This window comes from Flavobacterium erigeronis (assembly GCF_054075165.1).
In genome coordinates, this window is the sequence record NZ_JBSKGP010000006.1 from 230,685 (window position 1) to 401,813 (window position 171,129).

Sequence of the window (171,129 nt, forward strand, 5' to 3'; positions counted from 1 at the left end):
CAGATTGTTTCCCTTGGATTTTCTGCTGGTGGAGAATTGGCGGCCTTTATGGGCGTAACAGGAAACATGCCTTTGTTTGAAGGAGGAATAACCATTTCAAAATCTAAATCTCAGATAAATGCCATAGTTGATATCGACGGAACGTTATCGTTTGTGCATCCCGAAAGCAGTGAAACAAAAGATACTAAAAATTTTGGTGCAAGCGCGCAGTGGATTGGCTATTCCATGAAAGACAATCTGAAACTATGGGAAACTGCTTCTCCTTTGTTTTATGTTAACGCTTCAAGTCCTCCGACATTATTTATTAATAGTTCAATCCCTAGAATGCATGCTGGCAGAGACGATTTTAGAAAGGTTTTGACAGAAAACGGAATCTATTCTGAAGTACATGAGTTTGAGAATTCACCACATGTCTTTTGTCTTTTCAATCCTTGGTTTGAACCGACCATTCAATACATCGATTCTTTTTTAATTAAAATATTCAACCTCAAATAATTTTAAAACCTACAATTAATTAATGCATTTACAATGAAATAGAAAATTTAAACATTACTAACTAAAACCAAAACCAAATGAAGAAACACTTTTTTATTCACTTATTTCTCATACTGTTTACAGTCATGGGGTACTCTCAAACCATTGAGAAAATCGAAGCGGAAATTTTTAATCAGGCTTCGGGAGCAAGAGCAGAAACGAATGCCGCCCGCTCGGGTGGAGGAAACGTAGGGTACATTAAAAACAATACGTGGATCAAATTTAATGCAGTTAATTTTACCGAATTTGTAACTCGTTTTGATATAGCCGCGGCAGGAGCAACTGGGGGAACGATTGAATTTAGGTTAGGGTCTGCAACTGGAACTTTAATTGGTTCTACAACCGTATCAGGTAGTACCAGTTTTACCGATTACAAGAAATTCTCTGCAGCTATTGCACCAACAACAGGTTCGTACGATTTGTATCTTGTTTTTCTTGGCCCTGGAACAGGCTATTTATTTAATGTAGATTATTTCGAAAAAGTAACTGATAACCCAAATGCCGTTACACACAAATTGACTGTAGATGTCAATCCGGCTTCATCTGGAACTGTTACCCTTAATCCAGCGGGAACAACATTTGCAAAAGGAACAGAAATAAAACTAACAGCCAATAAAAATTTTGGTTACAATTTTAAGCAATGGGTAGATGATAAAGTCGCTGTGGTTTCAACAGCAAACCCGCTAACTTATACCATTAATGCAGACGCTACATTAATTGCGCAATATGATGCCATTGCAGCTTATACCTTAAACGTTACTACAAATGGAGTTTTTGGTTTGGGAGATTATACTATTTCTCCAGCAGGAAAAGACGGCGCATTTTCGGTTTACGAGAACGGAACGAATGTTATGATTACCGCTGTTGAAAATGATATTGTAAAGTTCAGTAATTGGTCTGATGGTTCAACTTCACTTAGCACTTCTGTGGTGATGAATGAAAACAAAACGGTTACAGGAACATATGCCAATCAGACTTTTATTGCAGGTTGGACATTTAAAAATGATCAGTACGCAAATCCCAGAGTTGCCGAATTGTATTCTAAAGTAGAAAACAAACCGCAATTGTTTGCTTATAATGTAGCAGACAATGTTTTTGCGCCAAATGTAAGACTTCAGAACAGAGACGGAAAAAATGGATTCTGTGTCTGGAACACCGAAAGAGGCAATTTCTATTATTTTATGACGACACTTTCTACAGTGGGATATAAAAATATCAATGTTGCTTCAGGATTGTTAGGCTATTATTATGGATGTGATGAATGGACATTTCAATATTCATTGGACGGAGTAAACTTTGTAAACCTTTCTTCATTAACGACAATTAATACCAATACAATTACCAATATAGGTGGTATTCTTCCAGTTGAAGCAGAAGGAAAAGAGAAAATCTACCTTAGATGGTATCCTAATATTAACGGATCAAAACACGGATCTGCAACTGATGTTACGGCAACTATTTTATCCAATGTGATGATTAAAGCCGATGAGGTTTTGGTTACAGATGCATTACCGCCAGTTTTAGAATCTTCATTTCCATCTGAAGCGGCGAGTTCTGTTGCAGCTAACGGAAGCATTATTTTAAATTATAACGAACAGGTTCAATTTGGAACAGGAAATGCCGTTTTGAATGGTAAAAATCTAAGTGCTGAATTTGTAAACAAAACAGTAAAATTCAGTTATTTCGGATTAGAATATAACAAGCAATATACTTTTACGCTTCCCGCAGGATTTGTAAAAGATCTTTCAGGAAATGATGGACCAGCGCTTTCTTTGTCTTTTAAAACAATGGAAAAGCCAGTTCCAACAAAACGTAAATTTGATTTAATTGTAGATGCCGATGCAACTGCCGATCAAATTGCTTCTGGAAAATATGTTAAAACAATAGCAGAAGCTTTTAGTGCCGCTCCTAATAATTCGGCATCCAGATTTTTGGTATTAATTACTAATGGAACGTATAATTTGGGTGGAGATGGAACAAATCCGCAGGATATTGTTTTGAAACTTCCGGCAGGTAAAAATAACGTTTCGCTTGTTGCTCAATCTAAAGACAAAGTAATTCTGCAGGGAAATCCAGGTTGGGGAATTAAAAATGCCGTTCTTTCTATTGAAGCCAATGATTTGTACATGGAAAATGTAACGATCGAACATAAAGACGGAATCACAACTTCTGGACAAAGACCAGCTTTGAATCCTGCAGGAGATCGAAATGTCTATAACGGAGTTCGTCTTAGAAGTAAACAAGATACACAGGTTACAGGAGGAAAAAGAAGTTTTTATTATAAATCGACAATAGAAGGTGATGTTGATTTTATCTGTGGAGGCGGAACACACTGGTTTGAAGAGTGTAAATTGGTTTCGGTTGCTTCCGGATATATCGTGGCGCCAAATCATGATACGGCTACGCAGTATGGTTATATTTTTAATAACAATACCATTACTGCAGCAACAAGCTATTATTTGGGACGCCCTTGGCAAAATGCACCAAGAGCAGTTTATCTTAATACTAAAATGATCAATGAGCCAAATACAGCTGGTTGGGCAAGTATGGGAACATTACCAGCACTTTTTGCAGAATACAATAGTGTAAATGGAAACGGAATTGCTGTTAATACAGATAACCGAACTAATATATTTACTGTAAACGGTGTGGCGCAAACAGGAAATTATAATCCAGTTTTGACAAAAGCGCAAGCAGATCAATATACCATAGAAAATGTTCTAAGCGGGACAGACAGATGGGATCCACGTGTGGTAGTAGAGCAAGTGGCAAAACCAGCAAACCTTGTTGTTTCAGAAAAAAATACTTTAAAATGGGATGAGAATAAGTATGCGATGTGTTATGTAATTAGCAAAGAAGGTAAAATTTTAACGATTACAACAGAACCCACTTTTGTAGATGCTTCTACCGTTGCGGGAACGTACAGTTATACCATTCAAGCGGCAAATGAATACGGAGGATTAAGCGCCGTAAGTACTATTTCCATGGCAATTAACGGGGGAGCGGTAAAGCCTTCAATCGCCTATTTCAATTCGATTGGAGGCGCCGCATTAGCAGGATTAACTCCGATAGAATACACTGAAGGCACAGTGCAGAAACTGCCCGTTCCAACTTTATCAGGTTATAAATTTTACGGATGGTCGGTTTCTGCATCAACGCCAAATACATTAAATGAGATTAGTGCAACGACAACTGGAAATCAGACTTTATATGCTTTCTGGGGAGCTGGAGGAAATAACCAGCCAGATGAGGTAACCCCTCCATCCAATTTCGATTACGAATTTACAGCGGCTGTAAACAAAAGCTGGGATAATGCTGGAAACTTTAATCCTGCTGTATTGCCTATTGCCGGTAAAACGGTTTCCGTTACCAAAGAAATAGAAACTACGGCTAATGCTTTTCCAGCGGATCTTATATTTTCTAGTGCAGGAACACTTCGATTGAGGGGCGCTCATAAAGCAACAGGAAATTTAATATTTAAAGATGGAACGCGTGTGTATTATAATACAAGCGGAGCAGGAATGTCATTAGAGGCGCCATTGCTTATTTCGGGCAATGTGAAGTTCGAAATGGTTTCAGGTATTGCCAATCAGACCACTATGACCTTAAGCGGTGCAATTTCAGGAAGCGGTGCTATCCAGCCAATGAATATTGGCCAGGGAACAGTGGATAATACTGGAGTTTTACTTTTAAAAGGAGACAATACGGAATTTATCGGAACATGGGATTTAACTAAAAAAAGCACAAAATTTCCGGCTCTAGGCTATCCGACGGTAATCGAAGGCGCATCTGCAAATGCATTTGGTTCGGCTTCTATAAATGTTGGACAGAATAATACTGTTGTTTTTAGTCATGAAAGAGCCGCAGGGTCGGAGTTGAAAATGAATTTTACTGAGAATGGAAAAGCAGTTCTAAATACAGTATTGAACGTACAAAAGCTGACTCTCAATGGCGAGGTTTTAAGTGCAGGTTCTTATGATAAAACAACACATCCTTTATTTTTTGACGGAAGCGGTAAGATCGAAGTTACCGGAGAATATACAGGAGGGGGAACTGATGATACTCCTGCTTTCCCTGGAGCGGAAGGACATGGCAAATATGTCACAGGAGGACGTGGCGGAAAACTAATCTATGTAACCAATCTCAATGATTCAGGTGCGGGGTCTCTTCGTGAAGCTATTAACCAAAGTGGCCCTAGAATAGTTGTTTTTAAGGTTTCTGGAACAATTAAACTTCAAAGCGAATTGAGTGTGACAGATAATATTACCATTGCGGGCCAGACTGCGCCAGGCGGAGGAATCACGGTTAGAGATTACAATGTAAAAGTAAGAGGGAATAATGTTATCCTACGTTATTTGCGCTTTAGAATGGGAGATACTCAAAATGTCGAAAATGACGCACTTGGAGGACGTTTTCAGAACAATATTATTGTTGATCACTGTTCAATCAGCTGGTCAACAGATGAATGCGCTTCATTTTACGAAAATAAAAATTTCACAATGCAATGGTGCGTTATATCTGAAAGTCTTAGAAATTCAGTTCACGGCAAAGGCGCTCACGGATATGGTGGAATTTGGGGAGGTTTAAAAGCTTCTTTCCATCACAATCTTTTAGCGCATCATGACAGCAGGAACCCTAGACTTGGAGAATACGCAACCCGAACAGTACCCTTAGAAGGATTATTAGATATTCGAAATAACGTTATCTACAATTGGGGAGGAAACAGCTGCTACGGAGGAGATGCCATGAATGTGAATCTGGTAAACAATTACTGGAAACCAGGACCTGGAACTTCTAATTCTACTAAAGAACGTATTTTATCAACAGGGAGAAATCTTGATCCGACATCTCCGCTTTACAATATCTGGGGACAGTTTTTCGTAGATGGAAACTACGTCAATGGCTCTCCAAGAACTACAGAAGACAACTGGACCTATGGTGTTTACAACCAGTTTCATGGCAGCCAGCTACCAGTAAGTGAAAATGATAAAAAAGCTATGAAAATCACCCAGCAGCATAATCCTGGTGAAATTACAACACATAGTGCAACTAAAGCTTACGAATTAGTTTTAAACTTTGCTGGAGCAAGTCTTTACCGAGATGCTGTGGATCAAAGAGCAGTTATCGATACAAGAACAGGAGCAGCTTCAATTATGAATGGTGGCAACGGGAGTACAAATGGTTTCATTGATACACCTTCAGCGGCCGGCGGCTGGCCAGAACTGCCTACTGCCGACGCACCTTTAGATTCCGATAATGACGGTATGCCAGACGCTTGGGAAATAGAAAAAAAATTAAATCCTCAAAATCCAATTGATGGCAATTTAAAAACATTAGACGGAAAATATACCAACATTGAGGTATACATCAACAGCTTGGTAAACCATATTACAGAAAACCAAAACGGGAGTTTAGACGTGTACGTAAATCCGCAAAATTTTGTTGAAAAATACAATGCTGCAGAAAACGGAACAAGATTTATAATGGCAAGCGGCACTTATTCCTCACCTACAGATCTTGCTGTTAAGAACCATAAATATATTTTTATCCCTGATGAAAATGCAAAGCCTGTCTTTGCTGGATCGTTCTCTTCGGATAATCCGGAGATGGTTTCAGGAAGCTTTACTTTTACTGGTGTTGATTTTGATTTGACAAATGCTGGTGCCAACGTGCTTCAATTGAAAAAAGGAGCAAGCGTATCAAGTTTTGAAATTAGAAATGCTTTTATAAAAGGAATCAAACAAAGTTTATTGGTAGCGGAAGGTGCCACTGACAACCCTATTTCAAAAATTGTTTTAGACAATTGCATCGTAGACGGAAGCGCTTCAGCAGGAGGAAGTTTCCTTCAACTGGATTCGCATCTTGTAAATACGGTTTCCGTTAAAAACTCCACTATTTTCAATTATGAAAAAGGAAATAACTTCTTGCTGCTTCAAAATAAAAATGCCGCAACAGAAACTGTAGATATAACTTTTGAAAGCAATACGATTTATAATGCGGGTAATGCAGTCGGAAACGGTTTTGTTTTTGTAGACAATCAGTATAATGCAGCATCTGCTTATACTTTCAAAAATAACATTATGCAGGACGAACGAGAGAATCCAAAACCGATTTATCTTTTTACTTCTAATAATGTTAACGGTGCTGGAAAAGTAGTTTTAGACAATAATTTACTAGTGGGCGTTTCTTCACAAGTGATTAAAGGAACAGTTACGGTTACAGAAACTAATGTTAAGACATTGAAAGTTTTAGGAATGAATGCTTTAGTATATCCTAATCCAGCCCAAGGCAATTTCAGCTTCTCTAAAAACTCTCCTTTAGCGAAAGCATCTTTAGAAGGAAACGCTTTGGGAGATCCGAGATGGTTAAAGGGAGATGCCAAGTTTTCATCCATTAATTACATCAATTCTATTGACGGAAAAACAATTACACTCGATCCAGCCGAATATATGGAAGGAACGCAAACGAACTTAAAAACGCCAAAATTAGAAGGATATACTTTCTTCGGATGGTCGGCTTCGGCAACTTCACCGGGGTTATTGAAAACAATTCCTGCAACAGCTACAGGAGATCAGATATTTTACGCTTTTTGGGGAGAAGGAGGAAATAATAAACCGGATCCAAAACCAATTGTGAAATCTGGTGTTTCATACCTAAATTCAATTGATGGTAAAGCTATTTCCGGTTTGACTCCGATAGAATATACAGAAGGTACAGCATTAACATTGCCAGTTCCAACCTTAAAAGATTATACATTTTTTGGCTGGTCAGCTTCGGCAACGACACCAAATTCAATAAAAGAAATTGTTACGACAGCGACAGGAAATCAGACTTTCTATGCCTTTTGGGGAGTTGCAGGAAATAATAAGCCAAATGAAGCGCCAACTTTTTATAGCATTTCTTATTTGAATTTGCCAACAGGAGCAGTTAACCCAAATAAAACCAGCGCACAAACGGGGATTGCTTTTACCCTGGAAGAGGCGCAATGTTCGGGATATCGCTTTTTAGGATGGTACGCAGATGCCTTGTACGGAAAAGAAGTAACTGGTTTTGACGCTTCTCAGAAAGATAATTTCATGCTTTACGGGCGCTGGAAAAAGCTGGGAGAGTTTTTGGTCTTTCCAACTGTTGCTACAGGAAAAGTAACCTTGATATCAAGTGCAGAATTTGACCATTTGGAAATCTTTAGTATGAGTGGGCTTTTAGTTAAACAAGTTGATGTCATTGGTTCCGAATCGGATATTCCGGTCTCAGATTTAGCCGCTGGAGCTTATTTCATTAAAAGTCTTAAAACAGGGCAGACAGCTAGAATTATCGTTAAATAAGTTTAAGATTCGGGATGAGATTTTATTGCTCATCCCGAACTTATAAAATTTTGTTTTAAAAATTAAATCATCATAGATATGAATAATAATAATATAAAATTATTGGTCTTGGTTTTCATTACAATACTGTCTTCTTGTTCAAATGATGGCGAAAATGATCAAGATGCTTCTGCAAATAAAGGATTCTTAAAAATTGGCAGCCAGTCTGTAGAATTATCGCAAGGTTATCTAGAGAATTATGGCATCCGAGGCAATGCCTATAACATTGATTTCTCGCTAAGGTCCAAATCTATTTCTGCAACAGAAGATGGAGCAGTTGTTTATTTTGAATTATTCTCTTCTCTTCAAAATAATTTGGCAAAAGGAGATTATGGTTATGGAGGTTTTTCTGATGCCGCGGCCTATACTTTTACCAAATGGGGACAATCTTTATTGGGCACAAATATCAATATCGCAAAAGGAGCTTTGTCGGTTGCAAACGGAGTTAGCATTCGGCCTACTGGCGGCACTTTTAAAGTTACCGAAAACGGAACTAAGTATAAAGTGAGTTTTACGGGAAAAGGCACGGCAACTGTGTTCAAGGACGGCGTAATTGCTTCAACTCAAAATGATGTTAGTTTTAGTATGCAGTACTTTGGAGATGTGAAGAAATCCGAAGGAAAAACATTTGTTTCAACTGCCAAAAACACTGCATCAAATTTAGCATATGAAAAAGATCACTCTGTTATTTTTAATTGAGAGAGTATAAACATATTATTTACAAAATACATAAAAAATAAAGCCTGAGTTCATCAGGCTTATTGTTTTTTATATGCGCTTTTAAAAATATATATAGCTTAAACGTGGATGTGCTAACTTAGCATGGAGTTCAAGTTAAGAACTAAATCTTAACTTTAGAGTATGAAAGAGAATCGTAAAACTTATGACCGCAATTTTAAAGAGAAAGCCGTCCAATTAAGTTATGAAAGAGATAATATCTCACAATTGGCCAAGGAACTTGGAATAACAGCTCCTTTGCTATACAAATGGCGTCAGGATTACCGAGAATTTGGTACAGGAAGTTTTCCTGGAAAAGGAAAATTGAAGCTTAGTCCTGAACAGGAAAAAATCCATGAGCTTGAAAAAAAATTAAAAGAAACAGAATTAGAACGTGATATTCTAAAAAAGGCTATAAGCATCTTTTCCAAGGGAGGTCGATGATTTATCTTTTCATAAAAGACCATGAAAAAACATATTCGATTGAAAAGATGTGCAGAGTTTTAAAAATAAGTCCAAGCAGCTACTATAATTGGAAGCGGCAGATTCTATCAGAAAGACAGAGGAGAACTGCCCTGATAAAAGAAAAAATTACTTCAATATACTTTAATGCCAAACAGCGGTATGGAAGTCCAAGAATTACCCTTGAACTGCAAAGCCAGGGATATCAGATATCCAGAATAACTGTGGCTAAATATATGAAGCAGTTAGGACTGTATAGCAAATTGAGTAAAAAATTCAAAGTAACAACCAATTCAAAACACAATCATTTTGTTGTTCCAAATATTCTAAAAAGAGAATTTACAGTAACAGAACCAGCAAAGGCTTGGGTTTCAGATATCACCTATATACAGACAAAGGATGGATTTTTATACCTAACCATCATTTTAGATTTGTTTGACAGAAAGATAGTCGGCTGGAGTTTAAGCAATGGACTAAGTACAAAACAAACTACAATGAAGGCTTGGAAAATGGCAGTTAAGAACAGAACAATTGCAGATGAATTAATATTCCATTCTGACCGAGGAATCCAAATATGCCAATAAAAAATTTACTGATGTATTGGACTCTTATAAAAATATCACAAGAAGTATGAGCCGTAAAGGAGACTGCTGGGATAATGCGGTTGCTGAAAGTTTTTTCAAATCTTTAAAAACTGAATTGGTTTATGGAAGTAAATTAATTTCTAGAGAACAGATGGAACTTGAAATTTTTGAATACATCGAAATTTGGTACAATAAAAAAAGAAGGCATTCGGCTTTGAACTATAAAACAATTGAAGAATTTAATAAACTAACTAATTACAAAAATGTAGCTTAACTTTTTCTCCAGTTTTTGTTTGCATATCCAGTAGAATTATAGCTGTAAAAAAACAAGTCGTTAACCTCTTTAACCGCTTTATTTATAAGGGATTGCTTTAAAATTTGTGGCAAAATTTCTGATGTGGTTTTTTTGCCACGATTTTGCCACAAAGATTTTGTGCAGTTTTAAAAAATATGAAAAGTGCAGTAAAAGCAAAAAACCTGCTAATCCATTGGATTTGCAGGTCTTACCACGTTTTTTTCGGGCTTTTGAAAAGATTGAAAAACTTTCGTTTTCGCTTCTTTTACCCTTTTGGTGGGGAGAGCAGGATTCGAACCTAAGCTCGGGAACGCCCGCCTATGCTGCATTTTTTGTTTTGTAAAAGTTGGAGTGCCACGATTTTGCCATAAAACTTTTTATATTTAAATTTACATGCTAATGTGTTGATATTTAGTATGTTACTTCTATTTATTTGTGTGATTTATTTTATGTTTTAAATTTTACGATAAAATTAAAAAAAATGATTGATTTGTCCTATTTTTTTATTTTAGTTTGCTAACAGTCTAGACCTTGTTTTAAAGATAATGGCAACTTTTACTTCTCTAAAAGTCCTGCCTCCCAATAATGGTAATAATTTCTATACGTTCATCTCCATTTATTCGGTAGTAAATAGTATCAACGCCACAAACACAATAACGATATCCTTTTTTGATATGGTTGGCAGATGGAAATAAAAATGGATTTTGTTCTATTTTGTCAAAACAATCGTAAAACATATTGAAATAGTTGTCAGCCTGATCTAGTCCAAACTTGCCGACTCCATAGTAATAAATTCTTTTTAAATCTTCTTTGGCTTCGCTACTCAAATAATAGCTATACATCTCCCAAACCCTTTTTAAACTCGGTTAACATTTCCTCTCTAGTTTGTTTTTTTGCGAAACCACTTTTTTCTCCTTTATCTATTTTAGCTCTAACGAAGTCATAAAACTCTTCTTGCGAACGTGCTTTTTTGATTAAAAAATTAATAGCTTCACTTTTGCTGCTGAACTCTTCTGAGTTAACTTGATTTTTTAACCATTCTTCATTTGGAGCTGTCAATGATATACTTTGTCGTGTCATAATAATAAAAGCTTTTGAATTGGTGTAAATTTACACCAAAAAAATAAGATAGAAAAAGATTCTGTCAAAAACTTGTATTCCGAAAAGCGCCTTAACTTTTATGTACAAAAAATGTATCAAATCCAAAATTGAGGTGCCACCATTTTGACATATAACTTAGAGCATCAATTTATATTTTTTTTTTAATTATAAAAATCTTTTTTATACTAGCCTTAACGGGACAATTCTCGAACCATTTTCAAGATGATTTGAAAAAAATAAATATTACTTAAGATCTAGTTTCCATGCAATTTTATTTTTAGCGCATTATCAATCTGCTCCCCCATCGACACTGTCAAAAGTTTCTCTTTCCTTAGGTTTGATGCTGTATTTGACAGATACCATCGGACCATAGTAGATATCGAACCGAGTTCCATTTGTACGAAGCTGTATTTGTCCGATTACGCCAGCTAAAAAATGAATATTAGGAGTAATTCCTGCAGTATAATATACTGACAATCTAAAAATATCAAAATTCTCTTTTGCATAATCTTTTGACGCGAACTTAAGCATCAGCTCCGCATAGTAGCCTATATTGGGAGCCAAGAACAACGGTTTGCTCTTGCTTTGAGGGAGAAAATGATTTACTCCAAATCTCATACGAATTCTTGGGACGGTCTGATGGATTCCGTTTCCGTCATCAAAAAATTTAGTTTCAAAACGGATCTACTCAAATATATTTCCTCTCGGCATATCTTGTGAGAATGTGCCCATTATGATTAAGCGGTTCTCAAGCGTTTCATAATTTCCCATTTCTTCAACTGAATATTTCTGATTGTGCGCATATCCCAGCCACAATTTGATATTTTTGAAGCAAGAATAGACAAGCCATGGTCTTAAAACGACTCTCTGAGTGTATTCAAAAGGATTTTTTGTATCGTAGGATCCCTGCGTTACCAATTGCATATCAGCCTGACCGCTTAAGTGCCATTTTTCATATAGGGGAAAAGCAATATCACCTTCCGTTATAGAAGCTGGAATAAATCCAACTGTGTAAGGCGGATCAAGCTGTGCATTTGAAATTTGCGATGCTAAAAGTGCGGATAAAGAAATGATAACTCTTTTAAATTGGATCATAATTAGAGGTGTAGAAAACAGAAAAAGTTAAAATATGCTGCATAAGTTCAATGCGGTGACTGCAAACAAAAGAGGCTAAATTATTTTAGCCTCTCCAAATCAATAGTATTCCATTTAAGGCTCAACGATATTAAACCAGAAATTAAAACTGTCTATTTTTCCTAAAAATGAAGTAAAGGCATTTTGATCCCCATCGATCTTTATCGCTTTGGATTTCAAAAGATCAGCAAAAGAAGCTTCTTTTAAGCTCACTTTATTGAGATCGCTTCTGTTGATTGTTATTGTTGCTGTAACATCGTTTTTAACGCTTCCTCCAATTCGAGGTGTTACAACTCCATTTGCCACAATTAATGCTACCTTCTCTTTTACATCTGGAAGAACAATGTTAAAATTATATTTCATAGCAGCAGCATCAGCCTCTGTTCCTTTGAATTTCATGGCAAGAAAATTAAAGAATAAGTCAGTACTCATTCCGCGAACCATGTCGGGGCCAGCTGTATCAGGTGATGGCAGCACCTTAACTCCATTTCTTAATTCTGCTGCTCCTGACAAATAAAAATTTCTCCATGGACCAGATTCGGCTACATAGCCCAGCTGTTCGTAAGCATCTGCCAAAAGGTTTCTTCCATCCTGATTTTTCGGATCTGCAAAGACCAGATGGCTTGCAACTTCAGCCACCCATCGGTATTCTCCTTTGTCATACGATTTTTTAGCATTTGATAATAAATTATCCGCACCTCCCATAAATTCAACATACTTCTTGCCCGCATCAACTGGTGTCAGTTTATTTAAATTGGAAGGGTTGCCGTCAAACCATCCAAAGTATAATTGATATTGTGCGCGTACATCATGGCTTAAAGTTCCATAGTATCCTCTGCTGTAAAATTCTTTATCCAGCGATTCGGGAAGCTTCAGCATTTCAGCAATCTCTATAGGAGTATAGCCCTCGTTTGCAAGTCTTAGCGTCTGGTCATGGATGAAACGGTATAAATCACGCTGCTTCTCCCAATACGGTTTGATATTTTTGTTGTCCCAAGTAGGCCAGTGATGCGAAGCAAAAGAAAATTCTACATCGTCTCCCCATTTTGCAAGCGCCAAATCAATATAGGCGCTCCATTTCTGCCCATTACGAACCTGCGCGCCTCTTAATGTGTAAAGGTTGTGAAGTGTATGTGTTATATCCTCAGACTGGCAGAATGCTTTAAGTTCTGGAAAATAAAACATCATTTCGGCAGGCGCTTCCGACTCTGGAGTATAGATAAATTCAACTTTAAGGCCATCGACAATTTTTTCCTCGCCCGAAAGCTTGTTGATTTTTACGGTGCCGTCTAAAATCCCTGCCAGTCCTGTTGACGTTGTCTGCCCTAAACCAGTTCCTAATGTTCCCTTTGCATCTTTTGGAAGAAGATTTCCGTACATATAGGAAGCTCTTCTTCCCATGGTATTTCCTCCCATTACATTTTCGCTGATAGAATGGTCAAAAAATCCTTCAGGCACATAAATAGGCACTTTACCGCTTTTTACATCTTTTTCGTCAACAACGCCTCTTATTCCTCCAAAGTGGTCTATGTGGCTGTGGGTAATTATTACAGCGGCTACAGGTTTTTTTCCTATTTTTTCGTTTGCCAATTCCAAACCTGCTTTGGCTGTTTCAGGAGATAGTAGAGGATCAATAATAATCCATCCTGTTTTCCCTGCTATCAAAGTCATGTTTGCCAAGTCGAACCCTCTGATCTGATATATTGAGCCCTTCTTTACTTCAAACAGCCCATTGATACTGTTGAGTTCGCTTTGACGCCATAAGCTCGGATTTGTAGTTGCGGGTGCAGTGCCTTTTATAAAGTCATACTGCTTCATGTCGTAGATAATATTCCCTTTTGAATCCTTTATATTTCCTGCTGGAATAGTAGCTATCAGTCCCCTTTTTGCATTTTCATAATCGGTTTTGTCTGCAAAAGGAAGATAAGATAAGAGATCATTATTTGCTTTTTGCGTAAAGCTTGATGCCTCTTTCTGATTTTTATCTGTTTTGATTTTTTGAGAATAGGTACTTACTGTTGTAAACAAGGTTATAAATAATAAAAACCCGACTGCTGTTTCTGAAAATTTTTTCATGGTGATACCTCTTTAAGTTGTTAAAAAATAATAGAATGCTGATTTCTATATTTTGATGGGTATCTAAAATTAAATTTTAAATAAGAAGAAAGTAAATTCTTATTGGAAAAGATTGTTTCATTTTATAATTTGCAACCAGTTAATTGATTATGCAACATTATTTTTGTTATTATGCCACGCTGAGTATAAATAGATGGAATAATAAGCGAAGTAGCAATTTTAGCTTTTGTCCTTTCAGGTTGACCTAACGGGACATGAACCAATTTTTGCCGAAAACATTAAGATTTTAAATTTAAGTAAGAAAAGGGACATTTTGGAAATCACAAAAAAAGCCTGAGAAACATGGACTTCTCAGGCTTTACATTTTTTCTCGTATATACATCTATTCAAACCTAAAAGCGTCAGTACCTTATTTTGTTGGTTTTCTAGTTTTCATAAACACCGTGTGCCACGGTTTTGCCACAAATCTCTGATTGCTAAATTATAACAGTTTTTGATGTTGTATAAGTTTCGAACCTTAGCTTTTCATATCTTGATTTTACTGGATTTGCTGTTTTCCAAAACACCATGCGCCACGATTCTGCCACAAAACTAAAACAGGAGAAGCATCAGTGAAATTGTCCTTAACTTTTTTTGCGAGAAAGAGGATGAAGTTCACTTAATGTTTTGTGATCAATTTACTCTGATCTCTGAAATCACTTGGGGTGTATCCCATTTTGCGCTTAAAAGTTCTGTTAAAATTTGAAATATTATTAAAACCGCTGTCGTAGCATATTTCTTTTATTGATTGTTCAGATTCAAATAATAATCTTGCGGCCATACCTAATCTTAAATCGGTTACATAATCCGAAAATGAGCTATTTGTGCATTTTTTAAAGTAATGACTAAACGCAGATTCCGACATGTTAACTAAATCTGCAACTTCCTTCAATTGAATTTTATTCTGAAGATTATTCTTTATAAATTCATTTACTTTTTCGATTTTCTGGCTTTCAGAAAAACTGTAATAATCTACGTAAGAATGAGAGGCAAGGGTTTTTGAGTTTTTTGCTATTGCTAAATCGTGTAATATAGATAGAAAATCCAACAACGAATTAAAATCCTGAGAGTCGGATAATTGTAAAATTTTTGGTTTTAAATTTTCAATTGTTTCTTTCGAAAAAGCAATACCGCGTTTTGATCTTTCCAATAACTCTCGAATTGGAATAGCAAGTTTTCTCCTTAAAGTCTTTTCTGAAAATAAATCTTCATGAAACTGAATGGTGACCACATGAGCATCATTGTTTTCTTTAATTCCTGTCCATAAATGTGGCGTGTTAGGACCAATCAGCGCCAGATCACAATCAGAATATTCTCCTACAGAATCTCCAATAATTCTTTTTCCTGAAGAATTCAAAACTAAATTCAATTCAATTTCTGGATGAAAATGAAGAGGAAAGTCAAATTTTGCATTCATATGATTTAATACTATAAAGAAGTCGTCATCTGAAATTGGTACTAATTCTCTTAAAATATTGCGCTTTTCGTTCATAATAGTATTATTTTAATTCACTTACTGAATAATAAAGTTGGTCAAAAATAAGTAATAAATTTCTGTTTTAAACAATTTTAGGCTCAAATAAAAATTATATGTTCAAATAAAAATTACTTTTATTGATAAAAGTATTATTCGTAATTCATTAAAGTATTACTATTTGATGTAATTTACAAAATGCTTACGAAAACGAAGTAGTTAATTTGTCTCGAAACTATTAACTAATCTTTAACCAATCAAACAAATGAAAAAAAAATGGACAAAAAGTATACTTTTTTGTATTCTGTTTGTTAGCAGTTTTGCAGCTTACAGTCAGAATATAATTAAAGGTACAGTTGCCGACGAAAGCGGTCTTACAGTACCTGGAGTAAATATTACCGTAGAAGGTTCTTCTAAAAGTGCTTCTACAGATTTTGACGGGAAATTTGAAATCAGTGCTCCAGTAAATGCAATTTTATCTTTCTCTTTTATGGGTTTTGACACTCAGAAAATTCAAACCGCAGGAAAAAATACTTTGAATGTTGTTTTAAGAGCTTCTTCCCAAAACTTAAAAGAAGTTGTTGTAATCGGATACGGCTCTGTTAAAAAAGCGGATTTAACGGGTTCGGTAGCGACAATCAAAACCAAAACTTTAGAAGACATTCCAACCAATTCTGTTGAGCAGGTTTTACAAGGAAGAGTTGCAGGATTACAAGTTACGACTTCCCAGGATCCTAGTTCTACGTCTACAGTAAGAATCAGAGGAGGAAGTTCGCTTAGAGGTTCAAATGCACCTTTAGTGGTATTGGACGGATTTCCATTGGGAGATGCCGGCGATTTAAAGCAGGTAAATGTTGCCGATATTGATAAAGTAGATGTTCTGAAAGATGCTTCGGCTTCTGCAATCTACGGTTCAAGAGGTGCTAACGGAGTTATCATTATTACTACAAAGTCAGCTAAAAAAGGAAAAACCCAGATTCAGGTGCAGCAACAATCTACGTTTTCCGAGTTTAATTCAGAACTAAATCTTTGGAGAGATCCAGTTTTAATGGCGCAATTAAGTAATGAGGGAAGAATTAACGGAGGACAGACGCCTTTATATGTAGGTGCGAATAACTCAAACGGAGTTTATTATCCATCCATTCAGGAATTGCAATCGGGTTCGTGGCCGTATTTTACAAGATGGGGCGATGTGACTTTTAGAAACATGCCTTTAGGAAATAATACTATTGTGAGCATTAACAGCGGAACCGATAAAACGAGTTTTAATTTAAGCGGAAATTATTACAGCGAAGAAGGTGTTTTCGTAAAAGATGGTTACAGCAAAGGCGGTTACAACTTACGTATTAAGCATGATGTCTTTGATAATTTCACCGTTCGCTTTTCAAATATCGTAAGTAAAGGAAAAAGAACTTCAAACGGAGGTCTGGCGTATTGGAGAAATCCTATTTTCCCAATTTACGATGATAATGGCGATTATTATATGATTGGTCAGAACGATTATACACATCCTGTTGCGATTACCAATCTTCGTCAGAACGAAACTAAAACTATAGATGTTATCAGTTCTGCGGCGTTAGAATGGCAGATTATTCCGTCTTTGAAATTGACTTCAAGATTAAATTACAAATACGGATCTTCTGTAAATGATCAGTATTATCCAAGTAAATATACCGAAACCGGAGATTTTAATAACGGTGCGGGTTATATCAACAATTGGGAAGGGCAGAATTTTGTGTCTGAAACTTTTGCCAATTTCAATAAAACATTCAATAAACACGATTTTGGTGTAACTGGAGGTTATACATTCGAAAGTTATTTATCAAGAAGTTCAGGACTTGGTGCATTTGATTTTGTGAATGAAACTTTAGGAAACGAAAATATGGGCGCTGGAAATCCCGAAAGAAATACCGTTTCTAACGGAAAAGTAGAAACTAGATTGGTTTCAGGAATTTTTAGAATGAATTACGGTTATGATGATAAATATTTATTGACTGTTACAGGCCGTGCAGACGGATCCTCAAAATTTGGTAAAAACAATCAATGGGCGTATTTCCCGTCTGGTGCAGTAAGCTGGAAAGCACATAATGAGACTTTTATTAAAAGTTTAAATGTTTTTGATGAATTAAAATTCCGTGCTAGTTATGGTATTTCTGGAAATCAGGGAATCAATCCGTACCAGACTTTAAGTCGTTATGGAGTAAGTCAGTACTATGATAATGGAAGCTGGGTTTCTGCAATTGGGCCAGGTTATGTCGTCGGAACTACAGGTCAGGACGGAATTGAAAAACTTTGGGGCGGAATCCCGAATCCAGATTTAAAATGGGAAACTACTGCTCAAAGTGACTTTGGAGTTGATATTTCGATCTTAAAAAGCCGTTTAAACATCATATTCGATTATTACAACAAACAGACAAAAGACCTTTTGAGAGAAAGAATTCTAACTCCGTCATCTGGTTACGATAGAATTTGGGTTAACGACGGAGAATTAACGAATAAAGGTTATGAGATTACTGTTGACGGTGAAATCTTCAAAAATGAAGACTGGCAGGTTAATGCTTCTTTAGTGTATTCAAAGAATAAAAATGAAATTGTAAGCCTTGGTTCTGTTGCGCAATCAGGTTTAAATGTAGATCCGAACACAGGAATGCAGTACGAATATTCTGGAAACAGTTTAGAGCAGTTCAGACAATTTCCAAATCTGTTAGCAATCGGTCAGCCGGTAAATGTTTTCTACGGATATAAAACTAACGGAATTGTACAAAATCTTCAGGAAGGAATCAACGCTGGTCTGGACGGACAATTGGCGCAGCCGGGAGAATTTAAATATGTAGATATCAATGGCGACGGAGTTGTAGATACTAAAGATCAGACCATTATCGGAAATCCAAACCCGGATTTTATGGCGAGTTTTAATATGAGTCTTAAATACAAACAATTTGATTTCAGTTTCTTTTTAAACGGCGTTTTTGGTCAGGATGTATTAGATACTCAGGCATTTAATCAGCCAAGTAATGCGCCTTTACGCTGGACTTTGGACAATCCGACAAACGATTATCCAAGTTTAAGAGACGGAAGAACTTTGAAATTCTCAGACTGGTGGGTAAAAGACGGATCATTCGTTAGAATTCAAAACATCACTCTGGGGTATACTTTAAAACCAGTAAAAAGTGCATTCCAAAGCGTACGCTTATATCTAAATGCCAACAACGTATACACTTTTACCAAATTTGACGGTTACGATCCGGAAGTGGGAACAGACGGAATTTACTGGGGTGGTTATCCTAGATTGAGCAAATGGACATTCGGACTGGACTTAACTTTTTAAAAAACTACTATGAAAACAAGATATAAAATAGCAGCAATGGCGCTTATCATTAGTGCTTTTGCCTGCGACTTAAACGAAGAACCATACGGATTTTATTCGGAAGATAATTTCTATAAAAGTGCTTCTGATGCCGAATCTGCGGTTGATTACGCTTACGATGCTTTGACTTTCCTTGAGTATTCAAGAGCCATTTTTTATGTGGGAGATCTTCCAACAGAAGAATGTGGCCCAAAGGGTGATGAAACCGTTGATAATCAGAATTTAGATAAATGGCAAACGGGAACGTTTAATACCAATAGAATGTTGGGCAATTATTTTAAATATGCTTACATCGCCATAAATAGAGCGAATGCTGTTATTAAAAATGTACCGGACGGAAAATTTGAACAGGATTTAAAAGATAAATTTCTGGGAGAAGCTTATTTCCTTAGAGCTTGGAATTACTTCAATCTCGTTAAAAACTTCGGTCGCGTACCAATGCATACTTCTGTTGTAGAAACTGTAAGTCAGACTGCTGCTCCGATGGCAAAAAACTTAGATGAAGTATATGATTTTATTATTGCTGATGCTGAAAAAGCAATCGAATTATTAAAAGTAAATCAGGCTTTAGGGCGCGCAGATAAAGTTGCGGCGCAGGCTTTATTGGCAAAAGTGTATTTGTATATCGCTTCTTCAAAAGAACATAACGTTCCGCAATATGCAGAAATGAGTAAAGAGGTAGCGACTATGTATCAGCAGGCTGCAAAATATTCCGGAGATGTAATTACAGGCCAAAGTGTGTATGGTTTTGAGAATAATTTAATTAGTATATACGATGTTGAAAAACCATTAGGAAGAGAAAACATCTTTTTGCTTTCAATGGACAGAACCGGAGCAACGGAAGGAGATTATTCTAAAATTTCGAAACTGTTTATTCCGTATATCGACGGTGCAACTATTTATTTGAAAAACCCTGATAATACCTATTCCAAATCGCATGACGGATGGAGTGTATTTCAAACTCTGACAGGCTTTTATAACAGTTTTGATAACTCAGATAAAAGAAAAACAGACTTGTTTGTAACCACAACTTATAATGCATCTGGAGTTGTTTCGGCTCAATATCCGGGAAAAATTATTTATCCGTTTACACGAAAGTATATTGACCCGAATTTTATTGGAGATAAAACAAGCACAAAGCCTTTTTTAATTCGCTTTAGCGAAGTGGCTTTGACTTATGCTGAAGCTGCAGGTCCAACAACTGAGGCTTATGCTCTGGTAAACCAAATTAGAAACAGAGCCGGTTTAGGGAATCTTGCACCGGGATTGAGTTTGGAAAGTTTTAGACAGGCAGTTTGGAATGAACGTGCTTTAGAGTTGGCTTTTGAAGGAAACCGTCTTTATGACCTGCGTCGTTTCAACAAAGTTTCTCAGGTTGTACCGGAAGCTGCCGGAATTACAGCAGAAGAAGCAGCGTTTTATCCGATTCCACAAACAGAAATCGATTTGAACACAGGGTTATAATTTTAAAAATATACGATTATGAAAAAAATAATATACGTTTTGTTTTTCATTACTGCCTTAGCGCAGACAAGCTGTCAAAGCGATCCTTTGGAAGATATCGAAAAAGGAGACTGGAATAACGAACGCAATGTTTTGGATATAAAATTCGAAAATCAGGTTGGTAATGCACAAATCGTTCGCGTAGACGAGCAAACAGGAACTATCAATTTAGCAATTAACGTTGATGCCGTTCCTAACTTAAGCAATATTGTAATTAAAGAATTGGTCTTATCTTATGGAGCAAATTCATCGGTTGCTGAAGGCGAAGCTTTAAACTTTGAAAATGCTGAGAACAGCGCCAGTTTAACGGTTACTTCTCCAACAGGAAAATCAAGAAATTATACAGTTGTAGCAAGCTCATTTAGAGAATCTCTAATCGGAATTTACGATATAGATAACTTGATTGTTTACGGAGGAACAGGCCCGGAATATGGTGGTGGAGCAGTTTTAGCCATGACCGATAAACCTTGGATATGGTCAACAACAAATGGTCCGGACAAAGAATTGGACAATCAGTTAATTTTTGAAATGGAAGGAATTACAGAAGATGGAAATACGTACGGAAAAGTGACTAATACTGCTGGAGCAGATGGCCAATACGCCGATTTTATTTACGTAGGAAGTCCTCAAACCGATGTTAAAAATTTCTACAGACAAATTCCGACCGGAGAAGGAAAATGGTTGAGAAATTATGCAGCGGGAACTATCACATTCACTTTCGCAGACGGAACTATAAAAGTTGGAACTTTTGAAAATGCCGGAACAGAAGATTTAGGAAATGGACAAAAGAAAACCATTACCAATAACGCTTTTGCCTTTAATCTAAACGGTACAGACGACTGGACGAATATTTATTCGGACTATGACAAATTCGTGAAGAAACCAAGACGTTTTTGGATAGATGTTACCAAAAAAGATTAAGTAAAGAGGTTGTAAATCAAATGTATGCGAAACATATTTATTAAAATTCTAGTATCATTTTGGTTAGTGAACTCGGTAATCAGTTGCTCGGCTTCGGCCGATGCAACTATTGCTGTTGATAGCAATACCATTATAAATGAAAATTACATTGGCAACGGTGTCCAATGGGATCCGTATCAATTGGATTACGGAGAAAAACAGCTCAACATTTCGGCGGCAGACTGGCAGAAATTGTATGCGCGTCTTGATTTTATGAAACCCCAATTCATAAGAGTGATGATCAATACAACTTCGGTAATTGAAAATGGAGTCTTAAATGAAACTAAAAATTACCAAAATATTGCCCCAATTCTGGAATATTGCCAGTCCCGAAATGTGAAGGTTGTTTTAGGAGACTGGGGCGACCGAATGGTTAATAGTAAAGCCAATACGATTTCAGAAAATAATTTAAAACTGGCTGCTCAATATCTTGATTTTCTTGTGAATAAAAAGGGTTTTTCATGTATCAAATATTATAACATGATCAACGAACCGAATGGATTCTGGTCGGCTACGGATGAAAATTATGGGCTATGGAAAAATGCAGCTCAATTTTTCTGGACAAATCTTCAAGCTGTAAATCTTGATAAAAAAGTGTCTTTAATGGGACCGGATATTGCGATTTGGAAAGCCGATAAAGTAGATTGGATTACGAATTCTGTTAAAGATTTAGATAGTGCGATCGGCGTATACGACATCCATACGTATCCGTCAAAAATCACGGTCAATTCAGGAGAATATACTTCGATATTAAAAGCGTATAAAGATGCTGTTCCAAAAGGAAAACCAATCGTTATGGGAGAAATCGGATTCAAATTTGTTGAAAAACATGATGAAGCGTTAATGAACGAAAATATAGAAAGAGCCAAAGCAAAACCTTACGCTTCGGTTGAAGATTCTCAAATGTTTGTTTACAATTATGTCTATGGTTCAGATATGGCCGATGCTTTAATTCAAACCGTAAATGCCGGTTATTCGGGATCGGTTGCCTGGATGCTTGATGATGCCATGCATGCCAAAGAACAAAAAAACAAACTAAAAGTCTGGGGTTTTTGGAACATTTTAGGAGACGAATATTTTGGAAGTAAAGAAGAAGAAGTCCGCCCATGGTTTTATGCCTGGTCTTTATTGACAAAATACATGCCGACGGGTTGTAAAGTGCATCAGGTTTCGGTAAACGGAAATCCAAACCTAAAAGCGGTTTCAGTTTCTAAAGACGGAAAAAATATGATCGCGATTGTCAATGTTTCGAATCAAAATCTTAAAGTAAATCTGACTTCGAAGAATTTACCTGTTTTAGAAAAAGTAAAAAGTTTTGCTTACGCGAAAAATCAGCTGAAACTCGAAGGCGATCATACAATGCTTCCGAACAAGACCAACTTCACTTTACATTTAAAAGACAATACAACGCAAACCATTCCGGCAGAAGGACTTTTGGTTTTAACCAATTTTGAATATTAATCTTAAAAATGCGATTATGAAATCATTATATACAATTTTATTGCTGTCGGGCTTTTTGTGTTTCGGATGCTCCTCTTCTGATGACAAAAAAGATCCTGGAGGAAACGAGCCTGAAAATCCGATTCCGGTTACGCTTCAATTATCTGATCCAAACGCCACCGCAGAAACCAAAGCCTTGTATTCTAATTTATGGAGAATTCAGGAAAAAGGAACTATGTTCGGACATCACGACGATTTATTATACGGAAGAAACTGGATGACAGAAGCCGGACATTCTGATATTAAAGATGTTTGCGGAGATTATCCTGCTGTTTTTAGCGTAGATTTTGCCGAAATTATGGACGACAGAAGTTCGACTTCAACCTTAAATAATGATCGAGCAAGAGTTATTAAAGAAGCCAGAGAAAGAGGCGAAGTGATTACAGCTTGTTGTCATTTAAACAATCCTTTAACAGGAGGAGACAGTTGGGATAATTCTAAAAATACGGTGGCAAAAGAAATCCTCACAGACGGAAGCGCAACTAATATAAAATTTAATTCCTGGCTGGATAAACTGGCCGATTTTGCCAATAATTTAAAAGACAAAGACGGAAAACTGATTCCGGTTATTTTTCGCCCTTTTCACGAACATACACAAACCTGGTCTTGGTGGGGTTCTGGAGCAACAACACAGCAGGAATTTATCAGTTTATGGAAATACACTATCGATTATTTGAAGAATAAAAAAGGAGTTCATAGCTTTATTTATGCGATTTCTCCGCAATTAGATTCACAGGGAACTGTTGAGAGCTTTTTGTTTAGATGGCCTGGTGACGATTATGTGGATTTTATTGGCTGGGACAGTTATCACGGAACCAATACCACAGCTTTTAGCACCAATCTTAGAAATCTGGCGACACTTTCGCAGCAAAAACTAAAACCATGCGGTGTTACAGAAACAGGAGTAGAAGGAATTGTAAAAAACGGGGCTCCGTACGATACGTATTGGACAAACGAAATTAGTGTTCCATTAACGGGAAAAAAAGTTTCGATGGTTGTACTGTGGAGAAACAAATACGATCCGTCTCACGAAGGAAACCATTTTTATGCTCCGTTTGACGGTCATAGTTCTGCTGCAAACTTCAAACTGCTTTATGCAAGTCCGAATATGATCTTTAGCAAAAAACTGCCGGATATGTACACGTTGGCAGTCAACACAATTGTAAAATAAAAACCAAAATACAAAATTCTAAAAATGAAATTAATTAAGTGCACTCAGAATCCAGTTTTAAGCCCAAACCCTAATAATTATTGGGAAAATCTTGTTGTTTGTAATCCGGGAGTTTGGTACGAAAACGGAACTTTTTATATGCTTTACCGAGCGGCGGGAGACGATGTTGATCATTTTATTCGTGTCGGACTGGCAACAAGTACGGACGGAATTAACTTTAAAAGAGAATCAGACGAACCAGTTTTTGGGCCAAGCAGCAACGGTCCGGATATGGGCGGGGTTGAAGATCCGAGAATCATTAAATTCGGAAGTGAATATTATGTTACGTATGCTTACAGACCTTATCCTCCCGGACGTTACTGGACCTTTCCACACGACGTAATTAATCTTCCTGAAACGGGCGAAGATGCACCTGCGGTTTTCAAACATAACATTGCAAATTCTGGTTTGGCGGTAACTTCAGATTTTAAGAATTTCAGAAGATTAGGTCGAATTACGACTTCTAATTTAGATGACAGAGATGTGATTTTATTCCCTGAAAAAATCAACGGAAAATATGCGATGTTACACCGTCCAAAACAATGGATAGGAGTAGAATATGGCTGTGATTATCCATCAATCTGGCTTCGTTATTCGGATGATTTAATGGTTTGGGAAGAAAAAAGTATTCTTTTATTAAGTGGAAGAAACGGAACTTGGGAAGAAAAAATCGGAGGAAGCACACCGCCTTTACGTACAAAAGACGGTTGGTTATTAATTTACCACGGAGTTGAAAATGGCGGAAATGGCTATTACAGAGTCGGGGTAGCTTTATTAGATTTAGAAGATCCGTCAAAAGTAACGGCAAGGCTTGAAGACTGGATTATGGAACCGGAACACGATTACGAAATTGAAGGTTTCTACAAAGGATGCGTTTTTCCTACAGGAAATATGATTCTCGATAATATTTTATATGTTTATTACGGCGCTGCCGATAAATACGTTGGTCTGGCAACTTGTGATATCAACGAATTATTACAAACTTTAAAAGATTCCAAAAAATGAAAATTCAAAATAATATCCTGATGCTTTGCGCTTTAGTCAGTTTTTCGGTTCAAAGCCAAAGCAAAATTCCAGTTGTTACTATCAATCCAAATGAGATAATTTCGAGTGAATTTATAGGAAACGGAATTGAATTTTCTGCTTATCCGCACGCCGATACCGAAAGTTCTGAATGGGGGAATTTAATGACCGATGAAAAATGGCAAATGGTTTTTGACCGTGTTTCATTCATTAAACCTAAGATCGCCCGCGTTATGGATCAGGCCAATTGGAGATATCTGAAAGGTTTTGATGCTGCAAGAAATCCGATTGTTGATTTTGAAAGTGATCAGATGCAGGCGCTTTATAAACTTCTGGATTATTGTCAAAAGAATGATATAAAAGTTATTTTGGGTGAATGGGGACAGCCGTACAAATTTCACGATACGCATCTGAATCTTCAAAATAGTTTTACGGGAGCAAACGACCCAAAATGGATTGACCTGATCGTTAAAAATCTGACTCATTTACTGAATGTAAAAAAATACAGCTGTATTAAATATTACAATTTAGTAAATGAACCAAACGGCGACTGGGCAACTACAGACGGCGATTTCGAGCAATGGAAACAAGGAATCGAACTGCTTCATAAATCCATTCAAAAAGCGGGATTAGATAAAAAGATTTCGATTATTGGTCCCGATGCAACTTCATTCAATAACAGTAAATCACAATACAAGGGTTTAGATTGGGTAAAACAAACTGCTCTTCAGATTCCGGATTTGGTTTCGGCTTATGATGCGCACGATTATCCTTCTAAAGAAAGTATTCGTTCAGGAGAATTTCAAAAGACATTTGGTGATTTGGTTCGTTTTACCGATTCAGTTCATAAAAAGCCTTTTATTTTGGGCGAGCTAGGAATCAAAGGCGATCCTTCATCTCAAAAACATCTTGGAGATAAATATACAAGTGTTGATAGTCAGCTTTCGGTTTACGATTATGATTACGGAGTTGATATGGCCGATGCTTTGATTCAGGCTATGAATGCCGGTTTTGATGCTGTAATCGCTTGGGATTTAGATGATGCCATGCATACCAAAGATGATAAAGGCGATAAATATCAATTGAAGCGCTGGGGAATGTTTAATAGTTTAGGAAAAGAACTTACAGAAGATCCGTCAGATGAAAATTTGCGCCCTTGGTTTTATACCTGGTCGATTATGACGCGTTATTTTACCGGAGATATGAAACTCCTAAAACTAGATTCAAAAATAGATAAAGTTCGTTCTGTTGCCGGAATTACTAATTCTGGAGAAATTACAATCGCAATTGCGAACAACAGTGATAAAGAAGTTGATTTTATTATTGATACTAAAAAACTAAAAGTAAAATCAAAGCTGAATAAATATTTGTACAGCGAAAACAAACGTACTGTAGACCAAAACGGATTTCCTGTTCCTTCAGAGAAAATTGATGTAAAAGACAATTCTATCAAAGTTTCTATACCAGTCCAAAGCGTTATTCTTTACACTTCATACCAAAAATAAACATGTTAAATTTAAATATAATTGACTTAGTTGTCATCGTTTTATACATCATCTTTATTGTTTGGTGGGGTTTAAAAAATAGTAAATCAAGCGATTCAGATGCTTATTTTCTGGCAGGAAGAGATTTAAAATGGCCAATGGTTGGTTTGTCACTTTTTGCAGCGAGTATTTCAAGTTCAACTTTGATGGGAAATTCAGGCGAAGGATTTATAAACGGAATTGCCGTTTTTAATTACAACTGGATTTCGATTTTGGTAATGGTTTTCTTTGCGATCTTTTTTCTTCCGTTTTATATTAAATCAGGAATTTTCACAATGCCTGAATTTCTGGAAAGACGTTTTGATGTTAGATCAAGAACGTACTTTTCGTTTATAACTATTATCGGAAATATTTTCCTCGATGCGGCCGCAACTTTATACGCCGGAGCTTTAATTATCAATATGATTTTTCCAGGCGCCGATATGATGCTGATTATTATCGGAATGGCTGTTGTTGCCGGAAGTTACACGATTATTGGCGGACTTTCATCTGTTATTAATACCGAAGTTATTCAGGCGTTTATCCTGATAATTGGTTCGACTTTATTGGCCTTTTTTGCAATGGACAGCATTGGCGGTTGGGATGCATTTTATACACAATTTCATGACGGAATTTGGTTAAAACTTACAAGACCAATGGACGATCCGACGGTTCCATGGTTAGGAATGTGGGTCGGTATTCCTATTCTTGGATTTTATTTCTGGGGAAACAATCAGGTTATGGTACAAAGGGTTTTATCTGCAAAATCAATCGATCATGGTCGAAAGGGCGTCTTACTGGTTGGTTTTCTGTATTTGTTTACGCTTTTCATTTTTATTTTTCCCGGAGTAATTGCGCGTGGAATTAATTTGTTTGGAGTTGAAAATCTACCGCATGAAATCATCAGCGGAAGCGAATTAAAATCAAAATACGGTATTAATACCGATCAGGTTTATCCGAGATTAATTAGCAGAGTTCTTCCAATTGGCTTAATCGGGATTATTTTATCGGCTATGATTTCGGCTTTAACATCCGCATTAAGCGCAACTTTAAATTCAGTTTCTACTTTGTTTACAATGGATTTTTACAGCAAATTTGATAAAAATGCGTCAAGCGAAAAAAAGGTAAGAGTCGGAAAAATTACTGCGGTTGTCACTTTGATAATTGCCATTTTATGGGCGCCGTATATTGGTAAATTTGATTCGTTGATTGCTTATTATCAAGAGATATTATCTTATTTGGCACCGCCGGTTGTAGGAACATTTTTCCTCGGATTATTCTGGAAACGTTCTAATGCCATCGGAGCTTTCAGCGGTTTAATGTCGGGATTATTTATTGCAGTGATTATTATGAGTGCGAAGTATATTTTAGGTATTCAAATCGGGTTGCACTTTTTATTATTAGCTCCAATTATTCTGGTTTTAAGTATTCTGGTTAATGTTACTGTAAGTCTTTCTACAAGACCTCCTTCAACGGAAAAAGTGAAAGAGAACACTTGGACAAAAGCACTTTGGACGGAAGAAACAATTGCTTTAAAAGATGTGGTCTGGTATAAAAACTTTCGTGTTCAGGCACTTCTTTTGGTTATTGCATGTTTCGTGATGTATGCTGTATTTTTCTAATTGCTGTGTTTTTTTAAACACATAGGGACATAGATTTACAGAACTGGAAATGGCATTTCACAGTTCTAAAATTCACATACTATTTATGTGTTGGAAACTAGTTTCTTTTCATACTCTTTTTCTGCATTAAAAAAGTCTATGTTTCTATGTGTTTAAAAACACAGCCAACAAAAAGATATTTATGAAAAAACTTCAAATTTTAGCGCTTCTTCTAATCATTTCCGGATTAGGAGCAAGCGCTCAAACGACTGATGCTGTAATCGAAAAGAAGATAGAAACACTTTTGAAGAAAATGACTTTAAAAGAAAAAATCGGTCAGATGAATCAGCTTTCTGCAGATGATATGGAAACCAATTATAAAGTCATTAAGAAGGGAATGGCAGGTTCGGTTTTGAGTATTACAAATCCTGAAATTGCCAATAAAGCACAGAAAATTGCTCTAGAACAAACCAGATTAGGAATTCCGCTTATTATTGGGCGTGACGTTATTCATGGTTTTAAAACCATATTTCCGATTCCGCTGGCGCAAGCAGCAAGTTTTAATCCTGATTTAGCTGAAAAAGCGGCTCGTATTGCTGCGATTGAAGCATCAGAAACCGGAATTCGCTGGACATTTGCACCAATGATCGATATTGCCCGCGATCCGCGTTGGGGGAGAATTGCCGAAAGCTGTGGAGAAGATCCTTATTTAACTTCAGTTATGGGAGCTGCAATGGTAAGAGGTTTTCAGGGAAAAGATTTATCAGATCCGACTTCTATTGCTGCTTGCGCTAAACATTTTGCAGGTTACGGTGCTGCGGAAGGAGGAAGAGATTACAATACAACGAATATTACTGAAAGACAGTTTAGAAACCTCTATTTAAAATCTTTTGAAGAAGCGGTTAAAAAAGCAGATCTAGCGACAATTATGACGGCTTTTAATGCTAATGACGGAATTCCTTCTTCTGGAAATGAATTTCTGCTAAAGCAAGTTCTTCGAAACCAATGGAATTTTAAAGGTTTTGTAGTTTCGGACTGGGCTTCGATTACTGAAATGGTCGATCACGGATTTTGTTCTGATACAAAAGAAGCTGCTCAAAAAGCTATAAACGCTGGAGTTGATATGGAAATGGTCAGCGGTACTTATGTGGCTTATGCGGAATCTCTTTTGAAGGAAAAGAAAATAAGTATGGAAAGTATCAATAATTCTGTTCGAAATATATTGAGAATAAAATTCAAATTAGGCTTGTTTGAAAATCCATATGTTAAAGGAAATCTCAATGAAGTTTTTTATAAAAAAGAACATTTAGAAATTGCTGAAAAAGCCGCTGAAGAATCTATAGTTTTATTAAAAAATGAAAATAATATTCTGCCTTTAAAAAAGCCGAAAACAATTGCCGTTTTTGGTCCTTTAGCCGATGCGCCACATGATCAATTAGGAACTTGGGTTTTTGACGGAGATAAAAGCCACACAATCACACCGCTTAAGGCTTTAAAAGAAAAATATGGAGAAGAGATTAAAATTCTTTACGAGCCAATTTTAAAATATTCCAGAGATATCGATTCTACTCAATTTGGAAAAGCCAGAGAAATGGCAAAACAGGCAGATGTTGTTTTATTATTTCTGGGAGAAGAATCGATTCTTTCCGGAGAAGCGCATAGTCTTTCGAACCTGAATCTTCAAGGCAATCAATCGAAGCTTTTAGAAATTTTAAATGAAACTAAAAAGCCGATTGTAACAGTTTTCGTTGCAGGAAGACCTTTAACAATTGAAAAAGAAGTCAAAGAATCTAATGCAGTTTTATACGCTTGGCATCCGGGAACGATGGGCGGTCCGGCAATGGTTAATTTATTATTTGGAAAGGCAAATCCGTCTGGGAAATTACCGATTACTTTTCCTAAAAATGTGGGACAAATCCCGATGTATTACAATCATTTAAATACAGGACGTCCGGCAAATGGAAACGAAATCAATTTGGATAATATTCCTGTTGAAGCTTCTCAGACTTCGTTAGGAAATAAATCCTATTATTTAGACAACGGAACAGAACCTTTGTTTCCTTTTGGTTTTGGGCTTTCTTATACGCAATTTGAATATGGGAAAATTTCGCTTTCGAAAACTCTTCTCAATCCAAAAGAAACACTTGAAATTTCGTTTACTTTAAAAAACAATGGAAAATACAAAGGAACCGAAGTTGTGCAGTTGTATGTGAGAGATATTTCGGCTTCGATTGCTTTACCAGTTAAAGAATTAAAAGGTTTTAAAAGAATTGAATTAGAATCGGGAGAAAGTAAAAAGATAACATTCGAATTAAAAATGGAAGACCTTGCTTTTTACGGAATAGATATGAAGAAAAAAGTAGAGCCAGGAAAGTTTGATTTGTGGATTGGCGGATGCAGTTCTAAAGGAGAAAAAGTTTCATTTGAAGTACAATAAATTATGAAAAAGCTATTATATCTGCTAATTGTATTATTTCAGTGTACAGTGCAGTCGCAGGATTTTATTAAAGTAGAAAACGGACATTTTCTAAAAGCCGGAAAACCATATAAATATTTAGGTACCAACTTTTGGTACGGAATGAATCTGGCTGTTTCCAACAAAGAAAGATTAATTCGTGAATTAGATCGCTTAGAAAATCTGGGCGTAATTAATCTTAGAATTATTGCCGGTTCTGAAGGAAATTCCAAAATACCGTGGACCGTGCAGCCAACCATGCAGAAAGAACCCGGAATTTATAATGAAGAACTTTGGCTCGGACTTGATTTTCTTTTAAATGAAATGAAAAAGAGGAATATGAGGGCTGTAGTTTGTCTTAATAATTTCTGGCCATGGTCTGGTGGTTTTGCGCAATATATTTCCTGGACAAAGAAAAATGAATCTATTCCGTATCCGCCGCCAGCAGAAAATGGTAACTGGAGAACTTATCAGCACTATTCAGCGCAATTTTATAGTAATGAAAAGGCTAAGAAATGGTTTTTAAATCATATCAAAAAAGTAATTAGCCGCGAAAACTCAATCAATAAAATATCATATAAAAATGATCCGACGATTATGGCGTGGCAATTGGCCAATGAACCTGAAGGAAGTAACAATGTCGAACATTATAGAAATTGGATTCATGAAACGGCTAAGTTTATTAAAAGCTTAGATTCAAATCATCTGGTTTCCATTGGTTCAGAAGGGAATACACCATCACCATCGAACGGAACCAATTTTGAAATCGATCATCAGAGTAAATATATTGACTATTGTACTTTTCATCTTTGGGTTCAAAACTGGGGCTGGTTTGATCCGCTTAAAGCGAAAGAAACGTATCCAGAAGCATTAGAGAAAGCAACAAATTATATTGATGAACATGTAAAGATTGCTCAGAAACTCAATAAACCAATCGTTCTTGAAGAATTCGGGATTTCGAGAGACGAGAACAGTTACGAAGCTAATTCATCAATAAAAATCAGAGATGATTATTATGCATTTATTTTCGATATGATCTATAAATTAAGCAAAACAACTCCACAAGTTTCCGGTGTAAATTTCTGGGCTTGGGGAGGCGAGGGCAGACCTTCACAACCGATGTCAGTCTGGAAAACCGGAGACGATTTAATTGGCGATCCTCCTCATGAATTTCAAGGATGGTATTCGGTTTATGATACTGATAAAGAAACGCAAGATATAATAAGTGAATTTGCCTTAAAACTAAACAAAGGAAATCTGTAGGGTCTATTATTAGATTCTTTCAATTCATTTTCGACATACATTCGCTATGAAAAAAAACTATTCAATAAAAGATATAGCGGCAGAATTAAATATATCAGTTACTACAGTTTCGTTTGTCTTAAATGGAAAAGCAATTGAAAAACATATTTCCAGAGAAACTGCACAAAAAGTTACTGATTACGCAAAAAGGATTAACTATAGAGCAAATGAGATTGCACGATGTCTTCGTACAGGAAAGTCACAGATTTTAGTATTTATAGTCAAAGACTTTTCAGATGCATTCTTTTCTAAATTTGCTGCAATTTTTGAGGATCTTGCCTATCAGAATGGATATAAAGTTATTTTTTGTTGCAATAGCAATAAAGATGATAAAATGGCCGAATTGATAGACTTTTATAAACTTTTGTATGTTGACGGATTTATAGTAGCAACTTCTATCGAAATGAAACAAAAAGTTCAGAATTTGTTTAAGGAAGATGAAAAATTAATTTTATTAGATATTGATGAGCTTAATGAAGATTCTCCTTTGTTTAAAATTGCTGAAGCTATGATAGGATCAGTTTTGAAACTTACAATTGTATAAATATTAAGAAATTTTTGACTTTATATATGTACAAACTAAAAGCTGAATGAGTTAAAATTTTATTGAGCTTTTGGTTATAATTTTCTATTGAGCGCTGAAATGGATTTTTTACCAATTTTGGACCATTAAGTCTGTAGTAGCGGGAACGGGACTCGAACCATGTATTTGTACGTTTTTGAAAAAATCTTTATGATCGCTCCGCCATTCGAACCTGCTTTTGTCTGGTGCTGTCAATGCAGGAATTTTACTTTTGTCTTCAACTGTGTGCCACGATTCTGCCACAAAAATAAAATGCATGATATGCGGTTAAATTCGCCTTAGATTTTTTTAAAAAATGAAGTCCATTAAAGTACTGCAAATTACAGATTAAATTTGGAATATCTGAATTGTCGTGACTCTGTCATGACAATTTAGATGATAAGAACCACTGTGCAATTCATTATTTATACATTTCTTTTCTTTAAAATTCTATTTCAAAATAATTGAGCACCGATTTATAATTATCCTGTGCAGTCAGGCAGGTGTCCATTAAATATTCTTTTATGCTGTTCCATTCCTGTAAACCTCTATAATAAAACAGCTTCAGCTGTTCATCAATTATAAAAGGGACAATATTGTTTGCAAGACATTCTTTAAAGATAATCAGTCGGCCCACACGGCCATTACCGTCCTGAAAGGGATGAAGTATTTCGAAATTATAATGAAAATCGATAATGTCCTCTATCGTTTTATTTTTAATACTGTGGTAATCTTTAAGCATTTCTTTCATCTTGGATGAAACAAGTTTCGGAGGACAGGTTCCGTTTCCTCCGACTTCATTTGGAAGCTTTTTGTATTCTCCTACATTAAACCAGCTTTTCCCGCTATCAGAAGTTCCGGACTTTAGTAAAAAATGGAGTTCTTTAATAATGGATTCAGTGAGTTTTGCATTTGCCTTATCGATTATAAAATCAATGCATCTAAAGTGATTAGCCGTTTCAATTATATCGTCCACATTAATGCTTTCTTCAGATATGCCGACTGTATTGGTCTCGAAAATATAGCGAGTCTGATCATGGGTCAGTCTGCTTCCTTCAATTTTGTTGGAGTTATAAGTCAAATCGATCTGGGTTCGATGATAGATCCCCCCTTTTAGTTTCATTTCCTTCTGTTCCTTTAGAATGTCCAGCAGGAAGTGTTTATTTAATTTTTTGTTATTTTCTTTTTGGGCAATAACGGCATCACTAGGAATATTCCATGTCTTGCCAGTTAGGAAAGCGCCTTTTAATCTGCCCGATGCGCAATAGTTGCGGATTGTTCTTTCGGAAAGCTCCACTTTTTTCGCAAATTCAGCTGTTGAAATATATTTCATTTTAAACAAGTTCCGTTATCGGCAAATATAATGTTATTTTTTAACTTTTTTCTTGATTTTTTTTGCCGATAAATATACCGGACAATTTGTTTCTATAAATACTATGCAATAGCCTTTTTAGAGATCAATTGTGCAAATTGGACTTTATAAAAGAAATTGTGTCGACAATGTCGACACAATCTAAAACTACAAAGAAATTAAATTGTGTGCACTGTGCGGACACATAACTATTCTAACCTAAATTCGGAAAAACTTGATTTTGGTGAGGTTTTACTTTCTTAAAAAGCAATGTGCCACGATTTTGCCATACTAATTCTGACTTTACGGAGGTATCGTAATGTGCTGGTTTTAATGCGGAAGGATACTTGTGGTGTCCTAATTAAATTCAATATCTTATTTTCTGGGTATAGCCGTATAGCAGCTCAATAAATATTTAAAGCTCAAGAAAGTTTTGCACTGCCGTTTGTATGTCCTGACGTATTAAACTGAGCGAATATTGTTTGGTGAGGAAGGCTGCAGCGTGGTTTTCTTGAGCAAACTTTTTATCCGCTTCACTCGAGGAAGTGGAATAGATGATAACCGGGATATCCTTAAAGTTGGGATCCGCTTTAATCTGCTGAAGGAATGCCCTGCCGTCCATGATGGGCATGTTAAGATCCAGAAAGATAAGGTCAGGTTTTGCAAAGGAGCCGGATCTCAATTTCTCAAAAGCGGCGGCGCCGTTCTCGGCCTGCTGATACAAAACAGAAGGATGTTCTGCCGCTAAAGATTCTTCGAAAATTTCGCGGTCATCAGGATCATCATCAATTAAAAAAACGGTCTTCATAAAATGGGGTAAAGCGAATGTAAATATACAATTTTTCGCGATAATTTTAATCTTCCCCTTTTTTTGCCTGTGATTTTGGCAGTATCATTGCAAAAGTGCTCCCTATGCCTTCTTCTGAGACGGCGCTGATGGTCCCGCCGTGGTTCTGGAGTATTTTCCGGCACATGGCAAGCCCGATCCCCGTGCCTGCAAACTGGCCATTTCCATGCAGGCGCTGGAAGATATTGAATATCTGTTCGGAATGCTGTTGGGAGAACCCGATGCCGTTGTCGCTGATTTCTATTTTAAGATAATCTTGATCCGGCCCCTCAGACAGATTGTTCTTGTCAGATTCGGAAAGGGGCTTTAGCCTGATGGAGATCAGTGGGGGGATATCTGGCCTGCTGTATTTCAGTGCATTGGACATCAGGTTGCCGAAGAGCTGTGCCATCTGCAGGGGAATGGCTTCTATTTCAGGGAGCACATCGCTCTGGATCACAGCATTTTTCTGCTCGATGACCAAGTCAAAATCCGCCAGGGTCTCCAGGATGACGGTGTTCAGGTCCACAGGCTCAAAATTCTTTTCCGCCTGGGAGAGTCTGGAGAACTGCAGCACGTCTTTTATCAGGTTTTCCATTCTCTTGGCCGAGCCGGTTATCTTGCCAAGGTAGAGGTCGGCTTTTTCAGGATTTTTATGCAGGTTGTTTTGCAGCATGTCGGCAAACACGCTGATTTTCCGTACCGGCTCCTGCAGGTCATGCGATGCGATATAGGCAAACTGGGAAAGCTCGCGGTTGCGCGCTTCCAGTTCGGCATTTGCCGCATTGAGCTCTGAAGTCCTTTCGGAGACCTTGAACTGGAGCTCGTGCTGGAGTTCGCGCTCTTTGGTCACATCCTGGGCTGTTCCGCTGATTCCCTCAGGGGTTCCGTCCTTGGAGTACAGCACCTGCGCATTGGCATGTATGATGCGCTTTTGGCCTGTAACCTTGTTGGTAATGGGAAATTCGTAATCATAGGAATCTTGGGCGTCAGAAGTGAAGGCCTCTTTAAATGCTTCCATTACTTTTTCCCTGTAAGGGTCTTCGATACGCTCCATAAATATGCCGCTGCTGCCGTGGTTATCGGCCAGTCCAAGCCACTCTTTGAAACGGTCCGAACAGGTAATGCTGCCGTCGGCCGCACTCAGGCCCCAAGTGGCCAGTTCGGCCAGTTCGATTGCCCCGGCGAGCGCCTGTCTGGTCTCTTCGAGTTTTTTGGAGGCGGTGACCTGCTGTGTCACATCAACGGCTATGTCCATGATGCCGTAGATCTCGCCTTTGGAATTGCGGATGGGCGTATAGGTGAATTCAAAGTAATAGGTGCTTAGTTTTCCATCGACCTGCAAATCTGCCGGCATAGCGCGCCCATAGTAGGTTTCCCCGGTGCGGTAGATGTTTTCCAGTATGCCGATAAACGGCTGGCCTTCGAGTTCGGGAACTGCATCGATGAACGGTTTTCCAATTACGTTGCGGTCTTTTCCCCAATAGCCGATCATGATGTCATTGGCAATTTCAATTTTCAGATCGTCACCGGTGAAAAGGCAGATCCCGACCGGGGACTGCTCTACCATTGAGGTTACCTTATGCTGGCTTTCGGTGACCGCCTGCCTGCCTGAGATGATTTCATCCATGTCCATGCAGAACCCTGCATAGCCTGCATATCGGCCTTCGGCATCGTAGAAGGGATCGCCCGCGGCCCTGCACCACATGGTTTCCCCCGTATGCTTTCTTGCCCTGAAAAGCGTGTCAAAGTGCCTTTTTGAGGCAATGGCATCCAGATAGGCATCTTTAGCCCTGTGGTAGTCTTCGGGCGCGATGGCATAGGTCCAGTTCCCTTTTAGCAGCTCCTGGTAGGGCATTCCGGTAAATTCGATCAGCGTCTTATTGAAATAGGTCATCCGACCATCCTTATCTGAGAGCCATAAGCCTGTAGGGGAGCTGTCGGTCACATTGCGGAACAGCGCATCTGCCTCGCGCTTGCTGATTTGAAGCTGCTCTTCGGCCTGCAGCAGTGCCAGACGGCTGTTGTCCTGCTCGGTGATGTCGGCAACGGTTCCCGAGAATGCAGAACCGTTTCGATGCGAATCAAACATCCTTGAGGCAGATATTGCAATCCTATGGATGCTTCCGTCCTCCCAGATCACGCGGGGCGTATAATGGAAAGTGCCGCTTTTGATACCTTCTTTAAGAGCCTGAACCCTGAGCTCCAGGTCTTCGGGATGGATGTATTTTGAGAGCTGTTCTATGGTGAGCTCTGCCTGGACTTTTCCGGTCATGAGCCTGGTTAGCTCAGCAGTGTAGTCGATGGTGCCCTGGGAGTAGTCCACGTTGAAAATTCCCAGCCCCATGCTTTTGATGGCAATATCGGTAAGCTGGCGTGATTTGTAGAGTTCTTCGGCCGCTTTTTTCTGGGCTGTGATGTCCTGCACCGTGCCGTTAAAGCGATACGCGATATTGTCCTTGTCAAACCACGCCTTTCCCAAGGCATGAACCGTTCGGATATCTTTAGATTTAGAATCTATGATATCGTACTCAATGTCGTAGCGCCCGCCAGAACTGTAATCCAGTGTCCTGTTTATGGAATCCGCCACACGCTCCCTGTCATAGGCCGCTATGGATTCCAGCGCATGGACCAAGAGCACTTCATCCTGCGCCTGCAGGCCAAACCAGTCCTTAAGCCTTGGGTTTGCAGAGAATCTCTGGGTCTTTGGGTCCAGGTCGAAAGTGCCGAACTCTGCGGCATTGATCGCAAATTCAAGCTCTTCCTTACTCTGGTTTATTTTCTGCCTGTGAAGCACTTTGTCTGTAGTCTCAGTGGCAATGACCAGTACGCCTTTGATCTGCCTGCTGTCATCGCGCACAGGGGAATAGCTGAAAGTCCAGTAGCAGTCTTTAAGGATTCCGTCCCTTTCAATGGGCATCAAAAGGTCATCGTACCATACGCTTTCCCCTTGGTCTAGAACCCTTGCTATCAGTGGCTGTATAAAGTCCCAGCATTCGTGCCAGTAATCGGCCGCTTTTCCTCCCATTGCATGGGGGTGCTTGGCAGTTCCCATTATGCCGAAATAGGAGTCGTTATAAAACTGGGTGAGCTCTTCCCCCCACCACAAAAACATCGGGAACTTGCAAGAGAGAAGGGTGGATAGCGTATTTTTCAGATTCTCGGGCCACTTCTCAGGAGTGCCGAGAATGTGCGCGCCCCAGTCGATACTCTGGATGATTCTGGCAGCTTCACCTCCATTGTGAAGGAAATAATAGTCGGAATTGTAAAGGTCTGGTTTCAAAGGTTTGTTTTCAGGTTGCCAGCCGCATATATTGGCGCGGCATATTTAGGTAAATATAGCCAATTAAATGTAAAGAGCCCGTTTTTAGGCTTGGTAATGCTGCGGGCATTTTTTTCTCACATCAGAAATGTGCCGGGATCCGAGGCGGTTTCTTCCTGCTGCTGCTGCTCGCTTTGCTCTTCTTGTTCATCAGGGCTGCCTTCACCGGTTTGTAAACGGGCGCCCACCAGCAGGGTATTAAAACGGCTTTTTGCTTTTGCCAGTGCCGATATGCCTGTACCCAGGCAGTGGTGGTACTGCAGCAGGAGCTGCTCTTCATAGCATGCGGCGGCACCGTCTTGGGGGACGCTGTGATAGCAGTTTTCTGGAGTCATAAGCTGATATTGGATTGATTAAGCGCCGCTTCCTTTTTTACAGGCCGCGGCAGGGTAAATGTAAAGCTTTTGGGTTGGGTGCCTTTTATATAATTTTTGCGGGGAATTGTTAAATTCTCATTTGCCGCTTTTCAATTTTAACAGGGGCACCTATTCCAGATAGGGTTTAAAATTATAAATTTGATGCTCTATTTACGGATGTTCAATATCAAATATTTCACAATGGAAAAAGAGATACAGCTAAAGGTGAGAAAAGATCTGGATGCCCGAGAGCAGCATACTATCCTCAAACTCAAAGGCAGCCTGATCTCAAAAGGCTATACGGAGATTATCCATATCCTGGACCAGGACGAGCAGTTCCATATCAATACTTTTGAAACAGATGGAGATAAAAGCGGTGAAGCCCTGGAGTATATTGCCGCGTTCATCGAGCAGGAAAACCTTTCGGGGGCAATCAGCATCAAATAATTAATCAGCCCTTTTAAATCCACAGCCCGCCAGCCGTCAGGCTGGCGGGCTTTCGAGCCTTAAAATGCGGCCATAAAAAAAAGCCGATTCAATTATCGGCTTCTGCTTTTACGTTTCTTTTTTTCATGCGCTGTTTTATCTGATACAGGTTTTGGGAAAGCAGGCGCAGTATCTGCTTGTGGTGATTTGAAGGCCTGTTCTTCAAGCCCCTGCATTGCAGCACTTCCATGCGGCTCAGGGATAGTTCGATGGTTTCCACTGATTTATCGGCAATTTTTGCCGATAGGATAAGCGAATCTTTTTTGCCATAATATTCATTGGTGAATACGCAGTGCCCCAAGTCATCGCCCTCGCGCATAAAATCCTTGACGTTTTCAATCACCGAAATGTTCAGTTCCCTGTCCTGAAATGACAGTCCGAAAAAGCGTTTTTTATCGCTTGCGTACCTGCTCTGCGCTTTTTCGATTTCAAGGCGCAGGTCTTGGAGTTTTTTCTTTCGTAAAAGCCCGCGCTTTTTATGCACCAATCGGTCATGCGCTCCGCTGAGGTTTTCAGGGCATACGTAAAGGGGACTGCAGAGGTCTTTTTTGAAATGCCGAAGCAATTCGAGATAATCCTCCCAAATCTGCACATCAGCGATTTTGTAGCTGTTCCTGATGGCGGTCTTGACTGCCTGCCAGTTTCGTCGGATGCCCTGTCCTGAAACACGCAGATAATGCTGCAGAAGCTTTATCTGACGTGCTTTTAAAAGGGTTTCGGCAATGGGGTCGGATAAAAGCGATGCAAAGAGCAGGTGGGGCGCTATATCATGCACCGAAGATTTAAAGCCGTTGCGTTTCAAAATGGGCAGCACTTTGATCTGCGGAAAGACCTTGTAGGGATTGATGAAGCACTTGGCATTGCGGACAAAATCCTTTGGCCTTATTTCAAGGGGGGAATAAAATTTCCACGCATCGCAGGCCTGTGAAAACGCATTGGTGCTGCGCGAGAGCGTGCGCACTTCCCCTGCGGGGCTTATCCAATGCTGCATGACCTCATGGTGGAAATGGGTCGGTGCGAAATTCTTTTTCATGCGCTTATAGGCTATGGCCATGCGCACCACCTGAAACCCTGCAAAGCGCTGCACCACGGCAAAGTATTCGGTTTCCTTGAAATGCACCTGATTGCAGGGCATCATTTTAAGCCTGCCTTTGCAGGCAGGACAGGCGGTAAATTTGGCGCAGGAGCTTTGGCAGGAGGGTTTCCATACATGGGTGCAGTCCAAGCAGTAGAATTTGGAACGTGATAGCACGCCCCATTTCAGGAAGATATTTTTTTCTGCCCAAACAAAAACCTCAGGATTTATGGGCGAAAGCGTTGCGCTTAAGGCGGCAAGCTGTTTTTCTATTTGTGTTTTGGGTGTCATAGGTCAAAGAGTGTCAGGGCGGTCTGCGCCGCAGGTTTTACATCTTTCTTTACGGGGATAACAGTCTGGGTTTGGATTTTCGCGGCAGGAATTTCAGGCTGCGAGAAAAGGTCGGCAGCGGCGGGTGTCTGCACCACGGCTTTATAGGCTACAGGGGCAGGCGTTGGGATGGAATCATCGGTGTAGTACTTTACTGCCATGTCAAAGATTTCCTGATTGTCAAAGTAGCACAAGCCTGTTTTTTTGACCTGCCCGCCTATGTAGTGCAGACAGGATTCGAAGTTCTTGGAAGCTTTGGCGTAATGGGGCGCAAAGGCGCTGTCGCCCTGCGCCAGACTGTTCAGATAATTTTCTATGGCTTTTCTAAAATTTTCAGAAGCTTTCATAAGAGTGGATTTAAGATTGAAATTTTCACTCAAAGAGCCTTGAATAAAGGTCGTAGCAGTACTCTTCAAAACAGAGCCAGCATACAAAAGTGTAGTGCGGCGCGCTAAATCGGTTCTCGATAGGTTCTCCAATCGCTTCTTCGAGCTGGGTTCGCATATCTTCAAGCTCATCGATATGTTCGATGTAAAATTCTTTGCAGTCCGCATTGTAGATAAACTCTGAAACCATCCCGCTTACGCAACCGCCAGTCTGCAGGTCAAGGAAAAAGGATTTCAGCTGTACGCTGCGTTTGCCGTCATACGAAGTGATGCTTCTAAGGATAATTTCATTAAAGGCAGCACTTACGCGATAATCGCTGTAATTTGATTTTTGTAAGGCTTTCATAAAAAAATATTTTAGGCGTGCATAATTTTTAAAAGGCGTAAGGTTTAGAAAGGCAGGTCGTCGGGGTCGTCCGTGGTTTTCTGCTGTTTGAGGGCGGGCGCTGGCTTGCTGTTATCCGACTGCGCGAATACCAGTATCTTGACATCCGAGGTGTGAAAGGTCAATGTCCCGTGAGCCTGCGCATCATTTCCGATATAGACCTTCAGCCCGATGCGCCCGAAGAGCTGCACAAGGGTGCCTTTACGAAGCCACTGCGCCAGTCCTGCGCTGAGCCAATAGGAGCAGTCGATATAGGTTACAATCTTTTTCACCTCGGTGCTTCCTTTGGGCTTGTAGCTGTCGTTGACAGCTATGGAGAAGTTTACCACCTCACGGTTTTCTTTTACTTTCGCCACTGAGGCATCTTTTACAATTCGTCCTGTGATTTCCATGATTTCTAATTTTAAATGAATACTTGTTCGAGTTTTCTTTCCCATGCCCCGCAAGAAAAATTTCAAAAGAAAAAACGGGAAAAAAGAAAGCGGAAGAACAGTGTGCGAAACGAGCCGGAGTGCTATAAGTCCCGAAGGGCCGCGTAAAGCGGTTATGCGCATGCAGGAGAGGGCGGGCACTACTTTGGCTGCCCTTTTAACCCGTTTTGAATTGAAAATTTACCACTCAGCTTTTTGCGCATTTGAGATTCCGCCACAGAATAGCTACCTTAGCGGTTAGTAAGAAAAAAACAGACCGCAGGCCTTAAAAACTATGGGACCAGACCAGTATATCAGACTCTCACAGCTGAACGACCAGATCCAGGACACGATCAATTCCCGCTTTAGGGGACAGACGCACTGGGTGGTGGCTGATATCACCAACCATTCCTTTAAGGCCGATAAGAAGATCCATTACTTTGAGCTGGTGGAAAAAGGCGAGAAGAACAGCGCCATTATAGCCAAAATCATGGGAAAGGCGTGGGGAGAGGGGGCAGTGCAGCTGTCGGATTTTGAGAAGAAGACCGGCCAGAGATTCACCAACAACCTTCATGTGCTGGTAAAGGTCAGCGTGGATTATCATCCGCTGTATGGGCTTTCTGTAAATGTGCTGGATATAGATGTGAATTTTACCCTTGGGGTCTTGGAGCAGCAGCGCAATGCGACCCTTAAAAGGCTTGCTGCAGAGAATGATTTTATCACCAAAACAGCCGATGGCTATTCCACGCTTAACAGCCGTCTGAAACTTCCCCTTGCCATTCAGAGGGTTGCCGTTATCTCAGCGAGCAACTCGGCAGGAAATGAAGATTTCCGCCATACCCTGCAGCACAATGATTTTGGGTATGCCTTCCAGATTGACGATTATTACACCATAGTGCAGGGGGACAACAATGCCAAGCTTTTCCTAAACAAACTCATTGAAGTCTATAATACAAAAATCCCTTATGATGCCATTGTCATTACAAGGGGAGGCGGCGCACAGTCGGATTTCCTGATCTTTGACAATTACCAGATCGGGCGTGCTGTGGCTAAATTCCCCATCCCGATCATAACAGGGATCGGGCACCAGAAGAATGTCACCATCACTGACCTTATGGCGCATACCCATACCAAAACCCCGACCAAAGCGGCAGAGTTCATTATTGCCCATAACCGCAGTTTTGAAATGGGGCTGCTTTCCCTGCAGCAGCTTATCGTGATCAGATCCCAGCAGCTTCTGCTGCAGCATTCCAAAGGGCTGGAAGAGCTCAAGAGAAATATATCCAAAAATTCAAGGGAGGCGCTCTTGGGACACAAGAAGCAGCTGGCCCTTGCCAACCAGAGAATCGCGGCGGACGTGAAAGACATACTGCAGGGGCAGCAGAAACGGCTTTCACTGAAAGCCCAGATGGCAGGGCAGCTTTCACAGAACCTGCTTCGCCGCAAAAGGAGCGATATGGAATATCTCACAGGGAATTTAAAGCTGTTTGCCGCAGGCTATCTGAAAAGCAGCAATCTTCATCTGTTGCATATGCAGAAGAGCATTGCACTGATGTCCCCGCAGAATATCCTGAGGAAAGGCTACGCGATTGTGAAAGCCAATGGGAAGATTGCCGCATACACCGGGGATATAAAACAAGGGGACGATATAGAAGTCATCCTGCACGATACCATACTTAAAAGCACCGTTCAAGAAAAAATACAATACGATGGAAGAGAAACTGACTTATGAGCAGGCTTGGGAAGAGCTTGCCGCCATTTCAAAAGAAATAGAGAACGAGACCATTTCGGTGGACCAGCTTGCCGAAAAGGTGAAAAGGGCATCGGAGCTTATCGCCTTCTGCCAGGGCAGGCTTAAGGCCGCAGAGACTGAAGTGGGCAGAATAATAGACGGCATGGAAAAAGAATAATAGGACTTGAATATCCAGCAACACTATACATGCTGGAACTGTAAAACAAAAAAGAGCCTCAGGCTCTTTTTTGTTTTAAGCATCTTCTAGCTGTTAGAAGATGCGCTTCAAGTGCTTCCAGCCCCTCCTGAATTATCATTTCGCCCCGTATCGTAGATGGAATCATCCGCTGCCGACCCATCGCGCTGATCATCCCAGTCCCCTGTATTGGCATCTGCATCCTTATTGCTGCTCTTTTCAGGCGGATTCTGATATCCCTGTGCCTTTAAGGCACTATGATATGGACATTTCTGGATATCATCGTAATTTTCTGCTGTATTTTCCATGACTGATCAATTTAAAGTTAATTATAAAAATACGGCTAGCGGATGGTATTTATTTACAGGCAGAGAGCTGGAGGTTATTTAATTTCCATTTTTGCTGACATGGCTTCTCCTATTTTTAATTTTCAGGCCCATTATCATCTGCAAATGGATCGGGAGCATTCTTCAGGCTTTCCTGAAGATCCAATAGGGCATCGGGCGAAGCGTTTTGCTGCTCGGAAGCAGCTAAGGCCAGGAATCGGAAAGCGAAATCAATCGGCTTTTCTTTCCCCATCTCAAAAAAATGCACCAGATACTGTTTTTTTTCGATATCCACTGCCAGAACTTCCCCTTTGTCCCATACGGGATGCACCACCATATCCCCTTCTTTGAAAGCGGTCTCTTGGGTGTTCTGCAAGGATGCTGCGGTAGCCTGCGAGGCCTGAAGGATCTCCGGGGAAAGCTTTCCCTTGCGCACATAAAACTCCTCCTTGATTTCAAAGAGAAACCGTGACGGGTATTTATTAAGTCCGGTAGTGAAATTAAACCCTTCGGAGTCGGTCATGTAAAACCGCTTCTCGGCGCGCGTTACCGCCACATACATCAGCCTTCTTTCTTCCTCTATGGCGCGCTTTCTCCTTTCTTTGATCGATAAGGCGCTCGGGAGCACCCCTTCGGTGAAGCCGCAAAGGAAGACATAGGGGAATTCGAGGCCTTTAGAGATATGGATGGTCATCAGGCGCACCTTGTCCTGATTTTCGGTGTCTTTGTCCAGATCCGTATACAGGGCTATCTCCTGCAGGTACTCGACGATATCTACAGGACCGTTGTTTTCTTTTTCCAAGAGCATCATCGAGCTTACGAGCTCTTTGATATTCTCGAGCCTGTCCTGGTCTCCGTCCTTGCGGTAGAGTTCGGAAAGCCCGCTTTTATCGAGTATGATTTTTACAAGGTCTGAAATAGAGTTGGACTGCGCATCTTTCTTCAATTCTGATACCAGTGCCAGAAAATCGGAAGCCCCTTTTTTATTGAGTTCCTTATCCTGGAGATTATTCTCCAGCGTGTGAAGCAGCGGGAGGTTCTGTTCGCCTGCCAGCAGGCTCAGCCTTTCGAGGAACTTTTTGCCGAGTCCCCTTGTCGGGTGGTTGAACATGCGCAGAAAGGAGAAATTATCCCCCTGCACGATAAGCCTTAGAAAAGAGAGCACATCTTTGATTTCCCTGCGCTCAAAAAAACGGATGCCCCCAAATATGGCATACGGGATATTTTCCTTGATGAGCGCCTGCTCGATATTTCTTGAAAGATGGTTGGAGCGGTAGAGTATGGTAATATCGGAATACGAGGCATTTTCTGTCTTCATGATTTCCTTGATTTCCGAGGCCACCCAAAAGGTTTCCTCAAAATCATTTTTGCCGTGGAAATGCACCACTTCAACGCCTTCTGGATTGTCGGTGACCATATCCTTATCCACCCTAACCGTGTTGTTTTTGATGATATGGTTGCCGACTTTCAGGATGTTGGGGGTCGAACGGTAGTTCTGGTTCATGAAGATGGTTTGGGTATCAGGGAACATCTGGTCGAATTCCACCAGATACTCGGGCTTTGCCCCGCGCCATTCGTAGATGGTCTGGTCGGGATCGCCCACAAGGAACAGGTTCTGGTGCACGCGCGAAAGCATTTCCACCAGATGGAACTGGCTGTCGGAGCTGTCCTGCGCCTCATCCACCTGTATGTAATGCAGCATTTGCTGCCACTTGGAGAGCACATCGGGATTGCTGTCCAGGATAAAAGCCGTGAAATGGATCAGATCGTCAAAATCCAGCGCATAGTTGCGTTTCTGCTTGTCCAGATATTTCTGATAGACCTGGCTGGAAAGCGAATCCTTCTCATCGGAAGTGAAGCTTTTGTTTTCAATCATATACCCCAGATAGTCCGAGGTGCTTTTCTGTTTGGAGATGAAGCGCAGCACCTGTTTGAAGGTTAGGTTTTTGGAGTTGATGTCCAGTTCTGTGAAGACTTCCCTTAGGATGGTTTTCTGGTCTTCTGCATCCAGTATGATGAAATTCTTTGGATAGTGCAGCTTATTGATTTCCTCACGCAGAAAGCGCACGCAGAAGCCGTGGTAGGTGGTGATGAAACTCACATCGTAGAGATCCCCGATGAGCGCCTTGACCCTTTTTTTCATTTCCTGTGCGGCCTTATTGGTGAAGGTCACACAGAGGATGTTGGAAGAGTTGATGCCCAGCCTGTCCACAATGTAGGCAAAGCGGGAGGTAAGCGCTTTTGTTTTCCCCGACCCGGCGCCGGCAATAACGCGCACGTAGCCTTCTGTGGTTTTTACGGCCTGAAGCTGGCTCGGATTAAGGTTTTCAAGAATCGGATCGTTCATTTTAAAAGGATGATTTTTTTTTGAACCCTATTTTAGCTGATGTCAGGTAAAATGAAATAGGCATGCAAATTTATGCAATTAATTGAAAAGCGCAGCGGCATTGAGCCCGATTGGCTTTGGATTGCCATTGCAATAAGATAATGCATTGCCAGTATAAAGAGCCGATTCAAATAAAAAATCCTGAAGAAGATCTGGAAATAAATGCCCTTCAGGATTTTTTGCGAACCGCTTCTGCTTTTTTTTATAAAACAGCTTAATAACTGCTGCCCATTTTCATTCCCCCTGATGCCATGGGCCGTCTTTCAGGCGCACGGTTTCTGAGGCGCTTTCCCTGGAAGGGGAATTTCCATTAAGATGATCCACTACTTCTTCAACCGTTGTTCCTGCAGCCCTTACGGCATCTTTCAATATTTCTTCAGGGACATTGAGCTTTTCTGCCCACTGCTGGATTTCTGCCTGCTGGGAGATATCGATATGCATATCATCGCTTTGTGGCATATTGTTTCTATTTTCCATGATTTCTAAATTTAATGATTTATCCAAAGTTAGCATCAAGCCGCATAATCCTGTTATATGATAAGAAAGGAATATTATAGCATTTCTATGATTATCAGCTTTTTAAAATAAGGAGCCGCATTTTTTATATCCCGCGCACCTGCCGAAAAGTGAGGTTGATCCTGGGCAGGACTTGGCGGGCTGTTTTAGGCACCTGATGCTCCCAATAGGTATTGGTGCTTCCCGCCATCAGCAGGAAGCTGCCGTGGTGCAGTGGAATTTCTATCGGCTCGATGTGCTTGAGGGTCTTATGTCGCAGGCGGAATAGGCGGGTTTCCCCAAAAGTCACAGAGGCAATGTTCATGTTCTTGTTGCTGGAAGAAGTTTTGTCGCTGTGCCATCCCACACCGTCTGTGCCGTCCCTGTAAAGGTTCAGCAGCACGGCATTAAAGTTTATGCGGGTCTCATCCTGCACGCGCTCCCTGATCTGGAGCAGCTCCAAGGGCCAGTGGGGATTGGATTTGCGCTCAGGCCTGCCAGAATCGCCATACCAGCAGATCATGCGCGGTGCGGTAACGACCTTGTCATACATAGGCATTTCATATTCCCTCCACTGCGTGCCATGGTATAAAACATTGTAATAATGGTCGGATTCCTGTTTATTGAAAAAATTATCAATCAGCAGCAGCTCGGCATCAGGGGCGTCAAATATCCTTCTGCCGCCATTGCCTGATGAAAAAATTTCAGTGTCATCAAAAAGCATCATTTTGTTTAGTTTTTCAGTTCACATTCAGACTGCCGGCATGCCGGAGGCCTGTCCACTGCTCATTTTAAGCCGCGGGATATTGATTTCATGTTCCTGCGGATAGGGTGCGCGATGGGTCATGCTCACATCCTCGCGTATTTTCTGCTGGGCCCTGTATTTCCAATCGTTCTCATGCTCATAACGCGGATCGGGTATAAAAGGCATTTTAGCCATCTTTATGACCGTTATGGTTGGGAAATGGTAATCCACCTCGACATTGCCCAGCAGCAGGTAGCATCCCCCTCCCTGAAAAGGGTATGCCGAGAGGCTGTCTGTGAAATGCGCCGTATCAAACATATCCCCTCTGGCATCTATCCAGGTGCCGAAATACATAGCGCCCATCTTTGTGGGCACATGCTTGCGCGAGATCAGATAGGCGAGCATCCGCACCTGTTTTTTATGATGGGCCAAAAGGTCTTGCGCCATCACATTGCCCCTGAAAGGGGTCTGAAGCAGATCAAAAGGGGAACACGAGACAGGGAAACCCAGCAGTTCGATCTCATCAAAAGCATCTTCAAAAGCGGAGCGCTCCAGCTGCGGCAGTATAAATTCCTTCACAGGCTGCTCAAGCAGCAGCGGGGTACGGGGTTTAAAGTTTACCAGAATTAGGCGGGTAATCACCAGCAGCTGGTTTTTTGTCTTGCCGGTGAACCGGAACGCGCCGATGAAAATCAGGATCTGTATGGCTTCGATTCCGATTGCTATGCGGTTGATAAAATCCTCAAGGGACTTGTACAGCCCGTTTTTTTCGCGTTCCTGCTGAATGAGAAGCGCTGTTTTGGATTCCAGGCCCTGCAGATGCATAAAACCCAGATATACATCAGAGCCATACAGAGTGGTTTGGATTTCACTTTTATTCACACAGGGATTGTGCACGGTGGCCCCAGACATCCTAGCTTCATGCACATATACTTCGGTGCGGTAGAAACCGCCCTGATTGTTGATCACCGCCACCATAAACTCTATTGGATAATGCACCTTCAGATACAGGCTCTGATAGCTTTCCACGGCATAGGAAGCCGAGTGCGCCTTACAGAAGGAATAGCCTCCAAAGGACTCGATCTGGCGGTATATTTCAGCGCTCAGCGCGATGGGATGCCCTTGGGCCCTGCAGGATTCAAAGAAGTTATCCTTTACCTTCTGCAGTGCGGCTTTGGAACGCCCTTTTCCTGACATGGCACGCCGGAGGATATCCCCGTCAGCAGCAGTAAGGCCTCCATAGTGCTGGGCAATCTTGATCACATCTTCCTGATATACCATAATGCCGTAGGTTTCCCCGAGCTGCTGCTGGAATACGGGATGGAAATATTCAAACCTGTCGGGATGGTTGTGCCTGAAGATATACTCTTTCATCATTCCAGACTGTGCCACTCCGGGACGTATGATGGATGAGGCGGCCACAAGGGTTTTGTAATTGTCGCATTTCAGTCGCCGCAGAAGGCCCCTCATGGCCGGGCTTTCGATGTAGAAACAGCCTATGGTTCTGCCTATGGAAAGAAACCTGTTGCAGCTCTTTTCATCTTTTGACATCCTGGTGTCACGGATGTTGATGCGTATGCCGCGGTTCTTCTCAATAAGCTTTACGCTGTCGTCAATATGCCCGATCCCGCGCTGGCTCAGGATGTCAAACTTTTCAAGTCCGATATCTTCGGCCGTATGCATGTCAAAAAGCACTATAGGGAAGCCCTTTGGGGGCATCTCCAGAACTGAATAATTAGTAATGGGCTCCTCGGAGATGAGTATGCCGCAGGAATGCATGCTTCTCTGGTTGGGATATCCCTCGAGCATCATTCCATACTGCTGCACCTCGCGGACCACTTCATTGGTGGGATGCAGCGCCATAGGGTTTTTGGCCAGCGCGTCGAGCTCTTCTTTTGGAAGCCCGAAGACCTTGCCGACCTCACGGAATATGGAGCGGTATTTGAATTCCACATTGGTGCCGCAGAAAGCCACATGATCATAGCCGTAGCGGGAGAAGATATATTCCAGGATAACATCCCGTTCCTTCCAGCTCCAGTCAATATCAAAATCCGGAGGGCTCTTGCGGTTCAGGTTCAGGAAACGCTCAAAGTAGAGATCCAGCTCCAAAGGGCAGATATCGGTAATCCCAAGGCAGTAGGCAATAATGCTGTTGGCCCCGCTGCCGCGTCCTATATGCAGGAATCCCTGAGAATTGCTAAAGCGTATAATATCCCATGTGATTAAAAAATAGCCGCTGAATTCCAGCTGGTCAATTACTTTGAGTTCCCGCAGCATCCTTGATTTTGCCTCTGCATTATTGTTTCCATAGCGCCATTCCAGTCCCTGCTGGGCCAGGGTGGTGAGAAGCTGCAAGTCGTCTTTTCTGCTGTTGGTATAGAATTTCTTATTTTTCGGCGTTTTGAAATCAAATTCAAAATGGCACTGTTCAATTATTTCTTTTGTATTGGAGATGATCTGGGGGTAGCCGTCATAGCATTTAAGGATCCTGTCCAGACCCACCATGACTTCTGTCTGCCTGCAGCAGTCTGTTTGGGAGAGGCGTGAAAAAACTACATTCAGGTCTATAGCCCGCAGTATCTTATGGAGTTTGTATTCGGTTTTGGTGCGGAAGGTGACAGGCTGCAGCACCACCATGCTGTCTGCTTTGGTCTTCCAATTGCCCATAACCAGTGAAGGGCGCTGTTCGGGGCGCAGGCCGATAAACTCATGCTCTCTTAATACAGAGGGCACATTCTCCAAGGGATAGATGACAAAAACATTTTCAAAGGCTGGAGCGATTAAGGGAAGTTCTGTATTGTCAAAATTATGCCGGGTCAGAAAACGGTTCATTTCTGCAAGACCTGCCGCATTTTTCGCCAGTCCGATATAACGCAGCGCATTTCCGGAGCGAAATTCGATCCCTACGATGGGCTTGATGCCCGCAGCCTGGCATCCTTTTATAAAGTCGTAAATCCCAGTGGCGGTATTGATATCAGTCAGTGCCATAGCCGTGATGCCCAAGTCCGAAGCTTTGGATATCAGGTCCTCAAGCGGTATGGTGCCATAGCGCAGGGAATGGAAGGAATGGCAGTTGAGATACATTTACTCTGATTTGCGTTTTAAAATTTCATTTTTGGCATTGGGTTTGAAAGAAGCGCCTGCGCACCGCATTACCGCATCAAAACCGTAGCGGTTCTTCATGCGGTCCATGGCCTGATAGAGCGCCAGCATTTCTTCGGTGTCATTGAAAATGTCGATCTGATAGGTCCCGCGCACCAGTCCGCTGAACGTAACTCCGATCAGCCGCAGCCTCATACGGCGCTGGTATAATTTATCAAAAAGATCCAGCACAATTTTGGCAAGTATGTGATCAGCCGAAGTGTGCTGCACACGGCATTGTTTTGTTTCTGTGTCAAAATTTGCGTAACGTATCTTCACTTTTACAGCGGAAGCCAGCCACGCCTCGGAACGCAGCTGGTAAGAGAGTTTCTCCACCATGCCCAGCAGCACACGGTTTAATTTCGCAATGTCAATGGTATCCTGAGAAAAGGTATGTTCTGTGGAAATCGACTTTCTTTCCGTGTAAGGCTCTACCGGATTATTGTCGATGCCGTTAGCCTTTTTCCATAGCTCGATGCCGTTCTGTCCGATCATGCGCTGCAGCGATTCGGCCGGCATTTCTGAAAGGGTCTTTATGGTGCGGATCCCGATGCGCGAGAGCAGCTGGAAAGTCTTATCGCCCACCATCGGTATTTTGCGGACCGAAAGGGGATTTAAAAAAGCCTGTACCAGATGTTCGGGGATTTCAAGGTTCTGCTTCTGCTTTCCTTCGCCCGTGCCGATTTTCGATACGGTTTTATTGACTGAAAGGGCAAAGGTTAGGGGCAGTCCGGTTTCTTTTGTGATGCGCTGCGCCAGCTCGTCGGTCCACTTATAGCTCCCGTAGAATTTATCCATTCCGGTAATGTCCAGATAAAACTCGTCGATGCTGGCTTTTTCCACCACGGGAGCTTTCTCCTGGATTATTTCGGTCACGTCGTGCGAGAGCCTTGAATAGAGTTCCATATCGCCTTTCATCACTTTTGCCTGAGGGCACAGCCTGAGCGCCATCTGGATAGGCATGGCCGAGCGCACGCCGAATTTTCGGGCTTCATAAGAGCAGGAAGCCACCACACCTCTTTCGCCTCCGCCGATAATCAATGGAATTCCGTTAAGCTGGGAATTGGCAAGCCTTTCGCAGGAGACGAAAAACGTATTCATGTCTATGTGTACAATTGCCCGGTTCATAATCTTAATCATTTTATACAGATCAAAATTAGCACAGATAGTAACATTTTTTTTAAAATAAATGTTCTAAATCATAACAATATTCTAGAGGCCTTATTTTTCAGGGAGTTTAAAAATCAGTTTTTTTATGGTGATAGATGTTTATTCAGAATTTACGCAGCATGGTTTAAAGGAATCTTTTTCGGGAAGGCTTTCAGCTAAAAGGAGTTTAGATGTGAAAACTGTTCAGTGCAATGCGCTTTTCTTTTCATAACATTCAAGCAAAATATAGATTTTGACAATATTTTATAGGAAAAAGACTTATCTTTGCATGCTATTAACCGCTCCCACGGATATAATTCGATTATTTATCGATTTTCAACGGCCGGCACAAAGGCTTTTGCAGATTTTTAGATTCTTGTCTTCCGTAACTGCACAAATTTCCAAGCCATGCCGCAACAGCAGGGTCCCCGACAGATTATTTTTCATGCAGATGATGACGAAGATGACAGAATGCTGTTTTTGGACGCCGTTGCTGAACTCAATTTGCAGCTTAAAGTGGAGCAGGCCCAAGATGGGCAGCGGCTTTTGGATATTCTTTGGCGCACTGCTTCAGAAATGCCGGAAATGGTATTTCTGGATATTAATATGCCCGGTAAAAATGGATTTGACTGCCTCAAGGAAATAAGAAGAGCATCAGGCTGGCAGAATAAGTTAAAGGTAATAATGCTTTCCACCAGCAGCAATATTGAAAATATTGAGCTGTCCTATGAATTGGGAGCTGATTTTTATGCCGTCAAGCCCAGCACCTTTGAGGGGTTCAAAAGACTGCTCGCATCTATAATGAGCTTGGACTGGAATATTTCAAAAAGGGATAGGAAAGAATTTCTCCTATTTGAAAAATAAATAGATTTAGATTCAAAAAAGCCCTGCATACTATTATGCAGGGCTTTTTTTCACAAGTCCTATAGGGCGGCTTCAGCATCTGTAGAGGACGCGCCAGCAGGCTCTTCGCCAGCAGGCTTTTCTGTGTTCTGTTGGGCAGTCTGCTGGACTGTCTTTTTCATCAGGATATAAAAATCCCTGAGATGCCACCATGCAGGACATCGGTCCAAAGGCCCTGTAGAGTTTCTGATTGTGGCATAGCAGCTCAGTAAGAAAACCTGCGTATCGGTAATCTTTGCCCACGGTGTCCATTCCACTTCTTTTGGAGCAGGATTGTGTTCAAAATGGCGTTTTATGTCTTCGTAATTCATGCGGTAAAATTAAATAAAAACCCTGCATCAAGCAAAACCTGTAGCGGTTCTTGATCTAAACTTTTTTTCCCTTTTTTAAAAGAGATTATAAGCTGTGGTCAAACCTGCAATTCCCGCGCCAATGAATGAAACTTCAGTTTGTACGTTTTGATTGGGTTTCTCAAATCCTAAAATTGATGTCGAATCAATCCAAAAAGAAACATTTTCTTCTAACGTTACAGCGCGCTGTTTAAGTTGTTATTAGCATTCATAAATAATCACTTTAATAATTAACAAAAAATAAGCAGTTCTTAAAAACTTAAATTAGCTGTAATAGAGGTCTAATTTGCATGGTTACTATATCGCAGCGTTTTGGCTGAGAGAGTGTAAAAAGAACGCTCATTGCGATATCTTCAGCCTCGAGCATTTCCATTTTATCGATTTTTTGCTGATGTTGTGCCTTTGTTCCTGGCTGCATATCGCTGGTTACAGCACCTGGTTCGATAAGTGAGACTTTGATTCCGAGCGGATTTAGTTCTTTTCGTAATGCGGCGCTAAAACCCCTTATTGCTGCCTTTGTGGCTACATAAACTGTACTGGTGGGTTCATTTGTTTCGGCGCTCATAGATCCAATATTAATGATATGACCCGATTTTTCTGCCGACATTCTTGTTGCGGCTTCCTGCGCAAATGCTAGATAACCAGAAATGTTTGTGTCTAAAATATATTGCCAGTCTTCTAGTTTAACTTCGGTAAGTCCAGAGGCAGGGAGCGCAGCATTATTTATCAAAATGTCCAAACCTCCCAGTTCTTTATCAACAGCCTCAAAAATTTTCTGCAAGTCCTCTTTGCGGGTAACGTCTGCTGTAAAACCATACAGATTGCTGTTAGGGTATTTGGATTTTATTTCATCAAATGTTTTTGTGAAATCTTCTACATCGCGCCCAAAGATAAAAACGCGTGCTTCTAGGGAAACTAATGAATCGGCTATTGCTTTTCCGATTCCTGTTGTTCCTCCCGTAATTAAAATTCTTTTATCTTTTATGTTTTTTCCAAAATAGTCTGATATATTCTCCATAATTTTTTCTTCAATAATTAATGGCTTAAATTTAGTTTTGATGAGGATATGATAATTACAGTATTTTGGATATGCCTTATATAATCTTTACACTGCAAATCACACTTAAAGAGTATTTTGATTTATAGGAAGGCTGTTTTCAACAAGATTTTTAAGTGACAAAGCATTAAAAGCCGCATCTCCTTTTTCATCATTATCAAAAAAAACAAATATATCTTTTGTTTTTAACCACTGGATGCATTTATCAGCCCATTCTTTTAAAACGGTAGCAGAATAACTGCTTTGATATTTCGCGGCAGTAGGGCCATGCAGCCGGATATACAAGAATCGGTGGCAATCTTTATGGACGAAATGTGACCTGCAAGCTCATAAATGCAAAAAGCACAACTGTATTTTTCTAATAACTGATAAAGTTCGGGTACATACTTGCATGCGAAACTCAACTACATAGCGGTTTTTATTAGAAAGTGCCATCAAGAAATCTTCGAGCAGCTGTAAATCCAATTCGAGATGGGGAGGAAGCTGAAATAAAACAGCACCAAGTTTTTTTCTAGATATTTAAGCTTTTCCATAAAAATCAGCAGACTGTCTTCTGGATCATGCAGCTTTTTCATGTGTAATAAATCGGTTGGCTTTTATGGCGTAAACAAAATCTTCAGAAACTTGATTTTCCCAATCCTGTAAGGTGGCATCGGCAGGCATTTTATAAAATGTGCTGTTAATTTGCACTGTATTAAAGATTTTTTGATAATACAAAAACTGATCTTTCACTTTTAAATTTTCAGCATAAAATGTGCCACGCCAATGTTTGTAAGACCATCCAGAAGTACCGATATGTATAGTGTGTAATAGTTACTGAAGTTGGATTTTAGATTAAAAATTACAAAGCGTAAAAGTCAAAATAGCAATTAAAACCCGTTTGAAATTTCATACGGGTTTGTCTTTTATAAATTTCGGTTAGGATTAGTGTCGGTTTCATCTTCTTCATCCAATTCGACATCATCTTCTTCATCCAATTCGACATCATCGTCATCTAATTCATCGTCATCTTCCTGATCAAATTTATCTCCGTCAGGATTTAAACTTTGTCCGTTTATTTCTTCGGCTGCAAAATCATTTCCATAATCTTGTTCTGCGTTATCACTTATCGAATGGACTGCGCCTGGCGCATCAATATCATCATATTGGCGGTCATTCTCATATCCCGTTTCATCATCTTGAAAATACGCGTCATCCTGACGGTAATTTTCTCTTTCGTCTAGATTCATAATTACAATTTTTAAAGTTATTTTTTGTTAGATTCTGAAGTTTGCCCGCTTTTGTCCGCGGTTTGCTTTTTATCTGTTTTTTTCTCTGAACCGGCAGTTTTCTTTGTGGTTTTAGTGTTTGAACTTTTCAGAATGTATAATTTTAAAATTGTTACGAAAGTAAAAGTAGAGTGGCCCTATTAAAAATTTATAATCAGCAATTGTGCAATTTTATGGATTATGAGCTTTCTCTTTTAGCCCACAGCAAGACTTGGGTTTTAACGGCGTAATGAATTTTATCCGGATAGATATTAATGGTATATTTTCCAGCCTCATATCTTATATCGTGTATTTTTACTTCCAAATTTCTTAATTTCCATTCCTGATGATGGATGTCAAACCTGCAGATTTTATCGGCACAAATTTCATATAAAGAGTGCCTTTCCGTCAGCCATAAATCCAGCTCTGTTTTGTTTTTAAGCATCTTACTTTTTACAATTTTTATATCAAGAAGATGATTTTGCTTTTTGTTTTCTGAATAAAGTTGATTGTGATATCGCTTGATTGTTGCATGTTCATAAGGAAGACCTATAAAAAGTCTGGTAAGTAAAACTTCTATTAATTTATTGGTTTCAATGGAAAATAAATAAATGCCTGGAATTCCATTTCGCGTCACATATGTTCTAATATTGATTTCTTCGAAATTAGAAAGGTAGGGAAGTGAGGGTAAGTTGCGATGTCTCATATTTTTTACCTGAAATGAAGCCAGCGAAACCCACGCCATATTAATGTAAGTGTCGAGTTTTAGTCCTTTCGGAATGTATTGTTCCAAAAAGTAAACGGGAAGTTCCCAATGGAAAAATACCGTATGGTGCCATTCCTGATAGTATTTCCATTTTTGTTCCGGTAAAGGATGCTGCCTGTTTCCAGTGCTGTCTAGTATTTCTTTTATTGAAGCCATTGCTGATGAATTGTAAAGAAGTTTTTATTTTTCTCCCGTTTCTACCCATTTTAAAGCTTGGCTGATGGCATCTCTTTTAAAGCCTTTAAATTCGCCCGGTACCAAATAGCCGAAACCTTTTGTAAAGGTAATTGCTTTTTCATAATCGGTTACAATAGCAGCTCTATTCCATTTTCCTAAATTTTTGAGGCCAAACAAAGCATCTTCCATCCAAGCAGAGGCTGTGAAATTTTTGATTTCAGTATCTATTAGAAGTAGAAAGTTGATTTCATTTATTTTTTTTACCAATCTGGTTACTTCAGGGACGAGCACGTTTTTATAATCTTCTGCTGTTATTACGCCTACTGCTCTGAAGGCGGCTGTATTTTCAGGCCCATCGATAATCTGTATCATAATAAGTAGATTTTAAAGTTCAGCTAAATGTAGCAACAGTTTCAATACGGTATTTATAGAATAATTTTTCGGATTTATAGAATATCTATTTCATAAACAATGCTTTATGGTTGTTATTTTATAAGACATAAAATGAATTCCATAAAAATGAACCTTTTTTAAATCCTAATTTTGAAAAAGTTAATTATTAAAAAAAAGTATTATTATGAAAACTACAGAAACTAAAAAAGCGAGCACTAAAAAAGCTCCTGCAAAACAAAGCGGCGCAAAAACAGCATCTAAAGGAAGAACAGTAAAAGCAAAGTCGGATGCTGCTGAAGGTTTGAGAGAATTATTTGTAGATTCTTTAAAAGATATTTACTGGGCAGAAAAAGCTTTGACAAAAGCGCTTCCGAAAATGGCTAAAAATGCCACCTCAGAAAATCTAATTAGTGCGATCAACGAACATTTAACGGTTACACAAGGACAAGTGGAAAGACTGGAACAAGTTTTTAAAATTCTGGGAGAAAAAGCGGCTGCAAAAAAATGCGATGCTATGGAAGGCTTAATCAAAGAAGGAGAAAGCATTATGGAGGAAACTCAGCAAGGGCCTGTACGTGATGCGGGAATTATCAGTGCTTCTCAAAAAATTGAGCATTACGAAATTGCTTCATACGGAACACTTGCAGCTTTTGCTTTGACTTTAAACGAAGAAGATGCCGCGGCTTTATTGCAGCAGACTTTAGAAGAAGAGAAAGAAGCCGACACTATCCTGACAGAAGCGGCTTACAATACAATCAATTTCGATGCTACTGAGGAAGATCAGCAAAGTGAAGAATAATGGACTGTAGATTTAGATAAAAACCTTTAAATAAGTGCCATCCTATTTACAGGTTTTTTGACAATAACGAGTGATTTAATTTGATATCATTTAAAAGATGCATTATGGAAATTTTCAACAATAATAAAGAATCACAATCTGATAGGGAAAATCAAATGCCCAAATGGAATCCAATTCCGGGAGAAGAATTGTTTTTTTCTGACAAGGAAGAAAACGAAAAAGGAGAAAACCAAAGAGATCCCGCTCAAAAACCAAATACTGGAGACTGGGAAAATGAGGATGAGTTTGAAGAAACTGAAAGAGACGAAAACCGAGGCAACGACAATAGCGGCGGGGCAGGAAGTTCAGGAAGCGCATCTACCAACAGTTAATAAAAATAGAGACTTAAAAAATTAAAACACGAATTTCACGAATAGACACTATTACTTGTGAATTATTTGCAAAAATCTGTGCTAGTTCGTGAAATTCGCATTTTAATTTATAAGCAACATTCATTTTTATATCAGGCACGTATTAAAACAGAACCCATAAATTTTCCTGTCATAATATTAGAAAACGAAAAAACCGAAGGAAAAACTGCCAAAGCAATCGAGGAACAGAGGTCAAAAAATACATTCAGATATCTATTTGTATGGTCCCTAGCATCGATGGGAACATCGCTTGCCTTAAAATGTTTGGTAAAAATCACAGCGTACTATCTGTAGGACAATGGGCAGCGCCATTTTTACTTTTAGGGATTTATAATAAGCTTGTAAAGCAGGGAGGTCATGATTCTCAAGACAATGCTAATAATGATTTCTAAAAATTAAAACTGTTATAATAAATAAAGCTGCCGTATAAATGCAGCTTATTTATTTGTAAAATCTTTAAGCGTCCAAAGCTTTGCAGTTACAATGATGAAAACTTATCGATGCTAATTATATAAGGGATTTATTAAAAAACTGTAATTTTAAGGGATTGTATTTTTGGAATTTTATAAAAGGACAATAATGCTGTTGTTTCTTTAATTGCTCCGCATGATTACAAAAGAAGAAAAGAACATCGCTAAAGAAAAGAAGAAAAGAACGGCAGTACATTTACTTCCATGGGTTACTGCTGTGGCTATGTTTATACAATCGCTGGACGGGACGATTCTCAATACTTCGCTACCCTCCATTGCCAAGGATATGCAATATTCGCCTACTCAAATGCATTCTGTAATTGTAACTTATGCATTGACTCTTGCTTTATTTATTCCGCTTTCGGGCTGGCTGGCAGATAAGTTTGGCACAAGGACCATGTTTATGATTGCTGTTGCTTTATTTGTCGCAGGTTCGTTATGCTGCGCACTTTCCGGAAGCTTATTAACGTTCAATTTATCCCGCGTGCTTCAAGCTATTGGCGCTTCAATGATGGTGCCGATTGCGCGATTGGCCATATTATATCAATATCCCAAAAGCAAACTTTTAAAAACCATGAATTTTATAACCATTTTTGGTCTTTTGGGAATGGTGGTCGGACCAAGTCTGGGCGGTTTTCTTTCCGATAATCTATCCTGGCATTGGATTTTTTTAGTGAATGTTCCAATTGGACTTATTGGGATCTCGATGGCCAAAAGGATTATGCCCAATTTTAAAAAAGCCGTCGGTAAGTTTGATTTCCGTGGTCTGATGTATTTCAGCTTTGCATTAATCGTGATTACAATGATTTTAGAACTCCTAAGCAGCGGTCTGACGAATTGGTTTATTATTTTGGGAGGGCTGTTTCTTTTTAATGCTCTTGCAGCATTGTATTATTACCATTATAAAAGAACAGAAAAACCCATTATTGATCTCAGACTGTTAAATATTAAAACACTTAGGGTAGGACTTGCTGGAAGCCTTATAACCCGACTGGGGATCGGAGGGCTGCCTTTACTGCTGCCTCTTATGCTGCAGACAGGATTTGGATATTCGGCTTCAGTTTCAGGGTTATTGTTGCTGCCGTCGGCTCTTGCTAATGTGGCTATTAAGCCTTTTATGGTTCGTATTATAAAAGTTTTAGGGTACCGAAATGTACTGGTCAGCAATACAGTGCTTCTTGGAATTGTTTTGATTGTCTTAGGTTTTGTCGAAAGAGACACGCCATTAGGTTATTATATCATTTTAATGGTTTTTTATGGCTTTTTTACTTCCATCCAAATGTCGGCAATGAATACCATTACGCTTGTGGATTTGGATGAGAATACCAAAAGCGGCGGTAATACCATGCTCGTTATCATGCAGCAGCTTTCTATTAGTTTTGGTGTTTCTGCAGCAAGTCTTGTGCTTTCTTTCTTCGGATCAGAACATTTGGGATTCAGTATTGCGCAATCTTTTCATTATACATTTATTGTGTTGGCAATTATAACTATTCTTTCAAGTGTTACTTTCAGAAGACTTAGTGATTCTGACGGACGTGGTTACATGTAAGGTATTTAATATAGAATCAGAAGCTTTATTGGCAGCAGGACTGGTATTTGTATTCAGGATAAATTTTTATTGTATGGCCATATAATGAATAAGCCTGCTGCAGTTAGCAGCAGGCTTTTTATATGCCGAAAAGAATTCATTTAGCTATTCTCCATTAACTGGTTTTTGCTGTTCTTTCATCACTTCTGCGCTTAAGCTGTCCGAAAGTACGTTGCTCATTCCCACCTTTAATTTATTGCTAAATCCTGATATTATTCTATCCTTATTGTTCATTAAAGCATTGTAGCCGTCTTTAGCCACATCTGCAGGATCGGCTAACGAGTCCTTATCCTGGACAGCTTTACTTTCATTCATGCCAGCTTTGTTGAAAAAGTCTGTATCTGTAGGGCCTGGAAGTAAAGCAGTAACTGTAATGTTGGTGCCTTCCAGCTCAGATCGAAGCGCTTCGGAAAAGGAAAGAATAAAAGCCTTGGTACCATGGTATACCGACTGCCAAGGACCGGGAGCTTTACTGGCTATCGAAGCCACGTTAAGAATTCTGCCTTCATTTCGGAGCAGCATTTTAGAAAGGAAATGTTTGGCGAGTATTATTGGTGCATTAATATTGAGATGCACTATATCCAATTCCCGATTAAGATCAGTGTCCTTAAAAAGGCCGTAAACACCCTGCCCGGCATTGTTGACCAGAATATTGACTTCAATATTGCTTTGTTCCAATTCGTCGCATAAACCAAAAACTTCTTCGGTTATAAAAAGATCCCTCGCAGAAGTAATGGCCTTAATTCCATACAGTCTGAGTTCTTGAGCGACTGTATCTAGTTCATTCTGGCTTCTGGCAACAATAACAAGATTATAGCCGTCCTTGGCAAAAAGCTTTGCAAGTTCGTAGCCGATTCCCTGCGTGGCACCTGTGATAAGTGCATATTGATGATTATTTTCCATAACTTTAAATTTAAATTAAGAATTCAATTTAAAAAAATCATTTCGTTGACAATTATATAATTACAGTTTGTAGTTGTAATATGAGCATTAGATTTTCTTTATTGAGGTCCTATAAATTTCAGTTCTGTTGTTTAAAAAGCTTTGGCAGCAGAATACGCTGCTCCATCGGCAAATAGAATAGAGTGATCGTATAAAAATCAGCATTTATAATTGTAATATTCAAAATCAATTAAAGGGATAATATTATAATAAACCCTCAAAATCATGTAAGTAAGATTGAAACGTCTAATTTAAATTTACTCAAATTCCTTATTGCAAAACTTGATTTGTTAATTGGAGGAGACCTGAACTTAATTATTTAATCTTTCCGCTATGTTTAGAAAAGGACAGAATGTGGAAGAAGGAATCCGTAGCTCAGGTTATGGAAGTAATAGGTTTTGAGCCTGAGGTGATTCAAAAGCTGATAACCAACGGGAAGATGAAAAAAGAACAATTGCAACTGGAAAATTTATAGAATGCCAGCTTTCCTGTGGAAGAATGAATTATTAAAAAAAATCAAAGCAATGAAAACAGATACGCACCCTAAAAATATATTCTACGCATATCAGGAAAAGGATATCCAGATTATTTTTGATGAGATGGAAAGCAGTGCAAAAAAGAAGCTTTTGTATCAATTGCCGACAGGAGGGGGAAAAACGGTGGTTTTCTGTGAAATTGCGAGGAAATATACGGCTCAGTTTGGTAAAAAAGCAATTATCCTGACGCACCGAAAAGAGCTATGCACGCAGACATCCAATACACTAAAAAAAATTGGTGTCAAAAACCACATTATAAACAGTGGAAGCGGTAATTTTAAAAAGGGTTTTGACTGTTATGTTGCCATGGTAGAGACGCTGCGCAACAGAATCAAATCAAAAAAAATTAAAACAGAAGATGTAGGGCTTGTTATAATTGATGAAGCCCATCATAATTCGTTCCGAAAATTAATGGGCAGCTTTAAAAAAGCATTTGTTATTGGCGTTACTGCGACACCTTTCAGTTCAGATATTTCTAAGCCTATGAACAAACAGTACAACTCATTGGTCACAGGCGAAAATATTGCAGAACTTATTGCTCAGGAGTATCTTGCCAAGCCGGAATCGTACGTTTATGAAGTAGAATTAAATTCGCTGAAAACAGGACTGCACGGCGATTATACAGTAAGTTCCTCTAATGAACTTTATGGTTCCGAGGTAATGCAGCAGTTATTATTAAAGGCTTATACCGAACATTCCAAAGGAAAAAAAACGCTGATTTTTAATAATGGAATTGCAGCCTCTCAAAAAGTGTATGAAACTTTTAAGAATGCCGGAATTTCCATAAGACATCTCGACAGCAAAACTTCCGGTGAGGAAAGAAAAGAAATCCTGAAATGGTTTAAGAAAACAAAAGATGCCGTTCTTACTTCGGTTTCAATTCTAACTACAGGATTTGATGAGCCTGCAGTGCAGAGTATAATACTGAACCGCGCCACTACGTCGATAACACTCTACCACCAGATGATAGGCAGGGGATCCCGAAGACTGCCAAATAAAAAAACTTTCTCTATTACCGATCTTGGCAATAATATTCAGCGTTTTGGCGCATGGGAAGAACCTGTTGACTGGAAATTTGTTTTTGAACATCCCGATACTTTTGCCAGACAGCTGCAATATCAGTCCAGTGGCAGTCCGTCAGTTCAGCCGCATCGATTTTCAGCAGAACTCAGGGCGCAGTTTCCCAACACCCTTGAAATGACTTTTGATATTGAAGAACATTACCAGGAAGCTGTTGATATGGATAAGAAACCTAAAACGGTTATCCAGGAATCTATCAGGCAGCACGCCAGAATGTGCCTCGATAATGCAGAAACGCTTTCTCAGGCTATTGCATTAGCGGAGGCTTTACAGCCTGAAATTGAATGGCGTGTGAAACAGTATGTAAAATGCCTTGAAAATGCCAGCAAAAATTATAAGCAGTGGCTCATGGAAGATTACCAGAACCGTTTAAAAGGACTGATTATAAAATTATATCCGAAAGTGAATGCTGCTTAGTATCAATGCAATTTGAGAAGTAAATGAATGAATTTTAAATTTTTAATGTTTTACTGTAATTGGCTTATGAAAACTTTTATACGCAACAACGGTCTATCGATCTGCATTCTATTATTATTTGTTTTTTCTTTTGCAGGACAAATTATTTTCGGTCTTAAAGAATATAATAAAGAACTTCTTGAAAATGGCGCTTCTACAGTTTCGCTGCTGGCCTATTTTTCAACAGGGCATTTTATAGAGTCCACTTTTGAGAATTGGGAAAGTGAATTTCTGCAAATGGCGCTTCTTGTAGTGTTAACTATTTTTCTGCAGCAAAAGGGGTCTTCAGAATCCAAAGATTTTGATAAAGAAGAGGAGGTTGACAGAGAGCCTTCTTCTAAAAGAAAAGGTGCTCCATGGCCAGTTAAGAAAGGTGGCTTGATTTTAGAAATCTACAAACATTCTCTTTCAATTGTTTTATTTTTACTTTTCCTGCTTTCCTTCGGGGCTCATTTCTATGGAAGCTTAAAGGATGAGAACCGGCAGCTTTCTTTAAAAGGAATGCCTCTGGAAACAGCTTCAAACTATATTGCCGATTCAAGGTTCTGGTTCGAATCCTTTCAGAACTGGCAGAGTGAATTCCTTTCTGTCTTTGCAATAATTGTACTTTCTATATTTTTACGCCAGATTGGTTCCTCCCAGTCAAAACCCGTAGATGCACCGCATATGGAAACAGGTGGGTAGTTTTTAACTTTTACTGCTATAAGCTTTATTACTCGAAAATTAATTCTTTTTAAACATAAATAATATGAATACCATTTCACCCTGGGCTGCCACAGTGCATGCCGATTTAGAAAACAGTGCTGTAATTTGGGAAAAAGAATGCCATAAATACAATTTCCAAGCTTATAATACGGGAGATTCCTTATGGATTGCGGTTACCTGGCCTGAGAGCGGAAAAATGGCTTTTCGTCCTGCTTTTGGAATGAACAGCTGTTTTGAAATAACCAATATGTTTGATGACGGCCAGACTCTTGTTGTCAACTTGGAAACAAGATTAGGCCAGTATGAAATTATTATAGCATTTCCGTCCGAAAACTCGGCAGTGCTCCATTATACAACTACTTTTAAAGCAAACCAGCCCTTACTGATTCCATTTTGGCCCAGAGATATTATTCCTTTAACACAAAAAGGAAGTGTGGAAAATACCAATGGAAAAATACACATGAACCAGATGGGGTCGCGCTCTGGCATTTTGTTCGCCAGCATGACCAAGCCAAAGACGGGATCTTTTTTTTACTTTCAGGATCTGGGTTCCTTAAGCGATTACTGCGAAGCCACGCAGACTACAGTTGATGACACTGTCTGCGGGAGCTGGCCCGAAATTGGATTCAGACTTCCGTCTGCAGAAGATAAGCCGCTGCCTGCCGGCAAGCCTTATATCATTTCCGATGCCTATGTATTATTTTCTGAGGGAATTATTGATGATGAAATAGCAGTAACGCACCAATTTTTAAATAATCTCGCAGGAGTCTACCGTTTGCTGCCGCACCCGGAAATTATTTACCATAACTGGCCGGAAATCACGCAAAACTGCCTTAACGATATTTACACTAACAAAGGCTGCTGGACCCAGACCAATGGTTCCCCTTATCTCAATGCGTACCTCTGCGATTATGATACGCCTGCCGAAGTTATGGTGCAGCTTGCCGTATTGATGCCTTTAAATGAACTGAAACATTGGTATGGAGGAACGCATCCGGTTTATAATGAACTATTTAACGGTCTGGAGGCCTTCTATGACCAAAAGGTAAAAACGATTAACCGATGGCTCCCTGCGCTTAATGGCCAGCTTGATAATTCGGAGATCCAGAAAAAAGAAATGGTCATGGATTCCTGGTATCTGTATCATCCGCTGATGAACCTCACCAGGCTTGCACTGAAAGGAGAAAAAAAAGCGGAAGAACTCGTTTTGAAATCAATTGAATATGCCATAAAGGTCGCGCATCATTTTAATTATGAATGGCCCGTGTTCTATAAAATGGATACTTTGGAAGTGATACGCAGGGAAACCGAACCCGGGAAAGGAGGCGAAAAAGATGTACCGGGCTCGTATGCACATTTAATGCTATTGGTGTACCGACTGACGAACGATAAACGCTATCTGAACGAAGCAGAAAAATCGGTTAAAAAGCTTGAGGGCCGTGGATTTGATATTTTTTATCAGGCCAACAATACAGCCTTTTCGGCAGGGGTACTATTGGAATTGTTTAAAATCACAGGCAAAAAAGAGTATCTGGATTTGAGTTATGCCTGTTTGGCATGCCTGTTTAAGAACATGCAAATATGGGACTGCCAGTACGGATACGGTAAAAATTACCCCAATTACTTTTCTGTTTTTCCTCTCAACAATGCGCCTTACACCGCCGCTTATGAGGAAATGGAAGTATATGCGGCGCTTTCAGAATATCTCATACAGGCGGCGGAAATTGATCTGCTGCCTTCTCTAAAAATCCTTATTGCGGAATTTATAAAATATGCGGTAGGAAGACTGCCGTTCTACTATCCAACAAAATTGCCTGCGGAAATGATTTCCGAAGAAGTAAAAACCGGAGAAATACAAAAGGAGCTTTGGATTCCCCTCGAAGACCTTTACAGCGGCTGGGAAAAAAGCGGGCAGGTGGGACAGGAAGTTTATGGTGCAGGTGTTGGTTTTGGCGCCATGGTACGACAATATCATCAGGTTAAAAATGAAGACTTTTTACTATTTCTGGATTATCCGCTTATAAACTACAGGAAATCAAAACAGACTTTGCGCTTTACCGTTCTGGGATCTGTAGAATTTCAGTGCAATTTTAAGATTGTTCTTAATGATAATAACAATATAAAAATGCAGGTTTTTGAGCAAAATCAAATAATTGAACCGAAAGTAAAATCGAAAATGCTGCTGGAATATACCGTTGCCGGAGGAAGCGCCATTAAAGTATCTTGGAATTAACCTATTGGATTTGTGAAATTTTAAAACAATAATATCATCTCACAGTAATTTTAAAACCTTCTAAGCTCCTTAAATTATATAAACAGCAAAGTAAAAAATGTAAATTTTCAAAAGGCCTGCGGGGGTAACTTTGCTTAATAAATTATTAAAGTTATGAAATTTTTAGAAACAAAACTCCACGGTTATCTGGACTACTCAATAGGGCTGCTGCTTCTATTTATGCCATCTTTATTTCGTTTGGAAGCACATACCGCACAGAGTCTCATTTTTTATATATTCGGGATCTTCACCATCTTTCTAAGCCTGCAGACAGATTACGAAGCTGGGATATATAAGCTGCTTCCAATGGAAGCTCACATTGTTATTGAAATACTATCCGGTTTATTTTTTGCGCTTTCGCCATGGATATTCGGTTTTGCAGGGAAGGTATTTCTGCCTCATTTACTATTTGGCAGCATTGCTGTTTTTTTAGCATTAGCTACAAAAACGCAAAACAGCATTTTTCAGAGATTATTCTGATTTTAAACTTTCAGAATATTTATATAGCAAAGGCAGAGTCATAAGCTCTGCCTTTTTTTGCGCAAGATTAAATGTCTCGCCAATATTGTTGTAAGAATTATGTAACGATGAAAGTCTAAAGTATAAGTAAATCTGAAATTACTTAACGAGCTTTGTTAATCGATGTATTTTACACTTTTGTAAACAATTCATTATGAAAAATAATTTTTCGATTCTCACTTCTCTCACGATCAATAATAAAGATTATAAGCTGGAGCTTCTTCCCTGGGTTTCATTATTAGATGCGCTTCGCGAACGGCTTAATTTAACCGGTACAAAAAAAGGATGTGACCACGGACAATGCGGTGCGTGCACCGTTTTGTGCAACGGCCAGAGAATTTTAAGCTGCCTGACGCTGGCGGTGGCAAAAAACGGCAGTGAAATTATAACAATAGAAGGCATAGCAGACGGTTTGGAACTTCATCCGCTTCAGAAAGCTTTTATCAAGCACGATGCTTTTCAATGCGGCTATTGTACGCCTGGACAGATCTGCAGTGCTATTGGCATGCTGCAGGAGGGAAAAGCCCAGTCCCGTGAGCAGGTAAAAGAGCTCATGAGCGGTAATCTTTGCCGCTGCGGGGCTAATAAAGGAATAATAGATGCGATCATGCAGGTAAAAGAAGGGAGCGGTCATGAATAGTTTTGATTATAAAAAAGAAATTACAGTCAATGGAGCCATTAAAGCTGTATCCACTGATAATAAAGCGACGTTTTTAGCCGGAGGAACCAATATTATTGACCTTTGGAAATACAATCTGACAAATCCCGAAAAACTTATTGATGTAAATGATATAGCAGCACTCAATACTATTGAAGAACTTGACAATAATGGTGTCCGATTAGGGGCGTTGGTCAAAAATGCGGCGACGGCATATCATCCATTATAGAAAAACGCTATCCTTTATTATCTAAAGCGATTCTTGCGGGCGCTTCGGCACAAATACGAAATATGGCAACAAACGGCGGCAATCTTTTGCAGCGCACCCGCTGTTATTATTTTTACGATCCGGATGTTCCCTGCAACAAACGCATGCCTGGATCAGGCTGTCCCGCTATTGGGGGCTGTAACCGTATGCATGCAATTTTAGGGACAAGCGAGCATTGCATTGCAGTTTTTCCCTCTGATATGTGCGTGGCCCTTGCCGCACTGGAAGCGGTGGTAAATGTAATGGGACCAAATGGAGAGCGACATATTCCTTTTGCTGATTTCCATAGACTACCCGGCGACACCCCGCATCTTGATAATAATTTACAGCAAGGCGAAATGATTACCTCAATTGATCTTCCGCCAAATCAGTTTTCAAAGCATTATGCTTATTTAAAATTGCGGGATCGCCATTCGTATGCTTTTGCATTGGTGTCTGTTGCAGCCGCTTTTGAAATGGATGGAAATGCGATATCTAAAGCCAGGATCGCTTTAGGCGGAGTTGCCCATAAACCATGGCGCGTACCTGAAGCAGAAGAACTGCTGAAAGGAAAAAAAGCAGCGGCAGAAAATTTTGCCTTGGCGGCTGAGCGTATCTTAGCGGGAGCAGTTGGAAGGGGAGATAATGATTTTAAGATACCTCTTGCCAAGCGGGCAATTATCAGGGCCTGCGAAATGGCTTTAGATCCAGAATCGCAAATTCCGGGGGCTGGCCCTTCACTTTAATCTAAAAATAAAAAGAATGGAAAATAGACCCTTAGTTGGACAGCCCCTCAGCCGGCTGGAAGGTTTTGAAAAAGTTACCGGAAGTGCCCAATATGCAGCAGAGCATAATGTTCCGGATCTCCTATACGGTTATGTAGTCAACAGTACAATTACAAAAGGAAAAATCTTAAGTATTGATGTCTCGGATGTACTCGCACTTCAGGGAGTTGTAAAGATATTTACGCACGAAAACCGTCCAAGCCTTGCCTGGTTCGATATACAATATGCAGATATGGATGCGCCTCCAGGAACGGTTTTTAAGCCATTGAGCGATAATAGTATCAGATATAATGGCCAGCCGATCGCTCTCATTGTGGCAGAAGATTTTGAGACGGCGCGTTATGCTTCAACTTTGATTAAGTTTGTTTATGAGGAAGAAACGTTTAATACGGTATTATCTCAAAATCAGGATAAGGCGCGAGAACCGAAAAAAGGAATGGCGACACCGCTGAAACCGCCTCCGCCAAAGCCAACGGGTAACTTTGAAGAGGCCTACGCAAGTGCAGAATTTACAGCTGCAGCCCAGTACCGTCACGGAACCGAACATCACAATCCGATGGAGCTCTTTGCAACAACCACTATTTATGAAGGCGATGGAAAATTGACCATTTATGATAAAACGCAGGGAACAATAAACAATCAGCTTTATGTAGCCAATGTTTTTGGCTTGAAATATAAAAATGTCAGAGTGCTGGCGCCGTATGTCGGAGGCGCTTTTGGGTCAGGCCTTCGTCCGCAGTATCAATTGTTTTTGTGCGTGCTGGCATCGTTGGAACTTAAAAGAAATGTTCGTGTTACACTCGAAAGAAAACAAATGTTCTCGTTTGGGCACAGACCTCAGGTAGTCCAGTCACTACGGTTCGGAGCCGACAATAGCGGAAAAGTAACAGCTATGAATCACAGCGCGGTTGGCGAGACTTCTGCTTATGAAGATTATAATGAAATTCTGGTTCCCTGGAGCCATAAACTGTATCCGGCTGCGAATACCTTATTTGAATATAAGCTGGCTCCGCTAGACCTTGCCACACCTATCGATATGAGAGCGCCGGGAGGAGTGAGCGGTATGCATGCAATTGAATGCATTATGGACGAACTGGCCTATAAATTGAATTTGGATCCTTTGGATTTTCGTCTTAACAATTATTCGCAAATTGATCCTTCCACGCAAAAACCTTTTACCAGCAAAGAATTAAAGCAATGTTACGAAAAAGGTGCCGAAAAATTTGGCTGGCATATGCGAAATCCAAAACCCGCAAGCACAAAAAAAGGAAATAGGCTGGTAGGCTGGGGTATGGCAACCGGCATTTGGGATGCATACCAATTTCCCGCCAGGGCTGGAGCTGCATTAACTAAAGAAGGCCGGCTGGAAGTGCATAATGCCACAACCGACATTGGCACAGGAACCCTGACCGCTATGACGCAGATAGCTGCCGATGAATTTGGGATTTCTGCCAATGAAGTATTGTTTTTTTATGGCGACAGCAAAAAGCCTTTTTCCATGTTTCAGGGAGGTTCAGCCATTACGTCTTCTACTGGTACGGCAATTGTCGCTGCCATCAGGGAACTAAAGAAGAAAATCATAAAGAAAATAAAAGATATGGATAATTCTCCTTTTGAAAAAATTCCAGAACATCAGATTGTTTTTCGAAACCGTGCCGTTAGTGTAGTAAATCAGCCGGATATTTTCATTTCATTTCAGCAGCTTATTAAAATTAATAATGGTAAAGAGTTTAAAGTTACCAAATTGGGAGGACCAGATCTGCTGAAACTCAGAAAATATAGCAAAGCGACTCATAGCGCTTCATTTGTTGAGGTTGAAATAGATAAAGATTTAGGAAGTATAACTGTTACTAGAGCTGTTACGGCGGTTGCAGCAGGAAAAATAATCAATCCGAAGACGGCAAAAAGCCAAATATTGGGCTCCATGATCTGGGGAATCAGCAAGGCACTGCACGAGGAAACGCTGATTGATCCAAATCTTGGAAAATATATGAATGCCAATCTGGGCGAATACCATATTCCTGTCCATGCAGACATTCCAGAAATGGAAGTTATTTTTGCTGAAGAAAACGATACGCTGATTAACGAATTGGGAATTAAAGGTGTCGGTGAAATTGGCATGACTGCAATTCCTGCGGCGATCGCTAACGCAATTTTCCACGCAACGGGTAAAAGGATCAATAACCTGCCAATTCATTTTGAAGATCTTATAAAAGAATAATATTTATATTTTACGATTGCACAGGCCACAGCATAAGGCAAATCGGTTCTACTATTTTTATTGCTTGTTTTTAGGCCCGATTATGCTGAAATTAAATTATTTGAAGACGTAAAAAAGATTTGTCACTTTTTTAACAAAGGATGTGAAGCTGCTTGCCGGTTCTGTGACTTCCTTTTAGAGTCTCCATCGGCCGTTTAAGGATAAAAGACTGTAAATCATATAATATTATTTTTAATATAATGTAAGGTTTTGACTTTCAGTGTTTAATAAATTTAACAAGCTTCACAAAATGAATATCTTTCAAAGTAATTGAACCGCAATATCAACACTTAACAATCCTTATGAAAACAAAAATCACTTTTATACTGCTTTTGGGTTTAAGCTGCATGTCTTATGCCCAAAAAGGGATTCCGCCCAAGGAAGACACAAAAAAAACGACAATCACCAATTTCCCAACACATTTAGAATACAGCACCGAATTGGCCTCGGGACTAAAAACTGCCCAGGGCTGGCAGGTAACTCCGGTGGCTAAAGGTTTAGGAAAACCTCGAATGCTGTATGTTGGCAAAAGCGGACAATTGTATGTAACCCGCCGCGATGCCGGCGATGTGCTGATGCTCAAAGACACTGATAAAGACGGCAGGTTTGATGATTTGATGCGTGTTGCTGATTTTCCGGGTGTTCACGGAATCACCTCAAAAGACAATTTTATGTATTTGTGCAATAACAGCAAAGTGCTTCGATATGCTTTAAACACAGATGGTACTTTTGGAAAAGTTGCTGATACGTTAATTAACGATCTGCCCAGCGGCGGACAGCACGCTAACCGGACTATGGATTTTGGGCCAGACGGCAAATTGTATATTTCTGTGGGAAGCGTCTGCAATGACTGCAAAGAAAGCGACAAAGAAACCGCTTCACTGCTTCAGGTGGATCCGCAGACCTGGAAAAGGACTTTATATGCATCGGGACTTCGCAATATGATAGGTTTTGACTGGCATCCCCAGACAAAAGAAATGTGGGGCGCGGACAATGGCGGAGATACAAAGGGCGACGACTGGCCGCCGGAAGAATTAAATCATATTGTACTGGGTGGCAATTACGGATTTCCTTTTGCTTATGGAAAACGTGTCGTTGACCAGAGCAGGGAAGATCCTGTGGGAAATACAAAGGAAGGATGGGTAAAAGCCACACAGCCTTCTGTAATGGAATTTCCCGCTCACAGCGCACCGATTGCGTTTGCCTTTTTTCAGCAGGGAAATAACAAAGGCGATGCACTGGTATGCTGGCACGGATCGTGGAACAGACAAAACCCGAGCGGATACAAAGTAGAAAGAATCAAATTTGACAAAAAAGGAAATCCAGTAAGCTCTGATGATTTTTTAAGTGGATTTTTAATTGGAAATGAGCGTTTTGGAAGACCTGCCGGTCTTGCCATTGGCAATGATGTAGTGTATGTTTCTGATGATGCAAATGGAATTATTTATGCCCTTAAACACAAATAAATTATGAAAAAGTTTATCATACTCATGCTGTCTGTTCAGGCAATCTGGGCACAGCAGCCTACAAAACGAATTGAATTTGAAGCGCCGGAATCATATCCGGAAGGGGTTGCTTTTGATAAAGCTTCGAATGCATTTTATGTTACTTCCGCGCGATTGGGAACCGTTGGAAAAGTAACCAGGGAGGGAAAATATACCGAATTGTATGCAGATAAATCTTTAAAGTCGACTTATGGGATAAAAGTGCATCCGGACGGAAAACGGCTTTTTTTCTGTGCAGCAGATGCCAATTACAGCAAATTCAGCACGCCCGAAACTAAAAAGAAGATGGCAAGACTGGTTTCTATTGATATAAAATCCGGAAAAAAATTGTCTGATACTGATTTGTCAGGCCTTGCTGCGGGAGAGCATTTCCCAAATGACCTGGCTTTTGACAAGCAGGGCAGCGTGTATGTTACGGACAGTTATGCCGATGTAATTTATAAAGCGGACACCAATGGAAAGGCAGCTGTTTTCAGCAGAAGCGAACTGTTAAAATCGGCCGGAGTAGGACCAAACGGAATTGTTTTTCATCCGCAGGGATTTTTAATTGTTGCCAATAACGGCACCGGTGCACTGGTAAAAATAGAACTTAATAATCCCGAAAAAGGCACTAAAGTTAAAATAGATCAGTTTTTTCCAAGTGCAGACGGACTTCTTCTAGACGATAATAATACCCTGACACTGGTGCAGAACGGCGGGGTAAATAAAATTTTCAAATTAATAACGGCCGATAACTGGACAACCGCACAGGTTGCAGAATCGACCTCTGTCGAAGACCGGTTTGCTTTTCCGTCAACGGCTGCAACAACTGGTTCGGAAACATGGATTATGAATGCCAATTTCAGCGAACTGACCGAAGGCAATAATGTTCCTTCAAAAAAATTCTCCCTGCAGCAGGCGGTGTTCAGTCCGGCAAAAAAATAAAATCAGACTAAAAAAAACTTTATGACTTTATCCACCCATTATATCCGTTACAGCGATTCGGTAGAAGTGCAGCAGCCGGATGAACAGGAAATCAGTCGGAAAATTGTAGATTCCATGGCGAGAGTAAACCGTCTGATGTACGAGAAATACCGTCATGCGATAAGAGATGCCCATGCCAAAAGCCATGCCGTTTTAAAAGGCGAAATTACCATTTATGAAAATCTGCCGGAACATTTAGCTCAGGGACTATTTGCAGAGCCTAAAACCTATCCCGTTATTGTGCGTTTTTCTACGGCTCAAGGTTCTATAGTACCAGATAAATTGTCAGCCTTCAGAGGAATGGCAATCAAAATAATAGGAGTAGAAGGAGAGAAATTTTTACCTGAACTGTCAGATGCCCTGACGCAGGATTTTCTGCTGGTGAATTATCCAATAATTCCAACAGGAACAATAAATGAATATTTAAAAATGCAGGAAGGTCTGGAGAGCCAGGCCCAAAGCGGCGAACTGTTCCAGCAGATTGCGCAGAAAGCCGCTGTAGGGGTGCAGAATGTTATGGCCGCTGTAGGTCTGGCAGATAATACAAACAAATTAAGCGCACCGGGACCGCACATTTTAGGCGATGCCTATTTTAGTATGGCAGCACTTCGTTACGGGGATTATGTGGCAAAGATTAACGTAAAACCATTGTCTGAAAATGTAAAGGGACTGTCTGGCAAAAAAATTGAAAGCGAGATAATTGATGAGGACGAAAATGCTTTTCTGACCAAAATTATAGCTGATTTTTTCAGATCCAATACGGCAGAATATGAATTAAGCGCACAGCTTTGCACAGATCTGGAAAAAATGCCGGTAGAGGACGGTTCGGTGCAGTGGCCGGAAGATGAAAGCCCTTATCAGCCGGTGGCAAAGCTGGCTTTTCCGCCACAGGAAACCTTCAGCCCCCAGCGGAGGGTTTATGCCGATGATGTGCTGAGTTTTAATCCGTTCCACTGCCTGCCCGAGCATCGTCCGCTGGGGAATATCATGCGCGTGAGAAAACTTGCGTATGAAACATCCAGCAGATACAGGCATCATATGAATGCGCAGGCAAGGCTAGAACCTAAAAGCATTGTGGAGCTGCCCGATTAATTGGTAAACAAAAAAAGAATTCTTATGAAAAGATATAAAGTTGGAATAATAGGATACGGGGGATTTGGAAAATTCCTGCACCACTGGTGGTCAAAACTTGAAAATGTGCAGGTGGCCGCAGTTGCAGACCATGGATCCCACATAAAAGAAGCAGAGAACTGCAGGGTGTACAGTGATTGGAAAGATCTGGTAAATGACCCGGAAATTGAAATTGTAAGCATTGTGACGCCTCCGGGGCTGCACAGCGAAATGGCCTGCGCCGCAATGCAGGCCGGAAAGCACGTGCTGCTGGAAAAGCCGCTGTCCATAACAGAGCGGCAGGCAGAGGAGATTTTCAGAGTGCAGCAGAAGACCGGCAGGATTATTACCGTTAACCATATGATCCGTTATAACCCCATTATAAACGCGGTCATCCAGCTAGGACAGGACGGCGCACTGGGGAGGCTGCGCCACGCTGTGGTAAACAACTACGCGCAGGATGAATCCCTGCCCGAAAGCCACTGGTTCTGGAATGAGGATGTGTCAGGCGGGATTATGGTGGAACACGGGGTGCATTTTTTTGATATCATCAATGCTGTGGGGGGACAGAAATATTCTCAGGTTTACGGCGTGTCCCATAAAAGAAATGAGCATCAGCGCGACCGTGTGGCTGCCATGGTTTTATACGATGAGGGCCTTATAGCAAATTATTACCATGCCTTCTCCGGGCCCGGCTTTTTTGAGCAGACCACAATCAATCTGGTCTATGATCTTGCCAGGATTACCATAGAGGGCTGGATGCCGATGAAAGGAAACCTGAAAGCGCTTGTAAATGCGCAGAGCCGCGAAGAGCTGTCCAGACTCCCAAGGTGGTCTGAAACTCAGGCGCAGGAGTTTGCAAAAGCCGGAGACGTATCACGCCCGGAAGGATGGGGCGCATCAGAATCCGGAGTTGCGGCTGAGAAAGAATCCACGCTGATATCTGGAATTTTGTATGACGCTGATCACATCGTATCGGGATCTTTTGAAATCCCGCAGACAAAAGGCGAGGTGTACGGCAGCTGCGTCCAGCAGATACTTTCTGATGTAATTGCAAAAATTGAAAACCCGGACCATACGCTTAAAATAACTCTCGAAGATGCTTTTGAAGCGCTTAAAACCGCACTGCTTGCTTCCAAATAAAATACGGTTTTCAGCGGCCGCTGAAAATCTGCCTGAAAGTAAAAAAGTTCCTTATCTTTGAGATGCCGGCCTGCTGTATTACATTTAATTAAATGATCTTTATGATTCAAGACCAATCCCCATTAAACGACGAATTCTATTTTGTGCCCAAAACTGCGATGGGGGACGCCCTGAGAAAGGCCGACTGGAGCCAGAGCAGATTAGGGCCTCCGGGGCAGTGGCCTGCCGCTCTGCGCAGCATCCTGTGTATGCTGCTGTGCTCTAAACTGCCTATGTTTGTATGGTGGGGAAAGGATCACCTGCAGTTCTGCAATGACTCCGGCCTTGAGAATTTTCCCAGCGACCGTCCCAGTCAAGGGCAGCCAGGGCCGCAGAGCGCCGGTCTGTGGAGCCTTTTTGGGCCTTCCGTTACAAAGATAATGCACACCGCGCTGCAGTCTATCCAAGAAGGCCAGTTTCCGATGCAGGAAAAGATTTTCCTTAACGGCAGATTATGCGTATTTAATTACACTCCGGTGTTTGGCAACGGCCCTGTGGTCGAAGGCGTGGCCGCGGTATGCTCTGAGCATGAAGACCATGCCCATGAGCTGCGTTCGCTCATTGATGCCGCTCCGTTTCCAATCGGAGTCTATGAAGGGCCACAGATGCGCATCAGGATGCTAAACCAGTCCATTATTGATGCCTGGGGAAAAGGGGGGGACCTGGTTGGAAAAACCTATTTTGAGGTGCTTCCCGAACTGGAAAGCCAGGAAATCTACCCGCTTCTGCAGCAGGTTTATAATTCCGGGGAGCCTTATCATGCCAAAAACCAGCGGGTTGACCTGCAGAGGGACGGAAAACTGCAGACCTTTTATTTCAATTACAGCTTTACGCCGCTTTTTGACGATAAGGGCAGGGTATACGGGGTGATGAATACCGCTGCAGATGTTACTGACCTTAATATCGCCAAGCTTAAGATGGCACAGAGCCAGGAGAATTTCCGCAGCCTGATCATGCAGGCGCCTGTCTCCATGTGCCTGATGCTTGGGCCTTCCCATACAGTGGAGATAGCCAACGAGCATATGGTCAATCTCTGGGGAAAAGACAGGCAAGAGGTAATGCAGAGGCCAATCTTTGAAGGACTGCCCGATGCAAGGGAGCAGGGGCTGGAGGGCCTTCTGGACCAGGTGTTTAAAACCGGCGAAACCTTCACGGCCAGTGAAATGCCTGTGCATCTTATACGTTTCGGAACTCCAGAGGTTGTGTACCAGAACTTTATTTATGAACCTTACAGGGACGGCAGCGGCGAGGTGCTGGGCGTTATTGCCATTTCCAATAATGTTACCGAACAGGTCTTGGCACGCCAGAGGGTTGAAGAACTGATAAAAGTCAGAACTGAAATGCTGGTAGAGGCAAATGAAAACCTGGCACGCTCTAACGCGGATCTGGCGCAGTTCGCCTACATAGCCTCTCATGACCTGCAGGAGCCGCTTCGGAAAATCAGTATTTTCTCTCAGATGCTCCAGGACAAGGCAGGCCCTATGCTGGACAGCAGGTCCCAGGAACACCTGAGAAAGATCGGGCAATCCGCTGCCCGGATGCAGTCGCTGGTGCAGGATGTCCTTGCATTCTCTCAGCTTAATAAAGCTGCAGGTTCCTTTTCAATGGTGGATCTCAATCAGATCATCGTGGAAATTCTGGCAGACTTCGAACTGCTGATAGAAGAAAAGGGGGCCGTTTTGGAGATTTCAGATATTCCGGAAATTCCCGGACAGCCGCTGCAGTTAAGCCAGCTGCTGGGCAATCTTATCGGCAACGCACTAAAATTCCAGCGGGAAGGATGCACTCCGGTCATTAAAATTACCGCTGCCAAGGCCGATAAAGCGGAAAAACTAAGCAATCACCTTATCGCTGAAGCTGATTATGTCAAAATTACGGTCTCCGATAACGGGATCGGTTTTCTTCCTGAAGAAGCGGATAAGATTTTCGGGGTTTTTCAAAGGCTTCATTCCAAATCACAGTTTGAAGGCACGGGTATCGGCCTTTCCATATGCAAAAAAATTGTCGATAACCACCATGGGGCTATAAGCGCGCAGGGCAGTTCGCTAAAGGGCGCTGTTTTCAGCATTTACCTGCCCTTGGAAATTAATTCCTCACTGCCTCCAACAGCAGAAAGATATCTTTTTTAAAAGTGGGGGCTGGGTTATTTGTAAGGCAAACCAGCCTAAAAAAAAATGTTAATTGAACCTTTAGCTCCCAAAACCCAGTCCCTGGGCTGCTGCAAAATATCCGGTCTGCAGAGGCGGCAGCTGTAATCCTTTCTGTAAATATAAAGTCAGCAAGAAAAAGTAAGAGTCAAGCATCAGCATAAAAGGGGCGGCGGCCAGATCCATATTGGCCACTCGGTGGTCCGGCCCCCTATTTGCAAGCCAATAAGTATGACATTGAAAGCCAGTGCGTTTGAAAGCATTTTAGAAGATGTCGTGCAGTGCACCGGAAGCTGCAAAAAATTACGGATAAATTTAGGCTGATATAAAACTAATTTTTAAATTTATTGCCGCTAAATCGGTAAGCGGCATATTTGCACCTGCAATAATTTATTAAGCACTGCAGCACAATATTAATTCTATAGAAAACATTGCGGGAGTATTCCAGCATATTGTCTGCACATAATTTATGAAGCATGACGTATGAAATTGCGAAAAAGAATAAAGCTAACTATCCAGACTTTACCACTTTGAGGGGTGGCACAATGAGAATTTTCATAGTGCCGCAGGTGCTCGAAGATTTCGACAGATACTTTAAGGATTATCTCACCAGAGATTTTGATGACGGAATGGTTCAAGCTTATTCTTCCAACGGGCAGTTTAAATTATACTATAGAGAATTGAAACAACATGCAATTTAAAGCAGATATTGGAAAGCCACAAGCTGGGCGTACAGTTGGCATCCGGATATCTGTCTGCAGCGGCCTCTGATGTCCGATAGTTCCGGGTAAATTTTGAAGCAGCCCTAAGATATTGATTTGTTATCCTTGTAATTTCTGTCAGAATTAATAATCTAAAGCAGGTCGCCTCATCGGGAATCATACGGGAAGAACCTTTCTGCTGTCCTTTATTGACCGAGTTTTCGTTCTGGAAATTCTCCTCATCCAAGGGTAGTTTTCAGGTGTATCTGCATTCACCTTATTATTTTTAAAAATTAATTTTTTACTGCCGTTCTTTTTAAAGGGGGGTGTTCCGCAGCCAATTTTCGGGCATTCTCGCGTTTGGGGCATTTTTCTCCTTTTGCGGGTTGCCATTTATCACATGCAAATTGATTAAAGGTGGATAATTTTGCACGTATTTTCTGAATTCGGTAATTTGATGGATTTAATTGTCTACATTTACGGGAATCCAAATATCACAGCAAATGCAGAACAGTCTCCTGGCAAGCTTGAAAGAGCACCAAAACAAATTATTGGCCGAATGGTCCCAGCTTTTACAAGCTAGCGGTTCTACTGACGGTTCAACGGAAGAAGAAGAATCAAAGGAGTTCGTTTCCCTTCTGCTGGATGCTTTAAAGCATTCAAATGGAAATGCGGATTCAGACGAATTCGAAAATGTTTACGATCTGCTGGTCGGAATTTCAAGTTCGAGGGGCAGACGCGGTTTTTCGCCTCGTGAAAATGCCCAATACCTCATTGCTTTTAAGGAAGCGGCTTCTAAAATTCTTTCAGAAATGGAGTCTGATCCTTCAAAATTGTACAGCGCTAATTTAGAGTTGAGCAAACTTCTTGATAATATGGCAATACTGACTTTTGAATCCTGTATGAAAGGGCGGGAAGAAGTCATTTCAAGGCAGATTGATGAGATCAGCGAGATTTCGACTCCTGTAATCCGCGTCTGGGATGGTATTGTGGCGCTTCCTATCATTGGCACGCTGGACAGTTCCAGAACCCAGGTGGTAATGGAAAATTTATTGCAGCAGATTGTGGATACGGGAAGTTCGATCGCCATACTTGACATTTCAGGCGTGCCGGCAGTAGATTCCCTGGTAGCGCAGCATCTTATAAAAACTGTAAGTGCAACACGGCTAATGGGTGCAGAATGCATTATAAGCGGCATACGCCCTGAAATTGCTCAGACGGTGGTTCATTTAGGAATTGATCTTACGGGCATTATTACTAAGGCTTCATTGGCAAGCGCACTTCAAACAGCCTTTGATATGCTTCAGCTCACAGTTGTGAAAAGAAAAATTACGAATTAAGATCACTGAAATGGAAAGAATTCCAATACTCAAGATGGGAGATTTTCTGCTGGTTACCATACAGGTCGATCTGTATGACCAATTGGCTGAAAATCTTGAATCTGATTTAATAAATGCTATCAAAAAGAATAATTCAAAAGGCGTTTTGATTGATATATCGGCGGTTTCCATTATCGATTCCTTTATGGGAAGAATTTTAGGAAACATTGCCGTAATGTCAAAAATTATGGACGCACAGACTGTTGTGGTCGGCATGCAGCCCGCTGTCGCTATTACGCTTGTTGAACTTGGACTGTCTTTAAATGGTGTTATAAGCGCCCTAAATGTTGAAAAAGGCATGGATTTGCTTCGCGCGAAAATGTACAATGGCGATAAGGAGGAGCAGGCATATGACGACAGCAGCCGATAAAGAAGAACTGTTTATAGCAAAAGAGCAGGATGTAGTTCCGTTGCGCAACCTCGTGAAGGAATACGGCGTAAAAATTGGAATGGGTATTTTAAACCAGACCAAACTGATCACTGCCACAAGCGAGCTTGTCCGCAATCTTCTTCAATATGGGGGAGGAGGAAGGGTTATCATAGAATCTGTAACCAATGGACGGGATTTCGGTGTCCGTGTGGTTTTTATTGATAAAGGGCCAGGGATAAAAGATATAAATCTGGCCATGCAGGACGGCTACAGCACCGGAAAAAGTTTGGGGCTTGGCCTTCCTGGCACAAAAAGGCTGGTGAATGAATTTGATATTCAGACAGAATTGGGAAACGGCACAACCGTAACTATAATAAAATGGAAAAATGGATAGTGCTTTTTGCGTTTATAAAATTGACGATAGGAGTCTTATCGCTTTAATTAAAAGGGAGATACACAACTTAGCGCTTCAGTTAGGCTTCAAGCCGCACAGGGCGGCGGAAACTGACATTATTATCGCAGAACTCGCTTCTAATCTTATCAAATATGCTGGCGGGGGCGATCTGCTTTACAGGGCGCATCACAATGGAAGCTGCAATGTGATAGAAATATACTGTCTTGATAAAGGAAGTGGCATTGATAATCTTGCCAAAATAATGAAAGACGGCTATTACACCTCCAGCACATTGGGACAGGGCATGGGCGCCATTAAAAGATTAAGCAATGATTTTCAGATCTATTCCTTACGCGGCTGGGGAACCGTCCAATACATTAAGATTTGCGATAAAGCCGATGCTGCATTCCCCAACTCAAATGCAGGATTGGATATAGCAGGGCTCAGTGTAACTTATCCGGGCGAACGGGTATGCGGAGACGGATACCATATCAAATATTCCAGAAAAGGCTTTCAGATTTTTTTTGGAGACGGATTAGGCCATGGGGTAAAGGCCCGCGAAGCAGTTGAACAGGCAGTCAAAGCTTTTAAGCAATGCGCAGAAACTGATCCTGCGGCAGTGCTGCGCCATGTTCATCAGCACGTTAAAAAAGGCAGGGGGCTTGTAGCTACTGTTGCCATTGCCGATTATGAGGCGCAAACTTGGAATATCTGCGGCATAGGCAATATCAATACGCGGATCTATAACGGGCTCGACAGCAAAACCTATACGCCATATAATGGCATTATAGGCCATAATATTCCACGGACTATAAAGGGCACCATCGACCCTTATCAAAAACATCAGATTATTATAATGCACAGTGACGGACTGCGTACGGGACTGCATCTTAATGATCTGGCTTCCATAATTAAACAGAGTCCGGGAATTATAGCTTCGGCCTTGTATAAGGATAATGTGAGAGGAACCGATGATGCCGCAATATTGGTTGGAAAAATAATTTAAAGCTTTATGGAGGAAATTGTAAAAATTAGTCTTGACAATGAAATGGACCTCATACTGGCTCATAAGCGTTCAATGAAAATTGCTGAAATGTGCGGCCTGCCCATAGCGTCGCAGACCCGGTTTTCCACTGCAGTTTCAGAAGTGGCAAGATGCTCAATTGCCAGCGGAAAAAATTCTGTGCTTGTTTTGGGAATCAATACCATCAAAGCAGGCCGCAAAGAAATACAGGCGGTGCTTACCGATCAGGTTGATCTCAGGGGATGCAATCCAGAAGCTTACAAATATGCTGATAAATTATCAGGCAGCATAGGATACAGTTATGCCGGCGGCCAGTCAAAAACCATATTAAGCCATCAGGTTTCTTCGCCGGGGCTTCTTTCAGATGCAAAAATAAATGCTCTGGCAGATTACTTTAAATATGAGCCGCCGATTTCGGCTTATGATGAAATCAGAAAAAAAAATATCGAGCTTGCAGCACTTTCAGAAAAGCTGGGCGAAAGTGAAAACCAATACAGAAATCTCGTGGATACAATTCCCGTTTTGATCTGCATTGTCAACGACAGAAGCACTGTTCTGTTATCAAACCATGCATTCAAAGCTTATCTGAAAACCCCCCTAGCCATTTTTGACAAAAAAAACCTTGGGGCATTTATACATCATGATGATGTGCATCCGATATTGGAAGGATGGAAGAATGTTAAAAAAAACAGAAGAGATTTTTCTGCTGAAATCCGAATTAAAAAAGATGGCATTTATATCTGGCATAATGTTTCCATTATGCCGAATAAGTCGGAAGACGGCTCTTTTAAGAGCTGGCTTATCTATTTTATAAATAACAATGCCCAGAAAATGATTGTTGAAGCTTTAAAGGATAATTCGGAGCTTCGAAAGATGCAGCTTGAACTGCAAAGCGCAAACTCAAAACTTAAATTTAAAAATAAGGAGCTGGAACAGTTCGCTTTTATAACAAGCCACGATCTGCAGGAGCCGCTTCGAAAAATCATGATCATGATCTCAAGGGCGGCAGAACATTTAACCGAAGGGCAGAAAACGCTTTATTATTTTGATAAAATTACGCTGGCGGCCGGCAGGCTATCAAATTTGATTTCAGATGTTCTTAATTATTCCCGTGTAAACAATCATGATAAATTTATTAAAGAGGCCGATCTTAATGATGTTGCAGCTCAAGCTCTAGAGGACCTGAGTCTGATTATTGAAGAAAAAAAAGCCGTTGTAAACTTAAATGGGCTTCCGGTTGTTACCGGGATTGAAACCCAGCTGCGCCAGCTGTTTTACAATCTGATAAATAATGCGCTGAAATTTAATGCGCTCAAGCCCGAAGTGAACATTTCCAGCCGTATAATTTCAGATAAAAGCGACACTGCCTTTGATCCTGCAGCCCCTTGCGGTGATTTTTATCTAATTTCAATTGAAGATAATGGAATTGGAATGGACAGCGAGTATTCTGCCCGAATCTTTGATATGTTCCAGCGTCTGCACCAAAAGGGCCAGTACAGCGGCAATGGCATAGGGCTGGCCTTATGCAAGCGCATTGTCGAGAATCATAACGGGACTATCAATTTTACAAGCATGCCGGGAAAAGGAACAGTTTTTTGGATCTATCTGCCAATTCTTGCGGCCTGAAAGCGCTATTTATGCGCTGGATATGCCGGCGAAAATAACAGGCAGAGAGAAGACTGTAAAAATGCGTTTTTTATTGGCAGCAGGGAAGACCTTTCCAATTTAACAATGTCGCGGCTGCAGTGCCCGCGCATTGCCCCGGAAGAAGTCGGGCATTACATCCACGGAAAAATAAAGGGAAGCACATTTGAGAAAATGAATGCTACTGAACACTGCCCGCATATGAGCCATCCGCAAGGGGCAATTGAATTGATTCAAAAATTCCTAAACCAGACGACTTATTGATCCCGAACATCGGAGAGAGCTGGAGCTCCAACAAGCTAAAATCAATGGAAGGGCAGCAGCAGGAAATATTCAAAATTATTACCCATGATCTGCAGTAGCCTTTACGCAAAGCCGTATTTACGGGGAATTTTCTTTTGGCAGAGTATTTTACATAACAGTATTGCAGTTCATTAAATTCCGTCTTTATACATTGCCCGCTATTCATTACAGAATTCAGATTCCTTAAAATGCAATCAGATAGACGAAACAAGGAAGAGCTCTCTACAATCCGTAATTTCTAATTTATAAAATTCTTTTCCTGCTCCATAAAAGAACATCGATAGATTGGCAATAATGAAGCTTTTCTGGATGTTTATTTAAAGAAATGCTGTTGAAATTATAATTTATTTCAGTAATAGGAATGTCAATTTCTTCTAGATTCCATTCTTTATGATGTATGTCATGGCGGAAAAGTTTATTTCCGGTGGCATTGTACAAGCAATGTCGTTCTGTTTAACCAGTAATCCAGCGGCGTTTTTATAATTGGAATTCCTATTTTTTTATAGCTGAATAAAAGCTTGTAATTCTTCACGCCATTCGAAGAAAATAAAGTATTTATGGATTTTTTGATGTAGGACTTCCTATAGGGCAATTCTAAAAATGTTCGGGTGAGTAAAACTTCAATAATTTTGTTAGTTTCTATGGAAAGCATGTAAATACCTTTGATTCCATTATTCAGCACATAGGTCCGAACATTTATTTCCTTAAAATTGGATATGTAGGGAATACGAGGGATATAATGCATTCTCATTTTATGAACATCAAAAGCCACCAGTGATATCCAAGCTTTGTCTTGAAAAGTGTCCAGCACCAAACCTGTCGGAAGCAGTTCCGATATGAGTTCTGGCTTAACGCTCCAATGCAAAAAAAAGGTATCGTCCCACTGCTGGAAATATTTCCATTTTCTTTCAGGAAGGGGCAAATACCTGTGAGAGGCTTGTTCTACTATTTCTGATATGGCCATGGCAAACTTTTAATGGTCCAAGTTTGACATCAATGCATTTGAGACTGGTGCAGAAAAGAGAAATGATGCCCGGCAGCATATTGCCGCCTTTATTAGTGCGGAGCATATTGAAGATGCGGTCTCTCTTCAAGGGGACTAGGCCGGGGTTTGGGATTTGACTGTGTGTTTTTAGGAGCTTTTTCCCGCTATCCGTTGCAATCTATGCGCCGGAACGCCCGGCGCATAGTATTTCCACTGCACACGAGCGAAGCGAACTGGCGAAGCAATCGGGGCTAAAATTTTGGAAGAAAGTTTTGCGGCAATAGCGGCATACTATGGCAGGGGAAAAATGTAATTTTTACTGCCGCTGGACCCGCAGGTTAACTGTTCCTGCATTCAAAGGCGCCATACGCTGGATTTTGGCAGGCTCTGCAGATTTGCATCATTTGCAGCGATTTTCTGAAAAATTAGCCCTATATTTGCAGTTCACCAGCCGCATGCGGACATATTTCTATCGTTTACCCATTACAAGGATTGTATTAATTTTTTAGTATAACTTTTGCAGATTCATTTGCCCTTAATTGAACTGCCCTAAATTTGAAAACGATGTCTGAGCCCCAGAATTTCCATAAGTTTATTTTCCATGCCGATGACGACGAGGATGACAGGCTGCTCTTTCTCGATGCAGTGGATGAGCTTGATCTGAATATTACCGTTGGACAGGCCGCCGACGGAGGGCAGCTTCTGCAGTGCCTTTCGGGGAGCGGGGCGCAGATGCCCGAGCTGCTGTTTTTAGATATCAACATGCCCGGAAAAAACGGGTTTGAATGCCTAAGGCAGATAAAAGGCGCAGAGGGGCCTTTTGGCTGCCTTAAGGTAATTATGCTCTCCACAAGCAGGAATCCTGAAAACATTGAGCTTTCCTACGCGCTGGGGGCGGATCTCTATGCCGTGAAGCCCGCCACGTTTCAGGAGCTTAAAAAGCTGCTGTGGGCTGTTTTTATGATCGACTGGAGCGCATTTGCAAGAGATAAGAAAGGGTTCATTCTTACCTGAAAAGGCTGGGATCCTTACAGAAGACAGCACCGCAGTTCAGATGCGGGCTGTTTAATTGTATGTAAATGGTGCCGGGTTCGGGACGCTGTCCGTTTATTTTATCCCTGCGGTGCTGCGCGGGCCATTTTTCCATTTTCTGCACAAGAAGAATCTCATGAAGGTCCCGAGGGGGTTTTTACAGCCCTGTGATCGTCCTTTTCCGGTAAAATTTTTTATCCTCGAAAAGGCAGGCGCGTTTCGGGTGCCCGCTGTGGGATGCCAGCCAGTTGCTGTCTGCTGCTTTTTTTATTCAGACTTCTTCATTTTGTTCTTTCCGGCAGCCGCATGTGCTAACTTAGCATGGAATTCCAGTTAAGAAATGCAGGTGGGGTTCTCCAAGGATGGAGAGTGGTCATGCTCTCCACCAGCAGCACGCCAGAAAACATCAAGATCTGCTATGCTTTGGGAGCTGATATTTATGCTGTGAAGCCCAGCTCGTTCCAGAGGCTAAAAGAACTGCTTTATGATGTCCTGACCCGGGAGTGGAATAAAAAAGACCTGTAAAAATCTTTCCTTATTTGAAAGTTAATTTATAAAAGCGCCCCAGAATATATAGAAACCTGCCCGATGCCTAGGAATAATTTCTGTCTGGTTTATTAAGGCTGCTCTAGTCTGTAAGCTCATTTAAAGAGACAAGATCCAGATAACAAAGCAGCAGCATGGTCTCCATTATACGGGTCTGGCATCGGGTCTGTGGAAAAAAACAATCCGTCTGGTTTTTTTACAAGATGTGCAAATTTACGCAATTAGATGGATCTTTTTTACTGAATTAATGCTTTCTGCAGCAGCAGGAAGAAGCCTTTGCCCGCAGCTCTTTAGCCCTGTTTTCCCGGTCAGGGTATGCTATTTAAAGCCGGCAGCCATGATTATAGTGAAATTAAAGAGCAGGACTGGGATTTATTGACTGAAATGCAGGGCTGATTTTTCAGCGCCTTCCTGTAAAATTCTTTTTTATTATTTCCCTGTACTTAAAGGGCGTGAATCCGGTCTGTCTCTTGAAGAAACGCTCAAACCCGCTTGTGCTTTTAAAGCCCAGTTCGGAGGCGGTAAAAGCAATGGATCTTGAAGTGTCAAAAAGTTTTAATCTGGCCCTGCGGGCAAGCTCTAAAGATATGAAGCCTTCTGCGGATAAGCCGTTCTGCTTAAAGATCAGGTCTTCAAAATATTCATAATCCATGCCAAGCTTTTCTGCAAAATAGCTTGCCGAGGGGATGCCCTGAGGCGCAGTTTTTTCGCAGCTGTAATATTCTTCGATAAGATTCTTCATGGTGCGGCCCATATCAAGGGCTGTCTGGCTTTTTTCTCTATGCATCTCAATTTTTTATTTTTCTAGCCACTACGTGAAGCCCCGTTATTCCAAATCAGGTTCAGGCGTTTAATGATCTGCGTCTTCGGCTGGATCTCACAAAGCCGCCGGCTTTTTCCGTTTTAGGGTTCCTGCCTTACTGTCTCCGGTCGCGGATTCTGGTTTTGATTTTGCGCTCCCTGTAGTTTTTCCCTTATATTCATATAAAATCCTTCTGGTTCCAGAATGCCGGGCAACTATCAATTGGGCCTTTGTAATTGTTTATGGCCGAGTAGCAGCTCTTGAGAAAAAGCTCCGAATCGGTTATTCTGGCCCACGGCTTCCACAGCGCCTCCTTTGGAGACGGGAAGGCTTCAAAATAACGTTTTATCTCTCTTGGGGCCATAGGATAAAATTAGGAAAAAAACAAAAACCGGTCAAGGCTTTGGATGGGGCAGTTGTTTTGTTTTTTTATATTTTTTTGAGCTGTCCAAGCTATCCGCCGCACATGAGCGATAACGAACTGACGAAGTAATATTCTGCGCCGGATTCCGGCGCAGAAGGATTTCCGCTTCTATCGGGGCTAGGGAGCCCGCTTTGTGCCGTCTGACTTTTATGATCACTTTTACGCCATCGACAATAATAGGGCAGCTTATTGGCAAAAAAGACGGGTTGTCCTGCAAAACCTGTCTGCAGGTTCACAATAACCATAGCGGGATTAATTTGGCCGCCCATCGAACTGGTCATATCGGCAATTACCGCATTGCTATTTTTCATGTCGATGATAAAGTCCTGAAGATTGCAGTGAGCACTGTATCTTGAATTATGAAAATGTTAAACAGCTTTCCCGCGGCTATATTCCAGCCGATCAGCTTTGGGTTTTGTTTTGGCGCTGCGCCCGGATTTCCCATATCCGATGCCCAAAACACATTATCTGCGGCCATGAGAGTTTATTCCAACCATCCAAGCCTGTTTAAAATAAACCCTTCCAGCTCCTTGTCAGCAGCGGCATCCCGCTGGGCAGAGGTAAGTATCTTACTGTAAAGAACAATAAAATTTTCAGACAGGAACACGTCCAGCGCATCCAGGCACTCCATTAAATCCGGCTGCGATGTCTGCCAGAGCGTTCTTCGTTCGCCGGAAATATCCTTCAGCACTAGAGTGTACATTTCCGATGAAGCTTGGGAATGCTGGTCTGGGATGGTGATGGCAATTTCAAAATCGTTGTCCTGATCATTAAAAGAGCCGGTAAGGAAATAGCTTGTGGTCATAACGGGTGTTTTGGTTTATAAATGTTCTAACTTATAGCTGCAGGGACAGTTCTTTAAAAAAAGAGGCTCTGTGCTTTGGCGACTGCTTTTCTCATGTCAATTCCCTTTTGCAGCGCCCCTTTAAAAATATCCCCTTGAGCCCTCATGCGCGCTATGGAGTTCTCAATGGTGAAATCCTTAATCTCCAGCCCTTTTCTGACCTCCTCCCAGTGCAGGGGCATGGAGACCGTGGCGCCCGGTTTTGGCCGCAGCGAATAAGGGCAGGCGATTGTGGCGCCGGGACGGTTCTGAAGGAAGTCCAGATACATCTTCCCGCCGCGGTTTTTGATCTGGCGCTCCAGGCTTGTGAATTCCGATAGCTGTCCGTGCACGATCGAAACGATCATTTTTGCGAACATCTGGGACTGGTCATAGCTGTATTTGGCGCCAAGGGGAATGTAGATATGGATGCCGGTGGAGCCTGAGGTTTTCACGTATCCTGTGATGTCCAGCGCGTCAAGGATGTTTTTAACCTCGCAGGCGGCCTCTATGACCTGCCCGAAAGTATTCTGGTCCGGGTCAAGGTCAATCACGCAGTAATCGGGATTGTCGGGATGCTGCACGCGGCTGAACCACGGGTTCATCTCAATGCAGCCGAGGGATGCCATGTAAAGCAGGGTTTTCTCATCCCCGCCTACAAGGAATTCTTTTCCCTCACCGTCACTGGTCGTGTAGGGGAAAGTCTCTGCCCACTCAGGGGCTTTTCCCTTCACGTCTTTCTGGTAGAAGCTCTTGCCGTTTATGCCCCCGGGGAAACGGTTAAGCGACAATGGCCGGTCTTTAAGGTATGGAAGGATGAATTCGGCCGCCTTGTAGTAATAGTTGAACATATCGCGTTTGGTGTAACCGCTTTGGGGCCAGTATACTTTGCTCAGGTGCGAGAAGGTCATGTTCTGTCCTTTGATCTTTTTGGTCTGGGTCTCTTCAGTCGGGTTTAACAGTGTCTTTGGACCGCCTGCTTTTGGGGCGGTAAGGGGAGAGGTAACGGGTGCCTTCGTTTCTGGGTCATTGTCCTTTAAAACCGCCCCCGATTCCGCTTCTTTCTCCAAGGTTACATCGGCCGCTTTTTTATCGCTTCGCATCCCTTCAAAGGATGGGTGGCGGAAAACCCCGTCGGATGTGATCTCGGCGTAGCTGACCTCGCAGACCAGTTCGGGTCTGAGCCAGACCGCCTTTGCATGCGGCGGGTTGGGGCGGAATCGTGAGGGCTTGTTGATATCGGGCTCCGAGGCAAAGGGGATGGTCTTGGTGATAAGGGGCGCGAACTCCTGCATCATTTCTTTCTGCATCTTATCGGTAAAGCCTGTGCCGACCTTGCCGGCATACTGAAGGGTTCCGTTCTGGTAAAAGCCCAGCAGCAGCGAGCTGAAGAGTTTGGAGGAGTCCTCGTTTCGGGTATAGCCCGCGATAACCACTTCCTGGCGCCTCTGCGCTTTTATCTTCAGCCACTGCCTGTTTCGGCTCTCTGGGATGTAGAGGGAATCCTTTCTTTTGGCCATGATCCCTTCAAGTCCGATTGCGCTGGCGGTCTGAAAAAAATCAATGCCGCCCTCAAAGCTTTGGCTCAGGCGTATGCGGTCGTCATCTTTAGGCAGTATTTCTTTTAAAATGGCCTGGCGCTCTGTAAGGGGCAGCTCCATGAGGTTTATCCCATTGTACCAGAGAATGTCAAAGGCATAATAGACCAGATGCCCGTCCGCTTCGCTGCGCCAGTTCTGCAGCGCGCTGAAATCCGCCTTTCCGTCTTCTTTTAAAACCAGTATCTCCCCGTCAAGCACTGCATTGCTTTTCCACTTTTGCAGGGCCTGGGTGATAGGGTAATATTTGCCCGTAAAAGGCTTGTTGTTTCTGGAGGCCAAAGATACTTCGCCTTTGTTTATATAGGCCAGGGAGCGGTAGCCGTCCCATTTGACCTCAAAGCTCCACTGCGTGTCATCAAAGGGCGCGTTTACCAAAACTGCCAGCATGGGTCTGATGCCCTCTGGCATGCTTCCTGGCGTACCTGCTTTTAAAAGCGTGTTGATTTGCGCTGTCTTATTATCTTTTTTCTTTCCCATGTGTGCTGTCTTTAAATGAGTGGTAAATAAAGCCCTGACGCCTCGGGCTGTTTTACTCTTAGATGTACTGTATCATTCAGGCAAAAAATCCCCGAAACATCTGTTGGCATGCCGGGGATCAGGTTCTTTTTATTGGCTAGTGCTATTTTGCGCGCAGCACGCGTGCTACGGCGTCGGCTGAGTTGCCTGCCTCATCTACTGCCCTTTGGAGCTCTTCGCGGCTGACATTGAATTTCTCTGTCCAATACGCGACCTCGTGGTCCTCGTTCATATTGATGCGGGAGCGGTCCTGCTGTCCTTTGTTTTTTAAGTCGTCGCTCATGATACTTGATTTTGAATTAATAATTCTTTTTGCAAAAGGTTAGGTGTTTGTACTTCTGCCCGAGCGGGCATCTGTCGGGTCATCGCTGCCGCTTTTTTCATTGCGGTCCGGGTCAGTGCCTGCCTCATCTGTCTCATCGATATCGCCCCAGTCTCCGGTGTTCTCGCGCCTGGCATCTTTATTTTTATTATCCTGAGCGGCCAGCATCTGGTGGTATGGGCAGTTTTGGAGCTCTTCGGGGCTGAAATTATGCGTGTTTTCCATGGTTTTTGATTTTAATAATTAGCAGGGTTAAAATTAGCAGGTTAGCTCGATTTAAGCTTACAGGAAAAAGCGCGGAGTTTATGTAATTATCATCTTGGGGGCGGGGTGCGTGATGATAGTTTTTGGGATTATTAAGAAAATGCTTGATGGGGTGGTAAAGCAATATTCAATTCTACAAATATTTCAGAGGATATGAAATGATTGTACTGTGTAAAGCAGAATTGTCTTTCTTTAGCTCTATAAATTTCAGTTTGAGTTTTAATTGATTTGCTAACGTAAAATATAGATAAAGTTAAGAGTCCATTTTAGCCACTTTATTTTATATAATCTCATCATTAAAGTGAAGGGAATATGTAAAATTCGCCTTAGCTTTTTGTGTAATAAGATATGAAGTCCAGCTTTCAATGACCGGAATGCAGGGTTGCCAAAAGCGAATGCAAAAAATACATTTTTAATCTATCTTCATTCTGAAAACGTAGTACGGCGGTCTGCTTGCATCTACTCCATTATTAAGCAATGGCAGATGGTGCAGCTGATTGGCTACGATATACAAGTATCCTTTATATAGGGCCACACCGTCAGGCCACGAAAGCCTTTTGTCTGCTAATAATTTTTTATATCCTTGCGGACTGCTTACTCCTACAGCATTTTCCTGAACGTCAGTTACATATATATTGCCATTTTCACCGACTTTAAATCCGTCTGAAATTGGCTTGTCGGCATAAAAGGAAATGTATTTTGCGAGCGATTCATTGGAGAGGCTTTCGTCAGCCAGCACTGAGGAGGGGATTTTATAAATTTTCTTTGCGCCCATGGCTCCAAAATATATAAAATTATTTTCCTTGTCTATTGAAATTGGATTCAGACCGTTTCGTGGCTGCATGGCTGTGCCGTCTGCCTTTTTATGGATCACTTTTATGCCATCGACAATAATCGGGTCGCTAATTGGCAAAAAGGAAGGGTGGTCCTGTAAAACGCGTTTGGCAAAACCTGTATTCAGGTTTACAATAATCAGAGCCGGGTTAATTTGGCCGCCGATTGAACTGGTCATATCGGCAATTACTGCGGTGCCATTTTTCATGTCGATGATAAAGTCCTGAAGAAAGGAAGTTGCAGTGAGGACCGTATCTGGAATTATGAAAACTTTAAACAGCTTTCTCGTGGCAATATTCCAGCCGATCAGCTTTGGATTTTGTTTTAGCGCTGCGCCCGGGTTTCCCATATCCAATACCCAAAGCATATTATCGCTGCTTACCTGGATCCCTATAGTGCCGCTGACGCCCTTATTGCTGGAATTGGGCTGCATTACCCATTCTTCCTCGGGAAACGGAACTGTAGATCCGTCCGATAGTATTTCCCTGACCATATGCTTTGAACTGACCAAAGCAGACATAGTGATAAAAATGCGCCCTTCAGGGGATACGGCAATATTCCCAGGCCTTTCGCTAGGGAATTCAGCAACAACTTCCAATTTGCTTTGTGCAAAAACATGCGCGGATAATAAAACTGACGCAGATAGCAGAAAATACTTGATTGTATTCATATTTGTATTGTTTAAAATTAACTTTACAAATTTTAAACAATTAAGAATGCTGAAAGATGAGGCATATCAATATTTTAAAGTGACCTAAATCACACCTGCTATCCTTTAAGCCTACTCAGTGTCTCCCTTGTCATCCCTAAGTAAGAAGCCAGAAGTTTTTTAGGTACTCGGTGAACCAGATGAGGAAATTTTTTTACAAGATTATTATAACGGGTCTCGGCTGTTTCGTTCAGCAGCGACATGATGCGCTGTTCTAAGGCAATGTATCCGTAGTGTGATTTCACTCTGAAGAAATTTGACATTTCAGGTATTTCATGGCAAAGCTTTTCCCTGTCCTCAAGTCGGATGCAGAAAAATTCGGAGTCTTCGATGCAGTCGATAAACATAGTGGCCGGCGTTTTGTTTTGATAGGCCTTGAAATCGCTGGTCCAATATTGTTCCATTGCAAACTGCAGTATATGCTCTTTGCCTTCGCTGTCAATGGCATAGGTTTTTGACAGCCCCTTAATTATCCAGGCTTTGTAATGCACCAATTCATCCTTCTGCACGAGAAATTGATGTTTTCGAAGTTTTTTATATACAAAGCATGCAGCTATTGTTTCCCATTCCAGATCGGTTAAGGGGTTAACCTCCTCGATGTGTTTTCTCAGCAGGCTATAGTATTCTTCCATGGTATTTGATGCGATTGAAAAATTAATTGGCCAAATATAATGAAAAAGCTGAAGTGTACACTCCAGCTTTTCATTTATAGGCATCTTTGAATTTTACCCTGCTATTTTGGTCATTCTGTACAGCGTGAAATCTGCAATCCATCTGGCAGCGCCACTGGCTTGGAATTTTTTTATTGCCTCGCCCTGCATGTGGGCTCTCCAATCTTCTTCACTGGCCCATGTTTCAACAAAAACCAGTACTCTGGGATCATCTTTTGACTGATGCAGTTCATATCGTATGCATCCTTTTTCCTTTAATGTCTCAGTGACAAGCTTTTCTTGTTCGCGGCGAAGATTTAGTTCTTCATTCTGAAGGGCAATTGCTGTTGCAACGATTGTTATCTCTGAAGTTTTTTCCATTATTGTTTTTTTTAAACTAATTTCCCTCTGCCAATAAGATTCTGATTCCTACATACGTATTCTGGATGACTTCTTGATCCTCATTCAGTTATATTTCAGATTAAATGGGGCATATAAGGGATAAGCTTAGTATGGTTTATTACTCTTGAATGCTGTTAGATATACTATCCAATATAAACTGGGTATCTTCAGCTTTTTTTATCACCGATTCGATGGTTTGCCCGTTTTCTTCAAAAATAAGCTCCGCGAAATTTTCTATCATGTGAACGGTTTGGGCCTTGCCGGTCGGGGAATCAACATATTCAAACTCTTTAGGGGTTGCCATTCCTTTGCGAAGAGTGTAGCCCGCGATATGGTTTTTATCATCAAAGGCAAATCCTTTTGACCAGTCCAGAACAAAATCATCCATAGTTATAAGGCCCTCAGTACCTAGAAGGTCCAAATCCATAATGCAGACCCCTGCATTGTAGCCTATATCCCAGTTTGAGATTGGATTGCCCTTGAATTTAATCATCCCAGAACCGCGATAAATGGCATTGGTTTGCGGATCACGCTGTATGAAAGTCGTGATATCCAATATTTCGCTTGCGTTGGGCATATATTCTACTATAGCGCGTGCAACATACCACCCCATATCACCGATAGCGCCTAAAGGCTCCAGTTGCGTATTGTATCTGATGTTTGTGCGGTCAAGAAACGGAAAGAAGAAAGAGGTGTGGATTCCTTGTATAGTTCCAATCTGTACGGCTGCATTTTCCTGAATTTTTTTGGTTCTCGGATGATGGGTGAAGTGGGTGGCATCCATGAATGCTACTTTGTTTTCCCTGGCAGAGGCCGAGATGCGCTTAAGGGACTCAAAGTCCGCAAAGGGCTTTTCCACCAGTATGTGCTTTCCTTCTCTGGCGGCCTGAATTGCAATCTCTTCTTTGGCAGAAGTCGGAACACCTATATAGACGGCGTCGACATCACTCGAGGCAATCATTTTTTTCCAGTCATCGTATCTGGAAGCTATTTGATGCTGGTCGGCAAAATTGTTCAGTGTTTCAGGGTCCCTTCCAGAAATTGAAGAAATCGCAGCATTCGATGCCGCATTGATTGCCTGGGCTGTTATATTTGAAATCATACCGGTACCAACTATACCGATTCTAAGTTGTTTTGATTGCATTTTTTATTGTTTTTAATTTGATGTAAAATTCAGATTTTGAATCTTCACAGCAGATGACCTACATCACGAAATTAAATTGACATACATCACACTTGGATTTATGGGCTGAACATTTTGTCGCTGTCTCTTTGGAGGAGTTCGCTGCCTAAATGCTGATTGCTGTCTTTCATCCTCATCGCATGCATTAAGTTTTTTGGACGGGTATCTTTCAGATTCGATCTTCAGATACTTGAGTCAGTTCTCAATTGATGCATCAAGACTCAAGCCATCCCTTTAAACAACCTTTTTCTGGTTCTGTTTTTCATCACAGTCTTATTTTTAAATCGACGATAAGATTTGTCTGGTCCACCCTTCAATATTTTCAGGACTGGGCCTGTCGGCTTTTTCAAAAAAGAAGTGGTTTTTTATTTCAAATCCGCAATAGCCGTATATGCCAGTATCTGAGGTGAGAGATAGCGCTTTGTCCATGCCTATGGCATTGTATTCTTCATGGGATTTTCCATGGGTATTGATAATCAAGGCCTGCTTGCCTTTTAGAAGCCCTTTTTGGACGCCTTGGTCGTAGCGGTACGCAAATCCATAGCTGAAAACTCTGTCAATGTAACCTTTCATAATCGCTGGCAGGCCAGTCCACCAGATTGGGTGTATAAATGATATGCAGTCTGCCCATTCTATTAGGCGCTGCTCTTCCTTTACGTCATCTGTTACCTGCCCTTTTCGCTGCCCATACATATCGGAGAGCGAAAGGCTGGGACTAAAATTTAATTCGTATAGGTCCCTTACTACCACTTCATGGGAATTTTCCTGAAGATGTTTAGCCAATATGTTCTTGAAATGGCCGCTTAAACTTTCCGGGTTGGGATGGGCATAAATAATCAAATGTTTCATTTTCTTTACTTTTATATGATTTAACATGACAAAAGTAGAAGGGATATTGGAGGTAAAATTGTATGAAAACGAAGCACAGATTATGATACCGGGTTGCAGATGTCCTGCTGGAGCTTCAAGTACTGGTTTGGAGTGAGATTCAGATAATGTCTAAAATCGTGTATAAGCTGGCTTTGGTCATAATAGCCGCACTGTTCAATGACTTGAAACCATTCAACGCTGCTGCTGCCTGCTACCGTATTTTGAATAAGTTTGACTGCATTTAAGAAGCGATGGTATCTGTTTGCTTCCTTGGCACTGTATCCAAAAATTTTTTTATGATGCGATTGAATGCTTCTTTCGCTCTGCTGGGTATGCTGCGCAACAGACTTAATGGGGTTGTAGATGCTGGCCTTAAAATTAACCAGCAGTTCTGATGTACTGTTTTTTGCGGCCAAATACGGCCGGCAGAATTCAAGGATGAAATTAATCCGGTCATTTTGATCATCAATTTGCCTTAATTTCTCCCATAAGGCAGAAAAGCAGTTTTCAATGCCCAAGTCATCCGGATTGAATGGTACATGGCCGCTTAAGATTACTTTTCCGAAAAATCTGTAAAATGCGTCGTCCTTAAAATTAATAACCAAGATTTCAGAACCTGGCTCTAATCTGTATGGGAGAGCCTGCTTGACAGGGCCTAAAAATAGATAACGTCCAACTTCTATTTCGTCCCCTTGGTTTGCTTTAAAATAAACCGGTTTGCCAAAACTAAACACGAAAATGGTTTGAAAGTTTGGAAGCAGCGTTTTTGCTACCGCCTTTTGGGTATTGTTTTTAGCAAAATAAAAATGGGTAAAAACATCCTCAAACTCTTTTGTGCTGGGAATTCTATAGCTATTGTATTTTGGATCGATTGGTTCCATACATTTCAATATTGGTACTAAAGTACAAAAAATCACCTTACGGGCTGACGAATTTGCACCAAATTTGGATTGGATATAATGCCTTTATATGCCAGGAATAACCACTTGTTGGTAGCAGTTGGACAAGTAATACATTTATATAGGACAACAGTTAATGAAATTATTCGCAAAATTCTAAATTATATTCTACAATTAACCGCTGATAATTATTTTAGCACTATTTTGAAAGATGTTAATTTTTGTTTAGCTCATTCAAGGTGTTCATATCCTGTTAAGTTATCGAACTACAAATATTATATCTTAATTGGTTTAGATGTCCTGTCGGGATTGATCAAAAATCTATTAAAATACCCCATATCTTAACAAGTTGTTCTTAGACATTTTTATTATTTGTAACAGACAATCTAAAACTTTTTGAGATGAAAATTGTGCTATTTGCATCTAAATTTAAAAATCGAAACATCTATAAAATTTGCATTAGCTTTTGTAGCAGAGAAGGTGTCAAATTTGATGAGGCAAATGTAAAAAATGCGCCAATTGATTTCAATTAACGCATTTTTGCTTAAAAAAATAACAAGCAGTATTAGCTGTTTTTCTCTTTTATTATTTTAGTGTTAAGGTATTCATGTTAGTAATCTGGCCATTCACGACCACTACATTAGGAACAACCAAAGCTGGCAATTGCGAAGCAGCATCTGGCGTAATGGTTACAGAATACTTCCCAGCCGCGATACCGTTTAGCTGAAACGCTCCTGATTCATCTGTATAAGCAGAAACAGTTGTGTCCCCAACCTGAACCGATATTACAGACTGGAAGCTGAAAGGCGTAATTATTCCTTTGATAATCCCAGATGCAGCAGCCGTGGACACTCTGATTACAGGATGCAGATTGTAGCCGCCGGAACCGCCTGCTTCTACAACAACGGAATGCTCGACATCAAAATCAAGTAAAAAATCATACGTTACGCCAGCTGTCAAAGTTTGGTTTACTTTTAATTTTAAGCCAGACTCCTGCGCGCTTGGCGTTTTTAAAGGATAAGTCACGCCGTCTTTAACAACAGTGTTCTTATCTCCAAGAATTAATCGCATCTGGCCTAAATATCCAGATGGAACTTCGTTCTCTGCCAAAAGCACATTTACACCGCCAGTTAAATCCAATAAATTATATATTCCCGGTTTAATATTTCCTATACTAACCCAGCCATCTTCGCCAGTTTCAGAGCTGCTTTTAATTCTAACGTCCAATACTTCAACGTTTACCTGATCGTAATCACCCGGTGCATCTGTCATTCGCACGCTTACTTTTGATGTCTGCGGCCCATTATTACCATCACTGCTGCACCCTGTAAGCAATAGGGTAAATAATGAAGCCAAAAGGAAAATTCTACATTTGGTGTTTGCTTTTTTCATTAGTTTCTTCTTTTTTTAAGTTAGTTAATTAATAACGCATTTCAAAATTGGTTTAGTATGTTAATTATGCATGTGTAGGATGTCTTAATGGAATATTAAGGAAAATGATATTAACATAGCATCTGAATGTCAAAATATTTTAATAACTGGACGCTGCAATTGGAAATGGAAAAGAGGCTCGCTAATGCTGGAAGTTAATCTTGCATGTGTGGGTTGAAGTTTTTTAGAGCTTTAGTATTTCTCTTTAATAGTATTCCAAAAATGGGTATATTTGTCTTGTAACCATCAAAAAAAAAACTTTTTATGCAAAACCGAAAAAATAAAATACTCGGGAGCGTCCTGTCTGTGCTTGCTGCTTTACTGCTTAGCGGCTGCAGTGCGCATATCCATACCTCCTCAGGCAAGGTGCCTCCAGGGCAGGCAAAAAAAATGACGGGGGATAAAAGCGCGAAAGCCTATGCTCCAGGACAGCAGAAAAATAATTAGAAGCCGCACTTATTTATAGCAGGCATATAGGCATTGCAAAAAGCCTATGGTCTAAGCCCTTCATTTCGAAGCTGGGATTCCCGGCAAAGCCCTATAAAGCCGCTCGCAATAAAGAAATAGAGCGGGCTAAAATTACGGATTGGATTTAAGTTTGCAGCCTGGTGATTTTGTTTTTATTTGCTGCTCTGCAGGGACGCTTGTTTATAACTTTTTTAGCAGGACAATTGTTCATCGTTTAAAAAGGAATATTTTTGGCACTGCAGATTAGATACTTGAAAAGCAAGGCATTTATTAAGACATTATTGCACACAATATTTAGTTTTTATGCCTTTGTGCCACAGCTACAGATAAGCCAAAAAATAGCCTAGAACAGCGCCCAGTATAACCACTAGGGCGCTGTTTATTTTTTTTAGCTTAAAAATGGCAATGCAGCTGATAGCGGCAATTGCAATAGTACGCCAATCGGTAATGGCTTCATTTGCCATGGCTAGGCATACGGCAGCGATAAGCGCTATAGAAGCCACATTAACAGCATCCATAAACACGGCCAGTCCTTTTGAAGTGCGCAATTTTTTCATCAGCTGATGAAGCAGGGCAACAAAAATAAAAGACGGCAGAAAAATTGCAATGGTTGAGATTGCCGCTCCCGAAAGACCATTGATCTGATAGCCGATAAAAGTTACTGATGAGAACAGCGGCCCGGGCGTAAACTGGCCAATTGCAATGGCATCTATAAGCTGCTGTTTTGTGAGCAGCCCCTTTGCAGCGAGTTCTGTATCTAAAAAGGCAAAAAGAACATATCCGCTTCCGTAAAGAATGGCACCTATTTTAAGAAAGATTAAAAAAAGTTTAGAATCTACCCCTGACCAAAAGGCAGTTTGAGGTATAGCCATCAAGGCAAATGGAGTAAAACTTTGCAGTTTGTCTGTTCTCATTTTTTGAATGTAAAAAACAGCAGATGCAAGCAGGCCTGATCCAAACAGCAGACAAATTTCGTTAATTCCTAAAATGGATGCAGTAAGGACAGTTATTGCGATTAGACCCAAAAGTAAAGATTTTATCGATTTTACGGCTAGGGGATAAACTGCCCCAATAATTATGGCTATGACTGCCGGTTTGATTCCGTAAATGAAAGGCTGCACTTGTGGGAGCTGTCCATAGCTGCGGTACAAATAGGCAAAAAATCCTGTGATAAGAACCGCAGGCATGATAAAACAGAACCCGGCGACAAGAAGTCCTTTCCAGCCTCCTTTTATATAACCGATATGGATTGCCATCTCGGTGCTGTTGGGGCCGGGAATAAGGCTAGTTGCTCCAATCAGATCCAGAAAATGCTGCTCGGCCATCCATTTACGTTTTATAACCACTTCCTCGTGCATCATCGCAATATGTGCAGCAGGACCTCCAAAGCCAATAGTTCCCAGCTTTATGAATACTTGAAAAATTTCTTTTAGATTTGCATTATGCTCCATTTTTTTTACTCAAATTCTGCCATGGACCACCTCCCGGCACGTTTAATAAACAGAAACTATTTTCAAGCATCGCCCGATCGGTACGGCTTACATGCACCATTTTCCAAGAGCCTTTATTTATTAATAAATATTTTGCATTTGGAATCGTAAATGTCTGTAATCATTGTGGCTACAAGAGGAATGCTTGTTAATTTTGCAGTGAATTCGATCAGAATAAGAAATGCCGCAGAATATTTCAAACCAGCCCTCGAAGATTCCTAATAATTCAGATTCTGGCAAGCTTATTTTTTGTAAGCGCTCTGCGTCAAGAAGGAAAGAAAATAAATATTTTTGAATCCCTTCTGAAAGGAAGACAATGCCAACCATAAAACGAATCAGCAGTGTAGTTTCTGGCCCGTCTGTCTGAATTATTTTTTCGTATATCATGATGCCTTTTATTTTTGCTTATTTTAATTTATACTCAAAAAAACATACTGTTTTTATCCAATGTCTTATTAAATAACAAACACTTTTTCAGGAACAGCAGCTACAATATAAAAAAGTATAAACACTATTTCGAAATCTGTGGATTTTGTTGTCTGTTTTCTGCATAAGGCTGCGTAAGAATAATTACGAATTCTTAGCGGTTTTGTAAAAATACTTTGACCTAAACCAGAATGCAAGGTTTACTAATGCAATTAAGGCCGGCACTTCTACAAGAGGTCCTATTACTCCAGCAAATGCCTGCCCGCTGTTTATACCAAACACACCGATTGCCACAGCAATTGCCAGTTCAAAATTATTGCCCGTAGCGGTAAAAGCCATAGATGCAGCTTGTGAATAATCAGCCCCAAAATATTTTCCTGTAAAAAAACTGATGATAAACATCAAAGTAAAGTAAATCACAAGCGGCAAGGCAATGCGCACAACGTCCGTAGGAATCTGAACAATCAGTTCTCCCTTTAGACTGAACATTACAATGATTGTAAAGAGTAAAGAAATAAGAGTAATTGGCGAGATTAAAGGCATATACTTGTTTTTGAACCATTGAGAGCCTTTCAGGGCTGTCAGAGTATAACGGCTTATGATCCCCAACGCAAAAGGAATCCCTAAATAGATGCCCACACTCTCGGCAATCTGTGCAATGCTGATGTTTACCTCAAATCCATCACATCCAAAATAGGGAGGCAGGATGGTTATAAAGATATAAGCATAGACGCTGTAAAACAGCACCTGAAATATACTGTTAAGTGCAATAAGTCCTGCAGCATATTCCCTATTACCGTCTGCCAGATCATTCCATACCACAACCATTGCTATGCAGCGTGCCAGACCAATAAGGATTACCCCAATCATGTATTCTGGGTATCCGTTCAAAAACAGCAGCGCCAATAAAAACATTAAGACAGGGCCTACAATCCAATTTAGGAATAATGATGCTCCCAAGACTTTTGTATTTTTGAAAACCTGCCCCATCTGCTCATATTTTACCTTTGCCAGCGGCGGGTACATCATCAGGATGAGTCCTATTGCCAATGGAATGTTTGTTGTCCCGCTGGAGAAGGAATTGATAAAATCCCCGCTTGAAGGAATAAAGTATCCTATTGCTACGCCTATAGCCATAGCAAGGAAGATCCAAAGGGTTAAAAATCGGTCAAGGAAGCTTAATTTTTTGCGTCCGACGACTGGTGTACAGTTATCTGCTGACATTTTATTTTTTTATTTGTGAGAATACGTAAAACATTTCAGCTCCTATCTGCAGGCTACGCTCCAGATAAGTTTCTTTCTGCTGAGACGTTCCGTCAGAAATTTTTGGATCTTCAAAGGTAATCGGCATTCTTTTCTCGGCACCTGCAATAAACGGGCATCCGCCATCAGCCTGAGAGCAGGTCATAATTGCAGCGAATCCGCTTTCAGGATTGAAGTCATCATCATAGGTTTTGGAAAAACCGATGACAGGAAGTTCATCAGCTGAATATTTTATTGAATAAACTGGGTTTGATCCTTCTGAAAGAGTCTTAATCTTAAATCCCGAATCCTGAAGTGTCTGGGCAGCCATAGGGAACAGGGCAGTAGCTTCAGTCCCTCCTGAATAGCAGGAAACATTTTTTATGCCGTAATAGGCAGCCGCAGTCTGTGCCCAAACTTGCGACAGATGACTTCTTCTTGAATTGTGTGTGCAGATAAGGTTTAGTCTGGTATCCAGCTTACTGTCCACTTTAGTCTGAATAAAGTCGATTAATGGCTGCAGGACTGCTTTGCGATCTTCAGAGAGCTGCTTAAAATCAAATGATTTAACGGTATTCTCAATTTGAGGATATAGCATAATTTTTTAATATAATGGTTTAGTAGTTATCTATTTAAAAGTTAGCAGCATCCGCCGCCAGGAGTGCATGAATTGGCATTATCATTATTTAACTGGGATAATTTCACTTTAGGCTTATCAGATGGAATACCGCACTGTTTCTGAGCAAGACATGCTGTCTGTTTATTAAGCAAAATGAAGTTCAGCCCGTTAAAATCTAAATCGTATTTACCGATCGTAGTGTTCTGGTACTCCACTTCAATTTCATGATCTTCAATTCCCAATACTTTTTCTGAGAGCTCAATGATGTGGATCAGTTTCTGAGGTTTCAGCCTGTGCTCATAGTCATTGGCATCCCAAAGCTGGAAATTCACAACAGTTTCCTTTCTTACCGTACCGCCGCAGTCGATGAAGTTTTTGGTAACCAAGCCTACTTCCGTTACATGAAAATATTCCGGTACAAATGTGCCGTCCGGCAGCTGAAAATTTACAGCTTCCACTGTTTTAAGCACTTCTTTAATTTCTGAAAGTTTCATAATTTTTTATATTTAGTTATACTATATTTTTTTATTAAATAATAACGGAACTTCTTCTTTCAAGAAACGCGGTATTTCTCCAGATACCGTTTTGTTTTCCGATTTTCTCCCTTATTCCAAGTATCCTGAAACCTGCTTTTTGATGAATGCGAAGACTCGCCTTATTCTCAGGAAATATTCCTGCCTGAAGTGTCCAGATTCCTTCTTCTTCTTCACTCTGTCTGACAAGCTCATTTAAAAGGGTAAGCCCGATTCCTTTTCCTGAATGGGAAGAATCTACATATACGCTCACTTCCGCAACCCCTGCATAAACACAGCGGGAAGAAACAGGAGAGAGAGCTGCCCAGCCGATTATAATATTATCATCCTGTAATATAATTCTGCAGGATTCCAGATGTAAATTGTCCCATTCTTCCCATGAAGGTGCGCTGTTCTGGAAAGTGGCATTGCCGGTGTCTATTCCTTTTTGATAGATTAATTTTACCTGATCCCAGTCTTGAGGTGAAAGTTTTCTTATTTCCATATTTTTACAGTTAACAGCATTCGTTTCGCTTTTTTGCCAAATGATCCGATATATGCTCAAAAAAAACTTTTATCTTCTCAAGCCCAGGTTCATTGATACAGTAGCAAATAGAATTCCCCTCGATGCTCCCTTTGATTAGCCCTGCATTTTTCAATTCTTTCAAATGCTGAGAAACTGTAGGCTGCGAAAGTGGAAGTTCATTTACAATATCCCCGCAGATGCAGGCATCCACTTTTAATAGATATTCCATAATAGCAATACGGGCAGGATGCCCTAACGCTTTTGCTAAAATAGCCAGCTCGTTCTGGCTTTCGGTAAAATGATCTGTTTTTGTTGCTCCCATTGCTTTATATTTATATTGCAATATTACGATAATAAGTTTATATAGAATGAAAATTATCCTAATATTTAAGCTATCGCAAAAAGAATGGACCAAACTCTGAATCAGTTATGCGGCAATTGCGATGAAAGTCTATTGTATTTTTATATTGAATATCAAATATTAAGTAAGTGGGCACTATGTGAAATTTTATCTGGCTGGCTTGCTTTTTTGGATAGGAATTTCAATACTTTTACTTATTTATTATACTGCTAAGCAATAATAAAATATGCCGGATAGCAGCGTTATCCATAAGTATAGAAAGGTTAAACAATTGATAGTTAAAATTAAAACATGTTAAAAAAATTCTCGTATAAACAGTTCGGCAATTTACAATTCACAAAACAATCCTTTGAAGACGGCCGATTTAATTCTGTGGAAGAGCATATCAAAATTTTATTTTTGCCAAAAAATGCCATTATACAAGTTGATTTCCAGGAGATCGAGATGAAATCTGATTCCTTGCTGTTTATTAATCCCAAAGTGGTGATAAAGCCTTGCGAAACTAAAGACGGCCAATTATTGCATTTCAATAGGGATTTCTACTGCATAGAAATTCACGATCAGTAAGTAGCCTGCGACGGAATTTTGTATAATAATGTATTTGAAATTCCATTCATTGCTTTGAACGAAAATCAATCTGAGGATATTCAGAAAATAATCAGGGAAATTCAATTTGAAATGAAAAATGAGGATGCAAACACTGAGGAAATGCTTCGTATACTGTTAAAGCTCATCATACTGAAATCGACCCGTATCTGGAAACACCAGCACCGATTAGCTGAAGAAAGCCAGCAGGCTGATGTGCAGTTTTTACGGAAATTCAGCAAACTAGTCGAACAGCATTACAGGACTCTGCATACGGTTGCGGATTATGCCGATCTGCTATTTGTGACTCCCAAGAATCTCAGCAAGAAAATCGGACTTGTCAGCAAGAGGACTCCCAACGATATTATTAAAGAAAGAATCGTTCTTGAAGGCAAAAGGCTCTTGGCACATACACAGATGACGGTTAAAGAAATTGCCTATAGCCTGAATTATGAAGACGATGCTTATTTCATTCGTTTTTTTACAAAAAACACGGGACTGTCCCCAATTTCATTTAGAAAACAGTTTTAACTATACAAAGCACGGCATTCAAGCCGTGCTTTTTTTATGCAAATCATTAAAAAGGCGCCAGCAGGCGATTTTATCAAATAAAAGGAAAGCGTATCCAAAAGAAAAATGTGCCCATTATATTTCCGGAACTTGTGATAATCTTCGCAGCAGTAAACGATAAGCGCTGTTTAATTAAGCAAATCTTTATAGGGAAGTCTGACCTTTTAGAAATATTAATTTACCTAATAAAGATATTTTGCCCCTTATTAAACTTATAGGTTTGCCAAACGCTATAGCAATCATGAAAATGGTTGAAAAACATTGCAATGGACATTCTTTACAATAAAGGAAAAAAGTGCAGTCCAAAGAGAAATGCGTCCATTGATGCGTCTCGGGTTTTGGAGAACCTTTGCATCATCAAATAAAAAACACTAATTAATTATGAAAACCAATATTGGAATATCGGAAAACAACCGCCAAAATGCGGCTTTGGAATTATCAAAAATACTTGCCGACGAATCTGTACTCCACACGAAAACGAAACAAGCACATTGGAACATCGAAGGAAATGATTTCTATGACAAGCACAAACTATTTGATGAGCAGGCAAATCAAATAGCTGAAACAATTGATACTGTTGCAGAACGTATCCGCACTTTGGGTCATTTGGTGCCTGCAACTTTAAAAGCATTTTTGGAACTGAGTCGTCTGACTGAAAACGTTCCGACTGAAAATGACAGCCAGAGTTTAATAAGCGAACTCCTTTCTGCACACGAAACTATAATCACCCATTTAAGAGCAGACATCAATCTTTTTGACAATGATTATGAGGATTTAGGAACTAGCGATTTCATCACTGGATTGATGCAGGAACACGAAAAAACAGCTTGGATATTAAGAGCACATTTAAAAAAATAATAACAAAGAAATTAATTAACATTAAAAAATAAACAGATGAAAACGCACAAAAAATTTTTATGAGGAGCTGTTGCTTTCGCAGGCCTGACTGCATTTTTAACTCCAGAAACCGCTTTTGCACAGCAGTCAGGAATTAGCCGCACCAATCTGCAAAGACATGATATTTCGGTTTTGGGATATGAAACTATTCAGGCTCGGATAGACTTCGAAGCACATTCCGCTTTTGGGATGCATAACCATCCGGGTGAGGAACTGATTTATGTGCTGGAAGGCACATTTGAATATCAGATTGAAGGAGAAAAACCCATTATTCTTAAAGCTGGTGACGTACTTTTTGTCCCCGCAGGAAAGAATCATTCAGCAAGAAATATAGGTCATGTTAAAGCTTCGGAGCTTGCTACTTACATTGTGGAGAAAGACAAGGCTCTTCTTGTAATGAAAAATAAATAATCCCAGTAGAATTTGAAAGTCTTGCTTGCGGTTATTCTTCACATCTGATTGAAACAGACAGTGGACTTAAAAGACAAATGGCATTCTTCAAAAAAAATAAAAATTTAAAGCAAGGGAAAAAAGTGCAGTTCAAAGAGAAAGCCATCCATTGATAGACGCCCAGATTAATCTCAACTTTGCCTTATCAAAATAACAGTAACATTAAAATATAAACAAGATGAACAAATTTACAGTAAAAGACGGAACAGAAATTTATTTCAAAGATTTAGGAGCAGGACAGCCAATTTTCTTTCACCACGGATGGCCGTTGTCATCTGACGACTGGGATGCTCAAATGATGTTTTTCCTAAACCAGGGATACAGAGTTATCGCCCACGACAGAAGAGGCCATGGAAGATCCACTCAAACATATAAAGGAAACGACATGGACACGTACGCACAGGATGTAGCTGAATTGACTGAGTTTTTAGACCTTCATAATACAATTCACATTGGGCATTCAACAGGTGGCGGAGAAGCCTTGCGCTACGCAGCCCAGTACGGAAAAGACCGTGTATCAAAAGTGGTTCTGATCAGTGCAATTACTCCGTATATGATTGCAGACGATAGAAACCCAAATGGTGTGCCATTGGCTGTGTTTGATGATATCCGATACAATACTTTACATAACAGACAGCAATTTTACCAAGACCTGACTGTTCCTTTTTATGGCTACAATCGTGAAGGCGCCAATGTAAAAAAAGGAATCCAAGACAACTGGTGGAGACAGGGAATGATGGGCGGCATTAAAGCGCAATACGATTGTATCGAAGTTTTCTCTGAAACTGACTTTACTGAAGATCTTAAAAGTATTGATGTTCCTGTATTGGTTCAGCATGGTGATGACGACCAGATCGTACCTTATGAAACAACTGCTGTAAAAGCGGCCGAACTTTTGAAAAAAGGAAAACTGATTATTTATCCTGGATTCTCACACGGTATGCCGACTACTGAAGCGGAGACGATCAATAGAGACATTTTGGAATTTATCCAGTCATAAATCCAAGAAAGGGAAAAAAGTGCAGTTCAAAGAGAAAACGATCCATTGTCCCTTCCTGCGCTTTATCCCAACTTTGCAACATCAAATAACAACAACCAAATTATTTAAAAAATAACAATTTAAAATTTAGAAAACATGAAAAATTTAATTTTATCAATCGGTTTATTTACAGCAGTCTTATTTAGCAGTGTTTCGTTTGCACAAACAAAGAGAATTCCAGCATCTTATGGAAGGGAAGAGTATATAGAAGTTGAAAAAAATGTAAAGCTTCACGTTACGGATCTTGGCGAAGGTCAGCCAATCGTTTTGATCCACGGATGGCCATTGAGCGATGCAATGTACGAGTATCAGTATGCTTATTTTACACAGCAGGGATACAGGGTTATCGGAATTACTTTGAGAGGTTTTGGATTATCAGACAAACCAGCAGGAAAATACAACTACGATGTTTTTGCAGATGACATTAAAGTAGTCCTTGACAAATTGAATATTCAAAACGCAACAATCGGCGGTTTTTCAATGGGAGGTGCAACTGTGATCCATTATGTTGCCAAATATAAAGCGGCTCATGTTTCCAAATTGGCTTTATTCGGAGCAGCGGCGCCAATATGGACAAAAAGGGCCGATTTCAATTACGGTTTGTGGACTAAAGAAGACGTCGACGGATTAATCAAATTGAACAATACCAACAGACCTAAATTACTGGAAAACTTTGGTCAGATATTCCCAGCTAACGAAACAAGCGTTGCTCCAGGTTATGGCGCATGGTTGGGAACTATTCAGGCACAAGCTTCACCTTATGCAATGGCTGAAGGATTAAAAACTCTAAGAGACAGCGACTTGAGAGAGGAATTGAAAAGCATCACAATCCCCACACTTATTCTTCACGGAAAATTGGACAAAATATGTTCTTATGAATTGGCTGAACAAATGCATTCTCTATTAAAAAATTCTACATTGGTGCCTTTAGAAAAAAGCGGTCACGCCTTATTCATTGAAGAATTGGATAAATTCAACTCAGAGTTATTGAAATTTGTAAAAAAATAAAAATTCAGAAAGAGGTTAGTTTGGAGAAAATTAACCTCTTCTGTTTTTCTTAAAAGAGAATTAGAGATGAAAAGAACAGCAGTATTTTTAGCCTTATTAGTTTTCGCTTCCTGCACTAATACCAAATCCATTGTTTCAGTAAACCATTCCAATCTGCCAAAGCCAATTGGCCCATACAGCCATTCCACCAGTTTTACAGATTTAGTGTTTGTTTCGGGGCAGATTGGCGTTGATCCAAAAACAAACACTTTGAAAAATGGAATTGAAGAACAAACCATTCAGATTTTCGAAAACCTGAAAGCCGTTTTGCAAAACAACAGTTCAGATTTGGACCACATTGTAAAAACCACCATTTTCATTACAGACATCAAGCAGTATGAAGCAGTTAATAAAATTTATGGAAGCTACTTCCACCATCACTTTCCTGCCCGAAGCACAATTGAAATAGTTTCACTGCCCAAAAACGCGAGCATTGAAATAGAATGTATTGCGGTGAAAAAATAAAACTTACCTATTTTTTTGAAAAGCTTTGGGTTTCATTCCGTTATGCTGCTCAAAAACTTTGCTGAAATGGCTCAAATTTGAAAATCCCAATGCATAACCCACTTCGGAAACCGACATTTTATTTTCTTTTAATAAACGGGAGGCTTCCTTCATTCTAAACTTTTGATAATAGCTAAATAAACTGCTTCCAAAAATTTGCTTGAAGAGCCTTTTAAACTTTGATTCGCTCATTCCGATTTGTAATGCCAGGTTTTTAATGACGGGAGGTATATGAATTTCGTTTAAGATCGCATCCCTGGCTTTATAAATTTTCTGGACATCCATTTCATTCAGAACGTGCAAAGTGGGTTTTTCTCTTTTGAAAAGTTCTTTTAACGTTAAACATATTAGTTCTTCAGCTTTTATTTTAAAGAAAAAATCAGACAGTGTATCAGGAATATCAGATTCGATGATTTCTAGTGCCACTTCCTGTATCTTTGGTGAGACAGACTCTTCAAAAAGAATAGGCTGCTCACTGCCGGTAATTTTTTTTAAAATAGCATTGTTTCCATTTGAACCTAAAAGATTGACCAGCATATCGGAATCAATTCCAATAAAAATAGATTTGAATTTAGTTTTGTTTGGATAAAAAGTTTCAATGTTCAGTTTTCCCTTAAAAACCCGTATGGAAGGCAAATCATTTTTCGAGTTTTTGATTTTAGAATTAGGATCTGGAAAAATGGAATTAAAAGAAAACAAGATTCTCTTAAGTGAGTTTTCGCTTCCAAAACGTTTTGTGAGCAGATCATCATTAAATTCATAATTACTTACAATCATGCTTATTGAATTATCCAGCCTAAACCCTCTCAAATAGCCGTTTCCTTTATCTTCCGGAATTGTCAGCATTCCATTAACGACCTCTGAACCAATCAAATCTGCAAAACCTGCCAGGAAACCGAATTCCTTTTTTATATTCAATTCCATAATAAATTAGACCTTTTAGAGCTATTAATGTGTCAAATGTAAATATTTTAACTCTTATTGCGCATGTAACTTTGTCAAAATCTAATTGTAACATTAATTAAAATTAAACAAATGAATACAACAAAAACCACTGCTATTGTTGATGCAATTGTGTTTGATGGCAAAAACGTAATAGGAAAAAAAAATGTAATAATCAGCAAAGGAAAGATCGCTTCAATTTGCGATGAACTGCCCGATGGAGTTGATGAAATAGTTAACGGAGAAGGAGCGACACTTCTGCCGGGACTGATTGATGCACATGTTCATACTTCGGTTGATTCGCTGCGAGATGCCATACAATTTGGCGTAACCACAGAATTGGAAATGCAGGGCGGTATGACAAAAAAAGGCCGTGAACTGCAAATAAAGGATTGCATTGACATTGCCGATGTCCGCTCTTCGGGTATGGCTTTGACAGCCCCCGGCGGACATCCAGATGAATTGATTCCAAAGGAAGAAGGCATTCCGAGCTTTATTCTGAAAAAAATGGAGAAGATGACAGATCAGGAAAAAAAAGATTTTATTGCAGCCTTTGAAGAAAGGGTAAACGAAAACGGCGAAAAACTCGATTGCACCACTATAGAAGGCGCTGTTGAGTTTGTGCGCCAGCAGATGGATAACGGTGCCGATTATTTTAAAATAATGATTGAAGAAGGAACTGTAATGAATTCGCCAGGTTTACCCATGATAAACCCCAGTGTTTTGAAAGCTGCAGTGGATGAAGCCCATAAATTAGGTAAAATCGTCATAGCGCATGCACTAACTGCCGAAGCCGCAAAAACCGCCGTTGAAGCAGGTGTAGATGGATTGGCTCATCTTTTCATCGACAGACCGCAGTGGACTGCTGAACTTATTGAATCCATTGCCTTTAAGGGAATATTTGTAACCCCTTGTCTGGTTCTAAACTCCTCCATCATTGGCAAATCTGCCTGCCATGTGGCTCATGACGAAAGGGTGAATTACAAACTCAATGAAGATTGGAAAATGACAATGTGTTCTTGTTTTAATACTTTTCCTTCGGGCAATATGCAAGACAGTTACCACAATATAAAGGATCTCCATGATGCCGGGGTAGATATACTTGTGGGCACAGACGTATCAGTTCCCATGGCGCATTTGGGAGGTCTTGCCCACGGGGTTAGCGTTCATCATGAGATGCAGTTACTGGTCGAAGCGGGTCTTATTCCCATTGAAGCTTTACGATCTGCAACCTCAGTGATTGCGAAAAGATTCAGCCTGTCAGACAGGGGGCAGATCTTAGAAGGATTGAGAGCAGATTTGCTTTTAGTCAAGGGGGACCCTGCCACAACTATTTCTGACACCCTTTCTATATTAAATGTTTGGAAAGAAGGAGTTGAGATAAACTTAAAAGGCAATGCTATTTGATTTTTGATGGCTTTAGATTTTTAATTTTGAAGCTGTGACTGAAAGTTACTTATGTTTAATGGTATAAGCAAATAAAATGGCGCCAATTGTCTTCAATTGGCGCCATTTGGCTGAGTGACCGTAAAGGACATATTTCGCACCATTTTATGGAGATTTGAAGAGATTGTCTTACTGCAAGTAGGTGCTGTCTTTCATTGGCTTTAAAAATTTGGTTTGGATGTCCTGTTGGGGATTGATGTAAAAAAAGATAAAAAATATTTTCGTCGATTTTACAATTCGTGGCTTATAGTCTTTTTTTAAATTTTATATAACTTTGTCCAGCAATATAATTTAGAAAATTGATATAAAAAAAAGAGGCTCCCCAAAGCCTCTTTTAAATTAATGTTTCCCATTTCCTTTGCCTTTCCCATTTCCATTATGGTTTCCATTATCATGGTGGCTTTTATCTTTATTATTTCCTTTTCCGGGTTTTTGTCCTATTGTTTTTTGAGGTTTTCCTTTATACCCTTTTCCGTATTTTACTTTGTGAGATTTAAAGCTGTCGTAAGGTCTGTCTCCTCTGTAATCAGTCAATACTACTTTGTATTCATTATAAAGATCATAGTTTCTATAGGCTGAAGGCAGTGATCTGGTTCTAACCCATTGTCCGTTATTTAAATAAACATAATTTGACGTACTTACGTCATAATAAGTTTCAAGATCGGGCAGATAATAATAACGAACATCTGAATAACCGGCAGGTCCCCATGCAGGAGGTGTTCCTATATTCACATTTACTGATACCTGAGCCTGAGTGTAGCTAAATGAAAGGAATAAAATTCCGATCAAAAAATATTTTAAAGTTTTCATGATTTTACTTTTTAAGTCATTGAATATATTTCGGTAAAAACAATAAACGTGCCGAAAAGTTTATGTGTTTTTAAGTATTTGATTACGTCTATTTATATTTTATGTTAATGCTGATAATATCAGAAGTCATATTAGTAGTTCTCGCATAATGCCCATAACGAATCTCTAACGTATTCCAATGCTTGAGCCCAAAAATGCCATTAAGAGGCGTGAATTTCATTCCCATCCCAAAGAAACTGCTGTCAAACTTAGACAAATCATAGTTGCTGGTATAATATTCATCCGCTGCTGTATGTTCACCATACGGTTTAAAATACTTCGTTCCCGTTTGAGTATAATACCTGTAAAACGGACTCACTGAAAACGCCTGTGTTAACTTCACCGGAATTTCAAGATCAGCGGTATGAGCTTTTAAACTCCAGTCATCAGTATAATATCTGTAATATGCAGGAATAATTATATTATCCCCAGAAAAATAACTGGCCCTGATTCCAAGTGGAATTTTAAGTCTTGTCTCCGGCATTTTTTCCTGATGAACAGATCCGTCTGCAAAATAAACCCTGTGAAAAGGAAGACTTAAATACCCATTTTGTCTGATAACATCACCTACAAGCATTACCTGCAGGTTTTTGTTTACAACCTGAGAATAACTTAAAGTTCCTGCAAAAGTATTTCTATTAGCGCTGTCATAACCTTCGCTTCCAGGTATACGAAGTTCCACGGGTTCAATTAATTTCAGCTGATCTATAAAGGTTTGAAATTTAGCGGTAAATTCTCCGTTTCTGTCCTTTGTTTTTTGTGAGAAGCTGATGTTTTCTCCAAAAGACTGATAATCAAACTCAGTTGATGATGAAACGCCAATCCCAAGTGTTCTTCCTTTCTCCTCATTTTCTCTCAGATAAGTTAATGAAGGGTAGAAGCGGTTGTCTGAAGATGAAGCAGATGAATTCGCACTCAAATCAATCATATCTGATGAAGCAGAAGTATAATGGTCATTGCCGGCTTCAATATCAAAGGTATGTTTGATCCCGTTTTCACCATATTTTACCAGTTTAACATCAATAGTGTTAGCGATATCAGTAAGATGCTCAGAACCAACTCCTCCTGTAACGGTAGAATTGTTTCCATCCTGTTTATAATAACTGGAAACCAAATTTACCTCTTCGAGTTTAATTTTTTGCTTTGGCCTTTTCATTTCAGGTTAATATTTTTAGAAGTGTAAATTTTATTGTTGTCGTCGATGATAATACAATACAGATCCGGTATCTGATCTATTAAAAACAAGCCGGTTTTAATACCCATAACTGCTATTGGGGTAGCCATTGCATCTGCAAATTCTGCATTTGATGCGATAATGGCCACGCTTTTTATTCCGGTTATTGGCAGTCCTGTTTTTGGGTCAATCGTATGCGAATATTTTTTCACATTAATGGTCACGAACTTTTCGTAGTTTCCAGAAGTTGCCACGGCTTTATTAGAGATTTCCATGTACGAAAATGCCGCATTTGGAGCATCGGGATCCGCCACGCCAATGGTCCATTTTTTGCCATTAGGCTGTAATCCCCAAGTCGAAAGATCTCCGCTGGCATTAATAATGCCGCTCTGCACATTATGTTTTATAAGAATTTGTTTTGCCATTTCAGCAGCATATCCTTTTCCGGCACCTCCAAAACCAATCCGCATTCCTTTTTCTTTGAGAAATACATTGGTCTTTTCTTTGTCCAGTATAATATTTTTATAATCAATAAGATGCACCATTTTGAGTGCCGTTTTTACATCGGGCAGTCTGGTCATTGTTTTGTCAAAATTCCAAAGACTTTTGTCGATACTTCCATAAGAGATATCAAATGCACCTTGTGTAATTCTGGAAATCATGATAGATCTTTCAATGAGATTAAAAACTTCCAGATCTACTTCAACGGGCGCTATCTCTGCATTGTCATTGATCAGATTGGTCTGACTGTCTTCTATATAGGCAGTCAGAAGCCTTTCAATTCTTGTGATTTCTTCAACGGCAAGCGCAATATTCTCATTTCCTGTTTTTTCATTTTCGGCGACAACTGTTATGGTAAAGTTGTTCCCCATGAGTTTTAGGGACTCGGAATATTTTTGGTTTTTAAGCATGTTATTTTCGGCTCTCACAGATCGCTTTTATTTCGGCAGTCCACTGTTCAGGAGTAGTTTCCGGTTTTCCATGCCAGGTTTTAAGTACTTTTCCATCGGCATCCAAAAGAAGCGTTAGAGGAGAACTTCCTTCCTTGTTGTATATTTCGGCTAAATCTTCATTTCGTTTAACCTGCTGTGGTGTTCCGATATTTTTCTTTTTCCTTGGGAAATCAGCATTAACAAGTACCAGATTTTCATTTGCCATCTCTGAGAATACCTGGCTTTCAAGATAATCTCTGCGTGTCACAATGCAGAGTCCGCACCAGTCTGAACCGGAGAAGTTCAATAGGATTTATTCATGTTTTTCTTTTGCCGTTTTTTTTTGCATTATTAAAATCAGGTTCCCAGTTGATGGGAAGCAGGATCATTAAAAGCAATAATGTAATTAGTTTCATTTTGCAGTCTGTTTTAGTTATGTACGAAATAACGCATTGCTGCGATTCTTATTTTTTTAATTGCTTAAGATTCAATTAATTTTTACTCCGCTTCAGGACTGTTTTTTTTTAAGCCATGTGCACCCCGAAACATAACCGACCAAGGCTGAGGCTGCCATGGCAAAAGTTCCCCAGATGCAGATACGCAGTACAGCTTTCAGCGTATGGGATCCCCCGGCCTTAGCGGCCAGCATTATCGATAATGCCAAAAAGAGTATTGAAAAACCGTACTGATACAATACCATTTCTTTTATGGGAGCGAAAATAGCCATCAGCAGGGGAAGCAAGCCTCCGATGATAAAGGATACAGCTGATGCGAAAGCGGCCATTAGTGGATTAGCCTGGGTAATTTCATTGATTCCGAGCTCATCCCGGGCATGTGGCATTATTTTCATCTGAAAAGAGTGCTTCCTGGATATTTACGTTAAAATTTATAATTCAGATTTTAATAAGAACACTTTTTATTGACTTACGCTTTATGAGAGATCTTTGAGATAACTTTCATAAAAGCATAAAGAAAAAGAGTGCGATTTGGCGTCTTATAACATCCGCTGGGATGAACGGAGTCATAGTGATAAATCCTGTGTCAGGGTATCTTAAGCACTGCATGGGGGTTGATTATTATTTAAAATAATTCTAAACTTATATTTTCTTTTTACTTGTTAAAACCATCCTAAAAAAATACCCGTATATAATCTTAAATCTAACCGTTTTAAAAACTACATATGAAAATTGACAAGCACATCAAAAAAGCACTTTGGATTGCAATGGGAATTACGTTCTTATTTTTGGCAATTCTTCTTTTTCACATCATTACTGCCAAACCAGCGGTTTATGACACTCCAAATCTGCAAGTAAGCCGTATTGATTTTAAGGCAGATATCGATTCTGCCCAAGCCAGACAGATCTGCGCTGATTTGAGATCTATTAAAGGACTGACTTCCGATTCCATCATTATTAAGAGAAACGTGGTGGTTTACTTCCACAATAACAGGATCACCAATTCCAAAAAGGTCTATGCCCAGCTGATGGCCAAAAGGCATTACGATGCGAGGCCTTATATACTGCCTGAAAATCTGGCATCTAAAGAAGTCTGTCCCATGGACCAAAACAGTATGAGCTATAAATTGTCTCAGAAAATAAACCATTTTTTTAATTAACCCTTTAATATTATTGTTATGAAAAATTATTCTAAAATTGCCTTAAGCGCGTTATTTCTTTCAGCAGCTGTTTTTACATCCTGCAGTAATGATGATGAAACTCCGGCTCCAGTAAAAGCATCGATATATGAGCGATTGGGAGGCACCAAAATGGTTGCCGATCCTGATAATTCAGGTCAGATGATCGAGCAGGGGCGTCTAAGCTTCCGTAAAGTTGTAAATTCAACTATTGGACTTATCGTTGCCGATATCCAGTCCAATGCATCAGGAAACCTTCAGGCGCATTTCGCGCCCCTTCTGGCCGAAACCGGAACGACCCAAGCTACAAACATTGCAAAATTATCAGATAATCTGACTGATTTCTTTTCATTCAACACCGGAGGGACAAATGCAGTGAATACTTATTCGGGCCTGAGCATGGCAGCAGCCCATAACCCTGCGACAAATCCTCGAATGGGAACAAAATCAAGCAATGCTGACTACACAAAGTTTGAAGGCTATGTAGGAGCGGCAGCCAATGCAAATGGTGTTGCCTCAAACACAGAACTCTACACGGATATTGTAGCGGTTTTGGAATCCTTAAGAACGCCTATCGTTCAAAAATAATAATCTTCCAAAAAAACGCTGCCTTTTATGCGGGCAGCGTTTTTATTTGAAGCGTTGTTTCATTCCAATACAATCATGCATATGCTTAAGGGCTGCCGTTTGTAATTCTAAATTTAGGCTTATGGTATTGGGCGTATTATGATTTGAAAAATTACAGCATGATCCCCGGCATTGCAATTGATCCGATTGTTCACAGCACTTCAGGATGCAATTCCGAATTTATTTTATAAAACTGATCTCCCTAATTGTTGAATCTTTAAGTGAAGTTATCCTATGGAAAATTTGAACCTGTCCAAAAATACCACTTTTTATGCTTTAGGATTAAGCTATAAAAAAGCAGATGCCCTGATTAGAGGGAAATTCAGTTTAGACCCTAAAGGGCAGTCTGATCTGCTGGCACAGGCTAAAGCTGAAGGTATAGATTCATTAATTGTAATTTCCACCTGCAACAGGACTGAAATTTATGGATCGGCTTCTCATCCATATGAACTGATAAAACTGCTTTGCTCAAATACCGAAGGCAGCGTCGAGGAATTTCAGCAGGCCTGCTACATTTATAAAAATAAAGATGCGGTCAATCATTTTTTTCGAGTTGGGGCAGGCTTGGACAGCCAGATACTGGGTGATTTTGAAATCATCAGCCAGATTAAAACTTCCCTTAGCAACAGTAAATCACATGGGCTGGTCAATACGTTTTTGGACCGTTTGGCCAATGCAGTGATCCAGGCCAGTAAAAAAATCAAAACAGATACAGGAATCTCCTCAGGTGCTGCATCTGTTTCCTTTTCAGCCGTACGGTATATCATTGAAAATGTCCAGCAGATAGGCAGCAAAAAAATTCTGCTGCTTGGAACAGGCGATATAGGAAGAAATACCTGCGAGAATTTAATAAAGCATACCAAGAACGGCCATGTTACCGTTATAAACAGAACAAAAAGCAAGGCCCAGGCACTGGCAGGAAAACTCAATGTTATAGTTAGGGATTATAATGACCTGCAGCACGAACTGCAGCAGTCCGATGTTGTGGTGGTGGCAACAGGGGCAGATCATCCAACTGTCTGCAGCGAACTTCTGAATTTAATTAAACCCTTATTGATCTTGGATTTATCCATTCCAAGAAATGTAAACCCGGATGTGGAGAAGCTCCCTGGTGTAAGGCTTATTCATATGGATTACCTTTCTCAGATGAAAGATGAGACCCTGGAAAAGAGAAAACAGCATATTCCAGCAGCCGAAGCTATAATTGAAGAGGTGAAGCTGGAATTTAATACCTGGGTGCAGACAAGAAAATATGCCCCGGCAATACATGCATTAAAATCAAAATTGAATGATATTGCTGCAGGGGAACTGGCTTTTCAGAAAAAGAAATCCATTAACTTTGATCAGGCTCAGGCTGATGAGATAAGTTCGAGAATCATTAATAAAATAACCAGCCATTTTGCAGGCCATTTAAAAAATGAGGACTGCTCAATTGATGAGAGTATTAAGTTTATTGAAAAAGTATTTCAGCTGGGAGAATATGAACCGCTGAAAAAGCATTCACCCATAGAGGAGAAATACAAAATTAATCTCTCTTGATAATCAATAAGTTTTTAAAGTAGTTTTGAATCAGTTTTTTCCAGTTGGAACAATCTTATATCCAGCAGGTCTAAACTGCTTAAAACACTGCGGCGAAATATCTTACTATCCAATAAATATTCTGTATTAATATTGCAGATTAACTCTTCTCAAGGAAGTTTAGGGTTTTCATTTGATTAGTTTATTAAGCATCCCGTTAAAAATGAAACCGTGAAAAGGCAGCACAGCATACCAGTACAATCTGCCTGAAAGCCCTTTAGGCCTGAAAGTTGCGGCCTGATACAAGGTATTATTAATGATCTTAAATTCAAGCCAGGCTTCCCCGGGCAGTTTCATCTCAGCGTATAAAACCAGTTTACCCTGTTTTTTGTCGGCATACACCACACGCCAGAAATCTAAAGCATCCCCTGGAAATAATTCATTTTTATGGGTTCTTCCGCGTCTGGTGCCCACACCTCCGAAAACCTTGTCAATAAATCCCCGCAGATCCCACAGCCAGTTGGCGTAATACCATCCGGTCCCACCGCCTATTGACCAGATTTTTTCAATGGTATATTCGCGGTCTATAATTTCTTTTTTCCTTCTGTCTATATAGCAGCCCTTTTTCGGGACCTTTAAATACCGGCTGATGCCGCCGGTAAACCTGCTGCTGGCGAGCGAATCTTTCCAGCTCGATACAATATCATTCTGCTGTATTTTCTTCAGGGTCCTCTCCAGTGCTTCCCGATATGTCATGGGGCTTATATGAAGCAGGGTATTTATACGATTATCACGGCAGACCACTTCTATTTTCATGCTGCTGACCAGAGCTGATGCCAATTTGTAAGATGTTGATGTAACAAAATAAAGCCAGTAGGAGGATAGTTTCGGGGTCATGACCGGAACAGTAAAAATGTATCGGGTGAGTTTTTTGGCCCTGGCAAACTCCAGCAGCATTTCTTTATAGGTCAAAATATCCGGCCCGCCTATATCAAAGCTCTGGTTGTAGGTCTGGGGATTTAAAAGAGAGCGGGGTAAAAATTCCAAAACATCCGAAACTGCTATAGGCTGGCATTTGGTGTTAAGCCACTTTGGTGTGATCATAACAGGGAGTTTGTCCACCAAATCCCGTATGATTTCAAAAGAAGCGCTGCCTGAGCCTACTATTATACCTGCCCTTAGTGTTGTAGAAGGTATTTCAGTGCTTTTTAAAATATCCTCGACGGCTTTTCGCGAAGACAAATGTTTGGATAAGGATTTGTCATTTACGATCCCGCTGAGATAGATAATCTGTTTTGCCTGCGTACGGCTGAGCCTGTTTATGAAATTATAAGCAGAGACACTTTCCATTTTATCGTAACTCCCTGATGTGTCAGACATGGAATGTATCAGGTAATAAGCAGCGTCTATATCCTCGGGAATATTTTCTAGACTTTGGGCATCAAGAAAATCCCCTTGGACAACTTTTACATTACCCTGGGCTGTATGGGGATAATTGAACCTGCTTTTATCCCTTACGCAGCAGATAACCTGATGTCCGTTTTTTAGAAGAAGCGGCAAAAGCCTTTTCCCTATATATCCTGTAGCTCCGGTCAAAAGAATCTTCATGGTCAGTTTTTATTATATCTTAAAGCTGACAAGCCCGTAATCCATTACAAAAACCTGTCCTGAAATAGAAGAAGCGCTGTCTGAAATCAGATAATCAGCCATTTGGGCCACTTCACGGGCCTGAAGGTAATTTTTCATGGGATGGCGCTCTTTGATGGACTCTTTTATTTTGTCGTTTCTTAAAATAGAGGCAGAAAGCGGTGTCTGGGTAATGGTCGGCGCTACGGCATTAATGCGGACCTGGCCGGCAAGCTCTGCCCCAAGGGATCTCACAAGTCCTTCGACGGCTGCTTTAGATGCTGCAATGCTGGCATGAAAGGGCATGCCGAGTTTTACGGCCACAGTGCTGAACAGCACTATCGACGGGTCAGCTCCCTTTTTTAGGATTGGGAGATATTTCTGGATTACTCTCACGGCCCCCATTACATTTATTTCAAAATCATTTCTGAAATCATCAGCATGCAGACTCTGGAAAGGCTTAAGGCTGATCGACCCCGGGCAGTATATAATAGAATCGATCTGCTGTATATCAGGCAGCGGATCTTTGAGAATATCGGCGCAATGATGGATAAGATTGCCGTGCGATGTGTCAGGGGGTGTGCGGCTTATGTTAAAAACGCAGCTGTTTTTTAGTTTTTTCTCCAAAAGGGCCCTTCCAATCCCTGTGCTGGCTCCTATGATCAGAATTTTTTTCATATCGGGTGGTTTACTCTTTTATCTAAAATGATATAAGCCTAAAGAATTTACTATTTTGCGCTTTATCGGTCTTTTAGGTCAAATTGGGAATAGAAGTAGTAAAGATACAATTTTGTTTAATGTTAATTTATATTTGTTAAACAAATTTTTTCAGTTTCTGCCTTCCTGCCAGCCTGGAACTGATTTGAATCTTATTGCAGCAATGCCATTGGCCAGTGCTGTTTTCCGGACGGCAATTTTACTTACATAATAAAACAGCGGGCAATATTATTTTATAAACAAGCTTTTTTTTTATGTTTTTTTTAAGAAACGTTTAGTTTTAAAAATCGTTTCTTTAATTTACAAGAAGAAATCATACAGCCCTGCTGATTGGACAGAACTGTTCAATCAATGCTCGGATCTGTGGTGTATGGATTTGGAGAAACAGGCTGAGGCATTTAGATTTATCAGTTCGATTTTAACTTAATACAACCTATAGAATGTCTGGAGAAATAAATGAAAACATAAAAAGCATAAGAGAACTCAAAAACTATACTCAGGAATATATGGCCTTCAGGCTGGGCATTACCCAGGCAGGCTACAGTAAGATGGAAAGGAACGGCAGCAGGATCAGCTTTGAGAAATTAGAGGAAATAGCAGTCATATTTGAAATGGATCTGAAAAGCATCATCAATTTTGGCAGCACCCTTAATTTTAAAAGTGCCCTGCAGATTCCGCCGCATGCTTTAACCGGTTCAGGGCTTTTAAATGCTGAATACCTCTACAGGGATAAAATCAGATTATTGGAAAAACTGCTCGATATCACAGACAGGGAGCTGAAAACCTACAAGGATAAATTTGGCTGTCTTTAAGTTTTTTTGGTCAGAGCTGATTTTAGAGGTAATCTATCTGCCGGCAGATATGGTTTTTCAGCAGTGTTCGTTTGTCGATAAATCGGACAGGGCTGCTTTATTTTCAGTGCTTAATTTTTAGATGCCGATGAGCAGTCAGTCTGGCTCGTAATTTAATGCAATATTTAGTCCGTTTTACTGGAATGCGGCAGAGCGTTTGAAAAAACAGCGGATGAGGAATTTAATTCAGCGGGTATAGTATGTATATTAAGGCCTTATGATTATATAGAAACATTTATTTGGAAGATTATGTTTTTATGGACAGCCGTCTTATTGCATGATAAGGCGGTTTTTTTTCTTCAAAATTCAGATTCTAAATCTGCGTCAACGGGGGTAACGGTTCAGCAATAATAAAGAGTATGCAAATTTTTAAAGAGCGATTCTTTTGCAAAAAAAAAATAATGCCGTCTCATTTTGAAACGGCATTATCTGCTTAATGTTTTCCATGGCCTTTTTGATGATCATGGTGCGGGCCGTGTTTTGCTCTGCCAGGCCCCGTCCTGTTTGTAATAGCTCGATACCAGATTAGCTTCCCCGTGCACATCCGGTTTTCCTTCTGCCCTTATCTTATCGGATAATATTACGTTTAAGGCCGATAATGATATTGTTTATAGTATTATGTCCGCCTTATTTACCGATGATAGTTAACATGAGAAAAACTTTAGGGTCTGGGTTTTGATATTATAGAAAAGATTCACGTTTATAAAATAAATTAAGCCGCAGCTGGAGATCGGGGGCTCACTGCCTGCCTTGAGAACTTCAGATTGAAGCTGTAAAAGTTTTGAAATTTTATTTTTTTTATCTGTCTTTATTTTGGATTTTAAAATTTAAAAAAGAAAGCAGGTATTCTTAACCTTTCCCAGCTTGAGCGGGGAAAGTTTTTTTTTTTGCTGATTAATGGAAGGTAAAATACTTTGAGGCTTTTTTGTAAATCGATGAATCCTGCTGACTGCCATTAAAGATGCTGCCGCATCTGGCAGGGTCATCTCCTGAATGGAGCGGCCAGGACCCCGCCTGGGGCTGGAAATCTATCCCTTGTACTTATTTTTATGTAAGCTTTTAATCTGTTGCCCTTATAGATCACATCCGCGCAGGGCATTTAATCCCGGTTTTAAAATTTCCGCTCCGAAGGCTTATGGAAGCGGGAAGGGCCGCCGTCTGACTCGTCTCGTGCCAGTTCATCTTACTGAAGCTCTTCACTGCCGAGCTGCCCGATCTCGAATTCCCTGTTTACGGGATTATCATCATCTTTCTGGATTGTTTCAAAGGCCTCGTCTTCATCCCGTGTGCTTTCAGGCTTGTCGATGTCTGTTTCAAATCCTCTTGAAGGGCGATTCTCCATAAGGTCTTTTTCGATGTCCTTCCCGATGATGTCTTTGGAGCGGGCATCTGATTCCTGGTCCAGGTTCTCCGCGCCATAAGGATTGCTGTCAGCGCTGCTGTTTTTTGGGCCTGCGGCTTCGTTTTGGTAATTCGCTTTGTCTTGTGACGTATTCTGTGCTGTGTCTTGATTTTTCATTTTATTTTTTTTTAAAATTAACTGCTGCTGTTTTTTTTAAGTAATCTGCCTGTAAAGCGGCTGTATCGGCTTTCCGGGCCGGGCCGGGGCTCCGGGCTTTCAGCTTTGCGCCCTGCCTTTTGCCTTTGGGTTTGGATTTTGGTTTTCTGCTTTAGCTTTATTTCATTTCGTTATTTTCTAGCCACTGCACACTGCTTTCCACAGTATCCAATACGGCTCGTGATATAAATAAGTTTTTTATTTGAGTAAAACTAAAAACAACCGATTGCGTTTAGGAAAGAAAAATAAATTAAACATGAAATATTTTTTTAGGAAAAAGAGTGCTTTTTTATTTAGTCTATAATTTTTTGTGATAAATTATATGTATTTGCTATTTAAATATAGATTTGTATTGAATAATGAAAAAATAATACAAGGCTCCAATTCATTTTTTTTTGAAATTATAGTTATATTTACGACTAATTATATAGTAATGGAAGAACATAGACCTGTAACTATTTATGATATTGCAGAGCGACTTAATCTGGCTACATCTACCATTTCAAGAGCTTTGAAGGATCATTATAGCATAAGTGATAAAACAATTAAAAAAGTTAAAAGAACAGCAGAGGAGATGGGGTTTGTTCCCAATACTCTGGCTGCAGGATTAAGAGGCAATAAAGCCAAAACGATTGGTATTTTAATACCTACAATTACACAGCCGTTTTTGTCATCATTAATTAGTGGAATTGAGGTTACTGCCAGAAAATCTGATTACTCAGTGATTATTATGCAGTCGCACGATTCCTATGAAGACGAAGTTAATATGGCTAAATCCCTTTATAGCAGCAGGGTGAGTGGCGTTATTTGTTCGTTAGCCATGGAGACAAAAGATACTTCTCATTTTCAGCAATTTACAAATAATAATATTCCACTTGTATTTGTCGATCGTGTTCCTAAAGGGTATAATACTTTTAGAGTAGTAATTGATAATTATACTGCTGGTTATAAAGCAACAAAACATCTTATCGATCAAGGCTGCACAAGAATTGCACATATGACTGCAGGAGCAGAATTTGGTAATCTTTACAAAGAACGTAAAAGGGGATATCTTGATGCCTTGACAGATCACGGCCTGCAAGTTAAAGAAGAATGGATTATAAATCTTAAAACAATGACTTATGATGCCGGAGTCAAAGCATGTCAAAAGCTGTTTGGTTTAAAAACACAACCGGATGGACTCTTTGCGCCTGGAGATATTCTAGCTGTCAGTGCTGTGCAAACCGCAAAAAAAAGAGGAATCAAGGTCCCTCAGGATTTTGCCGTAATTGGTTTTAATAATGACCCTATATCAGAAATAATTGAACCTAATATTTCGACTATAACGCATCCTGCAGACAAAATGGGTAAGGCTGCGGCAAATATTGTGATAGATACTATCGGATCTCGTAGAGAAGAGGAAGCCAAAGAAATAACTTTTTTAAATACAGAAGTGCTAATTCGGGAATCATCTAAAAGAGCCTGAATTTTTTGAGACAAAGAAAGAAACTGCTGTTGCATTTTATGTAATAGCAGTTTTTTTGGTATAAAATTAGATTTTATATAGCATTACTCCTATATAATGAGTTAAAAATATTAAATCATTATTAAGTGGCAATACTAAATATAGGTTACACTTTGATAAATTATATAACAATCGATTGTTTAGCTAAAATAACCTAAATTACACTCTCTATACTTGTAATATATGAATTTTTTGTATAATTTTACACAACCGATTGCTTATTTATTTTAAATGAATAATTGCTTCATTAAAAAGAATAGCAGTAAGTGTATGTGCTACATTCATTAATCCTTGTTCTCATCTTAAGTAAGTCCTTTCTCAAATAATGTGAGATAATAAGAGGGTTTTAAGAGAAAAGAGTTTAAATTATTTAATAGAACACCACTATGCCTGAAAAAAGCATTGAACATATTAATTTCGAGCAAATTAATGATCTGGCGATTTCAAAGCCTTTAGTATCCCACATTTACACAGCCGATCCTTCGGCGCATGTATTCAATGGAAAAATTTACATTTATCCGTCGCATGATATAGATGCCGGAATTCCGTTTAACGATAACGGAGACCATTTCAGGATGGAGGATTATTACGTTTTTTCGATGGATACGATATCCTATGAAGCTGTGGATAACGGAGTAGCACTTCATGTTGATGATGTGGCTTGGGCCGAAAAACAAATGTGGGCACCCGATGCGGCGCATAAAAATGGAAAGTACTATTTGTATTTTCCAGCCAAACGTGTCAACGGGATTTTTCAGATTGGAGTGGCCGTAGGGGATTCGCCAGAAGGTCCTTTTATACCTCAATCTGATGCTATAAAGGGGAGTTACAGTATTGATCCGGCTGTTTTTGAAGACGAAGATGGCAAACACTATATTTATTTTGGTGGCATCTGGGGCGGACAACTTCAAAAATACCGTAATAATAAGTTTGATGAAGACAACGAAGAACCTTTGGCGGAAGAAAAAGCTTTAGGGCCAATTGTGGCTTTGTTAAGAGATGATATGCTTGAATTTGCGGAAGAACCAAAAGAAATTAAAATTTTGGATGAAGAAGGAAAGGAGATTCTTGCAGGTGATAATAATCGTCGTTTTTTCGAAGCTTCATGGGTTCACAAATACAACGGAAAATATTATTTCTCTTATTCAACAGGAGATACACATTTTATCTGCTATGCGATAGGTGAAAATCCTTATGGACCTTTTACTTATCAGGGAAGGGTTTTAAATCCTGTTCTAGGATGGACATCACATCATTCGATTTGTGAAGTGGAAGGTGAGTGGTATTTGTTTTACCACGATTCGAGTCTGTCTAAAGGAGTAACCCATTTACGAAGCATAAAAGTAACTAAAATAGATTATTTAGAAGCCGGATCAATTGTTACAATTGATCCGTATGGAATAAGAAGGTCGTTTGATTGATAGTGATTTAATTTTGTTTCTATGAAAAAGGAGGAATTGGGAAAACGTAGATGCAATGACATAAGCGGTAAAAATAATATAGAAATAAAGTGCACAATATTCTGTCTTGAAGAGAGAAAGCTAAAGGTGCTCGTTATTAAAAATGAAAGTGATTTTACGGAAGACAAATGGAAATTGCCAGGTGCTTCATTACCTTTAGGAGAGACAATGTTCAAGACAGCACAAAAAATAGTACGAGAATCTATTTTTTCAGATGATTTCTTTTTAGAACAGTTAAAAGCATTCGAATACGATTCTTCTTTGTTTGGAGAGAATGTTTCGATTGGATTTTATGCCTTGGTAAGAGGAGGGGAAACGGATGCCGATAATGAAAACCTGAGTTCGGACATGAATTGGATTGCTGTAAATGATGTGGATTGTCTGGAAGAGAAACATCTACCGATTTTAGACTTTAGTCTAAGGGAACTAAAAAAGAATATGCGTTGCAGTGCAGTAGGTTTTAAACTTTTACCTGAAAAGTTTACCTTGCTTCAGGTAATTCATTTGTATGAGGAGATATTAGGAATCGAAATTAACAAAGTCAATTTTAGAAGGAAGATTTTACAGAGAGGACTAGTTAATGCCTTAGATGAAAAAGAAGAGGGAGTCTCCTATCGAGCCGCAAAATTCTATTGTCTAAATATATTGGAAAGTGATATGCTGTGGAGCACAAAATTCAACTTCAATTTTTGAATACTATTTGCCTGAATTTTTTAAATTGCTTTCAGCTGTGAATATGATAGCTGTAAAAAGTTATTAGCTATGTCCCGCACAATATAAAATGAATCTTTTTATTTCGGATTTGAAAGTGTAGTTAATTTTTTAAAATAAATCTGTTTTTAATTTATGAAACCTTCCATCGCAATGTTGGAAGGTTTTTTTATGGAAAGCAATCGATTGTTTTTATTTTTTATAAAATATGAATAATGATATGATTAATGACTTATTTGTAAGTATTAGTATTTTTCTTAGTAATTACTTGTATTTCTACGTTTTGATAGCTGCTTTTTAAGTCTTTTGAAGTGATAAAAGAAACACCAGATTCTTTTTGTGTTTTCTTTAACAATTTTTATCAAATGATATTTTTTTATCAAGTTTAGCTACAACGTTGTAGTTAAATTTAGTAAATATTCATTTTTTTTTGATTATATATGAGATAAGTATTTTTTTTGAGCCTATTTTTTTTATACTTAATAAAAAATAATTTACACAACCGATTGTTTTTAAAGCATGTTTTGTTATATTTGTAATAAATACACTTATAAAAATACCAAAATACATAGCATGAAAGTGTATAGGAATACTAACTAACAAAAACCAATTTTAATAATTAAATCCATTTTTTATGAATAGTTTTTTTATTACAAGTAAATCGGAGCATCTAAGGAGTTTCGGTTTTTTGATTCTGTTGTTTTTGGTGTCATTTCAAATGAAGGCACAAACAACAGTTACAGGAACAGTTTCGGACGCAAGTGGCCCAATTCCGGGAGTGAATGTTACTTTAAAAGGAACAAAAAACGGGGTAAGCACCGGTTTCGACGGAAACTATCTTATAAATGCTCCTTCAAATGGTGTACTCGTTTTCAGTTTTATAGGCTTCAAAAGCAGAGAAATTAATGTAAATGGGCAAACTAAAATCAATGTCCTTTTAGAGGAAGATTCAAATAACTTAAAAGAGGTAGTCGTTATTGGATATGGTACTCAAATTAAGGAAGCCGTTACGGGATCGGTTGCTTCATTGGGAGGGAAGGAATTAAATGAAGTGCCTGCGGCTAATATTACTCAAGCCTTGCAAGGAAGACTGCCTGGAGTTGAAATGACCCAGACATCTTCTAAACCTGGGGCAGCCATGCAGATTAGAATACGTGGAACCAGATCCCTGACAGGCAGTAATGATCCTTTGGTAGTGCTGGATGGAGTTCCGTTTGCAGGTTCCATAGGAGATATTAATCCTGCTGATATCAAGTCGGTTGATATTCTAAAAGATGCTTCTGCAACTGCTATTTATGGTTCTCGTGGAGCAAATGGTGTAATTTTAGTGACTACTTTAAAAGGGAAAAAAAATCAAAAAGCAACATTTTCATACAACGGCTTTAGCGGAATAAAACAGGTTTTTTCAAGGTATCCTATGATGGATGCCTCTAAGTTCGCTGCACTTCGTGATTATACAGGCTTGTATGTAGATGGTGTTGACGAAAAAAGAAATGTAAATACAGACTGGCAGGATTTATTGTACGGTTCGGGTGAAATGATCAGTCATGATGTAGGTGTTTCAGGAGGAAGTGAAGGCGGAGCTTATAATGCTGGTTTAGGTTATTATAAAGAAGAATCAGTATTGCCCGGACAAAAATATGAGCGTTTTAGCCTAAGAGCAGGATTGGATCAGCAGGTTAACAGATCGATACGTCTTGGATTTAACACCAACAGTAATTTCAGTATAACTAATGGGGATAATATTGGAACAGGAACAGTTTTAGGTACTTCGCCATTGGCGAATCCATACAATGCAGATGGTTCCTTAAAAAGAACAGTAAGTATGGCGGCAGATGATCAATGGGTTTATACTAGACAAACAATCAGAAACCTTGGAGATTCATACGTTAATTTGAATAGGGCTTTTAGTTCTTATAACAACATTTTTGCTGAGGTTAAAATTCCAGGAATCGACGGATTGAAATACAGACTTAATACAGGGTTAAATTTCCGCACCTCTAATGCAGGATATTATGAGGGACAAGGGGTTTTTGACGTTAATCCTGCAACATTGTCAAATGCGGCAATCACGAATGGATGGTCTACTCAGTGGCTTTTGGAAAACTTAATAACGTATGATAAGACTTTTGCACAGAAACACACTATAAATTTTGTCGGATTGTATTCAAATGAACAATATACAGGTCAGAGTTCCCGAGTGACTCGAAACGGAATTACTTCTGATGCCTTTCAGTTTTATAATTTAGGACAGAGTGAAGAGGAAGCTGTAATTAATCCGACAGATCAGGATTACACCCAGTGGGGATTAACATCTTATATGGCAAGGTTAATGTATTCTTATGACAACCGCTATTTTATATCGGGGACGGTGCGTTCAGACGGTTCATCAAGATTATCTCCGGGAAACAAATGGGTGACTTATCCAGCAGTATCTGCAGGATGGACAATTTCGAATGAATCATTCCTTAAAGATGTTAAAAATATTAGTTTATTGAAATTAAGAGCAGGATATGGAGAAACGTCAAATCAGGCAGTTGCTCCTTATGCAACCCTTGGGGCATTAAGTACAAGACCTTACAATTTTGGAAGTACTAATTCAACAGGAGTTTACGTAACAGAATTGCCTAATCCTAATTTAGGATGGGAGTTTTCAACTACCTGGAACTATGGTTTGGATTTTGGATTCTTTAACAACCGTTTATCGGGTACAGTTGAATATTATAAAACAAATACGAAAAACCTGCTGCAACGCGTGGGATTGCCAGCAACTTCTGGAGTAAGCGGTTATGTAGCCAACGTAGGAGAAACACAGAACAAAGGGTATGAAATATCTTTGAATGGAGTTATTCTTGATAATCCTAATGGGGTAACATGGTCTGTGGGAGTTAATTTTTACAGAAATGAGAACAAACTTGTTGCTTTAGCATCAGGTGCCAGTCGTGACGAAGCAAACAATTGGTTTGTCGGATATAATATAAATTCAATCTATGATTATGAAAATATTGGAATCTGGCAGGAAGGCGATCCTTATATGTCAATTTTAGAACCTGGACCAACCGGAATTAACCAACAGGGAACAGTAGTAGGATCAATCAAGGTTAAATACACGGGAGAGTATAATGCTGATGGCTCGCCAGCTCGCGCCATTAATGCAAGCGACCGCCAGATTATCGAAACTGATCCTGATTTTCAGGGAGGCTTCAATACGAATCTTACATACAAAGGATTTGATTTTAATGCAGTAGGCGCTTTTAAAAGCGGTGGAGTGCTGATTAGTACTTTGTACGGAGGAGCAAGTTACTTGAACTTATTAAACGGACGTCGCAGCAATGTGGATGTTGATTATTGGACTCCGGATAACAGAGATGCAGAGTTTCCTAATCCGCGAGGCATCAGAAGTGGCGATAACCCTAAATACATGTCAACAATGGGATATTTTGACGCTTCTTATGTAAAAATTAGAGCACTAACTCTTGGTTACACTATAGATCAGAACTTTACAAGAGGGTTGGGGATTGATAAACTAAGACTATATTTTACAGCCCAGAATCCATTTGTTTTATTTTCTCCTTATCATGACAAATCTGGAATGGATCCTGAGACAAATTCATTAGGTGATGAAAATCAGGCAGTAGCCTCTTATCAGAGAAGATTCTCTGTTATTGGTACTAACACACCTACCACCAGAAATTATTTATTTGGACTTAATTTAACATTCTAATCACATAGCTATGAAACGATATATTTTTAAAAATGTAATTATAGGATCTGCCATTTTACTTTTAGCAAGCAGTTGTTCTGATATATTGGAGGAAAAACCTCATGATTTTTATGAACCAGGGTATTTCAAAACAGAGCAGGGAGTTAAACAGGGATTGACCTCTCATTATGCACACTTACGTTGGATTTATGGTCAGGCTTATTTTTATAATGCCTGCCAGACTGGAACAGATGAAGCTACGTATGCACAAAGTGCTGACGGGAATTTTAAAGACCATGATTTATCAGGTGTTGGTATTATTAATCCCAATTCAAGTCGTTCAGACGTTTTATGGAATAACTCTTATTATGATATCAATACCGCAAGTGGCATTATCGAAAATGGAGCAGCAGTTGGAGTGGCGAGCAGTTTAATTGCCGAGTCTAAATTTTTCAGAGGGTTTGATTACTTTCTATTGGTACAGACATTTGGAGGAGTGCCAATGGATTTAGGGGCAGGGGAATTAAAGTTTAACAGTAAACCTTCAAGATCTTCTAAACGCAACACAGTTCCTGAAGTATACACCAAAGCTATTTTTCCAGATTTAATTACGGCAGTTAAGGATCTTCCTGATGCACCTCGATTAACCGGTACTGTAACCAAAACCGTAGCAAGATTATTTTTAGCAAAGGCTTATCTTACCTATGGATGGTGGCTCGAAAACCCAAATAATATTCCAACTTATCCGGATAGTCCAAGAACAGATCCTGATGGACATAATGCGCAATGGTATTTTCAACAGGCTTATGATCTGGCCGTAGAAGGAATAAATAATCCGGGATCTTACGGATTGCTTGATTCTTATTACGATGTTAATGCGGGAGCAAATGACAGAAATAAAGAAGTAATGCTTTTTGCTGATCATACACAGGAGAGTGAATATTATAATGGAGCCAGCCTTACTTATGGCAGCGGTGGTGCCCCAGATAATTTTGCAGGATGGATGGTAACTTGGAATTATACTGCTATCAGAAGCAAAAACGGAACGGCAGCTGTTTCCTCGGTACAAAGAGAAGCAAATCAGTTTTTAGGGCGTCCATGGACAAGAATGGCTCCTCCTATTGAAGTTTTCACCAACACTTTTGCAGATAAAACAAATGATTCCAGATACGACGGAACATTTGCCGCAGTTTTTAGAGGGAATTGGAATCTTCAAGGAACAGGTCTTACAGAAGTAGCAACGCTGACCAATGCGAATGGTTTAACGATTAAACCGGGAGATGCTGTTTTAACATTCCTAAATGATGAACCGCTAACGGCAATTACTTATCCTTCAGGACAAGGAGACAGTGGAGTTGGAGCAGGAGTTTTGCCGGGAAGAGCAGATTATGTGATTTCTCCAAAAGGTATCAGCAGAATTGTTTATCCGGGTTTCTGGAAATTAGGGCCTTACAGAACAGATAATGCTGGAGGACTAGGGCAGCCAAATGCCGGAAGCACAAGACCTTTCCCGGTAGCAAAATTCTCAGAATTGTACCTTGTTGCAGCCGAAGCAGCGGTAAAAGGAGCTACAGGATCTTGGAGCGCCAGATCGCTTGTAAATGTATTGAGAGCCAGAGCAGGAAAATGGAAATGGGATAATAATGGAAATACGGCTAAAATACAGGATAACAGTGCAGCAATGACAAGCGCAACTCCAGCAGTAATTGATATTAACTATATATTGGCAGAACGTTCTCGTGAATTTTTTGGCGAAGGATACCGCTGGTATGACTTAGTGAGAACACAGAAATGGAATGAAATAGCTGGCAAATATTCTATAGGAGGTTCTAATTACGGACAGCATACGCCTGAAGTTATAACCAGAACTATTGATCCACATCATTATCTGAGACCTATTCCGCAAGGACAGCTGGACGGTATGGAAATGTCTGCTGACGAAAAAGCAGCTTATCAGAATCCAGGATATTAATTTGATTTATTAAACTAGCATTCATAATAGCGTTAATCTTACAAGCAGCTTCTATTAAGATCTAAGTTAGTTTGGTTGGGGCCGGGAGCCATGCTCTCGGCTTTTTACTATTCTTTAAAATATTTATCAATAATAATGAACATGAACATTAAAAGAGTATTTTTTTTAACTGCAGCCATACTGCTGTGCTCACTGCTTTTGCAGGCGCAGAATAGCACAAAAAAAATAAAAAATGGCAAGCCTCCCATTTTTTTAAATGTTGTATACAATGGAGATGACCGGATTTATAAAAACAATCCGCTAAAAGAAGATGAGTTTTATTCTCCAATTCTTCAGGGATGCTATCCCGATCCAGCCATTACCCGAAAAGGTGATGACTACTATATGGTATGCTCTTCATTTGCCATGTTTCCTGGAGTGCCAATTTTTCATTCTAAAGATTTGGTAAACTGGACTGATTTGGGTGGGGTATTAAATAAAGTTTCAGAGTTTAATCCTCATGATACAGGAATTAGTGCTGGAGTTTATGCACCTGGAATTACTTATAATCCACATAATGATACTTTCTACATGATTGTTACTGCTTTTACAGGAGGCTTAGGAAATATCATTGTAAAAACTAAAGATCCTAAAAAAGGTTGGGGAAGTCCAATTAAATTAGCTTTTGACGGAATAGATCCGTCTATCTTTTTTGATGGCAACGGAAAAGGTTATGTAGTGCACAATGATGCTCCTGACAAAGGAAAAGAGCTGTACAATGGACATCGTGTAATCAAAGTTTGGGAATATGATTTGGAAAAAGATCAGGTAATTCCGGGAACTGATAAAATTATTGTAGATGGCGGAGTTGACCTTTCTAAAAAACCAATTTGGATAGAAGCTCCTCATTTGTATAAAAAAGACAACCATTACTATTTGATGTGCGCTGAAGGAGGTACAGGAGGAAATCATAGTGAAGTTGTCTTTATTAGCGATAGTCCAAAAGGGCCTTTTAAGCCAGCATCTAATAACCCAATTCTAACACAGAGATATTTCCCTCAAAACAGACCAGACAAAATAGATTGGGCTGGACATGCAGATTTAGTGCTTGGCCCGGATAATAAATATTACGGCGTGTTTTTAGGAATTCGTCCAAACGAAAAAGACAGAGTAAATGCAGGACGTGAAACCTTTATGCTGCCGGTAGACTGGTCAGGTACTTTCCCTGTTTTTGAGAACGGTTTAGTTCCAATGGTACCAAAACTAAAAATGCCAAATGGTGTTGTAAACAAAACCGGAAAAGATGGTTTTTTCCCTAATGGCAACTTTACATTTACAGAGAATTTTACTTCAAAAAAATTAGATTACAGATGGATAGGATTGCGTGGACCTAGGGAACATTTTAGTTCTATTGTTAAAAAAGGATTGCAGATTAATCCATTTCCGGTTAACATTAAAGAATTAAAACCAACCTCTACCTTATTTTACAGGCAGCAGCACAATACTTTTTCTTTCACGGCTACATTAGATTATAAACCAGAATCAGAAAAAGATTTGGCAGGAATAGTATGTCTGCAGAATGAAAGGTACAATTACGTTTTTGGTATCACTAAGAAAGGGAAAGACACCTATATATTGTTGGAAAGAACAGAAAAAGGGCAATCGGAAATTGTGTCAAGTGCAAAAATAGAAATGAAAGGCTCTGTACGCCTGCAAGTTAAAGCAGCGGGAGATAATTATCAATTTAGCTATGCTTTGAATGGTGGCGATTTTGAAAATCTGGGAAATCCGGTTTCAGGAGATATTCTTTCAACAAATGTCGCTGGCGGATTTACAGGTGCTTTGGTAGGATTATATGCCACTTCATCGAATAATTCACATCCAAAATAAAAATTTAAAACTCCCATTTATTTTAATTTAAAAAATGATTTATGGGAGTTGCTTTTTAATTACAGCAGTCATCAAATTTTAGTAGAAATGATAAAAAGATATTTAAAATATGTATTGCTTTTACAGCTTTTCACTTTAATAATAGGATGTAAGGCCAATCAGCCACTAGCGAATTCATCTGACACAGCAACTGTAAATTGGGTCGGATCATGGGCTTGTGCGCCAATGCTTGTAGAACCAAACAATATGCCTCCAGTTCCAGGTTTGGCTGAAAATACTCTTCGTCAGATTATAAAAGTTTCGATTGGGGGAGAGCATATTCGACTGCGTTTTTCAAATGTATTCAGTGATCAGATTACAGTTTTAAAAAAAGTTAGTATAGCCAATGTTCTTGAGGCTCCCGCAATTGATAAAAACACACAGAAAAATCTCAGTTTTAATGGAAATCAAGAAATAACACTAAATCCAGGACAAGAAGTATTTTCAGATAAATTGAATTTTCAGTTAAAACCAGGGCAGCTGCTCGCCATAACTATTTATTACGGAACTTCATCACAAAAAACAACTGGACATCCTGGATCGAGAACAACATCTTATATTTTACAAGGAGATAATCTGGATAATGCGGCTTTTTCAGGTGCAGTTAAAACAGATCATTGGTATTCCATTACCGGACTCGATGTGATAGCGCCAAAAAATGCTTCTAATATTGTTTGCTTAGGAAACTCCATTACAGACGGCCGAGGTTCCGGAACAAACAGACAAAATCGCTGGACAGATATTCTGGCAGCTAGACTGGCAGTGGATAAAGCAACTCAAAATATTGGGGTTTTAAATTTAGGAATAGGAGGAAATTGTGTTGTGAAAGGTGGATTAGGCCCAACAGCATTGGACCGTTTTGATCGTGATGTACTTTCGCAGAAAGGTATAAAATGGGTTGTAATTTTAGAGGGAATAAACGATATAGGAGGAATTAAACGTCCGGAAGATGCTCCTGTAAAAGCACAGGAAATTATAGATGCTTATAAGATCATGATAGAAAAAGCACATGCTAAAGGAATAAAAGTGTATGGTTGTACTATTCTGCCCTTTCAAAAATCATTTTATGATGCATCTTTTAAACAAGAAGCAAGAGATATCGTAAATGCATGGATTCGAAATAACCATTTTGATGCAGTAATAGATTTTGATAAGGAAATGTCTTCGGAAACGGATTCAAAAACTATTTTATCTAATATGCATGATGGCGATTTTTTGCATCCTAATGAATTAGGATATCAGAGAATGGGAGAAGCAATAGACTTGAATTTATTAAAGTGAAATTCTATTTAGTTCAAAAAACAATTTAACAAGATATCATGAAATCAATAATCAGATTTTTCGCAATAGGGGTTCTTTTTTTAACAGCACAGAATGGATATTCTCAGGATCCAAATTTTCATGTTTATTTAAGTTTTGGACAGTCCAATATGGAAGGTGCTGCCCCGATAGAAGCTGAAGACAAAATAAACGTCGACCCGCGATTTCAGGTTCTGGAAGCCGTAAACTGTCCGGACTTGAATCGAGAAATGGGAAAATGGTACACCGCAATACCGCCATTATGCAGATGCAAAACAGGATTGACATTAACAGACAATTTTGGAAGAACCATGGTGGCAAATCTTCCTAAAAACATAAAAGTAGGAGTAGTAAATGTAGCTGTCGGAGGATGTAAAATAGAACTTTTTGATAAAGATAACTTTGAGAATTACATGAAAACAGCGCCAGACTGGATGCTGGGTATGATCAAAGAATATAACGGAAGTCCATATGCAAGATTGGTTGAAATGGCAAAAATTGCACAAAAGACAGGAGTTATAAAAGGTATTTTACTGCATCAGGGAGAATCTAATACAGGCGATACGCTATGGCCCAAAAAGGTCAAAATAGTATACGATAACTTAATGAAAGACCTGAACCTTGATCCTAAAAAAGTGCCATTGCTTTCCGGTGAAACAGTTCATGAAGAACAAAAAGGAAAATGCGCGAGCATGAATAAAATCATTGCAACACTGCCTAAGACCATTCCAACCTCTTATGTCATTTCATCAAAAGGCTCTGCAGCAGCTCCAGATTTCCTGCATTTTAGCGCAGAAGGATATGGAGATTTGGGGAAGCGTTATGCCGAAAAAATGCTTTCATTACTGGGTTATAAATCAGATAACCGCAATGAGCCTTTTATAGTTCAAGCGCCAGTCGGTTTTGACGAGTTAGATCCAGCAGTTCCAGCAGGAAAAGTTGACACGGTAAGTTATGATTCAAAGACAGTCGGGACAGTTAGAAAAGCAACTATTTATACGCCGCCTGGATTTAGTAAAAGTAAAAAATATCCAGTTTTATACCTTTTGCACGGAATTGGCGGAGATGAAAAAGAATGGCTTAACGGAGGAAGTCCGCAGATTATATTGGACAATCTGTATGCAGAAGGAAGATTAGAACCAATGATCGTGGTAATGCCAAACGGAAGAGCCATGAAAGATGACAGTGCTACTGGAAATATAATGGCGCCCGACAAAGTACAGGCATTTGCAGATTTTGAAAAAGATTTATTGAAGGACTTAATTCCTTTTATCGAAAAAAAATATAACGTTTATAAAGACAGAGAGCATCGCGCGATTGCTGGACTTTCTATGGGAGGAGGGCAGTCTTTGAATTTCGGTTTAGGAAATCTGGATAAATTTGCCTGGATAGGCGGTTTTTCTTCCGCACCAAATACGAAGAAAACAGAAGAGTTGGTGCCAAATCCGGAGGAAAGAAAAAAGAAACTAAAACTGCTTTGGATTTCCTGCGGCGATAACGATTGGCTGCTAGAAAACAGTAAACGTACTCACGATTACTTATTTAAAAATAATGTGCCACATATTTATTATCTGGAACCTGGAGTTCATGATTTTAAAGTATGGAAAAACAGTTTGTATATGTTTTCGCAGTTGTTGTTCAAACCTGTTGACGAATCAAGCTTTTCAAAATATACAGTTCTGGGAACCATAGCCCAAACCAACATACGAAATGCTAAATATCCCCAAATTCTGCCTGACAACAGAGTGATTTTTAAAGTCAACGCCCCTGAGGCATTGAAAGTGCAGATAGATCTCGGCCGTAAGTACGATATGCAGAAAGACGGACAGGGAGTTTGGAATGTTACAACCGATGTGATAAACGGCGGATTTAATTATTACTCGCTTTTGATTGACGGTATGGCAGTTGCGGATCCGTCAAGCGAAACTTTTTACGGAATGGGACGCATGGCCAGCGGAATAGAAATTCCGAGAAGAGAAAGCGATTTTTATGAATTGAAAACCGTTCCGCATGGCGAAGTAAGGATAATGAAATACTTTTCTAAAGGAACCAATTCATGGCGCGAAATGTATGTGTATACGCCGCCAGGTTACGATGCTTCGGCTGAAAAATTTCCTGTTTTATATCTCCTGCATGGCGGTGGGGAAGACCAACGAGGATGGAGCATGCAGGGAAAAGCAAATGCGATTTTAGATAATTTAATAGCCGAAAACAAAGCAAAGAAAATGATCATTGTGATGCTTGACGGAAATATGGGAAATACAGGCGGTATTGCAGGTTTTGGAGAAGAAACATTAAAAGCATTTGAGAATGAGTTAAAAAACGCAGCAATACCTTTTGTAGAAAGTAATTTTAAGGTGGCAACAGACAGTAAAAACAGAGCTTTAGCCGGTTTGTCAATGGGAGGATTACAGACACTTTACGCTGGAATTAAAAACTCAAATATGTTTTCAAGTTTGGGCATTTTCAGTTCAGGATGGTGGGCAAACAATCCGAAATTATCAGATCCTCAATATGAGTTTATAAAAAATAATGCACAGTCTATTAATGCTAATCTAAAAGATTTTTGGATTTCGATGGGCGGAAAAGAAGATATCGCCTATGACAACTGTAAAATTATGATGCAGAAATTCGATCAATTTGGAATAGAATATAACTATAGTGAATACTCCGGCGGACATACATGGCCGGTATGGAGACATGATTTGTTCCAGTACTCGCAGTTATTGTTCAAATAAAAAACAGAATTAAAAGATTTTTGATTTAAAGTAAACAGAATCTGGAATGAATAGATAAAAAATACCTGATGAAAAACTATTTGAAATTTATAAGCACTGTAATTATTATTTTAGCAAGTATTATATCAAAAGCGTCTCAGCCTTTTATAACTGAAGATAAAAACCAGAATGTTATGGTGCTGAAAGAAAAGTCTCTATCGCTATCTTTTTTGTTAAATTCAAATTTAGATGCAGGTGTTTTGCGGGCTGTAAATAATCTCCAGTCAGATTTTGAAAAAGTTACGGGGCAGCGTCCCATTATTTTAAATCAGAACCCCAACGTAGCAGCACCGCTCATTATTATTGGAATGATCGGATCTAATTCGATTATTGATGATTTAATTAAACAAAAAAAGATAGAAGTAAAAGAACTCAAAGGCAAAAATGAGAAGTTTATCATACAACAGGTTAAAAATCCTTTCAAAGGCGTAGATGAGGCACTTTTAATAGCAGGAAGCGACAAACGCGGTACCATTTACGGAATCTATGAATTATCTAAACAGATCGGTGTTTCTCCATGGTATTACTGGGCAGATTTACCAATAAAAAAGAAGGAAAATATTTATTTCATTAAGGGAACTTATACAGAAGGAGAACCTGCTGTAAAGTACAGGGGAATTTTCCTTAATGATGAAGCACCAGCATTGAGCGGTTGGGCAAAAGCTACTTTTGGTGGTTTTAACAGTAAATTTTATGAAAAAGTTTTTGAATTAATACTTAGACTGAAAGGCAATTATGTCTGGCCCGCAATGTGGGGAAATGCATTTTATGACGATGATGCGGCCAGCGGGCCTTTGGCAAATGAAATGGGTGTTGTAATGGGAACTTCCCATCATGAACCAATGGCTTTGGCACAGACAGACTGGCGCCGCTACATAAAGAAAAATAATTTGCCCAATATTTGGGATTATTCCAAAAACAAGACTATTCTGGATGAATTCTGGAAAACCGGTATACAGAGAAGCAAAAATTGGGAAAAACTGGTAACCATCGGGATGCGTGGCGATGGAGATGAAGCAATGAGCGAAGGCACTAATATAAGTCTGCTGGAAAATATTGTAAAAGAACAGCGCAGAATTATTCAGAATGAAACGGGCAAAAAACCAGAGAAAACACCGCAAGTTTGGGCTTTGTATAAAGAAGTTCAAGACTATTATGATCAGGGAATGCGCGTCCCTGATGATGTGATTTTATTGTTTTGTGATGACAATTGGGGAAATGTCCGCAAGCTACCTGATCTTTCCAAACCGCTGCATAAAGGCGGTTATGGAATGTATTATCATTTCGATTATGTTGGAGGTCCAAGAAACTCAAAATGGATAAACATAAGTCCAATACAAAGAGTTTGGGAACAGATGAACCTTAGTTATGAGAACGGAGTCGATAAAGTCTGGATTGTGAATGTTGGGGATTTAAAACCAATGGAATTCCCGATCAGCTTCTTTTTAGACATGGCTTGGTATCCTAAAAACTTCAACTCTCAGAATCTATTCCAATATACAGAAAGCTGGGCAGCAGAACAGTTTGGAAATAAGTATTCTAAAGAAATTGCCAGACTATTAAATACTTATCCAAAATTTAATCGACGTGTCACACCAGAAATGCTGGACAGCAAAAGCTATTCCTTAGAAAATTATAATGAGTTTGAAACAGTTGTTGCTGACTATAAAAATTTAGCGCTGGACGCTTACAGAGTGTACAATGAGCTTCCAAACGAATATAAAGATGCATATTTTCAGCTGGTTTTATATCCTATAGATGCCTGCTGCAATCTTTATGAAATGTATTTTGCACAAGCAAAAAATAATAAACTGGCATCCGAAAGAAATAGTCTTGCCAATTATTATGCAGATGAGGTTAAAGTAAAATTTGAGCGCGATTCTATTCTTCAAAACAAATACAACAATGAAATTGCGGGAGGCAAATGGCCTCATATGATGGATCAGATGCGAATAGGTTATAAAGCCTGGCATGATGGACCTAAAAATATCCTTCCTGAGGTAAAATATCTTTCTGATAGCGAAATTATTGTCCCGAAAGTTTTTGTAGAAAAAGAGGGTTATGTTTCGATTCATGCAGAACACTTTTCTAAGGCCAATAATTCAAAAAAAACACATTGGGATGTGATTCCGGATTTTGGAAAAACGCTGAGCGGTATTACAACATTTCCGCAAAATATTTACCCAACAGCAGAAGATAATGTCTTTGTAGAGTATGAAATCAATTTTGCTTCAACGGGAGAATTTAAGGTGGAACTTTTATTGGCGCCAACACTGAATTTTAACAGCAACAAAGGCCTTCGATACGAAATATCTTTTGATGAAGAAAAACCGCAGCTTGTCAATTTTAATGGGCATTATAAAGGAGAATTAGGTAAATGGCAGGCAGAACACATGATTCATTCTGTAACTAAACATACCATCTTGAAACCGGGAACGCACAAGCTTCGTTTCAGAGTTTTAGACCCAGGAATTGTACTTCAAAAAATATTGATTGATACTGGCGGTTTAAAATCTTCTTATTTAGGAGCTCCTGAAAGTGAAAGAGTGTCTCAATAATTTTGCAGGCTCTTTTGCCAGCTGAGAAGAATATTAAAATGAGTAATTAAATATGAAAAAACATTTGTTTAATCTTCTGTTTTTGTTTTCGATATCCATATTCGCTCAAGAGAAATCAGATCTAAAGCTTTGGTATAAAACTCCTTCTGGGAATGTTTGGGAAAACGCATTGCCAATAGGAAATGGTTTTCAAGGCGCCATGGTGTATGGAAATGTCGGAAAAGAAATTTTGCAGCTAAATGAAAGCACGGTTTGGAGCGGAAGTCCTAACCGAAATGATAATCCGCTAGCAAAAGAAGCTTTGGCTCAGATAAGACAATTTCTTTTTCAGGGAGAATATAAAAAAGCCGAAAAACTGATCAATGAGACTATCATTACCAAAAAATCTCATGGGCAGATGTTTCAGCCTGTCGGGAATTTGGAACTGAATTTCCCAGATCAGAATTATTCAGATTATTATCGTGAACTGGATATTGAAAATGCAGTTGCAAAAACAATGTATAAAGTAAATGGAGTGACTTTTACCAGAGAAGCTTTTACCTCTTTTGCAGACAGAGTTTTGGTTATTAAACTTTCTGCAGATAAACCTGGGCAGCTATCATTTAGAGCTGGTTTTACATCAGAACATAAGAAGCAAAAAATTACAGTTAATAATAATGAAATTTCACTTTGGGGAAAAACCAGTGATCATGAAGGAATAGAAGGAAAAGTTGAGTTTAATGCATTAGCGCAATTAAAAGCAGAAGGCGGAATCATAAGCACTGCTGGCAATACGCTGAAAGTCGATAAAACTGATTCTGTAGTGATTATGGTTTCTATAGCTTCAAACTTTGTAAATTATAATGATTTAAGCGGCGATGAAAATAAATTGGCTAAATCTTATCTAGATAATGCATTTGTAAGGAATTATGATAAGATGAAAACCGCTCATATTGCCGCTTATCAAAAGTATTTCAAAAGAGTAAAACTTGATTTAGGAACTACAGAACAAGCTAAATTGCCTACAGATGAGAGATTATCTAATTTTAGAAATGTGTCAGATCCCTCTTTTGTAACCTTATATTATCAGTACGGCAGGTATCTGCTAATTTCTTCTTCGCAGCTAGGCGGACAGGCTGCAAATCTGCAGGGAATCTGGAATCGCAGTATGACACCGGCATGGGATAGCAAGTATACCATCAACATTAATACAGAAATGAATTACTGGCCAGCTGAAAAAACAAACCTTTCTGAAATGCATGAACCTTTATTGAAAATGATTCAGGAACTTTCGGAAACAGGACAGGAAACGGCCAAAGTAATGTACGGTGCTAGAGGATGGATGGCGCATCATAATACAGATATTTGGAGAGTGAATGGAGCAGTCGACGGCGCAACGTGGGGAGTTTGGAATGCCGGCGGAGGATGGTTAAGCCAACATGTTTGGCAGCATTATTTGTATACAGGAGATATAGTATATTTAAAGTCTGCTTACGAGATATTAAAAGGAGCGGCGGCTTTTTATGCTGATTTTCTTGTTGAAGATCCCAGAAACGGATGGCTGGTGGTGGCTCCTGGAAATTCGCCTGAAAATACACCGATGGCACATCAAAATTCGGCAATGACAGCAGGTTCTACTATGGACAATCAAATTGTGTTTGATGTTTTTAGCACGCTTATAAAAGCTTCAGAAGTTTTACAGAAAGACGCAGCATTTGCAGACAGTCTTAGAGTACTGAGAAAGAAACTGCCTCCAATGCAAATAGGAAAATACAATCAGCTTCAGGAATGGCTTGATGACGTAGATGATCCAAAAGATAATCACCGACATATTTCACATTTATATGGCTTGTATCCGTCCAATCAGATTTCGGCCTATAGGACTCCAGAGCTTTTTGCCGCTGCAAAAAACACACTGCTGCAAAGAGGCGATGTGTCTACAGGATGGAGTATGGGCTGGAAAGCAAACTGGTGGGCAAAAATGCAGGACGGCAATCATGCCTACAGCTTAATTCAAAATCAATTGACACCGCTTGGCGTAAATCACGAAGGAGGCGGAACCTATAATAACCTTTTTGATGCGCATCCGCCATTTCAGATCGATGGTAATTTTGGCTGTACTTCTGGCATTACCGAGATGCTTATGCAAAGTTCAGATGGAGCAATTCATCTGCTTCCTGCTTTACCTGATGCTTTAAAAAAATACGGATCGATAAGCGGTTTAAAAGCGAGAGGAGGTTTTGAAATAAAAGATTTAAAGTGGAAAAATAGAAAAGTAATCGCTTTAACCGTTTATTCTAATCTTGGCGGAAATCTAAGATTAAGAACTCCTAATAAGCTTATACTAAAAAAGAACAAAAATTTAAAAGTAGCATCAGGTGCAAACCCAAATCTATTTTATGCGGTGGAGGAAACCGAAAAACCGATTATTTCTAAAGATTCAAACATTCAATTGCTAAATATTAAAGCATCTTACTTGTATGATATCATGACAGAAAAAGGGAAAACCTATACTTTTTACTTTTAATAAATTCAAATTCAATCTATAATGATAAACAACATTTTATTTTGCCTATTCGCCTTAATGATAGGAGCCAATACATCGGCCCAAATGAAGTTATTTGATTTAAGCGAAGTACAACTGAAAGATGGACCGTTTAAAAATGCTCAAGATGTAGATCTAAAGTATATTTTAGATTTAGATCCTGACAAACTTCTAGCGCCTTATTTATTAGAATCTGGACTTCCGCCAAAAGCAGATCGTTATGGCAATTGGGAAAGTATAGGATTGGATGGGCATATCGGCGGACATTACCTTTCGGCTTTAGCTATGATGTATGCATCTACTGGAAACAAAGAGCTTAAAGATAGGTTAGACTATATGCTTTCAGAATTGGCGCGCTGTCAGACTAAAAATGGCAATGGCTATGTTGGAGGCATTCCGCAGGGTAAAGTTTTTTGGGATCGAATCCATAAAGGAGACATAGACGGAAGCAGTTTTGGTTTGAATAATACCTGGGTTCCTATTTACAACATTCACAAACTTTTTGCTGGTCTAATTGATGCTTATCAGTATACTGGAAGCAAGAAAGCGAAAGAAATAGTAATAAAATTAGGAGATTGGTTTGTAGAATTACTCCATCCGCTTTCTGATGAGCAGATCCAGAAAGTTTTAGCTACTGAGCACGGAGGCATAAATGAATCTTTTGCCGATCTGTATATCATTACAAAAAACAAAAAATATCTTGAAACGGCTGAACAATTATCTCAAAAAGCTTTCCTGAATCCGTTATTGCAGAAAGAAGACAAACTCACAGGACTTCACGCTAATACTCAAATACCAAAAGTGGTTGGTTTTGAAAAGATTGCCGCACTATCTGATAATAAAGAATGGTCAGATGGCGTGCAGTTTTTTTGGGATAATGTAACGCAAAAAAGAACAGTTGCATTTGGCGGAAACAGTGTGGCAGAACATTTTAATCCTGTAAACGATTTCAGCGGCATGGTAAAATCTAATGAAGGACCGGAAACCTGCAATTCGTACAATATGGAACGTCTTGCAAAGGCTTTGTTTCTAGATAAAAATGATGTGCATTATCTGGATTTTTACGAAAGAACACTTTACAATCATATCCTTTCGAGCCAGCATCCAGAAAAAGGAGGTTTTGTGTATTTCACGCCTATTCGTCCAAACCATTACCGTGTGTATTCTCAGCCCCAGACAAGCATGTGGTGCTGTGTGGGAACGGGACTTGAAAATCACACCAAATATGGAGAATTAATTTACAGCCATACACAAAATGATCTTTTTGTAAATCTTTTTATTCCGTCGATTTTAAAGTGGAAAGAAAAAGGTATAGAGTTGGAACAAACCACAAAATTCCCTTATGAGAATCAGACAGAGTTAGTTTTAAAACTTAAAAAATCAAAACACTTCGCTTTGGATATCCGTTATCCAAAATGGGCTGAAAGTTTTGAAATATTAGTGAATGGAAAAGAACAGAAAATAGCGTCTAAACCCACTGAATATGTCACGATTTCAAGAAAATGGAAAACGGGAGATAAAATAAGTGTCAGATTTAAAACGTCAATACATTTAGAAAATCTGCCGGACGGTTCCAATTGGAGTGCATTTGTCAATGGGCCAATCGTATTGGCTGCCAAAACTTCGACAGAAGGATTAGACGGCTTGGTTGCAGATGAAAGCCGAATGGGACACGCTGCAAAAGGAAAATTTATTCCGCTTGATAAAGCGTATGCATTGGTTGGGGACAAAGCAGATTATGTATCGAAACTTAAAGCAGCAGGCAGTTTAAGATATCGCTTAGATTCATTAGAATTGGAGCCTTTTTTTGAAGTGCACGATGCCCGCTATCAAATGTATTTTCAAACGTATTCCAAAGAAGAATATAAGGAAAAGCAGGAGTTGCTGAAGAAGCAGGAAATTGAAGCTATGGCACTTGAGGCCAAAACAATAGATAAAATAAACTGCGGTGAACAGCAGCCGGAAGTCGATCATTTGTACAAAGGGGAAAAAAGCAATTCTGGTTACGAGGACGGAAAGTTCTGGCGAAATACACGTGCCTATATCTCTTATCAAATGCTGAACAAAAATAGCAAAGGTCAGTTTTTGAATATAGATGTTTTAGATGAATTCAACTTGGACAATATTACTATTTTAATCAATGAAAAGCCAGCGGTAATAACTTCAGCCAATACAAAAACAATCAAAATAAAAATAGATAATAAGGAAGTGCTGAACATTAAAATTCTAACAAAAGATGGCAAGATCAGCCCAAAATTTTCCCAGCTTAGTATTGTTACGAATTAACGAATAAGATCTCTTTTAGACATTTTTCAGAGATCCCGAAAATAAACAACAACAATGAAAACAAAAGATTTTATTTATGGTTTTTTAGCGATTACATTTACCATTGTAACAAGTCATTCTCAAAAAGTAAAAGCCCAAAATCCCATTATTTTTGCAGATGTCCCTGATTTATCTATAATCAGGTTTAATGATGCTTATTATATGAGCAGTACCACAATGCATATGAATCCTGGGGTTCCTATTATGAAATCTAAGGATTTAGTGAATTGGGATCTTGTTAATTATGCCTATCAAACCTTGGAAGATCATGATGACCGGCTGAATTTAGATCATGGGAAAAATGATTATGGCAGAGGTTCGTGGGCGAGCAGTCTGCGTTATCAGAATGGTGTATATTATGTGAGTACTTTTTCGGGAACAACGGGTAAAACCTATATTTTTTCTGCAAAAAATATTGAAAAAGGCCCATGGAAAAGAACTGTTTTAAATAATTCTTATCATGACCATTCTCTTTTCTTTGATGATAATGGAAAAGTGTACTTGATTTGGGGAGGAGGAAAACTTCAAATAGTCGAATTAAAAGAGGATTTATCAGGAGTAAAAGAAGAAACCAAGAAAGTTTTAATAGAAAATGCCAATGCGCCTGCACAAAGCGAGATTATGCTTCCGGCAGAAGGATCACAGCTTTTTAAGATTAAAGGAAAATATTATCTGTTTAATATCTGCTGGCCAAAAAATGGCATGCGTACCGTAATTATACACAGAGCAGATGCTATTGAAGGACCTTGGGAAGGAAAGATCGGACTGCAGGATTTGGGCGTTGCTCAAGGCGGACTCATTGATACTCCAGACGGCAGATGGTTTTCGTATTTATTTAGAGATGCAGGAGGTGTGGGACGTATTCCGTATCTGGTTCCTGTAAAATGGGAAAATGGCTGGCCAATATTGGGAGAAAATGGCAAAGTCCCTCAAAATTTAGATCTTCCTGCCAATAAAAGCCTTATTCGCGGAATCGTAAACTCAGACGAGTTTAATCGTAAAAGCGAAGAAAGTGATCTGCCTTTGGTTTGGCAATGGAATCATAATCCCGATAATGCAAACTGGTCTGTCAAAGAAAGGAAAGGCTATTTAAGATTAAAAACATCCAGAATAGACAGCAGTTTTACGCAGGTAAAAAATATTTTGACGCAGAGAACTTTTGGTCCTGTATGTTCAGCATCCACAATGCTTGAACTTTCAAAGATGAAAGAAGGAGATTTTGCTGGACTTTCGCTACTGCAAAAAGATTTTGGCTTGGTTGGAGTAAAAATAGGTAATTGGGAAAAAAGAATTATGATGATGGATGCTGAAAAAGGAAATCCAAAAGAAATAGAAATTATTCCATTAAATCAGAACAAAATATATTTTAAAGCCGAATGCGATTTTAGAAATCAAGCAGATCAGGGAAGATTTTATTACAGTTTAGACGGCAAAAAATGGATCAGCATTGGAAAATCTATTAAGATGCCATATACCATTCCGCATTTTATGGGCTATAGATTCGGGTTGTTTAATTACGCTACTAAAACTGCTGGAGGTTTCGCCGATTTTGATTATTTCAGAATTGATGAAAAGATTTCAGAAACGAAATAGTCCTTATAAAATGCATATTAAAATGAATATAAAATCTAGATTCAGTCTTGTTTTGTTTCTGCTTACGATTGCTTATTCGTATGGACAGAAAGTAGTTTTGACTTCTCCGAATCAAAAAATAGCGGTTGCATTATTTGACAGTCAGAATGCTAATTCTGGAAATTGGTATTTGCAGGTGAATTACGGCAACAAAGACAAACATGATGAAATAATTCTAAAAATAGATTTGGGAATTGTACGAAACGACCAGACCTTTTCAAAAGACTTAAAACTAAAAAAGATTAGTAAGTGTGTGCTGATTAAAGAACAGTATACCGCATTGCATGGCAAGAAAGCGCAACGATCCAATACAGCAAATGAAATGGTTTTGCATTTCGAAAATGAGCCAAAATCGCTTTTAAATGTGATTCTGAGAGTCTATAATGACGGAATCGCATTTAGTTATGAATTTCCAGAAAAAAAAGGAACTTATACGATTTCAGATGAATTGACAGCATAACCATCAATAAACAACAGGGATCGTTTCCTGAAATGATAAAGCAACGCAGATTTAAAATTATAAAAATATCTTCAGATCACTTAGAATCAGATGCATCTGCAAAGGAATTGGAAAAAATAATTAGTTACAACGGAAATCAAATTTCGGTAAAGTTGTAAGGAATAATGAAGTATCAAATTATATAATTCAAAAATTTTTAAATTAAATATTATGAATAAAAGCACTCATAAAATTATAGTTTTCTGCTCTTTTATAATGATTTCTTTTCATGGAATTGCTCAAAGTGATATTAAGCAAAAACCGATAATCCAGACGAAATATACCGCCGATCCAGCCCCAATGGTTTATAAGGATACTGTTTTTTTATATACTTCTCATGATGAAGATGATGCAGAAGGATTCAAAATGCTTGACTGGCTTTTGTATACTTCCACAGATATGGTAAACTGGACCGATAGAGGAGCTGTAGCCTCTTTAAAAGATTTTAGCTGGGCAAGACAAGACAACGGGGCTTGGGCAATTCAGACTATTGAGCGTAATGGGAAATTTTATCTATATGCACCAATGCATGGAAATGGAATAGGCGTTTTAGTTTCAGATAGTCCATATGGCCCTTTTAAAGATCCATTGGGTAAACGATTAATAGATACTGATCATAAATGGAATGATATTGATCCGTCTCCTTTTATAGACGATGATGGACAAGCTTATTTGTACTGGGGTAATCCGGATGTTTATTACGTAAAATTAAATGAAGATATGATCTCTTATTCGGGAGATGTGATAAAAGAACCAACAAAACCAAAGAATTATCAGGAAGGACCATGGATTTACAAAAGAAAAGGAAAATATTACCTGTCTTATGCTTCAACCTGTTGTCCGGAAGGAATTGGATATGCTATGGGCAATTCTCTAACAGGACCTTGGGAATACAAGGGAATGGTCATAGAAGCGAGCGAAAAAACAAGAGGAAATCATCCCGGAATTATTGATTATAAAGGAAAATCGTATGTTTTTGGACATAGTTATGATGTTATAAAAAGACAAACTTCTACATTTTATGAAAGGCGTTCGGTAGATCTGGATGAAATCATTTATAATCCAGATGGAACGATAAAGACGCTATCTTACTTTTCTGTAAACGGTCCAGAAGCAGTAGGGGATATAAATCCTTTTAATCGTGTTGAAGCCGAAACAATTGCTTGGAGCGAAGGGGTAAAATCGGATAAAAATGCTAAGAAGGGAGTTTTTATAACCCAAATAGACAACAACGATTACATTGAAGTTAAAGCGGTTAATTTTAAGAAATCACCAAAAACCTTTTTAGTAAATGCATCTTCTGTTTCGGGAGGCAAAATAGAAATTCATTTAGATGATAAAGAGGGGACGCTTTTAGGAGTCTGCGAGATAAAAAATACTGGAAGCTTGGATAATTGGAAAGATTTTACCTGTAAGGTTAATAAAATAAAAGGTCTTCACAATATCTTTTTTGTATTTCAGGGAGAAAAATCTATGTTTAATCTAGATTGGTGGATTTTTAAATAATTTTTGTCTCTAAATTTTTAAATTATAAATAGTTAATAAGTCATATTAAAATGTATTTAAAAAAAATAAAATTTTTAGCAGCTTTTATTATTCCCGTATTTGGTTTTTCTCAAAACCCTATTGTACAGACAAGTTATACCGCCGATCCAGCTCCAATGGTTTACAATAATAAGCTATATCTGTATACATCGCATGATGAAGATGGCTCTACGTGGTTTACTATGAATGACTGGAAGCTGTATACGACAGAAGATATGGTAAATTGGACAGATCATGGTGCTGTACTATCATATAAAGATTTTAGCTGGGCCAAAATGAATGCATGGGCAATTCAATGTATAGAAAGAAAAGGCAAATTTTATTTGTATGCTCCAATTACAGACAATCAAGGCAGAAATGGCATTGGAGTGGCAGTATCAGACAGTCCTTATGGTCCATTTATAGATCCGTTGGGAAAATCATTGATACAAAATAGCAATGCCGATATAGATCCAACGGTATTTATAGATGCTGATGGACAAGCTTATTTGTTATGGGGCAATCCAGTTTGTCACTATGTGAAATTAAACGAAGACATGATTTCTTATAATGATGAGATTAAAATATTTCCAAATACAGAAGAGGCATTTGGAAAAAGAACAGGAAAAGAAGATGCTCGCAGGCCTACCACTTATGAAGAAGGACCTTGGCTTTATAAGAGAAATAAGCTGTATTATTTGTTTTTTGCTGCAGGGCCAATTTCTGAGCACATAGGTTATTCAACAGGTAAAAGTCCGCTTGGGCCATGGAAATATCAGGGTGTGGTAATGCCTACACAGGGAACGAGTTTTACAAATCATCCCGGAGTAATAGATTTTAAAGGAAAAACATATTTCTTTTATCACAATGGCGCATTGCCAGGCGGGAGTGGCTTCACAAGATCTGTAGCTGTAGAAGAGCTGCAATTTAGTTCTGATGGAAAAGTTAAAGAGATGAATATGACCGAAGGCATAAAAAAAGGAATCAGTACTTTAAATCCTTACATGAAGTCAGAAGCAGAAACGATAGCTTGGTCAAAAGATGTGAAAGCAATGCAGAACAAAGAAGTGGGAGTTTTTATAACAGCGATGAAAAACGATGCTTATACAAAAGTAAAGAATGTTGATTTTCGCGAATCAGGAGCTTCAAAATTTACGGCTCGAGTAGGTACTACGCATAATGGAAATGTGTCAATGGAAATAAGATTGGATAGTCTGGATGGAGAATTGATAGGAACAGTAAAAGTGCCCATGACAGGAGGAGATGATAGATGGGCTCTAGTTACAACAGATGTCAAAAAAGTTTCGGGAGTGCATGATCTTTATTTTATTTACAAAGGAAATGCTGCGGATAAAATCATGTATTTTGATTATTGGATGTTTTCAAAGTAATTTTCTTAAATAAGACTCATTTTTTTTGAATAAAAAGAGTTTCAAATATTAGCCAGCAATAAATCTATAAATTTTATGAATTTTAAAAGTTTAATATTCTTGTGGTTAGTTAGTTTCTGTAAACTAAACGCCCAATCGACAATAAAAAGCCCAGACGGGAAACTTATCGTTTCGGTTTCTGTAAGCAATGGAGTTCCCCAGTATAGTGCTACGTACAATGATAAAATGTTTATTGAAAAATCTCCATTAGGCCTAAAAACCAATGCAGGAGATTTCAGTACTGGATTAACTTTAGAAAAAAATGGCAATCAGAATACAATTGATGAATCCTATCAGCTGCGCAACATCAAAAAAAGTAATGTCCATTATACGGCTAACGAAACTGTTTTTCCATTCACAAAAGATGGCAGATCAGCTCTGGATATAATTTTTAGAGTAAGCAATAATAATTTTGCATTTAAATATAAAGTTTACCCACAAAAAGAAACGCTTTCTTGCGTAGTTCAGGAAGAAGCTTCGGGTTTTTTACTGCCAAAAGGAACTACTACATTTCTTTGTCCGCAAAGCAACCCGATGACTGGATTTGCGAGAACAGGTCCCAGTTATGAAACTTCGTATACGTTAGATGATGCTGTTGGAAAAAATGGCTGGGGAAATGGATACACTTTTCCGTGCTTGTTTAAAGTAAATAACAACGGTTGGGTTTTAATTTCTGAAACTGGAGTTGACAGCGGCTATTGTGCGAGCAGATTGATTGGGAATGAAAACGGATTATATACTATTGGATTTCCAATGCCGGGCGAAAACAACGGAAACGGAACTGCTGCTCCAGGAATACCTCTTGAAGGAGAAACACCATGGCGTACTATCACTATTGGAGAAACACTCGCTCCTATAGTCGAAACGACTATCCCATTTGATTTGGTTAAGCCAAAATATGAAGCTTATAAAGAGTATCAGTATACAAAAGGCACTTGGAGCTGGATCATCAAGATGGATAACAATACTACTTTTCCCGTGCAAAAGCAATACATTGATTTCAGTGCTGCGATGGGATATGAAACCATTTTAATTGATGCGCTTTGGGATACGCAGATAGGCCGTGATAAAATAGCAGAATTAGCAGAATATGGCTCAAAAAAAGGAGTAGGACTGTATTTGTGGTATAATTCTAATGGTTATTGGAATGATGCTCCTCAAGGGCCGAAAGGATTGATGGATAATACAGCAATGAGACGCAGAGAAATGGCGTGGATGAAAAGCATTGGAATTAAAGGCATTAAAGTTGATTTTTTTGGAGGAGACAAGCAGGTGACCATGAAACTATATGAAGATATTTTGACAGATGCTAATGATTTTGGAATTATGGTTATTTTTCATGGCTGCACTTTACCCCGAGGCTGGGAGCGAATGTATCCTAATTATGCATCTAGCGAAGCGGTTCTGGCAAGTGAGAATCTCCATTTTGGACAGCAGAGCTGTGATAACGAAGCTGTAAATGCGGCAACACATACTTTTATAAGAAATGCGGTGGGGAGCATGGATTATGGGGGAAGCGCTTTAAACCAATTCTACAACAGCGATAATATTCCAAACAAAGGCTCAAAGAGAAAGACCTCTGATGTCTTTGCCTTGGCCACTTCGGTACTATTTCAAAGTGGCGTGCAGCATTTTGCCTTAGCACCAAATAACTTACATGATGCACCCGATTGGGCTATAAAATTTATGAAAGAAGTTCCAACAGTTTGGGATGAGGTTCGCTTTTTAGAAGGCTACCCTGGCAAGTATGCGATATTGGGCAGAAGAAAAGGGACAAAATGGTATATAGCTGGAATTAATGCCCAAAATCAAGTGTTGAAAACAAAAATAAAATTAGAAATGCTTGCTCCTGGCACAGAGGTAAACTATTATGGCGATGATGATCAGTTAAAAGGAAAAGTAAGTTTGTTAAAAATAAATAAAAGCAAAGAAGTCGAAATAAAGATACCTCATAATGGAGGAATGCTCATAACAAATTAAAATGATTTTCATGCTTATCATCATATGAGCTTTAATTCATTCTGATAAAAGCCAGCTTTAGTAGAGCTGGCTTTTTTGCGTCTGTATATGTCTGAATAACAATCAGCTATGTTGGATTTATCTTTTAAAGAATTATTTCTGAATGATTTACGGAAAACATTTTGAGTATTTTTTCTAAATTGTGTTTCAGTTATTGGCTGCAACAGGAAAACTTATTAAAGTATCTCAATTAGATGTGGCAGTAGCAACTACAGATGTAGCGGATAGTATTCTTCAAAAGCAAGCTGAAATGTAAAAATATGTTGTAGATAGGTATTCTAAGTATATTCCAGCCAAGCAAAGATATGGCATTACAGTATGGGGCTTTACTGATAGCACAAAAGATTCTTCTTGGCTTCCAGGTGAAAAGCAAGTTTTATGGAATGTTCAGTTTACACGTAAAAAGTGCGTATACAGGCTTTTCGGATGGATTAAACGGAATGAATAGACAGAATTTAAATTAAATTTTATCGCCCAGTGCAGATTATTCCCGAATCGAACTGTTTTTTTTGTTTTCAAAAAAATGGTTGTAGTGCCTAAAAAATATTTTGTTTTATAGCAACCGATTGTTTTTTGCTCTTCTTTAGGCATCTTTTTGGTTTTTATGCTATAGGATAAATTGTAAATTTCTTCTTTTTAACTAATTTTAGTAAATTTTTACTTATAATTTTTATGTTTTTTTGACATTCTATTTATTTTTTCAATATTGTATTTTTTGTATAAAATTTGTCAGTTGACTATTTAATTACTATTTTTTTATTTTAAATTTATTTTTAAAATGAAAAATTGTTAATTATTTAGACTTAAATTTTTTTTTATGTTTTTATTCTAACTATTTTTTATATATTTTTTAAAAATTTTGCAAAGCAACCGATTGTTTTATATGTTGTTTTTTTATATTTGTTAGTGCCATATTGTAAATCATATTGATCTGCAATGAAGTTTCTTTTTAAACCAAAAAGAGATTCAAAATAATAAACTGAATATAAATAATATCACAGATGAAACTTTACTAGAATTAAAAAGCAAAAAAACATTAACTATTTAAACCAAACAAAAACAATTAATATGAAGTTAAAACTCAAAATTGCACTAATCGGATTGCTGATAGTTGGCAGTCATCGTATAATGGCACAATCAAAGACCATTACTGGAGTGATTACCGACCCTTCAGGGTTTCCATTGCCAGGTGCCAGTATTAATGTAGAAGGTACGCAGAATAGCGCATCAACAGATTTTGACGGTAAATACTCTTTAAAAGAAGTTAATCCGACCGATAAAGTAACGTATTCTTATGTTGGCTTAATCTCACAAACTATTACTGTGGGCGAAAGGAATTCAATTAATGTTACTCTCGTTCAATCCACAGAAAATTTGAATGAAGTTGTAGTAGCGTATGGTACTCAAAAGAGGACTAAAGTTACTGGAGCGGTTTCAACGGTAAGTTCAAAAGATATTACAGCGGTGCCTATTACCAATGCTGAATCTGCTTTGCAAGGACGCGCAGCGGGGGTTACAGTTGTAAATAGTGCTCCTGGTTCTAATCCTACCGTTAGCATCCGTGGATTGGCGACAATGGGAAATAGTGCTCCTTTATATGTAATTGACGGAGTTTTAACAGGGAATCTTTCTGGTTTAAGCCCTAATGACATTGAGAGCATTTCTGTTTTAAAAGATGCTTCCACTACAGCCTTATATGGTTCTAAAGCTTTTAACGGGGTTATTATGGTAACAACTAAAAAAGGGAAAAAAGGCCCGGGGCAGTTATCTTTTAGCACTTATGTGGGCGGACAGGAAGTAACGAAAAGATATAGTGTTTTAAATACACAGCAATATTTGCAATATGCTAAAGATTTAGGAAGCGACTTGACGGCGAGAGCAGCAGAGTTTGGAAACATCAATACCAACTGGCAAGACCAAATTTTTCAAACAGGAGTTATGCAGGATTATAACCTAAGCTTTTCAAATGGTACAGAAACTTCAACAGGACGGTATTCTGCAGAATATATGAAGCAGGATGGAGCTATTATAAATACAGGTTTCGAACGTTACTCTTTTAGAGCCAATAACACACAGGATATTGGTAAACTAAAAATAGGAAGCAACATGGGAGTTTCTTTCAGCACGATTAATCCAGAACGAAGCTCAGGCGGAAGAACATTATTAGAGCACGCCATTAAGATGGCGCCTTATTTCCCAATTTATAATGAAGATAGCATAGGCGGATATCAAGGGCCTAGCGCTATTGATGGAAATGATGCTGAAAACCCAGTGCGTGTAGCTAATCTAGGATATCAGAAAATTAATAATTTATCTATTATTGGAAATATTTATGCAGAATTAGAAATTTACAAAGGTTTGAAATTCAGATCGCAAGTTTCTTTAGATTACTATACAAGTAAAGACCATACTTTTATTCCAAGCTTTCAGGATGGTTCTTATCACAAGCAAGCATTTTCTTCAACCAACGAAACAAATTCTCAAGGACAGACCATCGTTTTTGATAACAGCTTAACATATAAAACGACAATCGCCCAAAAGCACAATCTCGAGGTGTTGGGGGTTATCACTAAAATTGACGGAAAAGCTCAAAGCTTAGCAGCGGGAAGCCGCTACTACATTTCAAATGAAATTGATCAGTTGCGCTACAATGAGGGTAGTTTAGGCTCTGCAAATTCAGAAGAAAAAAATATTGGATACATTGCCCGTATTAACTACGACTATGAAGATAAATACATTTTAGCTCTTTCAGGACGTAGAGATGCCTCTTCTCGTTTTGGAGCTAATAACCGTTGGGGAAATTTCTATTCTGTTGCTGTAGGTTGGAATATAGCTAAAGAAAGTTTTATGGAAAACTCTATTTTCAGCACATTAAAGCTAAGGGCGAGTACTGGAACGACAGGAAATGACAGAATAGACAATTATCAATACAGCGCTACTTTATTGGCCAATTATAATTATCCAATTGGAGGGGCAAATGCGCCAGGTGTTTCTTTAGGTGTTGCTGCAAATCCTGACTTAAAATGGGAATCAAAACTAGATAGAAATATAGGTATTGATTTTGGTCTTTTTGACGAAAAACTCACCGGATCATTTGAATATTTTAACAATAAAAGTAGTGATATTCTTTTTGCAGTTCCTCTTGCTGCTTCTGTCGGATCTGCAGGTGGCGGAACTCAAATTCAAAATATTGCAGATGTAAGAGTAAGCGGTTTCGAAATTTCGCTTGGCTACAATGACAGAAAAGGAGATTTTACTTGGTCTGCAATAGCAAATTTAGGAACAAGTAAGAATGAAGTACTAAGCTTAGCACCAGGAGTAACCAGCGTATTAGGAGGCCCTTCGGCAAGAGCAGGTTTGGAAAATTTCTCTAGATTAGAAGTAGGGCAGCCATTATTCTATTTTTATGGATATCAGACCAATGGCATTTATCAAAATCAGGCAGAAGTAGATGCTGTTTTTGGACCGGGTCAGACTGCTGTAAAACCGGGTGATATTAAAATTGTAGACCGAGATGGCAATAAAGTGATCAATTCGGATGATAAGACAAACATCGGAAATCCATATCCTGATTTTACTTACGGATTAAACTTAAGTGCAGCGTATAAAAACTTTGATTTTAACTGTTTTCTTACTGGAGTTGCGGGCAACGATATTTATAATGCAAACACTTTTGATCTAAAAGGAATGAACCGTTTGTTTAACGCCAGCACAGATGTTTTAGACAGGGCAAATGTTGTAAATGGTGTTGTAACAAATCCTTCAGCTACATTGCCAAGAGCTCAAGGAGCAGATATTAACTGGTCTTCTGCAAACCAGCGCTATATAGAAGATGGTTCTTTTACAAGATTAAAAAACATCGCTTTAGGATATACATTGACAGGAGATGCATTTAAGAGTTATTTCTCAAAAGCAAGATTCTACATAAGCGGACAGAACCTTATAACAATTACAAATTACTCTGGTTTAGATCCTGAAATTGCACGTGCAGATGGTAATGCAAATTCAGCGGGTATCGATTTAGGAAGATATCCGCAGCCAAAGTCGGTAATTTTTGGAATTGATGTTACATTTTAATATTTAAAGACGATGAAAAAAATTAAATATATGCTTATAGTACTGTCTGGAGTTTTAACCTTAACTTCTTGTGACAGTAGCGAATTGGAATTGACTAATCCCAATACTTTATCGCCTGAAACTTTCTTTAAAACGGAAGCGCAGGTACAGTCTGCTGTAAATGCTTCGTATGCAAATCTTCAGACAAGAGGACTCTATGGAAGAAATCTTTTTTTTGCGATGGATCTTATGGGACATGATGCTTTAGGAAATCCACAATTAGAAGGCAACAAAAAGCCTTTTCAGGATTTTTCTTTTAACGGCGGAAATGATATCATTCAATATTACTGGGAATCTTGTTATATCGGAATATCGAGAGCCAATTTTGTACTGGATAATGAGCAAAAAATTAAAACGCTTCCAAATTCTGTTTTATCCGAAGAAAAAAAGAATAAATATTTAGGAGAAGCCCATTTTTTAAGAGCGTACTATTACTTTTTGCTGGTAAGACGTTTTGGTGATCTGCCTATTTATAAAACAGGTACTATTGTAGGAAACGCAAGAAGCCCTAAAGCAGAGGTGTATGCCTTGATTGAAGAAGATCTTGTATTTGCATCTCAAAATCTTTTGCCAAAAGCTTCAGAATCATCTGGAAGAGCTAATAAAGAAGCCGCTTATGCGCAATTAGGTAAAGTATTGTTGTATGAAAAGAAGTATAATGAAGCTTTAGCTGCCTTGAATAATGTGACAAGTTACAGTCTTGAGGACAAAGGTAATTTTTACAACAACTTCATGGAAGAGACGGAACACGGTAAAGAATCGATTTTTGAAATTGAATTTGATGAAAAAAATGGAACTGGGGATCAATGGGGAGCTGTCGGCGATAGCGGCGGAACTGGTTTTGACGAGTCAACACTTAGAGGTCAGGAATATGGTAATCTTAGCTGGTATAATGTCTATCCGTCGGATGAACTTTTAGATTCTTATGAAGTAGGTGATAACCGTTTTGGAGATACTTTTTATGTGCCTGGTTCATCTTATTTAAAAGGAACCAAGGTAATGGTAGCAAGTAACTTTACTACTTCTGCTGGTATTAGAAGAGCAGGCTGGAAAAAATACCAAAACTATTACAACAGAGAGGATGAAGCGACACGATCAAGCATTAACTTTAAAGTAATGCGTTACGCAGATGTATTGCTAATGAAAGCAGAATGTGAAAACCAGAGAGATGGCGGTTCTCAGACAGCAGCAATAGCATATATTAAAGAAGTTCGCGACAGAGCAAATCTGACAACTACTATTGCACCAACAAAAGATGCGGTTTTTGCTGCAATTGTGCACGAACGTCAAATTGAATTTGCTGGAGAACAATCTCGTTTTGATGATCTTATAAGATGGGGCACAGCTGCGACGGTATTGCAGGGCACAGGTTTTACTGCTGGTAAAAGCGAGCTATGGCCAATACCAAACAGAGAAACATCTTCTAATCCGAAAATAAAACCAAGTGATAATAATCCTGGCTATTAAGATAATTAAATTTTGGTTAGTTTAAGTTAAATAAAGTCAAGTTAAGTTAAGTTAGTTTTTTTATAAACAGCGCAGTAAATGCGCTGTTTATTGTTTAGAGAAATGCAACTGAAGAAAAAAGATTGCATTCTAGAACCATTTTATTAAATGAAAACAAAAATGAAAAATACAGGTAAAATTTTATTTGTGCTTCTTTGTAATTTATTTACCGCAAATACAGAAGCACAAAACCCTATAATCAAAGGCATTTTTACTGCTGATCCGGCTCCTCTGGTGCATAAAGGCACTTTGTATTTATACACAGGTCATGATGTGGCCACTCAGGAAGACACCAATTATAAAATGGCCGACTGGCATGTGTTTTCTACAACCAACATGAAAGACTGGAAAGATCATGGAGCATTGCTTTCGCCCAGTACATTTTCGTGGGCAACAGGCGATGCATATGCTGCTCAGTGCATAGAAAGAGACGGAAAATTCTACTGGTTTGTTTCTACATTTCATAAAAAAGATACAGTAAGCCAAGATGGCGCTGCAATAGGTGTTGCGGTTTCAGACAGTCCTATTGGACCTTTTAAAGATGCCATTGGAAAAGCGCTTATTACAAATGAAATGACAACAGATATGAAATATGGTTGGGATGATATTGACCCAACAGTATTTATAGATGATGATGGACAAGCCTATATGTTTTGGGGAAATGGAAGCTGCAAGTGGGTAAAACTCAAGAAGAACATGATAGAGACGGATGGTGAAATTACCACTTTCACACCTAAAAATTATATCGAAGGACCGTGGGTATACAAAAGAAAAGGGCTTTATTATTTAGTATATGCTAGCGCTGGGACAAAACCAGAAATGATAGAATACTGCACTGCAAAAAAAATTACTGGACCTTGGACTTATCAAGGAATTATTCAGGAGAATGTCCAAAATAGTTTTACTACTCATCCTGGCATTATAGACTATAAAGGGAAATCGTACTTTTTTTATCATAACGGGAGTTTGCCAACAGGAGGCAGTTACAGACGTTCAATTTGTGTAGACTATATGCATTATAATAAAGATGGAACTATCCAAAAAATAATACAGACCACTGATGGTGGCGCTATAAAATAAAAATCACATTTTATTTTTTCTGGTGGATATTTAAACAGATAAATATGACTACATATAAAAAAAAATCAAACCGATATTGGATTATAATTTCCGCTTTGATAACAACTTTTGCACTGACTTCTCCATTTTCACTCTTTGGACAAAATAAAAAGAAGATGGCAAAAACAGTAACTGAAAGACCCCACTATCGAAATCTTTTTAAAGAAGCGGGCTATAGCCAAGATGAAATAGAAAAAAAAGTAGATAAAGCCTATTATGATATTTTTGAAGGGCCAAATAAGGTATATTTTACTGAAGGAGATTCTCTTGGATACGTCTCAGATGTCAAAAATAAGGATGCTCGTACTGAAGGAATGTCCTACGGAATGATGATTGCTGTCCAGCTTAACAAAAAAGAAGTTTTCGATCGTCTATGGCGCTGGTCTGTGAAATACATGCAGCATCAGGATGGACCAAGAGAAGGTTATTTTGCATGGAGCGTGAATCCGCTTACTAAAAAACAGAATTCTCCAGGCTCTGCTTCAGATGGGGAATTATACTATGTAAGCAGCCTACTTTTTGCTTCTAATAAATGGGGAAATAATACAGGAATAGACTACTACAAAGAAGCCAGAAGAATACTGGATGCAATGTGGAAAAAAGACGGTACGGGAAATGTGCGCAATATTATAAATACTGAGCATAAACAGATTTCATTTGTTCCTGAGGGAGGTGGCTATAACTGGACAGATCCTTCTTATCATGTTCCAGCATTTTATGAAATATGGGCATTGTATGCAAAAGATGGGCATGAACAATTTTATAAAGAATGTGCAGAGGTTTCTCGTAACTTTTTGCATAAAGCGTGCCACCCCGCAACAGGTCTTAATTCCGATTATACTGAGTTTTCTGGAGAGCCGCATCCAACACCTTGGATGCCTGCAGGATTTCGCTATGACTCTTGGCGAGTGCCTATGAATATAGCCATGGATTATGCTTGGTACGGAAAAGATAAAAAATGGCAGGAAGAATACGCTAAACGATTCCAAAATTTTCTGAGATCTAAGGGATTGGACAAATTCGAAGATCAGTTTAATCTGGATGGTTCCACTCCTGATTTTATTCTTCAGGCTGGTCCAGTGAAAAAATTAAGGCATTCCATCGGATTGGTGGCAACTTCGGCTACAGCGTCACTGGTGAATCACGATAAAGAAAGTATAGATTTTGTTCATTCCTTATGGAATGCTAAGCTGGAGCCTTACAGCGACGGTTATTTTGATCCATACTATGACGGTCTGATGTATCTTTTTAGCTTAATGCATCTTAGTGGAAAATATCAAATTATAGTTCCAGAAGTAAAATAACTTTTTAAACAAAAAATTATGAAACGGTATAAAATTGCTTTATTATTAATTTTATTAGGATTTGTTGGGTCCGCACAGCCAACCGCGGCATCGATTATTGAAGATTTTAAGCCGTCGTCACTCAATCAGCCAGGACAGGAATATCCAAAAGTTAATTCACAAGGGTACGCAAGATTTCAAATTTTAGCTCCCGATGCCAGATCCGTAGCAGTAAGCCTAGGATTGGGGGGAGCAAAAGGAGGGACTGTTTTGGAAAAAGATCAGGATGGCTACTGGAGGGGTACTACAGCAGGCGCAATGGATGAAGGGTTTCACTATTATCACGTAACAATTGATGGCGGTGTTTTTAATGATCCTGGCGCGCTTAATTTTTACGGATCCGCTCGCTGGGAAAGCGGTATAGAAATTCCGGCTCACGATCAAGATTTCTATGCCTTGAAAGAGGTCTCTCACGGAAATGTGCAGCAGATTCTTTTTCCTTCAAAAAGCACTAAGGCCTCATGCAGAGCCTTTGTATATACTCCGCCTTCTTATTATAAAGATAAGAATAAAAAATATCCGGTTTTGTATCTGCAGCACGGTTGGGGGGAAGATGAAACGGCATGGAGCAATCAAGGTCGCGTCAACTTAATTATGGACAATTTGATTGCAGAAGGCAAAATAAAGCCATTTATTGTAGTGATGGCTTACGGAATGACAAATGAAGTAAAATTCGGCGGTCTGTCAAGCTTTAAAATAGAGCCTTTTCAAACGGTTCTGGTAGATGAGCTGATTCCCTACATCGACACAAATTTCCGCACCATTTCCAATCGAGCAAATCGTGCAATGGCAGGGCTATCGATGGGCGGAATGGAAACCCATTCCATTACGTTAAATAAACCGGATGCCTTCTCGCATTATGCCCTTTTAAGCGGTGGCACATACAAACCTGAAGAGATTAAAGACAAATCAAATGTAAAGCTGATTTTTATAAGCTGCGGCAGCCGCGAAAGACCAGAATCTGTGCAGAATGCCGTAAAAACACTTAAAGATGCAGGATTTAATGCTGTCGCTTATATCTCTGAAAATACGGCTCACGAATTTTTGACTTGGCGCAGAAGTTTCAAAGAATTGGCTCCTCTTTTATTTAAATAATATCGAATTGGCATAAAACGATAAACTAAAAATAAAAAAATATGAGACTATCTATTAGCGCAGTGATTGTAATTTTGAATTTGTGTTTCCAGTCAGTAAATGCTCAGTCAGAACAGACCATAACTGAAGATTTTAAACCTTCATCGTTGAATCAGCCAGAAAAAATATTTCCTCAGGTAAATTCCCAAAGGCGCGTTCGCGCCAGTATTTCGGCAACAAATGCAAGCAAAGTACAGCTTGATATTGGCGGTGTAAAATATGATATGCGAAAAGACAACAATGGAGTATGGACGGGAGAATCAAATCCGCAGGATGAAGGGTTTCATTATTATCAGTTAAATATTGATGGAGCTTCTGTTCCAGATCCGGGAAGCCTTTATTTTTATGGGGCGGCAAGATTAGGAAGCGGTATAGAAATTCCATCGGCAGATCAAGATTTTTTTGCTCTAAAAGATGTGCCTCACGGTCTGGTAAGCGAAAATATTTACTTCTCAAAACTGACCAATTCTTTTAGACGCTTTTTTGTTTACACTCCTGATGGTTATAACGAAAACACCAAAATGCGTTATCCCGTGCTTTATCTACAACACGGAAGTTTTGAAGACGAAACAGGATGGTCTTCACAAGGTAAAGCAAACCTGATTTTAGATAATCTGATTGCTTTGAGAGACGCAGTTCCGATGATTATTGTAATGGACAATGGTTACGCTTATAAAACTCAAGATGGTAATTCTTCGCATAAAAACAAGCCCAAGGAGTCTATTTTTGAAAAGGTGCTTATTACCGAACTTATTCCAATGGTTGATGCTAAATTCCGTACCATTGCCAAACGGGAAAGTAGGGCTATTGCGGGTCTTTCCATGGGAGCCAACCAGACCATGAGAATTATGATGAATCATCTGGATACTTTTTCTTATTACGGAGGATTCAGCGGTACGGCAAATTATCCAAGCTCTGATGCGATTGATGCTTCGACATTTTTAAATGGAAAATATAAAAACGGAAATGTTTTGAACAAGCAAATTAAACTTTTCTGGCTGGGATTAGGGACAAAAGAACCTGCACCATTTCCTAAATCAGTTGGTGCGTTTAGAAATATGCTAGAACAACAGGGAATTAAGTATCAATATTACGAATCGCCTGAAACAGCTCATGAATGGCTTACTTGGCGAAGATGTTTGAAAGAGTTTGCATCTCAATTATTTAAATAGATAATGGCGATACACTCAAGGACAGCAACTAAGTTTGGTATTAATAGTTTGCAGCACCAATGATTTTCAAAAAGATCTAAAATCTGTTCAGATGAATATTTATCGTTACTGTTGATTTGAATAAGAACGGGATAGGCAATCCTAATAAAACTGAAACCAGCGTTAAACAGACACTGAATGAATCCATTGGTAATAGGTTTTAAGCTAGTAAAAATCTTTAAATTTAAAGATAAGAGTCAAATTTATGTAAAATGAATCTTACTGCCTTAAGTATTTTTAGTAAAATATATTAACAAAACAGGACATTGGCAGGCTGCAGGGAACAAGCAAATTAATTAAGCTATTTTTTCTTTAAATTGGGTAGTCAAAATAATAAGCTGCCGGAGGATTTACCGACGGCTCTTTTTTGTTTTTACTGTCTCTTTCCTACTGCCAATCCCGCAAGTTTTTCACTCAGTTCGCTAAGACCAGCCCTGCTTAAACAGTCCGCAGAAAGCTGTCTGAGTTCGTTAATGTTTTCTGTTGCGGTGTGCTGTAAAAGCACCGAAGGACTGCCGTTATTTTCCAGCAGGCCAAGCTCTGGACGCAATGGATGAGCTTGATCTGCATATTAGAGTTGGGCAGGCCGCCGACGGAGGGCAGCTTCTGCAGTGCCTTTGGGGGAGCGGGGCAGAGATGCCAGAGCTGCTGTTTTTAGATATCAACATGCCCGGAAAAAACGGGTTTGAATGCCTAAGGGAGATAAAAGGCGCAGAGGGGCCTTTTGGCTGCCTTAAGGTGATTATGCTCTCCACAAGCAGGAATCCTGAGAACATTGAGCTTTCCTACGCGCTGGGGGCTGATCTCTATGCCGTGAAGCCCGCCACGTTTCAGGAGCTTAAAAAGCTGCTGTGGGCTATTTTTATGATCGACTGGAGCGCATTTGCAAGAGATAAGAAAGGGTTCATTCTTACCTGAAAAGGCTGGGATCCTTACAGAAGACAGCACCGCAGCTCAGATGCGGACTGTATTTTTATGATTGTAAGGTAAGGTGATGCGGTGTTATGGACAGGTCAGGCGTCGGCCTCGGACTTCTCCGGGTTATGTTCTGATGCTGTCATCTGAGTTGTATTCTCTTGAGCTGCGGTTTCCTCTTCGGGAATTGCTGGCGCAGGATTCTGCTGGCTTTTTTTCATCAGGATGTAAAAATCCCGCAGGTGCCAGAAGGCAGGGCATCTCTCCACGGGGCCGCTGAAATTTCTAATGGTGGAGTAGCAGCTCTTAAGGAACACCTGGGTATCGGTGATATTGGCCCAGGGGGTCAGCTGCACTTCTTTCGGCGGGGGATGGTTCTCGAAATGGCGTTTGATCTCTTCGTAATTCATGGGGCAAAAGTAGGCAATAAGCGCGCGCGTGTCAAGGTTGGTGAAGTGTTTCTGTTATATTTAGTGCCAGTATTGTTTTGATAGGAGAAAGAAAGCTTTTGTTTTTTTCTTGCAGATGGAGTGGATTCTGCAGGGCTTGAATAATGACCTGTTGGAACGTTTTTAGCGTAATGCAGTTGGGTATGCGCGAGCCGCCGAGTGCATATAATTTTTTTGGAGCTAATCCCGCTATCCGCTCAAATCTTCTGCGCCGAACCCCGGCGCGGAAGGATTTCCGCTTCTATCGGGGCTAGGATGCCGGATTGTATTGTGAAAAAAAAGCGTCAGATCCGCTTGTTTAAAGTCCTTTGGAAATAGTAATCTGGATTCTGATTGGCTATATTAAGCCGGCATTGCATTATAAAGAAATGATCATCGCCCTTGGCGCAGGCTTTTCCAGTTTAATAATACACATTAGATGGGCTTTTTGCAGCAAAATTTTCCACAGCCTTACAGTGCATTCAAACACAGGGGAGATCTTCATGTCACTGTTTAAAAACCTTCAACAGCCTGATCACTTTTGGTTACACGGCAAATCAAGGAATGATAGTAATATTTTGCCTGCCTGCTGTGGGATTTATTGATCAGCAGGGTTTTGCCGTTTAGCTTCCAATAGGAAACCTGTCTCAGCCCTTCAGGCAGAATTTCCTCGCTCTGCTTCATTGGGGCGCAATTATAGAGCTGTGAGTATTTAGAATATAATTCATTGTAGCTGCTGGAAAATTCCTGTTCTTTAAAAACCTTTCCTGAATCCCATAAAATCTGCTTCTGGTAGCCGATTATTTTATTGTCTTTCACAAGTATTGATATATCCCCTGTCTTTACTGTGCCGTATAGTATATTAACGGGAAGAAAATCAAATTTCAGATCTGTGCTGTAAAAGTCATAAGAGCTTTTAGGCTGATACAGGTCAAACCTGGTTCCTTTAGTGAGTTTGTATTTCTTTTCTCCCAGGGCATTTGGGTATTGGGACAGGAATTCATCAAGGGTGATGTCAAAAGGCAGGCTGTCGATTGAAAGTGCATCAAAGCCTTTTGAGCATTTATCCGATATCTCCTGTTTTTCTTTTGCTATGCGCGTGCTTTCCTTCAGGTATGCCGCTCTGCTTTTTGGCAGATTCAGGCTTTTTAATTTTTCGCTGATGGCGTATACCTCCTTGAATTTATCGTCCAGCCCTTTGCTCTCCATTGCTTTGATATATTTCTCTGCATCAGCCGATAGGGAAAGGTATAGGTCAAATTGTTTCTGGTCATCGTAAAAAGTAGAAGGGTCAAGCAGTTTGTCCTGGGACACTACCCTTAGATAAAGCGACTTATCGCTCACCCCGCCGACGGCTTTTTCAAATTCGTTAACTTTTTGGATTGTGAGTTCGTATCTGCCCTGGTTATAAGCGGTCTCAGCCTCTTCAAATTTCAGTTCAGCAATGGCCTGGGCAGAAGCTGGCGCAGCAGCAAGCAGGAAAAAGTAAAGTATCAGCTTCATAAATTGTTCATTTTTGGGTTTGGTGTACTCTGGCTGTTATCATCTGCAGAGCGCTTATTCGATAATTGTGCCGTAATTTTTTTCAGGCTTCTTTTGTGTGGATTTTGCAGCTTGGGTTTTTGGCGCGGCCGCATCTGCGGGGCGCAAATCGGCTTTTGCCGGTTTTTCAATTAAACTGCCATAGTTTGGCCCCTGGTTTTCTATTGTTTGAGCCGCCCCTGCAGCGCCGGGCTTTCCTTTATAAGTAATATAGTTTATCATAACGCCGTAATTCTGCAGGCTGCCGATCAGCTCCGATCTTTTTTGTTCGGCCTGATCCAGGGTGTAATAATAGCCATGCAGTGTTTCAGGGTAAGGGGTAAGGCCGGCAATTTCATTTTTAACTGTGGCCGTGTAGGCCCGGGTGCCGTCATTGTATCTTCCCACTTCAAAAACATTCGAAACGTAGGCGCTTGCGCCATACTCGCTTTCCAAACCGTTATGGGAATAGATGAAATAATAAATGGTTGGGGCTTTTTCCTGAGATGCCAGCGGAATATCTTTCCCGGGGAGTGCCTGGAAGGCGTTTTTTCGGCCGCTTATTTTCAAACTCAGCTCATATTGGCGCTGCTGCTCTTCCAGAGCGCGCTGCTCTTCCAAGGCTTCTTTTCTTTCTTTGTCGGCGCGGTTCTGCTGTATATATCCCGATATCAGGTTTGTCATATCGCTGACGCCTTTATTTATAGTCTCTTCACGCTGTGCATTGTATGCCCGATCCGCAGCCAGTTTCTGCCGGTACTGGGCCTGCTGCTCTGCAGGGCTGCTTTGTACAGGCTGGCGCTGGATATTGGGCTGGGCCTGCCCTTGAAGGGCTGCTGGGTTCTGCAGTTTTTCCTGCCTCTCCTGCTGGGCGGATCTTTGCTGGTCTTGCTGCTCTTTGCGGATCTGCTGGTTTTTTCTTTCCGCTTCCATTTTCTGCTGCTGCTGTGCGTTCTTTCTCGCCGCTGCATCTTCATTTTCCCTGCTTATGTCCACCACGCTGCTGATGAAATAGCGCAGGCTCTTAAAAAGGGTATATGATTTGCCTTCCGCAATTGCGCAGTCTTTGTTTCCGAAATAATTATGCACATAATCCTTGGAAGGGGTGAATTTTTCATTGGCCCGCAGATGCACTATGCTGTTTACGCCAAGCTTGAATGATTTTGTCCCTTCACAGGCCAGCTCAAGATCGATCTGGACAACAATTTCATATTCCCGTGCGGTATTGTTCTGGACATAAAACAGATAGCTTTCATATCCGCTTCCCAATCCGCTGCGGACAGCCGTGAGGGTGAAGTTTGGATTGGTCTGCTCTATGGGGATGGCGATGCTCTGCGCGTGGGATGAAAAACCCATCAGGGTTATGCCCAAAGCAATGCAGTGCCGCAGGCAGGCATTAAGCAGGAGGTCAAAACCGATCTTTATGCGGGCTGGATTTGATTTTTTCATTTTGTTTGTTTAATCACTGGCATAATCGCTGCAAATTAACATAAATTCGTCATTATTTGGAAATTATATGCAAATATATTTATGTTTTGATTTGTGAAGCTTCATTGTCAGATTCTTTCAGCCCCCAGGTCCGCTTTAGGAGCAGGAATGCAAATTATAAAAAAAGCCTGCGGAATGCTCTCATCGCGCAGGCTTTTCTTTTTTGTATCGTTAAGATGAAATCTTAATGCTCATCGTCCTTGTCCTCGTCCGCCTGGGACTCGTCAAGGGTCCTTCTGTCGGCGTCGTCATGGTCAAGTTCGGTGGGCTGGCGGTCGGCAGACCGCTCCTCGCTCAGATGAAGGCTAGCGGCCTCTTCTGAGTGCTCCATTTCTTCCCAATGGTGTTGTTCTTCCCCGATGTGATAGGCATTATCATCCTGATAGTGCGTATCGTGGTTCTGCTGTGGTGTCATAATGTTTTAATTTAATGGTTTGTAATTTTTGTAAAAGCCCTGCTGTGTGTTAGGGGCCTGTTAGAATTTCCGCTCCGAGGGCTTGTGGAAGCGGGCAGGGCCGCCTTCTGACTCGTCCCTTGCAAGTTCATCCTGCTGAAGCTCTTCACTGCCGAGCTGGCTGATCTCGAATTCCCTGTTTACGGGATTGCCATCATCGGGATCGATCGTTTCAAAGGAATCATTTTGTTCCCCATCTCTCTTCTGGGTATCAATATCTGTTTCAACCCCTCAGATGGGTCGTTCTCCATAAGGTCTTTTTCGATGTCCTTTTCGGTTATGTCCTTGGAGGGGCTGTCTGATTCCTGGTCCAGGTCCTCCGAGTCGTAAGGGTTGGTGTTTGGGTTACTGCTATTGGGGCCTGCGGCCTGGTTCTGGGGATTGCCTTTGTCCTGCGGCGTATTCTGCGGTGTGTCTTGATTTTTCATTTTATTGTTTTTTAAGGTTGACTGCTGGTGTTTTTTTTTAGCGGCCTGCCCGTAAAGCGGCTGTATCGGCTTTCAGGTGCGAGCCTGCGCTCCGGGCTTTCAGCTCTGCGCCCTGCGTTCTGCCTCTGGGTTTTGGATTTTGGTTTTCTGCTTTCCCTTTATGTTCTGCCTTATGTCAAATGTAAGGGAGGCGGGGGCAGTTTTTCTTACAGAAAAATGGTTTTCATTTATAAAATGGCAATCAGATGGGCAAGGCGGACGGGACAGCCGGACAGGGGCGGCTGTGTATGGGCGGCAGGATGCAGGTGATAGAATATGTGCTGGCAGGTATGGGTGGCGGTGTTTGGGCGATAGGGTAAGAGAATGGGGTATGGGGATGGGGTATGAGGTATGAGGTATGAGGTATGATGAATAGGGTATGAGGAAAGGGTATAAGTATTGGTTTAGTTTTATTTTTTTTATTTTTTTTTTTGGAGCTGTTCCCGCTATCCGTTCCACACGAGCGATAGCGAACTTACGAAGTAATCTTTTGCGCCGAAAACCGGCGCAAAAGGATTCCCGCTGCTATCGGGGCTAAAAGTTGTAACGGCTGCCATTTGTATTAATTGCATATTCTTCTTCCAGTCTTTTGTCTATTTTTTTGTTTTAGAAATATAAATTCAATTACTAATTACCGACACTATTAATAAGTATTCCAATAAAGCTTCATTTAATAAATTACTGGCGAAGAATGACTTAAATCGCTACAAGCTAGGAGGAGATTCAAATGGGTTAAAAAGAAATAATGACGGCTCCTTTGAAATTATTATACAGAAATGCGATGCCGAAAAACACAGATAACTGCTGCCGGCTCGAAATGGGGCATTTTATGTAATGTTGACAATGTACCAGCCAAAAGAAGAAGCGCTTAACGGAACTTATAAACTGTCTCAGCTTGTTAAAAAATAGGATGGACCGACAGCTATTTCTAAGTTTTTTTATATAAAAGCATAAATACTAAAAAGTAAATTCATTATTGATCTCATTTGTAGGTAAATCATACTCCTTAAATATTATGGAAGCAAAACAGATATTCACAGTTTTGATTGTATGTTTTCCTAGTTTGCAATGTAAGCAGCAGGAGGAAAAAATGATGCAAATTCATTGGAGGGCTGAAAAGTATTTTTCAGGTCGTGCATTTTAATTATACAACAGAGCAAATTTTAATTTATAAGGAATAAAATCCTGAATATTAGCAGGTTTCTATTTTAAAAATGGTATCCTTGAGCAATTAAATACATTAAAATGCAAGAAGGTACAGTAAAATTTTTCAATGAAGAAAAAGGATTCGGATTCATAACCCCTAATAATGGAGGAGCTGAAATTTTTGTTCACGCTTCAGGCCTGTCAGAAAACATCCGCCAGGACGACGCAGTTCGATATGATATCCAAGAAGGCCGCAAAGGTCCAAACGCAGTAGACGTAGTCGTAGCATAGCCATACTATCACAGTTAACTTGTAAAGCACCTTTAACCAGGTGCTTTATTATTTTATGGATATCGCTAAGATTGTTTTCAGTGATAAAAGGCTTAAAATTAAAGACGCCTTTTTTATATAATAACCATGCGGACCGCTAGAAAAAAGAGAGCAGCTTTACAACATACCAGAACGTGATCAATAAAATTGTCAGCTATTGGCAGTGCCGCAACAGCCCCTCGGCAATGTAATGATTATACCGCTGTATTATATTTTATCAGCCTGCAATATTTGATGCTCCCAAGGACAATGCTCGAGCCTTAAAAGATCTTTCCTGAAATCACTTTTATTTGTAATAATTAAATTAGTATAATGATTTTTCTAATAAACATATCTCTATGGAAACATGTAATTATGGGTCTGTTTTTTGTAAATTCATGGGAAGATATTTCAGGATGCTTGTAAGATAAGTTTTATATTTAATAAAACATTTAAGTTATTAATTAAAAACATGGAGATCATGAAAAATGTAATTTTATCGTTGGCAGCAATGTTTGCTTTTGGAACAGCCTCCTCACAGGATACACCTAAGAAATTGACCGCCACTAAGACCCAGACCGATACTGTAGTGCATAAAAAAAGCACTAAAGGATTTAAGGGCGCATAGACCCCTTCCAAAACTAGTGCTGAGAAAAATAGCACCACAAAAACCACAACAACCAAAAAGTCAGCTTCCACTTCAAGAAGCAAAGACAGTGTAGGCACTCCAAGGCCTTAGTTGATTATTAATTCTTGAAAGAGCCTGTAATTTTCGGGCTCTTTTTTGTTTTACAGCCCGGGGAGTTCTTCCCGAGGTGAAAATCTCAATTATAAGACCAAAACGGGCAATATGCTAGACAGCCAATCCTTGAGTTTATTTAAAGTTCTGCCGTAAATCAATTATCGTTTGATTCGGCACATTAAGATTAACAAATCCTCGGCGCGGTCTGTCCAGATCCAGTGTAAAGAATACCACCAAGGATACCAGAAGACAGAATCCTATTTGTATGAGCCAGTCCACTCCGCCTTTACGGGCTTCGTTGTAAACGCTGTAGAAGGATGTTATGGCTGCCAGAAAAAAAAGCATTATTAAAATACTTTGAGGGACTTTTGCTTTCTCACCTGAAAGCCTAGTAGTAGCAACATCAATCATTGCATTTAGGGCGGGTATCATCTGCTGGGTCGCAGCGAGATGTGCAGGATGCTGTGAAAGCCCCGCTGCACGTTTCCATAATTTTGTGGCAATAACTTGGGAGAGGCTATCAGACTTTAAGACTGCATTTACATTGGCACTGGCTTGGTAATAGTCTATTCGGGTCTCGACATAATCTTGGAAATCACGACGGAAAGCTGCTCTAATGGTATCTGGATATAAGTCACTGCGCAATATTGCGGTGCCAATATCATTGGCTTCTTCAACCACAATTTGTCTTCTGGAATCATAACGGCTGCTGCTCATCCCATAGGTAAAGGCCAGCAGAAAAAAAAGCAGGGCGGTAAGAGAAGAAGCTTCGCCGGATCTGCCTTCGCCGGCTTTTTGCCGAAAATAATTTCCTGTAATTTTTCCCAGAAAACTGGCCAAAAGCATTGATGCAAATAAAAGCAGGGTAATAACCCAAGCGTCGGTATCTAGTAGTGTATCATTTTCCATATCATATTATGTTAAAGTCTGCAGAGAGTTTTTTTACATTTTGGTGATGATGAATTCGCTTCGGCGATTGATTTGATGCTGTGCTTCTGTGCAGGGAACTCCGTTGGAGCAATTATTGATTAATTGGGTTTCGCCGTAACCAATGGCGCTTTCGATTCGTTCGGGTGCTACGCCTTGAGAAATTAGATAATCTCTCGTTGCTTTGGCTCTTCGGTCAGAGAGTTCTAAGTTGTATTGATCGTCGGCTCGTGAGTCGGTATGTGATTCTATTTTAATGACTACAGAGTTATACTGATGCATTAAGAGAACTACTTTATTTAATTCTATTGCAGCATCATAACGAATATCA

General features: G+C 39.6%; 144 protein-coding genes and 3 pseudogenes (1 of these 147 cut by a window edge). 81 read left to right on the plus strand and 66 right to left on the minus strand.

Annotation, left to right across the window (positions count from 1 at the left end; genetic code table 11):
* The 4 genes and pseudogenes from ACWA1F_RS13585 to ACWA1F_RS13600 all read left to right on the plus strand — a co-directional run.
* Window positions 1-495, plus strand: partial view of an alpha/beta hydrolase fold domain-containing protein gene (locus tag ACWA1F_RS13585; RefSeq protein WP_456894378.1) — the 3' portion only. The gene continues 510 nt to the left of window position 1, outside the view; 495 of the gene's 1,005 nt are visible here — the last part of the coding sequence; its start codon lies off the left edge, out of view; its stop codon occupies window positions 493-495.
* Between the two features lie 77 nt (window positions 496-572).
* Entirely contained in the window at window positions 573-7,859 is a 7,287-nt protein-coding gene (locus ACWA1F_RS13590) for a pectinesterase family protein (RefSeq protein ID WP_456894380.1), read from the plus strand.
* A gap of 78 nt (window positions 7,860-7,937) precedes the next feature.
* Window positions 7,938-8,597: a hypothetical protein gene (locus ACWA1F_RS13595; RefSeq protein WP_456894382.1), complete on the plus strand. Its 660-nt coding sequence runs from the start codon at window positions 7,938-7,940 to the stop codon at window positions 8,595-8,597.
* A 162-nt stretch (window positions 8,598-8,759) separates the two neighbouring features.
* Window positions 8,760-9,935: pseudogene (locus ACWA1F_RS13600) on the plus strand (IS3 family transposase).
* Window positions 9,936-10,519: 584 nt separating this feature from the next.
* Here ACWA1F_RS13600 and ACWA1F_RS13605 read toward each other — a convergent pair.
* The 6 genes from ACWA1F_RS13605 to ACWA1F_RS13630 form a co-directional block, all read right to left on the minus strand.
* Complete coding sequence (locus ACWA1F_RS13605; protein ID WP_306157387.1) at window positions 10,520-10,798, minus strand: type II toxin-antitoxin system RelE/ParE family toxin; 279 nt, start codon at window positions 10,796-10,798, stop codon at window positions 10,520-10,522.
* Window positions 10,791-11,036 (minus strand): ribbon-helix-helix domain-containing protein, encoded by a 246-nt coding sequence (locus ACWA1F_RS13610; protein ID WP_306157385.1) that lies wholly within the window; start codon window positions 11,034-11,036, stop codon window positions 10,791-10,793. The genes ACWA1F_RS13605 and ACWA1F_RS13610 overlap by 8 nt, the downstream gene beginning before the upstream one ends.
* Window positions 11,037-11,345: 309 nt before the next feature.
* On the minus strand, window positions 11,346-11,621 hold the full coding sequence (locus tag ACWA1F_RS13615; RefSeq protein WP_306157382.1) for a hypothetical protein: 276 nt from the start codon (window positions 11,619-11,621) through the stop codon (window positions 11,346-11,348).
* A gap of 120 nt (window positions 11,622-11,741) precedes the next feature.
* A complete protein-coding gene (locus ACWA1F_RS13620) occupies window positions 11,742-12,152 on the minus strand; it encodes a porin family protein (RefSeq protein ID WP_456894385.1) in 411 nt (136 codons plus the stop codon).
* Between the two features lie 114 nt (window positions 12,153-12,266).
* Entirely contained in the window at window positions 12,267-14,267 is a 2,001-nt protein-coding gene (locus ACWA1F_RS13625; protein ID WP_306157377.1) for an alkyl/aryl-sulfatase, read from the minus strand.
* A gap of 658 nt (window positions 14,268-14,925) precedes the next feature.
* Window positions 14,926-15,798, minus strand: a complete 873-nt coding sequence (locus tag ACWA1F_RS13630; protein ID WP_306157375.1) for an AraC family transcriptional regulator — start codon at window positions 15,796-15,798, stop codon at window positions 14,926-14,928.
* Between the two features lie 247 nt (window positions 15,799-16,045).
* Between ACWA1F_RS13630 and ACWA1F_RS13635 the strand changes: the two genes are divergently transcribed.
* From ACWA1F_RS13635 to ACWA1F_RS13685, 11 genes are all read left to right on the plus strand, one after another.
* Entirely contained in the window at window positions 16,046-19,108 is a 3,063-nt protein-coding gene (locus tag ACWA1F_RS13635) for a SusC/RagA family TonB-linked outer membrane protein (RefSeq protein WP_306157373.1), read from the plus strand.
* Between the two features lie 9 nt (window positions 19,109-19,117).
* Window positions 19,118-20,611: a RagB/SusD family nutrient uptake outer membrane protein gene (locus tag ACWA1F_RS13640; RefSeq protein ID WP_306157371.1), complete on the plus strand. Its 1,494-nt coding sequence runs from the start codon at window positions 19,118-19,120 to the stop codon at window positions 20,609-20,611.
* 18 nt (window positions 20,612-20,629) lie between these two features.
* Entirely contained in the window at window positions 20,630-21,571 is a 942-nt protein-coding gene (locus ACWA1F_RS13645) for a hypothetical protein (RefSeq protein ID WP_306157369.1), read from the plus strand.
* Between the two features lie 24 nt (window positions 21,572-21,595).
* Window positions 21,596-23,071 (plus strand): cellulase family glycosylhydrolase, encoded by a 1,476-nt coding sequence (locus tag ACWA1F_RS13650; protein ID WP_306157368.1) that lies wholly within the window; start codon window positions 21,596-21,598, stop codon window positions 23,069-23,071.
* A 16-nt stretch (window positions 23,072-23,087) separates the two neighbouring features.
* Window positions 23,088-24,281, plus strand: a complete 1,194-nt coding sequence (locus ACWA1F_RS13655) for a glycoside hydrolase family 26 protein (RefSeq protein ID WP_306157366.1) — start codon at window positions 23,088-23,090, stop codon at window positions 24,279-24,281.
* Between the two features lie 24 nt (window positions 24,282-24,305).
* Window positions 24,306-25,325, plus strand: a complete 1,020-nt coding sequence (locus tag ACWA1F_RS13660) for a glycoside hydrolase family 130 protein (RefSeq protein ID WP_306157364.1) — start codon at window positions 24,306-24,308, stop codon at window positions 25,323-25,325.
* Window positions 25,322-26,848, plus strand: a complete 1,527-nt coding sequence (locus tag ACWA1F_RS13665; RefSeq protein WP_306157361.1) for a cellulase family glycosylhydrolase — start codon at window positions 25,322-25,324, stop codon at window positions 26,846-26,848. The genes ACWA1F_RS13660 and ACWA1F_RS13665 overlap by 4 nt, the downstream gene beginning before the upstream one ends.
* Before the next feature lie 2 nt (window positions 26,849-26,850).
* Window positions 26,851-28,488, plus strand: a complete 1,638-nt coding sequence (locus tag ACWA1F_RS13670) for a sodium:solute symporter (RefSeq protein ID WP_306157359.1) — start codon at window positions 26,851-26,853, stop codon at window positions 28,486-28,488.
* A gap of 181 nt (window positions 28,489-28,669) precedes the next feature.
* A complete protein-coding gene (gene bglX, locus ACWA1F_RS13675; RefSeq protein WP_306157357.1) occupies window positions 28,670-30,904 on the plus strand; it encodes a beta-glucosidase BglX in 2,235 nt (744 codons plus the stop codon).
* A gap of 3 nt (window positions 30,905-30,907) precedes the next feature.
* Window positions 30,908-32,185: a glycoside hydrolase 5 family protein gene (locus ACWA1F_RS13680; protein WP_306157355.1), complete on the plus strand. Its 1,278-nt coding sequence runs from the start codon at window positions 30,908-30,910 to the stop codon at window positions 32,183-32,185.
* A 46-nt stretch (window positions 32,186-32,231) separates the two neighbouring features.
* On the plus strand, window positions 32,232-32,768 hold the full coding sequence (locus ACWA1F_RS13685; RefSeq protein ID WP_306157353.1) for a LacI family DNA-binding transcriptional regulator: 537 nt from the start codon (window positions 32,232-32,234) through the stop codon (window positions 32,766-32,768).
* A 460-nt stretch (window positions 32,769-33,228) separates the two neighbouring features.
* Here ACWA1F_RS13685 and ACWA1F_RS13690 read toward each other — a convergent pair whose 3' ends face one another.
* The 4 genes from ACWA1F_RS13690 to ACWA1F_RS13705 all read right to left on the minus strand — a co-directional run bounded on the left by ACWA1F_RS13690 (window position 33,229) and on the right by ACWA1F_RS13705 (window position 38,620).
* Entirely contained in the window at window positions 33,229-34,119 is an 891-nt protein-coding gene (locus ACWA1F_RS13690; RefSeq protein ID WP_306157351.1) for a Fic family protein, read from the minus strand.
* 433 nt (window positions 34,120-34,552) lie between these two features.
* On the minus strand, window positions 34,553-34,945 hold the full coding sequence (locus ACWA1F_RS13695) for a response regulator (RefSeq protein WP_456894392.1): 393 nt from the start codon (window positions 34,943-34,945) through the stop codon (window positions 34,553-34,555).
* Between the two features lie 46 nt (window positions 34,946-34,991).
* The gene (locus ACWA1F_RS13700) at window positions 34,992-38,246 is read right to left on the minus strand and encodes a PAS domain S-box protein (protein ID WP_306157347.1); all 3,255 of its coding nucleotides are present in this window, start codon (window positions 38,244-38,246) and stop codon (window positions 34,992-34,994) included.
* 116 nt (window positions 38,247-38,362) lie between these two features.
* The gene (locus ACWA1F_RS13705; protein ID WP_306157345.1) at window positions 38,363-38,620 is read right to left on the minus strand and encodes a hypothetical protein; all 258 of its coding nucleotides are present in this window, start codon (window positions 38,618-38,620) and stop codon (window positions 38,363-38,365) included.
* Between the two features lie 222 nt (window positions 38,621-38,842).
* Between ACWA1F_RS13705 and ACWA1F_RS13710 the strand changes: the two genes are divergently transcribed.
* A complete protein-coding gene (locus tag ACWA1F_RS13710) occupies window positions 38,843-39,088 on the plus strand; it encodes a hypothetical protein (protein ID WP_125721217.1) in 246 nt (81 codons plus the stop codon).
* 88 nt (window positions 39,089-39,176) lie between these two features.
* On the opposite strand, the gene ACWA1F_RS13715 is transcribed toward ACWA1F_RS13710, so the two are convergent.
* The 4 genes from ACWA1F_RS13715 to ACWA1F_RS13730 are packed head-to-tail and all read right to left on the minus strand — an operon-like array spanning window position 39,177 to window position 41,695.
* Entirely contained in the window at window positions 39,177-40,493 is a 1,317-nt protein-coding gene (locus ACWA1F_RS13715; RefSeq protein WP_306157343.1) for a PcfJ domain-containing protein, read from the minus strand.
* Window positions 40,490-40,879, minus strand: coding sequence for a Cas9 inhibitor AcrIIA9 family protein (locus tag ACWA1F_RS13720; protein ID WP_306157341.1), 390 nt, complete (start codon window positions 40,877-40,879; stop codon window positions 40,490-40,492). The genes ACWA1F_RS13715 and ACWA1F_RS13720 overlap by 4 nt, the downstream gene beginning before the upstream one ends.
* 25 nt (window positions 40,880-40,904) lie before the next feature.
* Window positions 40,905-41,264: a DUF7222 domain-containing protein gene (locus ACWA1F_RS13725; RefSeq protein WP_306157339.1), complete on the minus strand. Its 360-nt coding sequence runs from the start codon at window positions 41,262-41,264 to the stop codon at window positions 40,905-40,907.
* A 44-nt stretch (window positions 41,265-41,308) separates the two neighbouring features.
* Window positions 41,309-41,695 carry a single-stranded DNA-binding protein gene (locus tag ACWA1F_RS13730; RefSeq protein ID WP_306157337.1) on the minus strand — a complete coding sequence of 129 codons (387 nt, stop codon included), beginning with the start codon at window positions 41,693-41,695 and terminating at the stop codon, window positions 41,309-41,311.
* Between the two features lie 313 nt (window positions 41,696-42,008).
* Between ACWA1F_RS13730 and xseA the strand changes: the two genes are divergently transcribed.
* Both xseA and xseB read left to right on the plus strand, forming a co-directional pair.
* Complete coding sequence (xseA, locus tag ACWA1F_RS13735) at window positions 42,009-43,445, plus strand: exodeoxyribonuclease VII large subunit (RefSeq protein ID WP_456894397.1); 1,437 nt, start codon at window positions 42,009-42,011, stop codon at window positions 43,443-43,445.
* Window positions 43,423-43,623 (plus strand): exodeoxyribonuclease VII small subunit, encoded by a 201-nt coding sequence (xseB, locus tag ACWA1F_RS13740; RefSeq protein ID WP_456894399.1) that lies wholly within the window; start codon window positions 43,423-43,425, stop codon window positions 43,621-43,623. Before xseA ends, xseB begins: the two co-directional genes overlap by 23 nt.
* 107 nt (window positions 43,624-43,730) lie before the next feature.
* Here xseB and ACWA1F_RS13745 read toward each other — a convergent pair whose 3' ends face one another.
* From ACWA1F_RS13745 to dinB, 6 genes are all read right to left on the minus strand, one after another.
* Window positions 43,731-43,949, minus strand: a complete 219-nt coding sequence (locus tag ACWA1F_RS13745) for a hypothetical protein (protein WP_306157333.1) — start codon at window positions 43,947-43,949, stop codon at window positions 43,731-43,733.
* Window positions 43,950-44,064: 115 nt separating this feature from the next.
* Window positions 44,065-46,314 carry an ATP-dependent helicase gene (locus ACWA1F_RS13750; RefSeq protein WP_306157331.1) on the minus strand — a complete coding sequence of 750 codons (2,250 nt, stop codon included), beginning with the start codon at window positions 46,312-46,314 and terminating at the stop codon, window positions 44,065-44,067.
* Between the two features lie 273 nt (window positions 46,315-46,587).
* Window positions 46,588-46,830: a DUF3606 domain-containing protein gene (locus ACWA1F_RS13755; RefSeq protein WP_125721201.1), complete on the minus strand. Its 243-nt coding sequence runs from the start codon at window positions 46,828-46,830 to the stop codon at window positions 46,588-46,590.
* A gap of 124 nt (window positions 46,831-46,954) precedes the next feature.
* Window positions 46,955-47,575 (minus strand): alpha-ketoglutarate-dependent dioxygenase AlkB family protein, encoded by a 621-nt coding sequence (locus ACWA1F_RS13760; RefSeq protein ID WP_306157329.1) that lies wholly within the window; start codon window positions 47,573-47,575, stop codon window positions 46,955-46,957.
* A gap of 24 nt (window positions 47,576-47,599) precedes the next feature.
* The gene (locus tag ACWA1F_RS13765; protein ID WP_306157326.1) at window positions 47,600-50,677 is read right to left on the minus strand and encodes a DNA polymerase III subunit alpha; all 3,078 of its coding nucleotides are present in this window, start codon (window positions 50,675-50,677) and stop codon (window positions 47,600-47,602) included.
* Window positions 50,678-51,862, minus strand: a complete 1,185-nt coding sequence (dinB, locus tag ACWA1F_RS13770) for a DNA polymerase IV (RefSeq protein ID WP_306157324.1) — start codon at window positions 51,860-51,862, stop codon at window positions 50,678-50,680.
* A gap of 429 nt (window positions 51,863-52,291) precedes the next feature.
* Between dinB and ACWA1F_RS13775 the strand changes: the two genes are divergently transcribed.
* Window positions 52,292-52,747, plus strand: a complete 456-nt coding sequence (locus ACWA1F_RS13775) for a response regulator (protein WP_306157322.1) — start codon at window positions 52,292-52,294, stop codon at window positions 52,745-52,747.
* Between the two features lie 59 nt (window positions 52,748-52,806).
* Here ACWA1F_RS13775 and ACWA1F_RS13780 read toward each other — a convergent pair whose 3' ends face one another.
* The 6 genes and pseudogenes from ACWA1F_RS13780 to ACWA1F_RS13805 all read right to left on the minus strand — a co-directional run bounded on the left by ACWA1F_RS13780 (window position 52,807) and on the right by ACWA1F_RS13805 (window position 56,755).
* Complete coding sequence (locus ACWA1F_RS13780; RefSeq protein WP_306157320.1) at window positions 52,807-53,097, minus strand: DUF6965 family protein; 291 nt, start codon at window positions 53,095-53,097, stop codon at window positions 52,807-52,809.
* A gap of 298 nt (window positions 53,098-53,395) precedes the next feature.
* On the minus strand, window positions 53,396-54,154 hold the full coding sequence (locus ACWA1F_RS13785; protein ID WP_306157318.1) for an SDR family oxidoreductase: 759 nt from the start codon (window positions 54,152-54,154) through the stop codon (window positions 53,396-53,398).
* A gap of 105 nt (window positions 54,155-54,259) precedes the next feature.
* A pseudogene (locus ACWA1F_RS13790) lies at window positions 54,260-54,994 on the minus strand (DUF72 domain-containing protein).
* A 104-nt stretch (window positions 54,995-55,098) separates the two neighbouring features.
* A complete protein-coding gene (locus ACWA1F_RS13795; protein ID WP_306157317.1) occupies window positions 55,099-55,422 on the minus strand; it encodes a hypothetical protein in 324 nt (107 codons plus the stop codon).
* Window positions 55,423-55,639: 217 nt separating this feature from the next.
* On the minus strand, window positions 55,640-56,362 hold the full coding sequence (locus tag ACWA1F_RS13800; RefSeq protein WP_306157315.1) for a YqjF family protein: 723 nt from the start codon (window positions 56,360-56,362) through the stop codon (window positions 55,640-55,642).
* Between the two features lie 24 nt (window positions 56,363-56,386).
* Entirely contained in the window at window positions 56,387-56,755 is a 369-nt protein-coding gene (locus ACWA1F_RS13805; RefSeq protein ID WP_306157313.1) for a SpoIIAA family protein, read from the minus strand.
* Window positions 56,756-56,960: 205 nt separating this feature from the next.
* Here ACWA1F_RS13805 and ACWA1F_RS13810 point away from each other — a divergent pair, with 205 nt between their 5' ends.
* The 4 genes from ACWA1F_RS13810 to ACWA1F_RS13825 all read left to right on the plus strand — a co-directional run bounded on the left by ACWA1F_RS13810 (window position 56,961) and on the right by ACWA1F_RS13825 (window position 60,004).
* Window positions 56,961-57,575 (plus strand): YciE/YciF ferroxidase family protein, encoded by a 615-nt coding sequence (locus tag ACWA1F_RS13810; protein WP_306157310.1) that lies wholly within the window; start codon window positions 56,961-56,963, stop codon window positions 57,573-57,575.
* A gap of 104 nt (window positions 57,576-57,679) precedes the next feature.
* Complete coding sequence (locus ACWA1F_RS13815) at window positions 57,680-57,946, plus strand: hypothetical protein (protein WP_306157308.1); 267 nt, start codon at window positions 57,680-57,682, stop codon at window positions 57,944-57,946.
* 260 nt (window positions 57,947-58,206) lie between these two features.
* Entirely contained in the window at window positions 58,207-58,377 is a 171-nt protein-coding gene (locus tag ACWA1F_RS13820) for a hypothetical protein (RefSeq protein WP_306157307.1), read from the plus strand.
* 214 nt (window positions 58,378-58,591) lie between these two features.
* A complete protein-coding gene (locus tag ACWA1F_RS13825; RefSeq protein ID WP_306157451.1) occupies window positions 58,592-60,004 on the plus strand; it encodes an MFS transporter in 1,413 nt (470 codons plus the stop codon).
* A gap of 144 nt (window positions 60,005-60,148) precedes the next feature.
* Here the strand turns inward: ACWA1F_RS13825 and ACWA1F_RS13830 are convergent, their stop codons facing one another.
* Window positions 60,149-60,946 carry an SDR family NAD(P)-dependent oxidoreductase gene (locus ACWA1F_RS13830; protein WP_306157305.1) on the minus strand — a complete coding sequence of 266 codons (798 nt, stop codon included), beginning with the start codon at window positions 60,944-60,946 and terminating at the stop codon, window positions 60,149-60,151.
* A 563-nt stretch (window positions 60,947-61,509) separates the two neighbouring features.
* Between ACWA1F_RS13830 and ACWA1F_RS13835 the strand changes: the two genes are divergently transcribed.
* From ACWA1F_RS13835 to ACWA1F_RS13925, 19 genes and pseudogenes are all read left to right on the plus strand, one after another.
* Window positions 61,510-63,018: a DEAD/DEAH box helicase gene (locus tag ACWA1F_RS13835; protein ID WP_306157303.1), complete on the plus strand. Its 1,509-nt coding sequence runs from the start codon at window positions 61,510-61,512 to the stop codon at window positions 63,016-63,018.
* Between the two features lie 66 nt (window positions 63,019-63,084).
* Window positions 63,085-63,741: a DUF6766 family protein gene (locus ACWA1F_RS13840; RefSeq protein ID WP_306157301.1), complete on the plus strand. Its 657-nt coding sequence runs from the start codon at window positions 63,085-63,087 to the stop codon at window positions 63,739-63,741.
* A gap of 64 nt (window positions 63,742-63,805) precedes the next feature.
* Entirely contained in the window at window positions 63,806-65,995 is a 2,190-nt protein-coding gene (locus ACWA1F_RS13845; RefSeq protein WP_306157299.1) for a glycoside hydrolase family protein, read from the plus strand.
* Window positions 65,996-66,148: 153 nt separating this feature from the next.
* Complete coding sequence (locus tag ACWA1F_RS13850) at window positions 66,149-66,514, plus strand: SPW repeat protein (protein ID WP_306157298.1); 366 nt, start codon at window positions 66,149-66,151, stop codon at window positions 66,512-66,514.
* Between the two features lie 193 nt (window positions 66,515-66,707).
* A complete protein-coding gene (locus ACWA1F_RS13855; RefSeq protein WP_306157296.1) occupies window positions 66,708-67,193 on the plus strand; it encodes a (2Fe-2S)-binding protein in 486 nt (161 codons plus the stop codon).
* Window positions 67,186-67,781, plus strand: a pseudogene (locus tag ACWA1F_RS13860) (FAD binding domain-containing protein); the annotation flags it as partial. The gene ACWA1F_RS13855 and the pseudogene ACWA1F_RS13860, both read left to right, overlap by 8 nt.
* 36 nt (window positions 67,782-67,817) lie before the next feature.
* Window positions 67,818-68,204 (plus strand): FAD binding domain-containing protein, encoded by a 387-nt coding sequence (locus ACWA1F_RS13865; protein ID WP_456894461.1) that lies wholly within the window; start codon window positions 67,818-67,820, stop codon window positions 68,202-68,204.
* A 16-nt stretch (window positions 68,205-68,220) separates the two neighbouring features.
* Window positions 68,221-70,464 (plus strand): xanthine dehydrogenase family protein molybdopterin-binding subunit, encoded by a 2,244-nt coding sequence (locus ACWA1F_RS13870; protein WP_306157291.1) that lies wholly within the window; start codon window positions 68,221-68,223, stop codon window positions 70,462-70,464.
* A gap of 341 nt (window positions 70,465-70,805) precedes the next feature.
* Window positions 70,806-71,969: a PQQ-dependent sugar dehydrogenase gene (locus tag ACWA1F_RS13875; protein WP_456894409.1), complete on the plus strand. Its 1,164-nt coding sequence runs from the start codon at window positions 70,806-70,808 to the stop codon at window positions 71,967-71,969.
* A gap of 3 nt (window positions 71,970-71,972) precedes the next feature.
* Window positions 71,973-72,932 (plus strand): SMP-30/gluconolactonase/LRE family protein, encoded by a 960-nt coding sequence (locus ACWA1F_RS13880; RefSeq protein WP_306157288.1) that lies wholly within the window; start codon window positions 71,973-71,975, stop codon window positions 72,930-72,932.
* 21 nt (window positions 72,933-72,953) lie between these two features.
* Complete coding sequence (locus ACWA1F_RS13885) at window positions 72,954-74,063, plus strand: catalase family protein (protein WP_306157286.1); 1,110 nt, start codon at window positions 72,954-72,956, stop codon at window positions 74,061-74,063.
* A gap of 24 nt (window positions 74,064-74,087) precedes the next feature.
* On the plus strand, window positions 74,088-75,224 hold the full coding sequence (locus tag ACWA1F_RS13890; protein ID WP_306157284.1) for a Gfo/Idh/MocA family protein: 1,137 nt from the start codon (window positions 74,088-74,090) through the stop codon (window positions 75,222-75,224).
* Window positions 75,225-75,325: 101 nt separating this feature from the next.
* Entirely contained in the window at window positions 75,326-77,392 is a 2,067-nt protein-coding gene (locus ACWA1F_RS13895; protein WP_306157282.1) for a sensor histidine kinase, read from the plus strand.
* A 494-nt stretch (window positions 77,393-77,886) separates the two neighbouring features.
* Window positions 77,887-78,111, plus strand: a complete 225-nt coding sequence (locus ACWA1F_RS13900; RefSeq protein ID WP_125721161.1) for a hypothetical protein — start codon at window positions 77,887-77,889, stop codon at window positions 78,109-78,111.
* A gap of 503 nt (window positions 78,112-78,614) precedes the next feature.
* A complete protein-coding gene (locus ACWA1F_RS13905; RefSeq protein WP_306157278.1) occupies window positions 78,615-79,451 on the plus strand; it encodes an STAS domain-containing protein in 837 nt (278 codons plus the stop codon).
* Between the two features lie 10 nt (window positions 79,452-79,461).
* A complete protein-coding gene (locus ACWA1F_RS13910) occupies window positions 79,462-79,860 on the plus strand; it encodes an STAS domain-containing protein (protein ID WP_306157276.1) in 399 nt (132 codons plus the stop codon).
* A complete protein-coding gene (locus tag ACWA1F_RS13915) occupies window positions 79,841-80,254 on the plus strand; it encodes an anti-sigma regulatory factor (RefSeq protein ID WP_306157274.1) in 414 nt (137 codons plus the stop codon). The genes ACWA1F_RS13910 and ACWA1F_RS13915 overlap by 20 nt, the downstream gene beginning before the upstream one ends.
* Window positions 80,247-81,260, plus strand: coding sequence for a SpoIIE family protein phosphatase (locus tag ACWA1F_RS13920; RefSeq protein ID WP_306157272.1), 1,014 nt, complete (start codon window positions 80,247-80,249; stop codon window positions 81,258-81,260). Before ACWA1F_RS13915 ends, ACWA1F_RS13920 begins: the two co-directional genes overlap by 8 nt.
* A gap of 6 nt (window positions 81,261-81,266) precedes the next feature.
* On the plus strand, window positions 81,267-82,904 hold the full coding sequence (locus tag ACWA1F_RS13925) for a sensor histidine kinase (RefSeq protein WP_306157269.1): 1,638 nt from the start codon (window positions 81,267-81,269) through the stop codon (window positions 82,902-82,904).
* 564 nt (window positions 82,905-83,468) lie between these two features.
* Here ACWA1F_RS13925 and ACWA1F_RS13930 read toward each other — a convergent pair.
* Window positions 83,469-83,663, minus strand: a complete 195-nt coding sequence (locus tag ACWA1F_RS13930; protein WP_371878215.1) for a hypothetical protein — start codon at window positions 83,661-83,663, stop codon at window positions 83,469-83,471.
* Window positions 83,641-84,189 (minus strand): DUF2071 domain-containing protein, encoded by a 549-nt coding sequence (locus ACWA1F_RS13935; RefSeq protein ID WP_306157267.1) that lies wholly within the window; start codon window positions 84,187-84,189, stop codon window positions 83,641-83,643. The genes ACWA1F_RS13930 and ACWA1F_RS13935 overlap by 23 nt, the downstream gene beginning before the upstream one ends.
* 585 nt (window positions 84,190-84,774) lie before the next feature.
* Here ACWA1F_RS13935 and ACWA1F_RS13940 point away from each other — a divergent pair.
* Complete coding sequence (locus ACWA1F_RS13940) at window positions 84,775-85,224, plus strand: response regulator (RefSeq protein ID WP_306157265.1); 450 nt, start codon at window positions 84,775-84,777, stop codon at window positions 85,222-85,224.
* 339 nt (window positions 85,225-85,563) lie between these two features.
* The gene (locus tag ACWA1F_RS13945) at window positions 85,564-85,767 is read left to right on the plus strand and encodes a response regulator (RefSeq protein ID WP_306157263.1); all 204 of its coding nucleotides are present in this window, start codon (window positions 85,564-85,566) and stop codon (window positions 85,765-85,767) included.
* A gap of 421 nt (window positions 85,768-86,188) precedes the next feature.
* On the opposite strand, the gene ACWA1F_RS13950 is transcribed toward ACWA1F_RS13945, so the two are convergent.
* From ACWA1F_RS13950 to ACWA1F_RS14050, 21 genes are all read right to left on the minus strand, one after another.
* Window positions 86,189-86,575 carry a helix-turn-helix domain-containing protein gene (locus ACWA1F_RS13950; protein ID WP_306157261.1) on the minus strand — a complete coding sequence of 129 codons (387 nt, stop codon included), beginning with the start codon at window positions 86,573-86,575 and terminating at the stop codon, window positions 86,189-86,191.
* 193 nt (window positions 86,576-86,768) lie between these two features.
* Window positions 86,769-86,954, minus strand: a complete 186-nt coding sequence (locus ACWA1F_RS13955) for a DUF6965 family protein (RefSeq protein WP_371878214.1) — start codon at window positions 86,952-86,954, stop codon at window positions 86,769-86,771.
* Between the two features lie 89 nt (window positions 86,955-87,043).
* Entirely contained in the window at window positions 87,044-87,325 is a 282-nt protein-coding gene (locus ACWA1F_RS13960) for a hypothetical protein (protein ID WP_306157260.1), read from the minus strand.
* A 173-nt stretch (window positions 87,326-87,498) separates the two neighbouring features.
* The gene (locus ACWA1F_RS13965; RefSeq protein WP_306157258.1) at window positions 87,499-87,819 is read right to left on the minus strand and encodes a hypothetical protein; all 321 of its coding nucleotides are present in this window, start codon (window positions 87,817-87,819) and stop codon (window positions 87,499-87,501) included.
* A gap of 53 nt (window positions 87,820-87,872) precedes the next feature.
* Complete coding sequence (gene ligD / locus ACWA1F_RS13970; protein WP_306157256.1) at window positions 87,873-89,915, minus strand: DNA ligase D; 2,043 nt, start codon at window positions 89,913-89,915, stop codon at window positions 87,873-87,875.
* 142 nt (window positions 89,916-90,057) lie between these two features.
* Window positions 90,058-90,237: a DUF3606 domain-containing protein gene (locus tag ACWA1F_RS13975; protein WP_306157254.1), complete on the minus strand. Its 180-nt coding sequence runs from the start codon at window positions 90,235-90,237 to the stop codon at window positions 90,058-90,060.
* 39 nt (window positions 90,238-90,276) lie between these two features.
* A complete protein-coding gene (locus tag ACWA1F_RS13980) occupies window positions 90,277-90,501 on the minus strand; it encodes a hypothetical protein (RefSeq protein WP_306157252.1) in 225 nt (74 codons plus the stop codon).
* A gap of 451 nt (window positions 90,502-90,952) precedes the next feature.
* Complete coding sequence (locus ACWA1F_RS13985) at window positions 90,953-92,044, minus strand: L-dopachrome tautomerase-related protein (RefSeq protein WP_306157250.1); 1,092 nt, start codon at window positions 92,042-92,044, stop codon at window positions 90,953-90,955.
* A 98-nt stretch (window positions 92,045-92,142) separates the two neighbouring features.
* Window positions 92,143-92,715 carry a Crp/Fnr family transcriptional regulator gene (locus tag ACWA1F_RS13990; RefSeq protein ID WP_306157248.1) on the minus strand — a complete coding sequence of 191 codons (573 nt, stop codon included), beginning with the start codon at window positions 92,713-92,715 and terminating at the stop codon, window positions 92,143-92,145.
* Between the two features lie 93 nt (window positions 92,716-92,808).
* Entirely contained in the window at window positions 92,809-93,114 is a 306-nt protein-coding gene (locus ACWA1F_RS13995) for a putative quinol monooxygenase (RefSeq protein WP_306157246.1), read from the minus strand.
* Between the two features lie 139 nt (window positions 93,115-93,253).
* Window positions 93,254-94,279, minus strand: coding sequence for a Gfo/Idh/MocA family protein (locus tag ACWA1F_RS14000; protein ID WP_306157244.1), 1,026 nt, complete (start codon window positions 94,277-94,279; stop codon window positions 93,254-93,256).
* Between the two features lie 318 nt (window positions 94,280-94,597).
* Complete coding sequence (locus ACWA1F_RS14005; protein WP_306157242.1) at window positions 94,598-95,167, minus strand: NAD(P)H-dependent oxidoreductase; 570 nt, start codon at window positions 95,165-95,167, stop codon at window positions 94,598-94,600.
* A gap of 80 nt (window positions 95,168-95,247) precedes the next feature.
* Window positions 95,248-96,069, minus strand: coding sequence for an AraC family transcriptional regulator (locus ACWA1F_RS14010; RefSeq protein ID WP_306157240.1), 822 nt, complete (start codon window positions 96,067-96,069; stop codon window positions 95,248-95,250).
* Between the two features lie 603 nt (window positions 96,070-96,672).
* Window positions 96,673-97,479 (minus strand): DUF4382 domain-containing protein, encoded by an 807-nt coding sequence (locus tag ACWA1F_RS14015; protein ID WP_306157238.1) that lies wholly within the window; start codon window positions 97,477-97,479, stop codon window positions 96,673-96,675.
* 827 nt (window positions 97,480-98,306) lie between these two features.
* A complete protein-coding gene (gene chrA, locus ACWA1F_RS14020) occupies window positions 98,307-99,437 on the minus strand; it encodes a chromate efflux transporter (RefSeq protein WP_306157237.1) in 1,131 nt (376 codons plus the stop codon).
* A 120-nt stretch (window positions 99,438-99,557) separates the two neighbouring features.
* The gene (locus ACWA1F_RS14025; RefSeq protein WP_306157235.1) at window positions 99,558-99,863 is read right to left on the minus strand and encodes a DoxX family protein; all 306 of its coding nucleotides are present in this window, start codon (window positions 99,861-99,863) and stop codon (window positions 99,558-99,560) included.
* A 183-nt stretch (window positions 99,864-100,046) separates the two neighbouring features.
* Window positions 100,047-101,126, minus strand: a complete 1,080-nt coding sequence (gene arsB / locus ACWA1F_RS14030; RefSeq protein ID WP_306157233.1) for an ACR3 family arsenite efflux transporter — start codon at window positions 101,124-101,126, stop codon at window positions 100,047-100,049.
* A 1-nt stretch (window position 101,127) separates the two neighbouring features.
* A complete protein-coding gene (locus ACWA1F_RS14035) occupies window positions 101,128-101,742 on the minus strand; it encodes an arsenate-mycothiol transferase ArsC (RefSeq protein WP_306157231.1) in 615 nt (204 codons plus the stop codon).
* A gap of 41 nt (window positions 101,743-101,783) precedes the next feature.
* A complete protein-coding gene (locus ACWA1F_RS14040) occupies window positions 101,784-102,257 on the minus strand; it encodes a DUF6428 family protein (protein WP_306157229.1) in 474 nt (157 codons plus the stop codon).
* 34 nt (window positions 102,258-102,291) lie between these two features.
* Window positions 102,292-102,780, minus strand: a complete 489-nt coding sequence (locus tag ACWA1F_RS14045; RefSeq protein ID WP_306157227.1) for a GNAT family N-acetyltransferase — start codon at window positions 102,778-102,780, stop codon at window positions 102,292-102,294.
* 10 nt (window positions 102,781-102,790) lie between these two features.
* Window positions 102,791-103,123, minus strand: a complete 333-nt coding sequence (locus tag ACWA1F_RS14050) for an ArsR/SmtB family transcription factor (RefSeq protein ID WP_306157225.1) — start codon at window positions 103,121-103,123, stop codon at window positions 102,791-102,793.
* 747 nt (window positions 103,124-103,870) lie between these two features.
* Between ACWA1F_RS14050 and ACWA1F_RS14055 the strand changes: the two genes are divergently transcribed.
* The 6 genes from ACWA1F_RS14055 to ACWA1F_RS14080 all read left to right on the plus strand — a co-directional run bounded on the left by ACWA1F_RS14055 (window position 103,871) and on the right by ACWA1F_RS14080 (window position 108,215).
* Entirely contained in the window at window positions 103,871-104,278 is a 408-nt protein-coding gene (locus ACWA1F_RS14055) for a helix-turn-helix domain-containing protein (RefSeq protein WP_456894423.1), read from the plus strand.
* 420 nt (window positions 104,279-104,698) lie between these two features.
* Window positions 104,699-105,175: a Dps family protein gene (locus ACWA1F_RS14060; protein ID WP_306157221.1), complete on the plus strand. Its 477-nt coding sequence runs from the start codon at window positions 104,699-104,701 to the stop codon at window positions 105,173-105,175.
* A 132-nt stretch (window positions 105,176-105,307) separates the two neighbouring features.
* On the plus strand, window positions 105,308-105,625 hold the full coding sequence (locus ACWA1F_RS14065) for a cupin domain-containing protein (protein ID WP_262699971.1): 318 nt from the start codon (window positions 105,308-105,310) through the stop codon (window positions 105,623-105,625).
* 217 nt (window positions 105,626-105,842) lie between these two features.
* Entirely contained in the window at window positions 105,843-106,664 is an 822-nt protein-coding gene (locus ACWA1F_RS14070) for an alpha/beta fold hydrolase (RefSeq protein WP_306157220.1), read from the plus strand.
* 135 nt (window positions 106,665-106,799) lie between these two features.
* Window positions 106,800-107,711 carry an alpha/beta fold hydrolase gene (locus tag ACWA1F_RS14075; protein WP_125721097.1) on the plus strand — a complete coding sequence of 304 codons (912 nt, stop codon included), beginning with the start codon at window positions 106,800-106,802 and terminating at the stop codon, window positions 107,709-107,711.
* Between the two features lie 66 nt (window positions 107,712-107,777).
* Window positions 107,778-108,215, plus strand: coding sequence for a Rid family detoxifying hydrolase (locus ACWA1F_RS14080; protein WP_125721095.1), 438 nt, complete (start codon window positions 107,778-107,780; stop codon window positions 108,213-108,215).
* A gap of 3 nt (window positions 108,216-108,218) precedes the next feature.
* Here ACWA1F_RS14080 and ACWA1F_RS14085 read toward each other — a convergent pair whose 3' ends face one another.
* Entirely contained in the window at window positions 108,219-109,178 is a 960-nt protein-coding gene (locus tag ACWA1F_RS14085) for a helix-turn-helix domain-containing protein (RefSeq protein ID WP_306157215.1), read from the minus strand.
* Between the two features lie 111 nt (window positions 109,179-109,289).
* Here ACWA1F_RS14085 and ACWA1F_RS14090 point away from each other — a divergent pair, with 111 nt between their 5' ends.
* On the plus strand, window positions 109,290-110,603 hold the full coding sequence (locus ACWA1F_RS14090) for an amidohydrolase family protein (protein ID WP_306157212.1): 1,314 nt from the start codon (window positions 109,290-109,292) through the stop codon (window positions 110,601-110,603).
* Between the two features lie 378 nt (window positions 110,604-110,981).
* Here ACWA1F_RS14090 and ACWA1F_RS14095 read toward each other — a convergent pair whose 3' ends face one another.
* The 5 genes from ACWA1F_RS14095 to ACWA1F_RS14115 all read right to left on the minus strand — a co-directional run bounded on the left by ACWA1F_RS14095 (window position 110,982) and on the right by ACWA1F_RS14115 (window position 114,447).
* Entirely contained in the window at window positions 110,982-111,452 is a 471-nt protein-coding gene (locus ACWA1F_RS14095) for a hypothetical protein (protein ID WP_306157210.1), read from the minus strand.
* Window positions 111,453-111,540: 88 nt separating this feature from the next.
* Window positions 111,541-112,647: a DUF3570 domain-containing protein gene (locus ACWA1F_RS14100; protein ID WP_306157208.1), complete on the minus strand. Its 1,107-nt coding sequence runs from the start codon at window positions 112,645-112,647 to the stop codon at window positions 111,541-111,543.
* Window positions 112,644-113,537 (minus strand): FAD:protein FMN transferase, encoded by an 894-nt coding sequence (locus ACWA1F_RS14105; protein ID WP_371878213.1) that lies wholly within the window; start codon window positions 113,535-113,537, stop codon window positions 112,644-112,646. Before ACWA1F_RS14105 ends, ACWA1F_RS14100 begins: the two co-directional genes overlap by 4 nt.
* 40 nt (window positions 113,538-113,577) lie before the next feature.
* On the minus strand, window positions 113,578-113,904 hold the full coding sequence (locus ACWA1F_RS14110; RefSeq protein ID WP_456894428.1) for a thioredoxin family protein: 327 nt from the start codon (window positions 113,902-113,904) through the stop codon (window positions 113,578-113,580).
* 201 nt (window positions 113,905-114,105) lie between these two features.
* Complete coding sequence (locus ACWA1F_RS14115) at window positions 114,106-114,447, minus strand: VIT1/CCC1 transporter family protein (RefSeq protein ID WP_306157203.1); 342 nt, start codon at window positions 114,445-114,447, stop codon at window positions 114,106-114,108.
* 330 nt (window positions 114,448-114,777) lie between these two features.
* On the opposite strand from ACWA1F_RS14115, the gene ACWA1F_RS14120 reads away from it, so the two are divergent.
* The 3 genes from ACWA1F_RS14120 (at window position 114,778) to hemA (ending at window position 117,396) form a co-directional block, all read left to right on the plus strand.
* On the plus strand, window positions 114,778-115,212 hold the full coding sequence (locus ACWA1F_RS14120) for a hypothetical protein (RefSeq protein WP_125721083.1): 435 nt from the start codon (window positions 114,778-114,780) through the stop codon (window positions 115,210-115,212).
* A gap of 18 nt (window positions 115,213-115,230) precedes the next feature.
* Entirely contained in the window at window positions 115,231-115,818 is a 588-nt protein-coding gene (locus tag ACWA1F_RS14125) for a globin family protein (RefSeq protein WP_125721081.1), read from the plus strand.
* Between the two features lie 273 nt (window positions 115,819-116,091).
* Window positions 116,092-117,396, plus strand: coding sequence for a glutamyl-tRNA reductase (hemA, locus tag ACWA1F_RS14130; RefSeq protein WP_306157200.1), 1,305 nt, complete (start codon window positions 116,092-116,094; stop codon window positions 117,394-117,396).
* Window positions 117,397-117,564: 168 nt separating this feature from the next.
* Here the strand turns inward: hemA and ACWA1F_RS14135 are convergent, their stop codons facing one another.
* Together ACWA1F_RS14135 and ACWA1F_RS14140 are read right to left on the minus strand one after the other, a co-directional pair.
* Window positions 117,565-118,983 carry an SDR family oxidoreductase gene (locus tag ACWA1F_RS14135; protein ID WP_306157198.1) on the minus strand — a complete coding sequence of 473 codons (1,419 nt, stop codon included), beginning with the start codon at window positions 118,981-118,983 and terminating at the stop codon, window positions 117,565-117,567.
* A gap of 12 nt (window positions 118,984-118,995) precedes the next feature.
* A complete protein-coding gene (locus ACWA1F_RS14140) occupies window positions 118,996-119,679 on the minus strand; it encodes an SDR family NAD(P)-dependent oxidoreductase (protein WP_306157196.1) in 684 nt (227 codons plus the stop codon).
* A gap of 479 nt (window positions 119,680-120,158) precedes the next feature.
* Here ACWA1F_RS14140 and ACWA1F_RS14145 point away from each other — a divergent pair, with 479 nt between their 5' ends.
* Entirely contained in the window at window positions 120,159-120,530 is a 372-nt protein-coding gene (locus tag ACWA1F_RS14145) for a helix-turn-helix domain-containing protein (protein WP_306157194.1), read from the plus strand.
* Window positions 120,531-121,752: 1,222 nt separating this feature from the next.
* Here the strand turns inward: ACWA1F_RS14145 and ACWA1F_RS14150 are convergent.
* A complete protein-coding gene (locus tag ACWA1F_RS14150; protein ID WP_306157192.1) occupies window positions 121,753-122,088 on the minus strand; it encodes a hypothetical protein in 336 nt (111 codons plus the stop codon).
* A gap of 472 nt (window positions 122,089-122,560) precedes the next feature.
* On the opposite strand from ACWA1F_RS14150, the gene ACWA1F_RS14155 reads away from it, so the two are divergent.
* The 23 genes from ACWA1F_RS14155 to ACWA1F_RS14265 all read left to right on the plus strand — a co-directional run bounded on the left by ACWA1F_RS14155 (window position 122,561) and on the right by ACWA1F_RS14265 (window position 163,319).
* Window positions 122,561-123,592: a LacI family DNA-binding transcriptional regulator gene (locus ACWA1F_RS14155; protein ID WP_306157449.1), complete on the plus strand. Its 1,032-nt coding sequence runs from the start codon at window positions 122,561-122,563 to the stop codon at window positions 123,590-123,592.
* A 425-nt stretch (window positions 123,593-124,017) separates the two neighbouring features.
* Window positions 124,018-125,052, plus strand: coding sequence for a glycoside hydrolase family 43 protein (locus ACWA1F_RS14160; RefSeq protein WP_306157190.1), 1,035 nt, complete (start codon window positions 124,018-124,020; stop codon window positions 125,050-125,052).
* Window positions 125,053-125,073: 21 nt separating this feature from the next.
* A complete protein-coding gene (locus ACWA1F_RS14165; RefSeq protein ID WP_306157188.1) occupies window positions 125,074-125,784 on the plus strand; it encodes an NUDIX hydrolase in 711 nt (236 codons plus the stop codon).
* A 652-nt stretch (window positions 125,785-126,436) separates the two neighbouring features.
* A complete protein-coding gene (locus ACWA1F_RS14170; RefSeq protein ID WP_456894434.1) occupies window positions 126,437-129,526 on the plus strand; it encodes a SusC/RagA family TonB-linked outer membrane protein in 3,090 nt (1,029 codons plus the stop codon).
* 10 nt (window positions 129,527-129,536) lie between these two features.
* A complete protein-coding gene (locus tag ACWA1F_RS14175; protein ID WP_306157183.1) occupies window positions 129,537-131,477 on the plus strand; it encodes a RagB/SusD family nutrient uptake outer membrane protein in 1,941 nt (646 codons plus the stop codon).
* Between the two features lie 141 nt (window positions 131,478-131,618).
* Entirely contained in the window at window positions 131,619-133,346 is a 1,728-nt protein-coding gene (locus ACWA1F_RS14180) for a glycoside hydrolase family 43 protein (protein ID WP_306157181.1), read from the plus strand.
* A gap of 87 nt (window positions 133,347-133,433) precedes the next feature.
* Window positions 133,434-134,666, plus strand: coding sequence for an SGNH/GDSL hydrolase family protein (locus ACWA1F_RS14185; protein ID WP_306157179.1), 1,233 nt, complete (start codon window positions 133,434-133,436; stop codon window positions 134,664-134,666).
* A gap of 38 nt (window positions 134,667-134,704) precedes the next feature.
* Window positions 134,705-137,422, plus strand: a complete 2,718-nt coding sequence (locus tag ACWA1F_RS14190; protein WP_306157177.1) for an alpha/beta hydrolase-fold protein — start codon at window positions 134,705-134,707, stop codon at window positions 137,420-137,422.
* A gap of 68 nt (window positions 137,423-137,490) precedes the next feature.
* The gene (locus ACWA1F_RS14195) at window positions 137,491-140,019 is read left to right on the plus strand and encodes a glycosyl hydrolase 115 family protein (RefSeq protein ID WP_456894438.1); all 2,529 of its coding nucleotides are present in this window, start codon (window positions 137,491-137,493) and stop codon (window positions 140,017-140,019) included.
* Between the two features lie 52 nt (window positions 140,020-140,071).
* A complete protein-coding gene (locus ACWA1F_RS14200) occupies window positions 140,072-142,525 on the plus strand; it encodes a glycoside hydrolase family 95 protein (RefSeq protein WP_306157173.1) in 2,454 nt (817 codons plus the stop codon).
* Window positions 142,526-142,609: 84 nt separating this feature from the next.
* Window positions 142,610-144,829 (plus strand): glycoside hydrolase family 127 protein, encoded by a 2,220-nt coding sequence (locus ACWA1F_RS14205; RefSeq protein WP_306157171.1) that lies wholly within the window; start codon window positions 142,610-142,612, stop codon window positions 144,827-144,829.
* 54 nt (window positions 144,830-144,883) lie between these two features.
* Window positions 144,884-146,461 carry a glycoside hydrolase family 43 protein gene (locus ACWA1F_RS14210; RefSeq protein WP_306157169.1) on the plus strand — a complete coding sequence of 526 codons (1,578 nt, stop codon included), beginning with the start codon at window positions 144,884-144,886 and terminating at the stop codon, window positions 146,459-146,461.
* A gap of 22 nt (window positions 146,462-146,483) precedes the next feature.
* A complete protein-coding gene (locus ACWA1F_RS14215; RefSeq protein ID WP_306157167.1) occupies window positions 146,484-146,960 on the plus strand; it encodes a glycoside hydrolase family 97 N-terminal domain-containing protein in 477 nt (158 codons plus the stop codon).
* 210 nt (window positions 146,961-147,170) lie between these two features.
* Entirely contained in the window at window positions 147,171-148,505 is a 1,335-nt protein-coding gene (locus ACWA1F_RS14220) for a glycoside hydrolase family 43 protein (protein ID WP_456894441.1), read from the plus strand.
* Window positions 148,506-148,555: 50 nt separating this feature from the next.
* Window positions 148,556-149,914, plus strand: a complete 1,359-nt coding sequence (locus tag ACWA1F_RS14225; protein ID WP_306157164.1) for a glycoside hydrolase family 43 protein — start codon at window positions 148,556-148,558, stop codon at window positions 149,912-149,914.
* Window positions 149,915-149,989: 75 nt separating this feature from the next.
* On the plus strand, window positions 149,990-151,933 hold the full coding sequence (locus ACWA1F_RS14230; RefSeq protein ID WP_306157162.1) for a glycoside hydrolase family 97 protein: 1,944 nt from the start codon (window positions 149,990-149,992) through the stop codon (window positions 151,931-151,933).
* 1,107 nt (window positions 151,934-153,040) lie between these two features.
* Entirely contained in the window at window positions 153,041-156,049 is a 3,009-nt protein-coding gene (locus tag ACWA1F_RS14235) for a SusC/RagA family TonB-linked outer membrane protein (protein WP_306157160.1), read from the plus strand.
* 12 nt (window positions 156,050-156,061) lie between these two features.
* Window positions 156,062-157,555, plus strand: coding sequence for a RagB/SusD family nutrient uptake outer membrane protein (locus ACWA1F_RS14240; protein WP_306157158.1), 1,494 nt, complete (start codon window positions 156,062-156,064; stop codon window positions 157,553-157,555).
* 159 nt (window positions 157,556-157,714) lie between these two features.
* Window positions 157,715-158,674 (plus strand): glycoside hydrolase family 43 protein, encoded by a 960-nt coding sequence (locus tag ACWA1F_RS14245; RefSeq protein WP_456894444.1) that lies wholly within the window; start codon window positions 157,715-157,717, stop codon window positions 158,672-158,674.
* 44 nt (window positions 158,675-158,718) lie between these two features.
* Window positions 158,719-160,017, plus strand: coding sequence for a glycosyl hydrolase family 8 (locus tag ACWA1F_RS14250; protein ID WP_306157154.1), 1,299 nt, complete (start codon window positions 158,719-158,721; stop codon window positions 160,015-160,017).
* An 18-nt stretch (window positions 160,018-160,035) separates the two neighbouring features.
* Window positions 160,036-161,151, plus strand: coding sequence for an alpha/beta hydrolase-fold protein (locus tag ACWA1F_RS14255; RefSeq protein WP_456894446.1), 1,116 nt, complete (start codon window positions 160,036-160,038; stop codon window positions 161,149-161,151).
* A 41-nt stretch (window positions 161,152-161,192) separates the two neighbouring features.
* Window positions 161,193-162,362 (plus strand): alpha/beta hydrolase-fold protein, encoded by a 1,170-nt coding sequence (locus ACWA1F_RS14260; RefSeq protein ID WP_306157150.1) that lies wholly within the window; start codon window positions 161,193-161,195, stop codon window positions 162,360-162,362.
* 588 nt (window positions 162,363-162,950) lie between these two features.
* Window positions 162,951-163,319, plus strand: coding sequence for a response regulator (locus ACWA1F_RS14265; protein ID WP_306157148.1), 369 nt, complete (start codon window positions 162,951-162,953; stop codon window positions 163,317-163,319).
* Window positions 163,320-163,414: 95 nt separating this feature from the next.
* Here the strand turns inward: ACWA1F_RS14265 and ACWA1F_RS14270 are convergent, their stop codons facing one another.
* From ACWA1F_RS14270 to ACWA1F_RS14290, 5 genes are all read right to left on the minus strand, one after another.
* Entirely contained in the window at window positions 163,415-163,726 is a 312-nt protein-coding gene (locus tag ACWA1F_RS14270) for a DUF6965 family protein (RefSeq protein WP_306157147.1), read from the minus strand.
* Between the two features lie 531 nt (window positions 163,727-164,257).
* On the minus strand, window positions 164,258-165,247 hold the full coding sequence (locus tag ACWA1F_RS14275) for a hypothetical protein (protein ID WP_306157144.1): 990 nt from the start codon (window positions 165,245-165,247) through the stop codon (window positions 164,258-164,260).
* Window positions 165,248-165,301: 54 nt separating this feature from the next.
* Window positions 165,302-166,714 (minus strand): hypothetical protein, encoded by a 1,413-nt coding sequence (locus ACWA1F_RS14280; RefSeq protein ID WP_306157142.1) that lies wholly within the window; start codon window positions 166,712-166,714, stop codon window positions 165,302-165,304.
* 223 nt (window positions 166,715-166,937) lie between these two features.
* Complete coding sequence (locus ACWA1F_RS14285) at window positions 166,938-167,168, minus strand: hypothetical protein (protein ID WP_125721039.1); 231 nt, start codon at window positions 167,166-167,168, stop codon at window positions 166,938-166,940.
* A 179-nt stretch (window positions 167,169-167,347) separates the two neighbouring features.
* Entirely contained in the window at window positions 167,348-167,635 is a 288-nt protein-coding gene (locus ACWA1F_RS14290) for a hypothetical protein (protein WP_456894450.1), read from the minus strand.
* 720 nt (window positions 167,636-168,355) lie between these two features.
* On the opposite strand from ACWA1F_RS14290, the gene ACWA1F_RS14295 reads away from it, so the two are divergent.
* From ACWA1F_RS14295 to ACWA1F_RS14305, 3 genes are all read left to right on the plus strand, one after another.
* The gene (locus tag ACWA1F_RS14295; protein WP_456894464.1) at window positions 168,356-168,475 is read left to right on the plus strand and encodes a DUF1214 domain-containing protein; all 120 of its coding nucleotides are present in this window, start codon (window positions 168,356-168,358) and stop codon (window positions 168,473-168,475) included.
* A 444-nt stretch (window positions 168,476-168,919) separates the two neighbouring features.
* A complete protein-coding gene (locus ACWA1F_RS14300; RefSeq protein WP_125721035.1) occupies window positions 168,920-169,111 on the plus strand; it encodes a cold-shock protein in 192 nt (63 codons plus the stop codon).
* A gap of 499 nt (window positions 169,112-169,610) precedes the next feature.
* Window positions 169,611-169,757 (plus strand): hypothetical protein, encoded by a 147-nt coding sequence (locus ACWA1F_RS14305; protein WP_164515298.1) that lies wholly within the window; start codon window positions 169,611-169,613, stop codon window positions 169,755-169,757.
* Window positions 169,758-170,003: 246 nt separating this feature from the next.
* Here the strand turns inward: ACWA1F_RS14305 and ACWA1F_RS14310 are convergent, their stop codons facing one another.
* Together ACWA1F_RS14310 and ACWA1F_RS14315 are read right to left on the minus strand one after the other, a co-directional pair.
* The gene (locus ACWA1F_RS14310; RefSeq protein WP_125721033.1) at window positions 170,004-170,780 is read right to left on the minus strand and encodes a bestrophin-like domain; all 777 of its coding nucleotides are present in this window, start codon (window positions 170,778-170,780) and stop codon (window positions 170,004-170,006) included.
* Between the two features lie 33 nt (window positions 170,781-170,813).
* Window positions 170,814-171,129, minus strand: a 316-nt coding sequence (locus tag ACWA1F_RS14315; RefSeq protein ID WP_456892595.1) for an OmpA family protein, incomplete at its 5' end; no start/stop codon positions are given.

What these genes read in the sequence shown, in the direction of transcription:
- ACWA1F_RS13655 (WP_306157366.1), top strand. Translation starts at nt 23,088, where the DNA reads ATGAAATCATTATATACAATTTTATTGCTGTCGGGCTTTTTGTGTTTC.
- ACWA1F_RS13715 (WP_306157343.1), bottom strand. Translation starts at nt 40,493, where the DNA reads ATGACACCCAAAACACAAATAGAAAAACAGCTTGCCGCCTTAAGCGCA.
- ACWA1F_RS13725 (WP_306157339.1), bottom strand. Translation starts at nt 41,264, where the DNA reads ATGAAAGCCTTACAAAAATCAAATTACAGCGATTATCGCGTAAGTGCT.
- ACWA1F_RS13810 (WP_306157310.1), top strand. Translation starts at nt 56,961, where the DNA reads ATGAAAACTACAGAAACTAAAAAAGCGAGCACTAAAAAAGCTCCTGCA.
- xseA (WP_456894397.1), top strand. Translation starts at nt 42,009, where the DNA reads ATGGGACCAGACCAGTATATCAGACTCTCACAGCTGAACGACCAGATC.
- ligD (WP_306157256.1), bottom strand. Translation starts at nt 89,915, where the DNA reads ATGGGAAAGAAAAAAGATAATAAGACAGCGCAAATCAACACGCTTTTA.
- ACWA1F_RS13830 (WP_306157305.1), bottom strand. Translation starts at nt 60,946, where the DNA reads ATGGAAAATAATCATCAATATGCACTTATCACAGGTGCCACGCAGGGA.
- ACWA1F_RS14140 (WP_306157196.1), bottom strand. Translation starts at nt 119,679, where the DNA reads ATGAAAAAAATTCTGATCATAGGAGCCAGCACAGGGATTGGAAGGGCC.
- ACWA1F_RS13595 (WP_456894382.1), top strand. Translation starts at nt 7,938, where the DNA reads ATGAATAATAATAATATAAAATTATTGGTCTTGGTTTTCATTACAATA.
- ACWA1F_RS14195 (WP_456894438.1), top strand. Translation starts at nt 137,491, where the DNA reads ATGAAAAACTATTTGAAATTTATAAGCACTGTAATTATTATTTTAGCA.
- ACWA1F_RS13965 (WP_306157258.1), bottom strand. Translation starts at nt 87,819, where the DNA reads ATGACCACAAGCTATTTCCTTACCGGCTCTTTTAATGATCAGGACAAC.
- ACWA1F_RS14190 (WP_306157177.1), top strand. Translation starts at nt 134,705, where the DNA reads ATGAAATCAATAATCAGATTTTTCGCAATAGGGGTTCTTTTTTTAACA.
- ACWA1F_RS14260 (WP_306157150.1), top strand. Translation starts at nt 161,193, where the DNA reads ATGAGACTATCTATTAGCGCAGTGATTGTAATTTTGAATTTGTGTTTC.
- hemA (WP_306157200.1), top strand. Translation starts at nt 116,092, where the DNA reads ATGGAAAATTTGAACCTGTCCAAAAATACCACTTTTTATGCTTTAGGA.
- ACWA1F_RS13975 (WP_306157254.1), bottom strand. Translation starts at nt 90,237, where the DNA reads ATGAGCGACGACTTAAAAAACAAAGGACAGCAGGACCGCTCCCGCATC.
- chrA (WP_306157237.1), bottom strand. Translation starts at nt 99,437, where the DNA reads ATGGAGCATAATGCAAATCTAAAAGAAATTTTTCAAGTATTCATAAAG.
- ACWA1F_RS13920 (WP_306157272.1), top strand. Translation starts at nt 80,247, where the DNA reads ATGGATAGTGCTTTTTGCGTTTATAAAATTGACGATAGGAGTCTTATC.
- ACWA1F_RS13590 (WP_456894380.1), top strand. Translation starts at nt 573, where the DNA reads ATGAAGAAACACTTTTTTATTCACTTATTTCTCATACTGTTTACAGTC.
- ACWA1F_RS13670 (WP_306157359.1), top strand. Translation starts at nt 26,851, where the DNA reads ATGTTAAATTTAAATATAATTGACTTAGTTGTCATCGTTTTATACATC.
- ACWA1F_RS13945 (WP_306157263.1), top strand. Translation starts at nt 85,564, where the DNA reads ATGGAATTCCAGTTAAGAAATGCAGGTGGGGTTCTCCAAGGATGGAGA.
- ACWA1F_RS13980 (WP_306157252.1), bottom strand. Translation starts at nt 90,501, where the DNA reads ATGGAAAACACGCATAATTTCAGCCCCGAAGAGCTCCAAAACTGCCCA.
- bglX (WP_306157357.1), top strand. Translation starts at nt 28,670, where the DNA reads ATGAAAAAACTTCAAATTTTAGCGCTTCTTCTAATCATTTCCGGATTA.
- ACWA1F_RS13855 (WP_306157296.1), top strand. Translation starts at nt 66,708, where the DNA reads ATGAAAAATAATTTTTCGATTCTCACTTCTCTCACGATCAATAATAAA.
- ACWA1F_RS13685 (WP_306157353.1), top strand. Translation starts at nt 32,232, where the DNA reads ATGAAAAAAAACTATTCAATAAAAGATATAGCGGCAGAATTAAATATA.
- ACWA1F_RS14170 (WP_456894434.1), top strand. Translation starts at nt 126,437, where the DNA reads ATGAATAGTTTTTTTATTACAAGTAAATCGGAGCATCTAAGGAGTTTC.
- dinB (WP_306157324.1), bottom strand. Translation starts at nt 51,862, where the DNA reads ATGAACCGGGCAATTGTACACATAGACATGAATACGTTTTTCGTCTCC.
- ACWA1F_RS13990 (WP_306157248.1), bottom strand. Translation starts at nt 92,715, where the DNA reads ATGGAAGAATACTATAGCCTGCTGAGAAAACACATCGAGGAGGTTAAC.
- ACWA1F_RS14175 (WP_306157183.1), top strand. Translation starts at nt 129,537, where the DNA reads ATGAAACGATATATTTTTAAAAATGTAATTATAGGATCTGCCATTTTA.
- ACWA1F_RS14060 (WP_306157221.1), top strand. Translation starts at nt 104,699, where the DNA reads ATGAAAACCAATATTGGAATATCGGAAAACAACCGCCAAAATGCGGCT.
- ACWA1F_RS14235 (WP_306157160.1), top strand. Translation starts at nt 153,041, where the DNA reads ATGAAGTTAAAACTCAAAATTGCACTAATCGGATTGCTGATAGTTGGC.
- ACWA1F_RS14230 (WP_306157162.1), top strand. Translation starts at nt 149,990, where the DNA reads ATGAATTTTAAAAGTTTAATATTCTTGTGGTTAGTTAGTTTCTGTAAA.
- ACWA1F_RS13705 (WP_306157345.1), bottom strand. Translation starts at nt 38,620, where the DNA reads ATGACTCCAGAAAACTGCTATCACAGCGTCCCCCAAGACGGTGCCGCC.
- ACWA1F_RS13835 (WP_306157303.1), top strand. Translation starts at nt 61,510, where the DNA reads ATGAAAACAGATACGCACCCTAAAAATATATTCTACGCATATCAGGAA.
- ACWA1F_RS14010 (WP_306157240.1), bottom strand. Translation starts at nt 96,069, where the DNA reads ATGGAACCAATCGATCCAAAATACAATAGCTATAGAATTCCCAGCACA.
- ACWA1F_RS14035 (WP_306157231.1), bottom strand. Translation starts at nt 101,742, where the DNA reads ATGCTATATCCTCAAATTGAGAATACCGTTAAATCATTTGATTTTAAG.
- ACWA1F_RS13730 (WP_306157337.1), bottom strand. Translation starts at nt 41,695, where the DNA reads ATGGAAATCACAGGACGAATTGTAAAAGATGCCTCAGTGGCGAAAGTA.
- ACWA1F_RS13995 (WP_306157246.1), bottom strand. Translation starts at nt 93,114, where the DNA reads ATGGAAAAAACTTCAGAGATAACAATCGTTGCAACAGCAATTGCCCTT.
- ACWA1F_RS13845 (WP_306157299.1), top strand. Translation starts at nt 63,806, where the DNA reads ATGAATACCATTTCACCCTGGGCTGCCACAGTGCATGCCGATTTAGAA.
- ACWA1F_RS14005 (WP_306157242.1), bottom strand. Translation starts at nt 95,167, where the DNA reads ATGAAACATTTGATTATTTATGCCCATCCCAACCCGGAAAGTTTAAGC.
- ACWA1F_RS14165 (WP_306157188.1), top strand. Translation starts at nt 125,074, where the DNA reads ATGAAAAAGGAGGAATTGGGAAAACGTAGATGCAATGACATAAGCGGT.
- ACWA1F_RS13785 (WP_306157318.1), bottom strand. Translation starts at nt 54,154, where the DNA reads ATGGAGAATATATCAGACTATTTTGGAAAAAACATAAAAGATAAAAGA.
- ACWA1F_RS13805 (WP_306157313.1), bottom strand. Translation starts at nt 56,755, where the DNA reads ATGATACAGATTATCGATGGGCCTGAAAATACAGCCGCCTTCAGAGCA.
- ACWA1F_RS14150 (WP_306157192.1), bottom strand. Translation starts at nt 122,088, where the DNA reads ATGAAAAATCAAGACACAGCACAGAATACGTCACAAGACAAAGCGAAT.
- ACWA1F_RS14300 (WP_125721035.1), top strand. Translation starts at nt 168,920, where the DNA reads ATGCAAGAAGGTACAGTAAAATTTTTCAATGAAGAAAAAGGATTCGGA.
- ACWA1F_RS14055 (WP_456894423.1), top strand. Translation starts at nt 103,871, where the DNA reads ATGCTTCGTATACTGTTAAAGCTCATCATACTGAAATCGACCCGTATC.
- ACWA1F_RS13695 (WP_456894392.1), bottom strand. Translation starts at nt 34,945, where the DNA reads ATGAAGACCGTTTTTTTAATTGATGATGATCCTGATGACCGCGAAATT.
- ACWA1F_RS14090 (WP_306157212.1), top strand. Translation starts at nt 109,290, where the DNA reads ATGAATACAACAAAAACCACTGCTATTGTTGATGCAATTGTGTTTGAT.
- ACWA1F_RS13955 (WP_371878214.1), bottom strand. Translation starts at nt 86,954, where the DNA reads ATGGCCCCAAGAGAGATAAAACGTTATTTTGAAGCCTTCCCGTCTCCA.
- arsB (WP_306157233.1), bottom strand. Translation starts at nt 101,126, where the DNA reads ATGTCAGCAGATAACTGTACACCAGTCGTCGGACGCAAAAAATTAAGC.
- ACWA1F_RS13815 (WP_306157308.1), top strand. Translation starts at nt 57,680, where the DNA reads ATGGAAATTTTCAACAATAATAAAGAATCACAATCTGATAGGGAAAAT.
- ACWA1F_RS13960 (WP_306157260.1), bottom strand. Translation starts at nt 87,325, where the DNA reads ATGAAAAATAGCAATGCGGTAATTGCCGATATGACCAGTTCGATGGGC.
- ACWA1F_RS14085 (WP_306157215.1), bottom strand. Translation starts at nt 109,178, where the DNA reads ATGGAATTGAATATAAAAAAGGAATTCGGTTTCCTGGCAGGTTTTGCA.
- ACWA1F_RS14040 (WP_306157229.1), bottom strand. Translation starts at nt 102,257, where the DNA reads ATGAAACTTTCAGAAATTAAAGAAGTGCTTAAAACAGTGGAAGCTGTA.
- ACWA1F_RS13935 (WP_306157267.1), bottom strand. Translation starts at nt 84,189, where the DNA reads ATGGCCATATCAGAAATAGTAGAACAAGCCTCTCACAGGTATTTGCCC.
- ACWA1F_RS13760 (WP_306157329.1), bottom strand. Translation starts at nt 47,575, where the DNA reads ATGATGCTTTTTGATGACACTGAAATTTTTTCATCAGGCAATGGCGGC.
- ACWA1F_RS13755 (WP_125721201.1), bottom strand. Translation starts at nt 46,830, where the DNA reads ATGGAAAATAGAAACAATATGCCACAAAGCGATGATATGCATATCGAT.
- ACWA1F_RS14015 (WP_306157238.1), bottom strand. Translation starts at nt 97,479, where the DNA reads ATGAAAAAAGCAAACACCAAATGTAGAATTTTCCTTTTGGCTTCATTA.
- ACWA1F_RS14180 (WP_306157181.1), top strand. Translation starts at nt 131,619, where the DNA reads ATGAACATTAAAAGAGTATTTTTTTTAACTGCAGCCATACTGCTGTGC.
- ACWA1F_RS14205 (WP_306157171.1), top strand. Translation starts at nt 142,610, where the DNA reads ATGAAGTTATTTGATTTAAGCGAAGTACAACTGAAAGATGGACCGTTT.
- ACWA1F_RS13780 (WP_306157320.1), bottom strand. Translation starts at nt 53,097, where the DNA reads ATGAATTACGAAGACATAAAACGCCATTTTGAACACAATCCTGCTCCA.
- ACWA1F_RS13645 (WP_306157369.1), top strand. Translation starts at nt 20,630, where the DNA reads ATGAAAAAAATAATATACGTTTTGTTTTTCATTACTGCCTTAGCGCAG.
- ACWA1F_RS14290 (WP_456894450.1), bottom strand. Translation starts at nt 167,635, where the DNA reads ATGAAAAATCAAGACACACCGCAGAATACGCCGCAGGACAAAGGCAAT.
- ACWA1F_RS13850 (WP_306157298.1), top strand. Translation starts at nt 66,149, where the DNA reads ATGAAATTTTTAGAAACAAAACTCCACGGTTATCTGGACTACTCAATA.
- ACWA1F_RS14050 (WP_306157225.1), bottom strand. Translation starts at nt 103,123, where the DNA reads ATGGGAGCAACAAAAACAGATCATTTTACCGAAAGCCAGAACGAGCTG.
- ACWA1F_RS14255 (WP_456894446.1), top strand. Translation starts at nt 160,036, where the DNA reads ATGAAACGGTATAAAATTGCTTTATTATTAATTTTATTAGGATTTGTT.
- ACWA1F_RS13665 (WP_306157361.1), top strand. Translation starts at nt 25,322, where the DNA reads ATGAAAATTCAAAATAATATCCTGATGCTTTGCGCTTTAGTCAGTTTT.
- ACWA1F_RS14120 (WP_125721083.1), top strand. Translation starts at nt 114,778, where the DNA reads ATGAAAATTGACAAGCACATCAAAAAAGCACTTTGGATTGCAATGGGA.
- ACWA1F_RS13720 (WP_306157341.1), bottom strand. Translation starts at nt 40,879, where the DNA reads ATGAAAGCTTCTGAAAATTTTAGAAAAGCCATAGAAAATTATCTGAAC.
- ACWA1F_RS14250 (WP_306157154.1), top strand. Translation starts at nt 158,719, where the DNA reads ATGACTACATATAAAAAAAAATCAAACCGATATTGGATTATAATTTCC.
- ACWA1F_RS14210 (WP_306157169.1), top strand. Translation starts at nt 144,884, where the DNA reads ATGAAAACAAAAGATTTTATTTATGGTTTTTTAGCGATTACATTTACC.
- ACWA1F_RS13915 (WP_306157274.1), top strand. Translation starts at nt 79,841, where the DNA reads ATGACGACAGCAGCCGATAAAGAAGAACTGTTTATAGCAAAAGAGCAG.
- ACWA1F_RS13795 (WP_306157317.1), bottom strand. Translation starts at nt 55,422, where the DNA reads ATGAATCTAGACGAAAGAGAAAATTACCGTCAGGATGACGCGTATTTT.
- ACWA1F_RS14285 (WP_125721039.1), bottom strand. Translation starts at nt 167,168, where the DNA reads ATGACACCACAGCAGAACCACGATACGCACTATCAGGATGATAATGCC.
- ACWA1F_RS13660 (WP_306157364.1), top strand. Translation starts at nt 24,306, where the DNA reads ATGAAATTAATTAAGTGCACTCAGAATCCAGTTTTAAGCCCAAACCCT.
- ACWA1F_RS14115 (WP_306157203.1), bottom strand. Translation starts at nt 114,447, where the DNA reads ATGAAAATAATGCCACATGCCCGGGATGAGCTCGGAATCAATGAAATT.
- ACWA1F_RS13710 (WP_125721217.1), top strand. Translation starts at nt 38,843, where the DNA reads ATGGAAAAAGAGATACAGCTAAAGGTGAGAAAAGATCTGGATGCCCGA.
- ACWA1F_RS14275 (WP_306157144.1), bottom strand. Translation starts at nt 165,247, where the DNA reads ATGAAGCTGATACTTTACTTTTTCCTGCTTGCTGCTGCGCCAGCTTCT.
- ACWA1F_RS13620 (WP_456894385.1), bottom strand. Translation starts at nt 12,152, where the DNA reads ATGATCCAATTTAAAAGAGTTATCATTTCTTTATCCGCACTTTTAGCA.
- ACWA1F_RS14075 (WP_125721097.1), top strand. Translation starts at nt 106,800, where the DNA reads ATGAAAAATTTAATTTTATCAATCGGTTTATTTACAGCAGTCTTATTT.
- ACWA1F_RS13985 (WP_306157250.1), bottom strand. Translation starts at nt 92,044, where the DNA reads ATGAATACAATCAAGTATTTTCTGCTATCTGCGTCAGTTTTATTATCC.
- ACWA1F_RS14305 (WP_164515298.1), top strand. Translation starts at nt 169,611, where the DNA reads ATGAAAAATGTAATTTTATCGTTGGCAGCAATGTTTGCTTTTGGAACA.
- ACWA1F_RS13610 (WP_306157385.1), bottom strand. Translation starts at nt 11,036, where the DNA reads ATGACACGACAAAGTATATCATTGACAGCTCCAAATGAAGAATGGTTA.
- ACWA1F_RS13745 (WP_306157333.1), bottom strand. Translation starts at nt 43,949, where the DNA reads ATGGAAAATACAGCAGAAAATTACGATGATATCCAGAAATGTCCATAT.
- ACWA1F_RS13875 (WP_456894409.1), top strand. Translation starts at nt 70,806, where the DNA reads ATGAAAACAAAAATCACTTTTATACTGCTTTTGGGTTTAAGCTGCATG.
- ACWA1F_RS14240 (WP_306157158.1), top strand. Translation starts at nt 156,062, where the DNA reads ATGAAAAAAATTAAATATATGCTTATAGTACTGTCTGGAGTTTTAACC.
- ACWA1F_RS14185 (WP_306157179.1), top strand. Translation starts at nt 133,434, where the DNA reads ATGATAAAAAGATATTTAAAATATGTATTGCTTTTACAGCTTTTCACT.
- ACWA1F_RS14070 (WP_306157220.1), top strand. Translation starts at nt 105,843, where the DNA reads ATGAACAAATTTACAGTAAAAGACGGAACAGAAATTTATTTCAAAGAT.
- ACWA1F_RS13635 (WP_306157373.1), top strand. Translation starts at nt 16,046, where the DNA reads ATGAAAAAAAAATGGACAAAAAGTATACTTTTTTGTATTCTGTTTGTT.
- ACWA1F_RS13825 (WP_306157451.1), top strand. Translation starts at nt 58,592, where the DNA reads ATGATTACAAAAGAAGAAAAGAACATCGCTAAAGAAAAGAAGAAAAGA.
- ACWA1F_RS14145 (WP_306157194.1), top strand. Translation starts at nt 120,159, where the DNA reads ATGTCTGGAGAAATAAATGAAAACATAAAAAGCATAAGAGAACTCAAA.
- ACWA1F_RS14155 (WP_306157449.1), top strand. Translation starts at nt 122,561, where the DNA reads ATGGAAGAACATAGACCTGTAACTATTTATGATATTGCAGAGCGACTT.
- ACWA1F_RS14095 (WP_306157210.1), bottom strand. Translation starts at nt 111,452, where the DNA reads ATGAAAACTTTAAAATATTTTTTGATCGGAATTTTATTCCTTTCATTT.
- ACWA1F_RS13885 (WP_306157286.1), top strand. Translation starts at nt 72,954, where the DNA reads ATGACTTTATCCACCCATTATATCCGTTACAGCGATTCGGTAGAAGTG.
- ACWA1F_RS13650 (WP_306157368.1), top strand. Translation starts at nt 21,596, where the DNA reads ATGCGAAACATATTTATTAAAATTCTAGTATCATTTTGGTTAGTGAAC.
- ACWA1F_RS14080 (WP_125721095.1), top strand. Translation starts at nt 107,778, where the DNA reads ATGAAAAGAACAGCAGTATTTTTAGCCTTATTAGTTTTCGCTTCCTGC.
- ACWA1F_RS14225 (WP_306157164.1), top strand. Translation starts at nt 148,556, where the DNA reads ATGTATTTAAAAAAAATAAAATTTTTAGCAGCTTTTATTATTCCCGTA.
- ACWA1F_RS13925 (WP_306157269.1), top strand. Translation starts at nt 81,267, where the DNA reads ATGGAGGAAATTGTAAAAATTAGTCTTGACAATGAAATGGACCTCATA.
- ACWA1F_RS13940 (WP_306157265.1), top strand. Translation starts at nt 84,775, where the DNA reads ATGTCTGAGCCCCAGAATTTCCATAAGTTTATTTTCCATGCCGATGAC.
- ACWA1F_RS13640 (WP_306157371.1), top strand. Translation starts at nt 19,118, where the DNA reads ATGAAAACAAGATATAAAATAGCAGCAATGGCGCTTATCATTAGTGCT.
- ACWA1F_RS14310 (WP_125721033.1), bottom strand. Translation starts at nt 170,780, where the DNA reads ATGGAAAATGATACACTACTAGATACCGACGCTTGGGTTATTACCCTG.
- ACWA1F_RS13820 (WP_306157307.1), top strand. Translation starts at nt 58,207, where the DNA reads ATGGTCCCTAGCATCGATGGGAACATCGCTTGCCTTAAAATGTTTGGT.
- xseB (WP_456894399.1), top strand. Translation starts at nt 43,423, where the DNA reads ATGGAAGAGAAACTGACTTATGAGCAGGCTTGGGAAGAGCTTGCCGCC.
- ACWA1F_RS14105 (WP_371878213.1), bottom strand. Translation starts at nt 113,537, where the DNA reads ATGGGGAACAACTTTACCATAACAGTTGTCGCCGAAAATGAAAAAACA.
- ACWA1F_RS13870 (WP_306157291.1), top strand. Translation starts at nt 68,221, where the DNA reads ATGGAAAATAGACCCTTAGTTGGACAGCCCCTCAGCCGGCTGGAAGGT.
- ACWA1F_RS14265 (WP_306157148.1), top strand. Translation starts at nt 162,951, where the DNA reads ATGGATGAGCTTGATCTGCATATTAGAGTTGGGCAGGCCGCCGACGGA.
- ACWA1F_RS13765 (WP_306157326.1), bottom strand. Translation starts at nt 50,677, where the DNA reads ATGTATCTCAACTGCCATTCCTTCCATTCCCTGCGCTATGGCACCATA.
- ACWA1F_RS14270 (WP_306157147.1), bottom strand. Translation starts at nt 163,726, where the DNA reads ATGAATTACGAAGAGATCAAACGCCATTTCGAGAACCATCCCCCGCCG.
- ACWA1F_RS13690 (WP_306157351.1), bottom strand. Translation starts at nt 34,119, where the DNA reads ATGAAATATATTTCAACAGCTGAATTTGCGAAAAAAGTGGAGCTTTCC.
- ACWA1F_RS13800 (WP_306157315.1), bottom strand. Translation starts at nt 56,362, where the DNA reads ATGGCTTCAATAAAAGAAATACTAGACAGCACTGGAAACAGGCAGCAT.
- ACWA1F_RS13905 (WP_306157278.1), top strand. Translation starts at nt 78,615, where the DNA reads ATGCAGAACAGTCTCCTGGCAAGCTTGAAAGAGCACCAAAACAAATTA.
- ACWA1F_RS13900 (WP_125721161.1), top strand. Translation starts at nt 77,887, where the DNA reads ATGACGTATGAAATTGCGAAAAAGAATAAAGCTAACTATCCAGACTTT.
- ACWA1F_RS13605 (WP_306157387.1), bottom strand. Translation starts at nt 10,798, where the DNA reads ATGTATAGCTATTATTTGAGTAGCGAAGCCAAAGAAGATTTAAAAAGA.
- ACWA1F_RS13865 (WP_456894461.1), top strand. Translation starts at nt 67,818, where the DNA reads ATGATTACCTCAATTGATCTTCCGCCAAATCAGTTTTCAAAGCATTAT.
- ACWA1F_RS14220 (WP_456894441.1), top strand. Translation starts at nt 147,171, where the DNA reads ATGAATAAAAGCACTCATAAAATTATAGTTTTCTGCTCTTTTATAATG.
- ACWA1F_RS14125 (WP_125721081.1), top strand. Translation starts at nt 115,231, where the DNA reads ATGAAAAATTATTCTAAAATTGCCTTAAGCGCGTTATTTCTTTCAGCA.
- ACWA1F_RS14245 (WP_456894444.1), top strand. Translation starts at nt 157,715, where the DNA reads ATGAAAAATACAGGTAAAATTTTATTTGTGCTTCTTTGTAATTTATTT.
- ACWA1F_RS13750 (WP_306157331.1), bottom strand. Translation starts at nt 46,314, where the DNA reads ATGAACGATCCGATTCTTGAAAACCTTAATCCGAGCCAGCTTCAGGCC.
- ACWA1F_RS13910 (WP_306157276.1), top strand. Translation starts at nt 79,462, where the DNA reads ATGGAAAGAATTCCAATACTCAAGATGGGAGATTTTCTGCTGGTTACC.
- ACWA1F_RS14200 (WP_306157173.1), top strand. Translation starts at nt 140,072, where the DNA reads ATGAAAAAACATTTGTTTAATCTTCTGTTTTTGTTTTCGATATCCATA.
- ACWA1F_RS14215 (WP_306157167.1), top strand. Translation starts at nt 146,484, where the DNA reads ATGAATATAAAATCTAGATTCAGTCTTGTTTTGTTTCTGCTTACGATT.
- ACWA1F_RS13775 (WP_306157322.1), top strand. Translation starts at nt 52,292, where the DNA reads ATGCCGCAACAGCAGGGTCCCCGACAGATTATTTTTCATGCAGATGAT.
- ACWA1F_RS13840 (WP_306157301.1), top strand. Translation starts at nt 63,085, where the DNA reads ATGAAAACTTTTATACGCAACAACGGTCTATCGATCTGCATTCTATTA.
- ACWA1F_RS13950 (WP_306157261.1), bottom strand. Translation starts at nt 86,575, where the DNA reads ATGCATAGAGAAAAAAGCCAGACAGCCCTTGATATGGGCCGCACCATG.
- ACWA1F_RS14135 (WP_306157198.1), bottom strand. Translation starts at nt 118,983, where the DNA reads ATGAAGATTCTTTTGACCGGAGCTACAGGATATATAGGGAAAAGGCTT.
- ACWA1F_RS13890 (WP_306157284.1), top strand. Translation starts at nt 74,088, where the DNA reads ATGAAAAGATATAAAGTTGGAATAATAGGATACGGGGGATTTGGAAAA.
- ACWA1F_RS14100 (WP_306157208.1), bottom strand. Translation starts at nt 112,647, where the DNA reads ATGAAAAGGCCAAAGCAAAAAATTAAACTCGAAGAGGTAAATTTGGTT.
- ACWA1F_RS14025 (WP_306157235.1), bottom strand. Translation starts at nt 99,863, where the DNA reads ATGATATACGAAAAAATAATTCAGACAGACGGGCCAGAAACTACACTG.
- ACWA1F_RS14000 (WP_306157244.1), bottom strand. Translation starts at nt 94,279, where the DNA reads ATGCAATCAAAACAACTTAGAATCGGTATAGTTGGTACCGGTATGATT.
- ACWA1F_RS13880 (WP_306157288.1), top strand. Translation starts at nt 71,973, where the DNA reads ATGAAAAAGTTTATCATACTCATGCTGTCTGTTCAGGCAATCTGGGCA.
- ACWA1F_RS14160 (WP_306157190.1), top strand. Translation starts at nt 124,018, where the DNA reads ATGCCTGAAAAAAGCATTGAACATATTAATTTCGAGCAAATTAATGAT.
- ACWA1F_RS14045 (WP_306157227.1), bottom strand. Translation starts at nt 102,780, where the DNA reads ATGGAAATAAGAAAACTTTCACCTCAAGACTGGGATCAGGTAAAATTA.
- ACWA1F_RS13680 (WP_306157355.1), top strand. Translation starts at nt 30,908, where the DNA reads ATGAAAAAGCTATTATATCTGCTAATTGTATTATTTCAGTGTACAGTG.
- ACWA1F_RS14280 (WP_306157142.1), bottom strand. Translation starts at nt 166,714, where the DNA reads ATGAAAAAATCAAATCCAGCCCGCATAAAGATCGGTTTTGACCTCCTG.
- ACWA1F_RS13895 (WP_306157282.1), top strand. Translation starts at nt 75,326, where the DNA reads ATGATTCAAGACCAATCCCCATTAAACGACGAATTCTATTTTGTGCCC.
- ACWA1F_RS13625 (WP_306157377.1), bottom strand. Translation starts at nt 14,267, where the DNA reads ATGAAAAAATTTTCAGAAACAGCAGTCGGGTTTTTATTATTTATAACC.
- ACWA1F_RS13630 (WP_306157375.1), bottom strand. Translation starts at nt 15,798, where the DNA reads ATGAACGAAAAGCGCAATATTTTAAGAGAATTAGTACCAATTTCAGAT.